At 35.2% G+C, this 230686-nt stretch carries 223 protein-coding genes, 1 other RNA gene, 6 pseudogenes and 2 other annotated features (1 of these 232 cut by a window edge); of the genes and pseudogenes, 64 read left to right on the forward strand and 166 right to left on the reverse strand.

The window, feature by feature from the left end:
* Positions 1-61: 61 nt before the first annotated feature.
* Both WAK64_RS07200 and WAK64_RS07205 read right to left on the reverse strand, forming a co-directional pair.
* On the reverse strand, positions 62-334 hold the full coding sequence (locus tag WAK64_RS07200) for a transposase (protein WP_419465909.1): 273 nt from the start codon (positions 332-334) through the stop codon (positions 62-64).
* A 64-nt stretch (positions 335-398) separates the two neighbouring features.
* The gene (locus tag WAK64_RS07205; RefSeq protein ID WP_336586287.1) at positions 399-686 is read right to left on the reverse strand and encodes a hypothetical protein; all 288 of its coding nucleotides are present in this window, start codon (positions 684-686) and stop codon (positions 399-401) included.
* A 640-nt stretch (positions 687-1326) separates the two neighbouring features.
* On the opposite strand from WAK64_RS07205, the gene WAK64_RS07210 reads away from it, so the two are divergent.
* A complete protein-coding gene (locus tag WAK64_RS07210; protein WP_336586288.1) occupies positions 1327-2493 on the forward strand; it encodes an ABC transporter permease in 1167 nt (388 codons plus the stop codon).
* Between the two features lie 520 nt (positions 2494-3013).
* On the opposite strand, the gene WAK64_RS07215 is transcribed toward WAK64_RS07210, so the two are convergent.
* A complete protein-coding gene (locus WAK64_RS07215; protein WP_336586290.1) occupies positions 3014-3604 on the reverse strand; it encodes an NAD(P)H-dependent oxidoreductase in 591 nt (196 codons plus the stop codon).
* 120 nt (positions 3605-3724) lie between these two features.
* Between WAK64_RS07215 and WAK64_RS07220 the strand changes: the two genes are divergently transcribed.
* Positions 3725-4153: a MarR family winged helix-turn-helix transcriptional regulator gene (locus WAK64_RS07220; protein ID WP_336586291.1), complete on the forward strand. Its 429-nt coding sequence runs from the start codon at positions 3725-3727 to the stop codon at positions 4151-4153.
* An 897-nt stretch (positions 4154-5050) separates the two neighbouring features.
* On the opposite strand, the gene WAK64_RS07225 is transcribed toward WAK64_RS07220, so the two are convergent.
* The 5 genes from WAK64_RS07225 to WAK64_RS07245 form a co-directional block, all read right to left on the reverse strand.
* Positions 5051-6187: an ABC transporter permease gene (locus WAK64_RS07225; RefSeq protein WP_336586292.1), complete on the reverse strand. Its 1137-nt coding sequence runs from the start codon at positions 6185-6187 to the stop codon at positions 5051-5053.
* A complete protein-coding gene (locus WAK64_RS07230; RefSeq protein WP_336586293.1) occupies positions 6184-7056 on the reverse strand; it encodes an ABC transporter ATP-binding protein in 873 nt (290 codons plus the stop codon). Before WAK64_RS07230 ends, WAK64_RS07225 begins: the two co-directional genes overlap by 4 nt.
* 192 nt (positions 7057-7248) lie before the next feature.
* On the reverse strand, positions 7249-7449 hold the full coding sequence (locus tag WAK64_RS07235) for a hypothetical protein (RefSeq protein WP_336586294.1): 201 nt from the start codon (positions 7447-7449) through the stop codon (positions 7249-7251).
* A 537-nt stretch (positions 7450-7986) separates the two neighbouring features.
* Positions 7987-9423: a right-handed parallel beta-helix repeat-containing protein gene (locus WAK64_RS07240; protein ID WP_336586295.1), complete on the reverse strand. Its 1437-nt coding sequence runs from the start codon at positions 9421-9423 to the stop codon at positions 7987-7989.
* A 300-nt stretch (positions 9424-9723) separates the two neighbouring features.
* Positions 9724-10341: a flavin reductase family protein gene (locus tag WAK64_RS07245; RefSeq protein WP_336586296.1), complete on the reverse strand. Its 618-nt coding sequence runs from the start codon at positions 10339-10341 to the stop codon at positions 9724-9726.
* A gap of 85 nt (positions 10342-10426) precedes the next feature.
* Between WAK64_RS07245 and WAK64_RS07250 the strand changes: the two are divergent.
* A pseudogene (locus WAK64_RS07250) lies at positions 10427-11118 on the forward strand (ArsR/SmtB family transcription factor).
* Positions 11119-11371: 253 nt separating this feature from the next.
* Here WAK64_RS07250 and WAK64_RS07255 read toward each other — a convergent pair.
* Entirely contained in the window at positions 11372-11950 is a 579-nt protein-coding gene (locus WAK64_RS07255) for a hypothetical protein (RefSeq protein WP_336586297.1), read from the reverse strand.
* A 436-nt stretch (positions 11951-12386) separates the two neighbouring features.
* Positions 12387-13058 (reverse strand): uridine kinase family protein, encoded by a 672-nt coding sequence (locus WAK64_RS07260; protein WP_336586298.1) that lies wholly within the window; start codon positions 13056-13058, stop codon positions 12387-12389.
* 517 nt (positions 13059-13575) lie between these two features.
* On the opposite strand from WAK64_RS07260, the gene WAK64_RS07265 reads away from it, so the two are divergent.
* Positions 13576-14646, forward strand: coding sequence for a GerAB/ArcD/ProY family transporter (locus tag WAK64_RS07265; RefSeq protein ID WP_336586299.1), 1071 nt, complete (start codon positions 13576-13578; stop codon positions 14644-14646).
* A gap of 218 nt (positions 14647-14864) precedes the next feature.
* Here the strand turns inward: WAK64_RS07265 and WAK64_RS07270 are convergent, their stop codons facing one another.
* From WAK64_RS07270 to WAK64_RS07305, 8 genes are all read right to left on the reverse strand, one after another.
* Positions 14865-15437, reverse strand: coding sequence for a DUF2179 domain-containing protein (locus tag WAK64_RS07270; RefSeq protein WP_336586300.1), 573 nt, complete (start codon positions 15435-15437; stop codon positions 14865-14867).
* Positions 15438-15483: 46 nt separating this feature from the next.
* Complete coding sequence (locus WAK64_RS07275; protein ID WP_336586301.1) at positions 15484-16041, reverse strand: GNAT family N-acetyltransferase; 558 nt, start codon at positions 16039-16041, stop codon at positions 15484-15486.
* A gap of 289 nt (positions 16042-16330) precedes the next feature.
* Entirely contained in the window at positions 16331-17455 is a 1125-nt protein-coding gene (locus tag WAK64_RS07280; RefSeq protein ID WP_336586302.1) for a Ger(x)C family spore germination protein, read from the reverse strand.
* A gap of 90 nt (positions 17456-17545) precedes the next feature.
* Positions 17546-19039 (reverse strand): spore germination protein, encoded by a 1494-nt coding sequence (locus WAK64_RS07285; protein ID WP_336586303.1) that lies wholly within the window; start codon positions 19037-19039, stop codon positions 17546-17548.
* Positions 19040-19478: 439 nt separating this feature from the next.
* On the reverse strand, positions 19479-20141 hold the full coding sequence (locus WAK64_RS07290; RefSeq protein WP_336586304.1) for a hypothetical protein: 663 nt from the start codon (positions 20139-20141) through the stop codon (positions 19479-19481).
* Between the two features lie 223 nt (positions 20142-20364).
* Positions 20365-21033, reverse strand: a complete 669-nt coding sequence (locus WAK64_RS07295; protein ID WP_336586305.1) for a hypothetical protein — start codon at positions 21031-21033, stop codon at positions 20365-20367.
* Between the two features lie 224 nt (positions 21034-21257).
* Positions 21258-21530, reverse strand: coding sequence for a hypothetical protein (locus WAK64_RS07300; RefSeq protein ID WP_336586306.1), 273 nt, complete (start codon positions 21528-21530; stop codon positions 21258-21260).
* Positions 21531-21783: 253 nt separating this feature from the next.
* The gene (locus WAK64_RS07305; protein ID WP_336586307.1) at positions 21784-22257 is read right to left on the reverse strand and encodes a DinB family protein; all 474 of its coding nucleotides are present in this window, start codon (positions 22255-22257) and stop codon (positions 21784-21786) included.
* 372 nt (positions 22258-22629) lie between these two features.
* On the opposite strand from WAK64_RS07305, the gene WAK64_RS07310 reads away from it, so the two are divergent.
* A complete protein-coding gene (locus WAK64_RS07310) occupies positions 22630-23196 on the forward strand; it encodes a histidine phosphatase family protein (protein ID WP_336586308.1) in 567 nt (188 codons plus the stop codon).
* A 278-nt stretch (positions 23197-23474) separates the two neighbouring features.
* Here the strand turns inward: WAK64_RS07310 and WAK64_RS07315 are convergent, their stop codons facing one another.
* A complete protein-coding gene (locus WAK64_RS07315; protein ID WP_336586309.1) occupies positions 23475-24215 on the reverse strand; it encodes a hypothetical protein in 741 nt (246 codons plus the stop codon).
* Between the two features lie 347 nt (positions 24216-24562).
* On the opposite strand from WAK64_RS07315, the gene WAK64_RS07320 reads away from it, so the two are divergent.
* Positions 24563-24862: a hypothetical protein gene (locus WAK64_RS07320; RefSeq protein ID WP_336586310.1), complete on the forward strand. Its 300-nt coding sequence runs from the start codon at positions 24563-24565 to the stop codon at positions 24860-24862.
* Positions 24863-25245: 383 nt separating this feature from the next.
* On the opposite strand, the gene WAK64_RS07325 is transcribed toward WAK64_RS07320, so the two are convergent.
* Positions 25246-26277 carry a vanadium-dependent haloperoxidase gene (locus WAK64_RS07325; RefSeq protein WP_336586311.1) on the reverse strand — a complete coding sequence of 344 codons (1032 nt, stop codon included), beginning with the start codon at positions 26275-26277 and terminating at the stop codon, positions 25246-25248.
* Between the two features lie 429 nt (positions 26278-26706).
* Here WAK64_RS07325 and WAK64_RS07330 point away from each other — a divergent pair, with 429 nt between their 5' ends.
* Positions 26707-27777 (forward strand): RNA ligase, encoded by a 1071-nt coding sequence (locus tag WAK64_RS07330; protein ID WP_336586312.1) that lies wholly within the window; start codon positions 26707-26709, stop codon positions 27775-27777.
* Positions 27777-28760, forward strand: coding sequence for an AAA family ATPase (locus WAK64_RS07335; protein WP_336586313.1), 984 nt, complete (start codon positions 27777-27779; stop codon positions 28758-28760). The genes WAK64_RS07330 and WAK64_RS07335 overlap by 1 nt, the downstream gene beginning before the upstream one ends.
* A gap of 791 nt (positions 28761-29551) precedes the next feature.
* Here WAK64_RS07335 and WAK64_RS07340 read toward each other — a convergent pair.
* From WAK64_RS07340 to WAK64_RS07370, 7 genes are all read right to left on the reverse strand, one after another.
* Positions 29552-29905 carry a hypothetical protein gene (locus tag WAK64_RS07340; protein WP_336586314.1) on the reverse strand — a complete coding sequence of 118 codons (354 nt, stop codon included), beginning with the start codon at positions 29903-29905 and terminating at the stop codon, positions 29552-29554.
* A gap of 61 nt (positions 29906-29966) precedes the next feature.
* Complete coding sequence (locus tag WAK64_RS07345) at positions 29967-30323, reverse strand: hypothetical protein (protein ID WP_336586315.1); 357 nt, start codon at positions 30321-30323, stop codon at positions 29967-29969.
* Between the two features lie 569 nt (positions 30324-30892).
* Complete coding sequence (locus tag WAK64_RS07350) at positions 30893-31357, reverse strand: DinB family protein (protein ID WP_336586316.1); 465 nt, start codon at positions 31355-31357, stop codon at positions 30893-30895.
* Positions 31358-31532: 175 nt separating this feature from the next.
* Positions 31533-33656 (reverse strand): CocE/NonD family hydrolase, encoded by a 2124-nt coding sequence (locus WAK64_RS07355; protein WP_336586317.1) that lies wholly within the window; start codon positions 33654-33656, stop codon positions 31533-31535.
* A gap of 43 nt (positions 33657-33699) precedes the next feature.
* Positions 33700-34863 carry a dipeptidase gene (locus tag WAK64_RS07360; protein WP_336586318.1) on the reverse strand — a complete coding sequence of 388 codons (1164 nt, stop codon included), beginning with the start codon at positions 34861-34863 and terminating at the stop codon, positions 33700-33702.
* Positions 34856-35827, reverse strand: coding sequence for an ornithine cyclodeaminase family protein (locus tag WAK64_RS07365; protein ID WP_336586319.1), 972 nt, complete (start codon positions 35825-35827; stop codon positions 34856-34858). Before WAK64_RS07365 ends, WAK64_RS07360 begins: the two co-directional genes overlap by 8 nt.
* Before the next feature lie 614 nt (positions 35828-36441).
* Positions 36442-36582: a hypothetical protein gene (locus WAK64_RS07370; protein ID WP_336586320.1), complete on the reverse strand. Its 141-nt coding sequence runs from the start codon at positions 36580-36582 to the stop codon at positions 36442-36444.
* Between the two features lie 439 nt (positions 36583-37021).
* Here WAK64_RS07370 and WAK64_RS07375 point away from each other — a divergent pair, with 439 nt between their 5' ends.
* The 4 genes from WAK64_RS07375 (at position 37022) to WAK64_RS07390 (ending at position 39700) form a co-directional block, all read left to right on the forward strand.
* The gene (locus tag WAK64_RS07375) at positions 37022-37864 is read left to right on the forward strand and encodes an AraC family transcriptional regulator (protein WP_336586321.1); all 843 of its coding nucleotides are present in this window, start codon (positions 37022-37024) and stop codon (positions 37862-37864) included.
* 33 nt (positions 37865-37897) lie between these two features.
* Positions 37898-38629 (forward strand): MBL fold metallo-hydrolase, encoded by a 732-nt coding sequence (locus tag WAK64_RS07380; RefSeq protein ID WP_336586322.1) that lies wholly within the window; start codon positions 37898-37900, stop codon positions 38627-38629.
* Between the two features lie 51 nt (positions 38630-38680).
* Positions 38681-39052, forward strand: coding sequence for a hypothetical protein (locus WAK64_RS07385; RefSeq protein WP_336586323.1), 372 nt, complete (start codon positions 38681-38683; stop codon positions 39050-39052).
* Positions 39053-39322: 270 nt separating this feature from the next.
* A complete protein-coding gene (locus WAK64_RS07390; protein ID WP_336586324.1) occupies positions 39323-39700 on the forward strand; it encodes a VOC family protein in 378 nt (125 codons plus the stop codon).
* 160 nt (positions 39701-39860) lie between these two features.
* Here WAK64_RS07390 and WAK64_RS07395 read toward each other — a convergent pair whose 3' ends face one another.
* The 7 genes from WAK64_RS07395 to WAK64_RS07425 all read right to left on the reverse strand — a co-directional run bounded on the left by WAK64_RS07395 (position 39861) and on the right by WAK64_RS07425 (position 46208).
* On the reverse strand, positions 39861-40658 hold the full coding sequence (locus WAK64_RS07395; protein WP_336586325.1) for a Cof-type HAD-IIB family hydrolase: 798 nt from the start codon (positions 40656-40658) through the stop codon (positions 39861-39863).
* A gap of 420 nt (positions 40659-41078) precedes the next feature.
* Entirely contained in the window at positions 41079-41450 is a 372-nt protein-coding gene (gene fbpA / locus WAK64_RS07400) for a Fur-regulated basic protein FbpA (protein WP_336586326.1), read from the reverse strand.
* 430 nt (positions 41451-41880) lie between these two features.
* Positions 41881-42306, reverse strand: coding sequence for an organic hydroperoxide resistance protein (locus WAK64_RS07405; RefSeq protein ID WP_336586327.1), 426 nt, complete (start codon positions 42304-42306; stop codon positions 41881-41883).
* 398 nt (positions 42307-42704) lie between these two features.
* Positions 42705-43523: a GNAT family N-acetyltransferase gene (locus WAK64_RS07410; protein WP_336586328.1), complete on the reverse strand. Its 819-nt coding sequence runs from the start codon at positions 43521-43523 to the stop codon at positions 42705-42707.
* Between the two features lie 19 nt (positions 43524-43542).
* Positions 43543-44364, reverse strand: coding sequence for a GNAT family N-acetyltransferase (locus tag WAK64_RS07415; protein ID WP_336586329.1), 822 nt, complete (start codon positions 44362-44364; stop codon positions 43543-43545).
* Between the two features lie 468 nt (positions 44365-44832).
* Positions 44833-45576 carry a hypothetical protein gene (locus tag WAK64_RS07420; protein ID WP_336586330.1) on the reverse strand — a complete coding sequence of 248 codons (744 nt, stop codon included), beginning with the start codon at positions 45574-45576 and terminating at the stop codon, positions 44833-44835.
* A 158-nt stretch (positions 45577-45734) separates the two neighbouring features.
* Positions 45735-46208, reverse strand: a complete 474-nt coding sequence (locus WAK64_RS07425; protein ID WP_336586331.1) for a hypothetical protein — start codon at positions 46206-46208, stop codon at positions 45735-45737.
* 445 nt (positions 46209-46653) lie between these two features.
* Here WAK64_RS07425 and WAK64_RS07430 point away from each other — a divergent pair, with 445 nt between their 5' ends.
* The 3 genes from WAK64_RS07430 to WAK64_RS07440 all read left to right on the forward strand — a co-directional run bounded on the left by WAK64_RS07430 (position 46654) and on the right by WAK64_RS07440 (position 49380).
* The gene (locus WAK64_RS07430; RefSeq protein ID WP_336586332.1) at positions 46654-47571 is read left to right on the forward strand and encodes a right-handed parallel beta-helix repeat-containing protein; all 918 of its coding nucleotides are present in this window, start codon (positions 46654-46656) and stop codon (positions 47569-47571) included.
* A 939-nt stretch (positions 47572-48510) separates the two neighbouring features.
* Positions 48511-48771 carry a hypothetical protein gene (locus WAK64_RS07435; RefSeq protein ID WP_336586333.1) on the forward strand — a complete coding sequence of 87 codons (261 nt, stop codon included), beginning with the start codon at positions 48511-48513 and terminating at the stop codon, positions 48769-48771.
* A gap of 453 nt (positions 48772-49224) precedes the next feature.
* The gene (locus WAK64_RS07440) at positions 49225-49380 is read left to right on the forward strand and encodes a hypothetical protein (protein ID WP_336586334.1); all 156 of its coding nucleotides are present in this window, start codon (positions 49225-49227) and stop codon (positions 49378-49380) included.
* An 86-nt stretch (positions 49381-49466) separates the two neighbouring features.
* On the opposite strand, the gene WAK64_RS07445 is transcribed toward WAK64_RS07440, so the two are convergent.
* Positions 49467-50009, reverse strand: coding sequence for a ribonuclease FAU-1 family protein (locus tag WAK64_RS07445; RefSeq protein WP_336586335.1), 543 nt, complete (start codon positions 50007-50009; stop codon positions 49467-49469).
* A gap of 214 nt (positions 50010-50223) precedes the next feature.
* Here WAK64_RS07445 and WAK64_RS07450 point away from each other — a divergent pair, with 214 nt between their 5' ends.
* Positions 50224-50970, forward strand: coding sequence for a gluzincin family metallopeptidase (locus WAK64_RS07450; RefSeq protein WP_336586336.1), 747 nt, complete (start codon positions 50224-50226; stop codon positions 50968-50970).
* Entirely contained in the window at positions 50933-51892 is a 960-nt protein-coding gene (locus WAK64_RS07455) for a M3 family metallopeptidase (protein ID WP_336586337.1), read from the forward strand. The genes WAK64_RS07450 and WAK64_RS07455 overlap by 38 nt, the downstream gene beginning before the upstream one ends.
* Positions 51893-52059: 167 nt before the next feature.
* Here the strand turns inward: WAK64_RS07455 and WAK64_RS07460 are convergent, their stop codons facing one another.
* The 10 genes from WAK64_RS07460 to WAK64_RS07505 all read right to left on the reverse strand — a co-directional run bounded on the left by WAK64_RS07460 (position 52060) and on the right by WAK64_RS07505 (position 62325).
* Positions 52060-52518: a 2-thiouracil desulfurase family protein gene (locus WAK64_RS07460; protein ID WP_336586338.1), complete on the reverse strand. Its 459-nt coding sequence runs from the start codon at positions 52516-52518 to the stop codon at positions 52060-52062.
* 268 nt (positions 52519-52786) lie between these two features.
* Positions 52787-53332 (reverse strand): GNAT family N-acetyltransferase, encoded by a 546-nt coding sequence (locus WAK64_RS07465; protein WP_336586339.1) that lies wholly within the window; start codon positions 53330-53332, stop codon positions 52787-52789.
* A gap of 110 nt (positions 53333-53442) precedes the next feature.
* Positions 53443-54282 (reverse strand): nucleotidyltransferase, encoded by an 840-nt coding sequence (locus tag WAK64_RS07470; RefSeq protein WP_336586340.1) that lies wholly within the window; start codon positions 54280-54282, stop codon positions 53443-53445.
* 320 nt (positions 54283-54602) lie between these two features.
* Positions 54603-55772 (reverse strand): dicarboxylate/amino acid:cation symporter, encoded by a 1170-nt coding sequence (locus WAK64_RS07475; RefSeq protein WP_336586341.1) that lies wholly within the window; start codon positions 55770-55772, stop codon positions 54603-54605.
* Positions 55773-55963: 191 nt separating this feature from the next.
* Complete coding sequence (locus tag WAK64_RS07480) at positions 55964-56950, reverse strand: DUF2268 domain-containing putative Zn-dependent protease (RefSeq protein WP_336586342.1); 987 nt, start codon at positions 56948-56950, stop codon at positions 55964-55966.
* 113 nt (positions 56951-57063) lie between these two features.
* Entirely contained in the window at positions 57064-58053 is a 990-nt protein-coding gene (locus WAK64_RS07485) for a nuclease-related domain-containing protein (RefSeq protein WP_336586343.1), read from the reverse strand.
* A 958-nt stretch (positions 58054-59011) separates the two neighbouring features.
* Complete coding sequence (gene spoIIP, locus WAK64_RS07490; protein WP_336586344.1) at positions 59012-59917, reverse strand: stage II sporulation protein P; 906 nt, start codon at positions 59915-59917, stop codon at positions 59012-59014.
* Positions 59907-60446, reverse strand: coding sequence for an RNA polymerase sigma factor (locus tag WAK64_RS07495; RefSeq protein WP_336586345.1), 540 nt, complete (start codon positions 60444-60446; stop codon positions 59907-59909). Before WAK64_RS07495 ends, spoIIP begins: the two co-directional genes overlap by 11 nt.
* Positions 60447-61115: 669 nt before the next feature.
* Entirely contained in the window at positions 61116-61826 is a 711-nt protein-coding gene (locus tag WAK64_RS07500) for an aspartate/glutamate racemase family protein (RefSeq protein WP_336586346.1), read from the reverse strand.
* Between the two features lie 34 nt (positions 61827-61860).
* Positions 61861-62325, reverse strand: coding sequence for a GNAT family N-acetyltransferase (locus WAK64_RS07505; protein ID WP_336586347.1), 465 nt, complete (start codon positions 62323-62325; stop codon positions 61861-61863).
* Positions 62326-62490: 165 nt separating this feature from the next.
* On the opposite strand from WAK64_RS07505, the gene WAK64_RS07510 reads away from it, so the two are divergent.
* From WAK64_RS07510 to WAK64_RS07535, 6 genes and pseudogenes are all read left to right on the forward strand, one after another.
* Complete coding sequence (locus WAK64_RS07510; protein ID WP_336586348.1) at positions 62491-62643, forward strand: hypothetical protein; 153 nt, start codon at positions 62491-62493, stop codon at positions 62641-62643.
* Between the two features lie 343 nt (positions 62644-62986).
* Positions 62987-63376, forward strand: coding sequence for a hypothetical protein (locus WAK64_RS07515; protein WP_336586349.1), 390 nt, complete (start codon positions 62987-62989; stop codon positions 63374-63376).
* Between the two features lie 452 nt (positions 63377-63828).
* The gene (locus tag WAK64_RS07520; protein ID WP_336586350.1) at positions 63829-64347 is read left to right on the forward strand and encodes a GNAT family N-acetyltransferase; all 519 of its coding nucleotides are present in this window, start codon (positions 63829-63831) and stop codon (positions 64345-64347) included.
* Positions 64348-64788: 441 nt separating this feature from the next.
* A pseudogene (locus tag WAK64_RS07525) lies at positions 64789-65986 on the forward strand (IS110 family RNA-guided transposase).
* Positions 65987-66719: 733 nt separating this feature from the next.
* Positions 66720-67193, forward strand: coding sequence for a transposase family protein (locus WAK64_RS07530; protein WP_336586351.1), 474 nt, complete (start codon positions 66720-66722; stop codon positions 67191-67193).
* Between the two features lie 50 nt (positions 67194-67243).
* Positions 67244-67441 carry a transposase gene (locus WAK64_RS07535; RefSeq protein ID WP_336586352.1) on the forward strand — a complete coding sequence of 66 codons (198 nt, stop codon included), beginning with the start codon at positions 67244-67246 and terminating at the stop codon, positions 67439-67441.
* 73 nt (positions 67442-67514) lie between these two features.
* Here WAK64_RS07535 and WAK64_RS07540 read toward each other — a convergent pair whose 3' ends face one another.
* Entirely contained in the window at positions 67515-68360 is an 846-nt protein-coding gene (locus WAK64_RS07540; RefSeq protein WP_336586353.1) for a helix-turn-helix transcriptional regulator, read from the reverse strand.
* Between the two features lie 123 nt (positions 68361-68483).
* Between WAK64_RS07540 and fabF the strand changes: the two genes are divergently transcribed.
* Positions 68484-69719, forward strand: coding sequence for a beta-ketoacyl-ACP synthase II (gene fabF, locus WAK64_RS07545; RefSeq protein WP_336586354.1), 1236 nt, complete (start codon positions 68484-68486; stop codon positions 69717-69719).
* Positions 69720-70075: 356 nt separating this feature from the next.
* Here the strand turns inward: fabF and WAK64_RS07550 are convergent, their stop codons facing one another.
* The 4 genes and pseudogenes from WAK64_RS07550 to WAK64_RS07565 all read right to left on the reverse strand — a co-directional run bounded on the left by WAK64_RS07550 (position 70076) and on the right by WAK64_RS07565 (position 72936).
* Positions 70076-70408 (reverse strand): hypothetical protein, encoded by a 333-nt coding sequence (locus tag WAK64_RS07550; protein ID WP_336586355.1) that lies wholly within the window; start codon positions 70406-70408, stop codon positions 70076-70078.
* Positions 70409-71087: 679 nt separating this feature from the next.
* Entirely contained in the window at positions 71088-71510 is a 423-nt protein-coding gene (locus WAK64_RS07555) for an Imm26 family immunity protein (RefSeq protein WP_336586356.1), read from the reverse strand.
* A 214-nt stretch (positions 71511-71724) separates the two neighbouring features.
* Positions 71725-72162 (reverse strand): annotated as a pseudogene (locus tag WAK64_RS07560) (SMI1/KNR4 family protein).
* Positions 72163-72579: 417 nt separating this feature from the next.
* Entirely contained in the window at positions 72580-72936 is a 357-nt protein-coding gene (locus WAK64_RS07565; protein WP_336586357.1) for a hypothetical protein, read from the reverse strand.
* 846 nt (positions 72937-73782) lie between these two features.
* On the opposite strand from WAK64_RS07565, the gene WAK64_RS07570 reads away from it, so the two are divergent.
* Positions 73783-74760, forward strand: coding sequence for a C45 family peptidase (locus WAK64_RS07570; RefSeq protein WP_336586358.1), 978 nt, complete (start codon positions 73783-73785; stop codon positions 74758-74760).
* 142 nt (positions 74761-74902) lie between these two features.
* Here WAK64_RS07570 and WAK64_RS07575 read toward each other — a convergent pair whose 3' ends face one another.
* Complete coding sequence (locus WAK64_RS07575) at positions 74903-75379, reverse strand: GNAT family N-acetyltransferase (protein WP_336586359.1); 477 nt, start codon at positions 75377-75379, stop codon at positions 74903-74905.
* A gap of 382 nt (positions 75380-75761) precedes the next feature.
* On the reverse strand, positions 75762-77978 hold the full coding sequence (locus tag WAK64_RS07580; protein ID WP_336586360.1) for a multicopper oxidase family protein: 2217 nt from the start codon (positions 77976-77978) through the stop codon (positions 75762-75764).
* 387 nt (positions 77979-78365) lie between these two features.
* Between WAK64_RS07580 and WAK64_RS07585 the strand changes: the two genes are divergently transcribed.
* Complete coding sequence (locus tag WAK64_RS07585) at positions 78366-79280, forward strand: NAD-dependent epimerase/dehydratase family protein (protein WP_336586361.1); 915 nt, start codon at positions 78366-78368, stop codon at positions 79278-79280.
* A 109-nt stretch (positions 79281-79389) separates the two neighbouring features.
* On the opposite strand, the gene WAK64_RS07590 is transcribed toward WAK64_RS07585, so the two are convergent.
* Positions 79390-79917: a dihydrofolate reductase family protein gene (locus WAK64_RS07590; protein WP_336586362.1), complete on the reverse strand. Its 528-nt coding sequence runs from the start codon at positions 79915-79917 to the stop codon at positions 79390-79392.
* A gap of 119 nt (positions 79918-80036) precedes the next feature.
* On the opposite strand from WAK64_RS07590, the gene WAK64_RS07595 reads away from it, so the two are divergent.
* From WAK64_RS07595 to WAK64_RS07610, 4 genes are all read left to right on the forward strand, one after another.
* A complete protein-coding gene (locus WAK64_RS07595; protein WP_336586363.1) occupies positions 80037-80978 on the forward strand; it encodes a helix-turn-helix transcriptional regulator in 942 nt (313 codons plus the stop codon).
* Positions 80979-81256: 278 nt separating this feature from the next.
* On the forward strand, positions 81257-82597 hold the full coding sequence (gene brnQ, locus WAK64_RS07600) for a branched-chain amino acid transport system II carrier protein (RefSeq protein WP_336586364.1): 1341 nt from the start codon (positions 81257-81259) through the stop codon (positions 82595-82597).
* A 489-nt stretch (positions 82598-83086) separates the two neighbouring features.
* Entirely contained in the window at positions 83087-83395 is a 309-nt protein-coding gene (locus tag WAK64_RS07605) for an alpha-helical endospore appendage domain-containing protein (RefSeq protein ID WP_336586365.1), read from the forward strand.
* A gap of 33 nt (positions 83396-83428) precedes the next feature.
* Entirely contained in the window at positions 83429-84352 is a 924-nt protein-coding gene (locus tag WAK64_RS07610; RefSeq protein WP_336586366.1) for a NosD domain-containing protein, read from the forward strand.
* 287 nt (positions 84353-84639) lie between these two features.
* Here the strand turns inward: WAK64_RS07610 and WAK64_RS07615 are convergent, their stop codons facing one another.
* From WAK64_RS07615 to WAK64_RS07665, 11 genes are all read right to left on the reverse strand, one after another.
* Positions 84640-85620, reverse strand: coding sequence for a quinone oxidoreductase family protein (locus WAK64_RS07615; protein ID WP_336586367.1), 981 nt, complete (start codon positions 85618-85620; stop codon positions 84640-84642).
* A 14-nt stretch (positions 85621-85634) separates the two neighbouring features.
* Positions 85635-86414, reverse strand: coding sequence for an enoyl-CoA hydratase/isomerase family protein (locus tag WAK64_RS07620; RefSeq protein WP_336586368.1), 780 nt, complete (start codon positions 86412-86414; stop codon positions 85635-85637).
* A 20-nt stretch (positions 86415-86434) separates the two neighbouring features.
* Complete coding sequence (locus WAK64_RS07625; protein WP_336586369.1) at positions 86435-88210, reverse strand: acyl-CoA dehydrogenase family protein; 1776 nt, start codon at positions 88208-88210, stop codon at positions 86435-86437.
* Positions 88211-88217: 7 nt separating this feature from the next.
* On the reverse strand, positions 88218-88967 hold the full coding sequence (locus tag WAK64_RS07630) for a 2-phosphosulfolactate phosphatase (protein ID WP_336586370.1): 750 nt from the start codon (positions 88965-88967) through the stop codon (positions 88218-88220).
* A gap of 19 nt (positions 88968-88986) precedes the next feature.
* Positions 88987-90036, reverse strand: a complete 1050-nt coding sequence (locus WAK64_RS07635; protein ID WP_336586371.1) for a phosphotransferase family protein — start codon at positions 90034-90036, stop codon at positions 88987-88989.
* Between the two features lie 52 nt (positions 90037-90088).
* Positions 90089-90976 (reverse strand): 3-hydroxyacyl-CoA dehydrogenase family protein, encoded by an 888-nt coding sequence (locus WAK64_RS07640; protein ID WP_336586372.1) that lies wholly within the window; start codon positions 90974-90976, stop codon positions 90089-90091.
* Positions 90977-91061: 85 nt separating this feature from the next.
* Positions 91062-91625: a TetR/AcrR family transcriptional regulator gene (locus WAK64_RS07645; protein WP_336586373.1), complete on the reverse strand. Its 564-nt coding sequence runs from the start codon at positions 91623-91625 to the stop codon at positions 91062-91064.
* 80 nt (positions 91626-91705) lie between these two features.
* Positions 91706-93331 (reverse strand): long-chain-fatty-acid--CoA ligase, encoded by a 1626-nt coding sequence (locus WAK64_RS07650; RefSeq protein WP_336586374.1) that lies wholly within the window; start codon positions 93329-93331, stop codon positions 91706-91708.
* A gap of 16 nt (positions 93332-93347) precedes the next feature.
* Complete coding sequence (locus WAK64_RS07655) at positions 93348-94100, reverse strand: SDR family NAD(P)-dependent oxidoreductase (RefSeq protein ID WP_336586375.1); 753 nt, start codon at positions 94098-94100, stop codon at positions 93348-93350.
* A gap of 38 nt (positions 94101-94138) precedes the next feature.
* On the reverse strand, positions 94139-94912 hold the full coding sequence (locus WAK64_RS07660) for an SDR family oxidoreductase (RefSeq protein WP_336586376.1): 774 nt from the start codon (positions 94910-94912) through the stop codon (positions 94139-94141).
* A gap of 43 nt (positions 94913-94955) precedes the next feature.
* On the reverse strand, positions 94956-96188 hold the full coding sequence (locus tag WAK64_RS07665; protein ID WP_336586377.1) for an acyl-CoA dehydrogenase family protein: 1233 nt from the start codon (positions 96186-96188) through the stop codon (positions 94956-94958).
* Positions 96189-96502: 314 nt separating this feature from the next.
* Between WAK64_RS07665 and WAK64_RS07670 the strand changes: the two genes are divergently transcribed.
* The gene (locus WAK64_RS07670) at positions 96503-96991 is read left to right on the forward strand and encodes a hypothetical protein (protein ID WP_336586378.1); all 489 of its coding nucleotides are present in this window, start codon (positions 96503-96505) and stop codon (positions 96989-96991) included.
* Positions 96992-97275: 284 nt separating this feature from the next.
* Here WAK64_RS07670 and WAK64_RS07675 read toward each other — a convergent pair whose 3' ends face one another.
* Together WAK64_RS07675 and WAK64_RS07680 are read right to left on the reverse strand one after the other, a co-directional pair.
* Positions 97276-97401, reverse strand: coding sequence for a hypothetical protein (locus tag WAK64_RS07675; RefSeq protein WP_336586379.1), 126 nt, complete (start codon positions 97399-97401; stop codon positions 97276-97278).
* Between the two features lie 220 nt (positions 97402-97621).
* On the reverse strand, positions 97622-98572 hold the full coding sequence (locus WAK64_RS07680) for an arginine deiminase family protein (protein WP_336586380.1): 951 nt from the start codon (positions 98570-98572) through the stop codon (positions 97622-97624).
* Positions 98573-98693: 121 nt separating this feature from the next.
* Here WAK64_RS07680 and WAK64_RS07685 point away from each other — a divergent pair, with 121 nt between their 5' ends.
* Positions 98694-99992: an amino acid permease gene (locus tag WAK64_RS07685; RefSeq protein WP_336586381.1), complete on the forward strand. Its 1299-nt coding sequence runs from the start codon at positions 98694-98696 to the stop codon at positions 99990-99992.
* A 90-nt stretch (positions 99993-100082) separates the two neighbouring features.
* Here WAK64_RS07685 and WAK64_RS07690 read toward each other — a convergent pair whose 3' ends face one another.
* Positions 100083-100829, reverse strand: a complete 747-nt coding sequence (locus WAK64_RS07690; protein WP_336586382.1) for a YqcI/YcgG family protein — start codon at positions 100827-100829, stop codon at positions 100083-100085.
* Between the two features lie 64 nt (positions 100830-100893).
* Positions 100894-101523 (reverse strand): LysE family transporter, encoded by a 630-nt coding sequence (locus tag WAK64_RS07695; RefSeq protein ID WP_336586383.1) that lies wholly within the window; start codon positions 101521-101523, stop codon positions 100894-100896.
* Between the two features lie 110 nt (positions 101524-101633).
* Between WAK64_RS07695 and WAK64_RS07700 the strand changes: the two genes are divergently transcribed.
* A complete protein-coding gene (locus tag WAK64_RS07700) occupies positions 101634-102275 on the forward strand; it encodes a spore coat protein (protein WP_336586384.1) in 642 nt (213 codons plus the stop codon).
* Positions 102276-102785: 510 nt separating this feature from the next.
* On the opposite strand, the pseudogene WAK64_RS07705 reads toward WAK64_RS07700, so the two are convergent.
* Positions 102786-103094 (reverse strand): annotated as a pseudogene (locus WAK64_RS07705) (CPBP family intramembrane glutamic endopeptidase).
* Between the two features lie 788 nt (positions 103095-103882).
* Here WAK64_RS07705 and WAK64_RS07710 point away from each other — a divergent pair.
* Complete coding sequence (locus WAK64_RS07710) at positions 103883-105448, forward strand: right-handed parallel beta-helix repeat-containing protein (protein ID WP_336586385.1); 1566 nt, start codon at positions 103883-103885, stop codon at positions 105446-105448.
* Positions 105449-105696: 248 nt separating this feature from the next.
* Here the strand turns inward: WAK64_RS07710 and WAK64_RS07715 are convergent, their stop codons facing one another.
* The 6 genes from WAK64_RS07715 to WAK64_RS07740 all read right to left on the reverse strand — a co-directional run bounded on the left by WAK64_RS07715 (position 105697) and on the right by WAK64_RS07740 (position 109951).
* Positions 105697-106362: a CPBP family intramembrane glutamic endopeptidase gene (locus tag WAK64_RS07715; protein ID WP_336586386.1), complete on the reverse strand. Its 666-nt coding sequence runs from the start codon at positions 106360-106362 to the stop codon at positions 105697-105699.
* On the reverse strand, positions 106363-107070 hold the full coding sequence (locus WAK64_RS07720; protein WP_336586387.1) for a hypothetical protein: 708 nt from the start codon (positions 107068-107070) through the stop codon (positions 106363-106365).
* 3 nt (positions 107071-107073) lie between these two features.
* Positions 107074-107775, reverse strand: coding sequence for an ABC transporter ATP-binding protein (locus WAK64_RS07725; RefSeq protein ID WP_336586388.1), 702 nt, complete (start codon positions 107773-107775; stop codon positions 107074-107076).
* Complete coding sequence (locus WAK64_RS07730; protein ID WP_336586389.1) at positions 107768-108163, reverse strand: GntR family transcriptional regulator; 396 nt, start codon at positions 108161-108163, stop codon at positions 107768-107770. Before WAK64_RS07730 ends, WAK64_RS07725 begins: the two co-directional genes overlap by 8 nt.
* Positions 108164-108546: 383 nt before the next feature.
* The gene (locus WAK64_RS07735) at positions 108547-109224 is read right to left on the reverse strand and encodes an HAD family hydrolase (RefSeq protein WP_336586390.1); all 678 of its coding nucleotides are present in this window, start codon (positions 109222-109224) and stop codon (positions 108547-108549) included.
* A 64-nt stretch (positions 109225-109288) separates the two neighbouring features.
* Positions 109289-109951, reverse strand: coding sequence for an O-methyltransferase (locus tag WAK64_RS07740; protein WP_336586391.1), 663 nt, complete (start codon positions 109949-109951; stop codon positions 109289-109291).
* A 209-nt stretch (positions 109952-110160) separates the two neighbouring features.
* On the opposite strand from WAK64_RS07740, the gene WAK64_RS07745 reads away from it, so the two are divergent.
* A complete protein-coding gene (locus WAK64_RS07745; RefSeq protein ID WP_336586392.1) occupies positions 110161-111894 on the forward strand; it encodes an SgrR family transcriptional regulator in 1734 nt (577 codons plus the stop codon).
* 145 nt (positions 111895-112039) lie between these two features.
* Here WAK64_RS07745 and WAK64_RS07750 read toward each other — a convergent pair.
* From WAK64_RS07750 to WAK64_RS07770, 5 genes and pseudogenes are all read right to left on the reverse strand, one after another.
* Positions 112040-112446, reverse strand: a pseudogene (locus tag WAK64_RS07750) (NUDIX hydrolase).
* A 192-nt stretch (positions 112447-112638) separates the two neighbouring features.
* Positions 112639-112974: an NIPSNAP family protein gene (locus tag WAK64_RS07755; protein ID WP_336586393.1), complete on the reverse strand. Its 336-nt coding sequence runs from the start codon at positions 112972-112974 to the stop codon at positions 112639-112641.
* 13 nt (positions 112975-112987) lie between these two features.
* Entirely contained in the window at positions 112988-114019 is a 1032-nt protein-coding gene (locus tag WAK64_RS07760) for a C45 family peptidase (RefSeq protein ID WP_336586394.1), read from the reverse strand.
* 287 nt (positions 114020-114306) lie between these two features.
* Entirely contained in the window at positions 114307-115623 is a 1317-nt protein-coding gene (locus tag WAK64_RS07765; protein WP_419465910.1) for an aspartate aminotransferase family protein, read from the reverse strand.
* Between the two features lie 27 nt (positions 115624-115650).
* Positions 115651-117033: a YjiH family protein gene (locus WAK64_RS07770; RefSeq protein WP_336586396.1), complete on the reverse strand. Its 1383-nt coding sequence runs from the start codon at positions 117031-117033 to the stop codon at positions 115651-115653.
* Positions 117034-117383: 350 nt separating this feature from the next.
* Between WAK64_RS07770 and WAK64_RS07775 the strand changes: the two genes are divergently transcribed.
* The gene (locus WAK64_RS07775; protein WP_336586397.1) at positions 117384-117635 is read left to right on the forward strand and encodes a hypothetical protein; all 252 of its coding nucleotides are present in this window, start codon (positions 117384-117386) and stop codon (positions 117633-117635) included.
* 396 nt (positions 117636-118031) lie between these two features.
* On the opposite strand, the gene WAK64_RS07780 is transcribed toward WAK64_RS07775, so the two are convergent.
* The 5 genes from WAK64_RS07780 to WAK64_RS07800 form a co-directional block, all read right to left on the reverse strand.
* Positions 118032-120443 (reverse strand): heavy metal translocating P-type ATPase, encoded by a 2412-nt coding sequence (locus WAK64_RS07780; RefSeq protein WP_336586398.1) that lies wholly within the window; start codon positions 120441-120443, stop codon positions 118032-118034.
* 148 nt (positions 120444-120591) lie between these two features.
* The gene (gene copZ, locus WAK64_RS07785) at positions 120592-120810 is read right to left on the reverse strand and encodes a copper chaperone CopZ (RefSeq protein WP_336586520.1); all 219 of its coding nucleotides are present in this window, start codon (positions 120808-120810) and stop codon (positions 120592-120594) included.
* Between the two features lie 15 nt (positions 120811-120825).
* A complete protein-coding gene (locus WAK64_RS07790) occupies positions 120826-121116 on the reverse strand; it encodes a metal-sensitive transcriptional regulator (protein WP_336586521.1) in 291 nt (96 codons plus the stop codon).
* 361 nt (positions 121117-121477) lie between these two features.
* Positions 121478-122593 (reverse strand): NAD(P)/FAD-dependent oxidoreductase, encoded by a 1116-nt coding sequence (locus tag WAK64_RS07795; RefSeq protein ID WP_336586399.1) that lies wholly within the window; start codon positions 122591-122593, stop codon positions 121478-121480.
* Between the two features lie 273 nt (positions 122594-122866).
* The gene (locus WAK64_RS07800; RefSeq protein ID WP_336586400.1) at positions 122867-123091 is read right to left on the reverse strand and encodes an ATP synthase subunit c family protein; all 225 of its coding nucleotides are present in this window, start codon (positions 123089-123091) and stop codon (positions 122867-122869) included.
* 374 nt (positions 123092-123465) lie between these two features.
* Between WAK64_RS07800 and WAK64_RS07805 the strand changes: the two genes are divergently transcribed.
* Positions 123466-124476, forward strand: coding sequence for a phosphotransferase (locus WAK64_RS07805; protein ID WP_336586401.1), 1011 nt, complete (start codon positions 123466-123468; stop codon positions 124474-124476).
* 341 nt (positions 124477-124817) lie between these two features.
* Here WAK64_RS07805 and WAK64_RS07810 read toward each other — a convergent pair whose 3' ends face one another.
* From WAK64_RS07810 to WAK64_RS07820, 3 genes are all read right to left on the reverse strand, one after another.
* Complete coding sequence (locus WAK64_RS07810; protein WP_336586402.1) at positions 124818-125309, reverse strand: NUDIX hydrolase; 492 nt, start codon at positions 125307-125309, stop codon at positions 124818-124820.
* Positions 125310-125361: 52 nt separating this feature from the next.
* Positions 125362-125853, reverse strand: a complete 492-nt coding sequence (locus WAK64_RS07815) for an SMI1/KNR4 family protein (RefSeq protein ID WP_336586403.1) — start codon at positions 125851-125853, stop codon at positions 125362-125364.
* Between the two features lie 366 nt (positions 125854-126219).
* Complete coding sequence (locus WAK64_RS07820) at positions 126220-127101, reverse strand: SDR family oxidoreductase (protein WP_336586404.1); 882 nt, start codon at positions 127099-127101, stop codon at positions 126220-126222.
* Positions 127102-127663: 562 nt separating this feature from the next.
* Here WAK64_RS07820 and WAK64_RS07825 point away from each other — a divergent pair.
* From WAK64_RS07825 to WAK64_RS22560, 4 genes and pseudogenes are all read left to right on the forward strand, one after another.
* Positions 127664-127843, forward strand: a complete 180-nt coding sequence (locus WAK64_RS07825; RefSeq protein ID WP_336586405.1) for a hypothetical protein — start codon at positions 127664-127666, stop codon at positions 127841-127843.
* Between the two features lie 496 nt (positions 127844-128339).
* Positions 128340-128867, forward strand: a complete 528-nt coding sequence (locus WAK64_RS07835; RefSeq protein ID WP_336586406.1) for an NAD(P)H-dependent oxidoreductase — start codon at positions 128340-128342, stop codon at positions 128865-128867.
* A gap of 573 nt (positions 128868-129440) precedes the next feature.
* Positions 129441-130079, forward strand: coding sequence for a DUF1349 domain-containing protein (locus WAK64_RS07840; RefSeq protein WP_336586407.1), 639 nt, complete (start codon positions 129441-129443; stop codon positions 130077-130079).
* Positions 130080-130593: 514 nt separating this feature from the next.
* Positions 130594-130714: pseudogene (locus WAK64_RS22560) on the forward strand (IS110 family transposase); the annotation flags it as partial.
* Positions 130715-130949: 235 nt separating this feature from the next.
* Here the strand turns inward: WAK64_RS22560 and WAK64_RS07845 are convergent.
* The 6 genes from WAK64_RS07845 to WAK64_RS07870 all read right to left on the reverse strand — a co-directional run bounded on the left by WAK64_RS07845 (position 130950) and on the right by WAK64_RS07870 (position 134987).
* Entirely contained in the window at positions 130950-131381 is a 432-nt protein-coding gene (locus WAK64_RS07845; RefSeq protein ID WP_336586408.1) for a hypothetical protein, read from the reverse strand.
* A gap of 271 nt (positions 131382-131652) precedes the next feature.
* Positions 131653-132306 carry an SMI1/KNR4 family protein gene (locus tag WAK64_RS07850; RefSeq protein WP_336586409.1) on the reverse strand — a complete coding sequence of 218 codons (654 nt, stop codon included), beginning with the start codon at positions 132304-132306 and terminating at the stop codon, positions 131653-131655.
* A gap of 392 nt (positions 132307-132698) precedes the next feature.
* Complete coding sequence (locus tag WAK64_RS07855) at positions 132699-132977, reverse strand: DUF6881 domain-containing protein (protein ID WP_336586410.1); 279 nt, start codon at positions 132975-132977, stop codon at positions 132699-132701.
* Between the two features lie 136 nt (positions 132978-133113).
* Positions 133114-133395 carry a DUF6881 domain-containing protein gene (locus WAK64_RS07860; RefSeq protein WP_336586411.1) on the reverse strand — a complete coding sequence of 94 codons (282 nt, stop codon included), beginning with the start codon at positions 133393-133395 and terminating at the stop codon, positions 133114-133116.
* A gap of 13 nt (positions 133396-133408) precedes the next feature.
* Complete coding sequence (locus tag WAK64_RS07865) at positions 133409-133771, reverse strand: HYD1 signature containing ADP-ribosyltransferase family protein (protein WP_336586412.1); 363 nt, start codon at positions 133769-133771, stop codon at positions 133409-133411.
* A 370-nt stretch (positions 133772-134141) separates the two neighbouring features.
* A complete protein-coding gene (locus WAK64_RS07870; protein ID WP_336586413.1) occupies positions 134142-134987 on the reverse strand; it encodes an alpha/beta fold hydrolase in 846 nt (281 codons plus the stop codon).
* Between the two features lie 978 nt (positions 134988-135965).
* Here WAK64_RS07870 and WAK64_RS07875 point away from each other — a divergent pair.
* A complete protein-coding gene (locus WAK64_RS07875) occupies positions 135966-136547 on the forward strand; it encodes a DUF6241 domain-containing protein (protein WP_336586414.1) in 582 nt (193 codons plus the stop codon).
* A 266-nt stretch (positions 136548-136813) separates the two neighbouring features.
* On the opposite strand, the gene WAK64_RS07880 is transcribed toward WAK64_RS07875, so the two are convergent.
* The 11 genes from WAK64_RS07880 to WAK64_RS07930 all read right to left on the reverse strand — a co-directional run bounded on the left by WAK64_RS07880 (position 136814) and on the right by WAK64_RS07930 (position 147370).
* Positions 136814-137236: a GNAT family N-acetyltransferase gene (locus WAK64_RS07880; protein ID WP_336586415.1), complete on the reverse strand. Its 423-nt coding sequence runs from the start codon at positions 137234-137236 to the stop codon at positions 136814-136816.
* Between the two features lie 83 nt (positions 137237-137319).
* Positions 137320-137829, reverse strand: a complete 510-nt coding sequence (locus WAK64_RS07885; RefSeq protein ID WP_336586416.1) for an NUDIX hydrolase — start codon at positions 137827-137829, stop codon at positions 137320-137322.
* Positions 137830-138010: 181 nt separating this feature from the next.
* Positions 138011-138925 (reverse strand): Nif3-like dinuclear metal center hexameric protein, encoded by a 915-nt coding sequence (locus WAK64_RS07890; protein WP_336586417.1) that lies wholly within the window; start codon positions 138923-138925, stop codon positions 138011-138013.
* A 48-nt stretch (positions 138926-138973) separates the two neighbouring features.
* Positions 138974-139201, reverse strand: a binding site (T-box leader).
* An 80-nt stretch (positions 139202-139281) separates the two neighbouring features.
* Positions 139282-140748 carry a phosphatidylinositol-specific phospholipase C domain-containing protein gene (locus WAK64_RS07895; protein WP_336586418.1) on the reverse strand — a complete coding sequence of 489 codons (1467 nt, stop codon included), beginning with the start codon at positions 140746-140748 and terminating at the stop codon, positions 139282-139284.
* A 391-nt stretch (positions 140749-141139) separates the two neighbouring features.
* Entirely contained in the window at positions 141140-141706 is a 567-nt protein-coding gene (locus WAK64_RS07900; protein ID WP_336586419.1) for a YolC/YozM family protein, read from the reverse strand.
* A gap of 727 nt (positions 141707-142433) precedes the next feature.
* Complete coding sequence (locus WAK64_RS07905; protein ID WP_336586420.1) at positions 142434-142670, reverse strand: DUF3977 family protein; 237 nt, start codon at positions 142668-142670, stop codon at positions 142434-142436.
* 192 nt (positions 142671-142862) lie between these two features.
* On the reverse strand, positions 142863-143876 hold the full coding sequence (locus WAK64_RS07910; protein ID WP_336586421.1) for an SDR family oxidoreductase: 1014 nt from the start codon (positions 143874-143876) through the stop codon (positions 142863-142865).
* A 59-nt stretch (positions 143877-143935) separates the two neighbouring features.
* Complete coding sequence (locus tag WAK64_RS07915; RefSeq protein ID WP_336586422.1) at positions 143936-144487, reverse strand: cupin domain-containing protein; 552 nt, start codon at positions 144485-144487, stop codon at positions 143936-143938.
* A gap of 136 nt (positions 144488-144623) precedes the next feature.
* Positions 144624-144764 carry a hypothetical protein gene (locus WAK64_RS07920; RefSeq protein WP_336586423.1) on the reverse strand — a complete coding sequence of 47 codons (141 nt, stop codon included), beginning with the start codon at positions 144762-144764 and terminating at the stop codon, positions 144624-144626.
* Positions 144765-144899: 135 nt separating this feature from the next.
* The gene (locus tag WAK64_RS07925; protein ID WP_336586424.1) at positions 144900-146210 is read right to left on the reverse strand and encodes a D-arabinono-1,4-lactone oxidase; all 1311 of its coding nucleotides are present in this window, start codon (positions 146208-146210) and stop codon (positions 144900-144902) included.
* Positions 146198-147370: an amino acid deaminase/aldolase gene (locus WAK64_RS07930; RefSeq protein WP_419465916.1), complete on the reverse strand. Its 1173-nt coding sequence runs from the start codon at positions 147368-147370 to the stop codon at positions 146198-146200. The genes WAK64_RS07925 and WAK64_RS07930 overlap by 13 nt, the downstream gene beginning before the upstream one ends.
* 394 nt (positions 147371-147764) lie before the next feature.
* Here WAK64_RS07930 and WAK64_RS07935 point away from each other — a divergent pair, with 394 nt between their 5' ends.
* Together WAK64_RS07935 and WAK64_RS07940 are read left to right on the forward strand one after the other, a co-directional pair.
* Positions 147765-148064, forward strand: coding sequence for a hypothetical protein (locus WAK64_RS07935; RefSeq protein WP_336586426.1), 300 nt, complete (start codon positions 147765-147767; stop codon positions 148062-148064).
* A 27-nt stretch (positions 148065-148091) separates the two neighbouring features.
* Positions 148092-148436: a DUF952 domain-containing protein gene (locus WAK64_RS07940; RefSeq protein ID WP_336586427.1), complete on the forward strand. Its 345-nt coding sequence runs from the start codon at positions 148092-148094 to the stop codon at positions 148434-148436.
* Between the two features lie 55 nt (positions 148437-148491).
* Here WAK64_RS07940 and WAK64_RS07945 read toward each other — a convergent pair whose 3' ends face one another.
* The 7 genes from WAK64_RS07945 to WAK64_RS07975 all read right to left on the reverse strand — a co-directional run bounded on the left by WAK64_RS07945 (position 148492) and on the right by WAK64_RS07975 (position 155919).
* Positions 148492-149613: a mechanosensitive ion channel family protein gene (locus WAK64_RS07945; protein WP_336586428.1), complete on the reverse strand. Its 1122-nt coding sequence runs from the start codon at positions 149611-149613 to the stop codon at positions 148492-148494.
* Between the two features lie 13 nt (positions 149614-149626).
* Positions 149627-150382 (reverse strand): exodeoxyribonuclease III, encoded by a 756-nt coding sequence (locus WAK64_RS07950; protein WP_336586429.1) that lies wholly within the window; start codon positions 150380-150382, stop codon positions 149627-149629.
* A 273-nt stretch (positions 150383-150655) separates the two neighbouring features.
* The gene (locus WAK64_RS07955) at positions 150656-151819 is read right to left on the reverse strand and encodes a hypothetical protein (protein ID WP_336586430.1); all 1164 of its coding nucleotides are present in this window, start codon (positions 151817-151819) and stop codon (positions 150656-150658) included.
* Between the two features lie 15 nt (positions 151820-151834).
* The gene (locus tag WAK64_RS07960) at positions 151835-152668 is read right to left on the reverse strand and encodes a hypothetical protein (RefSeq protein WP_336586431.1); all 834 of its coding nucleotides are present in this window, start codon (positions 152666-152668) and stop codon (positions 151835-151837) included.
* Positions 152665-153354, reverse strand: a complete 690-nt coding sequence (locus tag WAK64_RS07965) for an ABC transporter ATP-binding protein (RefSeq protein WP_336586432.1) — start codon at positions 153352-153354, stop codon at positions 152665-152667. The genes WAK64_RS07960 and WAK64_RS07965 overlap by 4 nt, the downstream gene beginning before the upstream one ends.
* 14 nt (positions 153355-153368) lie before the next feature.
* Entirely contained in the window at positions 153369-153740 is a 372-nt protein-coding gene (locus WAK64_RS07970; protein WP_336586433.1) for a GntR family transcriptional regulator, read from the reverse strand.
* A 706-nt stretch (positions 153741-154446) separates the two neighbouring features.
* On the reverse strand, positions 154447-155919 hold the full coding sequence (locus tag WAK64_RS07975; protein WP_336586434.1) for a M48 family metallopeptidase: 1473 nt from the start codon (positions 155917-155919) through the stop codon (positions 154447-154449).
* Between the two features lie 533 nt (positions 155920-156452).
* Here WAK64_RS07975 and WAK64_RS07980 point away from each other — a divergent pair.
* Together WAK64_RS07980 and WAK64_RS07985 are read left to right on the forward strand one after the other, a co-directional pair.
* Positions 156453-157325: an ABC transporter ATP-binding protein gene (locus WAK64_RS07980; protein WP_336586435.1), complete on the forward strand. Its 873-nt coding sequence runs from the start codon at positions 156453-156455 to the stop codon at positions 157323-157325.
* Positions 157322-158020 (forward strand): hypothetical protein, encoded by a 699-nt coding sequence (locus WAK64_RS07985; RefSeq protein ID WP_336586436.1) that lies wholly within the window; start codon positions 157322-157324, stop codon positions 158018-158020. The genes WAK64_RS07980 and WAK64_RS07985 overlap by 4 nt, the downstream gene beginning before the upstream one ends.
* Positions 158021-158637: 617 nt before the next feature.
* Here WAK64_RS07985 and WAK64_RS07990 read toward each other — a convergent pair.
* Positions 158638-159960, reverse strand: a complete 1323-nt coding sequence (locus WAK64_RS07990) for a phenylacetate--CoA ligase family protein (RefSeq protein WP_336586437.1) — start codon at positions 159958-159960, stop codon at positions 158638-158640.
* 206 nt (positions 159961-160166) lie between these two features.
* Between WAK64_RS07990 and WAK64_RS07995 the strand changes: the two genes are divergently transcribed.
* A complete protein-coding gene (locus WAK64_RS07995) occupies positions 160167-161303 on the forward strand; it encodes a CAP domain-containing protein (RefSeq protein WP_336586438.1) in 1137 nt (378 codons plus the stop codon).
* Positions 161304-161603: 300 nt separating this feature from the next.
* On the opposite strand, the gene WAK64_RS08000 is transcribed toward WAK64_RS07995, so the two are convergent.
* The 13 genes from WAK64_RS08000 to WAK64_RS08060 form a co-directional block, all read right to left on the reverse strand.
* A complete protein-coding gene (locus WAK64_RS08000) occupies positions 161604-162332 on the reverse strand; it encodes a DsbA family oxidoreductase (protein ID WP_336586439.1) in 729 nt (242 codons plus the stop codon).
* 269 nt (positions 162333-162601) lie between these two features.
* Positions 162602-163105: a DinB family protein gene (locus WAK64_RS08005; RefSeq protein ID WP_336586440.1), complete on the reverse strand. Its 504-nt coding sequence runs from the start codon at positions 163103-163105 to the stop codon at positions 162602-162604.
* 202 nt (positions 163106-163307) lie between these two features.
* A complete protein-coding gene (locus WAK64_RS08010) occupies positions 163308-163889 on the reverse strand; it encodes a branched-chain amino acid aminotransferase (RefSeq protein WP_336586441.1) in 582 nt (193 codons plus the stop codon).
* Between the two features lie 105 nt (positions 163890-163994).
* A non-coding RNA gene (gene ssrS, locus WAK64_RS08015) (6S RNA) lies at positions 163995-164182 on the reverse strand.
* Positions 164183-164244: 62 nt separating this feature from the next.
* On the reverse strand, positions 164245-165588 hold the full coding sequence (locus WAK64_RS08020) for an APC family permease (protein ID WP_336586442.1): 1344 nt from the start codon (positions 165586-165588) through the stop codon (positions 164245-164247).
* Between the two features lie 18 nt (positions 165589-165606).
* The gene (locus WAK64_RS08025; RefSeq protein WP_336586443.1) at positions 165607-166743 is read right to left on the reverse strand and encodes a nitroreductase family protein; all 1137 of its coding nucleotides are present in this window, start codon (positions 166741-166743) and stop codon (positions 165607-165609) included.
* Between the two features lie 813 nt (positions 166744-167556).
* A complete protein-coding gene (locus WAK64_RS08030) occupies positions 167557-168018 on the reverse strand; it encodes an NUDIX hydrolase (protein ID WP_336586444.1) in 462 nt (153 codons plus the stop codon).
* Between the two features lie 20 nt (positions 168019-168038).
* On the reverse strand, positions 168039-168905 hold the full coding sequence (locus tag WAK64_RS08035; protein ID WP_336586445.1) for a phosphotransferase: 867 nt from the start codon (positions 168903-168905) through the stop codon (positions 168039-168041).
* A gap of 496 nt (positions 168906-169401) precedes the next feature.
* Positions 169402-169869 (reverse strand): DMT family transporter, encoded by a 468-nt coding sequence (locus WAK64_RS08040; RefSeq protein WP_336586446.1) that lies wholly within the window; start codon positions 169867-169869, stop codon positions 169402-169404.
* Between the two features lie 41 nt (positions 169870-169910).
* A complete protein-coding gene (locus WAK64_RS08045) occupies positions 169911-170609 on the reverse strand; it encodes a Crp/Fnr family transcriptional regulator (protein WP_336586447.1) in 699 nt (232 codons plus the stop codon).
* Positions 170610-170639: 30 nt separating this feature from the next.
* Positions 170640-171065: a DMT family transporter gene (locus WAK64_RS08050; RefSeq protein ID WP_336586448.1), complete on the reverse strand. Its 426-nt coding sequence runs from the start codon at positions 171063-171065 to the stop codon at positions 170640-170642.
* Between the two features lie 287 nt (positions 171066-171352).
* A complete protein-coding gene (locus WAK64_RS08055; protein WP_336586449.1) occupies positions 171353-171577 on the reverse strand; it encodes a DNA-binding protein in 225 nt (74 codons plus the stop codon).
* The gene (locus WAK64_RS08060; RefSeq protein ID WP_336586450.1) at positions 171577-171762 is read right to left on the reverse strand and encodes a hypothetical protein; all 186 of its coding nucleotides are present in this window, start codon (positions 171760-171762) and stop codon (positions 171577-171579) included. Before WAK64_RS08060 ends, WAK64_RS08055 begins: the two co-directional genes overlap by 1 nt.
* Before the next feature lie 325 nt (positions 171763-172087).
* Here WAK64_RS08060 and WAK64_RS08065 point away from each other — a divergent pair, with 325 nt between their 5' ends.
* Positions 172088-172333 carry a hypothetical protein gene (locus tag WAK64_RS08065; RefSeq protein WP_336586527.1) on the forward strand — a complete coding sequence of 82 codons (246 nt, stop codon included), beginning with the start codon at positions 172088-172090 and terminating at the stop codon, positions 172331-172333.
* Between the two features lie 256 nt (positions 172334-172589).
* On the opposite strand, the gene WAK64_RS08070 is transcribed toward WAK64_RS08065, so the two are convergent.
* The 4 genes from WAK64_RS08070 to WAK64_RS08085 all read right to left on the reverse strand — a co-directional run bounded on the left by WAK64_RS08070 (position 172590) and on the right by WAK64_RS08085 (position 174795).
* On the reverse strand, positions 172590-172892 hold the full coding sequence (locus WAK64_RS08070; protein ID WP_336586451.1) for a hypothetical protein: 303 nt from the start codon (positions 172890-172892) through the stop codon (positions 172590-172592).
* A gap of 106 nt (positions 172893-172998) precedes the next feature.
* The gene (locus WAK64_RS22390; protein ID WP_419465912.1) at positions 172999-173619 is read right to left on the reverse strand and encodes a barstar family protein; all 621 of its coding nucleotides are present in this window, start codon (positions 173617-173619) and stop codon (positions 172999-173001) included.
* 42 nt (positions 173620-173661) lie between these two features.
* Complete coding sequence (locus WAK64_RS08080) at positions 173662-173880, reverse strand: hypothetical protein (RefSeq protein ID WP_336586452.1); 219 nt, start codon at positions 173878-173880, stop codon at positions 173662-173664.
* 273 nt (positions 173881-174153) lie between these two features.
* Complete coding sequence (locus WAK64_RS08085; protein WP_336586453.1) at positions 174154-174795, reverse strand: DUF4272 domain-containing protein; 642 nt, start codon at positions 174793-174795, stop codon at positions 174154-174156.
* Between the two features lie 1435 nt (positions 174796-176230).
* Between WAK64_RS08085 and WAK64_RS08090 the strand changes: the two genes are divergently transcribed.
* Both WAK64_RS08090 and WAK64_RS08095 read left to right on the forward strand, forming a co-directional pair.
* Positions 176231-177082 (forward strand): AraC family transcriptional regulator, encoded by an 852-nt coding sequence (locus WAK64_RS08090; protein WP_336586454.1) that lies wholly within the window; start codon positions 176231-176233, stop codon positions 177080-177082.
* A gap of 28 nt (positions 177083-177110) precedes the next feature.
* Entirely contained in the window at positions 177111-177488 is a 378-nt protein-coding gene (locus WAK64_RS08095; RefSeq protein ID WP_336586455.1) for a DUF6463 family protein, read from the forward strand.
* A gap of 463 nt (positions 177489-177951) precedes the next feature.
* Here WAK64_RS08095 and WAK64_RS08100 read toward each other — a convergent pair whose 3' ends face one another.
* The 7 genes from WAK64_RS08100 to WAK64_RS08130 all read right to left on the reverse strand — a co-directional run bounded on the left by WAK64_RS08100 (position 177952) and on the right by WAK64_RS08130 (position 183900).
* Positions 177952-178332, reverse strand: a complete 381-nt coding sequence (locus tag WAK64_RS08100) for a GntR family transcriptional regulator (RefSeq protein ID WP_336586456.1) — start codon at positions 178330-178332, stop codon at positions 177952-177954.
* A 461-nt stretch (positions 178333-178793) separates the two neighbouring features.
* The gene (locus tag WAK64_RS08105; protein WP_336586457.1) at positions 178794-179231 is read right to left on the reverse strand and encodes a GNAT family N-acetyltransferase; all 438 of its coding nucleotides are present in this window, start codon (positions 179229-179231) and stop codon (positions 178794-178796) included.
* Positions 179232-179547: 316 nt separating this feature from the next.
* A complete protein-coding gene (locus WAK64_RS08110) occupies positions 179548-179781 on the reverse strand; it encodes a hypothetical protein (RefSeq protein WP_336586458.1) in 234 nt (77 codons plus the stop codon).
* Between the two features lie 172 nt (positions 179782-179953).
* Positions 179954-180865 (reverse strand): ABC transporter permease, encoded by a 912-nt coding sequence (locus WAK64_RS08115; protein ID WP_336586459.1) that lies wholly within the window; start codon positions 180863-180865, stop codon positions 179954-179956.
* Positions 180846-181766 carry an ABC transporter permease subunit gene (locus WAK64_RS08120; RefSeq protein ID WP_336586460.1) on the reverse strand — a complete coding sequence of 307 codons (921 nt, stop codon included), beginning with the start codon at positions 181764-181766 and terminating at the stop codon, positions 180846-180848. Before WAK64_RS08120 ends, WAK64_RS08115 begins: the two co-directional genes overlap by 20 nt.
* A gap of 105 nt (positions 181767-181871) precedes the next feature.
* Complete coding sequence (locus tag WAK64_RS08125; RefSeq protein WP_419465913.1) at positions 181872-182342, reverse strand: GNAT family N-acetyltransferase; 471 nt, start codon at positions 182340-182342, stop codon at positions 181872-181874.
* 217 nt (positions 182343-182559) lie between these two features.
* The gene (locus WAK64_RS08130; RefSeq protein ID WP_336586462.1) at positions 182560-183900 is read right to left on the reverse strand and encodes a Vps62-related protein; all 1341 of its coding nucleotides are present in this window, start codon (positions 183898-183900) and stop codon (positions 182560-182562) included.
* A gap of 866 nt (positions 183901-184766) precedes the next feature.
* On the opposite strand from WAK64_RS08130, the gene WAK64_RS08135 reads away from it, so the two are divergent.
* Entirely contained in the window at positions 184767-185045 is a 279-nt protein-coding gene (locus WAK64_RS08135; RefSeq protein WP_336586463.1) for a phospholipase, read from the forward strand.
* A 69-nt stretch (positions 185046-185114) separates the two neighbouring features.
* Here WAK64_RS08135 and WAK64_RS22395 read toward each other — a convergent pair whose 3' ends face one another.
* Positions 185115-186356: a CAP domain-containing protein gene (locus WAK64_RS22395; RefSeq protein WP_419465914.1), complete on the reverse strand. Its 1242-nt coding sequence runs from the start codon at positions 186354-186356 to the stop codon at positions 185115-185117.
* A 186-nt stretch (positions 186357-186542) separates the two neighbouring features.
* On the opposite strand from WAK64_RS22395, the gene WAK64_RS08145 reads away from it, so the two are divergent.
* From WAK64_RS08145 to WAK64_RS08155, 3 genes are all read left to right on the forward strand, one after another.
* The gene (locus tag WAK64_RS08145; protein ID WP_336586464.1) at positions 186543-186725 is read left to right on the forward strand and encodes a hypothetical protein; all 183 of its coding nucleotides are present in this window, start codon (positions 186543-186545) and stop codon (positions 186723-186725) included.
* A 164-nt stretch (positions 186726-186889) separates the two neighbouring features.
* Positions 186890-187543: an MtnX-like HAD-IB family phosphatase gene (locus tag WAK64_RS08150; protein ID WP_336586465.1), complete on the forward strand. Its 654-nt coding sequence runs from the start codon at positions 186890-186892 to the stop codon at positions 187541-187543.
* On the forward strand, positions 187540-188592 hold the full coding sequence (locus WAK64_RS08155) for an iron-containing alcohol dehydrogenase family protein (RefSeq protein ID WP_336586466.1): 1053 nt from the start codon (positions 187540-187542) through the stop codon (positions 188590-188592). The genes WAK64_RS08150 and WAK64_RS08155 overlap by 4 nt, the downstream gene beginning before the upstream one ends.
* 156 nt (positions 188593-188748) lie before the next feature.
* On the opposite strand, the gene WAK64_RS08160 is transcribed toward WAK64_RS08155, so the two are convergent.
* The 9 genes from WAK64_RS08160 to WAK64_RS08200 all read right to left on the reverse strand — a co-directional run bounded on the left by WAK64_RS08160 (position 188749) and on the right by WAK64_RS08200 (position 196536).
* Complete coding sequence (locus WAK64_RS08160) at positions 188749-189573, reverse strand: alpha/beta fold hydrolase (protein WP_336586467.1); 825 nt, start codon at positions 189571-189573, stop codon at positions 188749-188751.
* A gap of 155 nt (positions 189574-189728) precedes the next feature.
* Positions 189729-190652: a right-handed parallel beta-helix repeat-containing protein gene (locus WAK64_RS08165; protein WP_336586468.1), complete on the reverse strand. Its 924-nt coding sequence runs from the start codon at positions 190650-190652 to the stop codon at positions 189729-189731.
* Positions 190653-190974: 322 nt separating this feature from the next.
* Positions 190975-191169, reverse strand: a complete 195-nt coding sequence (locus WAK64_RS08170; RefSeq protein WP_419465917.1) for a DUF4083 domain-containing protein — start codon at positions 191167-191169, stop codon at positions 190975-190977.
* A 167-nt stretch (positions 191170-191336) separates the two neighbouring features.
* Positions 191337-191822 carry a hypothetical protein gene (locus WAK64_RS08175; RefSeq protein ID WP_336586470.1) on the reverse strand — a complete coding sequence of 162 codons (486 nt, stop codon included), beginning with the start codon at positions 191820-191822 and terminating at the stop codon, positions 191337-191339.
* A 489-nt stretch (positions 191823-192311) separates the two neighbouring features.
* On the reverse strand, positions 192312-193004 hold the full coding sequence (locus WAK64_RS08180; RefSeq protein ID WP_336586471.1) for a phosphatase PAP2 family protein: 693 nt from the start codon (positions 193002-193004) through the stop codon (positions 192312-192314).
* Positions 193004-193930 carry a glycerophosphodiester phosphodiesterase family protein gene (locus WAK64_RS08185; protein WP_336586472.1) on the reverse strand — a complete coding sequence of 309 codons (927 nt, stop codon included), beginning with the start codon at positions 193928-193930 and terminating at the stop codon, positions 193004-193006. Before WAK64_RS08185 ends, WAK64_RS08180 begins: the two co-directional genes overlap by 1 nt.
* Before the next feature lie 418 nt (positions 193931-194348).
* Positions 194349-195074, reverse strand: a complete 726-nt coding sequence (locus WAK64_RS08190; protein ID WP_419465915.1) for an alpha/beta fold hydrolase — start codon at positions 195072-195074, stop codon at positions 194349-194351.
* A 142-nt stretch (positions 195075-195216) separates the two neighbouring features.
* Positions 195217-195636: a VOC family protein gene (locus tag WAK64_RS08195; RefSeq protein ID WP_336586524.1), complete on the reverse strand. Its 420-nt coding sequence runs from the start codon at positions 195634-195636 to the stop codon at positions 195217-195219.
* A gap of 399 nt (positions 195637-196035) precedes the next feature.
* A complete protein-coding gene (locus WAK64_RS08200) occupies positions 196036-196536 on the reverse strand; it encodes a GNAT family N-acetyltransferase (RefSeq protein ID WP_336586473.1) in 501 nt (166 codons plus the stop codon).
* Between the two features lie 113 nt (positions 196537-196649).
* Between WAK64_RS08200 and pdxR the strand changes: the two genes are divergently transcribed.
* Positions 196650-198074: a MocR-like pyridoxine biosynthesis transcription factor PdxR gene (pdxR, locus tag WAK64_RS08205; protein WP_336586474.1), complete on the forward strand. Its 1425-nt coding sequence runs from the start codon at positions 196650-196652 to the stop codon at positions 198072-198074.
* Positions 198075-198639: 565 nt separating this feature from the next.
* Here pdxR and WAK64_RS08210 read toward each other — a convergent pair.
* From WAK64_RS08210 to WAK64_RS08220, 3 genes are all read right to left on the reverse strand, one after another.
* Positions 198640-198984, reverse strand: coding sequence for a DUF6176 family protein (locus tag WAK64_RS08210; protein ID WP_336586525.1), 345 nt, complete (start codon positions 198982-198984; stop codon positions 198640-198642).
* Positions 198985-199006: 22 nt separating this feature from the next.
* Complete coding sequence (locus tag WAK64_RS08215) at positions 199007-201337, reverse strand: UvrD-helicase domain-containing protein (RefSeq protein WP_336586475.1); 2331 nt, start codon at positions 201335-201337, stop codon at positions 199007-199009.
* Between the two features lie 136 nt (positions 201338-201473).
* Positions 201474-201959 carry a GNAT family N-acetyltransferase gene (locus tag WAK64_RS08220; protein ID WP_336586476.1) on the reverse strand — a complete coding sequence of 162 codons (486 nt, stop codon included), beginning with the start codon at positions 201957-201959 and terminating at the stop codon, positions 201474-201476.
* Positions 201960-202327: 368 nt separating this feature from the next.
* Between WAK64_RS08220 and WAK64_RS08225 the strand changes: the two genes are divergently transcribed.
* Together WAK64_RS08225 and WAK64_RS08230 are read left to right on the forward strand one after the other, a co-directional pair.
* On the forward strand, positions 202328-202567 hold the full coding sequence (locus WAK64_RS08225; protein WP_336586477.1) for a hypothetical protein: 240 nt from the start codon (positions 202328-202330) through the stop codon (positions 202565-202567).
* Positions 202568-202618: 51 nt separating this feature from the next.
* Positions 202619-204133, forward strand: coding sequence for a right-handed parallel beta-helix repeat-containing protein (locus tag WAK64_RS08230; protein ID WP_336586478.1), 1515 nt, complete (start codon positions 202619-202621; stop codon positions 204131-204133).
* Between the two features lie 89 nt (positions 204134-204222).
* Here the strand turns inward: WAK64_RS08230 and WAK64_RS08235 are convergent, their stop codons facing one another.
* The 4 genes from WAK64_RS08235 to WAK64_RS08250 form a co-directional block, all read right to left on the reverse strand.
* The gene (locus WAK64_RS08235) at positions 204223-204807 is read right to left on the reverse strand and encodes an HAD-IA family hydrolase (RefSeq protein WP_336586479.1); all 585 of its coding nucleotides are present in this window, start codon (positions 204805-204807) and stop codon (positions 204223-204225) included.
* A 217-nt stretch (positions 204808-205024) separates the two neighbouring features.
* Positions 205025-205975, reverse strand: a complete 951-nt coding sequence (locus WAK64_RS08240) for an aminoglycoside phosphotransferase family protein (RefSeq protein ID WP_336586480.1) — start codon at positions 205973-205975, stop codon at positions 205025-205027.
* A gap of 84 nt (positions 205976-206059) precedes the next feature.
* Positions 206060-206935, reverse strand: a complete 876-nt coding sequence (locus WAK64_RS08245) for an NAD-dependent epimerase/dehydratase family protein (protein WP_336586481.1) — start codon at positions 206933-206935, stop codon at positions 206060-206062.
* Between the two features lie 279 nt (positions 206936-207214).
* Positions 207215-209596 (reverse strand): M4 family metallopeptidase, encoded by a 2382-nt coding sequence (locus WAK64_RS08250; RefSeq protein WP_336586482.1) that lies wholly within the window; start codon positions 209594-209596, stop codon positions 207215-207217.
* Between the two features lie 875 nt (positions 209597-210471).
* Here WAK64_RS08250 and WAK64_RS08255 point away from each other — a divergent pair.
* Positions 210472-210615 carry a hypothetical protein gene (locus tag WAK64_RS08255; RefSeq protein ID WP_336586483.1) on the forward strand — a complete coding sequence of 48 codons (144 nt, stop codon included), beginning with the start codon at positions 210472-210474 and terminating at the stop codon, positions 210613-210615.
* 725 nt (positions 210616-211340) lie between these two features.
* Here WAK64_RS08255 and WAK64_RS08260 read toward each other — a convergent pair.
* The 6 genes from WAK64_RS08260 to WAK64_RS08285 all read right to left on the reverse strand — a co-directional run bounded on the left by WAK64_RS08260 (position 211341) and on the right by WAK64_RS08285 (position 215602).
* Positions 211341-211655 (reverse strand): hypothetical protein, encoded by a 315-nt coding sequence (locus WAK64_RS08260; protein WP_336586484.1) that lies wholly within the window; start codon positions 211653-211655, stop codon positions 211341-211343.
* A gap of 375 nt (positions 211656-212030) precedes the next feature.
* The gene (locus WAK64_RS08265; RefSeq protein WP_336586485.1) at positions 212031-212897 is read right to left on the reverse strand and encodes a PhzF family phenazine biosynthesis protein; all 867 of its coding nucleotides are present in this window, start codon (positions 212895-212897) and stop codon (positions 212031-212033) included.
* 679 nt (positions 212898-213576) lie between these two features.
* Positions 213577-214197 carry a hypothetical protein gene (locus WAK64_RS08270; RefSeq protein WP_336586486.1) on the reverse strand — a complete coding sequence of 207 codons (621 nt, stop codon included), beginning with the start codon at positions 214195-214197 and terminating at the stop codon, positions 213577-213579.
* Between the two features lie 224 nt (positions 214198-214421).
* Positions 214422-214844, reverse strand: a complete 423-nt coding sequence (locus WAK64_RS08275) for a hypothetical protein (RefSeq protein ID WP_336586487.1) — start codon at positions 214842-214844, stop codon at positions 214422-214424.
* Between the two features lie 2 nt (positions 214845-214846).
* Entirely contained in the window at positions 214847-215047 is a 201-nt protein-coding gene (locus tag WAK64_RS08280) for a helix-turn-helix transcriptional regulator (protein WP_336586488.1), read from the reverse strand.
* Between the two features lie 174 nt (positions 215048-215221).
* Complete coding sequence (locus tag WAK64_RS08285; protein ID WP_336586489.1) at positions 215222-215602, reverse strand: hypothetical protein; 381 nt, start codon at positions 215600-215602, stop codon at positions 215222-215224.
* A 458-nt stretch (positions 215603-216060) separates the two neighbouring features.
* Between WAK64_RS08285 and WAK64_RS08290 the strand changes: the two genes are divergently transcribed.
* The 3 genes from WAK64_RS08290 (at position 216061) to WAK64_RS08300 (ending at position 221280) form a co-directional block, all read left to right on the forward strand.
* The gene (locus WAK64_RS08290) at positions 216061-216588 is read left to right on the forward strand and encodes a hypothetical protein (RefSeq protein ID WP_336586490.1); all 528 of its coding nucleotides are present in this window, start codon (positions 216061-216063) and stop codon (positions 216586-216588) included.
* A gap of 347 nt (positions 216589-216935) precedes the next feature.
* Positions 216936-217132, forward strand: a binding site (T-box leader).
* A 41-nt stretch (positions 217133-217173) separates the two neighbouring features.
* Entirely contained in the window at positions 217174-218604 is a 1431-nt protein-coding gene (gene proS / locus WAK64_RS08295) for a proline--tRNA ligase (protein WP_336586491.1), read from the forward strand.
* A 690-nt stretch (positions 218605-219294) separates the two neighbouring features.
* A complete protein-coding gene (locus WAK64_RS08300) occupies positions 219295-221280 on the forward strand; it encodes a bifunctional 2',3'-cyclic-nucleotide 2'-phosphodiesterase/3'-nucleotidase (protein WP_336586492.1) in 1986 nt (661 codons plus the stop codon).
* A 175-nt stretch (positions 221281-221455) separates the two neighbouring features.
* Here the strand turns inward: WAK64_RS08300 and WAK64_RS08305 are convergent, their stop codons facing one another.
* Together WAK64_RS08305 and WAK64_RS08310 are read right to left on the reverse strand one after the other, a co-directional pair.
* Complete coding sequence (locus WAK64_RS08305) at positions 221456-222142, reverse strand: aspartate/glutamate racemase family protein (protein WP_336586493.1); 687 nt, start codon at positions 222140-222142, stop codon at positions 221456-221458.
* A gap of 82 nt (positions 222143-222224) precedes the next feature.
* On the reverse strand, positions 222225-222623 hold the full coding sequence (locus tag WAK64_RS08310) for a YybH family protein (protein WP_336586494.1): 399 nt from the start codon (positions 222621-222623) through the stop codon (positions 222225-222227).
* A 410-nt stretch (positions 222624-223033) separates the two neighbouring features.
* Between WAK64_RS08310 and WAK64_RS08315 the strand changes: the two genes are divergently transcribed.
* The 3 genes from WAK64_RS08315 (at position 223034) to WAK64_RS08325 (ending at position 226063) form a co-directional block, all read left to right on the forward strand.
* Positions 223034-223657, forward strand: coding sequence for a DUF6944 family repetitive protein (locus WAK64_RS08315; RefSeq protein ID WP_336586495.1), 624 nt, complete (start codon positions 223034-223036; stop codon positions 223655-223657).
* 216 nt (positions 223658-223873) lie between these two features.
* Positions 223874-224641 (forward strand): hypothetical protein, encoded by a 768-nt coding sequence (locus WAK64_RS08320; protein ID WP_336586496.1) that lies wholly within the window; start codon positions 223874-223876, stop codon positions 224639-224641.
* Between the two features lie 720 nt (positions 224642-225361).
* Positions 225362-226063, forward strand: a complete 702-nt coding sequence (locus tag WAK64_RS08325; protein WP_336586497.1) for a metallophosphoesterase family protein — start codon at positions 225362-225364, stop codon at positions 226061-226063.
* A gap of 71 nt (positions 226064-226134) precedes the next feature.
* Here WAK64_RS08325 and WAK64_RS08330 read toward each other — a convergent pair whose 3' ends face one another.
* The 4 genes from WAK64_RS08330 to WAK64_RS08345 form a co-directional block, all read right to left on the reverse strand.
* Positions 226135-226488, reverse strand: coding sequence for a VOC family protein (locus WAK64_RS08330; RefSeq protein ID WP_336586526.1), 354 nt, complete (start codon positions 226486-226488; stop codon positions 226135-226137).
* 315 nt (positions 226489-226803) lie between these two features.
* A complete protein-coding gene (locus WAK64_RS08335; RefSeq protein ID WP_336586498.1) occupies positions 226804-227169 on the reverse strand; it encodes a hypothetical protein in 366 nt (121 codons plus the stop codon).
* Positions 227170-227516: 347 nt separating this feature from the next.
* Positions 227517-229394, reverse strand: coding sequence for a glycoside hydrolase family 3 protein (locus tag WAK64_RS08340; RefSeq protein WP_336586499.1), 1878 nt, complete (start codon positions 229392-229394; stop codon positions 227517-227519).
* Positions 229395-230123: 729 nt separating this feature from the next.
* Positions 230124-230686: the end of an ABC transporter ATP-binding protein gene (locus WAK64_RS08345; RefSeq protein WP_336586500.1), read on the reverse strand. Its footprint extends 1231 nt past the window's final position; the window shows 563 of its 1794 coding nt (coding positions 1232-1794); its start codon lies off the right edge, out of view — the gene reads right to left on this strand; it ends in the stop codon at positions 230124-230126.

Here is a 230686-nt window from a genome sequence, read left to right on the forward strand (position 1 = left end):
ATGACCTGAATAGGAAACCTTTCTTTTTGGTCATCAATCAACTCGGTCAGTTCATTATCCGTTACTTTCTTGCGAATATGGCCATAGCCTTTTTTAAGATTTCAATTTCCTGCTTCATTTTTAGATTCTCTTTTTGGATCGCTGCAATGTCGTGTGGAGTGAGCTGGTTCTCCTCTCCAGCTACTGGAGTGAAGGCTTTAATCCATTTATAAATTGTGACTTCAGATACGCCATATTCGCTACTTAAAGAACTCACCGATTGACCTGAATGATAAAGTTCGACCACCATTTTCTTAAAATCTTCACTATAATTACGGCTGTTTTTTGATCCCATACCGGACACTTCCTCTCTAATTTTAATCATAGAGAGTTAACTAATCGGTGTCCATAAAACTATACTAACTCCATCTTTTATATTTTAAGTATAAGCAAGCAATATAAAAATCATAAAAATCAGGCATTTTCTCAAATGGTTCTGAAAGCACATATTCGTTAATAACCTTTGTAGCCTCTGGAATATATTTAATTGTCGCAAGCTCAATTATCCAATAGGGAGGGTTATCCATCTTCTCAATTATCTCATCACAAAACTTATAATAATGTTTGTAATAATGTTTGTAATAAATTAACCGTGAGTCAACCATAATACCTAATTTTGTTGCAAACTGTTTAGTTAATTCAATCATTTTACCCCTCCTCTTAATCAGATTATTTATTACGCAAAACTGTTAGTTAATAATATTTTTTTCATGATTTCTACCTAATATTAGCATATCGCCTTATGTCGTTACTTAATCATTTGGCCCTTTTCTTGAAAAACAATATTATCTATCTATTATTAGTAAGAAGCCCTGTGGATTTATTATCCAAATGGTAACACGTAGTATCTTGTTAACATCATCGCAACACTGATATTAGTGTTGCTTTTTTATTTTGTATAGACTTATGTTTTATATTATTTAAATTTAACGTAGACATTTCTAAGAATTTAAGAATATTGAGTGGTAGGTTAACCAATATGGAGATAGTATCGTAATTTTGATTGAAAACACCTATCGAAAATATTTTTAAGTTTTGATTTTTTAACTAAATATCCATTTTATTTCTTTCCACAGCTTAAAACTTTTTTATAGGCCATTTCGTTTAACTATCTGAGGTAAATGAATACTAGGAGTAGATAAAGTATTTTTCAAAACAGTTAATCTAGTCATTAGGACTCTATGAGATGAGACATTATTATACAGACTTACTAGTATGGAGAAAAAACAACAAATAAGGTTACAATCATTTCTGGAAATAATCCAGTGAGCAATAGGAGGTAGCAAAATGAAGCAATTAGTTAAATTTGAGATATATAAACTATTTAGACAAAAAGGGATATACACTTGGATGATTCTTATGTTTCTCTTTTTTAGTCTGGCGATGACGATGGAAGCAAGAATTCCTAATAACTTGGATACTTCGGCTATAGAGATTAAAGAAGAGCTGCAAACAGCTGCGAAAAAGTGGGAGGGAAAGTTAACAGGCAAAAAGATAGAAGAGGCCTCGAATCTTTCACAATCTCTTGAGGCTAGAGTACAACAGAAATTTGCTGATAATTATAAAGGAGATGGCAATGAATTAACATCAGAAGAAGTGGCTGAATATTTCATCCTCTCTCGAATAAGCTTGGCTAGATATAATTTACAAGTTTTTCAAACAAACCTTAAAGATCTTGATAATAGGGTAAATTCAGTAAATAGAGATAGTTTCGCCTATAAGAAAGGATTACTTGAACAGGAAATGTTAGAAAAGGTGAATGTTGAAACATTTACGTATAATGAAGGACCAAAAAAAACCATTGACTTTGTCAGTAATTACGCAGTTTATTTTACAGGAATAATTATGCTAGTCGGACTTACTTCAACTTTTGTAAATGAAACGAGAACATCGATGGATCAACTAATATACAGCTCACGCTATGGTCGTAAACAAATTGTTACGGCAAAAATAATGGCTGGAATGGCTCTAATCGTCGTCCTTACTATATCATGGGTTACGTTTGATGTGTTAATGAACTTATATCTCTATGGAAATAACGGCTGGAACTCATCAATTCAGCTTTTAGGGCATCCCCATTCCCCTTATAACCTAACTGGTCTAGAGTATTTTGGCATTCAAATTGGGGCACACCTAATCGCTGCCATTGCATTTATGGCCTTTATATTAACCGTTTCAGCCCTTTCGAAAAGTATACTCGCATCATTTCTTATTAGTACATTGGTCTTCATCTTACCATCAATTTTTCTACATTCACACATTTTGGAATTTGCAAGAAAGTATAGCTTTATATCCTTTATGGAGGCATTTGAATTTAGAAGTCCGTTTCATGCAATAAATGTATTTGGAGTTCCAGTATTAGACCCATATATACACTATCCTCTACTAGTGTTAATAACCGCTTTCTTTATGTTTGTGACTTATCAAATAATTAGAAGAAAACAAGTGCAATAAGGAATCATACGTAGATGAAGGATTATTTGAGCAACCAGCTAAGCTAATGACATTGGCTGGTTTTCTGTTACGTATAGATTATCTCTGTTGGCTAGCTTTCGATTTACTTCTGCATTGATTCTTCAACCCTTCTTAAATACTATACAGACCCTCATGAACAAACGACTAGTGTATTCTCTCAAAATCAAAGTGAGGACGCTCCTATTATGAAGGAAAAGCGCCCTACCTCCACTTCTATGCACCTATTACTTCTGACTATAGTCTAATACCTAGAGAAAGAATTAATAAAAAGGTCATTCTTACTTCTTCTTGCTTACGATACATTGCGTGTAACAATTTTGAGCACATATTTTAGGTGTTGCCGTTACATTTCTTGGTGGAAAATCGTGAGTTGAATAGATGGAAACAAAAAGTAGAAATGATTACGGAAGAATGATGAAGTATTATGTGTAGAGCAAATGAGCTTACAAGTGCTAAGCTATATTGAGTAGAGGTTCTAAAGTGAGATAGTACCGCTTTTTTATTTTTCTATTTGTCGAAAATAATGATAAACCTTATTTAGTTTTTGAGATTGTTTTCCCTTTGGACTTTCCATACTACCGAATTCGAAGAATTTAACCTTTTTTATTCCGATAAAATTGAAAACGGCTTTTTTCATTATCACTTTATGAACATTGTTTAAGAAAAATAAAGGGTACTTCGTAGGCCCCTTCATTGTTGAAACACAAACGACTGACTTTCCTTTTATCAGACCTTCTACTAAGCCAAGGCGTCCCTTATTTTTATAGGCAAAGTTTGAGGCAAGTACTCGATCAAAATAGCCTAATAGCATAGCAGGCGGTCTCCCCCACCAAATCGGATAAACAAATACGAGTTTATCTGCCCATAAAATCTGTTCTCGATACTTTTCGAGCTCCACATCTAGATGCATATCTCTCCTGAGCTTTTCTTCATTAAATACGAGTAAAGGGTTAAATTGTTCTTCATACAAGTCAATTACTTTGATTTCAGTAATATTTGGGTTCTCCCTACATCCTTCTAATACTTTTTGTGAAAAGGCAAAACATAAACTGTTGTGATTAGGATGTGTGTAGATCATTAAAACCTTCATTCCTCCCACCCCTTTTATTTATCTTTTGATAATTAAAACATACCTTAGCTTCCTTTACTTGTCAATTAATAATTGTTTTTTGATAACTATTCTGTTACCTTAACATTAGAGGTGAGAGAAATGGGGCATAAGTCTCTTTTTAATAAATTAATTCATTTTACCAATTCAGTATACAGTGTTACGTATGAGCTATCCAAGGATGAAAAACCCGACCATTTAACAACCGTCCAATATGACATTCTTGTCTTTATCGCTTTAAAAAAGCAAACCACTCCTAGCCATATTAGTGAGTGCCTTCACATCTCTATACCGAATGTCAGTCGTGAACTTAAAAAATTGGCAGAGCATCATCTAATTATAAAAACACCCGATGTAGTTGACCGAAGAAAACAACTCATTGAGCTGTCTGAACAGGGAGGACAGTTGATGGAACAAGTTTACGAAAGGATATTCGCTAATTTCAAAAACCGAGTCCATAATGCGTCTCAATCAGAATTAGACGAAATCGACCATGCGATTGATTTATTAAAAAAACACCTATATTTTTAATTCGTATAGTCCATGTGGAACTATACGAATATTTTATGCGAACAAAGTAATAGATTTACTTACTCTAACAAAATAAACCCTTCAATAAATAATGTTATCATTTCCTATTCGTGTGATTAATTGGTAATATTAAGATGAAGTCGATCTACTCTTGATTGAAGGAGGAATAGGCATTTTAGTATACATAAATCTATTCATTGGAATCGTATTGTTAACCTCTGTTTTCTTCTTTTTTAGAAAAAATTCAAAGGATAAAAAAGGGTATCAACCAGATAAATATGATTTCTATCTACTATCTATTATTTTGTTCCAATCTATTGTTATTCCTTATTTCTATTTTATTAGAAAATAAAAAACCTACTCGACTGGGGTGCAGAACCCTGGAGTAGGTTTTTTCGTTTTAACTTCATGATACTAGTGGTAGGCGCTATATAAAAATCACAAAACGTAGCATCGTTGATAAACAATAGACAGTTGTCAACTTTCCATTTATCACTCAAAAAATAACACTTTCTTCTTTCCTACAAGCTTAACGTCCGTATACGTTGATAATAATAATTCTCGTATCGTCCATTTTTAATTCCCCAATCTGGTAGTACTGCTTCTCCCCCTCTCTTTTACAACAAAATTTATCGTACTACCATCTTTTTTACATCAAATGCATCAACTGCTTTACCATCAACGTATAGGAATAGATTTGCTTAATCTACATTGCGATATAATCGTGTGCAAAAACAGATACTGTATGAATGTACTTTACTTCACCTAAATCTACAAAATTAAACAGTATTGTTTCGCCTACATTCTGCTCGTCCACTGTTCTGCCTATTGTTAGATTATTAATATATTAAAAAGTAATAGTAGTATTATTTATTTGTCATTCTCTTTTAAATCTCACTAGGCAACTTGTTTTCTTTTAATCGTTTTGAAAACCACGACCATCAATATAATCGTTACTATTGCGATGAATGGATAGTGTACATATGGTGTTAATACTGGATTTCCAAATAAATTGTATACAGTTAAGTTCTCTGTAAATTCAGGGGAAATCAAGAAATTAGCAAAGCTATACTTCATCACATATTCCCAAAGTGGAATACCAAAACTAATTGTTGGCAAGATAAAAACCGTACCACTAATGATAAAGGATGTTAATATATTTTTTGATAGTGCAGAAACGATTAATACGAACGACATAAAGGCGATGGCTACTAGCAAATGGATGCCGATTTGGATTAAGAAATATTCAAGCATTGTTAAATCATATGGTGAGAGCTGAGACACTAAGTTTGCTACTTGAATAGGTGCGTCCCAGCCACTGCTTCCGTAGATGTACGTATTCATTAATACGGTATAACTAACCCAGGAAAGTATCACGAACAATACATAAATAATTGACGCAATGATTTTTGCCGTGACACCTTTTCTACGACCGTGTTTTGAACTGTAAACTAGCTGGTCCATTCCAGTATTATTTTCATTCACAAAAATACCAGCTAACCCAATTAATAAGATAATTCCTGTAATATAACGGGAGAAATACCCAGAAAATTCAATAATATTTTCTGCTCCTGCTTTATGTTCAACCGTATCAGCCTTTATATTTTGTAGCATGTTTTTCTCTAATATAGCTTTTTTATATGAAAAATCATTCTCACTATACTTTGTTAATTCATTATCTAGTTCCTGTATTCTATAGGGGATAGCGACTTTTTCCACATTCACATAATCATAAAAGGACTGAACCATATAATCTTCAGCGGCTTCTTCCTTAGTTAAAGAACGATCGAATCCTTTCTGTATGAAAGACTCCTGAAAAGTGTCTGCTGCTTCTATTTTTTCATTTGTTAGTTCTCCCTCCCAGTTTTGGGACACTTTCTGCATTTCGCCTTGTAGATCCTTCGGTTTGTAAGAATCTACGAGAGGAATGTTAAAGTCGTTCAGACTGGAAAGAAGAAGGATAAGGAACAACCCAATGTAAATACTTTTTTGTTTAAAGATTTTATAGAGTTCAAATTTTACTAATTGCTTCATGTTGCTACCTCCTGGTCAAAATAATATAAATAAAGATCCTCTAAGTTTGGCGTAGCTTCAATTGCTCTTTCATCAGGTTTACTTTCCGAAATAATCCTAAGTCCTATTTCATGCTGTTGGCGGATGATATTTCCTACTTTGTATTTTGATTGAAAGGCTTGTACCTCATTTTCAGAAACATTCACTGTCCAAACATATCCTTTAATTTGCTCAAGTAAATTGTCCGGATTTTCTTTATGAATGAGCTCTCCTGCCTTGAGTACGAGAATTTCCTTTGCAATAAATTCAATATCGGAAACGATATGAGTTGATAATAAAACGATTCTATCCTTTGAAATAGATGACAATAGATTTCTGAAGCGAATACGCTCCTTTGGATCAAGACCTGCTGTTGGTTCATCGACAATTAGCACTTTTGGATCATTTAATAATGCTTGAGCAATGCCAAGTCTTTGTTTCATTCCACCTGAAAACTTACCAACCTTTTGTTTACGGTGCTCAGTTAAGTTGACTGTCTCTAATAGCTCGTCCACTTTACTCTCTGCCGTTTTTTTATCAATTCCTTTTAATGAAGCAACATACATCAAGTATTTTTCCGCCGTAAAATTTTTATATAAGCCAATATATTGCGGTAAATAACCAAGGACATCACGATATTGTTCATCCAACACTTCAATATCCTTACCGTCCAATAGAATTCGTCCAGATGTCGGTTTTATCAGTGTAACTAACATCCGCATCAAGGTGGTTTTACCAGCCCCATTTGCACCTAAAAACCCATATACGCCCTCTGTTAACTCAAACGAAACATTATTGACAGCTAATTTATCACCAAATTGCTTCGTAATATTTTCAATCGTTAATTTCAAGATGAACACCTCTTATTATTCATATATTTTTGTATCCTACAGGCAATCCATGATCATTCGATCAGGATGAGCGTTTGCTCTCACTTACACGCTTGATAAGCCAATCTAAATCTTCACCCTTATGCTGCTTACAAGCTTTCTTCAGTTAAGAACTGCATCTCTATTTAAATCTTCTTTTTTCACCATTTAACATTAGTTCGGTATATCCGAGCACATGACGGAAGAATTAAAGATAATGCCTCTATCATATTCAGGGTATAACCCTTTATCTTTACACTCTTGAATGGCCTCTTGGTTACTTATTTCGATTGCGTAAGTGCTGTAGCCAATCGTCCCAAAGCCTGTTAATATTACTAAAACAGCGCAAATATATATAATTTTTTTTATTGTCATACTAGTTTCCACACCCTTTCAACATCATCTTGATTTTTTTCAATAGATTAAACGAAACATAAGAATAAAAAGTTTTAAATCTTCCCCAAATTGACTAAAAATCCTTAACCTTGAAGAAGCTGAGACAAGCCTTTCCAAAACAACACCGTTTAAAGTCATTTATAACGCATTATTTCCTATTTATTTTCATTCAACTTCAGACTGTAACTTACCTTAATTAAAACCCCAATTGCTTATCTCAGATAGTTTAACGAGATAGAGATAAAAAAAGTTTTATCTACGTGCAAAAAATAATTTAGTCTCCCTTATTTCTAGATGATTAAGGCTTTGTAGGCACTACTTGACCTATTCAAAAATCAGATTAGAAACCTTTCCTATTTTTTAAAATGAAAAAGTTTATAAATTTCTTTTTGTCCATATTTTTTCAAAAAAATGGCACTCCTATCCATTGAACAGAAAAAGACCCTAAAGAGAGTACATATTACATGCTGCTCTTTAGGGTTTAATTTAGCTGTTATTGAAACACGTCAATACTGATCAATTGGTGCAAATAAAATTCGGGTCAGAAATACCGCAAATATTTCCATTAAACTCATTGTCAAATCCATCATCTTGTATATCAAATAGGTCATTGAAGAAAGAGATATTAAAAAGGATATCATTTTCAAAAGATTGCGTTTCCAAAAAGATGCCATTCAGCTGATTTTTGAAAATAAAATTTCCTTTTACACGATTATTATTGGCTTCTTCATCTAGTAAAATCCCATTTTCAACATTTTTCGAAACTTTATTACCCTCGAGGATATTACTAAATGAGAACGTATTGACTTCAATTCCATCGCCTTCATTTTCAACAATGACATTTCGGTTAATCGTATTATTATTAGATTCCATCCCAACCTCTCCGTCCAACAAGATCCCATCACCATTATTTTCTTTCACAATATTTCCAACAATATGGTGATTATTACCTTCAGTATCAATAAAAATGGCATCATCCCGATTTTTCTTCACGATATTACCTAAAATGATATTACTATTTGTTTGGCTCCCCAAAAATACACCATGACCTGAAGGTTCTTCATCCTCAAGGCCGTTATTCACAATATAATTTCCAACGATTATATTTTCATCAGATTCTGAAAATAAACGGATGCCATCTTCTTCATTGTTCACCACTTTGTTTAGTAAGAGAACATTTTCAGAAGAACCACTTAATTGAATACCATCATCACTTTGGCTTTTTGCTGCTATATTCAGCAATAATGTATTATTGTTCGAGCCAACAACAAAAATCGAATTGTCCCTATTTCGTATATTTTGATTTCCGAGTATAAAATTATTATTGGAAGCAAAATCTACGGAAATTCCCTCATCTACATTCTCATTACTTCTATTAGCGATAAGGAAATTGTCGGTTGAAGTATCTAATAGAATTCCATCATCACCGTTTCGAGAAATATTGTTTAAAATAGCGATATTATTGCTTGATGAATTAAATGAAATCCCTTCAGCACCAATATTAATTACATTATTTCCACTGACCAGGTTATGAGTTGAATTTGGATTAATAACTATACCGCCATTTGTTAAAGTTCCATCATCCTTAAAGTCTCGAACAATGAATCCTTTTATTTTTACGTGAGAAGAATCTGTCACCGTTATTCCATTTAATCCTTCTGCTAAGGTTGACCCATCAATAATGGGATTCCCGATTCCAATTAATTTAAGACGGTCTTTATTGGCCCCGATCGTCACATTCTCCTCATAAGGACTAAGAGTTGGGGTAACGAAAATAATATCACCCGGGTCAGCTGCGGTTACAGCCTCCTGAATCGTTTGAAACGGAGATCGATCCCCAACGACCAGAACCTTCTGGGATAGGAAAACACTTAACAGTACCAATAACATTAAAGCCATTATACTCGTAATGATTAGAGTGACGATGACTCTTGTTTTCTTTAAATTGTCCACCTGTTCTGTTCCTTTCCTTGATAGCTATCGTTACCATCTTATGAAACGGACAACAGGATTGTTCAATTCTATCAAACTGGAGTCAATCTCCTGCTTTCTAGAACGGAATAGACATTCTTCTACGACACAATTCACTACATCACTGCAATAAGGGAGGAGCATGTTTTAACAACATCTATCCTTTCGTATAATCCGAATATTTTCGTAACTACATTAAATATTTCTAAAACGAAATTTAGGAGCAAACTTCACTCATTCTTTTAACAATCCGATTATCTAACAGAGAAGTATTAGGCTAACTCATGTATCCGCTCGAAATGTTTTTCCGAGATTATCACCAACTCCGAAATAATGGCGAAAATTATAGATGAGTGGACTCCACTCATTCGGGTTAATATGATGTTCATCCATGATTATCCCTTTGTGAGCATGTACAAGCTGCTTTTTTACTTCAACGATTGCGAAATGAGGAGAATGTTCAGGAATTCGAACCGCTACTACTTTTGCTTCAATTTGAATGGGACATTCTTTAATTCGCGTAGGTTTTATTGCTTTCGACTCTATCGGTGTTAAGCCGCTTATTTCATACTTTTCCTTACAATAGGTAAACCCATTCTTTTGTTTAGAATCGGGTACGGGTGTTTTGCCTGTATAGAAAGCTAGCTTCTCAACATTCTCCCATAATGAAGGATCCGGAATATTAATGACACACTCACGGTGCCGAGTGAGATTTTCAAATGCTTTTCCTCCGACACCTACACCTAAAACAAGACAATCACCTAAAGCCCAAGAAGAAGATAGCGGACTAATATTTGTCGTTTCATCCTCATTTAACGAAGTTAATAAAATGACAGGTGTTCCATAGTATAAAATTTTCGGTTTAATTAATTGCGTGCTTCTCGTTTTAGTTACGTTCATTTTTTTCCTCCTTTTGGTTATTTCTTATTGTAAAACGAAAATTGTTCCATTATCATCGAAGTATCGATTACAAAGGAGGATTCCATTGACTACCCAATCAAATATTGCTATTGTTGCTTCGCTAGTAAGTGACCATTCTCGTGCTACCGTCTTAACGGCTTTATTGGATGGACGCTATCATACGCCAAGTGAACTAGCTACTATGGCAGGAATTAAACCACAAACTGTCAGCTTTCACTTAGCGAAAATGCTTGATGCAAATGTTATTATCGGGAAAAAACAAGGAAGACACCGATATTATGCCATTCGAGATCATGAGGTAGCTCAAGTAATAGAGTCATTATTATCCATAGCCCCACCAATGAAAGTGAATTCATTTAAACAGGCAACAGGAGAAAAGCAACTTCGAATTGCCCGAACTTGTTATGACCATCTTGCTGGTGATTTAGGTGTACAAATAACGAATGCATTACTTAATAAAGGCTTTCTTTCAGAGGAAAGTGATTCATTTTTACTTACGGAACAAGGCCATAAATTTTTTACTACCTTTAACATAGATCTACATGAGGTTAGGAAAAACGGCGAGCCTTTTCACCTAAATGTTTAGATTGGAGTGAGCGACGCCCTCACTTAGCCGGATCTTTAGGAAATGCACTTTTAGAGCGTATAGTAGAATTAGAATGGATCCAACGGATACCTAAAACACGAGCAATCAAAGTGACACAAACTGGTGAAAAAGGCTTGCGTGAATACTTTTCCATTCAAATCCAACATTAAAACTTTTTTAAGACGTGTACTATTTTCCTGTTATTTCTTTCTCTACTCTTCCACCAGAACGAAGGATAGTTTGGAGTAAAGTTTGATTAAATAAATTCTTAACAAAAAAGAAGCCATTTTGAAAAAGGTTAATCAAAACGGCTTCTATGCCTGAGGATTAAGGATGCTTTTTACACCCTTGTTTGAATGTAAAAGCTTATTCGTTTTCACTACTGTCGAATCGACTGGAGCCAGCAAAATAATAGTGGTTTCCTCATATGTCTGATGGGACAGTATAGTAAACATATTCGGAATCATAAATGACATTCCCACTAAACCTTTCATCTTTCAATATGACCTTCACTCGATATTCTGTATTAGGTTCGACTGCATATCTCCATACTTCAAAACCTTCCGTTTCGAGTTCATACAATGGATAATCCAGGTATTCCCAAACTCCATCTGAATTTTTTTTCTCTATTCTAATGAACGGAAATTCTAAGTTTCCGTGCACTTCAAGATTTCCCATGGAATCCTTATTTGGTTCTAAGTCAACCACCAGTTCGTCTCCAACATGTGCAACGGAATTAACGGAAAGTGGTTTGGGCATATAGTAGTATTTATAGGGTGTAACATAGGTAACATTACCTAGTGTATTTTCAGCAATAATTTTCATTCTATACAGAGTATCCCAATCCGATTTACTTGACCATACACCTGATTCCGTTACATTATAGTCCTCGTATCTCCAAATGCCATCTGGATATAATTTCTCACGACGAAGAATAGCTGTTTCACCGATATGGTAAGCAAGATTGAGATAATAGACGAAGCAATCACTTACTTGTAGCATAAAATTGCTTTTCGTTCTGTTTCTTTATTCAATTGGAGTGGTAGAAATAAGTGAGTCACCTATACAATGGAAAAATTCGACAATCTTCATAAAAACCCTTTTGTTTTTCTAGTTTTTGTAAAACTATTTTTTAATGATTTGATAATTTGTCAATCATAAAAAAAACCAAAAATTATCCTTTTATAATCAATAAAAAGAATCCATTTAGAGAATAATTTGGTCTAAATGAATTCTTTTTTATGATTCTTATTTAATCTATATGTTCGTTCGCTGCATTTCAGTGTTAGGAGGTTGAAGGGACTTAGCAATTATATAGTTCCTCAATAAACAAATAAGTAAAAAGTATACCCATGGTAATCCCTTCATCTACTCTATAAGAATTTATGTATTTTCGAAAAATGCTCCCTTTAACTAATGTCTAGGATTGGAAATAATATTATATAGTATTCGTTTTTTTGCAGTTAAATTCAAATGAATTTTTGTCAAAACGTATTCCTTCATGAGTAGTTTTGATAACAATATCAAAATGCTGACTGTACTGATGCATAAACACTTCGTATTGAATCCGACGTTCTTCATGAGAATGTCTTAAATAATTGATATCCGTTCCTCTTTCAACAATATCACGTCTCGACCTTCTCATTAACTCTGTTTCACCATCTGTATAAAAATATATTTTTAAATCAAATAATTTAGGATTAATAAATCCTACACTCATACCTTCAACAATCGTTATTTTGTTTTTCGAGGAAACTAACTCACGCTTCCTATTATGAGTATTGATCGTATATAAATCTAAACCCTCTTTCACCATCTCTACGTCTCTTTCTAAGGAAGGTAAATGATGAGCTGCTGGATGACAAGCGGTCATTTTGTAGTGATGATGTTCGTTTTGATAAGTATAGTCGATCATTGTATGCTTTCGTACAGTTGAACTAATAATATATGGGTCTGTGTTAATGTAATTCACTTCATTTTTATTTAATAGGCTTACGAGTCTCTTGGAAAATGTTGTTTTTCCAGCAGCACCATGTCCTGAAATGCCAATGATAATCTGCTCATTAGACCTATTGACCCAAGAGATGATTTCTTCTAATAATTTTTCCATCCTTATCCCCTTTTTGTAAACATTCATTTTTAACGTTAATTGACAAAAGATTACTATATTTTATCATTTTACATATATTTTACAACCTATGAATTATATACAATGTCCCTTTTCATTATAAAAGCGCTAACCTTATAAAAGATTAGCGCTTGCTGAAAACTCGAATGTAAGATAATGAATTCACTGTTTTCAAACGGTAAAGGAGAAGGTTACTATTTATCACGGAATTCTTACGTATTCGTAGGATGTTATGGAGGGTTTATGACGCAATAATTGAACATCTTTTTCATGCTTGTGAATGGTGTTAGTCTCTATGAAATAATTATATATAGTTATTCTTTAATTGAAAATTCATATGAACAGAGTATTGATGAAAAAGAAATAAAAAAGGAACCTAGGAATAGTGTATACCTGGTTTTTTAACGAATTCAGAGTATTAATAAACTGAATATTTATATTTAAATGGGAAATACTAAAGGTAATTAGAGATTTTTGGAAAGATATAAGGTGATGATCGATGGGAGAAAGACTTCAGCCATACCAAGTAATAATGTTACTCTATATGATTCAAATAGGGGTAGGTATTTTTAGTCTACCTCGTATGACTGCTGAAACTTTTGGTACAAATGGATGGATAGGGTTGATTCTCATATCACTTTTAGTCACCTTAAATATCCTTCTAATTGGATTAGTATTTTATTATGGAAAAGGTCGCAGTATTTTTCAGATTATCGATGACAACCTCCCAAAGTTTCTTTCCTTCTTGCTTTATATTGCTATAGCAATACTATGGAGCAGTCTTGCAGTATTTATCGCAAAAGATTTTGAACTTCTCATTTTAATGTTGTATTACCCTACTCTACCTGAATCTGTTTTTATTATTTTAGCCTTATACATCGCATACAGACTCACACGAGGAGGAATTATTCATATAGCCAAAACAGCAACTATTTTCTTTAGTACAATCTTAATTGTGTTTATTCTAGCATTCCATATACCTGAATTTAGTTTTGAACGGCTAACACCTTTTATATTTAGTGGAGAAAAGGAGCTTCTAAATGGTGGGTTAAACCTCTATTTTAGTTTCTTGGGGTATGAATTATCTTTACTTTTCATACCATTCATGGCAAAAAACAATACGCCATTTAAACCGATGTTATATGCTCATTTTTTATTAACGTTTATCTATCTTATTACTTGCTTTATGGCCTATGGCTTTTTTAGTTTTGAACAATTATTACATGAATCCTTCCCCGTTTTAAGTATGTTTGAATATGTCGAACTCCCATTCCTGGAGAGAACTGAAAATATTATTACTCATTTTTTCATATGGGAAGTATTTGCTACTGTCGTTGCTTTTTTTTGGGGAGCAGATCAAATGGTCAGGCAAGCACTTCCTAAGCTATCACCAAAGGTCTCCATTATCAGTTTACTTTTACTCTCATTCACCATATCTCTTACTGTGGACATAGTAAGGGATGTAGAAAAATGGATATTTCTCCTTAGGTCAATGGAATTATTAGTGGCTGTTACTCTGCCAATTTTACTTTTAATACTTATTGGACTTTCAAAAATAAGGAAAAATTAGCCAATCATTTGCTTTATAAGTTAATCATTCATAACACTAACTACGCATTTATTATAATGTACAACTTATTATAAATTATTTACATCTTTTGTACTTTTTTAAGAAAAATACTATTTTAGATCCGGTATAAATTAACCGACTTTAACTGGACTAAAATAGTATTAGTCTCACATCGTTAGATAACAAACATTTAGTATAAAACCTGCTGATGACCTAATTTAAATGGATTCATTTTCATTTGCAGTTTTTATCTTATTTTTTTTAAATACCTTGAACCTTTTCTTCATTGAGGATGTCATAAATCCTCCTTTAAATGACCGAATCTCATATGAAGTTAAAAATGCCTTTGGTGCATTATGATTAATAATGTCTAGTAATTCTCCTTCTCTGGATCGTTGAGAAATGATGTCTAAACGATATCTAGTATTTGAATCGATGCCTTCTCCTTCGAATACCGTTACCCCAAATCCAGATGTTCTTAATACATGAACTAACTCCATATTCTTTTCTAACAAACTAACTTGATACGTAACATATCCAATCGCCAATTTCTTCTCGATAGTGCCTCCAAGTAATAAACCTACACTAAATCCAATCACATAGGCAGCAATATTGAAAATGTTGGTTAAATCATTAAATACAATTCCTAAACTTACGATATAAATAATGGCCTCTAATAATCCCATTCCTGCTGCTGTTTTCGTTCTATTTTTTACTAAGAAGATGGTTCGAAGCGTTAGAATTGGTACGTATATAATTTGTAATAAAAATATTAATGGAACAGTAAGCATACTATCCTCATTCCTTTCTGTATTTTCTACTGGTTAATGTAAATTATTATGCTTCTATCGGTTCATTTTCTAACATATCATTCGCATTTCGCGCTAGATAAAATGTATATTGATCCCTTGAAATTTCAAATATATTATATAAACCTTGATCCTGATTTATACTTTCTAATAGTGAAGTCTGTCTAGTATTTGCTAGTTTTACGTAAGGTAACTTTAGTGCAGCTTTGTTTGATCGAATATTTTGTTTACGAATACGCAGAAAAATATTTTCAATTTCTAACTGATAAAAAAGTTCGTTAAAGAATGCTTCTTTTGCTGGCTGGTTGTACCCTTTACCATGATATGGCTTCCCTAGCCACGTACCTAGGAATCCACAGTGATCATTAATATCAAACAAATTAATTAATCCAATTGGATTACCCCACTCATTTAAAATGGTACGGGAGATTATTTCTCCACGCTCTTCTTGTTCCATTACTTGACGAGTTAAAAACAAAAATTCTTCATATGAATATACTTTTTGGCGCACAAAAGGGAAGACATCTGGGTGAATCATCAAGTCAAATAATTCTTTACAGTCCTCAAGCTCTCGTTTTTTAAGCATAAAAAAACCCCTCCGAATGAGGGTAGATTGGACCTGTTTACATGGATCTTCCACCCTCGAAATTTTTTAAGATTCGAAAAAATTTCGGGGTGGGAATCGAACCCACTAGAACCAGACTTAGCTGATGGCTCACCATTTGCCTTCCCATATATCTGAACTATTCATTTTTCTTTTTACATCATAATCTAAATATCTAAAAAAGAAAAGATAATTTTATTAACATTTATAGGAAATTAAACATTGTTCTTCACCTATATATCAATAAATAGAAACCCTTCAATTATTCAATTTAGTAAAAATTTGACATCCCTCCATCTTGGTTAAACTTCCCTATATCTCTTATTTTTATTGTTGAGTCAACCGTCACTTCAATTTCAGGATAGATTTTATCCCAATCTAGCTTCTTCCATTCACTATGTGTTAGTGAATTCCTAACATTTTCACCGATTCCTAAAGTATCTACATTATTTTCCTGAAGAAAATTAATAATTGCATTCGTTTCTTTATCAACGTTCTCTTTGATTATCTTTTCTAACTTCTTTTGTTCATTCGGTTCATCAATTTTTAAGTCACCCGTGTACTCCTCTAGTTCCCCTGTTACTTCAACGTCAATCGTTACAGAAAAACGATTATCTTCCAGTTTTTTCACCTGAGACTTATGCTTGTTACGTACATATGAAAGGTGAATGTGATGATCAACTTCTCCTTTTTCCAAATCAATATCCAGCAATCCTTTATCAAAATTTTCTCTTAAGAAGAATAAGAACACAGCCTGTTCTTTATCAATAGTCGTAATTAGTTTATCTTCATCAAATAAAGCGAAACTATCAAAATCAATACTATTTTCAGTTGATTTAAATACTGGTAAAAAAGGATCAATCCCATCATCATAATACGACCTAGTAAACTCGAACAAATTTACTGAAGGAAAAACAAATGTATTATCAAACTTCTCTAGCATTGTGTCTAAATATAGTCCGATATTTGGTTCTTTTTCTAATTTAGTACTAAGTACATCATTTGCTTTTCCTTTCGCTATTGCAATTTTCACTCTTGAACCAATATTAGGGTTTTTTAATGCTGTTTGGATAACCGGGAAGATTCCTTTATTTGCTAAATCTTCACCATATAACATAATTTCTAGCTGTCCATTTACTATTTCCAGACTAGATTGCCCCATTATATCAATATCAATATCCTTCGTTGAATTTCCTGACGCTGTTAACTTCTCATAAATATTTCCTGTTTCAGTAGCACGAGGGTATACGGCTGTTATATCTAGGTAAGTATCCTCTTCGGCCGATAAATCATATGCGATTGCATTGACCATCGCTAGGTCATCTATCCCATAGCTTGTATAACATCCACTTAATAACATCGAGCATATTGATAGGATGATTAATTGTTTTAACATTTCTTCCTCCTGATTTTTAAAAATACGAATGATATTTAATTTCTAATACATAATAAAGAAAGAATCTACTTAAAGCATGACTATCTATAATTATTGTCCGCTTTGTTGTCGCTTTTCATTAGAAGATAGTGTTATATTCGGGCGAGTGTTAAATAATGAAAGTGGTCCGCGGATAATCGTATCTTTCCACCCACTAGGACTAGCTGGGGAAATTGGCCAAAAATATGGTGATTTTAAATTCGTTAAACCCGTAAGGTGAATAATTAACAAGGTAGCCCCAAACATAATCCCAAGGTTACCTAAAAGACCTCCTAATAAAATAAATCCAAATCGAACGATTCGAACAGAATTACTCATAACATAGCTAGGAATAACAAATGAGGAAATAGCAGATATTGACACTGCAATAATCAGTATATTACTGGTAATTCCCGCTGCAACTGAAGCAGAGCCGATGACAATACCGCCAACGATCCCAATTGTTTGTCCAATCTTCGTCGGTAATCGAGCTCCTGCCTCTCTTAGTAACTCAATCGTAAACTCCATTAACAAGGCTTCCATAAGAGGAGGAAAAGGAACATGACTTCTTGAGGATATAATACTTATTAATAGTAGGTCCGGCACCATTTCATAATGAAATGTAATAATAGAAACATAAAAAGCAGTAAACGTCAGTGTAATAAATAATGCTATGAAACGTAATATTCTAGAGGCAGTCCCGATTAACCAGCGTTGGTTATAATCATCTGACGACTGAAAAAAATCAAAAAAACTAGTAGGTGCACTAAAAGCATAGGGGCTATTCTCCATCATTCCTACAATTTTACCTTCCGTTAATTTTGAAGCAACAACATCAGGTAGCTCTGTTGTATAAAACTGAGGGAATGGTGAATTTGGAAATTCATCTATTAATTGCACGAGCATATTAACATCATAAACAGCATCTATTTCAACATTCTCTATCCTTTCTTTAACATCGGAAATCATATCCTGATTAGCAATTCCATCTAGGTATAATAGATACAATTTTGTTTTTCCTATTTCACCGATTGAAAGCTCAAGTATTTTTAAGTGTGAACTTTTTACTCTTCTTCTTATTAAAGATAAATTGGTTTGAAGATTTTCATTCAACGCATCATGGGGGCCTGTGATAATGGTCTCTGATTCCGCTGTTTGGATAGAACGTGATTCTAACTTTGTAGCAGAATAGATAAATACATCATGTTCATGAAATATGGCTATTTTTCCATCCAGAACGGCCTTAACTACCTCTTTACTATCATCACACGGCTTGAACTGACTCTGCCTAAGGAAGGAAGAAATCGATTCCTCATCTAATTCCTTAAACCTTGATGTTACCTCACTTACTACTAATTGCTTGTCCACCATATACTCAAAATAAAGAGTTTTAATATTGATATGTAAATACTCCTCTTTCGAAATATCTGCACAATTAGCAAATTGTTCATTAATATGATCAAAAGTAGGCTTTTTATTATTTTCATTCGACTGACTTTGTTGGTGAGGTTTAAATTGATTGTGGGTTGAATTCTTATTCAGCCATTGTTTTAATAACTTAAACATAATATATCACTCCAGATGTTGTGCTTGGAAAATAACAAAAGTAATCAATATTATCAATGTCTAACTTTCTTAAAAAAGTTAAGTACATTTTTCCATTATGGTCAACATAATAATTCTCTATTCTAGCAAGTTGAATTTACTTAATTATTTCGCCTATTCTATACAAAGTAATGTCACACCTTGCCAAAAGAACGTAATCTGGTCTCTCTCCTATTCCTGCACAATTTAAGATAAAATGTTCCAATTAACTGTTTGAAAATGGAATAAATAAAAAATCCCTGTTTTATAACAGGAACCTTTTATAGGAATAAATTTTTTTTCAACACAACACCTCTGGCGGATTTGCCTTAAAATATGTATTACAAAAAGTTACAAGCTTCATTCATTTCGTTCATAAAATCCTCTTCGAAAATTTCCTAGATAAAGCTGTCTGCCCCAATTAATAGATATTAATAGCTAATGTTTCGTTTTTCCCTATTAACATTGATCTATTTTTCAAATGGATTAGAGAGTCCCTAACAATCTCTTTCATTTCATTTTTTCTATTCAAGTTATCGTTTAGGGTGGAGGTGTTTACATTAATTATTAGCTTTCCGTCGTTTTTTGCTACAAATATTTCGTCTACTTCTTCGAACCCTTTGACTGTTAATTCTTTCTCAATGTTTCCTTTCAATTTTCTAAATAATGTATTTAATTCCGGGCTATACTTAGGGTCATCAATAGGACTGTCTGGCAATTGTTTGACGTTAATCGAATAATTATATAATAAAGTACCTTGTGTGAGTTCCATAGCAGTATTTTTAATCTCTTTTTCAACGTCGTTAATATACTGTTGAGGCCCGTCTATGATAATAGATATTTCATGGTTTAGAAAAGATACACCAATTGTCGGAACTTTATCTATTTCAACCCCCTGCTCCTTTAACTTAATACTTAAGCCCTTTACAAATGTTCTTGTATTCTTTGAAAGTACTTCATTCGTGTACTCTTCACTATATTCCTGTGCGTAGGCTATCTGATTATGTTGGTTTAGATAAAGAAATAAAAAGTCAACTAGGAATATAGAGGCTATTATACTGAATAATGCTATAGTTTTTTTCACATTAAATCTCCTTTTAAGAACTATTAATTCTTTATTATTTTAAGCTCTTTTTAAAGAAGATATACATTTTGTAAAAACAGTAGCAATGTGTTAATTAGTCCTTTCTAGGATAGATGCATTACAACTGGATTAACAATTAGACACATCCTGTTCCCTTAATAACAAGAAGCCATTTTGATCAACCTCTTTCAAAATGGCTTCTTGTTTATGACATGATATGCAATTAATGATTAGGGTGTTTGTACTGGTGTATAAAAGATAAAACCACCCCTGTTAAGCCTAAAAGGATGACACTATTAAATAAACTCCCAAAACCAGCTAATAGATCATCTCCATGAACATCAATAAGGGCGCTTATGCCTAGTCCAATTCCTGCTAGTGCTATTGTGCCTGCAAAACAACATAAACTTTGATGCGTTTTTAAAGAAATAAGGATAACTAGACTAGCTGTAATTAAGATTGTTAAGAAAATAATACTTACTAAAACAATTAAAATTTCATTTAGGTCCCCGACTGTAGATGAAGCAAGCTGCAATAGGATTATACCTGCTCCTAGTCCTATACCTGCAAAAGCAATCCCTGCTCCTAGGCAACAAAATCCCTTTTTCTTAATAACAGAGGTCAGCATGAAAAACGCTAAAAAGAAAGTGAATAGTAATAAACTCACAATACTAACAATGACAAATATATCTTGGAAATCCCCAGCCGTTTCTTCAATTACGCCCCATACAAGAAAACCTAGCGAAGCAAAAATGATTCCAAGTGCCAATCCTCCACCGAGACAACAGATTCGATCATTCCTCTTGAAAGATAAGACTAAGGTTACCGTAGCAAAAATCCCAGCCAGTAGAAGTAGAATAAGCCCGATTGTAAAACTAATTTCTTCTTCCATTCGTTCTCTCAACTCCTTTTTAAGTTACTATATTTTTATGTTGAAGTGAGAGAAAACATGACTAGACAAAAGACTACTATTTACAGTTAGTAGAAAAGTCCTCTACAAATTAGCTAGTAATCCTAGCACTTCTCGCTTGTTCATTTATGTAATTATTTATAGATTATCTAATGGTCTTGAAATGATGATCACAATAAAGTTCCATAATAGTTGTATACTTCTATTTATTTCTTAAAAGCTGCGGTGACATAATTGATAGTAAAATGCATTGCAACCCCAAAAATAAATGCTAGTAAACATCCAAATGTGGAAGCCTTTGAAATAAATTGGGTGTCAGCAATCTCTATTCGGTAAAGTTCCAACCCTAGGAAACTAAGTTCCGTCTTGAAATCTGTATTGCCACTTACCATTAAAATAATCGGTGTGATAAGGACAACTAAAGCGAATAGTAACGTAAAGCAAAATCCACTAGATAAGACCTTAAACGCTTTTCCCATGTTCTCTCCTCATTTCTTCTAAACTCTCCTTCTATTTTTCTCATCAGAATATTTAAGAGAATCATTTAAATAAAGGCATCCTTATGCTATCCCTCCCCCTTAACAACTTACAACGATATGTCTACCTACAGTAAACATCATTAGATTTTGGTCCTAGCTAATATTTCGAGTCATAATCCGCGGTGTTTCACACGTATTCCTCGCCCACATAAGAATTGCTTCACCAGCAATATTGTCTCAGCAAACTGAATATTTAGTTCCTTCCTTCACTTTTTATAAATTCTACAATTTGTTTTTGATGATGTAAGTCATGATCGATGGTGCTCACAAAATAATCACCAATCTTTATGGTTTCTCTTCCTGCAAAGGGTTGATCAAACGTTGTAGCTGGGAGCGTGGTTATGCTTGTAATTAATTGCCTCCGCTCGAAGATAAATTTATCAATTAGCTCGTCCTTTAATACGCCTCCCCTTGCGTATTCACTTGCTTCTTTATTGATTGCTTCAACATCCACTGCTATATTAGGTAAAGCTTCATCATTTATAAAATAAGGAATGCGATTTTCTATCACAAATTGATCCCAATGGATTAAATGGGCGATGACATCCGCTGTCGCCCAAGATTCTTCTTTAAACGGTTTATACCACAATGCATCTGACATATTTTTTAATGTATATACCCAATCGATATAGCGTTCTTTTTCCTGTACAATTTGACTTTTATTCATAAGGTTTTCCCCCAATATAATTATTCCGTAACCAATATCCTTTTCGACATGATCGGTTGAATCGCCTTCCTATTAGTAGTAATTTCTTCTTACTTGTCTTATATGGATAAAGAGGTTTCATCACACGAATGCCCATCATGTATCCATCAGCAACATCAAATGAGTAACTAATCTTCCGGTTTCCTAAGACAAAAAATTGTTCTACTAAGTCTGTATGGAGAATGGTTTGTTGAAGTGTCTTCTTTTCAATTTTTACTCTTTCCTATCGGATAAACCTATCCTTTTTCTACTACACACAAATACCTTAGTACTTTATGATAGAAACTGGAGTGACATTTTTCATAACCAATTTGGAATGGAGGAGGAAATCAGTTGACCACTACAGTTTATATGGTTCGTCATGCGAAATCTCCTTTTATTTTTGGAGAAGAAAAGACGAGAAAATTATCAGAAGAAGGAGTATATGACGCGAAAAGGGTAATGGAATTATTACGCGAAAAGGACATTGATATGATCGTCTCTAGTCCTTATACAAGGGCTGTTCAAACAGTTCAACAACTAGCGGAAAAGAAAGGATTACCAATCTTTGAATATGAAGTATTTAAAGAAAGAGCAATAAAAGGACTAGATTATAAGCTTCCTGAACAGGATATTCTAAACGCGATTAAGCTCTCTTTTGAAGACAAACTTTATTGTTTACAGGGTGGGGAATCTACGTTCGAAGCGCAAAGTAGAGCTATCCCCACATTCAAACAATTATTGCAACAAAATAAGAACATCGTTATGGGCACACATGGAAATATTATGACTATTATAATGAACTACTTCGATGAACGTTACGGTTATGATTTTTGGAAAAGTACTTCAAAGCCGGATATTTATGAATTAACGTTTGAACGTAATCACTTAAAGGATGTACAAAGAATTTGGGCTTATTAAAAACTTCTTCTAGTTAATTAGAAACTTTTTCTCGCTAAAAAATTTTGGTTCAATATCTATTACAAAATAAAAGAAGCGAGTTTGAAGTAAGAATGTTCAAACTCGCTTCTTTTTCTGTATGTAGGTTTTTGTCATAAATTATTTATACTTGATAATCACTATATACGTAAAACCCCTTTGGCGTTATCAAACCAAAGGGGAAAACCGTTCTTTTATTTCACATTATACTTATCTCTTGTCAAGTTTCAGTCCTTACGGATAGGAGACCCATTTCAAACCTACTGATTTACTGGAGCAGTTCCATAAATTTCAACCCACCATTTTTCTTCCTCTACTAACCAATTTGGATCGTAAGGTAGGTCTTTTGATTCCTCTTTCAGTTTTAAAGAAGCATTAATAGTTTGAACCTCTTCTTTAATCTCATCCAATGGCTTACCTTCTGTTTCTATGCCGTAATAATGAGCGTACAATAAATATTGTTGATCAAGTGGCGTATCAAGTTTTTTCAAATCACTCGCATCGTACAATTCTCCAAATGTTTTACCTTTTGTATCGATGTTCTTGCTTTCTATTTCATTATATAACATCGCCCATGGATCCATTCGAACGGTCGAAGCTTCTTTTCTTTTAAGTTCTTGAACCTCATCATTTGAAATACTTGGATTTTCAGTCGTTAATAAAACCTCTAGTATTTGCTCAGAAGAATATACATTAAAGATTTCATTATCTACTGAAACGGAGTCTCCGAACATACTTGTTAATGTCGTGGTGCCATTTTCATTATAGTCAATACTAAAACCACCATAAAAATCACCAAAAGTATAGTCTTCATATTGAATTTTACTGAAATCTGTTATTGATTTTGCTTTAGTAATCGTTGTTAGTTTCTTTGCTTCAACAGTTGCCTCATTTTTTGTCGTTGAATTTGCAAAAGCGTCTGATTGAACTGCCGCAAACCCTCCTCCAATGATAATGGCTGAAAGTGTTGCTGCCGTGATTACCTTTTTAGTGTTTTTCATTCATTTAACTCCCTTTCATTTTTATTATTTTTAACTACAATCCTATTGTACAAATACATTCTTAAGTTTCTAGTTAGAAAAAAATGAAGGATTTCTTAAGAAAAACAAATTCGTCTCATCTATGTCGCTAAAGTCACTCTATTCAACGATTGCCTAATACAAAAAAATCCCTGCGTATCATCACAGGAAGTTTCTTCGATTGCATCTTCTTTAGATAATTTAGAAGCACATATGGGAAAGGAAAGTGAAAGGCATGAAATACTTACTATTACTGAATGAAGGAAAAGTGTCCTATTTTATTGAAGTAAAGAAGGAAGTTATTATTTATAAAAATAAGGGGATAAGCAATGACTTTTAAAAAGAAGCTAAATGAAATAGTTGATTTTAAAGCTCTAGACGATGAATATGGAGATATTATGGAATTATCCAAGAAATGTAGATTTACTAATTGCTCTCATACGAAAGAACCTAATTGTGCTGTGAAAAAAGCAATTGGTGAAGGGGTTCTTTCGAAGGAAAAATTTACTTTGTATTATAGAGAAAAAAATGAAGCAATTTATGTTTCCAATCAAAAGAATAAAACGAAAGCTATCGAGTATATGAAACAAAGGGACCTTTTTCGAGATCCTCCGATAGATTTAGAGTAGATATTAATTGAACTTTTTTCAAAACTAACATGAATAGCAGTGTACCGCATGAAATCTCTTAATAATGAAGAACTTGTTGGGTAGTATATTACAATTGAAAAATAATAAAAGCTACGTGTATCCCGTTCCACGTAGCTTTTTGAAAGGAGTATGGCTATGGGGTTTTTCCAGCTTCCCATTAATAATATATGACAATTTTATTAAATGGATTGGACATTTCATGATGTTTATACTATGGAATTAGTTATAAAGAAGCGATTCGGTCCTTTTTCAATTACTTTTATCCTCTTTACAATTTCATTTTTTTAACCCTACTCAGCATTGTCTATACTCCCCGTTCCCTTTATAAATAAATCCATATTCGCTTGACGGGATCAAACGAATTAATCATTTCCGTCTTTTTTCTTTCGAAATTCTTCTCTCCTCCGTTCTACTCCTCTCCCCCCTATCTCTTTTTTTTCTTTCTGGATTAACGATGTACTGGAAAGGTCAAATTCAAACGGAATCGTTTGACCTTCAGGATACGGTGCAGGAGGAATCTCTGCGCCTAAAGGTTCAGTATATAGGGTATCAATTGAATCTCCTTGTGAGTTCGTTTGTTGTCTCAATTTATTTATGGCCACTCTGGCGACCTGCTTTCCTAAACTCAGTCCCACACTATTATCGATGGGAAAATGAACAAGTGCATACAACCGTGATAAGGCAGCTTCGTCTGCTAATTCATCTAACCGCTCGGATTCTGCAGGAAAATAGTATTTTAATATTTCAGCTGCACACCCTGCGATAGCAGCATGGCCAGACGGATACGTAGGATGTCTCGGTGTACATACAATAGTGGCAAGGTCTCTGTCATATTGGTTCGGCCTTGCTACGGACCAAAGGAATTTGTAATACCACGTCACAACAAATGCATCATTCATAGCCGAATGGGCAGCAGCTAAAATTCTGGCTGCTCTTGGTGCTGTGACGTGATAAGTATCAATTAGTCGATCAATAATGGGCACCCATTGTTTTGTCGCGACACCAGTACCCCAATAGCGTGCGATCGTTTTTTTATTAGGGTCTAATTTTTCCTTTGTTTTTAAGACAAGTTCAAGCTGCTTTTCAAAATCAATGTAATTTGGATTAAGAATAGTAAAATAGGCGGGTTCTCCTTCTGGTTTCGTGAAAAAGAGGCTGCGATGGCGTTTCAAATTATACATCGTCCATGAGCCGGAGTAAGGTTCTTCAGGATTCGTAGGTGGTTCTTTTTCCCCTGCATAGGGTATTTCATTCCATTTTAAATACTCAGATTTACACACACATGGTGACTTTTTACAATAGCAATCAAAGGAATCCTTTTTATATTGATCGAATTCAAACTCTCCCGGTTCTACTCCAAAAGCAAAGGTCTTTAACCATTTTTCAAACTCCAATGAGAACACCTCTTTTTAAAGGATTTTGGAGGCATGTATGATCCTTTCTAACTTCTTCTATTCTTTTCAACACAATAATGATCCGTAACAGCTCCCCTCTCGTATGAATATTCATTTCATGCAAGTCTTTATGACTTAACTTTTTAAAAATACTTCTGGCTATCTCCCTATTTGAATAACTAATAAGCGACCATTCTTTTATACCATTTTAACTCGAAGGAAAATGGAATTTGATTTCATAAGAAGCGGTTTAAATCCTCAACTTTAAGCTTAGAAAGTGAAACACCAAAAGATTTCGGTTTCGTAAACCAGTTAAAGAATAGAGGAATGAGAAATAAAGTTGATTAATAGAATAATTGGAATATAATACTACTTGAAAGTGGCTATATAAAGTATAATTGGAGAAATACAAACAGAAGGAGAACAAAAATGCTGACGAAAGACAACTATATGATTGAAGTAGAAAAGAAGTTTATTACGAGAAGAAATCATCCATCGTTTTCTAATTTAGTCATTCTTAATTATACAGATAAGGCAACCTATGAAAAAAGATGGAATGATATGACCCTTAATTGTAGAGGATTAATTATTGATGAAATCACTGGAGAAATTGTTGCAAGACCCTTTCCTAAATTCTTTAACTTCGGAGAATTTCCTGAGTATGAAATAGATATCCCTTTTGAAGAAACGCCAGAATTTACTATAAAGCTAGATGGGTCATTAGGTATAAGCTATAAGGTAAATGGTAAAATCTATTGGGCGACTAGAGGTTCATTTGAATCCGATCAGGCAAAAGCGGCTCAAACGATATGGAATAATAAATATTCTCATGTTAACATTCCAAATGAAATCACTCTCTTAGTTGAAATCATCGACCCTGTAACAAAAGTCGTCGTAGACTATAGTGGTCTTTCTGATTTAATTATCATCGGTGCTGTCAATCGATTTACTGGGGAGGATTACAGTTATAGTGAATTAGTACAATTAAGCCATTCACTTGGCATGAATGTAACGGAACAAAAACTATTAACTATTGAGGAAGCAGTAAATCTCAAACAAACGATTGATTTTAATCAAGAAGGTTGGGTGCTTAGGTGGTCGAATGGGAAACGAATTAAAATTAAAGGCGATCAGTACATGGAAATTCATAAAATAGCCTATGGACTTTCTGATAAACTCAAAACAGAATATTGGAAAGATGGGAAAATGAACGAATTAATAGTAAAAATGCCAGAAGAATTTAGAACAGAGATTGAACAATTTAATGAGGATTTAAATAAACAATTAAATAACTTAAACTATTTAGTTGAAGAATATTTAACTACTTCCAAGAATAATAGCCAAGATAGAAAATCCTTTGCTATTCATCTAACTAAAAACGCCCCAAAAGAATACTTTTCATTAGTATTTAAAGGCTATGACAATAAACTCTCACTAGATGACATAAGAGAGCATATTTATAGAAATTACAGAGATTACGTTTTTAATGGAGTGAAATAATGTCAACTTTTATTATGCTTATGGGCTTACCGGCAGGTGGAAAAAGTACATTTGCACATCAACTATCTAACATACATGATGCAGTTATTTTATCGTCGGATGATATGAGGAAAGAACTACTTGGGGATGCTAAAATTCAAGCAGATCATCAAATGATTTTTTCTGAATTAAATAGAAGAGCAAATGATTACCTTAGTCAGGGTAAAACCGTTATTTATGATTCTACAAATTTAAATAGAAAACGAAGAAAACATCTGATTAATCATGTGATAAATGCAAATAACAAAGTTTGTTACTATATTAACAGCCAACTAGAGACTTGTATTCGACGAGATGCAAAAAGAAGTAGAACGGTAGGAAATGAAGTAATTAAAAGAATGTATAAAAATTTACATATACCTGTAGTAAATGAAGGCTGGGATGATGTTCGATTTGTTTATGAAAGTAATGATACTAGTATAGATGATCAAAAAACGAGAATTAAGCAATGCTTATTTGATGGGCCTAACCATGATGACTTAATGGAAGCACTTATGAAGCTTATTCCTGAGTTTAAGGTAATATATAATCTCTCACAAGATTCAAGCTATCACTCGTTCTCTGTTAGTCGACATACGTACTATGCCTATAAACATGTACTTGATCACTATACAGGGGTAAACAAATTAGAAATGTTATGGGCTAGTTTATTTCATGATTTAGGAAAGGGATTTTGTAAGTCATTTAGGAACTATAAAGGGGAAGAAACAAGATATGCAAATTTTATCGGTCATGAATTCGTTTCCTCCCAATTGGCAGCCCATTACTTGAATTCTTTGGGCTATAGCCAACAGTTTATTTTCAGCGTAGTAACGTTAGTCCAATTTCATATGGTTCCCTTAAATGCAAGTGAGAAGAAAATGAAGGAAACTGAAAAATTAATTGGAAGTGAATTATACGATGATTTATTGTTTCTTCATGAAGCAGATACATTGGCTAAATAACATGAAGTGAGCTATACGATAAATCTCGAGTAATCATATGTTTTGGAACGAAGGATTACCAAAAAAAAGCCCATGAATACGCTAAAATCAATATTCTCGGGCTTTTTTTTATGTAAAGTTTTCAGAAATTGTTCTACACCTAGAGTGCCTCGTTATCAATCCGTTGTTTTATTAATAAGTAAAGTAACAGCTTCTCTATTGTCTTGTAAACCATTTATTGTCAAAATGATTGTTGTAAGTAAATGTTCTACTAAGAGAATAGCTGGTGAAGTGCATAACGCTTACTGTTGGTTTGGAATAAAGTTTGAAAAAAATTTCTAAAAAAGCTTAATATTGGACTAATCAAAAGAATCCATTTCGAAAAAAATCATCAAAATGGATGCTTCTCCTGAAAAATAAATGTTTCTTTTTATCATAAGTTTGAACATTATCTACTTTTGTTTATTCCACAATCGCGCTCATATTTTGCTCAATATGATGGTGTATATATTCTGTCCGTATCGGTATCAATTACAAAATCGACCCGAATATCGTTTTCAAAAGGGATATTGTCAAATTTATTTATTCTACAAAAGATACTTAGTAGATCACAATCATCAACAGCCATTTTTTTTGCGAATAAATACATCTGCTTTAACTCTTGTTTTGAACATTTTTTTCCTGTCATTAGCAATTGATGATAAAATCCATCAATTTCAACTATCATTGTATTCACGATTAGTTGCTAGTCAATCTATATAGCACTAGATTTACAAACTATTTCATGTAATAGAGTGTTAATTGAACAATACCTATCTAAAATTATCTATATCAAAATGGAACCACTCTAACCCAATTATAGATCGTCTTGAACAATACCCACTGAACTCCACTTTTCCATTTTCATATAAAAGCGGACCAACAACATTAATATCATTACCTAGTTGATTAACCAACATAAGAATAGAAAATATAGCTTTTTCAGGATCCTCTACTTGAAATAATGATTTACATTCAACTTCAAATAGTCTCTTATCTTTCCAATAGTGTTTAAGTGAATTAACTTTTAGTTCACCAACGACTTGCTCAATTCTTTTTATTACAGTTTGAGCTTTTTCTTTTGTTTTTGCATTTATATAAAAACGCCAGCTTACTTTCTCGAACATATCCGTTCCCCTTTAACCGTTGATTGCATATATGCCTCCGTTAATTAAATCTTCTAAAAGATCATTCCCTATTTTTACTGTTAGTAAGAATGTATTCACGAAAATATTGGTGAAATGGTTTATATATTTCTTCTGCCATTTTAATTTCTAGTTCAAAAGTTTCTGTTACAATTTCGACCTGTAATTTCTCTCTTTCTATTGAAAACCCACTATCCTCTAGTTCTGTAACCATTTCATAAAACCACCTACAATCACATTTTACAGCTTGGTATCCATCAGCATAATCTCCTGAAGCCCATAAAAATGATGCCCAAGAAACTTCTCTTCTTCTGTATCTTAAGTATAAGCAAGCAATATAAAAATCATAAAGATCTGGCATTTCCTCAAATGGTTCAGAATACACATATTCGTTAATCACCTTTGTAGCCTCTGGAATATATTTAATTGTCGCAAGGTCAATTATCCAATAGGGAGGGTTATCCATGTTCCCAATTATTTCATCACAAAACTTATAATAATGTTTGTAATAAATTTACTGTGAATCCACCATAATCCCTAATTTCATTGCAAACTGTTTATTTAATTCAATCACCTTACCCCTCCTCTTAATCAAATTATTAAGCTAATCTACTCATTAGTTTAAGGAAATCTATTCAAAACCTCTACCTAATTTTAGCATATCGCCTTACTTCGTTATTCAACAATCTGGACCCTTTCTTGAATCACTATATTGTCGTTGTTTTCTATCTCTAATTACAAAAACCCCTTTGGACATATTTCCAAAGGGGAAAACATCTTATTTTTTATACGAAACGCAACTTTATTTCAAATCTACATGTTCATCACTTCGAATTAAGTAGATACAATTTAATTCCTAGCATTAACAAGTAGGACTAGTTGTTACAAAAAGGGACTCTATGCTATTTCCCTTCTAACGCATAGTAAAAGGTTAGGGTCCGCATTTACATCGATTCATATACTTGGTGATTAAGAAACACCCTTTTCCTCGTCCCATGACCCTTGTAGTTTTCGTATATAAACAATCTGTCCAGTATGATGGATTGTATGGTTCGCCATATGCATAATATCTTCACAATAAGCTTCAAGTTGATCTTCATCCGATTGTTCCACAACCGTTATCCATTCAGACATCACTGCATGTATTCTTGAAACCAATACCTCCCAGCTTATGTCTTCAAAGATGCTGAATGTTTCGTCATTATTTTGTAAGCTCTCCGGAAGTTCCATGCCTTTTATGTGATGTAAATATCGTTCATTATAATAGAGAAGATGTGTGACGATTTCAAAGATAGAATTCGGCATCTCATCCCGTTTCCATAACGCTTCCTCTTCAGTGATGTCAGCAATGCTTGTATCCAAAGAAACAAACCAAGTAGGTTGATGGTAGCAAGCCTTTATTTGGGCTAGTAGAATTTCTTTCGTCAACTTCATATCTATTCCCTCCATAAATCGTTTTACCTATTTATTTCGTTACCACCTAAAGAATCTCCTTTATCCCCTACTATTAAGCTCTCTTGATCAATTTGATGATCCAATAATAAAAAAATCCCCTTCAGCTACCCTTCATATATAGAAGGGTAGCTGAAGGAAATGAATTAAAATTGCCTTATTTTATTATCGGTAGTTTAATATGGCTAGGATATTCTTTACTATGGTATACCTTTTGATTTGCCTTGATCGGTTCCTTATCCTCATATGGGTTTAATCCTGTATTCGTATTAGGAAAAGCAATGTACTTACTAGAAGAAGTAATAGAAAATCTCATCTTATGCCCTTTCTTAAACGTATGGGCCACATTTTGCATAAAGATATCATATTTCTCTACTTTTCCTGGTGTTAACAGCTCTGGTTGATCAAAGCCTTTCCGATATTTTGCTCTCATGATGTAATTCGAAATACGAATGGAATTTCCCTTCTCATCCACATCGCTTAATGTGACAACCCAATCGGTATCCTTTCCAGTACTAGAAGCGTAGATTTCGACCGACAGCTCACCTGCCACCACGATATCTTCCTGTAACGCTTCACTTGTATAAACAAGAAGGTCATGTCTTCGTTCAATTTTATTTAAATTTTCTGGTTCACGATAGCCACTGTATTCAAAAGGCTGTTCAGGGTCATAAACATATTGATCCTCGGTGGACAATTGACTGTCTATATTAGGGAGTAACACCCCATCCCCGAGACTTGAATTTGCTCCTCCGTTACTTCCTAAATAATAGGACGTTACAGACGCTTCTTCTGGCGTCCAGTCATCTGATGTTTTCCATTCATTGTCACCGACAACATAATAAGTCGCTCGTGGTTCTTGGTCGATCCCATTTTCGATTCCTTTCAAAAAGCGGTCAAACCATTTAAGAACATTAATATCATAATTGTAAACGACCGCATCATTACTGAATGAGACTCCTTGGTAATCTCTTGCTCGGTTAGGGTTATGCTCCCACGGACCTAACCAAATTTTACGATTCGCCACATTATGTTCAGACAGCATTCGCCACGTCTCCGAGATGCCTGGACTATCGCCATCGTACCAGCCTGAAATGACAAACATAGGCACATCCACTTGATGTCCTCTTTCAGTGAAGGTACAGTTCCGCCAAAAATCATCGTATTCTGGGTGCTGACTCCAAATATCCCAAGGGCTTGAATTTTTGCCGATTATTTTTTGTGGAATATCCGTAATAGGTCTTGCATCCACCGCTTCCTCTACACTTACCGAATCGCCAGCAAAAATGCTAAAATCCGTTCTTGTTCCTACTGATTGGGCAAGCGTCCAGCTTAATAATGGCCATGAACAAACCGTTCCACCTCTACGAACGGTATCAATAAACGGCGAACCAACATTTACTTCATCCACAACCGCTTTTAAATTTGGATGCCCACTCGTAGCTGCTGACACAACGACATATCCTAAATATGAGGCACCCCACATACCAACATTCCCATCGGACCACCCTTGCTCAATAATCCAGTCAATCGTATCGCTTCCATCTTCACGTTCATAATAAAACGGAACCAATTCCCCTTCTGAATCTGCACGTCCACGCACATCTTGATTCACTACTGCATAGCCTTTATGAACCCAGTGAAGCAGAGACTCCTTCTTCATATGACGGTCATAACAAGTTCTTATAAGGATGGTGGGAACTTGTTCACCATGATTGATTCCTTCAGGTAAGTATACATCTGTCGCCAATTTTACTCCATCTCGCATTGGAACTAAAAAAGTGCCGAGGTCATTGACTCCATATAATGGCTTTGATAATAAAGGATCATCGTACCCAACGAGAGGTGTACATTTTTCATACCCTGCTTTTACTAAAATCTCCATTCCATTTCGGTTCGGACAGACAAACCCAATCACGTTTCCTTCTACAGTGACAATATCAACCGCTGTATCGTTCCTCATCGCCCATACTTGGGCAACGACTTCCTGATCTGAAACGACGGCAGAATACTGGATATGCTTTTTATAATGATCCCCATTTCCAAGCGTTATTTCACGACCTTCCCAATTCGCATCCGTATAATGAGCGATCGTATCATGGATTTTTTGAAAAGGGATACTTGCTTGATAACCGGACGGCATCACATTTTCCTGCATTTGTGTCCGCCTACGCTTGTCAACTTTTGCATGCATTATTTGCTTTTCCTGAAACTGAATTTTTCCTTCGTAAACCCCTGCACGATAATAATGAAAGATTGTTGAATGTAAATATGTACTCACCTTGATCGTTCTCCTCTTCTACTATTTAGTTGATCAACAAATGCTAACCGCATACTTCTTCAAACACTCTTAACCAATTTCCACCAATAATTTTTTGGATATCTTGATCGGTATACCCTCTTTTCACTAGTCCCCTTGTGAAATTAATGAAGTAACCGTACTTTTCTAAACCCTTTACTGTTTCAGTCGAAGGTCCATTTCCTTTCTTAAACCCTAATTTAGGAGCAATATGTTCTTTGAAATAAACCAATGACCATGTAACATCACTCATCGGCCAGTCTGTTCCGATTCCAACATGATCAATACCAACTAAATCAACAATGTAATCGATATGATCGAGTACATGGTCTAATGTCGTATCATTAGGGTCATCATGTACAAACCATGGCATCGCAAATACACCAATGACACCACCGGTTTTCGCAATCGCTTTTATCTCATCGTCACTTTTACAACGCATATGATTAAACAGATTTTCAACACCCGTATGAGAAGCAACAACAGGATGGTTCGAATGGGAACAAGCGTCTAAAGTCGTTTGTTTTCCGCAATGGCTCGTATCGACTAAAATACCAAGCTCGTTTAATTTATGAATAAATTGAACGCCAAAGTTTGTAACGCCGCCGTTTGCTTGCTCCGCACACCCTGCTCCAATCTGATTTTGGTTATTGTAAGTAAGCTGTAACATTCGTAAGCCAAAATCATAAAGAGAATCAAGAAAAGCTAAATTCTTTCCTAATCCGTCGGTTTCTTGTGCAGATATAATCCCTGCTTTTAAATGATTCGCTTTCGCATTTCTGATATCATTCGCTGTTTTCGCCTTCGTTAACCAATCAAAAGCATCAAATTGGGATTGTACATCAGCTATACTTGTTATGATGCTTTCTTGACTAGATAAGCTTAGTTGCCTGTTTCCGGCTGTGATACCAGATTGATACCATTCTTCTTTAAATGCCGGCAATTCCCCGTTCTTCGACATGGCCATAATTAATTTGCTTGGCATTCTGCTATATGTCATTGGATCATCGGCATATTCCTCACACATCTCCTTCAGCTTGTCCGCTATACTATCTGGAATCGCGTTAGGGGACAGTGGCCCTTGAAACAGCATATCGATCACAATGCTTTCTTCATGAATCTTTCTAGCTCTTTCCTCCTGCTCTTGAGTTAAGTCAAATGGATATAATCCTTCGTATGATTCATTCACCTTCAACATTCTCCCTTTCTATTGATGCTTCTTGGTATAAAAACTCTGCAACAGCCAAATCCTCCACAGCTAGCCCGAGCGATTCAAAGATTGTAATATTATCTTCCGCCTGCCTTCCTTGAACCGTTTGCTTTATGACATCCCCGATTTCACCAAGAATATGAGTCTCATCGATCACACCCTCTTTTAAGGGAATTAAATAGTCACCGGATTCATTTACAGCTGACTCCAATCGATCTACATAAAAATGTGCGTTTTTTACAAGGTCTGAATCTAGTTCTCTGTCCATTGGGCGACACGCTCCTACAGCATTCACGTGTGCTCCCTTTTTCACCCAAGACCCATCAAGGATCGGAACGGTTGATGACGTAACTGTACAAATGATATCCGCGTGTTGAACAGCTTCTTCAACAGAATGAAATATCGTTATCTCAACACCATGCTTTTCTTCCATCTCTTTTTTAAATTGGCGTGCTTTTTCTTGGCGTTTACTCCACACATTTACTTTTTTTATTGGTCTAATTAGAAGCATGGCCTCCAAGTGGGTTCTAGCTTGCTCACCCGTTCCAATAATGGTTAACACTTCTGAATGAGGGTTTGCTAAATAATTCGTCGCGACAGCACTTGCTGCCGCCGTTCTAATGGCTGTAATTTCAGAACCATCGACAACGGCTTTCATCTTACCATCTTTAGCATCAAATATAATTACCACCCCTTGATGAGAGGGCAATCCTTCTTTATGATTTTCTGGGAAAATCGTTATTAATTTTGTCCCAACTACTTCTTCTTTTTTCAAAATCCCAGGCATTAACCCTAATAAATTGTTTTGATTGACGGGAATGGCCGTTCGAAGAGGTTGAACCGTTTCTCCATTTGATAAATCGACTAACACCTTTTCCATGATCGTTATACATTTTTCCATAGAAAGCATTTGTTTCACTTGCTCTTGATTTATAAATAACAATAAGGTCACTCCTGACAACTATATTAAGTATGTAATAAGCAAACACTATTTAAGTGTATAATGATTGTTGAAAAAAATGCAATTAGGGACACTTACTTTATCGTAGAAATTAAAAGGAGGTACGTTGTCACATCAATATACGTATTGTTTTTAACGTGTATAGGGAGACTATTATCATGCTTCTTATAAATAGTATAGATTAGGATAAGTAAAAAACCTCCTACACTTGATTGAAGGAGGGTTATATTCTCATTAATCCTCTGTAAGGTTCAATAGAATAATAACATAACAAAAAAAGTAATGAATAATCTCTATTATGAATAAAATTAATATCTGAAAAAATGAAGAAGACCAATCTAAAACAGTAACTAAATCCCTTACAACGACCTTTGTTCTAATAGATGAACTTACTAGTCTATTTTTGTATATCAGTCATAAGCCACCGATTAATGTCATGAAAAACCATACTTAAGTACATAATCTTCAATAATTACATATTGAAATAATAGATAATACAAAAAACATATGTGAGCTTAGAAATTTGAGACAGTTTTCTTTGGTTACTAATAAAGTTGCTTCTTCCCATTAAACTAGCACTAACCTTGATGATCATTTTAGAATGTCCCGCTCCAGCTATAGGTAGCACCAAACTCAAAGAAGTACCCTAATAAATCACCACCTCCAAGACAGTAGCTACCACTATACATAATCATTTTTCCATTTAATCCCTTTATATATTTTAGTATATTTCTCATTTATTATATTCTTTCCACCTATACGGTAGTATTTATTATGATTATACAAATCAATGAGGAGAAATTCTTTTTTTATTTTGTACTTTTTCTTTCTCTATCATCTTCTTCACACTACTTAATGAATGCATTTCATTTATTCCGAATAAGTACGGTGACTATATAAATTACCATTAATGAATGTAGCCCTAATGATAGCAGGTCCATAGGAGTTCCACCGTACGATCGTTGATGTACAAGACTGTATGCAACCAATGAGTCAACTAAGCTTGCCCTTAAAAATGAGAACCACGAAAAAGTACAACAAATTCAAAGGATATTACCTAGGTAGCACGAACATACAAATATATATTTACCGTGCATCCTGTCATTACAAAGCACAAAATGATAGGGTAACAGATCAATTTAGTGCTACACTTTCATTAATTTAAAGGGGGTATTTATGAATATACTGCAACGTATGAATGATTGTATCGATTACATCGAAGAAAATATTCATCAAGAAATTAATCTGACAATCGTAGCGAAAAAGGCCTATAGTTCAACGTATCATTTCCAACGAATGTTTCATATGCTAACAGGTTATACAGTCGCTGAATACATTCGTAAACGGAGGTTAACATTAGCTGCACAAGAATTAACCAATACGAATACAAAGGTGATTGATATTGCGTTTAAGTACAGGTATGATAACCCAGAAAATTTTTCAAGAGCCTTTCGTAAAGTTCATGGCATTGCCCCATCACAAGTTAGAGTGTCTGAGTGTACTTTAGTTGCTTTCCCACGCATCCATTTTCATCTTTCCATGACTGGTGAAAAACAAGTAAACTATCAAATTTTAAAAAAAGAAAAATTTAATGTCGTTGGAAAAGGGATTACGGTACCGATAATCAAGGGTGATAGTAGAGTGTATGTTAATAAATTTTGGGAGCAGATAAAAGACGAAGGGGTAGCTAAAGAACTATATCATTTAACCGGCGAAACTACCCTATTTGGGGTCATTATGGACATCGATCTTCACAAAGAGGAATTCCATTATTTTATTGGCGTTAAAACCGAATACGTTTATCCAAAATATGATTCGAGGGAAATTCCTGCAGCTAGATGGGCTGTGTTTGAAACAAATAATTCATCTACAAAAGACATGGAACAGGTTTGGGAGCGTATATATACTGAATGGTTTCCTTCAACGGGCTATGAACAACACGATCACGTTCCTGAAATCGAAGTAGTTTCTCCATCAATCGATGGATGTGAAATTTGGATCCCCCTTAAAATGAAATAATTAAATATAAGAAGGGAATCTGGGAGGTAGAACATGCACGTAACAACAGGGGTTGAAATGTTTGAAATCGAAAGAAAAAACTTTATGGGAATGGATATGATCATACATCCTACCCTGATTTGGGATCAAGAAATGGCTATATTGGTCGACACAGGATTTCCAACACAAAGACAACTATTTCTTAAAGAGTTTCAAAAGGCAGGAGTACCTTTTGAACGGTTAAAGAAAATTATCATCACTCATCACCACTTTGACCATATTGGAAGTTTATCAAGCATTATAGAAGAGACACAATGTAACATATCTGTATTGGCCAACGAGTTAGAAAAACCATTTATTCAGGGCGAAAAAGACATGCTAACAGATGAGTTAATCGAACAAATGAAACCTTGGCCAGAACCAATGCGTGAAGAATTTAAATTAGAGCTTTCAAAGGTGACAAGTGCTCCTGTTGACAAACTCGTAACCGATAAGGAAGAACTACCTTATTGCGGGGGTATCATTGTGATTAATACCCCAGGTCATAGTATTGGACATATTAGCTTGTACCATAAGCGTTCCAAGACTCTTGTTGCAGCAGATGCACTAGTAGTACAAAGCGGCCTTCTAATTGTAAACCCTCAAACCATGAATCGTGAACTTGCTCAACAATCTTTAAATAAACTTACACAATATGATATAGAAACCGTCATCTGTTATCACGGTGGTTTGTATAATCATAATGTAAATGAAACAATCGCTAAACTAGTAAGAATCGAAACATAATCGATATGTAATTACAAGTAATAAATTATATGTTGAAGGAGTAATGTATCCATGGAGGAAATTGAGTTATATACTGGTTCCTTGTTAGTCATCATCGGACTATCTCATATTCTATTAAAAAAAGAATGGTCAGAACTATTTAAGGATTTACAAGGAAAGTCTTATGCAGCTGCAATTATTGGGTTGATTACAATGCTTAGTGGATTATTCATCATTCTGTTCCATAATGTATGGCACTGGGATCTTTCGTTAGTCACAACCTTAGTGGGCTGGTTTTGGTTTATAAAAAGTTTAAAATATATGCTGATTCCGAATAGCTATAAGTATAGCTATGATGAAGATAAATCACCTCGTGCCTTTCTATTCATAGGGGTGTTTATGGCACTTACAGGCGGAATCATTGTTATTGGATATTATCTTTAACTAGCTTACAGCACTTACAAATGACTTTTTCATCATACAATAGCGCACATGAAAAGCCAGAGCTACGAATTCAACGCTCTGGTTTTTCTTTATTACTGCTTCTTCCTGAACTGTACTCCAAGTGTGTGCGACTTTTTCTGTGAGTGCTAATAATGGTACGTCTACAAGTGATATAATATGTAATAGATTAAGTTAATGAGTATCTCTATAGATGATATATACAAAGCGTTACAATGATAAGGAATAAAAACGGAAAAGGAAGGTGTATAAATGAGAGTAGAAGTGAACATGGTTGTGAGTAATGCAAAAGAAGCTAGTGATTATTATGATAAATTACTAAAAGCTCAAATAATATCAAAGACGGATGAAACGACTGAAATGAATGAGACAATAATGAAATTAGGTGATACAGAAATTAGAGTCTTAAATGAAAACAAAGAATATGGATTAATTGCTCCTGAAGAAGTTGGGACAGGTTCTTTATGGTTAAACCTTATTGTTGATGATATTGAAATGTTTTTTAATCATGTAGTTAGTAAGGGTGGGAAAGTAATTTCTCCTATTCAAGACTTCCCAGAAATCCCAGCGAAAAATGCAGTTTTTTCTGATAAGTACAACCATGTATGGGTAATAAATCAAAAGTATTAGGAGTAAGAATTGGCTCATTTTTAGAGGCAAATAGAAGGGTATATATTAGAAGTGAATGTAGGTCATCCCTACAAATTGAAATTTGTAGGGATGAGAAAAAACACAGTTTAGTGCGGTAATATGACGCGTATGTAACTGTAAAATAAAGAGAACTTACCCTTCATACTGCAGCAACCGTTAAATTTTCAATGACCTTCGCTACTCCGTCTTCATCATTCGTATCAGCTATAATATAGGCTAAGTCCTTCAATTCAGGAATCCCATTTCCCATTGCAACAGGAAAACCACAGGAGGTAAGTAATCCAAAATCATTCCAATCGTCACCAAAGGCCATTACATTTTTCATCGAAATTCCTCTTTGATGACAAAGCTGCGTAACTGCTGCTTCTTTCGAAACATTTTTCCTCATGATTTGAATCAATTCATTGTTATCCGTACAGACGATGTTGGCTTTCTCACTGAATTGCAAAGATAACGCTTCATGGTCAGAGTAGTGTGTGATAAGGAGCTTCGACGCAGGCAATTCTTTTAATTTACTTACAGGAACAACTATTGGCTGAACCAATGCATTCATCGCTTTGCTATAGTCCATAGATTTATTACTGTACCATACATCTTCAGACTCGATTGAAAGGCTTGCATTCGCTTGTTTTTGAATGATGTACTCAATAATTTCAATGGATAAAGACGGGTCTATAGGTTCATGTGTATAGTAGTCACGTTCTCTGTCGATCACTAATGCACCATTATAGTACACAGAGGGTGCGATTGTTTGAAGTTTCTCAGGTAATAACCATTTGACAGATCTCGGCGGTCTAGCGGTGGCAAAGATAATAGTGGTTCCTTTTCTGTAAGCAGTTAATATAGCGTTCTGGTTTCTTTCCGTCACTTCTTTTTTTGAATTTAATAACGTGCCGTCTAAATCAAAAACGAGCGCTTCTAGTTTACTCAAGTCCATTCTACGATCTCCCCTTACATTTCGTTTTTGCTCATTTCATTTATAAATATTTAACGCAGACTATGAAGACGGAAAAAGGTTACTTTAGGGGCAGAAGCCAACCCAAATGAATATTAATAGACCACTGAAAAAATAAAATTAGTTTACTTGATGAAAACCTCTTGCCTATTTATGAAGTCATAAATATCAACCTTTTCTCTAACATTTTCATTTTCTACTATATTTTTCTTTCACTCTACTTTCGACACAGTTTTGCATTTTCCTTTTTTCTAATGAGATAAAGAAATTTCTCATATAAAAAAGCCTACATTCTCCTAAATAACATAGTGAATGTAAGCTTCAAACAAAAGGACTTATTTCAAAATAAAAAGATGATTGGTTGTTTCAATTATTTAAACAACCAATAGGACGATAGCATACCTAGCTTATTATTGGTTCTAATAACTGGAATAACTCGACCTGACTCAGTTCATAAAGCTGACGGTCATCGGGTGATTTATAGACACCATTATCTAATAGCACAGAAATCCATCTATCCTTAATCACTTCCGCGTATTCATCTGCTTTTTCAACAATTTCAATCGCTTTCTCATAAACTATTTCTTCCGATTCGATAAGTTGTTCCGAATCGATTTGTTGTTCAGATAATCCACTGTCCTGGTCATCAGTCGTCTTTGTATACGTTGTTGTGTACGAATTTGAACGTTCTTCACTGCTAGCGATAACACTATTGGTTCCTAGTGTACTTAATGCAATAGCTCCGGCTAACGTTAGGGCGCTTATTGTCTTCATTGATTGATTGCCTCCATTTTTAAAGTAAAGTAGAATGTCTAATGGTACATATGAAAGTTGGCTACGCTTGCACTTTCAAAACACAATAGCTTCTAATCGTTACTCCTCTTATCATCGGCTTTTCAGTCATCGTTTATTTTATACAAAAAAGACCTTTACCAGATGATAAAGGTCTTGCTAACAACAAATTGTTGCCAACAAAGCCGAGAGTATGTACTCCGAGATGACGACTTTGCTGTAAAAGCTACTCCCCTTTAAGGAGAACGATTAAACTATATGAATATATTATATAGTTTAATCTTCTGACTCGTCAATTAAATAGGTTATTCATCACAAAATCGACACAAATTAATGCATTTTTATAATCAAGATGAAAATAAGAGCACATAATATTAGATCTGCTCACATTTATGTGCTCTCCTATTATGAATTACGCTTCCTTCACTACACGAATATGAACATCGATATTACCACGAGTTGCTTTTGAATAAGGACAGGCTTGATGGGCAGCTTGAATTAATTGCTTGGCCACATCCAGTTCGACACCAGGTATCTTCACATCAAGTTGAACTTCTAATTTATAGCCTCCACTCGGATCATGCCCAATGGTCACTTGTGAAGTTATTTGTGTTTCTCCGACCTTCGTATCTTGTTGCCGAGCAACTAGTTTTAACGCACTTTCATAACACGCTGCATAGCCTGCTGCAAACAACTGCTCAGGGTTTGTTCCACTGCCGCCTGCTCCTCCTAGCTCCTTCGGCATACTTAGGTCAAGTTGAATTGCTCCGTCACTAGAAGTAACTCTCCCTTCTCTTCCTCCTTGAACTGTAGCTTTTGCCGTATAAATTGCATCCATTTTACATTCTCCTTCATTCTTCGTCATAGTGATTGTTTAACTTTACATCTTTATCGATTTTCATTATGCACTAATCAGACAGGAAATATTCAAGCATATTTCAACGCAAGATCATGTCATGTAAGAGATAAAAAACCCATTATATATACCAATACCAGAATGAATTGGGTTGGTATATATTCCTGTTCATAACAAGTCATTTATTTGTATATTAGCAAATGTGGGAATATTATATATCCTAAATCGGCCTTATTCGCTCCCATTGAACCGCCCTCCCACAAGGCTTATCTCCTTTATCTAGATCGTTACATAAAAAGACGCTCTATTCCAGAACGTCCATGAGTTTAAGAAAAATATACAATTGTTAAATAGCATAAACTTTTTATAGGCTAATTCACTTAACTTATATTAAACCGATAACAATTATATTCTTGGCTTTTAATAAAGCCTAATTTTTCAGCTAATAATTGAGAGGGGAGATTTTCATTCATACAATCCCACCACAAATGCCTCCCTTCATCTAATATATCCGATAGGCATTTCAAAGCCAAATGATATCCAATGCCTTTATTACGATGTTTTTCGTCTATCTCTATGCCCAATGTTTTAGTATTAGATGTTACAAAGCCACTATAACATATTCCTATTATTTGGAATCCATCGACTGCATAATAACAGTTTCCCTTATGAAGAAGTTGAGTAATATCCCCCCAAAACTCAGTCAACACTTGGTTATAGTACTGCCAATTACTAAAACCTCGATAATTTATCTTCTCATCTCTTAATGAATATATCTTATACTCATGTTCTTTAGGTGAATCATTGATCGTATTTTTTTTATTCCAAGTATATATTAGCTGTCTCCAAGCTTGTAGGTTCTTGTGCCTAAATATAACTCCAATTGTTTCTTCCCATGCACTGGTCGAGCCTGATACTTCAAAATGATTTATACCTTTCTCTTTTAAAAACATTGTTATGTAATGATTAATAAATAAATTGATATTCTTTAAAAATAATTTATTTTCATTGTCACCAATGAAGTAGAATCCTCTCATTCCTTGATTCCAGACTAATGCTGTATTTGGATTACTTATATCGTCGACAAAAATGGCTCCTGGATTATTGTTTTCTATAATTGAAATCACTTCTGGGTATTTAATACCATCGCTTAATAACGTTGAGATTTTATGATAATCTCTAGCTAACATTTTTATCATTTATATGGCTCCTTTGTATTCATAGGTCAAATCTATATAAATTATATTCAAATTCCTTTTTATAACCACAGCTCTCTGCTAACATACGTGACCCAAGATTTTCTTCCATACAGTCCCAATAAGGTTCAAGTTTATTGTCTTTGCAATACTTTAGTAATTCGTTAACTAGTCGTTTTGCAAAACCTTTTTTTCTATACTCCTTTAAGGTGACAGTATGAGAGCCCATTGAATTATTGGTTACACAACTTGAGATACAACAGGAAACAATTAAGTCGTTTTCTATTACACAATATCCAACACCATGATGCACAAAATCCTCTAATGAATCCCACCAATCTACTATTAATGAGTTAATAAAGCCAATATTCTTAAACTTTCTCTGTAAGAATTGATGGTCGATTTTTACCAAATCAAATTCATCTTGCATTTTATGACTTTCAAGCACAGCATCCTCTATACATTTATACTTATAAGTAAATTGTTTTGATTGAACGAGATTCCGTTTTTTAAATATACGATTAAATGTTGCATCCCATCTGGCACTTGTACCACTGAATTCAAAATGATTTATCCCTACCTCTCTTACTCGAGGTGTAATTTCTGAATCAATAAATTGATCTATTCTCTCATTAAATTTTAGATTGTTCTCGTGCCCAATAAAATAGAATCCTGCAATAGATTTTGACCATACCATAGCAGTATTTGGATTCAATATATTATCAACGAAAACCCACCCTGGATTATACCCTTGAAGTACACCTTTTATTTCAATATTAACGAACCGACTCGTTAATAAATGGGATACATTAGAGAATTGAAATTTATTCAGTTCATATATCATTTTCCTACCTCATTTTTTCATCATATAATTTACCAATATGTATTGCGTCCTATTTCAACTCTATTTTATCTGCATTTCGTTGTGAAAAATATATGTAGAATAAGTATAATCGTTTTCTACATAAAAGCACTGACTGGATTATGAATCCAGCCAGTGCCTTATCGTCTTTAAAAAAATATTTTTCTAATACTATATGCTCAAAACGTTCCGGCGAAAGGATGAAAAATTAATTGAAGAACACGATTGTTATACTGCCACAGGATTGGAATACTAATTCTGAATCCTTCAGTTACTACCCTACCTATAAGCTTAATAAGTATAATAGTTATAGTTCACAAGCAGCTTTCCTTTATTTGGACACTATTTTGATTAACTCCATTAAATTTTATTTATATCCACTTTCGGAATGGGGCGTATCCGTCACTTTATATTTTCGCATCGTGACTTTATTACGAATCGTTTTCTAATTCAATAACCCTCTAGGTCAAAAAACGTTGTTAACGGAACTTTTCTTCCCTCTTTATTCCATTTATGGTACTCATCAAACACTGCTTTTATATCGTTATCATACCGCTTCTCTACTAAAAACGTAATAGCGCTAAAACTGCGCCAATAATTGACCATTATACTCGTCATCGTACCTTGATAAGAGGCACTCCCGAATTTGTCTAATGAATGCTGCCCATATTTCTCCTTAAATAGCTCCAATAATTCCTCCTCTACGCTGGTTATTTTTTTAAATTCTTTATCATCAAGCACAAGTTTTCGTGATAAATAATCACACATTCCCTCTTCAAACCAAATGCTATCCTCTCTCTCCTCTTCAAATTCATCTAAGAATAAATCAGAATGGTGCGTTAATTCGTGAGCTAAAATACATAACAACTGATCTTCCGAAAAGCTCTCATAATACTCGATAATGTGTGGAAGCTCATGCCCTTCTAACTGCTCCAAAAAAATGTTTCTCCATACCGATAATTCAGGAGAAAGATAGATAATATCTTTATTTGTATACGCTGGTATCGGCACATTTGAAAAGACTGATGTAGCGATTTCGTTTGTTGTCCAAACAATCGCCTTTGGCAGATCGCATAAGTCGTAGTTTTCTCTCAATATTTTTTCGTATGCTGTCAACTTATCACTTAATCTTTCAACTATTCCTTGAAATCTTTCAAAATCTTCTTTTTGTTCAAAAGCAAAAATATTTTTCATTTAAAGACTCCCCTTACACAACTTTATCTCTCTAAATATGTTTATCTATAATTTATTATACATTTTTTAACATATAATACATATTTAATTAAAATGGAAGCTGATTATGCCTTCCTTCATCACGGTAAACGAAGAGGGTGTTTATTTATTAATGGCGATTAGTCTTGCTCCGACATTTCCTCAATCATATGTAACGTATAGGTGTTTTGACCCGTATTCTTGATTCTCATGATCCATTGAATATTCTCAATTGTCCCATCATCTTGTTGGTCACCCCAGTTATGATGAATACTCCATTTCTCAAGTTGTGGCTTCACCCAGTACGTAACCTTCACCAAGCTTTCATTCTGATCCCCTTCAAGTATTTGCATTTGATGAACATTCATATCGCTTAGCCGAGCAAGTGGAAGTGTGCTCCTTTCTAAATAGGGTGTCATAAGTTTCAACCAAAACTGGTAAGCTACATCTTCTATCGCTACATCATTAGATTCTATAGTCAAACTTATTGGAAGTTTTTGATTAAAATCGACCTTGTAATATTTCGATAATAAAAAAATGCTGCATACTACGAGTAATATCATCATACATGTCCCTATCAATAGCTTTACATTCTTACTTATTCGGACATTCATTATATTCCTTCCCCTCACTTTATAGCTCTACTTTTATAGCTCGCATTTCATCATGATAATGCCTTCTATTTTAATCATACCAAATATTTTGACCAAGTTTTCTACATGACCTTCTTTACAAATATTAAGTGGAAAAGCTCCCTAATTGTTATTCAACGTACGGTCCATTTAAAGAAATAAAACAAGCTAGCACCTTTTGCACGGAATTTTTTATACTTTACCGAAGGACATAGTTATCTGTACAGTCATAAAAATTACTGAACTCATAAAATAGACTGACAACTATTTTATCGGAAAAGATAATGATTTTGCCTATAGAATATAGAAAATGAAATGCTTCTCATACGTATGCAGTGATGGGAGTAACGCTCTCTTCCATTCATATCCAGATTAAGCTAATACGTACCCGATAAACATGACGAATTATGAAAGGAGATATACGTAGATGACGACTTATGTTGTCCCAATTGATTTCCCATCCGTTCAAGAGGCAATAAAGCACGCAACATCAGGGGACACGATTGAAATTTTAGGAGGGACATTTGATGGGTTTAATGTGAACAAAGATAGGTTAAAAATAATTGGATCAGGAGTTGGAAAAACAATTATTTTAGGAAGAGTAGGCTACGAAAAATGTGGCATAACCATTGCTGGGACACAAACTAACTTGCACAGCCTATCAGTTCGAGGATTTCAAACTGGCGTTCGCTTAACATCCGATAATAATGTCATACAAGAAGTAGAAGCAAGCTATAATACCAATGGATTTACAGTTGAATCCAAAAGCAACTTGTTGACAAAGACGTTTGCAACATTCAATCAAGAAAATGGTTATGTCATGGAAGGTACTTTTAATTCCCTCTCTGGAAATGAAGCTAAACAAAATTCAATCGGCTTTTTAAACTTGCAATCAAATAACCATTTTTTAAACAATTTAGCCAAACATAATCGGTTAACGGGCCTATCCTTTATGTTTGGAACTGGAAATATTGCCTTCGAAAACACAGTTCAAAAAAATAAGATTGGCATTAATGTGACAACAGATCACAACCACATTATGGATAATAAAGTATGTGACAATACAGCTGTCGGCATTCAAATAGTTGGTGAAAAAGGTTTTCCAAATGGGAATTTAGTTGACTGGAATATCGTACGTAATAATGGGACAGAAGGTGACGTAGATAATGCAGGATTTTTTGTGTCATTAGAATCAGGAACTACAAGCCCTAATTCGATTCGCTATAATAAAATAAGAAATAACGTAGAATTGGATATCAATACGCAAGGAGAAGTAGGCCATAATATTTTCAATAACAACAAATGCGATAAGTGTGACCCACCTAACACCAGTAACCTATATTAGTCCTTGTCATTTATGGCGTTCAACCAATTCTGACCATTATCAATAGTATCCCCCCTCTATCCATACTAAATTATTCTTCTGACCTAAAGTGAATACTAAATGAATATAAGCTTATCCTTCACGGATATGAACCCTTTCTCCATTACCATCACATTAAGCTAAGTTTACCTTTTTTCCTTCATCATGCCTTTGACAATTATATTGACTGTTTTTTTCTCTAGAGACTAATTCAGTTGTTTTTTTAATTTCTTCTGATCTTATTTTGTATGGCAAAATCTTACTATGAGCTTCTATTTTAATTGACGTCAACAAATGGGATCATTGCATTTGACATAGTATCAACTACTACCCAAAAAGGACTCTCCTTGTTTGTCCAGAAAATTCTATCTTGGTTTATGTTTTTATACATATCAATTATAAAGTTATCGTTTAAGTCGCAGCTGTCCACTCTGCCAGCATCCATACCTTGTCTCTTACGAACATCATTTCTACAGATTCTGTAGTCCTTTATGAGCCTTAGGCATTTGGGCGCTATAGTGTAATGCTCTTCCTCTTGTCCTATATATAAAATGAAGAAATGAAGAACATTCCCCTGATGTTCCCTTTTCATCATAGGATGGCATCCACCAACCTATAAACTTTACGTACTGTACATTTCAATACATTTTTATCATTCATTTTACTAATCCCTTATTCCAGCCAATTCCAGTGCTCCGCATGTACCGCTTCGCCAAAACTTATTACTCCAAGTATCTATAAAGGAAGCAGGAGGTTTTCACCTGCTTCACAATCTAAAGTACTTTCATCGTAAAGTAGACCATATAAATCGATACATAAAACTAGTTTGACGCACATTTTTAAAAAGGCACTTGACGCCTAGAACACAATCAGGTCCAAGTCCATAAATTATAAAGAATGAATTGGTAAGGAGGGAAACAAATGGGAGATGCAGTTACAAAGGTGAAGGATTGTTGCGCATGTACAGGTGCCGGAATCGCACTAGGGTTCTTTTCATTAGGTCTTAGTTTAGTTATCGCCGTCTCATTAGTATTACTTGGATTTAATGGTGAAACAGCAGAAATAGCCGCTATAATTACGTTAATAATCAGTGCTATCTTTGCCATTATCGCGTTGGTATTAGTTGTCTTACTTGTCTTTGCTTGTTTAGCAGGAGCGAATAAAAAGAAAAAATCATGGTAACGGCCATAGAGGATTTGAATACATTTATATGGAGCCACTTGGGCTCCTTTTTTATATATCGTTTTACTTAATACAACTGAATATAATCGAGTGGAATTTAGCGACAATGTACCACCTCTTTTAAAAAAATTCAATTTCCACTAAAAAATTATTAAATAATTGAAACTTTGATGGCTTTAACTCGTATAGGGTGTATAAGAGGAGTATTAATCATACAATAGATACTTCTTAGGAAAGATATAGGCGTCGCAAATTCAATTTCACTTTCTATTTAAGAAAAAAATTATAGAAAGGATGAAATTGTAAAAGAAAAGTGGCATAATGAACAAAACACTGAAGTGGTTCATTACATCTTCCGGTAAAACACAGAGACCTAATTTGACCACTTAATGGAAGCCTGAACAAAAGTAGGTTCGTTCAGCGCGTAAAAATGGTTGGAGAGGAGGAATCTGAATGGGACTCTACATTGGCCTTGGGATAGTTTCCGTTGTAGCAATCGGTCTATTTGGAGCATTAGGAAGAAGAACATTACGTGGTAGCAAGGATGAACAGCTACAAGAATTGGAACGAGTAAAATCTCAACATAACGGTTTTGGTGGTGGATTATAAATTTACGCAATATCGATAATCTGATAAGGGAACCCATACAATGAGTTCCCTTATTTTCAGCATAATAAATAATTATCTGGCTCTCTTTACGATAAAGAATGAATTAACATTTCTTTATGTACATTTGCTAGTTTAATCAATTCTAACTGATGGGTATGTAATAAAGGCAGTATGGCCTTTGTTTCCTCCCAGGCTAAATCGTACATTGATTGATCAATCAGTCTGTTTTTTAATGCCGCTTCAAGTTCATCCTCATCTAATAGTATCACTTTTCCTGAAGGAAAAACGACAATATCTAAGTATAGGTCATCTAAATACGGTCTGTTTCCTTCAAGTGAATTTTCTAAGCTGATATCGATATACCATTGAACAATATCTCCCTTTTCATCAAATGTAGTCGTAATGGCATGATGCTTTCCAAACGGAAATTGTTGCAACCACATATACCCATTATCAATAATAGTCAAGTCCTTTTCTCCGTATCGAATAGATAAAGGTTCTCTTGCCTCAATCATATGTAGCAAAGTAATATAGCCTGTAAATTCTTCTGTTTCTACATATTTTTGGGCATACTCCCTCTGTATAATCCGTTTCCAATTGGATCGATCCCCGTATTTTCTTTTTAACATTCATTTTCCTCCAAATTTCAAATAAAAACTCAGCTATTAACCTACTACAAGCACTCCCTTGCTAGAGCTTCCAATCATACATTCTATCACTATCATTGGCTAGCTTCTATTGTATATCTACCATTCTTCTACCATTTGAATTGCATAAATAATGTAATTTTGAAATAATAACAATGATAAATTTCCATACCATAACAAAAGGAGCAAAATTTAGATGACCTTTGATATTCTTACATTTAAGAAGGAAATAAACAAATTACTAGATGTAAACATTACTTCAGAGGAAGTGATGAACGATTTCTTAGCTAATATTTCTATACTATTTGATCAAATAGATGAATTTTTAATGAATAAATATATCGACTTTCAGCGAGAGACGACAAACACTCAATTGCAGGATGATTACTCTGTATCGCAACAACAAATAAAACCTGTTTATAAAAAAGCAAAAAATCAAATTGAGAAAAAAATCTATGATTCTAGGGAGTATTTAACGATAGATTATCAATATTTCATTGAACGTATAGAAAATTCTCTCTCCTTAATGAATGACGAGAATATTCAATTACTGATAGATGAGGATCAATTAATCACCAACTACTTCCATTCTCGCAGTGAAATGACTGCAAACTGGAAAGGTGAAAATATTCCGGCAGATGACCTGATTGGTTTTCTCTATGAAGATTCCAGGAATGACAGAGAAAAAGCTTTAAAGCTACTAAGTAATACCTATATTTCAAAAGAAACCACTTTTCATTCACTCTTAGATAAGATGCTTCAAATAAGATTAGAACAAGCAAATAATGTAGGCTTGAATAACTATCGAGATTATATGTTCAAAAAATATGAACGGTTTCATTTCAGCCCTAACGATTGCTTAAACTTAGCAGAATCTATTCGAAAATACGTGCTGCCAATCGTAAATGAATTTCATAAAGAGGAAAGAAGGTTTAACGATTGATACAGTAAAACCGTGGGATACAAAGGTAGAAAGTGCGCAGACAGTGACTATTCCATACAAAAATACTTCTGAAATGGTTGATAAGGCAGAGAATTTGTTACATCAGCTTTCTCCATCCTTTTCTACTTTGTTACGGGAAATGAAGGAATTGAATCATTTGGATTTAGAGAGTCGGAAAGGAAAAGCTCCTGGTGGATTTTGTGAATTCTTACCAGCGTCAAAAACGTCGTTTATCCTGTTAAACCTAGTGAATACGAAGGATGACCTTGCCATCTTTCTTCATGAAATGGGACACGGCATCCATCATGACCTTATGAAAGAGCTCCCATTAAACCAATATAAAACTTTACCTAAGGAAACTGCTGAACTTGCGGCTATGTCAATAGAGCTCTTGACGTTAGAAAATTGGACTTCATTGTATCATAATGATGGAGAATATAATCAGGTAAAAAGAGAGCTCTTCAAACAAATTCTTGAATTTATCCCTATGACCATCGTGATTGATCAATTTCAACATTGGTTGTACACGAATCCAAGCCATACCCACGAAGATAGAAATAATGCCTTTTTGCGCATAGTAGAAACATATGAAAGTAGTGAAGTGAATTGGGAAGGACTTGAGGAGTGGAAAAAAAATCAATGGATGGATGTTATCCATCTATTTGAGACACCATTTTATTATATCGAATATGCAATCGCACAACTTGGTGCTTTACAGCTTTACAGAAACTATAAAGAAGACCCACATTCAACCATTCAACAATTTATTGAAGCTTTATCATTAGGCTCTTCTAAACCTGTGAAGGAAATCTATTCAATTGCTGGAATTGACTTTACTCTCTCAGAAGAGATGATGAAAGACTTAATGGCCTTTGTTATGGAAGAAATAAAGTCTACAACTGTCCTTAGTCAAAATTCATAATAGAATCGCTCTGTCGGAAAATAAAAGAAGCGAATACCCTTTGTTGCTATAGGTTATTCGCTTCTTTCTTCTTAATTTGGTTGTAACTTACGCTTCATTTTCACCTATACTGATGTGGATGGGTTCAACTGATTTAGAATCCTAGCTCAAATAGTAGCCGCTTAGGTTCATAACAGTTGATCGGCAAACTGTTCTTCTGAAATAACATGAAAGCCATTTCTCTTTAATAATGCCGAGGTTACTCCGTCTCCCATTCTTTTTTCACCAGAAAATTTACCATTATAAATCATTGTACTCCCACAAGATGGACTACTTTCTTTTAACACAATGGTAGTAGCTTGAATTTCTCTTGCTTGCTCGAGTGTAGCAAATGCGCCTTTTAGAAATTGGGGGGTTACATCTTCCCCCGACTTTGTGATCACTTTGGCATGGCCATCAAGTACGTCTCCCCCATCCCCACCTACAATTTCAGCGGGTTCTCTGGGAATGGATAAACCTCCGAGTAACTCAGGACATGCTACGACCGCTTTTTGTTCTTTGACTAATCGATCAATTTTATGATTTAAACAGTGTGTCTCATTATAGCGAACCTCTAATCCTGCTAAACAAGAACTTACTAAAATCATCCTCATCACCTCTTATAATTTGCTTACATTTACAACTTAAAATAATCAAAATGAGTTAAAAAGTTTCAAACTAGAAATGTGTGATAGACAAAGAGTAATGGTGAAAATAAACGTTAAATATTTTGACTCCCCAATTGAAAAATACAGAAATAACAATAGATAATAGATTGAAGTATATCGTACATACCTATTCTCAAGTTTATCCATTGTGTAGAGAAGCAGATGAATGTAAAGGGATGACCATTTTTTAAAAGGTGCTAAAAAGAACTTATTTTCTATTCCATTCTTCCTTTAACATTCCATACACGACATGATCAACAAAATGATCATACAGCCATTCTGCTTGTCTAATCGTCCCTTCATTCACAAAACCTAGTCTTTCTGGAATACTTCTACTTTTTTTATTCTCCACAGCAGCCCTAATTTCAACTTTGTTCATGTTTAATTCCATAAACGCATATTCCGTCAATGCTTGTGCAACCTTAGTCATGATGCCATTCCCTTGATATGATTCTCCGAGCCAATAGCCAATATATCCGGTTTTATTTGCCCAATTAAGACTATTAAAGCCAGCTGTTCCAACTATCTTTCCCTTATAGAGGATAGCGGTTGTTATACTTTTATTTTCAGCATAGTTTTTAAGGCTTCCTTCAATAAAAGATTTCGTATCCTCAACGGTTTTCGTAAAATCAAGCCACGGTAACCACTCTCGTAAGTAGGTTCTTGATTGATCTGTCATTTCAAACACCTTATCTGCATCTTTTACTTCAATTAACTTTAAAGAAACGTCTTCATCCACTTTATGTACAAACATATTTTAACCTCCTCATTTATGTATTTTTTCAATTTTATATCAACACTACTAAAAGTCAATATTTTTCTGAAAAAATATACTGAGAGAATGGTAACTATCATTCGAATTCATTAGATTTCTAAATGCCTCACCTTTTTTGGGTTATAGATTTGTAACCACTTATCTGACTGAATCACCATCCAGCTTCCCATTTCATTTAAAAAATCAATTATTTCACTAACATTTCCCACTGGTGCAATCGCATAGTGAAGTGCTTGTTGCATTTCTTTTTCCTTCTCAGGATAATAAGTAGAAAATATCTTATAAGCTGGGAATAAGTCTCGTGTATATAGATTTTCTTCCTCAATCACAAGAGCAAGTCCTGCCCTGACGATAATTTTCATAATCCATCGACAACAATCTACTATATCTTCCCTATCCTCATTACCAGTAAGGTCTGTGATAGCCTGATCTATTTGCCTTTTTAAAATAATTAAATGATCGTTAGCTAATGATTTATCTGCCTTGTACTCCGGTAATAATTTCTTTATATCTTCACCAAACACACACACACTATGGGTCTTTATCATAAATGGAATGATTGAAAACGTAATGTTGTTTAATACATCTTCAATAAAGTAGAAACTAAATTCCACTCCATCCACACAATCAAATTGTTGATTTAATTCATGTTCAGCCTCGGTCCAGTTCAATTCATGATCATTGATCATTTTATTTGTAATGGCAATTGTGTCTAAGTCTGAAACACCATGAATACCTAAACCACGAGGAACTGACCCACGAATATATACACTGTGTAAATCCTCACCTAAATGCCTCTTGTATATTTCTACTACATTTTCAATTACCCTATAAAATTCAGGTTGAATCTTATTAGTATTTGAATCATTCATTATGTACCCGTCATCATCCACCGGGCAATATCGCCCTATATTTTTAATACGCGTCAATAAATTCTCCCCTTTGCCTCATATCCAATAGCTGAATTTTTTGGAAATATTTAATACTATTACCTTATCATAAAGGATTTCTTCTGAGAACAGACAGTTTGTCATCGACTTTTACATAACTATCTAAACTGAAGTTCATTTAACTAGTGTGATAGGTAATAACTCTTTGATAGTTAGTCCTTCATCCCCTTCACGAAATGTTCTTCGCCAATACGAAGCTGAATCATATGTAAGACGGAAACGGAAAAAATCTGGCCCGCTATGGAAAAAGGAGCCAGATTATCATTGTTAAAATGTAGTTTTCCATTTTGAAGATAACGTTAGATTATTATTTTCTCTTTCTTACTTAACTTATCAGCGATTACTGTAATAGCACCATCCCCCGTCACGTTACAAGCTGTACCAAAACTATCCTGAGCCAAGTAGAGGGCAATCATAATAGCAAGCATCGTAGGGTCAAAACCAAGCATCGTATCAAGGAGACCTATTGCTGCCATTACTGCTCCACCTGGTACACCAGGAGCTGCAATCATTGTAACGCCAAGCATTAAAATAAACGGTAGGATACTAGAAAATGTTATTTCTACCCCTTGAAGCATCATCACAGCTACGGCACAGCTAACAAGTGTAATCGTACTTCCAGATAAATGAATTGTTGCAAGTAGGGGCACAGAAAAATCGGCTACTCCTTCTCGAACACCAAGCTTTTTAGAATGCTTTAAAGTGACTGGAATCGTGGATGCGGATGATTGTGTACCTAAAGCAGTAAAGTAGGCTGGAATCATTTCTTTTACTAGCTTAATAGGGTTTTGCTTAGAAACTACTCCTGCCATTGTATATTGAACGAACAAGAATAATAGATGAAGAACAATAATCATCAAAAATACTTTTGCAAATACACTCATAATGGTACTTACTTGACCACCATGAGTCATATTAGCGAAAATCCCGGAAATATGAAAAGGTAACAATGGGATAATTATCTTAGAAATCAGCTTTTCAATAATCGTTTTAAAATCATCCATCACGTTTTGAAGGGCATTACTAGACAAAGCAGCTAACCCAAGCCCGATTGTGAACGCTAATATTAATGCGGACATGACACTCATAATAGGAGGCATCTCCACTTGGAAAAATGGAGAGAGTAACGCTTCTTCTGGATTTTCAAATGCTTTAAAGCTTTGATTAGATAATAAACTGGGATAAAATAGGCTCGCTGAAAGAAAAGCAATTATTCCAGCCAGAACCGTGGACCCGTATGCTAAACCTGCTGTGATACCTAATAACTTTCCAGCTCCCTTCCCCATTCTTCCTATTCCAGGCGCGATAAATCCAATAATAATTAAGGGGATAGCAAACCCTAAAAAATTCCCAAATAAATGATTAAATGTAGCGAAAAGTTGAATGATCCAACTAGGTGAGAAATACCCAATCAAAATTCCTATCACTATGGCAAGAATGATTTTTGGTAATAATCCAATTTTTTTCATAATCTTATGTTCTCCTCCGAAAAACAAATGTATTTTTAAGGAGGATTATACATGGTTTTTGGAGGAGTGTTAAGACAAACTTACTATATTGATAAAGTAAAAATATTTTATTGATTTTAAATATTAAGTTTTTAATTAAAGCAGGGATTCCAATACGATTGTTTTAAGTTGTCATTAATAGGAAAACTCGCCTATGACTCTATTAAGATATGACTGTAATCACTTCCCTCAAGGATTCCTTTTGAATCAAGCTTTGTCCATTCTTCATTGGAGATTGCAGGGTTATTCTTTATGTAACTTTCTAGAATGGTAAACCCTATTTTATAGTTTGACCACATGGGAAGGCCTTTAGCATAATCTCCTTCTAAAAAATCTCTATAAATATCATGATTAGTTAAATTAGCATTGTCCTTCAACTCATTTAAAATAACCTCTTTCGTGTTTTCTGGAAGTGGTTCGACCCAAGGCACTGTTTTATTTGGATAAACGATACGAGCAAACAAATCTGCTTTTCCTTCAAATATAGCTGAATCCATTAGTGGGTAGTTTCCTTCATAGGTTTCCATATTTACAGTATGATGATATTCGTGTGCTACTGCATACGTTAACGCACTACTTACAAAGTCTGGATCAATTTGAAGTAAGAGTACATTCTCACTAAATGCTACACCTGATACACCTTCCATTCTATTTACTGGAAAAGTATTTTCAGGATTCAACGGCATAATGAATATAACCTTATTCTTTCCTGTTAATTGTTTTGCAGATTTTAGAAGTGATTCTTTAATAAGCTGATTGATTTCTTCTTGCTGCTTTAGAAGCTTTATAGTATTTTCTTTCAACTTTTCAACGTTCTTTGTTGGCAAAAAGAACGATTGATAATTATTAATTGTTGCTTCTTGCTCATACGCTTTCTCTTTAAATGGCTGTACGACTCTAGTGAAATATTCTCCCTCCGTGTTTAACTGTGAGTCTTCCTGAGCGGCACTTGTATAATCAAGTATTTCCTCATAAAGGGGGATAATGTGAAAGGTTTGTTCATTGTGGTTGAATTCTACGGATGATTGGGACGGGATTTTTTCTTTTTCATTTTTAGGTTGTTGACTACTATCCTTTGAACAACTAGCGAGTAAAAGCAGGCTTATTAAAAGAATCCATATACTAAATAGTTTGCTCATTTCTACCATCTCCTACAAAAAATAGATTTTAATGGGGATACGAGTCAATTTGGGATAAGTTTCATTTTTGATCTATTTATTTTACGAAAAATTACTACATAACAAAAACACAGTTAAACAGGTTGTATTTGAAGTTTTTTTTCTGATATCATATATTCTCGATCTTTGAAAGAACCTGTAGATGAAAGGCCTGTATCATTTAACAATCTGGAAGCAGTAAATATTGATGGGATGTGAAAAAAGTTACGAAATTCCCTATTCGTGATAGTCGGTTTAATTAGATAAAGATAATCAATTAATGAAAATAAATAAGCTATTTTACTAAAATTGTTACATTTTTCACACCACCACCCTCCCCGAATTCGTTCTAATGGAATGTAATTACAAACTGGACAATGAACACCGGTTAAGATTTGACTAGTACATATATTAAATTGTTTCATAACATCTGGATTTAATGGGGTGTCATCCTTTAGAATAGTTGTCGTTACTTTTTCCATTTCTTCACTTGATAAAATTGGAAGAGAATATTGTTCCTCAAGCAGGAGAATTTTATCGGGAAGAGATGCAGCGTGTATAACCTTTCTTGAAAGAGAGTCAGAATTTGATGAAGCTTTAATTTGTGAAGAAGGATTGGATATAATGATGTAGGAAATGATAGGCATTTTTGAAGGGACGAACTTTTGTAAATATTGCTCGAACTGCTTAGACTGTTTATTAATTTGAAGCAAAGGGTCTGGAAAAACATTAACCTGATCGTTTGTAGTTCTAATTAATTGATGAAAAACTTGATCAAAAAGCAAAGTTCCTACAATGTTTTTGATTTCTAGAATTAGTACAAAACAACTAGATAAGATAAGGGTATCAAGTTGAAAAATTGTATTATTTTCACCTTGTAGCCTCAGATCATGAAAAATGAAGCAGTCATTTTTGTTAAATGCAGAAAGATAATAATCTAATGAACGTTCACCCCGAAACCCTGCTTTACTTTTTTTAAATTCCTCATTAATTTTACTTCGAGCAGGGTGATGATTTGACACTCTCCTCATAAGTGCATCGAGTTTTCGAATCTTTAAAGGGGTTTTTCGCGCCTTTTTAATCATGTGGCACCTCCTTCCTATTTCTATAATAATTCCATTTTCTCACGTGAAATACCTCTGTTTATAATTCAAAAAGAATACTATTTATAGAGTAATTACATGCAGTTATTAACTAACACTTATAGAAATACACCAATTTATTTGCAAAACTAACACATTTTCTTGCAGGTCTACATTTTAAAGTGAACTTACGCTAATTACGTGCGAATACTACCCGTTTACTTGCAGAAATACACTAAATACTTGCAATACTAGTACGTTTACTTGCAGAAATACACTAAATACTTGTGGAAACTACCCGTTTACTTGCAGAAATACACTAAATACTTGCGAATACTACCCTTTTACTTGCAAAACTAACACATTTTCTTGCAGATCTACATTTTAAAGTGAACTTACGCTAATTACGTGCGAATACTACCCGTTTACTTGCAGAAATACACTAAATACTTGCGGAAACTACCCTTTTACTTGCAAAACTAACACGTTTACTTGTAGATCTACTTTTTCAGTGAACTTACGCTAATTACGTGCGAATACTACCCGTTTACTTGCAGAAATACACTAAATACTTGCGGAAACTACCCTTTTACTTGCAAAACTAACACGTTTTCTTGCAGATCTACATTTTAAAGTGAACTTACGCTAATTACTTGCGAATGCCACCCGTTTACTTGCAGAAATACACTAAATACTTGCGGAAACTACCCTTTTACTTGCAAAACTAATACGTTTTCTTGCAGATCTACTTTTTAAAGTGAACTTACGCTAATTACGTGCGAATACTAACCGTTTACTTGCAGAAATACACTAAATACTTGCGAACACTACCCGTTTACTTGTAAAAATACATCAAATACTTGCAATACTAGCACGTTTACTTGCAGATCTACTTTTTTTACACGATTTACATCAAATACTACCGAATTTACCTCCTTCATGCAAACAGCCAGTTTATTCGCTAATTTAGCTTCTCAAGCTTTACTACTTCTTTTATTGCTTCTGCCATTATGTCAACTGTTCGATATATATCTTCCATTTTATTTTCATAACCGCCAATTTCTACTATTAGTGACTTTGCAAGTAGGTCTTGATTATACGCCTTTTGTGTTCCATGACTTTCTTTATGCATAATACCTCTTGATAACCCTGGATATTCTTTCTCTAATTCATTATGAAGTGATTCGGCAAACTTTACATTTTCTTCGTAATATGGACTAGCAGGGCTAACGATAAAAAAGACTTTTCCGTACTCTATTCCGTCCATTTTTTTTGTAGTGATGTCTTTTGTTTGTGAATCTCTGTGAATATCGAAAACCATATCAATGCTATCATGATTACGAATTTGCTTTAAAAGTCCTTCACGGGATATTTCATAGAGGTCTTGAAATGATAAGCCCCGCTCTTTTGCAATTCCCATTACATCTGTTTTATCATGAATCGCCACTATATCATAACTTTTCAATTGTTCAAGTAATCTTTCACCGGCTAATGAGATATTGTACGATTCATCATATGCATATTCAGCTGATAATTCTGGATTGAAGGTTTCTTGATTGTGTGTATGGTAAATATATACGAGAGGGTCTTTTGTTTGATCAACCATTACCGGAGGGTCTTTATGCTCTATAGAAGCCAAGCTATTGCTTATTTTTTCGAAATTTGCTCCACTTACTAGCCACCATCCACTCATCATGCTGATGAAAACAGAAATGGAAGCAATCGACCATTTCTTATATTTTCTCCGCTTTTCTTTTTTCCTCGCTTTTTTTTCTAAAAGGCTTTTTGTATTTAATACAAATTCCTCCCTTGGCACGACAGTATTAGATTCTTTGATTAACTGCAGCAAATCTTTTTCAGTTGGCATTTCGGATGACCTCCTCAGCATAAAGATGAATTTTCTTCTGTAACTCTTTCAAGGCTCTGTGATAAGTAACTTTTATTTTTGATTCACTGCACTGGAGGATTTCAGCTGTTTCTTTAATGGAATATTCATTTATTGCTCTTAATATTATGACAGCTCGAAAATTTGGCTTTAAGCGAGAGATGGCTTCATTTACATGGTCTTTTAACTCTTTCATTTCAAATAATTCATCGGGTGCCTTCTCCTTTGAAGCGAGTTGTAAGAAAAATCCTTCCTTAAAAATAGAAATAAATTTCTTCCTTCTGTAATGGTCAACCGCCACATGTTTGGCAATCGATAAAATCCATGTTTTCATATTTTTTCCTTTCCTAAACATGGATAACTGGTTTAGGACACGTATAAATACTTCCTGTGTTAGATCTTCTGCATCATTTTGATTACCTGAAAAGCAAACAAGAAACCGGTAAACATCTAAATAATAGTGTTGATAAACCTCAGCAATGCTGTCTTCCAGATTATCAAAATCAACCATCCTCTTCCCCCTTTTTTATTGGTTAACTATTATTCGTTTCAAATGAGGAAAAAGTTACATATTTTTATTTAACACAAAGGAGGAACTCCTTACATTAATGGAAGTCACTCTCTGCATAAAGCAATTAAAGGTTGTCACAATCATCGTTTAAGATAGTCTTCGTGATCACTGACCTTCTACGATTTGAAGTCCATTCAAATATCCTACTGCTTTCCTAACACCAGCAATTTTCAGATTGAATAGCTCCTATATCTAGGATACCGTTGTCATAAAATCTTCGTGGATAGAAATATTTTCATTAAAGGTTGATTTAGGACTAATAAGAAAGACTGCTTTCAGGAGGTTTAAACAGAGGGGTATTGGCTGAAGAAAAAACTTAACGATATGATCGACTTTTTGCATAGCAAAGCTATTATGGTTGATAAACAACGTCAAAACTTATCCAGCCTTTCAAAAACCTACAACATTTGAGAATTTTGGAGGTTATGTGTTAAATTTGGTCCCATTTCAGAGGAAGATTAAGGTGTCATTGGTGTACGTATACCTCCTCTTTCAATTTGGAATTATGTTTTTAATAACTTTCCTAGAAATATCTTTAAAAAAGAGAAACATTGGATCAACGTTTCTCTCCTTTTTCCAACTTCAGCACATTACCTATCCTCTCACTCGTTAACGATTTAAAACGAAGTGATTCATGGCATAATCAGCCGCTTTTATTGCATGTATTTTTGTCGTATCAAATACTGGAACCTGAATGTCACTTTCTTTCACTAACATCGTGATTTCAGTACACCCGAGAATGATTCCTTCTGCGCCTTCGTGAATCAGCTTGTTAGTTATATCGAGATATTTTTGCTTGGATGCTTCCTTTACTTTACCTAAGCAGAGCTCATCGTAAATGATGTCATGTACAGTGTTTCGATCTTGTTCATCAGGTACAATGATATCGAGATTAGAGTTTGTTTGTAATCTTCCCTTATAGAAGTCTTGCTCCATTGTAAACTTCGTTGCTAATAAGCCCAGTCTCTTCAGTCCACGATTTTTAATTTCCTCGCCTGTCATATCGGCAATATGTAAAAGAGGGATTGATGTAGTGGCTTCTATTTCATCCGCTATTTTATGCATCGTATTTGTTCCAATAATTAAGAAATCAGCTCCTGCCTTTTCGATGCTTTTAACGGAGTCTACTAACCGTTCTGTTGCTTCTTCCCACCTACCTTCATGTTGAAGATCTTTAATAGGCTGGAAATCAACAGAGAACAAGACACATTTTGCAGAATGATGGCCACCAAGCGTCTCTTTTACTCTTTCATTGATTAATTGATAATAGATAGATGAAGATTCCCAACTCATTCCACCGAGAATGCCGATTGTTTTCATTTGTTATCCTCCCGTTTAATTAATGTCTATTTAGTTAAATATTTCCTTTCATTCTAATGACGCTCCCGTCAAACTCCGTATAAAGTTCTTCCATTCCCATGTTTTTGTAAAACGCAAGTGCCGTTGAATTATTTGGTGACACACGGAGGTGATATTCGCTTACCCCATTTTTATTAAAAAACGTCATGGCATATTGATGAAGCTTTTTTCCGAATCCAAGCTTACGTTTCTCAGGAACTAAATAGTATAAATTGACATACCCTATCACTTTCCCTTTGTATTCCTTAATCGTTAGCTCAACTTGACCAATAGGAATATCGTTCTCCAACACTAAAACAAATCCTTCCGGAAATTGTCTAGACTTGACTAAAAGCCATTCTAAATACTCTTTTTCATCACCTAAGCCTTTATCGGTTCCGAAACTAACGATGAAAGAATCTCTTCGAAAAGGGAGTACATATTTTTGGTGTTTCTGCACATCAATTGGAACAAAATGCATATCCTCCGGCCCCTTTCGTGTACCTCATTATAATAAGTGTACCATTCGCTTATTTTATTGAAAATAACAAAAATTCCATTATATTTGAAGACGAATGTCACTTCTTCAGCTGCTTTGTATAATTTTCTCTTAACAACAAACCCTATTCTCTAGGAGGTGATGGATGTGAATAAAGAGGTGGACGACAATAAAGTCGGTCAAAAATCAGATGACATGAACGCTATGGATCAAGGCTTAAACTTCATAGCACAAGTTGTTAATAATGCAACAGGTCTAGATAAAGGGAACGATGGAAAAATGGAGAAAGAAGAGGGATGAAGCGCCAATATTGGCGTTTTTTTATTGATTCTAAAAGAACATGATTGCCCTTTTCTGATACTGAAAACAATTTTTATCCATTTATTAGAGCAAATAATCGTATATACGGTGCTAGAATTTGACGTTATGATTAGTCAAATTAATCTTATAATAGGCTGTTTGCGTAAAGATTGTTCCTTTTGAGTCTAATAAGAGCTAATTTGCTTTTAATGGCATTGTCATGCAGCAAGTAAATCGAACACACTACTTTTCATTATCTAAATAAACTGACGATTCCATAATTTAGTGTATAATGACACTATAGGGGGTTTCATCTACTATTAAACAAAGGGGGAAAGAGATATTGTCTAAGGTTATTAAAAACAAAAAAACTGCTTTACTGTCCATCCCACTATTGATCATTTTTCTTGCTTCTTTTTCATACTTCATCTATGTATATACAGGTGAAAAAACACGATATGATGAAGTATTTAGGTATTTGACAGTAGAAAAAAGCTATAAAGATAGTGATATAACAAAAATTGAAGCCGAGCATTCCATACTGGATTTTATATTATCCTACGAGCCATGGAGTATATCAGTAGTATTTAATGACGAGCCAAATGCCATTTATTATTATCATTATAACAAAGGCGAAATTACTCAAGATGGTATTTCTGGTTATACAGAAAATGAAATATTTAAACATTATGAAGAAGTTGAGGGTGGGGTAAATAAAACTAAAAGTCCTTAGGCTTTGACAAAATAAAGAATAGAGCCGTTTCATAAAGGAATGGCTGTTTTTATACCCCATAAAGTCAAGCACTGAGGAACATTTTATTAATCAGCTCATTTTCCAGTCTCCTGGATGGGTTCAGGTCTTACTGCTTTAATTAGAGCATACTTCTTGTCGTTCGTAGTTGTCTATAGCAAAAAAGCTGGGTCAAAAAAGACACCTATAACCTCGGTGATTTCTTTTCCATTTATACATCTAGTTCCAGATTTTTAAGGAAGCTTGCCCACTTCATCCCTTCGACGATGACACATGTAATTTTTACATAACTAACCCTCCCTTTTTAATCGTTGTGAACGCAGCTTTCACATCTTTTAATTCGCCCAGATTATAGCAAGGTTCAAATATAGAGGATTACATTTAGAAAATGTCGAATTCATATTGTGTAAAGTATTTAATATGGAGGGATTTTAATGGGTAAAAATCAGGTAAAGATCATGGATGCTTATGATATTACTTTAGCAACGAGGAAAGATGAAGAACAAGTATTATCCCTCTTAAAGGAGGTTGCTGGATGGTTAAAGGATAAAGAGATAGACCAATGGAGATTTTTAGCAGATGGCGGCGAAGATGAAGAAATTAAACAAGCTATTCTTAGTAAAAGTACATATGTAGTTAAAAAGAGTGAATCCTTCGTTGCTACTTTTACTTTATATGAAACACAAAGTGATTGGGATCAACACATTTGGGGTCAAAAGAATGATGGCGCGGTTTACCTTCACAGGTTAGCCTTGACTAGGGAGGCTATCGGTTCAGCATTAGGAAAGACAGTATTACTTTGGTTGGAAGAACACGTTAAAGAAATGGGGAAAACCATTTTAAGATTAGATTGTGTAGAAAACAACTCTAAGCTAAACTATTTTTATCTCAATAATGGATATGAAAATGTTGGGGTAAAGGATGAACACTCTAAGTACCAGAAAAATTTGTAAAGCATATAAACTATTGATCATGAAGATTTCACTTATTACAGGTTTAAAAATAAGCCTTACATTGTGGTTAACTTAGAATCCATTTTGAAAGAAGATTGATCAAAATGGATTCTTATCTAGCAAATTTAAGTTTTGGTTTTATAAAAAAGTTTGATAATTTTTGTGATTCATATTTCATTAAAGCGCCCAATCGTATTATAAGGTCAACCGGATTTATTATATATCTGGTTGACCTATTTTTTATAGGTTATTCTTTAGGTAGTCGGGGTAGGACGATTGCGCCCGTGGGACTTGATCCCGTCGGCTATACTGTTCACCCCCTACTTGTAGAAACATGTTTGAGGCTGGTTGGGGCAAGACCCCGCATAACAAGCGAAGCTATGACACTACAAGAAAGACAGGGGCTACCGACAAATCTACTAAAAGGAGATGTGATACCGTATGGATCCAGTGATTGGCCTGGATGTCGTAAAAGGAGAAAGCCAAGTTCAAGCTTTCCTGGCAAGAAAGCAACCCTTCGGAAAGACCTTTAAATTTAAGCATGATACCAATGGATTACGTGATTTTTTTAAGTTTTTTAAAGAGGTGGAAAGCCACGTTGAATTAAAACCTGTCATTGTTTTTGAATCTACAGGGCACTACCATGAACCGATTTTACAGTTTCTCGATGAAAAGAAGATTGCGTACTATTTAGTGAATCCCGTTGTTTCTTACGAAACGAAAAAAAGTAGTCTTCGAAAAGTAAAATCAGACCCAGCTGATGCGAAACATTTATGCGAGATGTATTACAAAGAGGACTTAGTCGCCTATCAACGAAAAAATATTCAAACGATGAACCTGCGAAATCTGAATAGACAACACGATTCTTTAACACGGAACTATGTACAACTAAAACTTCAGTTTCAAACGATACTCGATCAAGTATTTCCTGAATATAAAGGGGTTTTTAGTAATTTATATGCGCCTTTATCTTTAAAAACGCTACTCCTCTACCCTACTTCTCATGAAGTATTAAAGGTACCAACAAAAGAATTAGCTACGGAAATGCATGGTATAGGAGGAAAAAGATCGTATGGGTGGTTTTATGAGAAGGCTTTGACAGTTAAAAGAGTCAGCAGAACGGAACCCATTTAAGAAGACACTGTATCAAAGTCATTTGGTTACGCTAAAAATGTATATTCAAATGCTTCTTCAACAACGAGAGTTTCTGAACGTACTAGAAAAGGAAATCGAATCGCTAGCGATGGAGTTTGAGGAATATGAGATTCTTACATCCATCCCAGGGATAGGGACTAAAATAGCAGCGACACTTATTTCAGAAATAGGCGATGTCACGCAGTTTAGTCACCCGAAAAAACTAGTAGCTTATGCCGGGATTGACCCAAGGGTTTACCAATCTGGTAAGTTTACAGCTACAATCAATCGAATTACCAAAAGAGGATCTACTAAGCTCCGTCAAACACTCTATACAGCTGTTCAGTGTGGATTAACCAATAATCGAAATGTAAAGATACGAGCGTATTATGACAAAAAAAGAAGTGAGGGCAAGCCTCACAAAGTAGCTATCATAGCTTGTGCCAACAAGCTATTGCATTGGATTTATGCCATATTAAAGCATAAACAAAAATTCACCACATAAACCAATACAATTAATTACACAACTTACAAAAACTTCAATTAGCAACGTTGAAGCTTCTTTGTCATGTATATTTTATTATATCACCTTAAATTTGGTATAATCACTTAAAAAGTATAGACTTATATTAGCTGGTATAGCTGAAGACTTGAATTCGAGAGAAATCCCATTCTTTTAAAACCTTCGTTACTTATATATCATTCTTTTCTAATCTGTATCAGTTATACAAATTAGCCAAATACGTTTTAGTTCTTTATCTATTAAAAACCATGTACAATCCCAAGCGATATCATAAAACCAAGTACTCGATGGGTTATAGGAACGATATGGAATAATATCTAAAATCCTATCGCCAAAGATAAAATAACATAATTCCTCTCCTAGTTTTTTAGCCTCCTTTGGTGTTCCAGGAAAAGATTCATAAGCCCCACCATGATATATTGTGTGTCCAAAGTCTCCCTCTAATAAAAACGGACTTATTCTTTCAAAATCTGTTTTACAAACTAATTCATCTTCTATTTTTTAACTCTGGAATAGCTTGTTTAATATCTTTAGATGTAAAAAACTTATTGAAATATCTTTCGTGTTCTTAACTCAAACACGGAGATAGCAAGTTTTAATTATTTCTTTTGGTTCATCACCAAATTTTGTGATTTATCCATAAAAATAGGAAATAGCATCTATATAATCCTGGTCATAATGTTAGCCACTAAACAAACACTAGGAGGATTCATAAATGCTTTCCCTATCACTAGATTTGCCAGAATTTAAAGTCATTAAACAAGAAAATGGTTCGAATTTTCATTTTGTAGTCGTTGAGAAAGAATGTGAAGAAGAACGTTGTCCTTACTGTGGGTTTCTCGCTGGCTCTGTACACGACAGAAGGATAAGAAAAGTAAGAGATATAGCTCTACTCCATAAACCTTTGTATCTTTTTATCCAAGTGAGACGATTTCGTTGTCACAACTGCCTCGAGATTTTTTCTGAAACCTATGATTCTGTTAAACCTGGTTGTCATCAGACAAGTCGATTTAGAGAGTACCTCTATGAACAGTGTATAGATACCACTATTCAGTTTGTCAGTCGAAAACAACAGATTCCTTATTCTACTTTAGAAAGAATCTTTTACTCTGTCGCCCAGGAGAAAGCCGGGGAACATAAAGAAGTAATCGAAAAGAAAAGAAAAGAGATTCAGAAGACCTGGTTTTAAACTTAGATGAAGTATCCGTTCGAAAAGGTCATCGGTATGAAACGGTCTTGATGGATGCGAAATTGGGATGTGTACTTGGAATGATTCACGAACGCACTTGTAATTCTACCCAACAAGTTCTCCATCTGAATATCACCTCACCTGAAGCTGTCAAAACGGTTGTGTTGGATATGTGGAAGCCATTCCATAAAGCTATAAAGAGCTTATATCCATTTGCCTCCATTGTAGTGGACAGAGAGAGCAAGTAAAATTAAATTTCAATAAAAGGAATTACTTCGTTTAGTAATCAGTTTTATTTATCTAGTAAAAGAAATTACTTTATTAATTTTCATCGGAAACCCTATTCAATAAACGCTTTAATTTATTTTCTGTTTCCTCTACTGGTGTATAGACACTGCACCGTAAATCCATATCACCTTGAACTTGAAGAGAAGTTAAATTAAACAACATTTTGCCTGCTTTAGCATGTCTGAATTCAATTATCATTTCTGGAGCTTTACTCACTTGACTTTCTTGCCATAAATCTTTGAATTTAGAATGTGAATGACTCATTTCTTTAATAAATTGGTGGTACCATTCATCTCCTAAATAGTGCCCATAATAGGTACGGAAAATAGCAAGAAAACCTTTCACAAAATGTTCCCAATTGACGGCCAATGCTTTAAATTCTTTTCTAGTGAACAATAAACGAATCAAATTTCTTTGATCATTCGGTATTTGTTCAAAATCTAAAAAAATATGCGCTGATGCAGGATTCCAACCCACAATATGACAATGTCGATCCGTAATGATAGTTGGACAATATGTTAATTCAGCTAGTATTCGCTTTAAAGAAGGGCTAAGCTCTGATTGCTCCTTTTTTGGATTTATAGCTTCTGATTTTGTTTCTAATGCTAGGTCATATAAATAGTCTATTTCATCATTATTTAATTGCAAAGCTGTAGAAATACAATCAAGTACACTTGAAGAAACTTTTATATCTCTTCCTTGCTCTAGCCAGGTATACCAGGTGGTACTTACACCTGCTAATTGAGCAACTTCTTCTCTTCGTAACCCAGGTGTCCTTCTACGGAGTCCAGCAGGGAAACCCATAGACTCTGGCTTAATTTGGGCACGCTTAGATTTTAAGAACATCGACAAAGCTTCGAGCCTATTTTTATCATTCATTTTTTAAAACCCCACTTCATAATAATTTAACCTAGTAGTAATTATACCAGGATAAACAAACACTTGTAATAGGATAAAAGGAATGTAAAATACAAGTATATTATTGATTTGGGGGAATGAAAAGTGGAAAGAGTTGTGATTACTGGTATGGGAGTAGTTTCTCCTATAGGAAATAACATCAACACATTTTGGAATAATCTGATTAACAGAGAATCTGGTATATCCACTATTGATACATTTGATATTACTAATCATAAGACAAAAATTGCAGGTATCGTTAAAGATTTTAATGCAGATGAAGTTTTAGGAAAGAAAGAAGCAAGACATTTAGATCGATTTTCTCAATTTGCATTGGCTGCTGCTGAACAAGCTTGGACTGATTCTAAGTTAGAACTCGATCGAATAGATGTAGAAAGGCTCGGCGTATACGTAGGTTCAGGCATAGGAGGAATTAAAACCTTGATTGAAAATATCGATACGCTTAGGCAGAAGGGGCCAAGAAGAGTCAGCCCAACTCTAGTACCTTCCATGATTTCTAATGCTGCTGCTGCACAAATTAGTATCAAATGGAAGGCTATGGGACCCTCAATGTCACCTGTTTCTGCTTGTGCAATCGGAAATACAGCTATTGGAGAAGCCTTTAGACTAATCCGTACCGGAGAAACCGACGTTATGTTTGCGGGTGGAACAGAGGCAGCTATTACAGACTTATCAATAGCAAGTTTTGGTAATGCTAGAGCATTATCAACAAGGAACGATGATCCCATTAAAGCTAGTCGTCCATTTGATGAAAATCGAGATGGATTTGTTATGTCAGAAGGAGCTGGAATTCTAACCTTAGAATCTTTATCTCATGCTTTACGTAGAGAGGCAAAGATTTATGCTGAAATCATTGGATATGGTGCAAGTTCAGATGCACACAATATTGTAGCTACACACCCGGAAGGTAAAGGTGCATATCTTGCAATGAAATCAGCTTTAAAGAATGCCAATATATCTCCTGAAGAAATTGATGTTATTAGTGCACATGCAACAAGTACAAAAGTAGGGGACATCTCAGAAACGATGGCTATTAAACAGCTGTTCGGAAAACAAGCTTATCAAATTCCTGTAACAGCTAATAAATCTATGCTTGGTCATATGTTAGGAGCAGCTGGTGGAGTTGAAGCAATTGCATTAGCGATGAGTTTAAAAGAAGGGATAGTTCCTCCAACAATTAACTTAGAGAATCCTGATCCATTATGTGATCTAGATTATGTACCATCCATTGCTCGACAAGTGAAAATAAATACGGGACTATCAAACTCATTTGGTTTCGGAGGTCATAATGCATCTATTGTTTTAAAGAAATATGAGTGAATAAACTTCCCCTCGTCAATCTAACCAGTTCTGGTGCAAAATCTGAAAGCACCAATGCTAAGACCTCAAAGCTAAATTTTATTAACTATTACCAACAAATTGTAATATATAGTATTATTGTATATGATTGTTAAAGCAAAAAAGTTATGTGTCTATCAAAAGAAAAAGCAGACAGTCATTTTTCATTGTCTGCTTTTTTCTATAATTAAATACATTTTCCTTTTAGGTAATTTTTAATTGCTTAAAAAAAATTTGAAATTAAAAATTGGGCGAAATAAGGTCAAGGTTTAAATTTGAAATAACGTCACTCCATTAAAAAGTGCACCATAAATAGAACGTTTCCAAAAAACATCAATTTACAAAGGAGAGGTTGGTATGAACTCCAGAAATAATGTATAAGAATTTTTAAATGTCATGACTAGTAAAACATTTGTAAAAAGTGCAATTATCGATGAATCTAATAGAACTTTATTATAGATAAAAGGCTTTTCCATCTCAATTTCTGCTTCCTTTATCTGTGTATTTACTTTTACAATATTCTCTTCTAGTTCTTTTATTTGCTCCGGATAATCGTTGATGATGCTGATTAGACGGTTAATATTCCCTTTTCCATCTTTCAAAAGATGAACCTCAAACTCACTTTTTCCTTTCAGACCCGATTTATAGCCATCGAATAAATCTTTTCTCACAAACACCCCTTATAACGACCAACCAAAAAGGGCTTGTCATCTATGGGGAGGAATACAAAACAATAACTAGAGTTAACGGAAAAATTAGAAAAACATGGCATTCATTTAGTGATATTAAATTTAGCGATTGATACGAGAACGCCTTTAGGAAAATTTACATTAATGTTGCTTTAGAATAAAGTTTGATTGTAAACATCTCACAAACCGTAATTTTAGAGCTCACAAAAAGAAGTCATCTTGAAAAAAGGTTGATATAAATGGCTTCTTCACCTGAAGATTTAATGTGAATTTTTATAAAACGTTCGATCATTTTCTACCTCTGTTATCTTACAAGCGCGCCCTATAACCGAAGACTTGAATTCGAGATAACCTTATTAGAAATTAATAGCTGATTCAAGAAAAGTCCCTTTAGTTAAAATAGATACAATTTTTAGAGCAGGCATTTTTTAGTTATTATCATCTGTAAAATCGGGATTAGGTAATTCGCTTCTTGTGGGTGATATATAGAGGCTGGGACAGGACAAAACTAAATGTACCATTCTCTAAGCCGAATAATTTCTTATATAACAAGAGTTATAATTACAAAAACCGAACTATAATGGAACTCTATATTAGAGTTTTTCATTATAGTTCGGTTTTTCCTTTGGCTGGAATACTTCTGTCCCAGCCTCCTTCTCTTCTAATAATCCTTCCAGCTATCATTACCCATAATTCTATCTATAATAAGCCACCCTTCCCAAACTGCAGTTCTTTCTAATCCACCACATTGTTCTTTGCTTGCTTTTTGAATATCACCTTTATAGTAGATTGAATACTCCCCAGAAATAGCATCTATTATGAAAGTAGGAGGGGGCCATGAATCATCTTCATTTCTAAATGAACGATTGTCAACCAATGGCCAATCTCCTGACTTTAATACATCGTCATATATTCCAACAATAAAATCGTATTTTTCTTCTTTTGGTAAATCCTCTATATCTTCACCTATATGCTCGTATATTCCAATTGAACTGTCTTTAAATCGCCTGCCAAAAGCGAAGTTACTATTCGGTAGGGGAATAGCATAGACATTCCCTACTTTAATTCTTCTGCGCTTAGTCATTCTACCACCCCTTATTTGCTGCGTCTAAATACTTATTAGTAATTTTGTCTAAAGGTGAATCCTGTACCCTTATTAGAGCAATAACATATTAAAAATTTTCTATTTATTAATTCTATTGTATTTTATTATAATCTTCTCTCTTGCTGACTCTTGTCCAATACAAGATTAGACGAGCTTTTCATCAATAAAGAACTCCTATTTTCTGTATAAAAATCTATTCGTCCTCAAAATCATTTTCGTTCTCTTCTTCAGAAATTAAAATAATAAATTTTTTCAAATCATGGGCTTTTTTTTCGGTTTTTCCAGTTTCGTGATACCAAAGATAAACCTCATCACTCATAGTTCCGTTAGTTACTTTAAGAACCAGTTTATCTCCCGAACCATCATCACCAATCGCAATAAGACTTTTGGACATTTCTTCATCTCTAATTATTGTGTTTTGTCTAACAATATCATCCCAATTTTTATGGGGATTTCTATGGTCTTTGATAGGATAAAGAATCCATTCACCTATTTCTGCATTATTAACTAACTTGAAAAGTTCCTTATATTATTTTGGAAAAGTCGCCCTTAACTTTTGTTCAGTTGCCTTTATATCGGATTCATCTACCCATAATTTCCTTGTATGGATTAGGTCTCTTACATCTTTCATTTAAACACTCCTACTCTATAGGTTTAATATATTCAACTTGTATATGAGTAGCGATTGAACCAATCCCTATTACACTTAAGCCTTCAAGAGAGCTTAATAATTCCTTTGTGTCCTTTTCTTCAAGAACGTATTATATCCCTTTTTTATACTTACTGGAATCCTGACACATAGTTATATATTCTTCGGATGGAGTAGCATCTCCCCAGACATCAAAACCACCGATTATTTAGAAATCCCTCAAATCTTGCAACAACTTATTCAACTATAATAAAAGCACGATGTTAGATCATCGCGCCCTTTTGTGGAATAACTCTATTGTAATTAACAGTCTTTTTTCAATCTTTTGGTTATTGAATTCCTCTTCCTTTTACTGAAAACACCCCATAGGATAACAATATCTGATAAGGTAAAACGGTACTATTTTGTTTCATTTAATGCGAAGTCTTCAAACCAACAATCAATAAATTTTACCTTTTCATTAAAAAAAACCAAACCATCCATTCTCTCAGTAGCTAAAGCAGTAGACCAACCTTTAGTCCAATCCCACTTATTAGACATCGTTTCAAGTATCCTTTCTGCACTCTCAACTTCAAGAATGTTTGATGTTTCGAGATTAATTCCCATGTTAAACCAACCATCAATTTTCCTATAGGGTATTATTTCTTGTAATTCATAATTAATAATAAACGGCTCTATCTTCTTTTTTAACTCTGTTGATATTACTATAGCCTCGTCCTTATTTTGACACTCTACAAATATAGAAAGTGAAATCACTTACATAGTACCTCCTATAATTTTTTTATGTAATATTGTTCTATCATTTTAGTATATAATACAATTTTATTTTTGTATTATCTCAAATTCAAGTCTTCAAGAATCTGGCCCATTAACGGAACAACTCTTTGTCTCTTCTTAAGCGAGTTTTTAATTCAGGACTTTCTTTTTCTTTTCCTTATAAAAAATCCCCTTTAGACAACCATGTCCGAAGGGGTAAAGCGGTGCAACTTTTTATTAACGGTACAACTTTCTTTCAAACCAATGGATCATGAAGATTTCACTTATTACAGGTTTAAAAGAAAGCCTTACATTGTGGTTAACTTAGAATCCATTTTGAAAGAAGATTGATCAAAATGGATTCTTTTCAGATTAAAGGTAGTTTTTATTAAGAAATTGATCACTTTCACTTATGATCTTCGACCACCGTCTAGAATAATCAAATCACTAAAACCCTCGTATCCATCCTTCAATACTTCCATAAAACTGGTCAAACTTCCACTTTAAATTTCGCATTTCCTTTGATACATGTTGAATTTTATTCGTTAACCCTTCCCTCTTTTATCTATTCACTATATAAACACATTTAGGAGACCTATAGATTCGGACATATTTATCAATTATTATTTCCGCACTATTGCTGAAGACTTACATTCAAGGAATTTGTTTTCTCTCCACTAAAGTCCCTTTTGTATTGTTAAGCTTCAGACTGCTGCAAGCAAGAAATACTCCAGCTGTCGTATTTGAGCATAAAATGACAGGTAGATGCTATGCGGTTACATTAAACTTAAGAAAGGGATCAATTGATTTCCAACTATTTTACATAGTATGAGGAGGGGAAGCAGTATGTATCATCCGAGATTAAAAGGGAATGCTTACGAAGCAGGGAAGAGATATGGAGAAATTCTGTTTAAAAATGGATTCAGGTTACCGAAAGTAACCGAAGAAAAATTAACATTTGGAGAACAATGTCAGCCTATCCTGGTTGATTTTGACCCTAGCATCGTACAGGAGATACAAGGATTTTCAGATGGTTGTCAAAGTTCATTTGAAGAGGTCCATTCATTTCTATTAAGTATAGGTGTATTTGAGTTAGCCAGCCAATGCAGTATTTTCTCAGCATTCAATGGAAACGAGATGATTGTTGGACGTAATTATGATATGCTTTTAGACTTCAAGAAAACAACAGAGTCCTCCTTAGTTTGTATGGATGGAAAAAATAAATATATTGGACATTCCGATTGTTTTATTGGAAAAGTGGATGGGATTAACCATCATGGATTATTTGTAGGGATTACATCCGTACCTCATGAGGGAGTGAAGCCTGGATTAAATTTTTATATAGGGGTTAAGCATATTTTAGAAAACTGCCGTACTGTGGAAGAAGGCATTGCCGTACTAAAAAGATTCCCTAGTTCGGTAGCAAATAATTACTTACTAGCAGATTCTTTAGGGAATATGGCTGTTGTAGAAGTAACCCCTCATGATTATAAAGTACGCCTACCTACTAACCATTATATTCATTGCACCAATCACCATGAAAGTTCATCAGCATCTGAAACACTGAATTGGAGTAAGTCATTAGAGCGTTATTCAACCTTAGATTTATTTCTTAAAGAAAATGCTCATAATATGACACTTCCTCTAGCACAGTCAATCATGTCTGATACTAAGGGACATGTGTGCTTACATTTAAAACAGCATGGCTTTGGCACACTTTTTTCTGTCGTAGCGAACTTAAATACATTAGAAATACATCGAGCAGAAGGTCAGCCAAACAGGGCTAAATATGTATATGATAAAAGACTAATCGATGTTGTTTAGGCAGAGTAAAGTTATACGCTGCTTGTACTTCTAAAGCCTATCCCCTGTTCATGACTGCTTGCTAAAAAATGTTCAAGCCCTACCGAAAAAAGTATGTTTTGAAACAGATTCCTCAAAACATACTTTTCCCAAATTACCCTCGTTAATTTAATATAATTTCCATTTTTCTACTCTTGGTTTTCATCCCAATTGACTCATAAAATTTTATTGCATGCGGATTATTTTCGGATACACCCAATTCAATACTATCAACTTTCAAACTTTTCCCAAAATCAAAAACATATTTCATCAGTCTTTTTCCAATTCCCTGCTTTCTATGTACTTCAGAAATACAGAGACTGTTTATATATAACACCTTTCTTGCTTTCACAAATGAATTTTCAGTTATTTCTTCTTCCTTCATCACAATGACTCCTGCTAAATCGTTACCAATAGTAGCTACAAAAATATGTTGTTTCACATCATCTAGCTGACTTTCAAAAAACGCTTGGCTCACTGGAGTGGAATTCTCTTTGTACAGATCTGGTCTTTCGCTAACGTGTAACTCATGAACTTGCCTGAATAAAGGTAATAAAGCTTCGTGGTCACATTTATTAGCTCTTCGTATAAATATATCCATATTTTCCTCCTACCTTACACTCTTTCAAGAAATGCTATATTTTAGCTATTCTTTCAGTTTAGCTACCGGCTACTAGGAGGTCAAGAACTTTTATATACTGTTCAAATTAGCCTGTATGATTACTTTACTATTAATAGATTTGAATTATTATATCATGCCCCACGTTATACTATGCTCTTTAATTACTTTGCCTAAACTTCCATTTTAGTTATAAATCATCTTTTGCCACTATAACTGATGTTGTTTAACAGCTTGATTATTTGTAAACCTTCAAGTAAAGAAAAGTCGTGCAGCCTTGAATGAACTAGAATACCTGCTCAATTCAAGAAAGCACGACCGACATGCATCTACGTATCGACCTTATAGACTAGTAAAATGGTAGCTATGATTCTTGAGGTGGTTGATTAATGCACTCTTTTTGGATACAAATTTTAATGATGTCTTTTTCAACAAACTTAAAAGCGACTTGATCCTTTGTAACTGGATGAGTTCCGAAATTTTGTGTATGAGAAACAATTTCACATATTACGGATGTGCCAGTTATGATAAATGAGTCATTTTCATTTGCATCATCACGATCTATCGTGCATTGGAATGGGTGGTCATTTGTCACCGTTTGTTCTTTCATTTCTCCATTATCCAAAACGGCCGTATACGTAATTGTATTTCGAAGGAAGCCACTAATAATTACTTTTTCAGCACAAACTTTTTCGACTTCAGCAAAGACGTTTTTATTCGTTGAGAGTGTGCCATTATCTAATGCAGGGGGCACCAGCTGCGTACTTCCTTCCACAATCACTTGACAGCAAGTTTGCGGGTTTGGCTCAGCAGGACAAGTAATGATTTTCATTGGCCTCATCATTTCATTATCCTCATGGTCTAATATATGGCAATGCCAAACGTATCCAGGACCGAAAGTGGGATCAAATGAAAATAAATTGACTCCAGGCTTCGACTCTCTTGTATCTACGTCTTGTGGGGTAAAACGTAACCTAATTCTTGTTACTTCATTCGGGTTCATCCGGATTGTATCTTTCCACCCTTGCTCGTTTAAATCAGGTGCAAAAGGCTTCCCTATTAAATATGGTTCAACCGGTAATGGGATTGTCGGATGTTGAAGTGGTGGTTCCCCATTTAAACTGATCCAATCAGCAAGATATCTTTCGACATCGAATAACTGTCGATCGACAATTCGAGACTGAATTAAATGTACATGAATAGGGTGCGTTGCTCTGGATACATTCGCAACGACCCAATCTACAGTTGATCCAACTATTGGTGTTTCTGAAATGGGAGCATCCCATTTTTGACCATCAAGTAACAATTCTAAAGGACCTTTTTTTCCATTCACAACATTCAATGTAAAGGTTCGCTGTGGAGTATCTGGAATAAGTTCTGGTATGTCATTAAGGATAGGAGGAAGTGGTTTTGGCGGTACCGGTTTCGTATCCATAACGGTAAATCGCATAATTTGACCAACGGTGTTTGGATCTGGTGCATCTCCTGCTGGGAACGGCGCTACCGCATCATTCCAAACAATAATTTCAGTGCCTGGATCAAGCTTTGAAAAATCGATTAACACGTCAGCACGCTCAGCAGGTGCAAGCAAAATTTCTTTTAAACTCACAGGACAAGGCAAAAACCCTCCATCTGAGCCAATCTGTACCATTGGCTGTTGATTAGATAGCTTTAGACAGTAGAACCGGGAGTTTGACCCGTTCAGCATTCTAAAACGATACTGCCTTCTTTCAACATTAAGGTTCGGCCAGACCTTTCCATTCACAACAATCGTATTGCCTAAAAAATCATTTACCCAATAAGGGTGAGCTTCAGGGCTAACGCCTTTATTAGGAAAGAATAGTGTGCCATCCTTATTAAAAGAACGATCCTGAATAACTAAAGGAATTTCGAAAGGCCCCTTTGGAAGAAGCGGTTCAATTTGATTATTTGGGTCTCTTAATAAGTAAAACCCAGATAGTCCTGCTACGACATTTAATCTACTTACACCAAGAGAATGATCATGGTACCAAAGAGTAGCAGGTTGTTGTTCATTCGGATAAGTGTAGCGAGATTTAATAAAAGCCTGCCCTTTTTTATCCTCACCAGCAGAAAACCACGCCTCAGGGTGACCATCTGAATCAGAGCGAGTTTCACTACCGTGCAAATGAGTCACGATTGTAACAGGACTTTGTGCTAGTGGATATCCAGGTGGAAATGGTAAAAACTCTGGTGTTGGTGTTGGCATATTATTAGGATTCGCCCAATGGAGAGTTGGGTCAACTGGAAGAAAATTAGGTTTATCAAGATTATTCACCCATTGTACATTAACTGAAATTCCTCTAACCGCCTCAATAGTGGGTCCTGGTGTACTTTGAAAACAAGTACCATCTTCTATAATCCCCTCATACCCCCAAACAGGTGTTGGTGGGAAATCAGGTGGAAGAAGTTGTTGTGTAAACGCCGTTGCAAAAACGGTGTAATTATGACTGACTACCTCTCCTGTCTCTGGATCCTTCACAACAGTCGGTTTAAATACATTCGGTTTCTCTAGCTGATTAATATATTTAGGAATCTTCTTTGGATTTAAAGGTTTCGTCAATCGTATCCCTCCTTTTCATAATTAGTTAGAGAAGAAATTTTCCTTCCAACGATATTGATATGTATATTTTCCCTCAAAATGACAATTATTTTTTTCACAAATAAACATCGGATAATGAAAATTAGAACCCTTTTTAGCGCCATAACATAACATGGTCAGCCTATTTATGGGTGAATCAGCCATCTTTGAAGTCAACTGACCCTCACTTGCACAGAAAGCTTTTTTCATACATAAAATGCTTTTACACGGGGTGAAATCCCTCTTCACTAAGAACGTATGAGTAAGTTCTCCACCACCCTATATCACGTTGATTGTTGTAACGAAGTGGAATATAAGCAAGGGAGCGAGATTCATGAAAGAATATACGCTGAGAAATGTGAATGTGAAATGAAGGTTTTGATTACAGGAGGAGCTGGCTTTATCGGTTCACATATCGCAGATCTATTTATCAATAGAGGGTTCGAAGTAATTATTGTTGATAATCTGTCTTCTGGTGACAAGACAAATGTCCCTAATAATGCAAAATTTTATGAGCTTGATATTTTATCTCCGGATTTGGAAGATATTTTTACAACGGAAAGGCCTGATGTAGTCATTCATGAAGCAGCACAAGTGGACGTAAATGAATCCATTCTCAATCCAGTACAGGATGCAGAAAAAAATATTTTAGCAACAATCCAATTGCTAGAGAATTCAAGAAAAACCAACGTTAAGAAGTTTCTTTATTCATCTTCTTGTGCCGTTTATGGTGATACAAAGGACGTTAGTATTACGGAAGATTTTCCTCTTTCCCCTTTATCTTTTTATGGTCTTTCAAAATGGTCTTCTGAGGAGTATATTAAAATATATTCCAAACTATATGGCTTACCTTATACCATTTTTCGATATGCTAATGTGTACGGACCACGTCAAAAAGCAACTGGTGAGGGTGGAGTTGTAGCCATTTTCTCTCAAAAATTAGTTCAAAAGGAGCAACTCTTGATTTATGGGGATGGAAATCAAACACGAGATTTTGTTTATGTGAAAGATGTAGCGAGAGCCAATCTCTTAGCCCTCACAAAAGGTGATCACCACATCATTAATATTAGTACGAATACAAAAACAAGGATTAATGACCTGTTAACTCTAATGGCAAGGATTCATAATATAAAGGTAGAACCAAGCTACCAAGCAAAAAAGATTGGCGACATTGTTCATAGTCGGTTACATAATGAGCAAGCAAAGTCGCAACTTGATTGGATTCCTCATTATTCTTTGCAGCAAGGATTATCGGAGACCTTAACTTACTTTCAATCATTATAGAATAGGTTTACTGGAAGATTTGTTTTTATTATGATATGGAATATCATCGGCAATCTCAAAAAAAGCGTGTTTTGCTAACCTAGCAAAACACGCTTTTTCACTTGTTGAACTAAAGAGCTTTTCGTTTATAGTGTAGATTGACAAACTGTCCATACCTTTTTGTCTCAACTAAGGTTAAATCAATTTGTGGGTTGTCCTTATTAAATAATGAAATACCAGAACCTAATATATGTGGTGTGACCGTAATGATAAATTCATCGATTAAATCTTCTTTTATAAAGGCATCGAGTATCTTTCCTCCGCCTACCATCCAGATTTTCGCTCCCTCTTCCTCTTTTAACCGTTTTGTAAACTCGACTACATCTTCGTTAATAAACTGTACGTGTTCATTTGAACCTTTCATAGAAGTAGAAAAAACATAATTTTTCTTGTCAGGATACGGAAATGAATCTGCATGCTGCATAACATATTCATACGTTCTTTTTCCCATAATTGTTGTATCAATGGATTGGTACATGTCTTGATATCCGACGTCACCTTCTGCCTCTGTTTCATCCAACCACTTTAGGTCATCCCCCTCTTTTGCAATAAATCCATCTAAACTAGTAGCGATAAATAAAATAACTTCACGTGACATATTGTTTGTCTCCTTCCATTTTTTATGGTGCTCTATAATGATAAAATCATTAAGTACATCCTATACTAACAGTGAAACATGACAAGTTATGACATGTTTAAAAAGAAAAGGTGAAGAAAATGTCAAAGGGAAAGCGCTTGTTAGAAATTCTACTTTATGCTACAACGAAAAAAAGATTCACAGCTCAGGAAATTGCCGACGAGTTCAATATATCGATTCGAACGGTCCATCGATATATTTTGGATTTAAGTGATATGGGGTTACCCATTACAGCTGAACAAGGAAGAAATGGCGGATATAGTGTAATTACTAACAACTTGCTACCACCCCTATTATTTACGAATGAAGAAGCAGTATCAATCTTTTTTGCCTTTCAATCTCTTCGTTTTTATCGTAATCTTCCTTTTGATACTGAAATTCATGCTGTTACGCACAAATTATATCGTTCACTTCAACAAGATGCCAAAAGGAAAGTCGATAAACTACAATCCTATATTGCTTTTTGGAGTCCTGTAAGACCCGTTGATACTCCCTTATTAAGAGACGTTTTAGAGCATTGTATTGAAAATAGGGAGATGACAATTCAATATGAATCCAAATCGGGTATAAATACAAAACATCTACGTCCGATTGGCATTTATGCTCATAATGGATTATGGTACATGCCTGCATTAGACTATCTAAAGGAAAAAGTTCTTCTCTATCGTGTAGATCGGATTGTTTCTATATTATCCACTGAAGAAAATAATGATCCATTTATGAATTTAGAAGAATGGTTCTCTTCTAAACAAGAAGAGCGAGCAATAAGGTTCCACGTTATCCTATCGATGGAAGGCGTTCGTGAATGTAAAAGTGACCCATTTTTTGATGGGATGGTCGTCACCAATAAAGATGGAACAGGATACATTGATTCTGTCATTGATAAAGGAAATATTCGATTCATTGCTCCCTTTTTCTATCGAATGGGTCATCATGCTCGTATTTTAGAACCTCGTGAATTAATACATGAATTATGTTTACAAGCCCAGGAAATATTAAACTTTTACCAAAATGGTGATTAGTCTCTATCCCTTCTCTGATTTTCACCTTAAACACACATGAAATAATGGGGCTATTTTTTAAACAATTTCTGCCTTTCGTTAACTCCGTAAGCTTTAACCAAAGGCTTTCTATTTCTTGAATGAATTAGTTAATTAGAAAGAAACTAGGTTGAAAAGGGATTGTTCTATCGATGAATTGATTTACTATTTCAACTTTTATGATTTTCGACATTTTTCTTGTTTTTTATGCTACTATGTACAATGTTCTAAACATTAAGATAGACAACTGGAGGCGCACAATGAACAGCAAGAAACTTTCTTGGAGTGAAATATTAACTATTGGCTTAATGCTCTTTGCGTTATTTTTAGGAGCAGGAAATATGATTTTTCCGCCATTCTTAGGCCAAGAAGCAGGGACAAATGTTTGGATTGCTATTATAGGTTTTTTATTGACAGGAGTAGGACTCCCACTATTGGGAGTTATCGCCATCGCGAAGTCAGGAGGGGATCTTCAATCACTTGGAACGCGAGTTCACCCCCTATTTGGAATTGTTTTTACAATCGTCGTTTACTTAGCAATCGGTCCGTTATTTGGTATACCGCGTACAGGGACGGTCGCTTATGAAATAGGAGTTACCCCATTTTTGAATGAAAGCGTTTTAAGTAGTAAGTTCCCTTTATTTTTCTTTACAATCATTTTCTTTTCAATTACAGCTTGGTTATCAATGAATCCATCAAAGCTAGTTGATCGAATTGGGAAACTATTAACTCCGGCGTTACTCATAATTTTAACGATTCTCGTCACAAAGAGCATTATGTTTCCGATGGGGAGTTTTCAAGTTCCTGCGGTAGATTATCAAACTGAACCATTATTTAAAGGGTTTCTTGAAGGTTATTTAACAATGGATACAATCGGAGCATTGGTTTTTGGAATTGTCGTGATCAACTCTATTAAATCAAAGGGTGTAACCTCTCCTTCCGCTGTTACGAAAATCTGTACCATCGCGGGCTTAATCGCTGCTACCGGGCTATCTTTAGTTTATTTAGCTCTTTCCTTTATGGGTGCTACAGCAACGGAAGCGATTGGTGTGCAGGAGAATGGTGGCGCTATTTTAACAGCAGTTGCCAATTATTTATATGGTTCCTTAGGAGCTATTATTTTGGCGCTTGCGATTACGTTTGCCTGCTTAACCACATCAGTAGGACTCGTTTCTTCTTGTGCTCAATATTTTAAGAAAATTATGCCTAAAGTATCGTATCCTCTGTTCGTTATCGTATTATCTCTATTTAGTATGGTGATTGCCAATGTTGGCTTAACGCAATTAATCCAAATTTCAATTCCCATCTTAATCATGATATACCCTGTTGCCATTATGCTCATATTATTATCATTTATACATAATGCGTTTCAAGGCTATCGTGCAGTCTATATTGGATCACTACTACCAACATTTATCATTAGTTTTATCGACGGATTAAAAACAGCTGGTGTTAATGTCACAGCAATAGCTGATGCTTTTACCATCCTTCCCTTATTTGAGCAAGGAGTTGGCTGGTTTATTCCAGCAATCATCGGAGCTATTATCGGTTACGGTATAGCCATTCTTTCAGGTGAGTCAAAAAAACTTGTAAAAGCTTAAAGCCTATCAGACCTTTGGAAGAAGAGGCTGGGACATAAATATTCCACCCATAGGAAAAACCGAATTATAATGAAAACTCGAATATAGAGTTCCGTTATAGTTCGGTTTTTTAATTTTAGCTCTTAGTTTTATAAGAGATTATTCGGTTTTGAGTATGGTACATTTAGTTTTGTCCCAGCTTCCTTTATTATTTTGTATTACCTATCGAAACACTCTCCTTTAAATGTATGGTTTTCTTCTAAACACCTACAACACTTACAAACGTCCAATCACTTAAACGAGCTATACATATACTAACAATGGGAACACGGTATTCCCAACAAATATCTCCTTTCATAAAGTGCCGCGTGGGTAAACTACACGTGGCATTTTAATGATTGATCATCCCCTCGCTTCCTCCAAATCTAGTTATCCGCACAAGCAATACTTGTCCTAAATCATAGAATAAAGTGAACAATTAAAAATAAACACGGAAAGGAGATGTGAAAATTGGGCCAACCGAACTTTCCGGATGAATTTAATCCGCTACCCGTATTAGATAAAAATCAAACCCTTTTATTTCTATTAGCAACTGTCGGACAAGAAGAGCTAGCGTTAGCACATATTATGAACGCAGAAGGCGAGAAAATTCAAGCAGCTGTAGCCGCTTTTAATGATGACTGTTTGACGATTGAAGACCTACTTGAGGTCAATAATAATGTGAACCAAACACTTAAGCATGTGATTAAGAAGGAAATGCTCCTTCAATTTAAAGTGGAAAACGTCCTCGAATTATTCGAAACCGTTGAGGATTGTTAAAAATAGTGATATAACGAAGAAAGGAGGGTAAAAATGGCTATATTTACAGTTCCATCAATCCCTACACCAACCGTTCAAGATGCGATTACTTTGGCTGATCCTGGTGATACAATTGAAATTTTAGTAGGAACATTTGACGGATTTACAGTAGATAAAGATCGACTAAAAATCGTCGGTTGTGGTATAGGAAAAACAAAGATTTCTGGAGCCGGAGTCGGGAATGATGGCGTAGTTGTAACGGGGAATCAAACCCACTTAATCGGATTCACGGTTCAAGGCTTTGGAACAGGAATTGGTGTATCTGTACAATCATCCAATAATGTAATTCAAAAAGTAGAGGCTAGCTTCAATAGTAACGGATTCACTATAAATGGGCAAGACAACCTTTTAACAATGAATAGTGCTACGTTTAATCAAATAGACGGGTTCCGTGTAACAGATGAGTTTAACTGTTTTGAAAAGAATCAAAGTACCAATAACACGAATGGCTATCACTTCTTTGACCCAAATAACATGAGTGTTGATAATTTAGCAAAGAACAATAGTGGTGCTGGGTTTCTTCTCAATGAAGGTGGAAGTGATAATATGATAGTAGGGAATACGGTTGTGAAAAACGATATAGGAATAGATTGTCAAACGGATGATAATAGTATCAATGAAAATAAAGTTTGTGATAACACAACCATTGGAATAGGTTTAATCGGTGAATCAGGCAACCCTAATGGCAATCTAGTTGACTGGAATACCGTGCGAAACAACGGAACTGAACTTGGAATGAATCATGCTGGAATATTTGTCTCTGATGGTTCTGGTGCAACAACCGAAAACTCGATTCGCTTTAATAAAGCAAATAATAATATTGAATATGATATTCTAGCGGAAGGTGGAACAGGCTTTAATTTTTATGATGGGAATATTTGTGACAATAGTGACCCAGTTTCTATTTGTACTCCATAATAAGCTTCATCATTCTTCATTATTTTCTACAACTTTCCATCAGAAGTCACATTGATAATGATACAATCAATTCATACCCATTAAATTGATTTACGTAAGGAAAAATAGTCTCATAAAAAAATCATTGGTATGCTCTACCAGATAGTTTAACCAAGAGGAATGTTGTCAGTTCATTCAAACCCCTTTAGAAAGCAGGTTTGAATTTTTTTCTTTCACTCTACGTATTCTATCAAATCAAAAAAATAGCGAACCCCTCTACTTCGGTTCGCTATTTTTAATCGATTATTTTAATGACTAGGGACTAAAACAAGCTTCCCTTTTGTTTTTCTTCCTTGTAGAAGGGTGTGAACCTTTGCTGCCTCTTCGAGTGGAAAGGTGTCACCAATCGTTAAGGTTAATCGTCCGTCAGCTAAGTAGGTAAATAATTCTTGTAAACTTGGCTGTAACAATTCTGGTTTTCTCATAATTTGTGGAAGAAAGAAGCCAATGACGGATTGGTTTTGCTTCATTAAGCTTGAAGGAAAGAAGCGACTTTGCTCACCACTAGCAACTCCATAGATCACGAGTCTTCCAAATATCGCTAAACACTTTAACGTTTTATGGAAAACGTCACCACCAGCCATTTCTAGAGCGATGTCTACTCCTTTTCCGTCCGTTGCTTTTAAAACTTCTTCTTCCCATCCGTGCTCTGTATAATTAATTAACACATCCGCGCCCAGCTCTTTTGCAAGGGTTAATTTTTCAGTCGTACTTGCAGTTGCAATGATTTTACCAGCGCCAAATATTTTAGCAAGCTGTACAGCAATCGTTCCGACTCCTCCAGCTGCAGCATGAATTAAGACAGTCTCTCCTTTTTCAATTCTTCCCATTGTTTTCAATACATGATAAGCACTTAACCCTTGTAACGGTAACGCAACAGCTTTTTTCACGTCTAACGTAGCTGGAATCGGAATTACTCCTCTTGCGTCCGCTACTGCAAATTCAGCATACCCACCAGACTCGATTAACGTTACAACCTTTGTTCCAGGTGAAAGATGTTTAACATCTTCTCCAACTTCAACCACTTCCCCGGCGATCTCTGAACCCGGAATAAATGGTAACGCAGTGGGGACTACATATTGTCCTTCTCGCCTTGCTGTATCCGCATAGTTTACTCCGACTGCTTCAACCTTTATAACGACCTCATAAGAACCAGCTTTCGGGACATCAATATCCACTACATTTAATACTTTTGGATCACCGTATTTTTCAAATTGTATCGCTTTCATTATAAATTCCTCCTTTAATATCCTAAAAATTGTGGTGAACGTTTTTCCTTAAAGGCCTTAACTCCTTCAATATGGTCTTTCGTTGTAACCATAAGCGTCTGTGTCATTCGCTCGTGCTCTAATACCTCATCTAAGCTCGCTGTTAAAGATTGTTCGATCAGTTTCTTTTGTTTTCCAAAGGCCAAACTCGGACCTTTGCTTAGCTTGATTGCCCATTCCATCGCTTCATCAAGAAGATTCTCAGTTGTTACAAGCTGATTAATAACGCCTAACCCAAAGAGTCTTTCTGCTGAAATAACTTCTCCTGAGAAGAAAAGCTGCTTCGCCAAATGCGGTCCAAGTAATTTTGTCAGAAAGAAGGATCCTCCCCCGTCTGATACAAGACCAACTTGTGAAAAGCTTAATGCATATTGGCTATCATTTGTAGAAATAATGAGGTCACATGCTAGGGCGAGATTAACCCCCGCGCCTGCTGCATACCCATGAACGGCGGCAATGATTGGCTTTTCAGTTTGCTTGAGCGTTAAAATACACTCATTTAGTATCCCGATATGCTCGTACACTTGAGCAGGAGTCGCCTCCCCCATCGCTTTAACATCTCCACCTGCGGAAAAAGACTGGCCTGCTCCAGTAATGATAATCGCTCTAATCTGATTATTTTTCTGTGCTTCCTGAAGTGCACGCGTTAACCCATTAATCATCCCTTCACTAAAAGCATTTAACACTTTTGGGCGATTTAACGTAACGGTCATTACAGGTCCTGACACATCTACGATGATAGGTTGTTCACTCATAAAAACCCCCTCCTTCTCCGTTAGCAATGAAATTGCTTTATTTTATATTGCTCATCTGCAATTCGACGATTTCTAAGAATCGTATGATTGTAGAATGTGTAATGACTAAACATTTTCGATGTGATAGAGATAAGCTGCTCTTTTTGGTCACCGTCTGCTAAGGCATGTATAAGCCAACGTGACCACTTTTCCACATTTGTGACGGCCTCTTCAAGAAGCGTATGAGTTAAATCCACTTTTAACGTAGATGCATCCGTCCCAGATTGTACAATTGACTTGTATGTACGGTATACAGTCGACTCCGAAGCATATAATTCAATTGCTATGTCTGCTAGCTTCATTAATATTTCCTGTTCACGTATAAGTGCTTCACCATACTTTTCAAATGCAAGACCTGTACAAATCAGGAACATTCTTCTTATAAGCTCTATTGCATTGCGCTCCTTTGCAAAAACACCATCATCTGAAGAATAAGATTTTTCTAGTTGATGCTTCGCTTCCAGAATATAGCGGTGTAGTTGAATTTCTCCTTTCAATCCCTTTCTAAGTAGGTGGGTTGGGATCAACAGACGGTTAATTTCATTTGTTCCCTCAAAAATGCGGTTAATCCGAGAATCACGATACATTTGTTCGATGCCATAATCTTTTATGAAGCCTGCCCCACCGTGGAGTTGCAAAGCTTCATCTGCAACATAATCAAGGGTTTCTGAACTATACACTTTACAAACCGCGCACTCGGTAGCATATTCACTGAGACTTTTACCAATCAATGTTTGATCATGTGAATCGTTGATGTTACCTAGAGCCGATTCTAACAAGTGAGCGGTACGGTATTGTAAAGATTCCGTCGCATAGATTCGGGCTGCCATTTTCGCCATTTTTTCTTTAGAGGCTGGAAAGTTTCCAATAGGCGAACCAAATTGCTTACGCTCTTGAATATAATGAATCGTTTTTTTATAGCCTGCTTTCGCGCCTCCCATACAAGCGGAGCCTAAATTAAATCGGCCGAGATTGAGAACATTCAAAGCAATTACATGACCTTTTCCAATCTCACCAAGGACATTTTCAACAGGCACTTCACAGTTTTCAAAGAAAACGGTTCTTGTCGAGGACCCTTTAATCCCCATTTTCTTTTCTTCAGGACCGAAGGAAAGGCCTCGAAAGTCCTTTTCAATAATAAAAGCCGTAAAATGCTTCGCGTCAATTTTGGCATAGACAATGAACGTTTGAGAAAAACTCGCGTTGGTTATATAAATTTTCGTCCCATTTAATAAGTAATGGGTGCCTGAATCGTTTAATTTGGCTGTTGTTTCTGCTGCGAGTGCGTCAGAGCCTGCATTCGGTTCTGTTAAACAGTACGCACCAATGTACTCACCGCTAGCCATTTTCGGTAAATATTTTTCTTTTTGCTGCTCTGTTCCGAAATAAGTAATCGGTAAGGTCGCGATACATGTATGATTAGAATGGGCAACGCCGTACCCACTACTTTGGCCTACCATTTCTCCCACTATCCCTTTACTCACTTTATCTAAACCTAAACCACCATACTTTTGTGGAATGCTATGCGCTAATAGGCCTATATCTCCTGCCTTTTTTAGGAGTGTTTGCACAATTTCAAAGTCTTGATTTTCAATTCTTTCTTTCAAAGGAATAACTTCTTTTTCAACAAATTTCCTTGCAGTTGAGGCAATCATCTTATGTTCATCCGTAAAATCTTCTGGGGTAAATAGGCTTTCTAAAGATAGAGAAGAAAATAGAAAATGAGCCCCTTGCTTCCGTTCATTCGTTTTTTCCACGACGGAATCACTCCTTACGTTGAATAGAATGTTCAATGATTACTTTTTGTCCTTTTAAAATTGGCACAATAGGTATACTGCCTTTCTTTGACGCAAATATCACCTCTTCAATCGCATCAAATCGTTTCATTAATTGACCTACATGAGAGGAAGATAAAATATCATAAATTTTTGAACTGCTTTGATAAAAGTACAGTGCTGCTTTAGCAGCATCAGTTAATGTGTAGTCCTGTTTATGGTTTTTCGTTAAGCAATGAATAAAATCACCTGCCCCGTAAAAATCTTCTAAACAAAACTCTCCAGAATTACCAGCACATATAACAATAATGCAATCAGCTTTTTTATCAGCATGGATAGCCTCCGAAACAGCTTGGTTGTTCAACAAAGAGGCAATATACACCTTTTTAGCAACCGCAGCCTTTCGGAGGGCAACGGTTCCATTTGTTGTCGACAATATTAACCGCTTTCCTTTAATAGCGGGTCTGATAAGCAATGGACTAGGGTAGATAAACCCTTTAATCGGCTTTGCCTGTTCTTCCCCAGCTAAAATAGTCTCTTCCTTTCTCCCTCTTTGAAAAATTTCTTCAGCCTCCCAACGGTTCAATACGGGAATGACCTCAGTGGCTCCGTCATACAAAGCAGATGTGATAGTCGTTGTTGCAAGTAAAATATCTAAAACAACAGCTACCTTGTGATCTTTCTTTAGCTTGAATTCATCAATCTCCTCTTTTCTTGTTAACAAATGTACTTTCGTCATGCTTCCCTCCTGCTCTTGATTACACGATACTATTTCGACAATGGATGAGTAAGCTCTTCACAAAATCATTAAACCGTGAGAAACGAGGATCCTTTGTTTGACCTTTCTGATAGCGATAGTAGATTTGTTGACATATAACAGCCAATTTAAAATAAGCAAACGTGACATAGAAGTCGATTTCACTGACATCTCTTCCACTTTTCTTACTATAGAGCTCAATGAATTCATTCCGTGTAAAAAAGCCTTCTAAAGTAGTGATTGATTCTTTTCCTAGCCCTGACTTTAAGAGCGGTGGATCATCAGCTTGTGTCCAGTAACTCATTGCCACTCCAACATCCGCGAGAGGATCACCCACCGTTGCCATTTCCCAATCAAACAAACCGATCATTTTTGTTAAGTCTTCATTAAACATTGCATTGTTTAGTTTGTAGTCATAATGAATGATTGTGGTGTATTTCGATTCTGGAAGGTGATCTGTTAACCAATGAATCACTTGTTCGGCTTCCTGTATATCATCTGTTTTCGCACGTTGGTAGCGAGAAATCCACCCATTAACTTGACGTTCCATAAACCCTATTGGTCTACTTATTTCGGAAAGACGGGTTTCTCGGTAGTCAATACGATGAAGGTTCACAAGCTGCTCGACCATTTCTTCACTAATTGAGCGACAAAGATCTTTGGTTACAGGTGTATTATGTGGAAAGGATGTGTCTAAAACGACACCATGCTTTCTTTCCATTAAGAAAAATGGGCTACCGACAATTGAAGTATCTGCTGACATTAAAAGAGGCCTAGGTGCTGCAGGAAAAAGTGAATGAAGTTCGGATAAAAACTGGAATTCCCTTTCCATATCATGTGCCTTAGGGGCAACAGGTCCTAAAGGTGGTCTCCGTAAGACCGCTTCCCATTCACCCACTTTTATTTGATACGTCAAATTGGAATGACCTGCTACAAACTGCTGAATATCCATGCTATCGTGAGGCAAATCTATTCGACCTTGCAGAAACGTTGTTAACTTTTCTTTATCAAGCTCTTCCCCTTTTCGAACCGGAATTGTATCAATCGCCACTTGCTTCACTCCTTATCAACCTGAAAATTCAGTTTTTTTACTATCTAGCTATCTACTTTTCTCTCATAGCCGTTTGTTTGTACTCATACCATCCCTTTCCTGTTTTCCTGCCAAGGTCCCCTCTTTGCACTTTTTCAACGATGGAAGCAAAAGGTTGATCGGCGGGATCCCCTGTTTCTTTGTATCGCTGCTTCATCACATAATACCCAACATCAATCCCCGATAAATCCATAATCTGAAATGGCCCTAACGGATGACTTAACGCTTGGCGACAAATCGTATCGATATCTTTAAAATCAGCTATCCCTTCCTCATATAAAGAGACTGCTTCTCTTTGGAGAGCTCCTAAAATACGATTCGCGACAAAGCCTGAAATCTCCTTTTTAAGTAGGATTCCCGTTCGATTCATTTTTTCACAAACAGCCATTGTAAGTTGAGCTGTTTCTTCTGATGTTGTCTCACTCATGACTACTTCGACACAATCCATTACAAGCGGTGGGAAGAAGAAATGCATGTTCACCACTTTTTCTGGACGGGAGGTAACCGAACTAAGTAGGCTATTCACAATGGTAGAGCTATTAGTAGCCAAGATTGTATGTGGCGGAGTCCATTTATCTAATTTCGCAAAGACTTCCTGTTTAATCTCTAACTTTTCAACAACAGCTTCGACAACAAAATCGGCATTAGCTGAAGCTTTTTGAAGATTCGTAGTAAAAGATAATCTATTAAAGGCAGCATCGCGCTCCCTTTTGGAGAGTTTTCCCTTCTGTTCCCACTTATCCATTAAAGCATGAAGTGTTCCTTCTGCCTTCTTCAGTACTTGAGCGTCTACATCTTGAAGTGTTGTCTCAAACCCACCTAACGCCGAAAGCATGGCGATTTGATGACCCATTTGACCAGCACCAACGACGGAAATAGATTGAATATCTGATATGTTCATTGACATTTCTCCTTTTCTTATAATAGAAATGGAAAGGGGAGAATAGACGTAGTCCTTATTCGAGTCTCCCCAGAACGTTTCCCTATTATTTAGAAATACCGTTAAGAACCATTTCTAAATAAATTTCCGATAATTCCTTATCTGTTAATTGACTACTTGGATTAAACCATTGATAGCTCCAGTTCGTCATTCCTAATAGACCAAATGTGACTATTCTAGCATTTAAATCCGTACGGAATTCCCCATTACCCATTCCTTGATTGATCAACGTTTCTACATTTTTTCGAAATTGATCTCGCTTTGGAATAATTTCATTCAAGCGTTCCTCGTTTAAATGCCTCATTTCACGAAAAAACACCTTCGCACTCGCACCTTGCCTTTCTATATTCCGAATTAATAAATACACGATTTCAAATAGCTTATCTTTACAGTTTTTTGTTGAATCCAAAAGAATCCTTTCCTGATGACTCAAGATGTCATCAATGTAGGCAAGCTGAATATCCATTAATAGCTCTTCTTTACTAGAAAAATAATAATAAAAGGTTCCTTTCGTTACCCCTAGTGCATCTACAATGTCTTGAATCGATGTTTCACTAAACCCTTTTTCATCAAATAACGATATGCTTTGTTGTGTCAACTTATCCTTCATGTCCCAATCCCCACAATTCCTATCAAAATATGGTAGAAATTATACCATAATTCCTTTCCACTTTTCCTTTTTATTCCGGTTTATTTGGGAACATTATTTGGCCTTTTTGCTTCCTCTCTTAAGGATCTTCTAAGGATTTTCCCAACATTTGTTTTCGGAAGCTGTTGGCGGAACTCAACAGTAGTCGGTACTTTATAGGAAGCCAAACTTGTACGACAAAATGCTATTATTTCAGCCTCTGTTGTTTCCATTCCTCCTTTTAAGACGACCACAGCTTTAACGGTCTCACCCCGATAGGCGTCAGGAACCCCAATTACTACAGCCTCTTGAATAGAAGGGTGTTCATAAATCACTTCTTCAACTTCTCGAGGGTAAATGTTAAATCCACTAGCGATGATCAGGTCCTTCTTACGATCGATAATTGTAAGGTAACCATCCTCATCCATTTTGGCAATATCACCTGTATAAAACCACCCGTCCCGAAGGGCATGTGCGGTTTCCTCCGGCATATTCCAGTAGCCTTTCATTACTTGAGGTCCTTTAATAATGATTTCACCTAATTCACCAGCAGGTACTTCCTTTTCCCCCGTTGCTAAGTCGACGATTTTATAATCCATCGAAGGTAAGGCAAGCCCAACCGTGCCAAACTTTCTCTCTGCAAAATTGCCATTACCATGAGTGCATGAAGATGTTTCAGACAGACCATAGCCCTCCAATATTCTTGCTCCTGTTTTACGCTCGAATTCTTTAAATAATTCAACCGGCATGGGCGCTCCACCGCTATTACATGTATGGATACTATCAAGTTTATACTCTCCAAGTTTAGGATGATGAGTAATCGCCACATACATCGTTGGAACCCCAGGGAAAATTGTTGGACGTGTTAGGTTGATAGTTTGTAAAACTTCCTCTACTTCAAACCTTGGAAGCATGATTGATTCTGCTCCTGCGAAAATCGCAAAATTCATACATGACGACACACCAAATATATGAAAAAGCGGAACGACTGATAAAATACGTTCTTCTCCTTCCTTAAACTCGTGTTTAAAGAATTCAGCTGACTGAACCACATTTGCAAGCAAATTCCGTTGCGTTAACATCGCTCCTTTTGAACGTCCGGTCGTTCCACCCGTATATTGCAACACAGCAATGTCCTGTTCGGTATCGATATCAACAGGAGTTAAATCTCCGGCAGAATTGGCTATCATTTTCTGAAAATCTTCAGCCTCAACAGAGAGAGAAGTAGGTTTTAAGTTTACTACAATCACATTCTTTACCTTTGTGTTTGCTTGAATGCTCTTCAGACGAGGGTATAAACTTTCGAGCACAATGATCGTTTCCGCTTCAGAGTCATTTAATAAATATTCTAATTCTCTTTCTACTAACATCGGATTAACCTGTGCCACAATTCCGCCTGCGAGTAACGTTCCATAAAACGCTATAACGTATTGAGGACAATTCGGAAGCATGATAGCCACTCTATCTCCTTTTTGTACATTCTTTTTTTGAAGAGCAGCGGCAAATAATTGAACGGATGTATGCAATTGTTGATAAGTAAGTTGTTGATTAAAAAATCTAATCGCGCTATGTTGTGGATACTTCGTGGCTGTGTCTTGGAGAACCTGAGGCAATGTTTTGTTCGGAATGACAACTTCTGATTGAATGGAATCTGGATAATGCTTTAACCAAGCTTTATTTGTACTCATCGATTTCCCTCCATTTTTAAAAAGTGAGACTACCACCATCAATTGAAAGTGTAGAACCGGTAATATAGGACGATTCATCCGATGCTAAAAATAAAACTCCCTTGGCTACTTCCTGCGGCTTCCCTTCTCGACCAAGTGCATTAGATGTTGAAATTTTTTCCCAGAGACGTTGATCTTTCTTCCAGTCACCGACGATATCTGTATCAATTAACCCAGGTGCAATGGCATTCACACGAATATTATCCTTTCCATATTCAAGTGCAGCATTTTTTGTAAATAAAATCACTCCTCCTTTAGAAGCATTATAGGCCGATAAGTATTTTTGTCCCTTCAACCCTAAAATGCTTGCCGTATTAATAATCGAGCCTCCACCTGTTTTCACCATTTCGGGTACAGCATATTTCGTTCCAAGAAAGACCCCTTTCAGATTAATGTCAATGACCTTGTCCCACTCTTCTTCACTCATTTCCATGCTATTAATCATCGAATGAGCAATGCCGGCATTATTAAACAAAATACTAATAAAACCATACTGTTTGACCGTTTCTTCAACCATTTTCTTTACATCTATGGGTTGTGAAACATCTGTTTGTAAAAACAATGCATTTCCGCCGCTTTCCCGAATATCCTGCATGGTTTTTACTCCTGCGTCAGCATCAATATCCGCTATTACAACCTTTGCACCTTCTAATGCAAATGCCAAAGCTGTCTCTCGACCGATCCCTTTGCTTCCACCCGTTACAATCGCAACCTTATTTTGCAATCTCACGTGTTTCCCTCCCAAATTATTAATGGTTTTAATGCCGGCTACAACGCATGGGTTCCTCCATCTACAACGACGATATCTCCCGTCATATAGCTCGATGCTTTCGACGCCAAGAATACAGCCACCCCTTTTAGATCATCTTCATCTCCGAAGCGACGGAGTGGGGTACTATTTAAAATTGGATTTTTTCCATGTTCCATGATCACTTTTGACATTTTCGTAGGGAAAAAGCCCGGAGCTATCGCATTTACATTAATGTTGTATTTCCCCCATTTTGCCGCTAAATCCTTTGTAAATGTGATGACCGCTCCTTTACTCGTATTATAAGCAATCGTATCCATTACCCTCGGGTCTGTCCCGCCTAACCCTGCAACAGACGCAATATTAATGATTTTCCCTTCCTTTTTCTCGATCATGACTTTTCCAACTGCTTGACTCATCAAGAACGTTCCCGTGACATTGACGTCGATCACCTTCTGCCAAGCCGCGAGCGGCATTTCTGTAACGGGAGCTCCCCAAGTAGCTCCGCTATTGTTTACTAAAATATCAATTCGCCCAAATTTGTTCACTGTTTCGGCGACGACAAAATCCACATCGGCTTGATTGGCTATATTGCATGGGAGTGCTAATGTTTCAACACCTAATTTCTCCAATCGTTTCGCTACCGCTTCGCAAGCTTCAACCTTACGAGAACAGAGAACAATATTTGCACCTGCTTCTGCTAACCCTTCTGCAATTTGCTCACCTAAACCACGTCCGCCTCCTGTAACAATAGCTGTTTTTCCTGTTAAATCAAATAAAGATAATGCATTCATGCTTCCCTCTCACTTTCTATATAGAATGTACTTTCGAAAAAACTCACACAGTCTCTACTTCCGTTTGTACTAGATGCTTTTGAAGCTCGAGCTTGGCTAGTTGTGCTCGGTGAACTTCATCCGGTCCATCTGCTAACCGTAATGTGCGCGCATTTGCCCATTGAGCTGCCAATGGAAAGTCATCTGACACACCAGCCGCACCAAGCCCTTGTATAGCACGATCAAGAACTCGTAATGCCATGGAAGGGGCCACCACTTTAATCATGGCTATCTCTGGTTTGGCCTCTTTATTCCCGTACTTGTCCATTTTGTAGGCTGCCTTAAGTGTTAACAGTCTCGCTTGCTCAATCTCGATTCGGGAATCGGCTATCCACTCTTTAATGACACCTTGATTTGCTAATGATTTACCGAATGCACTTCTTTCTTGAACGCGCTTACATAAAATTTCAAGTGCGTACTCTGCTGCCCCAATTAACCGCATACAATGGTGGATTCGTCCTGGTCCTAAACGACCTTGTGCAATGGCAAACCCTTTCCCTTCACCCCAAATTATATTTTCTTTAGGAACACGAACGTTTGTGTATGTAATTTCTGCATGTCCATGAGGAGCATGGTCATACCCGAAGACTGGTAGCATACGTTTAATTGTGACTCCTTGAGTATCTAATGGAACGATAATCATCGATTGTTGCTCATGTTTTCGAGCATTTCGATTGGATTTTCCCATCACAATGGCAAATCTACATCGAGGATCTCCTGCCCCTGATGTCCACCACTTATGTCCATTAATGACATACTCATCTCCATCTAACACGATATCCGCTTCAATGTTGGTCGCGTCTGACGAAGCAACCTGCGGTTCGGTCATCGAAAAACAAGAGCGAATCTCCCCATTTAATAAGGGTGTTAACCATTGCTTTTTTTGCTCTGGTGTTCCGTACCGAACGAGCACTTCCATATTCCCTGTGTCAGGTGCATTACAATTAAATACCTCTGGTGCAATAAGGGAACGTCCCATAATTTCACAAAGAGGTGCATATTCCGTATTCGTGAGGCCTGCTCCATACTCACTGTCAGGTAAAAACAAGTTCCATAAGCCTTGTTCTTTTGCTTTCTTTTTCCACGATTCCATCATTGGTGGTACTTGTGACCACCTGCTTTCTTGCTGACTTAATTGTTCCTCATAGAGTTGTTCATTCGGATAAATATGTTCTTCCATAAATCGAGTCAATTTCTTCTGCAAGGTTACTACTTTCTCAGAATAAGAAAAATCCATCTCCATCCTCCTCTAATCCAAATCACTAACTGACCGGTTGGTATGTTACTTAATTATTAGTATACACACTCCACTATATTATTCAAGGAATATTCAGATTATTCAATTTTTACAGTTTGAGTTTCCTTCTATTCCATTCTGTTGGAAATGCTAGTTTACTTCTTCTAATCAATACATAATTCCCTTACATTTGTATTGAGCTGAAAGAACTTTGTTTTCTATCATTAAAATATATATATTAAAAGGAAATATATTTATATTTTGAGAGATTATGGTAAAATATTTATGAATCTAATACATAGGAGGTTTTTATCATGAAAAAGAAATTGTTTCTATGCTTTTTGACTTTTATCATGTTGTCTAGTCTGACGGGTGGTGCCGCGCTTGCTAATTCTGATTTCTCTGTTGAGGATGAGCCTAATGACACACAAGCCACGGCAGATACAGCTCAATTTTGGGTAAACGAAGAAGATGATTGGTTTAGAGGATATATCATAGGTTCATTTAACGAAGATACAGATGATACAGATTGGTTCAGAGTAGAAATGAACTTTAATGGAGATAAAACGTTTGGTATAGGAAATATAAAAATGAAATTGAATGAATTCTCTTATTCTCTCACCGTGTATGATAGGAATATGAATTTACGTGGAAGTATGACTTATAGAGAAGGTGGTTCAATTCAAGAAATGAAAGATATTATCTTTAGAGAAGGCGAAGATTATTTTTTCAAAGTTGAATATGTAAGCGGTACACCAGAAGAGCCTTATCTAATAGGAATTGAGATGGATAGTATTTTTTAACCCAATGAGTATTATTAACATTATACCTTGTGGCTGAGACAAAACTAAATGTACCATTCTCTAAGCCGAATAATTTCTTAAATAACAAGAATTATAATTAAAAAAACCGAACTATAATGGAACTCTATTTTAGAGTTTTTCATTATAGTTCGGTTTTTCCTTTGGCTGGAATACTTCTGTCCCAGCCTCTTTTTTTATCCTATAAGGCTTATTCGAGAACATGTTGGTCGAGTTATAGCAAAGCAACATTACCGCGACAAACACGACGAGTAATTATCATTTTTCTACTTATTTGTCATCATCCCAATCTTTTTATCATTCAGGCTTAAATAATTAAGCCCCCCGCTTTCCATTTCTACTAAAAGAAAAAACCCCATTGCGATAAAAATAGCTGCAACCTTTATTAACAAAATAATTACCCTTTAACAGTGAAGCCCACTGCAGCATATAGATGGATTTTTTCTTTCATTCATTAGAAAGAATTGAATAGGTGATCAAAATGAGCTGGCATACATCCAACATTGCTGAAATTATGTATTCTAACTCATTAATAATATAGCTAATTTCCATCCAGAAGGGATTTAGCTTAGCTTCATATTGAAAGCTAAAAATACCTAATAAAACTTGCTACTAAGATCTGCGTACAAGAGGAAGTGTCATACAGCGAATTCCGCCTCCCCCTTTCTCAATTTCATTCACATCTATTTCAATTAGTTTTTTCCGTTTCAGTTTCGGATGATCTTTCCATAACTTCTTATTCGCTTTCGTGCTGATTAATAGGGTCTCAGGGTCTACGTTCAAAAAATTAATATCAGCAACCGTATGCTTTACATCATTTGTCCATACAATTTCAAAACCATGTCTTTTAATAAACTCGTCCATCATCACGTATCGACCACCTCTTTCCGTAACGACTTGGACTGGAAAAAGCCTCATATAGCTTTTGGCCATAAGGATGTCGGCTCCGACTACATTACAGTTCATGTCAAGATGCATCGTTTCTTGTGTTCGAGGTAAATCAATAATGCCAATTTCCGAAAAACCAGCTTGAAAGATTTTGCTTTTTATCTTTTCTATGCTTTCAATACTTGTTCTCATTCCTGTATTTATAAAGATTGCCTCTTTGTTCAATACGAATACATCACCATTTTCAAATGCCTTTATGTCGTTATTTGCTCGAATTGAATAGGATTCATCGCCAAACCACAATTGAAATAATTGATGACTGTGTATGTATTCTGGAGCTCTCATTGACGTTCCCGCATCCCCAGGTATGACGATATTTCCATACACACACGCTAAATCCCGCACAAATACTCTGTTGATTAGCTGTTGGCTTAGTACTGCATCCTCACCCGTAAGGTACTCTGAATAATTCACGACCGTTACACCATTCTCTTCCATCGCTTTAATCATATATTCATGATTCTCTTGAGCTCGTTTTTGGTTAACAGGTTTTTCCCACCCAACATAATCAGCCGTTTTTTGGTTGGGAATATTGAGAATAGATGGAGAGCACACCATGACCATTTTTAACTCTTCGTGTTCACTCCAACAATTAGGCTGAATTTTCATTAACATTCCGTCTCCTTCGTCTCACGTTTTCCTTACTTTATCCTTCCCGAACGAAATCATGCCCTTTTCACATAATCTACGAAGATCCTAGTCAGACTAGAAAGAAGTACAGTGAGGTGAAGGTGTAATGAGTACAAATGAGAAAAAGCTATCGTGGTGGCAACTCGCTTTCATTGGAGTAGGGTGTATTATTGGGACTGGATACTTTTTAGGCTCAGCCATTCCGATTCAAAAAGCAGGGCCTTCCATTCTTATTGCTTATTTTGTCGCTGGGATTGGAACATGGATTGTATTCCATGCTCTTGCCAAATTAACTTCTCACCACCCCGAGAAAGGATCGTTCCGTACATATGCAAAAAATGCTTTCGGTTCATGGGCAGGGTTTAGTACTGGTTGGATCTATTGGTCAGCAGAAATGTTAATTATGGGAAGTCAATTAACTGCACTCGCTCTCTTCGCACAGTTCTGGTTTCCTTTCATTCCAATGTGGATTTTAACGGCGGTATTCGCTGGTCTTGGCTTATTAATTATTCTGTTCGGTGTACAGAAAGTTGAAAGGATGGAAAACATATTTGGCATCATGAAGATAGCAGCCATTGTTATGTTTGTTTTAATTGCCACTGCAGCGATGCTTGGATGGCTAGGGAAAGGGGTTGCCTTTCACGATACACATTCTCCTTTAAACGAAATGCTCCCAAATGATGTAAAAGGGCTATGGATTGCTCTTCTCTTTGCCTTCTATGGGTTTGGAGGAATTGAAGTGATGGGTTTGATGGCACAGGAACTAAAGAATCCAAAGGACGCTCCAAAATCTGGTAATATTATGCTTCTTACTTTAACTGTTCTATACTTAATATCTTTTTATCTCGTATTAAAGCTTGTTCCGTTAAACAAGATCCATTCAGATGAAAGTCCATTTTTAACGGCGCTTAACCAATATGATCTTCCCCTAGCCCCTCATCTATTTAATTCTGTGCTCATTATTGCAGGGTTCTCGACAATGGTCGCATCGTTATACGCTGTCACTACGATGCTTGTCACATTAGCAGAAGAAGGAGATGCGCCAAAGTTATTTGCGAAAAAGGGGAAAATGAAGGTCCCCTTGCCTGCTTTCATGTTAACGACTATAGGTGCTATAGCATCTATTATCTTTGCTATGCAAATGCCCGATAAGCTTTTTGAATATGTCACCACAGCAGCAGGGCTTATGCTTTTATATACGTGGATAATCATTCTCGCTTCCTTTCAAAAGCTCATGAACAAAACTGCTTCGGACCGTCTACAAATAGCTGTAGCCTTCTTATTTATCCTACTGGCGATAAGTGGGACACTTGTTGATCATGTTAGTCGGATTGGTTTGTTTGTAAGCATAGGGTTTATCACCCTGATTGCACTTGCCACCTTCCTTAAAGAAAGGCTAACATAACGAGGACTGTTGAGTCCTTTAGTGGACATCCAGCGAGTATAGGCGTTTAATTTCTAAGACAATAGAAAAAAGAGTTAAAGCTTCAACCCTTTAACTCTTGATTTTATCGTGCATATTTTGAAATGGACACTTGCTAGGAGAAGAATCATCATCGGTAAGAAAATACTGTTTCCATTCATAATTGTCTTCCTGCCCATACCATTTCAAACTTGGATGAGGCTCCGCTTCATCATACTCAATAAGCCGTTCCCTTATCACTTTCTTTAACTTCTTGCCAAAAACTGTTGAAGAATTGATATCATCAAACACCCATCGAGGTTGAAAGGCAATAAGAAAATAAGGAAAGTGACGACTCTGTCTAACTCTATGAGCAGGGGTTGCACAAAAAGCAAAATATGGTTCCCCATCGAAACAAAACTCCCAAGTATGATCATAAGGATCCTTCGCTATCCCTTCTGGCCAACTTGTTTCATCCAATTCATGTACGCGATTTAAGACACTCCAGAAGATTTGTTGATACATTTCAATGCCATCGTTTTGTTCAGGAATGTTTTCAGAATTAAAAAAAACTACAAGCGATGCATACTTCCCTGTGTCCCTTGAAATTTCTCCGTACTGTTTTAGCAGGTCAGCAAGCTCTTCAGATGCCGTATTACTTCTAGGATCTTGTGCAAAACCAAATCGCAAGGTGCCTTTATCAAAGGCTTGTTTTCCAGGTATACATGGATAATGATGCAGCTCATCACACATTATTTCCGAGAAGTGATTATAGGCTGATTGTTGCCAATTTGTTAGTTTTTCCATATTTTGCTCGATCCAACTATTTGAACACAACATGAAGTCAATCCCTCCTAAAGATTACACATTTATCCTATTAGGAGGAGGCAGAGTGGGTGTCTGTCTAATTGAACAATAGCTTGCACGCTTGAACACTGAAATAAATACCAAACCCAATTAAGATGATACCGGAAATGATGGAGATTAGGCGCAAGGCTAGGGGACTCAAAAATTTTCTTACACCAGTGGCAACACCTGCCATCGACAAATCCCAAAGCGTGATTCCAAGAAATATCCCCATACTATACAAGAATAGGTACTTGTTTTCATAAGAACTAGATGTTTGAGCTAAAATAGATCCATAAATTCCGAGCCAAAACAAAATACTTAATGGATTGGAAATTGCCATAAAGAAGCCTGTACGAAATGCTTTCCTTTTCGTTTCGTCTTGTGTTTGGCGAGAAAATGATGTGTGTGTTCCAGATTTTAAGATGCTTTCGATTCCTGTATAGGTTAATACAAAAAAACCAAATAGCCACAAAAATAATTTAATAGCGGGCGTATCAACAAATTGAGCAATTCCAAAATAGATAAGGAGCATAAAGATTGCATCTGCTACCATGCCACCTACTCCCACAAGCCAGGCATGAAAGAAACCAAATCGAATTCCCTTATCCAATTGAGCAGCATTAATTGGACCCATTGGTGCTGACAGAGACAACCCTAAAATAACGTAGCCTATAAATATATTCATGTTTGACCACCTTAAAATTGACTTCTTCTAATTGTATTCGGACATGCTAGAGAGTATTAAGTCATTTTGATTGAAAAATATTATGTATTTATCTATAGGAGGGATAATTTATGCACAATCAAGGACCATCCAACCTACCACCACAACCCGGTACTCAAGTACCACCAAACGTGTTCAATCAACTTCAGAACAAAAACCATGGTGGACATGAACTCTTCGACGTTCATGAAATATTATCGGGGATTATCAACATGCTTGATCAATACCAGCTATACGACCAACATATTAAGGACCCTGAACTAAAAGAAATCCTAATTCGTCAATCAGCATTCGTTACAGCAATGTATAATACGATAGTCGAGATTTTTCAAACAGGGCACGAGCCTAACATTCCAATGAAAACCTATACTATGTCCCAGTCCCATACCACCACATATGGTATAAAGCCGAACGCACCGAAAAAACCGAATCAATCGGTCAATGACCTTACAGACAAAGGACTTTCTTCTTACATGCTTGGTCACACGAAGGCTTTAGCCTCTCTCTTTGCTATGACTGCTCTCGAGATGACCAACCCTGGAATACGTCGAGCCGTAACATACAATGTCCCTAATTTTATTGAAATGAGCTATGAAATTTTCCTTTACCAAAATAAGAACGGCTTTTATCAGGTTCCTCAACTAAACGAACAGGATATGTCGCTAATGCTGAAAAGTTATATGACAACTCCTCAAAGAAACATCCCTCAATAACATTTCATAACTACCTTCTCTTTGAGGGATATGCTTCAGAAAAGAATCATATTAGTCTATATTTTCTAACGTAATGAAAATTCCAATAATTGAATGCTGTAAGTAGCGCAAAATTTACAACAATAATTGTGTATTTCTGCGCTACTCTTTTTTCAGCACTCGACATTTAGAAGAATGACTCGTTGATCAAGGTAAGGATTTATCACTTTCTCATTTTTTACGTAGATTCCTGTGGCTCAAACCGTTCTCGATTTCATTTGCTTTTCAGTGATAGCCTTATTACAAAAAATTACTACTTAAAAAATACAACCACCAAAGCGAGTCCTCTCTAAAACTTCTGAATCAAATGATTCACTACATGAAGTGGATTCCTACGTAAATAAACGGTGAATATAACAAGGAAGAGCTTTAAACAAACGTAGAATAATATAATAGACAAACTGATACACCTAGTAGACTAGGTGCTATTTACTCTAAATGCGGAATGGAATTGGAGGCACTGTCACGATGTTATATATACATCCAAAAAATATAGAGTGTCGCAACTGTATTCCATAAGCTATGTGTCACGATGGAAGCCGTCAGCCTTTTCGTATATAAATATAGACCCGTGTAAAGGATACTTGGAATCAGAATACCGATTCATTCAATCGTATTACCTGGTAAGTGACCGGCAGAAAATACGAAAACCCCTAAGAGAACTGCGGAAATGATGGCAATTTTAGAGCCACGAAAAATAGCAGCAATTCCTCCGATAAAAAAACCACGATTAAATAGTTCTTCAGTCAGAGGACCAATAATACTTACTAATGGAATCATCCAGATAAAAAAGATAACGGATCGAATAACCGTCACAACCACGGCGAGAAAAACATCTTCTTTCCACTTATTCGTCGTAAACCCAATCTCTTTAAAATTCAGGTTTAAATACTTTAGCCCCCAATAAATAATGGGAATGACTAAAATGCCTTGTAACAGTTAGTGGCAGAAGGAGATGAATATTCAAAATAAGTTTAACAGTAGCGTTACCTTATAATTATCAAAATGATTTAAATTGTAAATATCCACCACGAATACAAGGCTATTTTTGACTGCGTGAAAAAACTAAACGAGAAAAATTGTTTAATCTTCTTGAACAAGAATTTGTGTTTAAACAGGATTCACCGAATACAATTAATATATACAATAGTAATAACTTCCTTTTTGGATAACCGTACAGCTTACCTCTTGCTTTACACAGATTGAAAGAATGAACCCATTTGTTTACAGTTCATGATGCTCACCTATACATTGTTTTGTTCTTTAGTTGGCTCCTCTAACAAAATACAGACAGCAAAAATTAACAATCTGATGAAACTATATGCGTCTTACAATATAAAACACTAGTACTCCGCACTATGTAGGGTTGAATTTATTCGCCCCATTATCATCCTATTACATTTTAGTAATCATCGATATCTAGAAGCTTTTTGAACAATCTACTTAACATATTGAATAGGAAAAAATACTATTCAATAGGGAGGGAATAAAAAAAAATTTAGTAACTCATTGAAAATCTAAATCAAATATAATTTAAAAAATATATAAATATGAGGAGAAAAATAACAATGAAAATGAGATCCGTCTTAGAAGATTCATTTTTTAAGAATATTAAAAATTTTGGGGCAGTTGGTGATGGGGTAACTGATGATACTGATGTAATCCAAAATGCTCTTAACTTAGCAAAGATTGAAGGGTCCGTCAATATACTATTTCCTCCTGGAAGATATAAAGTAACGAGAAAATTGATTATTTATAAGAACACATATTTAAAATTATCTAGTAGTTCCGTAATCTTAAGATCTCATACTGCATCAATTATGCAAAATGGAGTAGATGGATCTATGTATAAAGGGTACAACGGGGAAGGGAACATTTTCATTGAAGGAGGGGTTTTTGATGGAAACCTCATAAATTATAATTTCGAATGCAGTGGATTTAGTTTGTCCCACGCTGAGAATATTAGACTTAAGGGGGTTACAATTAAAGATATATATGCAGGTCATGCTTTAGATTTATCTGGTACAAAGAATATCTTGATTGAAGATTGTAGTTTTATAGGTTATAGAGATAGACCAGATCAAAGTAGAAATTATTCTGAGGCCATACAAATTGACATCCAAACAGCAGGAGGGTTTCCTGCATTTGGTGAGCACGATAATACTGTTACTAAAGATGTTGTTGTTCGAAATTGTTATTTTGGAGCTAGTGGAACACAAAATACAATGTCATGGGGATGTGCAATAGGTCATCATGCGTCAGTTAGAGATATTTTTCCGAATCATATCAAAATCCTATATAACACTTTTGATGGTTGTACTTACAGAGCTCTTAGAATTTTAAAGTTTAAAGATGTTTTAATAGAAGGAAATTTATTTAAATCTTGTTTTGGGGCCATCAATGTTGCGGCTTCCTCAAATGATTCTCAGGCTAGTGAGTCTATTCTAATTAACAATAATATTATCGATGGCACAATAGGAAATATATCGCCAGTATCCATCAATGGAGTCGAAAGAGCTTTAACAAAAAATGTACAAATAAAAAATAATACTTTCAAAAATTTGAACAATGCTATAGGCGGAGCAATTTATGTTAATTTTTGTGAGTCAATGAACATTAGTGAGAATTTTTTCTTTGATACTTCGAGAGCATTGTGGGTTCGAAACTCAGAGAATATTACTTTTAAGGCTAATAATATTGATATTACTTCTCTTGAAATGGTCTATGCACAATCGAGTAAGAACTTTAATTGTATAAGTAATACTGTTAAAGAAACCAAAAGAATAGGAATAAACCTGGAGAGAATTGATAGAGGGGTAATTCGAAATAATCTAATTGAAAAGTGTGGCACTGAAACTCTTAATACAAGAAGTGGGATATTTATCGGGACTGAATCTAGTAACTTAAAGGTTATGGAAAATATTATATTAAAATCATCAAACTCATATGGAGTTCAAGTTACTGTTACTTGTTCTAATATTCAATTAACAAACAACGACGTAGATGGCATAACCGGTAAAGTGCTATTACCTTCAGAAGTTGGTTTTGACGGGATATATATAACCTCGCCAAATGGATCAATGTACAAAATGACAGTAAATAATAGTGGTCAAGTTAGTGTTACACAAGTTTAAGATTAAATTAATTAAATAAAATAGCCAGGATCTCTCCCAGCCGCACAACGAATTTACATCATGAGAAGAGTCCATGAGAGGGGTCCTCGTAAAAGAAGTAGATCTGTAAACAAATCAACTCTACACTAAATCATTACTACAAATTGATTAATGAGGATTAAATCTTAAATAATATGGATAGTTACTATTTTCATATAGAAGGATTTCACAAATATAGAAATGCTATTCAAGAGTAGTATGACCATTTGTTACAAATACATCCAAAAAATATAGAGTGTCGCAACCGTATTCCATAAGCTATGTGTCACGATGGAAGCCGTCAGCCTTTTCGTACATAAAAATAGACCCGTGTAAAGGATACTTGGAATCAGAATACCGATCCATTCAATCGTATTACCTGGTAAGTGACCGGCAGAAAAGACGAAAACCCCTAAGAGAGCTGCGGCAATGATGGCAATTTTAGAGCCACGAAAAATAGCAGCAATTCCTCCGATAAAAAAACCACGATTAAATAGTTCTTCAGTCAGAGGGCCAATAATACTTACTAATGGAATCATCCAGATAATATTTTGCCAATTATTATCTAACATTGTAAGAACACGCGAGTGATCTGTATATGGAATAATCCAGATAAAAAAGATAACGGATCGAATAACCGTCACAACCACGGCGAGAAAAACATCTTCTTTCCACTTATCCGTCGTAAACCCAATCTCTTTAAAATTCAGGTTTAAATACTTTAGCCCCCAATAAATAATAGGAATGACTAAAATGCCTTGTAACAGTGCAGCAATCGTTATATTGATTCCTGTAAACCCTCCTAAAAATCCCATTTGAAAAGGAACTTGGGACAGAACAAAGAAAGCATACCCGACAATTATGACCAAACACCAAACAGCCATTGATTTTATCAATTAGTCCACCTCGATTCGTTTATCATAGATCAAGCAACATAATAGAAATAATCCTCCACTGAAAAGCACTAAAATCAAGAGGCTTGATAGATGAAATAAAATAGGTCCTGCCTCAGGTAAATTCCACGTAAGAATAGGCAACCAGCTAATGAAAGGTGATAGCCATAAAGTCACTTCAATCATTCCCCATGCGCTGACGAGAAACGTTGTCAAAAAAGTAACCAATCGGAAATGTTTCATTACACGGCTTAGCAAAAAGGAGAAAGTAACAATAACCGCTAGCGTTAGTGAAAAAAGTGCGATGAAAGAGAATGAGATGAAGAATAAATGAGGTAGTAAAGAAGTTAACTGTTCATGAAAGAAAATGTAGCCGCTCGCGATTCCTACTAAAAGAACGAACCCCATTGCGCTAAAAATAGCTGCAATCTTTATTGACAAAATGGTCCACCCTCTTACTGGGAAGCTCATCAGCATATAGATGGATTTTTGCTTCCATTCATTAGAAAGTATAGAATACATTAAATAGGTGCTCCAAACAGGAATCAGTAAAAGAGGGATGACAAAAGCACCGATCATTTGACCAAGCAAGTCCCAAGAGCCCATTTTACTACTTACAAATACGTGATCTATTATCATTAATATGGAGAAAATAAGCGTTGTTGGAAAGACAAAACGAAGTTCCTTCTTCAATAAACAAATATATTTCAAGCTTTACAGCTCCTCCCATAATTCATCAATAGACCCTTTATAAAGCCTTCGCAAATGTTCTGTGTTCTCATGAACGATAACCTTTCCGTTTTTCATAAAAATGATTTCGTCAAATAGGGACTCCGCATCCCATACATCATGAGTTGAAAGGATGATCGTTTGCTCTTCTAATCGAAATTCATTCATAATGGAAGAGAGAATTTTGTTTTTGGAAAGGGGGTCAATACCGGAAAGAGGCTCATCGAGCAATACAAGGGATGCCTTCCTAGCCAAAACGAGTACTATTTTTAGACGAGCTTTCATCCCTTTCGATAAATGGGATAGTTTATCACCATTATTCAATTCGAAAAGTCTCATTAGTTTGTTCGCTTTCCGATTATCCCAATCCGCGTAAAAACTACTATAAAAATGGATTGTTTCCTCTACCGTCATCCAGGAATAAAAGAAATCTTGATCTGACAAATAAGCGATTATTTCTTTCGTTTTAACCGAGGGCTTCTTTCGTTGAATCAGCACCTCCCCTGACGTTGGACGACTAATACCTGACATTATTTTGAGTAAAGTCGATTTCCCGCAGCCATTCGGGCCCATTAAGCCGATAATGAAACCTTTCTGAATTCGTAAATTTATTCCCATTAACGCTTGATTTAATGAGTGATATTTTTTTGTTACTTCCGATAATTCCAGTAAAATATCGTTATTCATCGTTTCTTCCTTCCTCCCTATCTTGTTCGATTTTCAGAAAGTCCTCAAAGTATTGTTGGATTTGTTCTACTTGAAAACCAAGCGAAGTCATTTCCTCCACAAACGTTTGACTTGCGACATTCGCCATTTCATTTCGTATCGATTGAATGGTCGTCAAATCTGTCGTAATAAAGGTTCCCTTTCCTCGATTCGTCACTGTAATTCCGATCAACTCCATCTCCCGATACGCCCGTTGAACCGTATTAGGGTTAATTTTGGAAAGCTTTGCCCTTTCACGTTGTGATGGAATTTTTTCACCAGGCTTCAGTTCACCTCGAGCAAGAGCTCTTTTCATTTCATCAATGATTTGTACGTAAATGGGCGTAGGATTATCAAAATTAATCTTCACTGAACACCCCCCTGACAATAGAAAACCATGATACTAGTGCACTAGTACGTTGGTGCACTATAAGCATATGCTCCACATCGGTCATTTGTGCTACCTTTTTTTAAATTAATTAAAACCACAAAAAGCCCTTGTACAATAGCTACGGTAAAAGATCTTGCCGTTTTTAAAGAGTATTTTTCAATAGAAAAAAGCAACCAAAGTTCTAATTCATCAGAACTCAAGTTGCTTATGTATCAAATAGTTATATAGGTGGACTTTTTCAAGGGTAATCTTTCGAATACAAACCATGAACGACTACTCTTATAGGCAATTACTACTATTAATCCAGCTCACTAAATTGAGTTTTGCTATGGTTAAATAAACCCCTATATGGGTTGCGCATACTACAATGGTAGTAACTGCGATTTGTTATCGCTTCCTAAAATGGATTGAATCTCCAATAAATCTTCAATGATCAAATCTGCTTGCGCTAGTTCATCGGCTTGGGCAAAATCAAACTGACAGCCCACTGCTTTGAATCCATTACGTTTCGCAGCAAGAATATCTGACAGTCTATCTCCAACAACTGCAGCCTGCTTTATGTCATATTTCTCTACAATTAGCTTCACTAAATCTGCTTTATCAAGAGAGTCAATTAGTTGAATACTAAATGTTTCTGTCACCCATTGATCTAGTCCATAATGACGAACAATCGCCTGAAGGTACTTTGTTAACCCATTGCTAGCAATAAAAATGGCATAGTCTTCATTTTTTAAATAGCTAAATAGTTCTGCTACATTTGGGTATAACGCACCTTTACCTCTTTCTATGTTTTCTATTAATCTTTCTAGAAAATATTCATCTGTATATTTATGTATGCTTTTATCATGGTTTGGTAATAGCGTTTCCCACACGACGGGTAAAGGAACACCCATAATGCTTTTATATTTATTAATTGGTGTTTCTGAATCCCATAAATCGATAGATCGTAAGTGATTGAATGTATCTTCTAGTGAAATTTCTAAAATTTTATGTGTTTGAAATAATGTACCATCCATGTCGAAAATCATTGCTTTTTCCATAACTAGCTCCCCTATCTACATTACTATGTACTAAATTACATCGTGGAATTTTCCTCTATTGTCCTTATTTCACCACCCCAATAGAAAAACCATCATACCCTTTTTCTCCAACTGTTTGAATTGCTGTAGAAATGAGATTCGGGGTTTGTCCTAGGGCTTCATAATAGCGGCGGATTCCTTGAACTTTACGATCAGAACTTGAAGAATTGGTTACCTCTCCTTTTCGAACAACATTGTCCCCGATAATAACCGTTCCTTTTTTCGATAATTTTATCGCCCATTTTAAATATTCGGCATTATTTTCTTTATCTGCATCGATAAAAATTAAATCAAATTTACTTGATTCATTGTAATATAATGAAGATAGTGTATCAAGGGCAGGACCCGTTATAATGTCAACAAGGTCCGCTACACCAGCGTTTGTTATATTTGCCGTTGCTACCTCTACATGCTTTGGGTTGTATTCTAATGTCAGAAGCTTCCCATCCTTCGGTAGAGCTTTTGCAAGCCAAATTGTACTGTAGCCTCCTAGTGTACCGATTTCTAGGATTCGTTTTGCTCCTTTTATGAGGGCAAGTATATAGAGAAATTTGGCTTGATTTGGTGCAACATCTACTGCTGGAAGCCCCGCTGCTTTATTTGCTTCAAGCACTTCTTCTAAGGTAGCATCCTCTTTAATTAAATGATGCGTAATATAATGATCAACTTCACTCCATTGCTTATTCATTTCATGCACCCTCTCTTTCTTCTATTTCACTCTCTTTATCTGTATTTTGCCATTCTTTCTTTTATCAGAGCTATATGAGAGCATTGAATATCTCCCTTTTTATTATCTTTTTTCTAATGAAGGAAAAAAAGGGTATAATGTATGCATAAATGTCCCCTTTTAAATAGAATGAACTAGACTTTGCAGCAGGAAGTAAAAGGAGAAATATAATGAAGAGCTATACATACATGCAGATGAGGGCTAAATTCTATCCGAGAGAGCATGATCAGCACGTTACATTCAAATTAAAAGAATTGGAGACTTTATGGTACTGCTCTCAAAAGAATGTGAAGAGGAAACTTAAACAATTTGCTGAGCAAGCGTTGCTCGCCTATCAACCTGGTAAAGGAAGAGGAAATCCATCCATCATTCGTTTTTCCCACCCTTTTCAAGAGGAAGTGAAGGCTGAAGTCCTTCAATTAGTAGCAAATGATCAGCTAGAAGACATTATTCAACTATTTCAGCTTCCCATTCCGAAAACGTGGATTATGAATGTTTCAAAAGAAGTACAAAAGCTATTCGGGTTTCAGCATTCACATTCTGAAACTGATTTGCTACGAACCATTATGACGAGAAAATTAACAACACTCGATCCCTTAAACGCTTCTATTACCTTTGAGACATACTTATTACAACAATTGGGAGATCGCTTAGTAACATATAATCAAGAATTAGACATTGTTAAGCCTCATATCGCACATCATTGGGAAGTAGAAAACGATTACCGAACCTGGATTTTTCACTTACGGAAGAGCATTAAATTTCATAACCACCATGTGCTAACGAGTAAAGACGTAAAATATACATTTGAGCGTTTCCGTGACCATTCTTCACCGCATTTCTGGCTTGTTGAGGATATCGAGAGCATCACTTGTGAATCTCCTTACACAATACGTTTTACCCTTAAACAGTCGAACCCACTTTTTATTCGGTATGTTAGTTCTCATAACTTGTGCATTTTACCGATTAATGAACCTTTTGATGAATATTCATGGATAGGAACTGGACCTTTTCAACTCGAGAAACGTACGGATTCATTGCTTTCTTTAAAAGCATTCGATGACTATTTTTTAACAAGACCATTATTAGATAGAGTTGAAATTTATCGTGTACCATTAGAAACGACCACTTCTATTACGTATAAAGTTGAAGACGAAGAAGGAGAACACCCCCTCCAAAAGCAATCGCTTGAAGTAGGATTTCGCTTTTTAGCCTTTAACTTTACGAAACAATCTATTGTCCATCACCCTTCCTTTCGAATGGCTATGTACCATTTATTTGACATGAAACGGCTCTGGGAGGATTTAGGTCGTTCGGTTCTTTTTGAAGCATCCAGTTATTTTTATTGGAAATCTAGTCAGTCATCGTTACAAAAGGAAGCAGTTAAAGCACTATTGCATGCTGCTGGGTATAATGGAAAGCCTCTCTCACTGTACACTTCTGACAAAACAGACTATGTAGAGGAAGCCCAGTGGTTGAAGAAGGAAGCAAGTAAAGTAGGCGTAACAATTGACATCACCACTTTTTCAATTGAAGAGTATTATGATTCTAAAATTGAAGAAAATGCTGACCTTATCATTCACGGTGAAGTCGCTTCAATAGACTATCATCTTTCGTTTATGGGTGCTTTTCTCAATAAAGCGTTATTATTTAACCGTCTATTATCAAACCATCAACTCGACCGGTTAGAAATCTATTTTAATAAAATGAAACAAGCTGAAAATGGCAGAGTAAGAGATGAATGGGTCGATGCAGCAGAACATTATATAAAAGAAGAAAATTTATTTTTATACCTTTATCATCCAATCAAGCATCGTTCCTTTCATCCGATGATTCAAAACATTCAATTTGATTCATTTGGCTATGTTGATTTTAATCAGTTATGGATTAACGACCAAAAATAATGAGCTATCAGCGTATCATTGTATTTGATTGTTCACACTTTATAAGAACCATTTGCTCATTTTTTTGCGCTACACAAAAATAGAACTTCCTATTATACGGAAGTTCTAATCTTGTCTATCGGACGTATTAACAGTTTGTGATCAATTATTGTGACATTGACAGAGAATATTGGTTAATTAGGTTCATTATTATAGGATTTAGCCCTTCTGGTAAGTCAAATACTTTTAAAAATTTTGCTTCTGTAGTTTCTAGACCGTCTGGTTTGAGAACTCCACCTTTAATTTCTTTTGAAATATACGCAATTGTAACTGGATAGAATTCATCACCATTAGGTAATTTAACAAAATGCTCTTTTCCTGAAAAACACCTACTAAATCAAGTTTACCTACTTCGATGCCAGTTTCCTCTAATACTTCTCTTCTTCCTGCTTCTTCCGTAGATTCTCATAATTCAACAAATCCTCCTGGTACTCACCAAGCTCCATCAATCCGTTTTTGTAATAAAAATTCGCCTTTTTCATTTATTGTAGCCACTGCCACTCCAATTAAAATTAATGGCTGGTTGCCAACTACCTAACGTAAATCTTCAATAAAACCCATAGTCTGCTCCTGGAATACTCTACTTTCACAAAGAGACATATTTGAACAAGGAGAGATGATTTCCCTTCTGTTTTATTTGAATTACTTCGTTCGTTGTTATAAGCACTTTCATAACTGTGATGATAGTTTATTTAACATTTAACATTAAACAGTAGACTCTAAAGCTTCATTTCTCACTTCTAAAAAGTATTTCTTTTGGACAAATTCTCTTCCTCCATTTTTTTCATACCAATCCTTTATACGTTTAAGATGTGCTTTATCACTTCGAACATTCTTTTCAATTTCTACATAATCTTCATAACTGTCGTATTCCCATATAGCAAAAATTTCTACAGTGCCATTATTATTATCCTTCATCCATCGGCCGACTAAACGAGATCCGTATTTAAGTTGATTAGGCAGATTTATGTTGTTGAAAAGATGATTAAATGGTTCTACAAATTCATTCTTCACAATATAAAACTTTCTTCTATAAAACAATCAAATCTCCCCTTTAATTAGAAATAAAATATGAATCTAATTTACCTCTTAGTCTTTCTTCCTTTAAATCCTCGCCATCAACCCAATCTTGAAAATTGAAATCTAAGACATGGTCACCTTGTGCAATCGTCGTCTTAATTCTAGAATGCTCAAAAGAGTATGATAAAGTATGCATAGTTCCAAATAAATTTTCATAATCAGTAAAGTATAATGGTGAATTTATGTCTTTTAAATGATCAAACATTTTTTGATGTGGGAGGTTTTTCTTAGATATTTCTTGAATAAAGTTATCTCGTTTTACCGAACCTTCAATAGATAGTCTATTGTTATTTTTTAACTTCTCGTCCTGAAAATGATTAACACAAGATAATAATGATTGTCCTTGTCTTACAAGCACTTTATCTGGACTAGCTTCTACTACTGCAATATTGCCCATTGGGTCACCAAGTGAAAAATTATAACAAGCTGAATGCGGAATTTCTTTTAGCATTTGAATTGCATCATCGACTGAAGAACATATATCCAAAACCATCCTAATTGCAGTCCAAGGAGATATTCCTTTTGAGTACCCATTATTACTAACAAAGTGTAATCCTATCACTAACCCCTTTTGGTTTATTCCATCATGCCTACCTAAAATTTGAAGATTATAACCTGCTGTTGCAAAAGCAGCTTCCGATTGAACTAAACTAAATACCCCATCATATAAATCCGGAGAAAAATCATAATTCCTTACATAATAATCTTTTGTAATGATTGCAGAACAGCCCATGGCTTCTGTCCTCGGCACATCATAGCCACTAAACAAGGAAGCCGACTTTTTAGTAGACACCTCTAACCCACTAGCTAATCCTTCCAACTCTTCAAGTAAATGAGCAGCTAGGGTAGAAAAAATGGCTTGTACATTCTTATAGTCTATTTCTGGTTTTGTAATTGAGTCAAAAACTTTTAACAGTGGACTATTTTGTATATTCTTACCGAATTTCAACCCAATATTAAATGAAGTATCTCTTATTTGAATCACATTTACTAAAAGCTCCGACATGGAAGTCTTCCTTAAATCATAATATTGTTAGAATTATCATAACACTTATCTATTATAAATTATTCAAAAATAAGTAAAAAGAAAAAAAGGGACAAATTCCCTTCAAGAAGATATTTTTTAGAACATCAGACACAACGACTTCATTCAGTAGGTAATTAACGATAGCAGTCACCTACTATACAAAAAGAACCTATCAATTTTTTAGATAGGTTCTTTTTGAAAATTCCTTTTTACACTACATCCATAGGCAGAAACAGAAATGAGAGACCCTTCATTCGTCACTTAGGTCATTTCCTTCCTTCTTGTTCATATCGTTCAATGGCTCTAGCGAGCATATCAATACCTGTTTGTATTTGTTGTTTCGTCACACTTAACGGTGGAATCATTCGAATAACCTCATGATTTGGTCCACAGAAATAAAATAATACCCCCTCTTCTAGACAGAGATCTAGTATGCGCATTAAAGCTTCTCCATCTGATTCCCCTGTGCCCGGGTGGACGATTTCGATACCGATCATTAGCCCTACAGCACGTATTTCACCAATGATCGAGTGTTTCACTTTTAATTGTTGTAAAGCATGTACGGCAAATTCCCCAACTTCTTGGGTATTTTTTAGTAACTCCTCTTCTTTTATCACTTCAAGCACAGCTAATGCAGCAGCACATGAAATGGGATTCCCTCCGAATGTTGTTCCGTGGGATCCTAATGGCCACTGTTTCATTAACTCTTTTGAAGCAACGGTAGCACTTAAAGGGAGCCCATTGGCAATTCCCTTTGCAATGGCCATAATATCTGGTTGTACATCGAATGTTTGGGCTGCAAACCAATTGCCCGTTCGGCCAAATCCTGTTTGGACTTCATCAAAAATAAGCAATATACCAAACTTGTCGCAAATTTCACGAACCTTGTGTAACCATTCTGTTGGAGGAATAATGTAGCCCCCTTCACCTAAAACTGGTTCAACAATCATACAGGCCACTTCGTCAGGATGTACTTGGTACTTAAATAACTTTGAAACATCTTGTTCCAATTTTTCTACAACATATGAAACCGGTTCTTCGCCAACGGGTACTTCCTTTACATTAGCATATGGAAGTTGATAAACAAGCCCAGAGGGTTGCATCCATTTCCGATATTTACTTTTTGATGTGCTTACACTTAATGCTCCCATTGTTCGTCCGTGAAAGCAGCCTGTAAATGAGATCACGTAAGGTCGTTTCTTCACATATTTCGCTAGCTTTATAGCTCCTTCAATCGCTTCCGTTCCGCTATTTGCAAAAAAGAAATGATCTAGTTCTCCTGGAAGAACCTTCGCCAATTCCTTTGCTAAGCGTAATATCGACTCGTACATAATTACTCCAGAAGGGCCATGTGTAAGTGAATCTGCCGCATCCTTTATCGCCTGAACTACCTTTGGGTGGCGATGCCCTACATTCGTAACAGCAATTCCCGATGTAAAATCTAAATATTCTTTTCCATCTGCTCCGTAATAATAACAGCCTTCTTCTTTTACTACTGGCAAATTTGGATGATCTTTTGCCATACTAGGTGCTAGTAAATCCGGCATTTCTTTCACTAAATTCTCCCATTCGAACATTCTCATTCCACCATTCTTTCTAGTATTCTTCTATTAATACAATATATGACCAATGACAGTTGCCACAGGTAAAGTGATGAACGTACGCTGAATAAAAATGATTAAGAGCTCCGAGAAGCGCAAAGGGATTTTAGACTTTAGCAACAATATCCCAATTTCAGACATATAGATGAGCTGTGTTAAAGACATGACCGCCACAACAAATCTCGTTAATTCACTTTCAATTCCACTACCAAGAACAGCAGGTAAAAACATATCGGCAAAGCCAACAATCATTGCGGGTGCTGCGGCTTGTGCTTCAGGAAGCTGCAATAACGTAAGAATTGGGACGATTGGGTAGGCTAAAATAGTAAACAACGGCGTATATTCAGCCACAACTAGAGCTAATGTACCTAGTGCCATAACAAGTGGGATTAAACCAAACCAAATATCCAATACATTTTGAACCCCTTGCTTAAAAATATTTGTAAAACTCTTTACCTGTTCTGCTTTCTTGATCGCTTGTTCAACACCTGACGCAAAACTAGATTTTCCAGTTGAAACATCTTCATTTATTTGTTTTCCAACAAGTTCATAATAAGTATCTTCTTTTCTAGATAATGGAGGAATTCTTGGGCAAATAATGGCGGCTAAACTACCTGCGATAAATACCGTTAAATAAAATGGAACAAACATATGCTCAAGCCCGATGAACTGGATAATCACGAGACTGAAGGCAATTGATGCAACCGAAAAATTAGTAGCAATCACCGCTGCCTCTCTTTTTGAGTAGTACCCTGCTTCATATTGCTTAATCGTAATTAAAACACCTACTGTTCCACTCCCCATCCAAGATGCTACCGCATCAATAGCTGAACGTCCGGGTAATGTAAATAATGGAACCATTATTTTTCGCAGCAGCACTCCGATAAAATCCATTAATCCAAACTCTAGTAAAAGGGGCATTAACAGTCCAGCAAATAAAAACCATGTAGTTAAGACTGGAATGAGAACATTTAACATCGTTCCGCCTGTTACATCAGACCAAACCCATTCAGGACCAATTTCCCATAGAGTAAAACAAGAAAATAGTACTCCTATCATCCGAATCATTAACCAAAGATTACTAATATTAAATAAACTATTGAAAAACGGATGCTGGATAATCCATTTCGGCTGAAAACCCTTTGTCAATAAGGAAAAAACGATGGACAGAAACATAATCCCCGTCATAAAACTAGGCAAATAGGATAAGAAAACGGAATGTACATATGTAGCAAATACACCAACCCCAATTGTGATCTCCCCTTGAAATGAAAAAGGGACTAAAAAAAGAAGAACACCTAAAAATGATGGGATAAAAAATCCCCAAAAGCCCTTCTGTAAGATTTGTTCTTTTTCCTCTAATTTAATATAACTCTCTTTCTCTACGTCCATTCAGCACACTCCTTATAAAAATTAATGATAATGAATTATTATACATATTAATCTATAATAATCAATGATTAAATTTAATATTTATTATTTTTATTCATTTTTATGTATATTGATAGAATTGCATAATTGGACTCTTTTATAAAGGGTTCACTTTTTGGATAGATGATTATTCCTGTAGATGGGGTATTTTCAAATAACTTTCATTTTGGAAGAGTCTCAAAATGTATGGGGAAAAAATTATCAAATTTGATTGAAAACAATCACGACTATATTCCCAATTATCCGTTTGCCGAGCACCTTTTTTACTAGAATTTCATAAACTATTAAAACATGATAAAGGGGGGAAACTTATGGATATGGCTTTAATTCTTCTAAATTTATTTCTTTTTGTGGTTTTCTTATTTTCTGCTACTTTTGCGGTCATTTTATTATTCACAGGATGTTCTAAAGACAGCAATAAATGCTTATGCTTTCTTGGTCCCTTCTTAGCCATTGCCGCTGTCGCACTAGCATTAGGACTGATTATTGCTACACTGGAGGTTGAGGTTCAGGTAGCAGAAACATTACTATCGTCTGTACCGCTACTTCAAAGCAAATTATAATAGTACAGCCCTTGTAACATTAAGTGCTACGCTCTTTTTAACTTTGCGACACTATCTCCTATTCACATAGTCAATCAGTTCTGGTATTGATCAAATAAATATTGGACAAGTAATACACCCTTCATTAAAGATAGAAGGTTAACATAATCATGTGCCAACCTTTACAATTGGATGGCACATGATTATTGTTTTGATTTTGGAATGACACTCCATTCACATTTGGTCAAAAATAATAAAAAGAAGCCATTTAAAAAAATTGAAAATGGCTTCTTTTCTAAAAATGATAACAAAGTACATAAAAACTCCCCAATATCCGTCCTTCCATATGAAGGAATTTGATATTGGGGTACTCGGCACATCATTACATCATAGCGATTTCTTTTTCGTTACATCCGTTTATAGCTTTATTCTTTGTAAGCGCAACGAATTTAGTACGACTGAAACAGAGCTAAAGGCCATGGCAGCGCCGGCAACCCATGGGGCGAGCAGCCCGATGGCGGCAATAGGGATACCTAATGTATTATAGGCGAAGGCCCAAAATAGATTTTGCTTAATATTTTTTATTGTTTTCTTACTCATAAATATACTATCAGCAATGCTGTTTAAATCTCCACGAATTAGGGTGATATCAGCAGCCTCCATTGCAACATCCGTACCCGTTCCAATGGCCATTCCAATATCCGCAACGGCTAATGCTGGTGCATCATTTATTCCATCACCAACCATGGCAACCACTTTTCCTTCTTCTTGAAGCTTTAGTACTTCGTTCGCCTTATCCTCAGGAAGTACTTCTGCGATAACACGATCTACTCCCGCTTCAGAGCCAATCGCTTCTGCTGTCCTTTGATTGTCTCCTGTAATCATCACGACTTCGAGTCCCATCTCTTTCAAGCGACTGATCGCCGACTCAGATGTATCCTTAATGGTATCAGCTACCGCCAACATTCCAACGTACTTCCCATTAATCGCAACGAGCATGGCTGTTTTACCTTGTTTTTCTAAGCCTTCCATTTCAGATAGAACGTGTTGTATGTCAACACCATTTTGTTTCATCAAGTTTCTTGTTCCAATTTGGATGGAATCACCCTCAATTTCGGCACGCACACCGTAACCTGGAATCGCTTCAAAATGCTGTGCATCTGCCAGTGGTAGTCCCTTTTCCTCAATCCCTTCGACAATTGCCTGTGCGAGAGGATGCTCTGAAGATTTTTCAACAGCACCTACATAGGATAAAAATGTCGTTTCATCGATTGAATCTTCAACTAACACGTCCGTTAAGACGGGTTGACCATTCGTTACCGTTCCTGTTTTATCAAGCAATACGGTTGTAATTCGATGAGTCGTTTCTAAATGTTCTCCACCTTTAAATAAAATTCCATATTCAGCCGCTCGTCCGGACCCCGCCATAATGGAGGTCGGTGTCGCTAAACCAAGTGCACATGGACAGGCAATGACTAATACAGCTATTAATTTTTCGATTGCTTCACCAACATTTCCAGGCTCAATCCACACAATCCAAACAATAAAGGTGAGTATCGCAATGACAACAACGATCGGAACAAAAATACCTGAGATGTAATCCGCTAGGCGCTGAATTGGCGCTTTCGATCCTTGTGCTTCTTCGACCACTTTAATAATTTGTGCTAGTGCGGTATCCTTCCCTACTTTTCGTGCTTTCATTTTTAAAGAACCATTTTTATTCAAAGTGGCGCCAATGACTGCATCCCCAACTGTTTTATCAACAGGGACACTTTCCCCAGTAATCATGGATTCATCGATAGCTGTGCGGCCCTCAATAATTTCACCATCAACTGGAATTTTTTCACCAGGCTTTACGACAAGTATATCTCCTTCAACGACTTCTTCTAATGCAATCGTTTTCTCTTCCCCATCGCGAATCACTAAAGCAGTTTTTGCTTGTAAACCCATCAACTTCTTGATTGCTTCTGATGAACGTCCTTTTGCTTTTGCTTCAAATAGTTTACCAAGGAGGATTAACGTAATAAGAATGGCACTTGTTTCAAAATACAACTCTACCATACCCTCTGTACGTCCGATTGATTCAATCGATAAATATACACTATAGAAGTAAGCAGCCGATGTGCCTAGAGCCACTAATACATCCATGTTGGCGCTTTTATTTTTAAGTGCTTTGTAAGCTCCTACATAAAACTGGCGACCGATGATAAATTGGACAGGTGTTGCTAATGCCATTTGAACCCATGGATTCATTAACGCTTCTGGTAAATAAATGAATGACGTAAACTCAAAATGACTCACCATCGACCAAAGTAATGGGAGAGAAAGAATAAGAGAAAGAATGAATGTTCGTTTTTGTTTTTCATAAAAACTTTCGCGTTGGTCTGTTTGTTCATTTCCTTCTTTTATTGTAGCTCCATACCCAAGGCTATCAACTTTTTGAATAATATCCTTCGTGTCAATGATGTCAGGAATATACTCAACCGTTGCTCGCTCTAAAGCAAGGTTCACATTTGCTTCTGTTACTCCTTCCTGCTTATTTAACACTTTTTCGATTCTTGACGAACAAGCCGCACAGGTCATGCCCGTAATATCAAATTCTTGTTTTTCTGTTTTCACCTCGTAGCCAAGGTCCTCCACCTTTTTTTTGAAATCAGCTACATCAGCACGCTCTGGATCATATTGAATGGTGGCTTTCTCTAATGCAAAATTTACATTGGACTCTTCCACCCCTTCTACCTTATTTAAGCCTTTTCCAATTCGATTGGCACAAGCTGCACAGGTCATGCCTGTAATGGGGAGACTGGCTACTTTATTTTCACTACTCATTATTTAACCCTCCTATACCTATATGGGGTATATTTCTTTCCGAAAGAAAACCGTGCTTTTTTTGCACGATTACTTTCCTCACAAAGTGTCTTACACCTTTTCATCCGAGTTCACCTTTCCATAGAAAGGTGAACTCGTTACAAGAAACCTACACGGATGCTTTTTTTACATCATAGCCTTGATCATCAATCGTTTCACTAATTTGATTGAGATTTACTTCTGCTTCATTAAAGTCAACATGAACTTTTCCTGCTTTTAAATCTACTTGTACGGAGTTAACTCCTTTTAATTTCCCAACGCTTCCTTCAATTGCGTTCACACAATGTCCACAAGACATTCCTTCAACATTTAAAATTGTATTTGCCATCATTATTTCCCTCCATTATTTTTTCATTAATTTTTGAACTGTAATCATAAATTCATCTACAATTTCCTCATCGCCATCTTGTATACGCTCTAGTACACATGTTTTCATATGACCTTCTAATAAAAGCTTAGCGACACTATTTAATGCGGATTGTGTAGCTGAAATTTGTGTAATAACATCATCACAATACGTATCTTTTTCAATTAATCCTTTAATCCCGCGAATTTGTCCTTCGATTCGATTCAATCGGGTCACTAAATTTTTTTTAACTGTATCTGAGTGGTGACTCTTGCGATGACCCTCCATATCACATTGTTCTCCGCCTGCGCAAGATGTATTCACATCTTTATTTGAATCAATGTTTTCCGACACCTTACCACCTCCGTTAAATATAATATACCATACCCTCCGAGGGTATGCAACATGAAAATTAAAAATAGTAAAGCCTATTTTCAAGGGCCTGCTGTTAACCATTGTTAACTACTAGGCCCTTTCTTTCTAACACTTACCGAATAGTAAATACCTTCACTGTATTTGAGTGTAACTTACCTGAAGAAAATGTATTCCCAGCTTTATATGGGTCAATGTGTTCGGACAACTTAACATTTATTATAGTATACTATACCTACCGAGGGTATGGGAATATAAGTGTTTTAACAATTTTTGATCATGATATAGAATCTTCAACAGAATAATCCTCAGGTCGTAATGTTGTTTTTTCGCCCGTCGCTAATTTCGCTAACTCTGCTCCTAAAAAGGGACCTGCCGTTAATCCTGACGCACCAAGACCATTGCCAACTAACAAACCTTTTCTTCCTGGCACTTCACCGAAAACAGGTAAGAAATCAGGTGTATGTGGTCGAAAACCTACTCTTGTTTCAACAATCGTACTGTCCGTTAGTTCAGGTGCGACTAACAGCGCTTTATGTAGGACCTCATGTACTCCGCCTGCTGTTACTCGTTGATCAAATCCTTTATTGTCTTCATGAGTAGCACCAATGACCACCCTACCCTTATCAAAAGCTAATAAATACTGATTAGTAGGTGGCATAACAACAGGCCACTCACTTGTATCTGTCTCTGGTATTTCTAAATGGATAATTTGTGCTTTTTGTGCAGCTACTTGGAAGGTAAGGTTATGGGGCTTCAGCAATTGTTTTGCCCATGCTCCTGCTGTAACGATAACGGAATCTGCCATTATATTCTCATTTTCTACCTGCACGCCAATAACGTTAGTTTGTTCAAAAAGAAGCTGAGCATCCTTGTTAATCAGTACGGCTCCTTTCTTTTGTGCCGCACGGAGTAGAGATTGTTTTAAAGCACGACCATCAACTCGAGCGGCACCGCTAATGAACACAGCTGCGTATTCATCTGACAAAGGTGGAAACATTTCCTTCGTTTCCTCTTTCGATAACCGTCGAATGTCCCCCATTTCAGGTGCGTCTTCCTTTCGTTTAAGGGTACGCGCCATCATTTTTTCTAATCTTTCTTCATCTGTATGGATACTAATGGCACCGACTTGTTGATAACCCGTTTCCTCTTCGCCCTCTTTCTTTAATTCTTCTATTAGCTGCGGATAAAATTTAGCTCCATGCTTTACAAGGTTGTACCAACGCTTGTTTCTTCGTTGTGAAATCCATGGACAAACAATACCAGCAGCAGCATCTGTTGCCTGACCTTTATCTTCACGATCAATAATGGTCACTTCGGCACCAGCCTTCGCGAGATGGTATGCCGTTGAGGCCCCAAGAATCCCTGCACCTATAACAATATATCTCTTCATATAACACACCTTTTTCTATTGTAAGACTGCTTTTATTTTACAAGATTATTGACCTTGTCTCAATCATCAACCATTCGTGACTTTTCGTATTGGAACGAAGATGCTAGTAATATTGTTGAGCATATCCTTTTATTACTGTATGGGTCTTTTTCGAAATGAATGTTTCTTCCTACTAAGTTAACTCATCCTGGAATATAGAAAGAAATATTGCAGTGAAAAAAATAGCCAGAAAAAACGCCCGTTCTCATTCTCGAGATTGGACGCTTTTGTATTTTAGTGACTTTTCTTTTTACAAAGTAAAGTAAGTAATACTCCAATGATGAAAAGAAATATTGCTGGTAAAACAAATGCTAATATAAATACTAGGATAAGTGTATCTTGTAAGTTTGGTTGCCGAGCTATTCCCTGTATTAAATCACCAGAACTGATACCAAATCCAATAGCTATGGCAGCAAATATAATACTTCCACACAAGCAACATGATTTTAGCTTGTCCATTTCTTCACCTCCCCTATAACATATGAAGGTGTAATCAGTTTAATGAAGAGAAAGGCTCTTTTTCATGTCTTTAAAAATCTCTGCTACGAAATTAATTAGCGTTTACTTTGTTACTGTTTCTTCTACTTCATGACTATTGAAATTTGCTGGTAGTCTGGCATATATAACAAATTGTAGATAATTGCTGGTCTAATCGTCGGAGGAATTGCAAGTACAATTGAGGGTTTGCGTTTAATATGATTTCAAAAGAATAGGAGTTAGGAAGTTTCTTTGGAATGGTCGGACATTCCACTATAAAGAGTAGAACGTTAACTCATTTTATATCTGTAAGCATGAATATTTAGTAGAATGATTAAATAGAAGGAGATGAGAGAATGAACAGCTTAAGTTACCACTTTCCATTTAAAGAAATATGTAATCAATGTCAACTTGGTGAGTTAATCGATGCTCCTATACCGATTTCAGGTGGACTTTTACATAAAATGTATAGATTGAACACTACAAAAGGACAATATGCCATTAAATTATTGAATCCACAAATTATGCAAAGACCAATGGCTAGGCAAAATTATCTTCATTCAGAACAAATTGCCCATTTTGTCTCAAGTCATATCCCTTCTTTACCAGCACTTAAACTGAATGGGGCTTTCCTACACAGAATGGAAGATCAGTTCTACCTTGTGTTCAATTGGATAAATGGGGTTAGTTTAAAACAGAATGAAATTAAGCAAAAGCATTGTGACCTAATGGGAGGGATTCTTGCCGATATCCATAAGACAGATTTTTCAACGCTTGGAATATTACATAACCAAATAAATAATCGAAAACTAATAGATTGGAATGGCTTTTTACTAAAAGGACAAGAAAAACAAACAACTTGGCGAAATCTACTAGCTAAAAACATGGATAAGCTATATGAATGGGATGCAATGGCCAAAAAAGCATCGAGCCTACTTTCATCAAATATGGTCCTCAGCCATCGGGATTTAGATTCAAAGAACGTAATGTGGACTGGAGGCAATCCAGTTCTCATCGATTGGGAATCAGCGGGCTATATAAATCCAATGCAAGACTTAGTAGAAACTGCGATTTACTGGTCTGGACATGAAAAAGGCGAAATTGATAAAACAAGATTTCTTGCCTTTATTAGTGGATATAAAAGGAGCGTAGATAAGCTTCATGCAGATTGGACAATTGTTTTAAACAATGGTTTTTTAGGCAAATTAGAGTGGTTAGAATATAATTTAAAACGAGCTTTATGGATTGAGTGCACAGACGATGAAGAACAGAAGCTTGGCACTCGTCAAGTGACCGAAACCATAAATGAATTACAGCATTATGCCAAAGCTATTCCTCAATTAGTAAATTGGCTGAATGAGACATAATAGCTTCAGCTTGGTGAAAAATAAGAGATAATGCTAAGAGAACTACAACCTCCAAAGGGAATCAACTTCGTCGTTGAATCCCTTTTTGTTGTTAGTATGGAATAAAGTTTGATCTAAAACATCTTATAAACAGTAGTAATATCGCTATCCAAAAGAATCGATTTTGAAAAAAAGAATGATTAAAATGCATTCTTCTTCAGAAGATTCAATGTGACTTTTATAATAAAGATTGATCATTTTCTACCTTTGTTATTCGATAATCACCCTTTTGACCAAGACTTGTATTCGAGATAATTTGTATAATGTTCTTTAATTAAAGCGCCCTATTCGTTGAAGATAAATTATTTTTGCCTTAAAGCATAATCAAGTATCTCTTGGTATAATTCGTTCCAATCATGATAAGTTTTCGTTACCTCACTTGGATTGATAAGAACTCTTTCAGCTGACTCATTTATAGCTTTAAAGTGATGAAATTGGTCAATGTTCATACGATAAAAAACTTGATAGCCTACTTTTGGATACGGGCTATTTTCATTCCATTCTGGATTTTCATTATGGTCAACGATAATATGACCTAAAAGAGAGCAGCTGCCTGTAACATATCCTTCTTCATATACTTCACGTTTTAAACATTCTTCGGGAGTCTCCTCTTCTTCAATATGACCCCCAGGAAAATCCCATCCTCGATGATTTAAATTCACCAATAATAGCTTATCATCCTTAAAACAAAATCCGTGAACACTTGTTATTAATTCTCTTGGTGGGATTTTTTTATCAGGTATCCAAGTCAACTTCACTTTTGCTTTTCCCCAGTTCACATATGTTGTAGCCATATTATCTCTCCTCTTATAAACCTAATCCCCTTCAACTCTACTGCCAAATTGCTTAATATAGATCATCATACGCATCGCCTAAACTTGTAAAATTCTTCTCAAGCCAATAGAAATTTTGACCTCGGTTCTTTAAAAGTAATTCTAATAATTGGGTAAAAGAAGTTGCAATGATAGAGCAATCTCCAACTACACCATGTCTATCCCAAAAGCTATCGTAACATCTTCCAAAGCGTTCTGAATTAAGATCAACAGTAATATAATCGTTATTTTTATCCGAACCAATTATGTACCATTCACAGGATATATCATATTCTCCTCTTTCTCCTATAATAATAGGATTTGCCAATTCAAACTTATTGGGTGAAGAAATAGAAATACTGTATTCACTAGTAATAAATAAATCTATTCCACCACAAATGTTGTAGAACTCCGTAATATCGTTTGGTAATACATGAATCTCTTCTAATTTAGGTGTACCACCTGGTGGATGTACAATACAATTGGGGAGACTTTTTAATTCCTGAACCAATTCTTGTATCCTCATTTTTCACACATCCAAACTGCTCATTATTTAATTTTCTAACAATAATGCCTTCACTAAATGTATTCTTATAGCTAATTTTATCATAATGATCAAAATTCGTTACTCCACACTAAGATACGATGTATAAAGAAAAGGTGCTTCTCTATTTCAGAAAAGCGCCCGGTAGCCGAAGACTCTATTTAAAGATAATCGAAATTAATAACGCTTTTTGAGAAAAGAGCCCTTTAAAAGATTAAAGGCAATCATTTATCGTTTTTATAGACCCTCTTGTGTTTGTTGTTCATTTAATTTTCAAAATTTTAGTACCCTATTAAAGCATAAAAACATCCTTAGTTAATATTATAATTTTTGAGTCAAGTTACTTCTTCACTCTAGCTCTTTATTTATATAATGAACATAATAATCTTTCAACGTCAATGAACCATATTTTGGAGCGACCATATCATTTGTCATGCCTTGATAGAAAAAGCGAAATATACCGTATTGTTGCTTATTTATCAATTTATAAACTGATAAAATTGGTTGAAAGAGTATTGTTGGAAGGTAAGTTATCTTTTCTTTTTTCCCTACGACGTTAAAAGCCATTTTGGCAATATCTTGGTGAGAAAATACTTCAGGGCCTCCAATATCTAATACTTTGTTGGAATATTGCTCAAAAGATGCCGTACAATATTTTGCTAAGTCTTCCCCATGAATAGGATTCAACTTTTTTGTCCCATCACCTATCAAATAAATTCGACCTTTTTTAACTAAATGTAGAAATTCAGTCATATCAGAAAAATAGCCTGTTGGTCTAATAATTACATAGTCCAATTCAGAGTTGATTAGTGCTTTTGCAAATCTTTCTTTTGCCTCAGTCATCGGCCCTTCTAATTGGTCACCTTGAAAAACATGAATGTACATGAATTTTTTTACTTTGCTTTTTTCAGCTTCTTTCAATAAATTCAAATTGCCCTGATAGTCAACATCATTAAAGGCTAATCCATCCTTTTGTCTTGTTATACCAACAGAAGAAAATACAAAATCTATTCCTTCACAAACTCCTTCAAGTGTACTTGGATTCGTAATTTCAGCGTTAATGACATGATCGACATCTTCTTCAATTGCAGGTTCCAAAAATTTACCTTGTCGTTTCAGTTTGTTTTCATTTCTAACAATGACAGTTACAGAGTACCCATTATTCTTTAAAGCTTTTACTATATAACGCCCTAAAAAACCTGTTGCCCCAGCAACTAATACTCTTTTCACTGCAGCCACCTCCAAAAATTTGTTCAAGCCTAGGATCTTCACTAAACAAAACAGCACTTACTAAACAGAGAATGGGAAAAAATTAATCTGCTTTCATAGAAACGACAGGTATTAGTCCAACACCTAATTTCTTCATCAATTCAAGCTTAAGAAAAAAAAATATGTGTACACTCATATTCTATACCTTGATCTTTTATATGTAAAAATATTCAACTAAAAAATTACAAATCTATCTCACAAACTATCAGTCAAGATTCAAAGCATCTTCATTTTCACATAATTTCTGGAAATCCTATTAGATAAATTTTATAGGAAACTAGGTTTAGTTAATAAAAGTGATAAAGTGTTTCGTGATGTATCCATTGAATGAACAAAAAGAAGGCGTGTAGATTTTGGGATAGTTGATATTAACATTTTTATACTTATCATTGGGATTTAAATGGGGATTGTCTATAATGCCCAGCGATTGATTAGTCATTCATAGCCAATTTGGTTCCAAAAGAAATCAAATTTTACAGGAATTGATTTTGATATCGTTGGAAAGCTAGATACACGTGGATTTATGGGTGATGAAACTATTAAACCTTATTTTGAGAAAATAACGATAAATTCAAAAGTAAATACAAATGAATCACATGAGCGTATTAACGAATTACAGGTTAAGGTTGATAAGCGTTGTTCAGTATACACAACGTTTGAAGCCGCAGGGGTTGAGCTAGTCCCTAATTGGACAAAAGCATAATAAAAAGGCTGGACAATATTTTCAAGAGCAGAATCGTAAAAAGTTATAAAAAATAAGGAATGTAACATATTAGTCATATATTATGTTTCATTCCTTTTACTGAAGACTTTTCAAAAGAAGAATTCTACCATTGTTAAGATAGTTGAGAAATAATTAATACTTACAAAATCAGCAACAAAGATGTTAATAGCTTCAAATAACTAATAAGTCTTGTGCATGCTTACACTAATATTCTAAGAAGGGTGTGTGATTAGTATTGAAAACCAATATAAATGGAAGCACTATCAACCTGAATTAATTTTAATAACAGTCACATGGTATCTACGTACAACAGAAGAAAAACCACCTCCCTCATAATTAAGAAAAGAATAACAATACTTACCTTTAGGTAAGTACCCGTAAAAATAGTGCATACTTACATAGTTGGTAGTGCTGGATTTATAATAGTATCCAGAGGTTGAAATGTTGAATTTATAATAAAATTTAGGAGGAAGAAATGAAGACTCTTGTTGTCATAGCGCACCCGAATATAGAAACATCCGTTGTTAATAAAAGATGGGTTGAAGAATTAAAAAAATATCCCGAAAAGTATACGATCCATGAGATATACAAAGTTTATCCTGATGCGAAAATAGATGTAGAAAAAGAGCAAAAATTGGTTGAATCGCATGGAAATCTTATTTTTCAGTTCCCAATTTTTTGGTTTAATTGTCCACCTCTTCTTAAACAATGGTTGGACGATGTTTTTGCTTACGGATGGGCCTTTGGTTCAGAAGGAGATAAATTAGAAGGTCGTAAGCTTGCTTTGGCTGTATCTGCTGGAATAAAAAATGAAGATTACAGTGAAAGTGGAAGATATCAATTCACACTTGAACAGATTTTAGTTCCATTTAAAACAACTGCTATCTATTGCAAAGCAGATTATCGTTCATTCTTTGCGTTTTATGGAGCAGAATATGAACCATCTGAGAGTGAAATTGAGAAAAGTGCTCATGATTATCTACAATTTCTTAAGGAGCTATAATACTTCAAACCAACAAAATGGGGATCCTTTAGTTTAACTCTTAGGCCCAATAGCCGAACATTTGAATTCGAGATACTACTTAGATTAGCTAATATCCCTGATCGTAGAATAATACATTTTTGTAAATGTATGAATCAAAGGAAGCTGCAAAACTAATTGTGAATGCTAATATAATGCGACCAATTATTTTATTCAGCATATCCGAAAATGATTATTTATATTAGAAAGTCCTTTGACGACGGGTCGTGGAGATGGAAAATGTAATATTTACTCAAACTTTAATCCTAAGTATGCTCAAATGTCATTAACTAAACTTAAAACGTATCACAATTTCTGTTTACCTTTCAAAACCAAGGAAGGTAAAACCCCTACTCAAAGATTAGGCATAACAGATATAGGATTTTCCTTGAAAGATATTAAATATCTTTGATAGTTTACTGAAGGTAAATGGAAATTTTATGTTTAAAGAGATTGTGAAATGCTGTTCTTAAACAAACGGGCAGGAATATTTAAGAAAAAAATATTAATATTATTCCTGTTTATTTTATTAAACTTTTTGATAGAGGTGTTTTTTTGGGAAAGAATGTAATTATTAATGAATATTTTGAAAGTGGCAGACTAAGTGATTATTTAGTATGGTTTTGCGAACCAAAAGAATGGTTTATAGACAAACATTCATCTCAACTTGTGGTAAAAACGGATGAGAATACCGATTTTTGGAAGAAAACACATTATGGCTTTGAAATAGATAATGGACATTTTCTTTATACAGAAACGAGTAAAAATTTTAGAATAACAACAAAAGTAAAGACACGACCAAAATCAAAGTATGACCAAGCAGGATTAATGTTGAGGTTCTCTGAAGATATATGGATAAAGACATCATTGGAATATATACCTAACGGATTAAGTAAATTGGGGGCAGTCGTCACAAATCATGGCTATTCTGATTGGTCAACACAAAGTGTTAACTATAATTTTGAATATTTGTATTTCAGGATATCAAGAATTGGTCAGAATGCTTATGTCGACTTTTCATTCGACGGCGGAGAATGGCACCAAATTCGTATTGCCCACTTAGATATTCCAGAACATTCTTCGGTTAAAATGGGGTTATATGCATGTAGCCCACAAGGAAAACATCAAGAAGTGAGGTTTGACTTTATAAAAGTAGAAGAACTTTCTCATGACCCTCAAGAAGCATATTTATAATTTTTCATTATTCGGGTGGTTGGTGGGGTTATTGTACTAAATCAGCTAATGGAAGCCCGTTATTTATTGCGTTAACGGGAGCATTAGTTGAATAAAATGCCTTTTAAAATCTTAGGATAAGGAGCTTGATTATCCTAGCTTTTTTTATTGTGTTAGTTTTACTGTTAATTTATATTACATTTGCAGTGTTAGTTCCTAACTATTTAAAGGTCTAATTCCATTGTTTTTTAGTGTTTTGTACTCTAAAACCGAACCCATTATAATATTATATTTCTAACTTTGTATTCATTAGGATCACAATATCTTTAAAATGCACATTATTCATGTTCTAAAAAATGCCCCCCACTAAATCAATATTGAAGGTTACTCCCCTTTAAAGATTGATATTTAACTGGCTGGCCTTCTTTTTATAGACTATTCTTTAGGTAGTCGGGGTAGGACGTGCGCACCCGTGGAACTTGATCCCGTCAGCAATACTGTCCACCCCCTATTTTTAGAAACATGTTTGAGGAATACAGCTGTTCAGTGTGGATTAGCCAATAATCGAAATGTAAAGATAAGCAAAAAAAAGTGAGGGCAAGCCTCACAAAGTAGCCATCATAGCTTGTGCCAACAAGCTAGTGCATTGGATTTAACGAAGATACACTGCATAAACCAATACAATTGATTACACAACTTTCAAAAACCTCAAGCATGCTTCTTTTTCATGCATATTTTTATTATATCACCTTAAATTTGGTATGATCACTTAAAAAGTATTGACTTATATTAGCTGGTATTTTTGATATCAGTGCTGCTGTCATCGACCTCAAAATCAACTATTTTTATATAGGAGAAGATATGGAAGAAAATACTATAGAGGGGGCTGTATTAAGGTTGATAACCTAACATTCCTATTAAAATCGCAATCCAAAGATAAATTAAACTTACAGGAATGAGACTAAGTACGATTAGAATTCTCTGTGTTTTATTTTTTCCATTCTTTATCCATTTGTAATAAGAAAAGGTAAGTAAAATTAATACTGGGAGGTGGAAAAAAACCTCGAAGTTACCCGCATAATCTGCTAGAGGATCCCAATAGTTTTCTAAAGCTTTCACGTCAGCTGGGTCATTGGGATTATACTCATTTTTGGACCGATAAAGTTCATAATCATCCTGTATTTTTTTATATCCTTTACTAAAGAAATAAATAAGAATGCCATAATATAAGGCAACAAACAACTTTATCCACCATTTTATATGCTTAATGAAAATGAGTAGGGCAGCTAAAAATAGGATAAAGAAAAATAATATACCTTCCATATTTCTCATCCCCCAATATAAAATACTATGTTTCAATTATATGACTTTACCATTCTCATTTGAGAAAAATAGGAAAGTCCTTTTTGCTAAATTAATCATTTTCCCTAGCTGATTTAGGAAATACTTTATTGTTTAGGAATCCTCCTTTTGAAAGAACGGCCCAGTTTCAATCGAACATTTGGATGTTGAGTGTTATTCAACAAAATGGTCCTTTCCACAAAAAAAGAGCGTAACTCATACTCCTGGGTTACGCCCTTTAAATAAATGAGGCTTAAATTTCAACTTGTAGTAATTCTCTAAAATGATTAGCGGAATTACTTTCTGGTAAAAGACCACTTGTTTGATTTAAAGTGAAAGGTAACCATTGCCAATCTTCCCCACCTACAAAACCAATCCTTGACCATTTTTCTAAAAAATCAACAAAATTCTCTCCTAATTTATACCCATGTCCTTCTCCGTCATCATGGCTTAAATACATAACTGAAGCATCATTATCGTTTTCAACTAAATCAAAAGCAATATAGTCTCCATTACCGACTTCATAAAAAGCTAGTTTGTTATGCCATACCTTATCATATTCATCATTTGGATTTAAAAAAACCTTGTCTACCCAGCTGTTTTTTTCGTCATCAACTTGTTTAATTAAACCCAAACCACAGTGAAGTTTTCCACTAAATATTCCACTAAATTCCTCTTGCAATTTATAATTTTCTGGAAAAAACCAACAGAAATTGAAGCCTGAAGAAAATTCTAGAAGAACTTTTTTAAAACTCTTTGGCAAAGACAAACCTAATAGTCGTTCACATTCCTCTATTTGTTGCAGTGTGGCCGGTTTTTCTATTACTAAATCCGTAATTTTTCCACCTATTTCATTTATTCTCTTTACTATAGTTTCAATTCTCTGTTTCAGTACACCATAATCCAATTAATACACCTCTATAGAATATACTTAATCTAAGGTCGTACCTTCAGACCCAGTTAATCCAAAATCACTATAATTTCCACATTAATTTATTCCATTCTGGCCCTTTACTTAAATAACCAGATAATCGTTCAGGGTTTCTATCTCTAATCATAAAAATTCCATTGGATGTATTTCCAATAGGTAAAACATCGTATCTCTTTTATAAGCATCGCGACTTTTTTAAAAACATCGAATCTTTTTTTAACATCTTGACTTTATTTTAAATCTACACCTGATCAATTAATGGGAATTTATTCAATAAAGATAGACCATTTTCTACCTTTGTTAGTCGACAACCTCGCCCAAAACGAAAAACTTTCTAGGGCTACACCAATCAAGGTTGTTTAATATATCTACACTTCTACATTTTCATTCCAAATACCTTCAAATTCCTCTTTACTTATCTCCACTGGAATAAACTCCGAGTTTGATGCAATCTCCTCAAATGCTGGATAAGAATACTCTGACAAAGTCGAGCCTCCGAATTCGCTGGATTGTGTTGCATAACCAACCCTGCCATTTTTGTATATCTCTATTTTTCTGTTTTCATACCCTACATCATCAAGCTCGGCAAAAATAATATACGGTTCGTCAGTAATATCATGTATCCATTCTATTTTTAAAAACTGCATACTATCGCCCCCCTTTTTAATTTTTACCTGTACGGATAATTCGACCAGAAAAGTCTAGTTGATTATCATTCGGAACTAAGTAAACCACATTTTAGCCTGATACATCAATTATAATATAATGCGAATCTAACATAACTTACTGATTTACAAATTTCTTCCACACTTCTTCAAACTCTTGTTTTGTTATTTCGATCGCTTTAAATTGAGTATCTGAATTAATTTCATCAAGGTTTTCCGGGAAAGGTATTTTACCCAATCCAGTTTTACCAAATTCAATATTTAAATATGCATACCCGTAAGTTCCATCTCTAAAGATCTCTACTTTTCGAGTTTCGTATCTATCTTTATCGATTTCCGAAAAAATTTTAATTGGTTCATCTGGAAAATTGTGAAACCATTCTAAATAAATAAATTCCACTCAAATACCTCCATTATTTTGTAGATTTCCCGTAATTAATTATCCTATTAGATATATCTAAAGCACCTTCGTTAGGAATTGCGTATACTCCATCTCTCCCTTTTATGATATTTAATCCACTAACGTCAATCTCTAAGTAATTAGTAAACCTTTTACCGCCCCATGGTGTTCTTAAAAATGTGTATGAGAGTTGTCCAAGCGTTTTTTCTCCTGGAACGACATCCGTTAAATACTGACCGTTAGTATATCTTACATCTTTAGGATTTAATGTTTTTGTCGATGGGTTCAATTTTCCTGATTCTAGTATCCCATTAAGCCCTTTTTCATTTGTATAATGATATAGCTTACTAATACCATTGTTTTCTTTCACCAACATATTTGAATAATCTTCGGCTTTATATACTACTCCTCCTGGTGCTGCAATAAAATCAGCCTTACCCGTACCCTTAGAACACTACCTAACGCCATCGTGTTCTTGCGATTGCATTGTCTTCATCGTATGTAAATGGGCGCTACCTCACATTGTTCATTTTATACATTAGATTTATCTGGTCAAAATGAAATAGTATTAGCTACTATTTGTTTGCTCTATTATATACTAGTTAATCTTCTGAATTACCTCTAATTCAAATCTTTAAGAATATGACCCTTTTCTGGAATAAGAAAAAAATCCTGTTAACCTTTCAACAGGATTTTTAATGAATTTTTTTAATATATTATCGAGCTCTTTTATAGGAGGTAAATAATTAATTATCCAATTTAGGCCATCGGCTTTTTATGGCATCTACTACTACTGCTGGATGGTCCCAATGTAGCATGTGAGTCGCATCTTGGACTTGTTGAACGTTTCCACCTGCTCTATTTCTGAATGTTTCGCTCGTTTTCCTCCGAAGCTCTTCTTTTGTAATTGGCAAAGTCGCTCTTAGTAATAAAATGTTCTTTGGTAATTTGGCATATATATCTTCTGTTTCATCAAGATGCATGGCTCTTATAATATTGGCAGCCGTTTCTCCACTTGCATGCCATCGTATTTTCCCATTTTCCTCAACACCAAGATTTTTCACTGCCATTTTTAAATAATGAGACCATCTTGACGTTACGGGTTTTTCGGCGTCGATGAACTCTTCCCAACTATCAAAAACACATTCATCAAAATCCTTCTTGTATTCTAGCATTTCTTCCTCCATCGTTCCTGCCCATAAACGTTTCGTTTGATATCCACCATCAATTAAAATCATATCTTTGACTGTTTCTCGGTATTTCGTAACATAAAATAGGGCGACGAAGCTCCCCCAAGAGTGAGATAAAAAATAAAATTGGTCAATTCCGATTGCTTTGATGACTTCGTTGAGCCAAGTGATGATATTTGGCATCTCGTATGCTGCTGCATCTGGAAATGGCGTCGTTTTCCCATGTCCGGGACCATCAATGGCAATCACCCTATACTCTGATTTTAACTGTTCCGCTATTTCTATAAAACTAAGACTTGAGCTACCTAATCCGTGTAAACAAAAGATAACGGGTTTCGTCTCACTCCCCCATTCCGAAATATGAACATTCATGTTTTCTAGCTTAATAACATAGTTTTTCATTCACCAATTCCTCCTAAAAATATTATTTTAACATTCCCTAGTTCCTGCCCTTTCTCCCTTGAAAAATATCATCATTGTGGAAAATGCTAGATTAGCCGCGGTGTTCCCCTATGCAACACCATTTGCCTTCTTACTAGTGAATTTCAACAAAAAAAGACTGCATGAACACAAATGTTCATGCAGTCATATAACTTACAAAAAACGTGACATAAAAAGCACTATCTCGTTCTATTTGCCATAAAAGTTATATAAGTTGCTGAGCAGTGTTCTTAACATTTCAAGCGAAAAAATCATACTTAAAAAAGCACCTAAAGGCACACGTAATTTCGCTATAAAAAAATGGTTAAGAATAACTGCGCATAAAACAACTCCTTTTTCATTTCCACAAATTAATAGTACTGAATATTATCAATTTTGTCTAGAATATTTAAATAAATTTGCTCAATCTTTGCTTAATAAACTTCTTCTCCCTCAAATTCAAAAACATTATTAACATTTCCTCTTCCATATTCGTTCCCAATTCTATAAAATTATGGTAGAGAAAAGAAGAAGCTACTGAACCATTTGATTATTTAATAAAACCCTCAAAAAATATGGAAGTTTCTTATAGGCAGTTTTATTAACTTGCTGTTCCATTACATAGCCTCCATTCATACTGAAGCAGAGAGATAGAAGATTTTGTAAAGGGATGACCAAACCTTTTATTAATAAATAGTTAAGGTTTTTTTTAGAATGGAGTAATTTCTCTCCTATACAATGAAAGCTATCGATAAACATTAAGAGGGTAGAAGAATAAGATACCTTTTCTTACTTTGGATGCCATGTCATCATTGTAAAAAAACTTGAGGGCATAATCAAAGGCTACGATTAACAATTTAGCCCATTGTTAATCGTAAGAAATGGATAATAATCAAGATGATGATTGACCCATTCACTTCATCTTATTAGACAAAACAATAAAAAATAGAGGTGACCTTTTTGAAAAGCAAAATCGTATTTGCAAGTATATTAATTATTACAGCTACTATATTGATTTTTGTAATTATCGGAATCGACTTAGTTAATTGGAAAGAAAATGAACATGCAAATAAACAAAAAGTTGAACAAGAACATCAATTGCTTTTAGATGAAACTATTTCTGAAGAAGAAGAAATAAACAAAGAAGAAGAAGAAAAAGAAGTAGAAGAACAAACCAAAAATATAGGAGGAGAATTGATCTATGAATTAGATCTCGACTCCAGTTCAACACAAGAAGAAGTGATAGAAATAATGCACAATATGACTCATCAAAAAGTGAAAGCTGAAAAAAAATGGGGAGCCATTCCTATGTCCGATAATACGATTAACCAAGTTTATGAGTTTATTTCAACGAGTAATTTTAGTAAAAAAGATGATTTGCTAAGGATTACTGAAAAGTGGAAAAATGGTGATTTTTCTTCTATCGTACAAGACCATAATTATTTCTGGGAATACCAAGGTGGAACTGTTGGCAAAGCGTATGGGGTAATGAGCTCACAAGAAGAAGCTACGTTTATTGAAAATAATTTTAAAGATGAATAAATAAAAATCGAAATAAGAGTTTGACAGAAGTAAGGATTATTCCTTCAATTACATGCTTTGTTCTATCTAATTATCAAAAAGAAGCCATTCTAAAAAAGACTTAAAATGGCTTCTTTTCCTGTGAATCTTTCAATAAGATCGATTACTTTTTCGCTTTATGCAATCATTCTCTAGCATAGTATTAACAATCTCAATAATATTACATCACGATGTGTAATGAAACATTAGTAATTAATTTTTTGTTCCAACACACTTATTTCCATCTATTAGATATCCTTCCTTAAATAGAAATGTTTATAATCTCTCCCCACACCGTCTAATGTCCCATAAATTTCATATCCGTTATCTCGATAAAAATCTAATGCTTGGAAACTTAGCGTATCCACCTTAATAAAATCACATTTATTTTCCTTGGCTGCTCTTTCCATTTCTAGTAATAGTTTAGTCCCATATCCCTTTCCACGCAGTTCTTCATCCATCATAAGGATATGTATTTCCAACCAATTCCAGCATATTTCCCCTAAAATACCTCCATGAACATTCTTATCATCATCTAAGAGAAAAACATTTACTTCCTCGTATCTTCCCCTTAAATCTTCAGGTAAGTGCTTTACATTAAACTCATATAGTTTGTTTTGAATATTTTTTTTATAACGTTCATTTACTTCTTTCGTAAGATGTAATTTCATTTTGCTTTTCACCTCAGTACTCTATTATCACTCATTCAATTCTTATTTCTAAAACGTGATCTACTTTACACAAAAGAGATTTCTTATTTTTTTGAAACCTCTTTTACCCACTCTTCATTCCATTGAAAATATATATCTTCTTCACAACCCACTTGTGTAAAAAGGTGTTTAGGGTAAGGTAAAGCTAGTTCTGGCATCGTGTTTGGATGAAAATAACGAAGTTCAACAGTCTCATCATCTATTGGAGAAAGTTCGCCACCTTCTATTGTACAATCGAACATATACACGTTATATTCCACTTTATGGCCATTTGGATACTGATAACGAAATTCTTTCCCCCCAAACACTCCGACAAGCTTTTTAGGAATGACAGATAAACCTGTTTCCTCCCATACTTCACGGACAACAGATTGGGCAGGTGCTTCTCCAAGTTCTATCGCTCCTGCTGGAAGACTCCATTTTTCCCCATTTCCTTTGTTCTGTAATAAGATTTCTCCTCTTTTATTACGAACAATTCCAACAACACAAGGCAAAAATATTAATTCATTTCCAACCTTTTCACGAAGGCTTTTATAATAGTCTGACATTCCCATATCTTTTACCACCTTAAAAAGAAGTAAACTACCTATTTTACTAAATATTCTAGCTTCTCTAATTAAACATAATACCATTAATTAGAAGTGCTTCATTCTCATTCAACTAGATCTGGAGGTATATTTCAATTTTAATAAAACAGCTCACCATTTTATAAACTCTTCCCCTTACAAATCGGCACTAAAGCCACCATTTTTCTTGAGGAATCATAACGAGGTTCACGTCAAAATGCGAACGAAACCATTCAGACATAAGTGTTTCTTTCACTAAGTATTCCGATGCAGAATGGGAGACACCAATCAGTGACATGGATGTCGTCTTGACATAATTCTTCATTTCTTGATATCTCATCCTCCCGTACTCATTATCAATATGGCAATGAATCTCTCCTGTTACGTAGGCGTCTACTCCTCTTTCCTCAACCTCTTTCATCCATTTCACTTTATCACCGCACCCTGCTACAACAGCGATTTTCTTTATATCCGACTGATGACATCCTTCGAAATCAACATAAGGAGTGTTGAATATCGCTTTTAATTTGGCTATCAATAGTTCCGTATTAGTAGATTGACAGTTTCCGATAATACCAAGATTTCCATGCTTGTCATCGTGAATAAACCCCTCCCTGTTTTCAAGCCCAAGCTGTTCAGCTATTGCCAGACTCGTACTTAAAGTTGGATGATAGTCTAATGGTGCATGACAGGTGTAAATTGAAAGCCCTTTTTCCGCTATTTGATGTAAAAAGTGGTGTTCGATGGGAACAAACCCACGTCCCCATTTCCCAAGTGGATCCCCACATTCCATAACAAGTGGGTGATGCATAAACAATAAATCACCTGGCTCGCTTTTATGAATAAATTTCTCTAATACGTGAGTTGTCGGAAAGACGGCTAAAAACACATTTCGAATGGTTGCTTCTCCTTTGATCATTAATCCGTTGTAAAACTGCGTAAACATTGGTTCAAAGAATGATTTCCAATCAGGTTCATGTTGATACACCTCGGGGATGAATCGACTGAAAGCAGGATCCTTCCCAAAGGATTCAACAGAAAATTCTTTATTTAATGACTCAACAACGTCCTTCAATCGTTCCATAGATTTCCACTCCTTTTTTGTCAAAAAAAAACACGTACTCATCCCTATAATAGGGATGAGTACGTGTAATACCCATGGTTCCACCCACATTCACATCATCTTTACTAAGTGATGCCTCATTCCAACTGTATCGTAGTCAGACGGTACGAACTACTCATCTCTTCACTCGTACAGCTCAAAGGTGGTAAATTTCTTCTAACCATTAGGATGGTCCCAGCAATCCATCCCTCTCTGAAAATGTTAATGAGAAATTCATGTCCTCATCATTGCCTAAATATGTTAATAACCATACTTTAACGGGCAATAAAAAGGAAGTCAACTACTTTTCTTCAATATACTTGAATCCATTTTCCAATCTATTTAACAGCATAAATCTTAACAGTAAAAGATTTCCCTCCTGTGTTTCTTGGGTCTGCAATATAAAATGAATCATTCTTCTTTACAGAAGTATAAGAACCACTCTTTAATGAATTAAACACAATTGGATCTGTCCATATAGCCACATCTTCCTTCACACTAAAGCTAATTGCATCTGCATTGGTGTTTCCAGAAATTTCCCAATATAATTTCTCTGTATTTGCTGGAACATTTACCGTCGTAAAATTATTACTGGAACGATGCTTTTGACCTGATTGTGGTCCGCCCTCTGATGAAATAGTTGCCACTAATGTAAAGTCATCCTTATCCGGCCCATCAAACGTTTTTCCTTCATTCATGTTTTTAATAATATTCACAATATCTGTTTCTTCAAACCAATCCATCATAATAATATTTAAAGGCTCGTCTGCCCAGTCATTTTGAACCCAATTCGGTATTTCATTGTTTGCCAACCTTACAAGATCGTGTAAGGAATCCACAGCCGTTGCAGAAAATGGGTCAATGCCTCCAAGTACTGCATCGACGATGGCATTATCATCTGCCGTTAATACTCCTTGGAGAACAAAAAATTTATTTTGACTAGCTGATTCAATAGCTTCGTCAAGTGTATTTTTTAATACCGTTACATCCGTCGTGTTAGCCCATCTCGATTGCATATTGGTTTTACGATCCCAAATCCATGAATTAAACTCTTCTGCATAAAGGCTTCTTATATCTAGCGTATCCGTATAGCGTTGATGATCACTTCCGTAAAGGACGATCACACGTTTATTCTCACTCCATAGCTGTTCAAGCGGAATATTTACTCCATAGGACGATGGTACTAATAAATCACCAAATGTATCTTGTAATAATGTATTTAAATATTCATAGCTTCTTTCAGTCATTTCATAGAAATGCTGGAAATCAAGAATGACAATTTCCTTCTCGTTTTCATCTAAAAACGTTTTCGTATCTGCAATGATCTCATTGACCCCTTCACCATATAGTCCGTGAAGAGTGCGTAAATTTGTTTCTTGAATTTGGTAGCTATCGAATACTGGCTGCCACACGTTAGGCGCTACACGTAAGTCTAGATAACGAATTCCCTCATTTAATTGTTCTTCAATCGTTAAGCCCTGCGTTTGTGACCAATCTGCTACAATTGATTTTCCAGCTTGAGCAGCCGCGTTTTGAACTAAATTTTTTAAATCCCAAAAATCCGGCCCTGGATCTCTCGGATCGTTTGCATCGTCCATCGTTGCTGTTCCAGAATCATGTGTACCTGGTAAAATGACCTCTCGTAATGTTTGCTTACCAAACTCAGGTGTACTTGAATAAACTTGTTCCATCCAATTTGCATTCGATTCTGCTGCAGAAACTACAGCCGGATTGTGAAAAGTAGGTGTGGCAAATAACGTAAATAACAAAATAATAGCTACTAATTTCGAAACTAGTTTCATCATAATTTCTCCTTATGTTTATGTATTTTTTAACAATTCAATTTAATTGAATTTTCTGTTATTTTTTTACATTAATTAACAGAATTCAATTTTATGATGACTCAACTCCACCTACATCCCCCTTTACATTATTTTTCTATTACAATTTCAACACTTTCCTGTTCATCATACCATTAAATGAAATATTTTTGACAAATTATTTCTATAAGAATAATATTCTTCCACTCTTTATATCGGAGTCTATAGATTACATAAGACTTCCCATTTCCAATTGTTGGTTTGAATAAAGCTTGGCCTTTAACATTCACAAGTCTTCATCGCATCGTCAACAAAAAGAAGCCCTATTAAAAAAGATTACTGAAAAGGGCTTGTTCTTCTGAAGTTATAGGCTGATTTAAGATTTAATTACTTGAATTTTATAAGAAATATCCTTGACAAGGAGTGCAGTATCCTTGGAAGTCAATAAGTTTTCTATCTCAGATTTTAACCCTTCACTTGATAGTCTACTATTCTTAGGAATCGTTACCGTAATCATTGGTTCAGGTTCAATAGAAGGATAGTGAACTTCAATACCAGTATAATTCTTTTCCTTAATGTAATCATACACAATACCATTAAGATCCTTCAATGCGCTCTCCATTTCCAACTCTCGTATGCTTTTTTTAAAAACTTCAATCTTGTAGTGGACCAAATCGGATACAGCAATATTTTTCTCTAAATAATCTCGAAATTCTTGTTCACTTTTGGATTTGTCCATTCCAATCGATATGATAGGGTCAGTACCACCTATTCCGAAACTGAATAAACCATATTCTTCTCTTGCATCTTCTAGGACAGCTGCAATACGATCAGAACGAGCTTCTTTACTATCACTCGCCGTTGCATCCTCCTTGTTGATCATCATAGTAACTAAAAATACGGACACACCCCCAGCTATTAAACCCATCATAAACTTCTTCATTCAATATCTTCCTTCCTTATTAGTTTTAGATTACTGACTAAACCCTAGTACTTATTTAACTATTGTGATTAACCATTTAAAAACAATCATCTTAAAATAACTCTAATATTACAATAATTTTCCAGGAAAAAGACATGATGTTAGATCATTGCAGTCGATAGTTTGTAAATCTTGAACATTTCCATTTCCTATTAAACTATCCTGCACTATTCTTGAACAAAAAAGAACTAGTCATTGAATACCTTTAAAGATTAAGGAGTAGCGATAAAACCAGTTTTCACATCTTTCTTAAAACCTACGTTTTCATAAAATAATAATGTCTCTTCTTTTTTTGACCCTGTGAGTAGCATTACTTTATAACAGTGTTGTTTCCATGCACTTTCTAAGGCATGGCTATTAGCTCATTCTTTATAGTGGTCAGTAAGTTGATGAAAACCATTATTATAATAATTTTTGACAAGAAAATGAACTATCATTGTACTTCTCCAATAATCATAAAATATTGCTGAGTATTCTTCGTTTTGGTTCGCTGATTCCCCCAACATATTGAGAGAGTATTCACCATATTTCTCTTCATATTTGATTCAAACATTTCTTCCGACAAAATCAATTTTTCGTGGGATATATGTTTACACTTTAAGTTTGGTCACTTTTCTGGAATAACACCCATTCGTATATTAATAAGATTAGTTGAATGCCATTATAGCCGTCATTTCTACAACAAATCTTATTTACTGACAATCCCTACAATAAACTTAAATTTTTTTCTTTTTTTCTTCATTCTTTTAAATCCCTCGATTGAATCTATTATTAATACAGAGTTTCCAATCCAAATTCTCAAGTAAAGGGACTGAAGATTTATTGGACGTTTAATTCCTTTTTCTTCACATTCTGTACCATCTTCTAATTCTATTTCTGTTCTAATGAACCAACTATTTCCGATACCAATTTCAATATATTTCAAAAGCAACCTCTTTCTATCAAATATTATTATTTATTCCATTATTTCAAATATCGATATATTTAACAATCTCCTTTTTCCAAAACCTGGTCCATTCCACAAAAATCGGGCGCACTATTCAATAAGCGCTCCCGATTACATAAAACATATATTCAAGATACATTTCGTAAGCCTTTCCACTACAGTTAAGTTCGTTTAATGATTACGAAACCATTCCTTTAAAATGTCTTTTTCTCGCTCTAATGATAACCCAGCTCTCCTCGACTCCAACTTTCGATTTTGATTCCACGCAAATGTATCTCTAATGGTATCTGAAATAGGTCTGATTTCTAGTCCTTTCTCAATCGCCTTTTCAAAATTCATGCCATAATCACTGTCAGTTGGAACCCACAAGGGAAGCTCTATCCAAGGTTGGACATTCTGAGCTACTAAAAAATCCTTACTTGCCCATACAAAGTTTGCATCAGTATTTAAAACTCTTTTACAGGAATGTAATAACTCGCCCATGGAAAGTTTTCTTTTCGGCCCCGTGACATTAAAAATTCCAGTTTCATTTTTTTCGGCCATTAAAATTATCCATTTAGCAAGATCTCTAACATCGATAAACTGAACTTTTCGTTCTTCATTATCTGGAGCCAAAATATTTCCACCAAGTGAAACGCGGTATGGCCAATAAGTAAATCTATCTGTCGAATCATTCGGACCAACGATTAATCCTGAACGCACGATGAGACATTTTCCATCCATTTTTTTAATGACTTCCTGTTCACTTAAATACTTTAAAGGCCCGTAATATTCCTGATTAAATCGTCCTGATTTTTCTTCTGTAACAGAATCTAACTCCTCTTTTGATAACGTTACTATTTCAGATTCCTCGTTAATTTCATCTTCATGAAAAAGGTTTTTATATACAGATCCACTTGAAATAAAGATATACTGTCCAACTTTATTTGATAATATTTCTACACTTTTTGAAACAATTTCAGGTGTATATCCACAGGTATCGATTACTACATCCCATTCCTTATCTCTTAACTTTTCAAGATCACGTTCATTTTCTCTATCCCCAATAATTCTTTCAATATCTTTAAATAAGGATGGATTGGATTTTCCTCTATTAAACAAAGTAATGCTATGTCCCTTTTCTTTCGCCGATTCTACAAGATACCGTCCAAGAAATCGAGTTCCACCAATAATAAGAAACCTCATAGCTTTCCTCCTATTAATAAACTTAAGGAATCTAGTAATGCTAATTCATAACCATGACCTTATTCTGAAGCCATTGCATCTGCTTTAGTCCTATGAATAGTACCAAATGGGTGGTTTGGAGGCGCATAGATTGAATATAGTTTTAAAGGGACGTTTCCTGTATTTATTACGTTATGCCATATTCCAGCCGGTACCATAATGGCCGAGTCACGAAAAATGCTTCTTTGCATACTTAATTTTTCTCTATCCTTACCCATTTGTACAATTCCTTGACCTTGTTCAACTCTTAAGAATTGATCAGTGTTAGGGTGAATTTCCAAACCGATATCTTCCCCAACGTTGAGACTCATCAATGTGACTTGCAAATGATTTCCTGTCCATATTACCGTTCGATACGTATTGTTTTGTTTGGTGACTTCATCAATATTTGTAACAAATGGACTTGCACCGAAATCTTTTAACACAATCCTATTATGACGATCAATTGGTCGATACGGAGCATATGCCTTATTAAAAATAGCCCTAGAACCATAACCTGTAGAATTTTTGTAAGTATGTATCGGTAAATTCCCGTAGGAAGGATACCGATATATGCATGGCACATAGTACATTCCTTTAATCCCCTTCCATAAGATAATTTATAATTACAAATTATCTTATGTGCTATAGGAGAGGAGTGTACTTACTCAATGTATCTTTTATAAAAACATCAGCTATTCGTATCAACAGGACATGTTAAGAAAGTTTTTATTCCCTAATCAATGCATTGTTATAAATTCTACCAATCGTTGTCCATCTCAATCGTATTTCTCCCGTTCCACCTTCGTTTATTTCTATCGATGTGTCATCTGTCAACCAAGCATTCCATCCTTGAGATGTTGAAATCACTTTACTTCTTCTAAAGGTACATTAATGTAGGTTTTATGCTCAATACCTGGCATTCGCACGACTCTCCTTCTCATTCTTATAAACGGAAAGAGGAACTCCTAGAGATAAGAGTCCCTTCGTTCACTTTAAACAAGACTAAATAGCGAATATCTTACTTAAATAATCATTCATAAACAAGTCCTTAGGATCCATTTGTTCCCTTAGTTTTATAAAATTCGGCATCATTGGGTAACGACGAATAACGTCATCATAGGTTAAGGTATGAAGCTTTCCCCAATGTGGTCTTCCATCATATTTATGGAAAATTTGTTCAACTTTACGGAAGTAATCCTCATAAGGCATTCCCTTATACATATGGACGGCAATATACGCAGATTCTCGTTGGTAAGCAGGACTTAACCAAAGATCATCCTCTTTGACGAAACGACATTCAATTGGAAAATGGACAGCAATATTTTCTCTCTTAATCATGGCTAAAATCTCTTCTAGCACTTCTTCAAAATGTTGTCTTGGAATAGAATATTCCATTTCATTAAACTTGACCGATCGTACGGTTGAGAACAGTTCGTAGCTCGGTCCAATCATCGTCGTATTAGGGACGGACTTTGCTGAGAATCGACTAATGGAAGAAGACCAGGTAGGTTTTCTGCGTGCCATCTCACTTAAAATGGAAAACGCGCTGTTTTCAAGCTTACTCGCCTTCCATTTTTCAAACGCATAAGATGAACCATGCTCAGAGGTTTTATTCATCTTCTTAACCTGAATTGTAGAAGAATAGGGAAAAGCATAAAATTCAAAGTGCTCATTTTTCTCAAGCAAGCTCGGTAGCTCAGCTAATGTTGCTTTAAGTTCAGCTCGATGACTCGTATGCTTAAAATTTTGTTTCGGGGTAATTCTAAGCTTCATTTTCACCACAATTCCTAGTAATCCAAGCGACAATGCATGTGCCGGAAACACATCGGGATGCAGCTTTCTAGAGAAGGAAGTCACCTTTCCATCGGCTAAAACGACCGTGACTTCCTCAATTTGTGTAGCTAATATACCATGATTAATGCCTGTACCGTGCGTACCTGTTAACAGAGCGCCACTAACAGATTGCACGTTTATGTCCCCTAAATTCTCTTGTGAATAGCCTAATTCATGCAATTCGTTACCAAGTCTGGATAGCTTTGTCCCAGCCCACACTTCTGCTGTATTCTCATCCTCATTCACTTCTATTACACCTTGTAAGTGATCTAAAGATAATAAAATATCCCTAGTTTTTATTAATGGCGTAAACGAATGACCTGAACCTATAACTCGGATTTTTCGATTTTGAGAAGAAGCAAGATTTACAATTTCTACTATCTCTTCTATACTCGTCGGCTTATGAATGAATTCTGGTTGAAACCGAAACGATTCTGACCAATTGTACATAGCTTGAGATGTTTCTTTTAATGAAAGCATTGTCCATCCCCCCGATAGGTCGTATATGAATCTATTACTTGATCATTTTCAACAAGTTGAATGTGAGTAAATCGTTCAGCCAGTTCCCCCGCTTTACTATGTCGAAAAACAATCACATCCCCAATTGCTAACGGCTGATCACCATTATTCTTAAATGGCGTTTGGACCTCTCCCGTACCTTCTAAAGAAACGAGCTCGCTTCCCTTCGGAAGATGAATGAGCGGCTCTTTTTCTTTGCCGGTGGCACCACTAGCAATATAGCCACCGCTATAGCTTGTATAAATATCATTTTCTGGTTGTCTTACAATCGGTGAAGTAAAAAACAGACTCGGCTCATATTGAAATGCACGATAATAATCAAAAAGGTGTGGTGCATATAAGGCAGACCCAACTGTAACTTCTGTCACGGCCTCTTCTTCTCTTGTATGATGCAAGCTTCCTGTCCCGCCTCCATTACTAAATCTAAGCTCTATCCCTTCACTTTTTATCGCTTCCACAATCGCTTGTCTTCTTCGAGGGTAATCCTGTAACGATTTCCTTTTCAAATAGGAAATAACCCCATTTTTCATGGACTGTCCAGGCATTGAATCCGCAACACCCGCAATTTGTGCTTCATACCCCATAACGCCGTCTAAAATAAGCGTAGGATACTTTTTACTTTCACGAACAAGTGTTGCTACTTGATGGGAATGTCTAAGTGGAGAGCGTTTAACGCCAAAATGAAAGCCAAAATAACGAAGGCTTAAATCAATATCTAGGCATATGCGAAATTTCGCGGAGGATTCGCTAGCGATTTCATGTAATATTTCCATATGACTGATAGAGTCAATCATGATTGTGATTACTTTCTCTTTATGGTACAGGTTAGCAATTTTTACAAGTGCTTGGCGATCTGTGGTTGGATAGGCTAAAAGTAAATCATTGAACCCTTTCTCTGCTAAGAAGACACATTCATTAGGGTTGTAACACATAATCCCCCGATAGCAATCGTGAGAATTAAGAACTCGCTCAAGTAATTTAACAGAACGAATTGACTTACTTGCAATTCGGACATTTTTCCCATTTGCTAAACTTGCCACTTTTTCAATATTACGATCAAATGCTTTTATGTCTAAGTATACCGCTGGTGCTGGAAATGAATTAAAAGTTTGATAGTCGATCAATAAACACTCCTCCTTCCCTTAACTTTTTATACGTAATGAATTCTCGTTCCATATCCAATATCCTTTTTCTTACCTACTCGTTTTAAAAGATTCTTCTATACACAAAAATAGTAGAACGTTTCATCAACACTCTTTCAACAAAATCACCGATGGAACGATCCACTTGTCCTCTTACATCCGATTCACTTAGCTCATTTTCATCTAAACTACCTACTCATTATCAAGAATGAGTATATTCATAGACCCTTTTGGTTATGCACAAAATGTCTGTTAGGACTACTAGAATGGAAAACAACCATTTATTTTTTTTAACTCACTAAGTGTGCCGTTCTCTCCAATTAAAATAGGAATATGATACAATGATCATACTTGTCATTTAAGGAGTGGGAATATGAAACAAACTGATGTAGAAAAGAAAATCATTGAAAACTACCAACGCGATGAAAATAGTATGATCCTCGTATTTGCACAATGGTGTATAAACCATGACCTTGACCCGAAAGAACTTTACGAAAAAGCCTATCCGAATCAAGCAATGAATCAAGCCTTATTGCAAACATTAGATTTAACAGTCTCAAAGGAAGAGGCTGGAGAAATTGCTCATGAAACGTTACTTGGTGTATTAACACTTTTCGGAAATAATGACTTAGCACTTGTTGTGAGCGAGGAAATTGCCTTAAGAAAATTATAGAATAATCTTATAGGGAAGAAGTAGCGTGTGATCTTACATATTATGACTCGTCAAGAGTGGGATATTATAAAAGAAAGTGTCAAGTATACACCGAAAAGTATTCAAACAGACGGTTTTATCCATTGCTGTACAAAAGAACAAATAGCTAACGTAGCAAACCAATTTTTTAGCGGTCAAACTAATTTAGTCCTCTTAAGAATTGACCCAGACAAGGTAACTTCTACAATCGTATTTGAAGATTTACAAAAACTCGGTCAATTATTCCCACATATATATGGCCCTTTAAATCTAAATGCTGTTATGAACGTCATTCAATTTAAACCGAATATCGATGGGAAGTTTGCTGTCCCAAATGAGTCCCTCTATTCATAACATGAAAAAACCCGAACAAAGGAATCCTCTCCTTATTCGGGTTTTCGTCTAAATATTAGGCATCCCTTTCGGTTTCGAAAGATTTTTGAGCCATTGATTTTGATAGATGGGCTATCGTATCTTCATTAGGCTGCAGATAGAGAGTTCTCGTTGGAAACGCCACTTCAGCTTTTGCCTCTTCTAATATGTTTAAAATCTCTAAATTTATGTTCTCCCTAACCTTTAAATATTCTCCCCAGTCCGTTGTATTCGTAAAAAAGTAGAGAAAAATGTCTAAGCTATTTGTATTAAATTCATTAAAGGTTACAAAAATGGTGTCTTGATGAATGTCATCATGATTTTCAAGAAGAAGTTTAATTCGTTGAACGACTAATTCAATTTTCTCTTTTGGTGTATCATAGGTTAACCCTAAATTAAACGTAATTCGACGTTTCCCCATTTTACTCCAATTCGTAATGGCTTCATTGGCTAACGAAGCATTTGGTACCGTCACAAGCGCTTGTTCAAATGTACGCACCTTCGTACTTCTAAACGTAATATCCTCAATGGTTCCTTCGACACTTGGTGTTTTAATCCAATCACCGATTGAAAACGGTCTTTCCGTAATAATCACAATACCACCAAAGAAATTCCCTATTGCATCTTTTGCAGCAAGCGCGAACGCTAATCCACCTAGTCCTAACCCCGCAACAAATCCATTGACATCGTAATCAAATTCTTGCGCGATAATACTAAAGCTAATGGCAATCACAATAAAGCGTACACCTTTAGATAAATAGGGAATTAAAATATCGTCCACTTCAAGATGATATTTTTCCCGTGCATTTTGAAAGAGAATGGATGAAGAGGATGTAAGATTATACAACCCCCAGCTTATATGAAAAATGACAAGTGAACGAAAAATCTTCATAAATAAAGGATTGTTTTGATCAAGAAAAGGGAAAAAATCAACGGCAATGAATACACCGAAAACAATAAACAACCACCCGATTGGATTTTCAAACGCCGTAAAGATATGGGTGAACAATGTCGTCGGGGACTTTTTACTTACTCTAATTAAAAAGCGATAAACGTAAGACGTGAAAATCTTTCTAAACAGAAGAAATATGGCTAAAATACTGATTGAGATTAAAATGTCTTGAAGAATATCCATGGTGAAATAATCTTGATAATTCATACGTTAGCTCCTTTTACAATTGTATGTCCAATAAAATGGGGCAGTGATCACTTCCGAAGACGTGCGAATGGATTTTGGAATCCACTAATTTGTCGAGGAGGCATTCAGACAAAATGAAATAATCAATCCTCCATCCAATATTTCGCTCTCTCACTTTACTCATATAGGACCACCACGAATAGGCTCCTTCTTGAGTAGGGTAAAGATAGCGGAATGTGTCGACAAAACCAGCATTGAGTAAATTCGTCATTTTTCCTCGTTCCTCTAGAGTAAAACCAGAATTCCCTTTATTTGTCTTCGCATTTTTTAAATCAATCTCCTGATGTGCAACATTTAAATCCCCACAGTAAATGACAGGCTTCCGTTGATCTAGTTGGATTAAGTATGCCCTAATTGCCTCTTCCCACTCCAACCTTTCCTCTAATCGTGCTAAATCTCGTTTCGCATTTGGGGTGTATACATTGACAAGATAAAAGCCCTCATATTCCAAGGTAATAATTCGCCCTTCTCGCTCTTCCTCTTCATCCCCGACACCATATGATACGGAGAGTGGCGCATGCTTCGTAAAAATCGCCGTACCAGAGTACCCTTTTTTTTCGGCATAATTCCAAAATTGTATGTAGCCTTCAAGCTCAAGCGTAATTTGCCCTTCTTGAAGCTTCGACTCTTGAATACAGAAAAAATCGGCATCTACCGTTTGGAAATACTCTAAAAACCCTTTTTTTACAGCCGCCCTTAGTCCATTGACGTTCCATGATACTAATTTCATTATGAATCTCCTATACTATTTGTTTGAAACAAAGTTTATCATAACTTACTATAGGATGAAAATGAATGGTGCTTTTTTTCTATTTTATTATTCATGAGATCGAATTTTTCAATAATGTATGTCTAAATATCCAAGTACAGTAAATGCCTAAAAACCCTGTCCACATTCATGGAAGGGTTTTTAGGCATTTACTTTAAAATTATCAAGTTACCAAACGTTTTACCACTATTATTTTACCACCTGTTCAAACTACAATCTATTGCATGATGTCCCTTATAAAATATAATCTATATGATGGAATTGCAACAAATCAGACTTCTTATTCACCTTTAATTTCCCTTCATATAATAATTCGCCCGTTAAAAGGTCACCAATATAAAGAGTATAATCATTCATAGTTGATTGAATAAAATAGATTTTTCCATTCATTAGTTGCATGTATTCTTGACTATTCGTTTTTGTATTAATAAAATCAAATGTTACACTTTTTCCCCATTCTTCCTTTTCAATATCGTACTGCTTTACTTCAAAGCCATTATTATCATGTGATGGAATGATTAGTGAAGTGTTATTAATTGTACTATTCGATAGAGGATCCATCAATTCTCCAGTTTCACTCTTCAATCTTTTAGATTCTTTATTTTCAATATCATAAATGAGCGTTTCAAATGTTTGTACCTCTCGTTCACCATCATCATTATACGTATACGTATTCGTAGTAATGATTAAATATTTTTGCGGTTCAATAGATGGATAGTCCTCCATCATATAGACGTGTGACCCTCCGTTCTCGGCTGTTTCCTCGGAGAAAATCACTTCATCATCTACAATCCTTTCATTCTCTAAATCAAATGTAATAACACTTACTAGTTCGTCTTCCTCTCCAGTTAAGTTACCTTGTGTAATGACCTTTAGCTCATTATCTATCATTTGAACTTCCTCGACATGAATCCAGTCATAAATTTCATTATTTGGCACATCTAACTTGAATGAAATAATTTCATCTGTTTTTTTATTTAATACAGCAATGTCAAAAGAATAATCTCTTGAAAGTTGATTCAACTCACTATAGGTGATATTCGCATAAGCAATTTGGGAATCATCTTCATAAAAGGAATCAGGCATTAACCTTTTTCCCCGCATGAATTTTTTATGTTCTTTTATCATATCGCGAAAAACAGTATTAACACTTGTTAAGTTTTTAAATATAGATTGATTGCTTAAATGGTCCGTTCCTTCAGTTGAAATTTGAAGTGATAGATAGCCTTCACTCGATGCATTAAGTAGTAAATCCTTCACTTCTTCCTCATTACCACTAACCTTTTCCCATTCAACGATGATCTTTTCTTTCGCAGCAAAGTGAGATTGTGTATAAAATGTACCAATTATGATTATCGTCACAATACATAGCGACATAAGTTTCCAATATCGTTTCATTATGATGTCCTCCTATTAAGCCATTATTTTATGCTTGATGAGATAGTTGCTCGTGTAAATGGCAACTGCGCCAACGAGGGTACCCGCTGCCAATTCCATAAGAAAGAGTTCCATCGGATAAAAGTAATTTCCTAGTAGGAAAACATTCATCATGGTTGGAGAAAATAGTAGAAAGAGGGACACAGCACTATAGAGAATACCATAAAACACCCCTTTTATACGAAAAGAACGCTCAAATAAAATTGCTGTAAAAACAAGAATAACAGCTATCATGCCAAACCCATAGTGAAGAATAAATTCAAATAATGATTCGGGAATCAAAAATACCATTATTTCGGTAGAATTAATGATTTCAAATATAGAAAGATCCGTTCGAAATTCACTTGGAATAATCCATTCAAACACTTGTCTTTCAACCGGGATTAAGGCTAATTGTAAAGTGACAAGACCTAAAATTAAGAGTAGAATGGTTGTAGCCTTTGCTAAATATACATTGATTCGCGCTGTCGGTAGGATAAGTAAACGATAACTAAATGTGTTTTTCCCAAGCCAATCTCGATACCAAATAAAAAAGACATAGATTCCTAACGTAATCACACAAAGCGCAATCGGAGCTATAAACATTGGTGAATAAGAAACGTTTACAAATGACATCGACCAATAAGTATTAAGAAATTCGTTCTTTGTCATCATTCCCCCATATACTTCTTCATTGACTAGATTCACGTATTTGCGTGACTCAAAAATAACACCTATCATTTGTAAAAGGGTCGTCAAACCAAGTAAAACGAGATATAATTTAAAAAAACGATTAAACTCAAAATTGACTAACTTTAAATAACGCTTCATGCTTGAAACACCTCTCTCATGACATCAATGACAGATTTTCCTTCATTCTCCCTGACATCTTCTGTATTAAATTCTCTTAACACTTCTCCTTCACCGATTAAAACGACTTTATCTATTAAATGTTCAATATCATTTATTTCATGGGTTGTGATGATGACCCCACGATCTTCAATTAAATGGCTAGTGAATACTTCTGCAATTTGTTCACGACTAAAGATATCGATACCAGAAAAGGGCTCATCCATTAGGATATAATCTACGTCCATTGCAAGTCCTAATAGTAAATTCACTTTTGCTGTATTCCCTTTGGATAAATCCGAGATACGGTCTGTTTTCTTTAGTCTAAAAAATTGTAGTAATTCATTCGCCCGTTTTTCGTTCCAGCAGTCATAAAAATCTGCCATGAACGTAAAGGCTTCTTCTATTCGCATTTGAGGCAACATGGTGATGACATCCGGGATAAAGGTAATCTTTTCATAGCTCTTCTTATGAATTTTCTCCCCATCAATGAGAATATCTCCACTATCAATGGGCGTTAAGGCCATAATCGACTTCATAATAGTCGTTTTTCCTACACCATTTATACCAATTAAACAAGTAATCTCCCCTTTATTTGCTGTAAATGAAACCCCATTTAGCACCTTTTTTCTACCAAATTTCTTCACAACATCTTTTACTTCAATCATCGAAATTCCTCCCATCATTCCTTTTCACGTCTATACGTTTTCTCCACTAACGCCAAAGCCTCTGGTAATGGTACATTGATGGATTGTACGGAGTGAATAAATGTATTCACTGCTTCTGAAATTAGTTCCTCTCGTACCATTTTTATTATTTCCTCATCGTTTGTAATGCGACTTGGTAAATTCCCCTCCGTATAAATCAACCCTTGTTCCTCCATTTCCTTATACGCCTTTTGCGCAGTATTTGGATTAATTTTAAATTGGTTCGCTAATTCTCTTCGAGATGGAACCTCCTGCCCTTGTTCATAATGACCTGATGCAATTTGTTCCTTAAAATGCTGGATGACTTGCACATATACGGGATCCCGATTATTAAACTTTAACACCATACACCCAACTCCTAGATAAACGTAATGAATAACACATCTGTATTAATCAATTAATACACTAATGACAAAAAAACACCTTTCTTTCCCCAGAACGATTGGACTACCAATTCACTATAGATACAGCTGTATAAACTTCAGCCGATCGTTGACCATCTACCCCTATAGTAAATACACCAAACAAGCATTATGTATTAACGAAGATATACGCAACTTCTTAAGTGTATATACTCTATAGTACACCTTACGTATCGTATTATACTTATAATACACTTTTCATGTCAACCATTATTTCCCTACTTTTTAGGACTTAACTAATTAAGTATCCTAACTTCCATTCAGTTTAATAGGTCTATAATCATTAGTCACTGTAACTTCACGATATGATAAAATGAAAAATTTGTTTTACCACGATAATGTACTTCTTGCTTTAAATCATCCCTCATGCCTTGCTATCCTGTCTTTTTTTAGCTTAGACATTCATTTATTTTTCATGTCAATCGGGTGCTGCTCTTCAACACATTATTCTATTAACATAGAAAAAAGGCTACTCTAAAAAACGAGCAACCCTCAGGTATCAGATAAACATATTTACTTTATTAATGCATTTCACCTTATAGAAGCAGGCAACTTCATTTCCTTAGACTCCTATTTAAGAATATTAGTATAGAAGCCTTTTCCGTCACGCGCTCACTGTTCTGTATCACTATTATTCACTTAGGAGATTCACCAGTCGTTCTGATCCATACTCCGTCGCATAATCCAATGCAGTAAATCCGTCATTATCGACCACCTGTACATCGGCACCTGCATTTAGTAACATTTCAACCAATTCTATATTAGATGGGAAGTAAATAGAATACATCAAAGGCGTCATTCCAAACTCATCTATCACATTAGGGTCTGCACCGGAGCTTAATAAAAGCTCCACTTTATAGTCGGAAGCATATTCACTTTGTATTGCCCAGTGGATACCCGTTACGCCATTGTTATCCTTCGTATCAGGAAGCATTCCAGCTTCGAGAAGGTCCTTCAACATTTGCTCATCAGAAGGAAAAAACGAAGCGTAATGCAGTGCATTCCACCCATTGATGTCTGTCTCTGTTATAGTCTCATTTGATAATAAAGATTGAAACTCTTCATAGTCTTCGTAATAAATGGCACCCATTAAAGGCGTTGCTTCCATTTCCAAAAGGTATTCTTCATCTGTGAGGTATTCGTCTTCTGCATATTCGTCATCCGCGTATTCGTCTTCTGAAAGATATTCTTCAGATGAAGGATCCAGGGCTTCGGCAAATGCTTCAATCTTTTCAGGATCAATGGATTGAACCACTAGTAAAAGAGCAGCGTATCCCCCGATAGTGACGGTAAAGCCTAGAGCGGATAGAATAGCTAGTTTCTTTAAAGGCAAAGGAAATTTCACTTTCTCTCTCATTTCCATGAATCGTTCCACTTCTGCAATCCGTTTAGGAAGGTGTGGGTGCGTAGAAAGGCACTCACTTAACCATACGAAAAAGCTCTTTTCATTTTTAAGTTGTTGAATATAAGCCTCTTTATCTACAGAACTATATAATTGCTTTCCAATAGCAAGAACCGTTAAACCATTCGTTGCAGGTGTTACGGCATTAGTGTAGTGAGCAGCCATCCGGTCGCAGGTGTACTCACATGCCCTCGAATAGGCAGAACCTAGGAATGGGACCAAATTTGCCGGTAAAATAAGTAGTTGTTTAAAAATGTGTTTTCGTTGAATATGAGCAAGTTCATGAGCGATGATAAAAGTAACTTCATCTTCTGCCTCTTCTTCAATTAATTCAAATACTCCTGAAAATAGAACGACCATATTTCTACCAAGTAGTTTTGTTGCAAATGCATTAAGCATTCCAGACGATTCCATAACATAGACATCTGGTATAGACTTAATTGACATTGATTTGCAAAGCTCTACTACTTTACTATGTATTTCAGGATACTGACTTTCTGTTATCTTTACAGCGTTACTTCGAATCTGACCGACCATCAGTCCTTTAGAAATGAATACAATGAGTAAAAACAAGGCAAGGTAGAACACACCTATAAAAGAAAAAATTTTAATTAATAGTGCATAAATAATAATGCTCAAAACTAATAAAACCACAAATAAACCGGTTTCATTTGAATGGACTAATTTCTTTGATTGATTCATAGATTCCCCTCTTTTTTACAGTTTAATTATTTCCTATACCATTTTAATATACTTAATGAAAAAGAAAAACAATAATTTTCGGATAATTAATTGTTAAATATTATTTCGAAAACCATAATATGTAAATCATTACCTTCAATTACATCCTCCAGTATTAACTATATGCTGTAAGAACCTTCTTTTCTAATGAAAACATGTGATCAAATTTTTACATGATGAACTGGTAACCTAACAAGCTCTCATTAATGCTTGGTTCCTTCACATCTGTATGCATCTTTCTCCAACGATCTAAAAAGACTTGATGTATACATTTTTTATCCAAAACATACATTGGTAATTGAAAAATGCAAATATTATAGAATATTATGGTTATAGGGTGGAATTAATCTAATTCTTTGAGTTGTTCCGTTCTCAACGTTTCACATACGTTTCCTTTTGTGGTTTCTGATAGGTTTAACGAAAATAACATAATAACCGTATTAAAATGTATTCGTTTTTAGAGGTAGTAAGAAATAGATAGTGGAGGGATCATAATGATTGATGTCGAAGAAGTAGATTTTTTCTATCAACAGACACCAGTATTGAATCAGTTTACATTAAAGAAGAGCGATCCAGGAATTTGCGGACTGTGGGGACGTAATGGTGCAGGGAAAACGACACTTATGAACTTACTTGCAGGATATGAACGACCGCATAAAGGGACTATTTCAATTATGGGTATGGACCCTTATGAAAACTTAGCTGCACAGGAGCATCTTTGTTATATACAAGAAAATCATCCATTTGGTAGAACGTGGACGATGAAAGATGTTTTTAAATATGGTCAATACTTTTATCCAAATTGGGACGGGGAGCAAGCAGAACAGTTCAGTCGTATCTTCAATTTACCGTTAAATAAGAACCTTACAAAATTTTCAAAAGGAATGAAAACCGCTGCTCAACTAATACTTGGCCTGTCAAGTAATGCAGCTGTGTCCATTCTTGATGAACCAACGAACGGATTGGATGCTGTTCATCGGAAGCAATTTTATCGTGCCTTAACGGAAAGCTATAAGCATCATCCACGACTCCTTTTTATTTCCACACATCATGTTGAGGAAATTCAGCCATTGTGTGAATCACTCGTCGTCGTACATGCTGGAAAGGTATTGTTTCATGAAAAAATGAAAGATATTGAGAAAAGAGGCATAACCTTAACTGGTGCCCACGACAGCATTGAAAAGGCAACGGAGCATGCGAACATTATTGACTCTCTTAAAGAAGACTTAACGACTACGGTCATGATCGATGCTATGTATTCAGACGAGTGGAAGGAAATGAGTGAATCACTAAATATTTCGATTAATAAATCGTCATTACAAGACTATTTAGTGAATATGACCACAAAGGAAGTGGTTATGAAATGAACGCTATCAGAGGAACCTATCGATTAATTTATGAAGACCTAAGTTGGTTTTTGCGACTATTTTCGTTTATCACCGTTCTCCTTGCTGCTGTCTATGTAGTGATTGGTGTTGTATTTGACCTTCGTATCCCCACTTCCTTATTCGGTCCTATGTATGGGGGGATTTGTACAATAGCCGCTGTTGGTTTATTTTTTCCTTTTCATATTGCCATTGCCCTAGGGAGTACACGTGCACAATTTTTAAAGTCCTATTATGTGATTACCACATGGATGGTCATTGTCGGTATCTTCGTTCTAAATATTGTTTACCTCATAATGAACTTCTTATATCAATCTGGTATTCACGAATTATCTTTTTATCATCCCGGATATTTCTATTCACAAGAGTACCATTTTCTAAACTATTTTTGGATTGACTTAATGCTTGGTTTTCTGTTACTTGGCTTTAGCTCCTTTTTAACAGCTTGTTGGCGTAGATTAGGAGCACGTAATTTTTTTATTATCTTTTTCTCCATTAATCTACCCTTAACCCTGTTGATGTCGAAATTAAATTTAGCTTCTTTTTTAGAATGGTTTTCTCAAGTTAATATCCTTCTATTATTTACCCTTTTAGGTTCCAGCGGATGGATCCTGTTAGCCTTGACCTATCCAGTAATGAAGAACGCACCACTAGCAATGAAAGGGCGAAGTTCCTAAACAATACTACTTGATCGATATCACTTTGATAGGACGCTCTTTGAGGAAAATTTATTATCTACTGGCAATACATTAAATGCGAACAGTAGATTCACCAAATTCACATAGGCTCCATGCTCTCGTCCAAGAATACAGGGGGAATGATGAGCCTAGCTGATTGCCTTCATCCATTTCTTAGGAAATTTGTCTTGTAGATTTTGATACTCTTGATTTTATTTTCCTTCATCTTCCTTTACCACTACTAATACTAGCTTAGTAGGCTTGAAGCGTTTTACTTTTTCAATCACTTGATTTATCTCTTTTTGTCAAATATCATTTTGTCATTCTGTTATATCGTCACGAATAGGTGTGTAGCGAAATGAACTGTCCCCACAACCATAATCGTAAGTTTCCCGATTCCATTTCCTCTTACTCTATTCTCCATCTATTAAGATTCCATACCTCTGATGAATTTTTATCATGTATTAATGTCATTTTCCTAATTATACCTTGTAAGATAAATAGATTTCTCTAACCGTACCAGTTCCTTTGGTGAACTATTTTTTCTAACAAATAAAATAACGAATAACCCATTAAAGGTTATTCGTTCCTAAATTCCTCTTTGCCATTTTCGTCACCTAATTGACCACTTTATTTCTGTGATCGACAATTCGAATCGCTTTTCCTTCCGAACGTGGTAATGAATTTGGTTTTTGTACGGTCACATGAATTGATACTAAACAAGCATTTTTCAGTAAGTGTTCGACTTCCTTTGCTAGAAAATGGACCCTTTTATGTTGCAAATCACCACGAACACTATGAAAAAAATCCTCACTCATTTCCACTTGTAATTCGACTACATCCATATGATGATTTTGCTTCAAATGTAGTTGATAATGAGGCGATAATTGGGAGACTGTTAACAAATGATGTTCTATCTCAGAAGGATAAACATTTACTCCACGGATGATTAACATATCATCTACTCTTCCCTTTACGCGTGACATCTTTATCGAGGTTCGTCCACAAACGCATTTCTCCCGACGAACCGATGCGATATCTCCCGTCCGGTAACGAATGATTGGCATTGCCTCTTTCGTTAAACTTGTAAACACCAATTCTCCTTCCTCTCCATCAGGTAGGTTTTCCAGTGTATAAGGATCAATAACCTCTACAAAGAAATGATCTTCAGCTATGTGGAGCCCATCCTGCGCTTCGTGGCACTCCATCGCTACACCTGGGCCAATCACTTCACTCAATCCATATATGTCACATGCTTTAATGTTGAATTTCTTTTCTAGTCTTTCTCTCATTTTTTCTGACCATGGCTCAGCTCCAAAAATTCCGTAGCTCAATGACGTTGCCTTTGGGTCAATTCCTGCCTTCTCCATCTTTTCAGCAAGATTTAGCATATACGATGGGGTTCCGCAAATGATCGTAGGTTTAAAGTCTTGAATGAGTAGGATTTGGCGGTCTGAATTCCCACCAGATACAGGAACTGTCATCATCCCGAGCTGCTCACTTCCGTAGTGTAAACCTAACCCACCTGTGAATAATCCATATCCATACGCATTATGTAAGCAGTCTCCTGGTTGGCCACCTCCAATCACAATCGCTCTTGCCACCACTTCACTCCACATTTGAATATCATTTGAAGTATAGCCAACCACTGTTGGTTTACCACTTGTTCCTGAGGAAGCGTGAACACGGACAATTTGTTGTTGATCAACGGCAAATAAACCGAAAGGGTATTGCTCTCTTAAGTCTTTCTTCGTCGTAAATGGTAGCCCTTTTATTTGCTCTAAATCAACAATATTTTCTGGATTTATGCCTTTTAGCCTTAATTTTTCTTTATAGAATGGTACGTTCTTATACACCAACTTCACTGTTTCCTTTAATCGTGACAATTGTAGCTTCTCTACAACTTCACGTGAAGCCGTTTCCACTTCGTGTAAAATCATCTTCCCACTCCTCACGTATAATAAATGTAAATATATTGAATATTGTCCTTATTACCAATAAGATAACGTAATAAAAACATAACGTCAAATTATATTCAGAAAATTATAAAATTATTTGAATCCCATTTAAAGAAGGAATTTACGTTGAATTACTTATTCAATTGCTTCAAATCGGTTACAATGGAGGAAGAAGGAGAGGTTTGCTATTGAAGAAAATATTTCTTTTTATTCTGTTCATAACCACTGCCCACTTTACTAAGCCTTATTGGGAAGAACCAGTACAAAAGTGGAAAAGCTCAGCTCCCGTTCAAGACATGGTTAACTCGATTCGTGATAATGAACAACTATCATCTTTTTTTCAAAGCATTGAACAAGAATTCACCGCCTTATTGGAAAATATAAATCAACAAGGAGAAGGCCGTGAACGTCATTCCGACGAATCACAAAAGGCTTCTGAGCAGGATGCCCCAACCTTGTCTATTCCAACAGACCACTCATTTTCAATTCATAATATCGGGATTGGTGACTCAAAAACAACTGTCCAACAAGAAGTAGGACCCCCTAAACGCTCAACGATAAATGAATATGGTGTCATGTGGAATACGTATCATGAAAATTATCAAAATTTCCTTATGGTATCATTCGATGAGAATGATACGGTAAATGGATTATATACAAACCAACCTTTACTTTCATCTTCACTCGACCTTTCATTTGAAAACTCGAAAGAATCTATTTATCAAATATTAGGGGAACCTTTAACTGAAATCCGAAAAGGCTTCACCATTTTTGAGCTATCAGGTGAAGGTGAATATGAAGTTTTCCTTGTAGATAATACGTATGTGACCATTTTTTATGATCTTCATGAAAATGATTCGATTACTGCTATTCAGCTTATTAGCGAGGAACTCGAAATGAGTAAAACGAAGTTATATTCTCCTGAGACGGATGATTTGAAAATTGGCTTTGAATATCAACTTTTTGACGTTACAAATGCTGCAAGGGTACAACATGATCTTCAACCGCTCGTTTGGGATCACACCGTAAAGGAAACAGCCCGGAAGCATAGCTTAGATATGGCAGTAGAAAACTACTTTGATCATACCAATTTACAAGGCCAATCTCCTTTTGACCGGATGGAAGAAGATCGGATACAATTTTTAGTTGCCGGAGAAAATTTAGCATACGGCCATGTAAGTAGTCTATTTGCCCACGAAGGCTTAATGAATTCATTAGGTCATCGCGAAAACATTCTTCAAGAAGATTATACTTTTCTTGGTATTGGTGTCGCGTTTAACGATGAATCACAACCGTATTTCACGCAAAAATATTATGCAAACTAACGTATAGATTACTATAAACGCTTCCCTTAACGAAGAAGTAATGAATGAAGGCAGAAAGAAGTTTCTTCTTTGTAACACTTGAATGAGGGAAAAGGAAACCAGAAAGATGCAGGCTGTCGACTAATTCGACAGCCTTTTTCATGCGTTATCAACTATTATTAGTACAGCGCGGTCCTCTTTCCTAGCTAAGGATTTTTTTACTTTCGCAAGTAAACAGACATTTTTCGAAAAAAAAAGACCCATTCGCTAAGCGAAATGGCCTTTTCATTTTGTTAAAAAAATTATCTTCTTACTTCAAGCTTATTTATTTTCAGATGGAATTTCACACCCATTGTCATCACAAACCATACCCTTTTCCTCGGTTGATGTAAGTGGCTGTAATTTGCTTGCTTGCTTTTCCTCTTCTTTTACTTTTTCTAACGCTCCTACAAATACTTCTGTTGGTTGAGCTCCTGATATCGCATACTTATCATTGATGACGAAAAATGGAACACCTTGAACACCAATCGTGTGCGCTTCTGACTCATCTCCACGAACGCTTTCATGATAGTCATTTCCTTCTAATACCGCTTTTGATTCTCCTCGATCAAGGCCCACTTTCTCAGCAAGGTCAAGTAAAGTTTCATGGTCCCCAATATGCTTTGAGTCAGTAAAGTGAGCTTTGAGTAATTCTTCTGTTAGTGCTGCTTCTTTTCCTTTAGTAGAAGAATATTTTGCTAAGCGATGAGCATCAAAGGTATTTGTCGGAATCATGTTGTCAAAGCGAAAGTTTAAACCAGTTGCTGCCGCTTGTTGACCTACTCCTTCACTCATTCTCTCTGCTTGTTCAATAGATGTCCCATACTTTTTAGCTAATATTTCATGGATCGTTAAATCCGTATTTACTGGGGAATTAGGATCAAGTTCAAAGCTTTTAAACGTTACTTCTGCTTCGTCTTGAAGGGAAGAACGCTCAATGGCTTCTTCTAAACGTCTTTTTCCAATATAACAAAATGGACAAACAAAATCTGAATATACTTCTATTTTCATTATTACACCTCATTATTATGATTAGTGATTTAAGGATAACATATAGTAGGTCTTTTTCACTTGTATTTTGCTCACAGTCCATTTTATTGTGGAACATTCCGACTGAGCAAAAAATCATTAGATAAACGTAAACAATGACTTAAATCCATCAATTGTTACGAGTTAGATAAAGTAACGAATATTAGCTGGCAATAATTTTTTACCACATTTTAGGGAGACATCTTGTTAAAAAAACCGTTATAACATCCTCTTGTGAACACTCCATCTTTTCACACTTTTGGGGGTTCCATTCCAAATTGAGCCCATTCCTCCAAAGACGGCCCATAAATTCCATGGACCCGTAATCCCGCTTGACGCATTAGAATGGTTAGCTGACCACGATGGTGTGTTTGATGTTGAAGTAAAAATAGAAGCAGTGTACCCTTTTTCATTTTTTGTCCAAAAAAATCAATTCGTTTTTCCAATTGATCATCACTCCATTGCGTTTGGAGCGCGTGTACAAAGGCAACACTCACTTGAAGATAGCTGTTTGCTATTTTCTCAACTGATTCAGGGAGTGGCGAACCCTTACCAGGTCCTTCAAATTGTAAATCAGTATTAGAAGTAATAATTTTAATTGATGAAACGAGATGCCAAGCAATTTCCCCTACGCTCCAATGCTCATTGGTTGATTCTTGCTGAAGTGATTCTTCTGTTAAATTTGTTAATAGCCTATGAGTGGCTCCAGCCTCATACTCCCACGTCTTTAAAAAATTGTTTATGGATTGGAACATCTTTTCCTCCTTATTTTATAATGAATTCGCTTCATTCACTAAAGCCACTATTATTTATATGCCAGTACCACAATAACTTTCGTACAAGCTGTGTAAAATGTTGAGTTAAGGTAGCAAAAGAAATCACGATTAGAAATTTCTTCTTTCCAACTATTAGACACAACAAAAAAAGGCGATCCGTCTCTGATCACCTTCTTACTTTCTACTCAACCATCGTTTTCCCCTCATCTAATTCAATATTCAGTTGAAATAGAAACTGATATACATTTTGTAATAGATCATCCAATGTCATCGTTTCTTGAAAGGCTACTAATCCATTCGCAGCAAAATTAATTTCCCATATCCCTTCCTGCCCACTAAATAGGATGGAATGCTTTGGCTGTTCACCAAGGTGCTCATTAAAATAGTCAACAATCCCCTGTTTCTCTTTTTTCTTCCGTTTTAAGCCGAACAATACTTCGTATGTTCCAAATAGGTCATCTACTTCTAAAGACATTCCATCTATTCCAATGATGTCAAACCAGCTTGAATCAATATAGATAAAATGTTCTTTATTCATCTTTAAATATGTAATCGGTTGTGTAAGAATCTCTTCGGCTGTAACGTTACGGACTGTTGCTTCGGTTTCTTTATGAACTAATTCAACATAAGCATCCCGAAATCGAGATTCATCTGAATCTTCTACCGTGTTAGTATTCAATAAATACTTATCTGCTAACTCTTTTTCTAGTGCTAACAGCGGACGTCCTGCTTGTATGTGGTTTTGTATATTTTCCTTTAACATGATCATACACCCTCCCATATTCTCTCTCTCTTAACATAACCATATTTTCTTCTTAACACTACAAAAAACCAGCTTCTTATAAAGAAACTGGTTAGTAGTTAATAAGTAAGAGCCGCAGCTGCCGTAATATAAGTTAAGAAAGTTTTAAACCACCACTCCTTAAAGTGGGTGTTCGCAGATTCGTTCCTGCCGTCCTCCTCGTAGGTGGCATGGCATTTCCGTTTCAATGTAAAACTCCCGTTTACAGCTTAAAGGTTAAAACTTAATTAGGATTACGTACATCGCAGCTTGTATGTTTACTATACAGCTAAAGTAAATCAATTGCAACTATAATATTATAGCAAACCTTTTTCCCTTACTCTTCTTTAGGATTCCATTCTTTTTCAATATGTGAGCCATAGTCGAATTGTTTACTTTTTCCTTGTAAACGTCCGAGTAAAAACACAATAATTCCAAGAGCCGTCCAGATTGCAAGGAGACCAAATACTGTTTGAATGAGCGAGTAACTAAAGAATATTAATACAGATAGGGCAAAAATTCCGCTGATTACAATAACCGTTTTAGAAGGCTTGATGAAAGCCGTTTTAAATAATTGTGGACGAACAAATGGCAATGCTATCATGGCAACAGCATGTCCGATATACATCAGAAACATCCCTTGAAGTGAAACATCAAGCAAATACCCTAACGTTTGCGTCCATATTAAAAGTAAAACAATAGCTGTATTGACCGTAATCGCTACATGAGGAGTACCAAAACGTTTGTTGACTTTTGCAAAGCCTGCTGGGATGACATGATCATCTGCAAAGCTAAATAAAATACGTGATACGACCATTACGAGCGAGTTTAATGTTGTAGCAAATGCCATAATAATACCGATAACAACAATCCATTTACCCCAAGCAGGTAAGTATACTCCCGCTACATCAATCATTGCACTGCTAGACCCTGCTAGTTGCTCATATGGTAAAACGCCGAAAGCGACAAAAGATATTAAAAAGTATATGACAACCGTAAGAATGGAACCGATAAACATCGTCCTCGGCATAGCTTTCTGAGGGTTTTTCATTTCCCCTCCTGCTTGAGCAATTTGTTCGAATCCAAAGTAAGCAAAGAATAGGGATGGTAAAATACTAATAAACCCTTCCATGCCATTTGGAAGCATTGGTGAATAATTATCTAAATTAACATGAAATAGTCCTGGGATAACAAGAACTAAAATCGCGATAAATAGGATTCCTGACATCGCCAGTTGAACCATTCCAAACCATTTAACCCCAACAATATTTAAAACATAGAATGTTAACAATAGCACTGTTGCCATCAATGATACGTTTGTCCACCCTAGCAAAGCAGCTAAATACTCACCGAAGGAAATAGCCATAATAGCCATTACTCCAAGTAATGCAATAAATTGGAACCACATAAACAAAAAGCCTACAAAATAATTATTAAATGTCCGACTAATATGAATATAAGCTCCACCAGGACTTTTTCCTAACGGGGTGCTTAAGAATATTAAATAGGATAATGCAGAGGCAAGAAGGATAGGAAACAACACCACATACCCGAATGGGACGGAAGGTCCTGCTTCTCCTGCTGCTTCTCCTGTTACGACGAAAATCCCCGCTCCAATCATTCCACCGATCATTAACGCATATCCATGGATTGGATTCAAATCTCTTTTAAGTTTATTCATGATTGTACACCTGTCTTTCTACATATGCTTGACTAAAATCTCTTGCAATGGTTTCTTTGTTATTTTTGGTACTTTACAATTGTCGATTGGAAATCCTACTGGCAACACAACAATAGGCATTTCATGTTTAGGCCTTCCTAACAGATCACGTAAAAACGTCATCGGACTTGGTGTATGTGTAAGAATCGCTAGACCTGCTTGATGCAAAGCGGATAATAAGACCCCTGTTGCCACTCCCGTATTTGTAAGAGCGTCAATGGATTGAGGACTTTCCTCTCCTTTAAAGGCAACAATTAAATGAGGAGCATCCGTTAAATGGGGCTTTCGCCAATCTGTCCCTAACGGTCGTAACACTTCTTTCCACTCGTCCGTAATTCTTTGTTCGTAGAACTTTTTTTCTTCTTCCTCCGCTTTTTGACGAATCTTTTGCTTCGTAACCGAGTCACTGACTACTTCAAAATGATAGTTTCCCCCATTAAGGAAGGGAGTAGTCATGATGGCTTCAAGTGCTGTTATAAGTAGATGTTCATCAAAGGTCTCCGCAGAAAAATCGCGAACATTTCTTCTTTTACGCAAATTTTCATAATAATGACTAGCTTGTTCGTATGAGCCCTCCACCTCTTTTTTATAACCAACAGCAAAAAGTAGAAAAGATTCCTCGTTTTTTGGACGATGACAAAGCTCCTTCAGCTCCTTCAATGGCGGATAGGCAACATAATCTAGGTCGGAATGTAATAAAGCGGAGAGAAAAAAACCTGCACTAATCGCTGTTGATTCATTTGGGTAATAATGTTTGATTCGCTTATTTTCTTTCTGAGCGTATTTTTGTTTAAATAAAGCGACAAATAGTGGGGCTTTTTCTAGTTGCTCTGCATTTTGCAACGTCTTTTTTTCTGCTAACCTACGAACCTCTTTTTTCAATTTGTCATCACGAATCACAACATATGTCCACGGTTGCTGATTCGCACCTGAAGGAGCCGTTCCAGCTGTCTGAATTACCTTTTCTATTACGCCTTCCATTACAGGTTGCTCAATAAATGGCTGTTCATTCTGCCTTTGGTCAAGGATGCCGACAAACTGTTCCATGTTAGCTTCCATTTTGTTATGGTTCAATCTCTCAAAATCAAGTGAAATAAACCCATCATTCTTTTCCATAACAATTCCCCTTTCAAAACGTACATAAATCGAGTAAGAAAAAGCCCTTTTGTTATAGTAATCTAGTAACCAAACACACAAAAAATCCCCTCATCCTAATAAGGGACGAAGAGACTCCGCGTTACCACCCTTTTTGGCAAGCAACTCGCTCACCCACTTCATTTCATGCTACAGCTTTTTTAGCAGTGTAATTCGTTTGAAGAAATGCCTGAATTTTCAGCTTCCATTCAGTCTCTAAATACTGCTATTTCTTCAACTACTTTGTTGCTAACTGTTAGGAGATATAATTTTTCATCGCAAAAGCAATAATACATTTTAAGACTTAAACGCTTTTAAGCGCTAAAGTTTATAGAGATATATTATATGGTTTATGAAAAGAAGTCAATTACTTTTTTCAATTTACTCTATTTCAATCATCAAATTCTACCTTCAAGTTAATACCCATTTACTGATTCGTTCTTTCAAGTTGAATCGTACTATAGGGTGAACGCCCACATTTGATCCTAACTACGACCCCTCTAATACTAACATATTTATTTTAATATTCATACTATTTAACCGATTGTAGTTATATCTTCAGATTTTATCACTTTTTGAACTCAACTTTTCCCCTTGTGTACCAAATATGAATGTTAATTAAATAGAACAAAGAGTGACAGTGAATGAAAACAATACTCTACTAAATTGTCTTTAAAAAGTAATGGTAAATCCTCATTTTCTTGTGTTGCCATTAGCCTTTATTTCCGTTGTTATTGTTTTAGTTCTAAAAGGCCGGTACGTTACTATACAATTTTTACATCTACCAATGGGAATTCAGGGTTTCCCTTTCGTTTTTCGCTCATATTCTCTTATGATCGGTATGTCCGGTGGACTCATATTTTCAGGAAGGTCATCGATATGGAAGAATGCGACATCAAGTACTTCACTATCATCTATTACGATGTCTCCGTGAAAATCATTGCATATGTAGGCAGTCACGACATTATATACTTCATCACCGTGAGGGTATTTATAGTATACTTCTTGTCCAGAAAACACCTTAAATAGCGTTAAATTATTTGCAATCAACCCTGTTTCCTCTTGTAGTTCTCTTTTTGCCACCTCTTCTAAGGTTTCGCCTATTTCTAAAGATCCTCCAGCTAAGCCCCAACAATGGTTATCCTTTCGAAGTTGTAATAACAGTTTATTTTCTTGATTTACTAATAGAACGCACGCACCAACCATCAAAAGTGGACGACTTCCTACTATTTTTCTTAAGTCCATAATATAGCCCATTAAATTAAATCCTCTCAACCTCATTTATTTTTCTGAATAGGCAACCGTCTTCTAATCTCTTGGACTAACAAGCTTTTTTCTTCATCTGGTATGGCGTCAGCTGAGAGCTTTCGTGCTGCAACAGGAAGCAGCCATGGTTCCACATCATAATAAGTAAGCCCTGTAAGCCTTGTGTATTCATCCATAAAGATACGAATAATTGTCTCCCTGTTTGAATCAAAGAATTGACGTGTTTGATTGGGCAAGTGATCCGGTAAGACTGCATATCTTATCATTAAAATAAATTCGGCAATATCTACTTCAGGGTTTCCTATTGCAGCATCCATCCAATCAATCATAACCGGACTGCCATCACTTCTGATTAAAACATTTCCAGGGTTCGGATCACCATGACAAAGTAACTGCTTTAAAGGAAGCCTATTTATTATAGAAATCACGGATTCTTTCTCAGCAAAAGTGAGTAGATCAACCCTTTTTATTAAAAGGGTCAAATACTCTTTTTGTGGTGATGGAACTAACGGAGAGTCGGTATCGATTGGAAGATGTATTTCACTTAAAATCCGTGCATTGATCCGAATATCATCAGGATTTATGCCGGTTTCGCTATAGGTTTGGTCCGTTAACTGGGACATATACCGCTCCAATAGCGGAGTCCCGTAAATACGTTCAAAAACAATCCCAGCTCGATCATTAACGGATAATAGCTCAAACGGTTGGGGCACAGAAAGTCCTGTTTCAAAAGCAAAAACACTATTATCGTACTCACGTTTCATCGCTTCTTGATTGGTATTATCCTTCGCAAGCTTTAAAAGCTTATCACTACCTTTCCATTCATACGTTATAGCACAGCCACCTTCACCTATCATTCTTCCAAGTTCAACATTCATCCCTATCCACTCCTTTATACTTAAGCACCCGTTCGTAAGTATGCTAAGTTCAATCCTGTCTTTTCAAGGCAAATATACTCCATTATTATATCAATTAATTTAGTTTCTATTGAAAAATCTTTCATTAAAATTCCATTTGTCTCAAATTTTCTATTAAAATCGTAAATGTTCAGTGCAGCTGTAGTTATGCCAAACTCGCTACAAGGCTAGTAAAAATAATTCAACGAACAAACTAGATTGAAACGGTTATAAAGGTCGAACTCCGTCTGCTTGCGATTTCCATGCCTGTCCATATCATTTCTTCTGTTTTTTTGTCTTCGTACACGGCAAATCCTTTTATTCGTTAAAGAACTTATTTGTCTTGAAATGAATAGAAGCTGATCTTCACCGATTTCCTTCCTTTCCATACGAAGTCCATTCGAATACTAGCCTCTAATTCATTAGTCCACTATGACTCTCGATTATATACCCCTTTTTTAGTCAGTTTTAGAGAATGTTACGATAAATTTACAGCTTCTTGGTGCTCCTTTTTCCCTACTAACTTAAACACCATTATACCGCAGACAATGAACAAAGCACCGATCAATTGTGATGGCGTCAATGGAATTCTTTCTAATCCTAACCACCCCATTGAATCAAGTAGTAACGCAAATACTAGCTGTGAAATTAACACGATTGAGATGGCATACGTGGGGCCAAGCAATCTTATTCCTTGTACTAAACAACTAACCACACCTACACCAATCAAGCCACTTAACCAGTACCAAGGCTCCATATTTTGTAATAGAAAAAAACGTTTCCCCTCAAACAAAACGCCCATCGTCAAGGAAGCTAAAAATCCTAACCCTAAAACAAATGTCGTCGTTGACCAAGACCCTACTTTTTCGTTCACTTTACTATTAAAGATATTTTGCAAGCTCACAAATGAACCCGCAACTATAGCAAATAATATTCCTATCATCATCCTATATCCCTCCATTGATACTACATGTTCATGTAAAAAACTTACTTATAAATATTTTCATTCGCCCGTTCACTTAATCGTTCCTTGTCTTTTACTGTAATAAATCCTTTCGAGCGCTCAATGAGACCCTCTAAGCAAAATTGTTGGATGACTCGATTCAAATGCCTATAACTCGTTCCAAGTAAATCGGCTGCATCAGCTAAACTGGATGTGCTGATTTTCCCCTCGAACTGTAGGTTGGATTCATCAAAAGAAACAGATAAAATGTAGCTAGCCAGCCGCACCTCTACGGGGTACATTAGGTTAAAACTGAGCGTATTTGATTTGATATAAAACTTCTGCGTTATAATTTCTAGTAAAAATTTATGCAACGAAATATCGTCTTTACCGTGTATCCTCAGCCAGCGATAATGAATGCCAATCAAATAAACAGGGGAGACGGCTTCCACCGTATTCATTCTCTCTGTTTCACGAATGTATTCAATATCACCAATTAAATCTAATGGTGTTTTAAACGAAAGGATTAGCGTTTTTCCTTCGACCGATGTCGTATAGATTTTCACCTTCCCTTTCACTAGTACGAACAAGTAATCAGAAGGTTCTCCTTGAGAACAAATTAGTTCGCCTTCATTCATTTTGTACAAAGACAAGTACGGTTTTAGTCGGTCATTAAACACCGATTCGATTTGATGTGCATGTAAATAATGATTCAACATTTCCTGATTGTTTATCTCTTTCATTGTTTCACCTCCAGTTTTCTCATAATCTTGTTATAAGATAAGAATGACGACACCAACAATCATCATCATAATCCCAATGTACTGTGATTGACCCATCCTTTTCTTCTTAATACCAAACCACCCATTCATTTCAATAATGAACGTTAAACTCAGCTGTGCAATTAATAAGGCTGCAATTGATAAGGTTACGCCAATTCGCTGAATTGCGGTAACATTACTAAAAATAATGATTGCTCCGAGTGTCCCACCAGTTAAATATAATGGTTTTACATGCTTAACCCTTTTCCATGTTTGGTCTTTCATGAACACGAGAATGAACAGTGTCATGATAAACCCTGTTAAATGAGTAACCGTTGCCGTTTGCCAAGTACCAATATCCTCACTTATTCGAGCGTTTGCTACTCCCTGTAAAGTAATAAATGCTCCACCTAAAATAGCTATTATAATTCCTTTCATTTTACTTCCCCTCATTTTCCTTCAGTCTTTCACTCATTAAATAACAGATTGAAGGTTGGTGGGAAGGACATATGTCCTAAAGCTTTGGAATTGGCCTATATATTTTAAAAAAATTAGCAACAAAGTTAAGTTTGTTAAACATTCTAGTATCGCTTCTTATATATTCTTGTCTTATTAACTGGTTTATCTACAGTAAAAATTTCTCTCTAGTCTTACTCACTGAACCATATTCAAATCCCCCAGAGTTGTGATCCTTCTTATAGAAAAGGCACCCTTGAAAGGATGCCTTACGATTTCTTCTTATTCTCTACTTGTTCTTTTCTTGCATAAATATCAGCTTTCCAGAAAAAGCGATCCTTAGGCGTTTCTTTAATTGGATTCAATACTTCTTTTTTAACTAATTTATAAAGGTTCTGCCTGGTACAGTTCAAGATTTCTGATGCTTCTGTAGTATTGACTACTTCATTCCGAAAATAATCTGCCAGCTTTTCCCTTGATTCAAAGATGTACATTACGTCTGTTTCCTTTCTCGAAAGTAAAGGTAGAGGTATAAGAATTTTTCAATCGCAATCACAACTAACAGTACAATTAAGACGACATCGAGAATAATTTTTAAAACACCATCAGGGACATATTTTTCAGCAAACAAGAAGTATCCCAATAAAATCAATAAGGTTACATCACCAACGTTTTCCAAATTACGTTTCATTGTTTAGACAAGTGGCGTTTATGAGATAATTTTTATATGAGAGTGAAGATATGAGCTTCTCCCTTTCTCGCTCAATTCCTTACGCTTACTCCGCGACTTGGTTTTGGGTTTTTTTGAATTTCTCTTTGATGATTAAGTATTTTTCTATGATGGTTAATACTCCGACCATGCTTCCTATCAAATTTCCGATTGTCGCCACTTGTCACCCCCTCCATTCTACTCTATTATATCAAATGGGGTTACACGTGTAGCCTATTATTTTTATTTTAATTCCATTTTTTATATATTCTCCTAAATAAATGAATTAACTCTGTTGAAATTTGAACGAAAAGAACAATGTTCTATTATATTTACAAATGAAAGAGATCAAGTTGTTTATAATGTCATTGATGGACATCACCCTACATTTAGCGAGCTGAGGAACGTAGACCAATATCGTTTAGAGGAGTTCTTTACTAAATCGCTAGCTTCCTATTCCGCAAGCGAACCTGTATTTAAAGAGGTTTTCAACGATACAAATCCCTCCAATCGAATTTCCCCACAGCTTCAGAAGGCTTAATGATTGGAATGGCGACATAAACGATGGATTTGAAATTGAATACCGACATATGTTGGTTTGGAATAAAGTTTAATCAAAAACATCCCACAAACTTTAATATTATAGCTAATAAAAAGAAGCCATTTTGAAAAAAGATTGATCAAAATAGCTTCTTTTCTAGTAGATCTAAGTTTGGTTTTATAAAAAAGTTTGATCATTTTTGTGATCCTTATTTCATAAAAGGCCCGATTGTAGAAGACTCGGATTTGAGATAAAATTAAGTAATTGAAACCGATTTTTTTGAATGTGTTTTTTTATATTGATGCTTATTATAGTCACGTTCGTTTATTCTCCATACAGTACTTCCAACTAAAATTCCACCAAGCATAAAACAGACTAATTTAAATATAAATCTAAACATCCACTCGCCCAAAAACCTGTAATCAAGCATTTCTCCAACAATAAAATTTAAAACTCCTATTGTTACTCCCCACCCTAAGACACCACTATATATTACAAAGTTTTTTTTCCCTTTTACTCTTCTTTTTTCCCATTTTTCAAATCTCTTCTTTTTTTTCATTGAATTACCTCTTAAAATTTATCTATCCAATTATATGGTCATTTCATGAGAAAGGGGCTTTTCTATTCAAGAAAAGCGCCCAATCGCCGAAGACTTGAATTCAAGATTAATTAAATATGAACACAGTTTTTAACCCATAGCTTTTATTATTGTAATTAATTAGTAACTCTTTAAGTATTGCTACATCCTTAGGTAAGTTTATTTCTAAAATTCTCCACCCAACGAATTCAATTTTCTCTGGCAATTCTACTAATCCGGTTATCGAATCCCAAAAAGCATCCCAATTTTCACCGTAGAAGTTCGGAAATTCAAGACTTTCTTTAAGTGTAAGATGTAATTCTTTTGATGTTTTTATATTTGATACATCTATAATCACAGATGATTTCCTTTGAATATCCAATTCCTCACAATTAATTGTCAGTTCAACTTTATCTTTTTCACTTCGATAATCTCTATAAGTATTTTCATCTACTATCTTTATGAGTCCTTCTTGAAAGTAAGACAATATTCGCTTTGCTTCATTTATAATAATTAGCTCAACTTTATTTAGTATTTCTCTTTTTCTATTAAATTCACTCTCATCCCAATTATCTCTTTGTTGGATTTTAGGAAGAGAATCAATCCCTGTAATATAAGTAAGCCCTAATAATCGAAGAAATGAATATCCACTGCAATAATCATCATATAATTGCTCTAATATTTCTACTACATCACCATTTTTATTCATTATGTCTTCTAATAGTAAAATAATCCTTTTCTGTTCAAATTCCTAAAATGGAATTTCCCTCTCTAAATGCCTCTCTATATCATTTTTAATATGCTTATTTTTATAATTTAAATCAAGTAAGATGAAGTAAAAGTCGTCACCATATATACTTCCGATTTCTTGTGCATCATAAAGCCACTCTTCAAATTCTGAGACCGAAATATGTCCTTTATAAATTTTATAAAACTGTTTTTGGATATCTTTTTTATTATTTGGCTTCATACTTCTTCAACTCCTATATTTTGAATGTTATTTTTCAAGGTTGCAGACTCTTTCTTTAATTTTGGGTTCGTATTTTCTACAAGAGGCTATTCACTTATCTGACCTATATAAGAAGAGACGCACTGTTCAATAAGCGCGCCCTTATGCTGAAGATTTGAACTCAAGATAATTTGTATTAAGCTCTTTGGTTAATTCCCCTTATTTATTAAAAATCGGCAGCTCCCAATCCTCTAATAGTCCCCAAGTTTTTCAATCTAGATAAACCATACGATGTTATGTACTCAGATCTATATCTTCCCATTCTACTTTAGGAGAAATAACCCACTCAAGTGCTTGTCTTCGTTCTTTAATTGTTCCTTCATCAAACCTGAAGTGTTTAATCCCTTTTAATTTTGAATCTACACAATACCAATGCAGTCTATAATATAAATCAGTTTGCTCATAAATTTCCTTAATGTTTCTCGTTAGATTATTGGTTTGAAGTATAGTAAAATCTTGTTTCTTCTTAACATCAGGAACCATGTTAAGAAGGTCATTTCCTACTGGTTCATGAGGCTGAAAATTGGTATTTATATCTAATACCCAAACTAATGCCCACAAGCTTTCTAGATACCATTTCAACTTCAATAACTCACTTGGTGTTACTTCCAATCGATCTTTTTCTAAAATGTTTTTCTCAAACTCTGTCATATATTGATTTAAGCGTTGTTCATGAATCCATTCTCTAATCACAGCTGGTGGTGCTTGAAATGCAATATAAACCATTCCAGCCATTACTGTTACTCTACTAATAATGTCTTCACTTCTGCGTAAACCTTGATATTCTATAGTCGGTAAGTTTGGGTTAGAAGTTACTCCATATTCTTTAATAATCTCTTCAGATTTTTCTTTTATTTGAATAAAATTAAGTTCCATTTATAAGACCCTACCTTTTAATATCAGTTTTTTAATCTTTACAGGTTTACTTTATACAAATTATTTCAAATCTTACTTATTTGTACAATCCTAAAATGGAAAAAGACACATCTCTTTTTCAGAAATGCGCCCGATTCTGGAATAAACCCCATTGTCAATTAATAGTTCTTTTATCTATCTTTTAGTTCTAAACTCATTTTCCTTTTATTAAAAAATCCCTTTAGATAACTATTCAAAAGGAAAAAACGATGTAATGTTATTTCAAATCAACAGTATCATATTCTCGATCTTTTCTTCATACTTCATAATCCTTTTAGGGAAGGACTAGGGCGGAATTAGGAGTTTAAAGGTAAACTATTTTTAAAATCTAAAGTAATAAAAAAAGATACAGTTTGAAGACAAAAGCAAAACATTTGGGAAAAATCTTATTCCAAAATGCTTTTCTTTTTTTTATTTCTATATAAAAACATGAGAATGCCACCTATTGTGAAAATTATGAGAGCCAATAAGTCGTTAACAATATCGTATCCAACTAAAAGAACTGTACTTGAAGTCATAAGCACACCAATCCATCTAAATATAAATCTAATCATTTTTTACTCCGCCTCCATTTCTTCCATCAAATCTCCTGTCTGTCTATTTTGATTTATATATATAATAGTTATAATAGTTATTAAAAGAAATACGAACCTTAGAAAACTGTGCTCTTTTTCTTTTTAAACAAATCAATCTTGGGGTACAGGTAGCAAAAAGGAAATATTGTACGTCAAGCCTAAAACGTTGGTGCAATAGGGATGTTCCAATTACGTCCGCTTAGATGCTTCTTTGCTTTGAAGAAAATTGATATTAAATATCAGAACCAAAAGACCTTCCAAAATCAAAGTGTCATCCTAACTCTTTTTGGAACTTCCTTAGCGTCCGAAAATATAGCTTTTTCATTTCGAAATTTGCTTAGCCTATGTTTCCGCATTTTGTTGGTGGGACCCCATTTAAAACATCCCTTTTTAATTCTCGATTTGAAACTTTAATTTCTAACATTTAATGTACTTATTGTCATCATCAGTTCCATTGATTTTAAAATGATAAAACTAATCACCATCCCATCGGGAAATATAACCTGTCTCATTATCTTTTGTTCGCCAATGTATTGTTCCGTTATGTTCAAGCAATTTCTAATTTTATTCCATTTAGTATTGTTCATTAAATGTTGGAACCCAATATATTTCTCATTTATCACCTTTTACCCGTAATTATCTACTCACCTATTGCACCCTATTGTTGAAAAAAACAATCAACCTGTATTTTTACATTTTTTTAATAGGAATTTAAACGCTCTTCATATTCATTCTAAAATTATCATATTATCTATGTTAATTATTCCTACTATAATAACATGGGAAATATATAAGGTTTGTAAATAATCCAAAGTTAAGGAGTGAAGGAAATTGCAACTTTACACGTACCTCCTTCAGAACGTTTAAGAAAGTTTATTGATTGCTATTGGATATGGGAATCTAATGACGAGCATCATCTAACCAAGTTACCTAGAGTATTACCTAATTTGAATATGGAAATGATTTTTTACTATTATTCCCCTCTTATTTGCATTGATCATAAAAGAGTTTCATCCAAACTTCCAACAGCACACATTGCTGGTATTCAAAAAACACATTTGGATTTATACGCCACAGGAAAAATTGGTATAATATCTGTTCGATTCCTACCTGGTACATTTCATTATTTCTGTAACGAGGTTATTTCTAATTTTACTGACAACATCTGCAGTATAACAGATGTTTGGGGAGATTTAGGAAATGAATTACAGGATAAAATTATTGAAGCTGAAACAATAAAACAGAGAATTGATATTTTAGAACACTATTTATTATTACTTTTGGAGCGATATTATTACCATACAGCTAATCATAAAATACAAGCTTACGCAGTACATAAACTAATGAACTCAAGTAGAGTGAGATCGATACAAACCATATGCAATGAAGTTAATATCAGTCAGAGACAATTACAAAGAATTTTTAATGAATCAATTGGCGTTAATCCGAAATTTTTTCAAAAAATATCGACATTTGTTAATGCATCAAAAAAAATATGTTTAAATAAAGAAATTAAATATATTGATATTGTCCAAGAAAGTGGTTATTATGATCAGGCTCATTTTATTAAGGTTTTCAAACAATTTTCTGGTATTAATCCTCTCGCTATCCTGTCTAGTGACTTTATGTCGCATTTTTACAATACGAAAATCTCCTCTTCATCTAAAATGTAAATAAATTAATAATAACGGGGGGATAAAAATGGAACTTTGGAAACTAAGTGGGGTATTCCTAATTGCTACAGGAATCATTCACACCATTGTAGGACTAACTATTGGATGGGGAATAATAGGGGAAATGATACAAGAAGGATTATATAATTCTGTAGAGACACAGTATGATCGTAATGCAACTGTTTGGTTTTTATTTTGTGGGATATATTGGATTATGATAGGTCAATTCTTTCATTTTTATATAAAAGAGAAAAACAAACCTATACCTAGGTTTATTGGATGGCACCTTTTTATTATTACGCTCATTGGATTGATAATCTCCCCTATATCTGGTTTTTGGTTATTTATACCACAAGCAATAATAATTATAATGGCAAATTCAAAACGGATCATTCGAATGAAGTAAAATCTAATGGAGTGCCAGAAGCTTAAGTATCGTAAATTAAATAATAGCACTGCTCTTTAGAGAAAGCACCATTCGAATTATGAGGTCAGCTAGTAACATGATTGGTTGACCTATCTTTAATAGGTACTACTCATAAAGTAGTAGGGATAGCCTTAACTACATTCTTGCGATATATTATAGAAGACTTGTATTATCCTTTCTATCGTACTGTTATTTTGTAATTTTGTAATTTTTATTATTATATTCCTTCAACAATCATTGCAAATTATCAATCTTTTTTATAAATTATCAATCTTCATTTTAAATCTACAACATATCAATAAACCGAATAATCTCTATATGATTTGGGTCAAACCAGTTAAATATGGATCGTAATATACCCTTTATGAATTTGAATATTTAAGTTCTCTACATGAAAATCTCCAAAATGCTTGAAAAATTGACGAAACTCAATGACATGCATTTATTTATCCCCCTCTCCATACAAATTCATAAACAGATCGGTTAATTCTTCTCGTGATAATCCTAAAGCTTTGCTTTCTGAAATCACTTCTTGTAATTGAATTTCCAATTTACGATATTTGATATCTCTGATGGATTTCTGATTACTCATTGAAACAAAAGTCCCTTTGCCTGCAACAGAATTGACTAGACCTTTTTTCTCTAATTCGTCATAGGCCCTTTTTGTTGTTATGACACTAATCTTTAAATTATGAGCAAGATTACGAATTGACGGTAGAAGTTCTCCTTCTTTTAGCTGTCCAGTAAGAATTTGCTTTTCTACTTGCTCAACAATTTGCATGTAAATGGGTACGCCTGAATTTAGAGATATAGATAAATGCATTATTTCCTCCTAAAGTTCTTATACTGTCTATATCGTATATAAACAGTATATACCAAATAATCTGAATTTTCAATGATTATTAATCATTGAAATGGCCCATTTAATAAATTATGAGAGCTCTTCTTTAAGGATTTTGTATCACTCTTAGTTACGACCACTCTTTTCTTCTTTGATAAAATGTTTAATCAACCTACTGTCAGGCTCAAATATAGAAAAAGATTCGAGTGAGTTTCTCCGCATCAATACTGTAATAAAGAATACCATTACACTATACTCTAGAAAATTGCCCATTTTATTAAATGAAAAAGAATCCTAAAATAAATAGAGAAGTGGGCAAATTTTTGTACAATATCGAATAGCATTACTGTCAATTTTTTACGGTATAAAAAAACAGCCATCCCTATATGGAACGACTGTACTTCATATTCCGTCAAAGCCTCCGTTTAATGAAAGAGGATTATTTACAACGAAATACTCATAGTAATTGTTCTGTTTTTAAACCCTAGGCTTTCATATGTCTTAATTACTTGATTTCCATCAAATACGCTTAAGCGAATTTCGGAGTATCCCTCTTGTTTCAATTGTTCAACACCTGTTTTAATCAATTGTTTTGAAATACCTTTACCTCTGAATTCCTCTATAACAAATAATTCATAAATAAATCCGAGTGCCTTATCTGAAAAGTGGTCTTTACTTCCTCCTAGAAGAATCCACCCTGTTATTACATTATTTTCAGTTGCTATTAAATAATAACTTCCCTTCTTTAAGAGAGGTTCTACCAGTTGTTTTGCTTTTTCAATCGTTGGTTCTGCTTCACCTAAAGTTCCCTCAAATATCGCTTGTGGAGATAGTGCTAATATTTGTTCAAGCTCTTCCTGATTCGGTCTTACTATGTCCATTCATTAATACAATCCTTCCAATAACTTATTGAAAATAAACTCTTAGTCAAAGATGAGATTCCTACTTCAACATTACTGCCCGTTAGCTAAATAAGCCTCTCTTTATACAATACCATTAAAAGTAAAATATCCCTTATAAAAAATCCTACATAAACGACTAGACACGATTAAACCCTTGGTTTAGCTAGATTGGGTTCACTATCGAAAATTTAAGTTATGATATCTAGTTTTTTGATGTGAAATTCATAAAAATCTTGGGGTACTGTTCGCCTATGTACCCTTTTAACAAGCCGGACTAAAAAGTTCAGCTTTTCATTTAACCATTTTTCCTCATTAATTTTATAATAGAAGCAAGACATACTAGCCCGAATAAGATGACAAATAAGAATGGTCGGTCACCGAAATTATTGGTATTAATAATAATAAAAAATAGAGTTGCAAGAGTAAGTGAGAATAAATAGTGAAGACTATATTTCCCTGCTACTTTTGTAACAAAAAATAGCCCTATAAGGATTAACCCGAATACTACAATTTGAGTTAGAAAAAACAAATTCTACACTCCCTTATTTTCTTATTCGTTTTCAGCGTCAGTATCTTTTATAAGCAGATACAGAACAATTAGCAGTTTCTAAAGAAACGGGTTCCTCTTGAATTTGTCGGTTAATCTCCACTTTCAAAACATTTCAAAAAGCCGAAGTTTGTTCACAAACTTCGGCTTTTTACTAGACATTCATGTTGTTTAACTGTTTAATTGGTGTTATTGGTTTATTTACATTTAGAGCCGTTGATTTTCTCACCATATACTCTTGGTCCATACAATCTCTTACGCCGTTTGACATAAAGGTAATTGCTACGATAAGTAAGGTATAAAGTAATACTGGAAAGAATATTATCCATGGGGACAACATGAGTTGATAATAATTTTCCCCAATAAAATGGCCCCACCCAGGAATTTTAAAGCCTAACACCGTTATATGCAACATTATCGTTAATACTTGAATCATTTGTCCACTTAACATTAAAAATAATTTCCCTCTTATACTAGGGATGACATGTTTAAATATTATTCTTCTTTTCCTTGCACCTAACACCTTGGAACTTTGAATATAATCATTTTGAAGCGCAAGCCAAACCTCTTTCCCAATTAACTGAGACAAAGGAAGAATTCCGACTCCAATAAAAACAAAGGCGACAAAATACCAATGAGCACTACTATTCATCGTATCATTAACTATATATCGCGAACTAAATAGCAAGATCAATGCTAGTAACGTTGCTGGGACGAAATTATACCCTTCTATGACCATATCTAACCATCTTACCCTTTTATAAAATACGCCATAAAGGAAACCGAGAAGAATTGAAATCAACATTCTTGCAAAGGTAATAAACAAGGCTAATTTAATTGTTGGGATCGTGTTAGCCAGTTGAAGGTTAAATAAGTCTTCTCCAGTCGCAGTTCCAAAAGGGTGTTCCCATGAAGGCGGTGAAGGTTTGTCCATCCATGACTCAGAAGAAGCATCTACATGATCTGATTTAATATATTCGGTATTTACAATACTAGTCAGTAGCAAAAGGAATAATATAAAAAAACCAAACAGAAAGGAACCATTTCTAAATAGCTTTTTGATCATAAATGACAACTCCTTTCGGCAACAAAGCATTGATAGTTAAGAAGATAATCGCCAACGGGAACGTTAACATTAAGACACCTGTTGCAATAATTTCATACGTTGGATGATTGGTCATGAACTTTAATAATCCATAAATATTAAACATAAATTCGAGAATAATCATGTTTGAGAGCAGGAATAAATACATATACTTCAAGTTGTAAAAAAAGGAATAGAGTATATTCGGCAGTATATGTCTGATCAAGATATACAGCTTATTTAACCCTTTCGCTACACCCAATTCAACGTATGGTTTTCCAAGCTCATTTTCAAACATTAAAAGTGATTGTTTATACAGGTAAATTAATGGAACAATAGAAAGTGATATAATCGGCAGCAAATACGTTTTTTGACTGTTTAGAGAAAAGGGCTCTGCGACTAATATATTCGTATGTTTATATATCCAAATAACACCAAGTTGAATGGCAAAGATGACGAAGATATCTGGGAGAGCTTCAAGGAAAATGACTACTTGTTTTAAAAGTTTCTGAACGGTATTCGGCAAATAAAACGTCAAGATGGTAAACATAATAGCAAGCGTTAATGAGACAAATAAAGCGGAAAATAAAAGAGTAAGTGTATAGGTATACGATTCAACTATGTAGGGGAAAATCTTTCTTTCAACCGTTGTACCTTCTGCTATGTAGGTAATATTTTGCCAATTGAACAGTTGAGATACAGTCTCGGTAATTTTGTTAAAAAAATGACCGGGAAAAAAGCCTAATTCATATTGAGTGAACGTGATAAAATCGTCTGAAAAGGGAATATCTTTATAGAGCAATGCTGGAATATGGCAAAATGCTACTACACTTACAATGATGATGAATAGATTTAGTAGTATTTTGATGATTTTTTTAACCATTTTTTCTCCTTTCTATTTCACATCATAAAAATATGTTACTAGTAGTATTTAAAAAAAGCTTGCTAGAAAAGGATGAGAATAAATCATCAGGTTGTCTATTCCACTTCAAATTATCTTTTTAAATAAAACTCGTCCTTGATTTGTACCGTCATAATTTGTATGTACTGAAACGTCATCTACTTCCTCATCCCCTTTTACTACATCGAACCCCATTTTACGGTGGTAAGCAATCGATCCTTTGTTTACGGGTGACGTGACACAACGGATTGTATTTCTTCCCATCCCTCTCACTTTTTCAAAGAATGTAGTATACAAGGTATTTCCAACTGATACACCTCTATGCTTTGGGTGGACACCGACAAAATGAATATACGCTTCTTTTTCATGAGATTGTGACACAAAGCCAATCAAAAACCCAATTATTTCACCATCCTTTTCGGCTATGAAGCTAGTATCGGTGAAATGTTCGAAAAACAATCTTGGTAGCATATCCGCCATTTGCCTCCCTCCCCACCATTCATTGATCAATGGAGAAATTTGTACGTAATCCTCCCTTTGTACGTGCCGAATATTCAAAAATATTCCCCTTTCTTTCATTTTTTAGTTTTTACGAAAATATGCTTCTTAATTAAGTGTATAGTCTAAGGGAATATATGTCATTATCTAAATGAAATTTAAATATGATTTGTTAATTATTCTGATTATGCTAGGTATTTGCTCTATAACATAACAAAACACCTGACTATTTCTAGCCAGGCATTTCGTCATCGTTCCTAGATAGCTTGCTGCAAAATTATTCTTGGCGTAATTCTGGAGCTGATACGAGTACACTACCTGTATCGAATTCATATCCTACTGGATAGATCGTTGTACGAATCCAATCAGCTGCTTCATCAAAAACTTCCGAAACGGTGTAATATGCCCATTCATTCGTTACTTCAACACTCACCATAGCGTCATTATCTCCGTTACCGCCATTTAAATTATTTTGACTACGTAAACGAAGAGTGACCGTTTGAGGGGACGAATCGTCAGCTGCTTTTAACCATACTCCAAATGTATACGTGTTTCCATTCGGATCAAAATTGAGAGTTTTATTAATATAGTCCCTCGTATCAATTCCAGATCCTACTACTTCAAAGATGCTAGTCCCCTCTCGATCTACTTCTAGAACTGGATTAAACGTGGTATTTGTTGAAAGATTATAATTTGAAATATCTAACGCAAATACTGTAGGAGATTTCCCGACAAGAGACCATGAGTTCACTTCACCTTTAGCTAAAATTCTACGACCATCTTCTTTTAACTCAGCACGTTTTAGAAACCATTCGACAGTTGAAGGAAAATACTGTTCGTTACTTTGCATATAAACCCTTGGAGCATATTGTTTCGCATATGTGTATGCCAACGCTACATTATTTTCTCCTAAATTTGTAATTTGACTATTTTGGGTAGCATCTGTAATATCTCTAAACCAGCCTTTTGAAACGGAGAATTTTGGACTATCCGGACAACTAAATCCACAAGAATCACTAGCATCAACAGAACCACTTGAACCCCATCTTCCATCAAAATCCATCCAAGGTGTGTTGTCATCATTAATAATAATAAAGTTCTCATCTGCGATATCCCATAATAACCCTTTATTTGTATAGTCATTCCCAAAGCCAAATAATCTTGAATGCTTTCCTGAAGTCCAATAATTTGCATGACTATGTTCCGCCGAATAGATGACCGGTCGGTTTTGCTCATACTCAAACTTGTTTGGATTCGTCCAGTCATGCTCTCCTCCATGTGCAGATGGACGAATACTTTCAATTTCACCTGTTCTTTTATTAATTTTTAGTTTTACACCTTCCCAATCCCCTGCATGAGAACCGCTAGGAAAAAGACCCGCTCCTCCTATATTCCCATTATAAGGATAGAAAAATCTGTAATTCAAGCCTATATAATCATCATACTCAAGGACCTGCACATATGATTTGGCAGAATCTAAATCTCCGGGACGATCCGAGCTAGAAATTTTAAGGTATTGATTGGCGCCAACTGCGTCAACAGTATTCATTCCAATCAATGAAATAAATAATAACGTAAACATAATACTAAACAAGTGTAGCTTTTTTCTCCATAACATTCCCAACAGCTCCCTTTTTCTATTGACCATCATCATGCTGTTTGTTCATGAGAAGATTCTTCGAAATCAGACATTTACCTATTTCGAATATTTACACAACTTTTTTTCATAAAACGGAAAATGTTCATTTGAATCAATTTAATCATTATGTATTACGGTAAAAGGTCCTCTTTAGATGTTCTTAAAATTTGGTTTTGCTGAAAAATTTATTTGACTATTACACCTCCTCTTCATTAATTATTTAAAAATTCAAATAATTAATATTTTTCATACTTTTCATAATATAGTTTTTTTAGTAATCTAGCAACCCTTGTTATTCATCCAATACGTGAGAGTAGAAAAGAAAGGAGTTGGTAGATACCTGTGAATTTTTTTAAAAGTTTCCATGTTCCATAAGAAATCTGTAGCAATAATGAGGGAATTAAGATGGTATATTTCAGAAGCTTAGTGCGGTAATATTTATTGATCGTCAAGAAAAGAATCAAACAAGAATTCGAAATCCTGTCGCCTTTTTATGATTTATAATTATTTGCGTTGAAAACAGTTAAAAAAGTTATTAATGATACGAATTCTAGAGCATTTGCTCTTGGCATTTGCTCTTGGCCTTTTAATCTTCAAATTGCTGTATGAACAAAGTTTGAAACGGTAGCATTTTCTACGAATTTTGCTCATGACAAACAAACCTTTCTCCATTTCATGATTGAGAGGAAGAAAAGATAAATACAAATTACATTAACTCTATGCTTGATTGTTCTTGCTATCTTTACCTAGCTTTCGGGTTACTATTTAGATGAGGGGTCGTCCAATCTTTTTTCTATCTAGATGCATAAAATACTATACATTACTAAACGTCAGGGGGTCATTGTATGAGGCACAGAAACTCGCGAATAAGACGGGGTTTTTGTTTTCCAGGGTATCGTTGGTGTGGACCTGGATGCAGTGGACCAGATAATCCAGTAAATACAGTAGATGCAGCTTGTATGGCACATGACCTCTGTTATCGTCGCCATGGTAAATCTTGCAAATGCGATCTTGAATTTATGCATCGACTAGAGCGTGTTATTGACCGTAACTCTCGTAAAGGAAGGGACGCCCTTCTTATGTACCGGTTTATGAAGCTTCAAACACAATTCACTTGTAGATAAATGGAAAACTGTATTTATTACACCAATGGAATTGGAAGAGAATCCTAAAAAGGATTCTCTTCTCCAATTTTACTTTCCAACAAACATTTGTGTCCAGTAATGACCACTATCCGTGTATCCTACCCCTATATGCGTAAAGTTTCTGCTTAAGATGTTTCTTCGGTGTCCCTCACTGTTCATCCAAGCCTTTACGACCTCTTCAGGTGTTGGTTGGCCTTTGGCAATGTTTTCACCCGCTGCCCTATACGTTACACCGTGATTTCTTATCATATCAAATGGTGAACCGTACGTAGGACTCGTATGTGAGAAATAATTGTTTTTCTTCATATCCTCTGATTTTACACGTGCCACATTGCTTAATTCTGGGTACGCCTTTAAGTCTGGTAACCCATTTTTTCTTCTCTCTTCGTTCGTTAAATTAATTACTTTTTGCTCAATATCACTAATGCCTGCTTGTGGAGCAGCAGCATTCGGTTTTTCTGGTTCTGTTGTCCCTGCCTGAGGTGTCTGTGGTTTCGGTGCTTCTGTTGCTCCTGGTTGAGTTGCTTCCGGTTTTGGTGTCTCTGTTGCTCCTGGCTGAGTTGCTTCCGGTTTTGGTGTCTCTGTTGCTCCTGGTTGAGTTGCTTCTGGTTTTGGCGTCTCTGTTACTCCTGGTTTAGGAGCCCCTGGTGCTGGAGCAGGTATTCCTGCTATTCGTTGCTGCTCTAAAGCTCTTCTAACTTCTTCTCTTAAGTTAGGAGCTACTTTATCTAAAGCCGCTCTTCCTTGTTCGATTATTTTATTCCTATCTGCCTCGTTTAGCACATAATATTTATACTTTGCATCTTGCACTTTAATAGCTACCGTATGCGGATATTTACTGCTTGGTGTATTTGTATAGTCAGCCGAGATTGCAATCATATCATCTCTTCGATCATTTGCACGGAACTCATTGGCCATTCTTCTTACGTTTCGTCTTACATCATTGGTAAATTCATTTACGTCTTTTCTTAGTTCTTCACCAGTCGTATTACGATTAATTCTTGTATATTCATCACGCGGAGCTCTTTCATCTATTCTTCCGTATTCATTACGTCGTACCTTTTCATTTTGCGTAATTCTTTGATATTCATTTGTATATCTATCCACTCTTTTATTTTGATTAATTGGCGTTGTGACATCTCGGTCATATCGCGTCATATCCCCTCTGTAATTCACGTCAATCGGTGCATTGTTAGGGTAATCACGACGTTCCATTGCCGTATCATTATTATTACATGCTGCAAGTAACAGCATGGAAAGTGAAAACATAATAAATTTCAAGTGATTCAAATCAAATACCTCCTTTTAAGTGTTTTGGTGTTACTGTAGTATTTTCGACATTTTTTTAAGAACTATGGTTGGTAATTTAGAGGAAAAATGTCATGAAGTGCTTTCTTCCCTTTCTTTTATTGCTCGTGACTTCCCAAATTGAAATGCTGTCATACAATGTAAGGAATAATGGAAAGGAGTGCTAAAATGTACAATCAAACACCATACGCTCGTCACCAAGATCAACGATTAATCGTTCCCTTTTTATTTGGGTTCGGAAGACCTGGGTTCGGCTATGGCTATGGAAGACCGTTTTATGGCTATGGTTATGGTTACGGAAGACCTGGGTTTGGCTATGGAAGACCGCCATTTGGTTATGGCTATTACTAGAAAAATTCTCTAATAACCTTTATATATCAGGAAAACATAAAAGAGTGGTACTTTTTTAACGCACGATAAACGTGCGTTTTTTGTTTTTCTCGAGGAACTTTGTTAATATAACAATTAATTTTTGTTACAATCTTCTTATGGCTTTATAAAAGGAGGAAAAAAAGTTGAAAAAATGGGCATTTGTTTCTGATTTTGATGGAACAATATCAAATAAAGATTTCTATTGGATTGTCATTGAAAAGTATTTTCCAGAGGGTAGAGAACTGTACGATAAATGGAAAGCAAACGAGATAAAGGATATCGATTTTTTAAGTACTGTCTTTACTTCAATCCATCAAGCGGAAGAAAAGATTATTACTGATATTCACGACATTCCCATTGATTCGTATGTACCAAAATTTATTCAACATGTTCAAAATCAAGGTGGGGATTTTTATATACTAAGTGCAGGGACCGATTATTACATCGAACATCTGCTGAAGAAATACTCAATTGAAAACGTAAAGATTTTTTCTAACAAAGGGGAGTTTAAAGAAAAGAACGTACATTTAACAATTGACCCAGAGCATCGACACTACTCAGAGCGCTATGGAATCGATAAAACGAAGGTAATCCAAGAATTAAAAAAATCGTACGATAAAGTATACTTTATTGGTGACAGTGAGCCAGACTCTCATCCTGCAAAATACGCTGATGTCACTTTTGCTAAAGATGCTTTACAAGAGCTTTTACGAGAAAAAAATATCCCATTTGTGCCCGTCACAACCTTTCGTGAGGTGGAGGACTATTTAATTAACAACGGGGAACTTCAGAAATGAATCAACCCGTCACCAGTATTCCCATTCCCGCCATTTTAGAAATAAGTCATGGTTCAATTGAAAGATTACATGAAATATTAGCTCGACAACCATTTTCTAATGCTGTTATCTTATTGGATGATTTTTCCGAGAGTATTTTAACTGAAAAAATCAGAAAAACTCTTCCCAAAACCATCGATTATTTTACCCTTTCAGCTGATTTGGATGTTGAAGGACTTGTAAAGGAAGCATTTCGATTGCCAAGATATGATGTAGTGATTGCAATGGGAGGAGGGCGAATCGTAGACTTCGGGAAATACATAGCTTTTGTTAGAAGGAGCCCTTTTATTAGCATTCCTACATCTGCTTCAAATGATGGATTTGCGAGCAGTAACTGTTCGTTAGTTGTGAACGGTAAAAAAACAACGGTACCTGCTAAAGTACCGTACGGAATTATTGTGGATTTATCTATTGTCCAAACAGCCCCAACACCCTTTATTTTAGCTGGTATTGGTGACTTAGTTTCGAATATTACTGCACTTTATGATTGGGAATTTGAAGACCGTAGTGGGAAGGCTACCGTTAATGCGTTCGCACATATGATTAGTAAAAAAGCCGTAAATAGCTTTATTCGAACACCGATGAACGATATAAAGGCACCTATATTCTTAAAGGAGCTTATTAGCTCACTCACAATGGGTGGAATTTCTACAGCCATAAGTGGCAACAGTGCACCAATTAGTGGATCAGAGCATTTAATTTCCCATGCCCTTGAAAAAATCAGCAAAAAACCTGAAATGCATGGAATACAAGTAGGAGTTGCGACGTACATAATGGTCCATGTGCAAAACCATCGAATCGATCGAATCAAAAAGATATTTGAACGTACAGGCTTTTTTAATTATGTTCAAACGCTTCAGCTTAAAAAAGAAGAATACAGACAAGCCATTGAAATGGCACCGAGTATAAAACCAAATCGTTATACGTATATACATGATCCTACCTATCGTCAAAAAGCACTTACGCTTCTTGACGAAGATCCACAATTACAGAAGATATTTTCCTCATAATGTTTAAATGAAAATCGAACCTGTTCGACTCACGACAGGTTCGATTCTCTAAAGACCGCCTTGATTGTAATTAATTCCCTTTTGTAAAGCTCATGAAAGACAAATGGCCTTCTTATAAGAAGCGCTAGTGCTCTGTTTGTCATATCATCAGACCCTCTAAACCTCCATACGATTTTCTGTTACTCTATTTAACCAATCGTGTATGAGAGTATCAAATATTTCTCTTTGTTCGATTTGTAAATTATGGCCTGCTTCATCTACAATAGCATAGGTCGCACGCGGAAACTGATCAATTAGGTCAAGCGCATCCTTATAGCCAACAACCGAATCTTGCTTTCCTAATAAAAAAATAGCCGGAAATTCGTACATCATTTGGGTAACAGGAAACGTGAAACTATATTGTTTTGCAATCTTTTGTAAAAACGGTTCATCCGCTAGTTGACAGCCTGCCTTAATCTCATTTTTATATCGATTCCAGCTATATTCGTTAAGAATGACCAAATCTCGACTAAATTCCTCCCTTTCCTCCATGGTCAATTGTTTTAAAAAGCGTTCATCTTTATAGACAATGGAATGTGGTGGAAGTGTTCTATCACTAGCATTCGGAACGACGACGGGACAAATAAAGGCAGCTCCACGCACCCTTTCTCCTCTTTTAGCTAATACCCCCTTCGTTAGATATCCTCCATATGATTCACCGACAATAAGAAAGGGTTGATCTTGAATCATTGTATCGATAAACCCGATTACGATATCTAATATCTCCTCAGCGTTTTTTAAATGATGATAATGACCCGTTTTCCCCATACCTGGTAGATCAATGTAAATTCTTTGAAACCCCTTTCGAATTGAAAAAATCGGTTCCATACATCCTTTCATTAATTTCATATCAGGCGTAAAGCCATGAATCATTAAAATGGGAATTCCTTCCCCATGAATTTCATAATGAACGTTTACTTGATGAACAAGACAAAATGGCACTACTATCCCCCCTAATAATAGAACATATATTCTATTTTATCATATTATGGTAGTTTTTCCGATAAATTCTCTCTATTCAGTTAGAATGATTGGCCTCTATTTCGCAAAAGGCTATTTTGAATATGTAAAAAAACTCCTTATTTAAAGGAGTTTTATCATGTACATAATCCAATTGGAAAACTATTATCACATATATTTCCATCAAATGTATTATCAGTCGAAGCATTCCCTATAGCTTGAATATCAAAAGGGTTATTTAGCTTCAATTTATTAAAACGAATCGAACTATCTGTTGCTCCGTTTTGAATAAAAATGCCAGAACCGAGTCCTGAAATTCCGTTTTTACGAACGATATTTACATCAAGTACGTTCTCAGTTGTTGCTGATTCAATTTGTATCCCACTAGAGTTATTATTGCATGCGAAATTATTCATCAAATTATTGTTATTATGATTCGTTCCGATTAAAAATCCGCGATTATTGTTTTTGAACGATTGATTATTAAATAGAATATTTTCATTTTCATTGACAAAAAATCCATCTTCATTATTTTTCGCACTATTCGAGGTGAGCTTATTATTCATTGCACTTATTCTATAGCCTTTGTCCCCATTTCGAAAACTTTGACAATTCATTGTGTAATTACGAACAGAACCTGCGAAATCAAATCCATCTTCAGTATTAAAGGAAGCAATACAGTCGATTGTCAAGTTACGATCTCCAGCTAGTTGAAAACCATCTACTACGGGACCCGTATTAAAGCTTGACTCTATTTGCTTGAAAAAATTATTGTTCGAAAGTACTAGAAGTCCATTTTCCCCTGAAAAACCTTGTATGGTCATCTTTTCTAATGTGGTTCGATCTGCATTAACGACTACTCCACCCATATTCACAATGGCGGGTGTTCCCGTAATAATGGTTTTGCCAACGCCACAACCAAAAATCTTCAATCTCGGTTTATCCACTTCGAAACCATCAAATGTACCTGCTAATATTTGAATTGAATCTCCTGGATCTGCGTTATTGATTGCAGCCTGTATCGTTGGGTTAGCGGGTGTTGGTACAACACGTATAGTCATAGTTATTTCCCTCCCTTCTGTTCGTTCGGTTACTAGATTATATGCAAAGAAAGAAGGGAATGCTTGTACGAATAACTAGGTGAACAAAATCCTTCAGATCGTAGCGGGTAGTCTTTAAAAGGTACTAATTTGCTATACTTACTACTAATAAACGATCTATTCTTGTGAACTTTTACATTCTCTCCATACTAATGACATGTACAGAGACCACCATAAGGTTTGAAAAGGAAGAAACGTTTCATTCGAGACTCAACAATTGGAACAAATGTGGCAAAAAATCAAACCATCCACCTGTTACCATGCTATCGCTTCCAGAGTTTCATTAAGAATTTCTATCATTTTCAAGTAAATCTATGATTTTATCAAGTTTCTTTTCAATCTCAACTATTTGATTATTTTTAACAGAAGAGTTGACCTTTAATCTGCGGATATAAAGCGTGAAGGAAAAAACGAATAAAACTATAAGTCCAATCACAATGCCCAAATACACAACTGAAGCTAAATGAAAATGTTCCATCATACAATACCTTCTCTCCATTTTTATATCACATTACCATATTATACTCACACTAAATGGTACCCTAGTTGTGCTAAGATGAGAAACACATAATGTTTGTTTTATTCAACGTGTTATTCTCATGTAATAAGTAATTAATAGATAAATTTTTTAATAGCAAGGCGATTTTATTTTTTTGCCTTTGCCTTCGCCTCCCTTACGGACGAGACGCTAGCAAGAAACAACACTACATCATCTGTTTGTTTCCCATCCAATTCACACCCTTTGACTACAGTCACTATTTCCATCGTGATAGGGCCTTTACATGTATAATCTCCAGTCGCTTGACCATATTTATTATAATGATTTTGAAACAAATACAATTGATTTTCATAGGAAAGCTGATTAACCACTCCGTTATTACTATCTACATCAAAAATACTAATTGTCAATTCTGTAGCTTCACCCGCCTCAGCTTTTCGTTGAAACTGATTTAATTGCTCTAAATTATGTACCTTCTGTTGACCAGGTATGATTCCTTGCATACTGCTTGTTAGATTTCTTATAACGATATCGTCATTTTCAAGGGCCTTCTCCTCTGTGTAACTAGACTCCGGAGAGCAACCGACCAACAATAAGATACATAAAAATATAATTGAAAAACTTTTTTTCATTATTCATTCCCCTTCATGAATTTTTCTTCCATCTTTAATACGTTTGAAGATTTAGAAAGATTCAATTTTCTGTCTAAATAGTGTCACCACATCATTTATGGAGGAACTTTATTGAAAGGCGATCGACTTGAGATGCATAACAAACCTTCTAATATAAAATAGAGTATCGGCGACTTAAGAGGTCGATTCCTAAAGGATTACTCTCCCTACCCTTCCCTTCAAGTAAAGGTTTCTTTCCGGATACACTCTTTTTAAAATACTACCATTAAACAACAATCACTCATATACCTTTCGTAATCTCAGTCACATCTAGACAATTGAAAGTTGTACAATCATCATAATCGAATCTACTCGTGACAAAAAAATACCCCTTTGGATAACCAAAGGAGAATATTTTTTAATAGATAACCGCAGAAATGGTAAGTAACTCCTTTACTTTCAATCAAGAAATAAGAAACAGATGAAATTTCTCATTTGTCAGAAGGTTCATTACTTAACTAATCGTCGATTACTTACTATGTTCGATAGCCATTGATTCAAATAAATCGCCACAATTAGTAACGTCATTCCCATCATGTGACCCGCAATGATATCTGTTGGATAATGAGCAGACAAGATTACTCGGCTAATTCCTAATAAGATAATCATAAGAATACCGCAAAATCCGATAATGTATTTAGTAGTCAAGGATTTACACTTTGTAACAATCAAATAGGTAGCTAATCCATAGGCTAATAACCCTGTCATAGCATGGCCACTAGGAAAGCTATACCCAATTGCCTCAATAGCAGAATTTATTGAAGGACGTTCTCGTTGAAAGAAATCTTTAAGAAATTTGTTTAACTCATTTGTCAAAATCACCAATGTTACGAGAAGGAATGCTCCACTAAAATCACGATATTTAATGGTTAGTAGAGCAAACATTACAATAAGAAAGATGGTAACACCAGGTGTTGACCCAAACCAAGTTATAATGCTAAATAGCTCAAAGATAAAGGTTTGAGGTTCTACGACAAAGACCTGTCTCAATACAGTGTCTAAACCGACCTTAGTATCTTTGACAATGTTTGCAATAATTGTAAAGGTTACTAAGAGAACAGTGCATAATGCTACCACAGCGAAGTGAAAAATGACGGGTTTTTTCGGTTTCTGTGTCGTCTGAGTGTTTAGGTTCATGTCCATCAGTTTTCTCCTTTTTGTTGTAAGAAATATAATGCTATATTGGGATAATCAGTCATAATACCGTCAGCACCTTGTTCAAATAAATAATTCATTTCATCTACATCGTTAATTGTCCAGTAGTGAATCGCCATATTTCTTTCATGAGCCGCATCGATTAATCTCTTCGTTGATAAATCAAAAATACTGGATTGTGTTGGTAGCTGAAGTGCTTTTTCTTTTAACGGATACAGATTACCTAAAAATAATTTATGAAGAATAACGAAATTCTCCGATACTCCTCCAGAAGTGCTTATCGCAACTTCCCCATTCGTTTTCTCATAAAAATATTCAGATACTTCATCATAGAATGATACGATTAACACTTTTTCTACCATATTATACTCATAAATGATTTCTGAAAGCTTGTCAGCTAATTTAGGGTCATTCGCTTTCATTTCAATGACCATCGGTAAGTGCCCAAATTGTTCAAAAACCTCTGAAACTGTAGGAATGGTTACCCCTTGTCCTCGATATGGAAAATCCCCTTCAGGTCCAACAAAGTGATAACCTGCATCTAAGGCTTGTAGCTCCTTAACCGTAAAATCTGAAACGTTCCCTTTTCCATTTGTCGTTCGATCAATATTTTTGTCATGCATCAAAACAACTTGATCATCCTTTGACAGTTGAACATCAAACTCTAACACATCAACACCAAGAGAATCAGATAACGCAAAAGCGGTCAACGTATTTTCTGGTGCAATACCCCCTCCTCCACGGTGAGCAATAATTAATGGAGCTTCCTCAGATCGAAGGAATGGATTATTGCTGTGGGTTTTTACTGGAAGTATTTGAATTAAAATAAACAGTAGTATGATAGCGAACAATCCTACTAGAATTCGCCTGGGCCACCTTCTTTTTCGTTTTTCAGTATTTGTAACGATTTCCACCTAATCTCCCCCTGCTGATATTCTATTAGTTTATAAAAGTAGATTATGACTAATTAAATAAAACGTAAAAAAGTATTATAGTTATATTAATATTCAACTTTTTAACCGTACATAAAGTGTAAATATACCTTACATTTTTTCTAGTGACAAGGTGAAAAAGCGTAAATTTATTTTCTTCTATACATTTTTGCTATTGAATATTTTACATAATTATTCTTTTTAAATAGATATTAGTACAAATATCGTCCTAATAATCTATCAAAAAAACTAGCATAGTCGAAAACGCTTACATTTATGTCATACAAAGTGCTGTTTAATATGCCATCAGCACTAGAGCTGGAACCGTATACTCATAAAAAAAATTTATTAATTAATAAACTGAATACCATTTTATCATTATGTATGTGTAATACTTCTCTTAAGCATCCTTCACCAAGCGCTTAATTGCGTCAATAACTATATTTGGTTCATCCTTCTGAATAAAATGACCACTTTCATTTGCTATAACGAGCTGCCCATTTGTTGAAATTCCTACTAGCTCCGCCTGCATTTCATTCCACAACTCTTGCGCTTCGACTGTGTAATGGTCTTTTTTACCTGCACATAAAACCATTAAAGGTATATCTAATGTTGTTTTATTCTCTCCTACAGTTCGTAAACTTTCCATGAATTCATCATAATTACTTTCATGTATAAACTGTTGATGGTAGGCTACTTGAAATTCATTCGACATAATTGGAAGAAATCTTTCCTTATACTCTTCAGGTGTTGAATCCACTAACAATAGTCCTGCTACATCATCAGGATACTTTGTTGCAAATAATCGAATATTTATTCCTCCAAAAGAATGACCAACAAGTATGATAGGTGTGTCAACATTCAATATCGTAAGCAACTCTTTTAATTCCTTAACCATTTCTTGACTTGTTCGCCTATTTCGACTTTTCTCACTTCTCCCTAGCCCTGCCCGATCATACACGACCACTTCTGTTAGTTGAGATACTTCCGTAACGACCTGATCCCATGACTTTGAATAATCTCCGTACCCAGCATCCATGACGACGGTTGGTTTATCTTTTTTCTGGCCGTAAATTTTTGTAAATAATTTCACATCACGTAATTGTACAAATAATTCTTTTTCCACTCTACCCATTCCTTCAATTATTAAATTAATGCCCAATATCATACTACTTGAATTGTCATAATTATGTCACACTTTACGAATTCAATCAATTGTACCAAAAAATAAAACTCCACCTTTAGGTGGAATTTCATTTATGTCCGTTTTATTGGGAGGTAAAATATTTTTCTTTAAATGTCTGGCTGAGTTCACTCCAAACATCAAATTTATTTCTATCTAAGTCATAAAACACAAAGTTTCTTCCCACATGACCTCTATTTTCAATCTCCCCTACTTGGATGCCTTGCTGTGAAAAGCGCGCATGGATAGACTGTAAAGCTTTCAAACCATCTACTTCAAACGTCAGCGAAAACCACTCAGTCCCATTATCGTCTACAAAATTGGCACTTTGATCCTCTTCCGACTTTACAAGAAATATACTTTGGTTGGCTATATTTAAAATCGCTTTGTCTTGATCTTGATAGCTAAGCTCTGCCTCTAACTTCGTTACATACCACTCAGCTGAACGTTTTACATCTGTAACAGGAATATAATTCGTTCCGACACGCGTTAATTGTTCTTTCACCGTATTGCTATGCCCCCTTCCATTTTCTACATGACTATATTCGATAAATCGATACAATCCCCTTTTTTTAACATAAGATTTTTATATTTTTATATTTTTCTATTTACCTAGTAAAAGGTTTATCCATGCAGCAAGGGGGCTTGCAGTTCTATTTCACTACTTGAAGCCGTAGGCCGCTTACTTGTGGAGCTACACCAAACACTTGCACATTTAAACTATATACTTGCGACGAATCCATCTTTAGAATTTTTAAATCCATCTTTATAATCGCTTAATATCCGTTTGTTCGATACGTTTTCTTAACTGTATTTCTCCAGCTAATCAAACTGCTAGAATTAGTAAATTTCTTAATTTCTTTCAGTGAAAACCAATCTCCAAATACCACTTGAAGCAAACATTTCACAAGGATAAAGATAACAGATGCTGTATTCCTTTCGGCCCCATTCGAGTCATCCCTTTATCAACAAATCCACATTTACTATACAAGTTGAGGGCTGCAAGATTTCTGGCATTGACAGCTAAGGAAACTTCATTAATTCCTAAAAAATGTTCCTCTACGTACATGCTTAGTTGTAAAAGTGCCAGTTTGGCATATCCTTTATTTTGTTCTTTTTGATTAATCAAGAATGCGCGAAGAATGAGTGAACAACTATTTTTTGTATAATCCGTTCGTTCCTCGCCGTCGTAAAGAATAAAAAATCCTACTGGCACTTCATTAGCCAATATAACGACTGGGTGTCTGTGTTGATCATCCAGAGCAAGAGGTAACGAGCTTTTTGGCAATCTCGTATACTGTAACTGTTCTTCAGGAAGGGAGAATTGATCCAGAATATTTCTATGACATTGCTGATAGGTAGACAATCTAACGGAAACTTTCTTTTCAATGATTTGTGTAGACATAACCTGCTCCTTTTCTTAACTTTTTTATGTATAATTAAATTAACAACATTTTGACATGCTCAAAAGGGACAGATTAATAATATTTTACCAGGTCAGATGTGGAGAGTGATGATGTGGACCTCATTATGGTATTGAACGAACAAATAAATATTCCCCTATATCAACAATTGTATGAAGGAATTAAAAAAGCAATAAATGAAGGTACATTGACACCTGGAACTAAACTACCTTCAGTTAGGCGGATGGCACAGTCACACAATATTAGTAAGATGACGGTTGAATCTGGGTATCAACAGCTATTAGCTGAAGGTTACATTGAAAGTCGTGCCCGTAGTGGATTTTATGTGATAGAGATTGACAATCTAGATGAACTAAATTCCAATCACAAATTAGTTTATAACTATCCAAATGAAGTACCCCTGCATCCGCAAGATTCCATTTTGTACAATTTTCATGGTTCTGAAATCGATATGTCTACCTTCCCCCTCAGAATTTGGCGTAGATGTATGAATGAAGCGATGGATAATTACAATAACAACCTTGCCTTTTATGGCGATCCTCAAGGAGAGTACGATTTAAGGTTTGAGATTGCTAATTATCTTCAACAATCTAGAACGGTTAATTGTGTACCTGAACAGATTATTGTAGGAAGTGGTTTGCAACAGACCCTTTCTTTCTTATGCTTACTTCTTTGTAAAGACGGCACTAGGATTGCCTGGGAAGATCCCGGTTACGGTGACGCTAGATCCGTGTGCACAGACCATGGATGGGACGTAGTTCCCATTTCACTAGCGGAAGACGGGATAAATATTGACGAATTAAGGAATAGTCACGCAAACGCGGTACTTGTAACTCCTGCGCATCAATATCCTTATGGCATGACTATGCCAATTGGAAAACGAATAAAATTACTTGAGTGGGCGAGACAAACTGGAAGTGTCATCATAGAAGAGGACTATGATGGGGAATTTCGGTATGGAATTAAACCTATTCCTTCCCTTCAAGGAATGGACACGCACAGTTCAGTAATTTACATAGGCAACTTCTCTAAAGCATTTTCTCCGGCAATGCGGATGAACTACATGGTACTACCTATTCGTCTACTACGTCGCTATCATGAACTTAAACTAAACAAATATCCTTCACCAGTTTCTCGGATTCAACAACGGGCCATGCAAATATTTATGCAAAAAGGACATTGGGATAAGCACGTTCGTAAAATGCGGACAGTCTATGCAAAGAAGCAAGCAGTGCTTATAGAAGCGTTAAATAAGTATATGGGCGATCGGATTCGTATCATGGGGGAATCAGCAGGTTTGCACCTGATAATTGAAGTCGATATTAGAAAAACACAATGCGACCTAATAAAGGAAGCATTCATTCATGGGGTAAAGGTATATCCAGTTGAACGAGGTCAATTACAGGAAAACATTAACTCTCAGGCGGGGCCAAGAATATTACTAGGATTCGGAGGATTAAGTCCATCACAAATTAATGACGGAGTTATGCTCATTGCACAAGCGTGGTTTAGAGACTAGAATAACTGACTAATTATCCATTACGCTTGGTTAAATAACCAAGCGTCTTTTATTGTTAAACTATTTGACCACCTAGCTTAAAATGTAAATCTTTTTACATTTTAAGCTAGTCTATATTGTAAAAATTTCCATATAAATTGACTCTTTTCGATGGACAGGTTACATTTTATTAGACAAAAAAAGAAAGATAGAATGAACTTAATGAATGAAATGCAGACATCCTACGGTCTTACTTACTATCCTTTCAGAAGCTCATTCAAAGAGGTGGATATATAAATCTTCGTCAAGGAAATGAACTAAATAAAAGCACTATACATAATGAATTGCTAAAATATGTATAGTGCTTTTCAATAAGAAATCCAACTGTTCAGATTCCCTTGAAACAATATTTTTTAGTTGAATTTTTCATATGTTGCCTCGCATTCCTTAATAAATTGCTTTAGCTCTTATATACTAGATGAAAGAAAAAGTGGGTTATAAAATCCTTCTGTGTATTCTATTGCTTCCATAAGCACGAAAACTGCTATAAGTGGCTATTCAAAAATTTTCAGTCAACTCTCTCAGGCTAAACCATTTGTTTGATTAAGTCTTTAGGAATCATAACAACCTCAGTTGTAATCTCGCTCGTATGGTATTCTTCATCAATACATTCAATCCAATACGCAATATGCTGTTTATCGATTTCATGATGAGACTCTTCAACAGAAATACCATTTTCTCCTTGCACACTATACCAATAGAGATACTCGCCCGTTTCTTCCTTCTCTCTGAAAATGGTTTCAATATACATTTTCTCGTCCTTAAGAGTAAGAAGAACATCGTCCATATGCTCATTTAATAAATCCATCCACTCCGTTACTTTTTCCTCTTTTCCCTCTTTCACTCGAAATTTACTTAATTCAACATTCAACAAGATGTTCCTCCTTCAATGCCTACACTCGTACTTGTACTTTTCGTTCTTTTTTTATCATCTGTTCTCGGCATAATGGACATTGTTTTAGCTGTTCATTCGATGTTATTTTCATCCAGCCTTTGCAAGCATCATTTACACAGTCCCATACTAATAGTTTTTCCCACTTTTTCTTCAGGTTTACAATCACTTGCGGTTTTGAGCTTCCGCTACGTTGCTCAATCTCTTTTATATCTGTAAACGGTTCTCGTATAAACCGAGAGACCGTTATTTTCTCCCCACGATAATAGGCTGGTGATGATACATATAGTTCATCCTTTGCTCGTGTAATCGCAACATACGCAAGTCTTCGCTCCTCTTCAATCGCTTGAAGAACCACATTTTCATCTTCCTGCTTGCCTTTTGTTAGGACCATATCTTTCCGGTTATCGGCATCTAACGCAGAGCTGTGAGGTAAAATCGTATCGGATGCACCGATTAAAAACACAACTGGGAATTCCAACCCTTTTGATTTGTGAATCGTCATGAGTGAAACTGCATTAATCGCATCACTTCTTCTGTTTTCTTCCATCTCATTATTCTTTTCAATAATATCATCTACAAACGAAATAAATTGGGCAATCGTCTCAAAGTGAGCGGCGGAAGCTTCAAGCTCCGCTAGTGTCTCTTTCACTACTTCTTTATGAAGAGTTAAACTCTTCCGATCATCCGTTTCGATATATTTATCATAAAAGCTACGAATCTTTCGAATGGCCTGTTTTGGTTTTAACATTGTTAACGAATGCAACAAGGTAATTCGTTCGGCCAGTTGCTTTTTCTGAAATGGCTTTAGCTTAGGCATGTTGAGTAAATGCTCGAGTAAATGTGTTTTTGGATAAAAGAGTTCTTCTTCTTCAATAAAACGATAGGCAGAATCCCTTTGTAAGTACATGGTCGGTAATATATTTTTTATTGCCTCTGAATTTTTTCCATTTAAGGCCACTCTCAAGTAATCTAATACTGGCTTTACGATTGATTGCTCATAAAAGCTATCCCCTCTACTATATGAAACAAAGGGTATTTCCTGAAGCACAAGCTGTTCAAAAATCGCACGACTATTGCTTATCGTTCTATGTAAGATAGCAAAATCTTTATACGACCTCTTTCCAGCAGCTACTTCTTCTTTTATAAAATCAATAACGGATTTTGCTTCATCATCTGTTGTATTTGGGCGAGCAAATAAAGGGTGATAGTCATTTGTTATCGTAGCTTTTAACTCCTTTTTATGCCGAACCGTATTTCCGTTAATGACTTCATTAGCAAGTGAAAGAATGCTTCTAGAGGAGCGATAGTTTATATCTAAATGAATCACTCTCGTATTCTCATAATCACCCTGAAATCCTAATATAATGGAACGATCAGCGCCATTAAAGGAATAAATTGTTTGGTCATCATCGCCAACGACAAAGAGATTTTGTTGTGGCTTCGCTAACAATTTCGTTAGCTCATATTGTAACGGATTCGTATCTTGCCACTCATCACATAATATATAATGAAAACGAGCTTGAAGTTTTGCTAATAATTCGGGGTTCTTCTTTAATAACAAATACGATTCTAACAGCATGTCGTCAAAATCAATGAAATGATTTTTTTGCTTCCATCGTTCATATTTCGTAAAAATTTCTTTCATTTCTTTTTCAACGACCGTACTCGCTGGAATTTCATCAAGCGTTATGATCTGGTTTTTGTAATGAGAATGCAAAGATAAAATCGTTTCTGGTTCGTATGCATCCTGTAGCTTCATTTCTTTTAAGATAATTTTCAATGCAGTATGCTTATATTTTTCACTCGATAAAATAGATTGTGTATAACCTTGCCATTTTAATATAGACAAAAAGATCGAATGGAATGTACCTGCCGTTAAATCACGAATCATTGCTCGTGAGATGCCCGGTAAACTTTCCATTCGTTGCTTCATTTCATTCGCGGCTTTTTTTGTAAAAGTCAGTAGTAATATATTCTTTGGATTTATTTTCTTTACAGACATTAAATAGCCTGCTCTCGAAATCAATACTCTGGTCTTGCCACTACCTGCCCCTGCAAGGACCAGCGCAGGCCCATCGCCATGTCGTACGGCATCTATTTGACCTTGATTTAGGAAAACTCCGTTATTTTCAAGCGCTCTAAAATAAAATGAATCTTGCTCATCCGCTAAAACGAGCTGTTTAGATGTTTCTGAACTTGCCAATAAAGCTTGATGCTGAAGTTCCTTTGTCGCACCTTCAGGTCGTGATTGATACGTATATCGTTGACCATTGTTCTGAGGAGGCTGATTGGCTTGTTTTGAATGGACCGTTAGCTGAGAGCTATCCACAGTTCAAGTCCCCCTTTTTTCTCTATTCATTCTTCCATAGTAACAGATTCTTTCTTTATTTGTTGAGAAAAATATCCTAACACTGAAGCAGGATAAACTCAACAAGGACTCTATTTCATCCTTCAAGATAATAGATTCAATTTCCCCTCTTGCCTTCTAAATTTAACTCCCAGCATTCTTCGATTAGTTTTTTGTTAGATAGGAATCGAGCTCGTGACTCTATTAATTGAAAACCATTTTTTTCATAGAGTCGTCTAGCTGTAATAAGTTCACGATTTGTCCAAAGAATGATGGTTTCGTAGCCCATTTCCTTACAATAGTCAATTGCTATTTTGATGAGCTGCTGTCCATAGCCTGCCCCTCTTACCTTTTGTTCAATAAGAAATAAACCTAATTGAGCTGTCTTATCATTAACATTCTTAATACTAATGGATCCATATTGCTTTCCTTCCAATTCTACAATCCATATATTTTCTCGCTTATGACCTCGCTCAATAAACCCTTGGACACTCGTTGCAATAAAATTGCGAAACGATTCATCGTATTGAAACTCTTTATGATATTGATCGTAATGTGAATGAATGATGTAATCAGCATCCTTTACAGTATATGTACGAATCATCTACTCACCTTTTCTATTAAATTTAAACATTCTTACTATCTATTCTATCACGTGAAATGCAATGAATAGATTTAAATAACATAGCTATTATATTTTTTAAAATGATAACGAAAATGGACACTTCCTTACCAAGCCCTCTTGTGAGTAATAAAATTATATTTACTCCTCCACAAGATGCAATGTCATTTGTATATCCCACTTGAATTTAATGATAAAAATGAATGATTAGCCCTTCATTATATATGAAAAAAAGTGGTATTCCGTTGTAATAACGGATGTATTTCACCATTCGTTTAAAGTTCCTCTCATGAATGTGATGACGCTACATATAGTTTATAGAATAAGTTTGTTTGAAGGAAATGAAGAGAGTGGGAGATGAACAGTCAAAGTCATGTCATTCAGTTACAGGCGCTGGTATCTCAATAGGGTTCTTTTCATTGGGCCTCTTTATTGTTATGGCTACTTCATTAGTATTAGTCGCATTATTTTGGAGTATAACGGCCATCATTGTGTTAATTTTTAGTGGCTTTTTCGTTCTTGTTGCTTTGTTTATGATTTGGAAATTGGTGTTTGAGTGTGGATTAAAGCGCCGCAATAAGAAAAGTTAAAATGGGCAATAAGCCTTTTTTCATTAACGCAAAGAGACAGGTGGTGAAGAAGTGATAAAGACACCGTTTCCTCACAAGAAAGTCACGATTTTCTTTCTTTCATCTCTCATCGTTTTCATTGTCCTTTTTGTAATCGGGATTGTTCTATTCCAGCAAAAGGTTCTTATTGTTGGCCAAGGATTTCAATTTACAATGATTCAAGATGCTGTAGATTCATCCGATGACGGCGACATTATTTTAGTCACTGACTCCTTGAGTCCGTATGATGAAGCTGTGAAGGTCGGCCCAGGAAAAACTGGACTTAAATTAATTGGCATTGGAAAACCGATTATTGATGGGACTCTTCAAGGGTTTGATAATGGGATTACCGTCACAGAATCCTCTAAAATTACAATTCGAGGATTTGTGATTCAAAACTTTGAGCGAGAAGCTTTTATGCTTACGACTGGGAACGGTATTTACTTAGATCAATCTTCTAAAAATAGTGTTGTAAAAAATGATTTGTTAGAAAACGAATCAAATGGAATTTTTGTTGATAACAATTCTTTCAATAATCTTATTAAGCAAAACTTAACAGGAGAGAACTTTATCGACGGAATTCAGTTAGATAACAATTCTAATACAAACATCGTTCTTAAAAATATAATTACGCTAAACGAAGGTGATGGGTTGGATAGTGACAATTCTTTGCGTAACTTTTTAATTGGGAATGAAGTCAATAATCAGGTAGATGACGGATTCGACATTGATGATTCATTTAACCACATTATTTTAGGAAATATAGCGAAGGAGAATGGGGACGAAGGATTCGATATAGAGGATTCTAGTGATAATCTCTTCACTGCAAATAAGGTGATAAGAAATTTGAATGATGGATTTGAAATGGATGAAGATACCTTTAATAACTTGATATTAGGTAATCTAATTTTGGATAATGGTCTTAGTGAAGAAGATAGAGGACATGGGATATTCTTTGAGGATGAAACGGCCTTTAACAACGTGATTGGCAATAAAATAATAGGCAGTACAGATGATGCGATTCTAATCGACTCAGAATCGCATAACCACTTTATCTTTGGTAACCTAATTAAAAATAATGTAGGAGACGGGATTTTAATGGATGATGGGGATAATGGACAAGGTCCTTCATTTCTGAACACAATCATAAACAATTTTGTAATTGGAAATACAGGGGATGGAATTGAAATCAATCAGGACTCTTTTCGCAATACAGTCAAACGGAATAAGGTTAAACGGAATGGAGAAAATGGGATTAAGTTAGATACACAATCGAATAATAATAGCGTTACGAAGAATATCGTCATTAAGAATACGTTAAATGGGATCGATTCAATTGGAGCGACGTTAAATACGATCGAATTAAATAGAGTATTCAACAATCGAATGAATGGGATCTTCCTTGATGTTAATTCTACACAAAATGAAATTTTATTTAATCAAGTATTTTTTAATACGGACACAGATATTGTTGATGAAGACAATAACTTCTTTGAAGGGAACAAGTGTGGAACATCCTTTGGGGTCAATGTGGATTGCGGAAATTAATTATGGTCGTAATGGGTATAGAACAAAATAACCACCCTCCTTTTTAGAGAAGGAATGGTTATTTTGTTTTATTTTCAATGACGATAAAGTCAACTTCCAAACGTTGATTTTCTTGTGTTCATTACCTCAACAAATTCAGCATAATCCGATATATTATATGTAGCAATTTCATTTGGATGCTGAAACAAACAAGTAGCTAAGCCTAATTCCTTTCCAGGTAATATATCTAGTTCTCTATCGCCAATGACTAAATCTAATTGATGTCTTTGATGTAAATATTTATATGCTTGTGGATGAGGCTTTCTTGGAAAGCCATCATCACTTGTAACAATTTCCTCAAAATAATTGTCCCAGCCATAGTATTGTAGGATCGACATAACCCCTTCTCGATCCTTATGTGTCATGATAACATTCTTAGTAGCAAGCTGTAAAATTTCCTCTACCTTTTCAAAAGGCTGGATATCACCTGGAGATAGCTCGCTTTCTAGTTTAGCGATTTCTTTCATTTGTTTATCGCTCAGCTTGTAATACTCAATAGCGTGAGAAAAGGAAATTTTCAACTTCTGATAAACCTCTTTTTCATCGACTTTTCCTCCAAGTACCGTTGACACAATCTTCGTATAAGCTGGATATGTATCGAATAGTGTTCCATCAAAATCCCATAATATATTCACAGGAAGACACCCTTTCTGGCTGATATTTTTTAACCTTAACAAATTGTAATAATAGCATTGGCTGTAATGAAAAGTGAATAGTGTCCTATTTTGGGCTTGAAAAAGAGAATAACGCTTAAAACAAAATATAAGTCAACCTCAATTAGATTACACAACCGTTTAACAGTAAAGATTTATCGCCTTTACATCAGTACCAACACAAATTGATTCTACAAGATTATGTACTCATGAGGTCTACTTTATTTATGGAGTGAACGGTTTCGTCAAAATGAGCTTGATATAACCGTTCAAAAATCTCAATTCCTTCATAAAACGGCTTATAGTAAGTGCCATCATCTCCTACTGTCCACGATGTAGCTAATACAGTATGGCAAAAACCCCAAAGAAGAAGGCGTTGCTTATTTAAATTCAATTCCTTTGTCAGAATGTCAACACGCTTTTCAATTACTTGATACGCTCCATTCTCAGGTAATTTATTTAATAAAAATTGAATTAAGTCATATTCGATTTCCCCGATTAACCCTTTAGGATCAATCGCAATCCATCGTCCCTCAGCAGACGACAGCACATTATAATGATGAAAATCACCGTGGAGAAGAAAATAGTGTTCGATTGTATCGTTTAAATATGTAAAGATTTTTACAGCATTTGTATAGGTTTCCTTAGAAATTGGCCCAAGCCCATTTGGATGATTATTAACAATCGTCCGAAGTTTCGCTTCTCTTCCCTTCGTTGTAGGTAAGCTAAATGGTGCTTGAACTGGTCTACTTAATTTCTTTATAACGGATGAAGCGATTCTGCAAGCCTCTTCATCATCCTCTACTTCTGCTAACATATTGCCAGGTGATATTAACTTAAGGATTAGAATTCCCTTTTCCTTATCTGAATCAACGAGCTTCACCATTCCTTTTCCATTAAACAATTGAACAGCCTCTAGTTCATCAAAATAATCTTGACCTAACATACAGATTTTCACCACTACCGACGAATGGTTTTCTAAGGTAGCTGGTGCAACATAATTATAAGAAAGTCGGAATGGGTCTTGCATCTTGAGTGACCACTTATGTTCACAGTAATCGATTAAGGACGGTAGTTGCTGTAGCCACGCCTCTCCTTTTTCTTTGCCATTTAAACGAATATTTTCTACAAATTGTTTTGGAAGTTTCATAACAGATCCCCTTTTAGGCATTAATTTATCGCATTGAGAGGTGACAGCATTTTTGAGACAAAAAATATTTTAATTATGGACTGATCATGCCTCTTCAACAATTTCATGAATTAAAGCTGGAAACCAACTCTCGATTCGCTGAAATTCATATCCCGCTTTTTGTGCTTTGGAAGAATCCATGCACCACGTGTTCGGAATTCCAAACGGAGACCTATTTTCTTCTATTGTTTCCTCACGGACGATCGCTTTCATCTCTACCTCTTTTTCAATAAAAGTTAGGATCTCTCGTAACGATAATTCCCCTTTGGAACAAGCATTGATTGGTCCACTTAAATGATTATGGCTAAGCCAGTGTAAAAATTTTGCCGCCTCATCTGAGCTAATATAGGACATTTCTGCCTCTTTATTTGGAATTCCAATCGGTTTTTCCTGTTTTATCTGTTCAATATGAAAATGTAATCTCTTCGTATAATCATCCGGTCCAAGTACGATTGGAAACCGAACGGCACTTACAGAGAAATTGGCTTGTTGGAAAAAAACGGCTTCCGCTAGGCGTTTTGCTTCGCCATATGAAAAATCCGTCCGTTTCCCAAGTTTAATTGGATAAGAATAAGGGTCAAAGCTATTTTCTGTTAACTTTTCTTGTCCAAATTCATACACAGATAGAGTTGAAGTTAAAATATAGTGCTTTACCTTTCCAGCAAATACTTCACATGCACTAGCGGCTGCTTGAGGTGAATAGCAAATATTATCGTAAACAATATCCCAATGCTGTGACCCAACCGCTAACTTTAAGGATTCATGATCTTCACGATCCATCACGATTCGATTTACCTTATCATTAAAAGGATCAGCTGTCTTTCCCCTCGTTGCAATGGTTACTTCATGCCCTTCATCTAGTAATCTAGTGACTAGTTTCTTTCCAAAAAACCTTGTCCCACCTAAAACTAAAATTTTCATATTTTACTCCTCCCTTAATACTTATTCATGCACCACTATATGGAATAGAAGCATAACTTTTCTATTCGTACTCATTAGTTTACCTTAATTTTTAAAAAATCTGAAATATTAACCATTTCAATATTTCTTTTCCATTCACTTCTGAACAGCTTGCATAATCAGACCATTAGTATGCAAAACAAAAACCTGTAAGTTCATAAAGAACCTACAGGTTTAAGTGTTCAAAATTTAGCTAACTATCCCATTAAGTAAAGAATAATTCCTTACTGTTATGGATTATTACTGATAATAACGAACTTCATCTACTGTAAAGCCATATCCAGTTACACTGAAATCCGTTTCAAGTGTTGCACTAATTTTGTCACCATCTACTTCAACCCAGAATGAACCTCTGTTGCCATCAAGACTTTCAATAATCGTACCATTTTTGTCTTTAATATGGACAAAGTCATAACCTGTTTCCGTTTCAAATGCAGAGAAATGGATCGCTACTTTTTGTGCACCTGGTTTTTCATAAGTGAACGTGTCGGTTGAATTGTTTGAATACGGGTGATCTGTGTCAAAACTTGCTGCTTCCGTGAACCATTCACCATCGCCTACCACTACTGATGGGTAAGAAACAGTTAAATTATATGGGCTTGTACTATTAGCTCCATTATAACCAATTACTTTTACATAAAAAGTTCCGGCACTTGACGCATTATACGTGATCGATTCATTACTCGTTCTTCCGTTTTCAGATTTTGCTAATGTTGAACCGCTGCTGTTTAACAAGAATAGATCGTAATCTTGTGGAACATTTGTTAGATCAATAGAGATTTCGCCTGCTCCGCTCGTTGTAAACTTATAATAGTCATCATCGTTTGCAGAGGAGATGTATGAAGTTAACGATTCACCATTCGCTACTTCATGAGCTTCACCTAATGTATCATTTGGCTCAAACGTATCATTACCAGGAGTTACAACAGAACCACCAATTCCAACTTGGGCAAAACCATTTGCAACCGCATTATACTCTGCTCCATCCTCACCATAAATGTCTGCTGCTGATTGAAGTAATGCATTACGAGCATCGTCAAATTGGGATTGTGAAGTCAAGTATTGCGTTAAAGCGCGATAGTAAATTTCGCCTGATTTATCTAAGCCGATATCTGTTGCGATGTGATAGAATGCTTTATTTGGAATTCCACTATTTATGTGAACGCCACCCCAGTCGCCTGCTTGTGTATTTGGTAATACACGGAAATTATCCATGTGATCAGGCTGATCGTATAGAGTTGGGTTTGAGATACTTCTTAAGGCATCTCCAGCTATATGAGGCGTATAAACATCTTCTCCTAATAACCAATCTACTTCTCCTTCATACTCCGCTTCGGCGAGCACTCCGAATACATCAGAGAATGACTCATTTAAAGCACCAGGTTGAAATTCATATACTAAATCTGCAGAGAAATCAGTTACAGCATGCGTTAACTCGTGAGCAACAACATCTAATGATCCAGATAAGGCAGTAAATGTTGAGCCATCTCCATCACCGTATACCATTTGCGTTCCAACCCAAGCAGCGTTGTTCCATGGGCGATTTAATGCGTCAGGATCACGGACGTGAACACTCGAAATGATGTCAGCTCCTTGGTTATCATAACTATTGCGATTATGATTATCTTTGAAATAATCAAACGTTACACCCGCATAAAAATGTGCGTCAACTGCTGCTTTTTGGCGAGAAGAGGTAAAGTTGTTGTCACTATCCGTTACAATGGACCCTGTAGCCCACTGATCTCCAGCATCATACGTTTCAATAGTTACTCCCAATGGTTTCGTACGATCAGACAGTGAAAAGACTCCATTTTGCTCAAACGTATTAAGTGTTTTCGTATCACCTAAAACGCCTGTACCAGATCCAACTGATTCCGCATCATGAATTCTATTATAGGATTTAAGAACTTCCCCTTTCTTCGCATCAATGAAGAAGTACTCACGGCCAATATAAGGCTCTAGGAATTGTAGCTCAACGATGTATACAGGCGCCCATTTACCTTCATGCTCATAAAGATAAAGGTCAGAAGCAGGTTCAACCGTATACGTATCTTTATCTGGCGTAAAGCTTAGCTTCTCTTCAGCAACCTCGATCGCATCTTGTTTTGAGAGCTTAACAGATTTAGACCATTTTTTATTTTCAAGCTTTTTGTCAGAAACACCATTTACAGCTGTTACGACACCAGCTTTATCTGTATGAACATTTACCTCAGCGCCATACACAGGAATGCCATCAACCATTAACTGCGTACGATAATGAGTCATTCCTAGATCATCTTTTTCTACTTTTTGAATCTCAAACTCACCTGCATCAATATTGAAGATGTCTTTGTTTTCTTTCAGGAAATCAGAAATATTTGCTTTTTTGTCTGATAGTTTACCAGAAATAAAGCGAGGTGCGTTCTTTTTCTCATCCCATGCCATTTTAAATTTCGCGTTTGCTTTAGTTGTTTTTTCCTGCAACTTTTCTAATTTCTTTTGTTGTTTCGTTTTTTGCTTCGCTTGAACTGCTGATTTATCTATTTTTTCCTCAGCAGATACTGATGAAGACGTTGGGACAACTAATGTGCTTAATGCCAACCCTGTAGCTAAAACGGATGTAACAAATTTTCTCTTTTTCATTTTTCTCCTCTTTTCTTTTCTCTTTTTTTTGTGAGCTATTTATACTTGGTAATCTGATGCGGAAACTTGGATTTATTTGTATAGTGAACTGAACTTGAAAATGAAATATTTATATAGAAGAAAGATTCCATTCCCATCAAAATTAAATTCGTATTATTTTACAGCCTAGAAAAAATCCATCTATATTAAAGATAGATTCCTGCTCCTGTATAAAAAATCCGTCACCTACATAATCCGTGCTAGAAATACTTTGTGATACCTTATGTACAAGATTTGTTCACATTTATACTTTATATAATTCTGAACATTTGTACAACACTTTTTTTAAATTTGAATATTTATTACTAAAATATCATAAATCTACAAATTTCTTATAGAGTTGTAGTGTAAAAAGTCCTATATATGTCGATATATATAAAAATATAGGACTGTTCTCACATTACTCAGTATCCTTATTTTTTTACGAAATTACGTTCAAATATAGCTATATCACAGTATAAAGATACCGCGTTACAATAATAAAGCGATAAAGAATTAGTCGTTATTTTTTTACAAAAAAAGTATGTTTTATAGATGAAACCCCTTTACAGACGTAAAATCTACTAAATTAACTTTCTTCTTTTTTACTATAAAATACCTATATTTTTACTTATTAGAAACAAGAAAACACCGCTCACTAGCTTTTGTAATCCAATTTTCCCCTTTTAGTCTATCTGCCTATCGATCAATACTATTGCAAAATTACATAGATAAACAGCTAGCATTCCTAGCAGCATTTGTATAAGTCAACTGAACGTCAACCTGATGAAAATGGGTGTCGAAGGTGGCGGAAGTAATTGAAGCCGTACTAGTTGATTATAGAAAGGTCGTAATAAATGACCAGCCGAAAACCTAACTTTATTGATAATCCGTACTGTGGATGGAAATTAGATGTAAGTTATGAGTTTATGGAGTACGACGAAGCTAAACATATAGAAGAAACAAAAATCCTTACTGAAGATAATATAAGTCACCTATAAAGGGTGACTTTTTTTTGAGAAAATTGCCAAATTCTTTCCGTTGCATTAGAGACTATAAAGGGTGTTGTACGTGAGTCGGAAAATAAGTTTATGATAGCGATAACAGCTACAATGAATCCGGGCGGAAGTATTTAATGAGTAGTTTGTACAAATAATCAACCTTCCCTTCTTTATAGTCTCTAATGCTATAAATCGCATTGACTCGTTCTTTCAGTGCTCAAATTCAGTCGATTAACACACACTTCTTCTTTTTCCTAAAAATCTAAGATCCTGTCCTTACTGCTCCTCTGAAATTGGAATAAGAGCAGTATGAATTATTCACCTTGCTCTTATTAAATATCCTTCCTTTTAATTATATTGATATAATAAATTCATTCCCTTTTGTTTGATGGAACTTCGTAAACGGTGATGACGACTAACGTATCCTTAATGAGAGTTTAAAGCACAAGGCTTATTAAACAAGGAATGATTCTTCAATTGTATGTATTCAACACATAGGCATAGGATTGGGTAAAAAAAATCCATATAACCTGAAGCCTTCCGTTTAATGCTTTTTCGAAAGAATTCATAGTTAATGCCCATAACAAAATAACACTCCAGTTGCTCTTGCTTTATACATTTATTTGTTCACTTAAGCAGACCCATTTATTTGTGATAAAAAAAGAATAACGCATAGAGCAATGCTCTAAACGTTAGGATAAATTCGTTTCTCACTTTTTAGGAAATCACAAAGTATATTTTACTACCATAATAATTAAGCTTATAATTGTATATATCACGGAACCATAAAAGAACGCACCAACATTAGTTTTTAAACCGCTCTCTTTTTGTATTTTCCACATGGCTTCACTAGCTTCTAATGTGGCTCCTTTCGAGAAAGTTCCACCACTACTGTTAAATAAAAACAACAAACCTGTCAGCGCTAGCCCTATAAAAAAACTCCATTCAAAATATGAAAAAGCAAAGATTAAACTTGCGAGCCATACAATTAAGCCAATAACAATAGATGAAAAGACTGCTATACCTATTTTCTTTTTCACTTTTATCCCTCCTGTATACACTTTATTTACGGAGTAGCTCATGAAAAGTTTCGAATTTATCAAAAATTCAATATTCCTTTCTTGATTTTTCGGTTTCATCCTTTAGTTTTGTATTCTGGCCAACAAGCTTTTTTTCGCTTGCTGCAAACTCTGTAAGCTCCATTCAAACGTCTATAGACTTATTTTAGTTTTATTGATCCTGTGTCAAACCAAGTAACTCTATATTTTGTGAAGCTATAATACTTTCGAACATAACTAAAAAAACTAGTCACACATACGAATGGTGACTAGTTTACAAAATGTATATATTTTTGGTCATTCATCCCACACCTTCCCTTCACTCTCTTCTCTGTTTCAGTCGAAGAATAATAACTGCTATAAAGTCATAGAATGAAATTTTAAACCTGAGCAATTTCCTCCTACTTCAATTTTAATAATCTCTCTTTCTTCATTAATTTTTACTTTAGAAATAATTTCTGATGGACAATTCATTGTAAACCCTTGCTCAAACGTTAGACTTTGAGACCCTTTAATTACACCGTACTTGTATAAATAACAGCTTAAGGCTCCATTAGAAGTTCCCGTTGCACTCTCTTCAAGGATATTGTGTAAAGGAGCGAAATTTCTGCAATGGACAACTGAATTGTCTTGACTATCTAAAGAAAATAAATGATACCCTACAACCCCATACTCCTTGGAAATAGAAGTGATTTCATCGAAGTTTGGAGTGATTTGGTGCAATATTTTTTTATTTTTAATTGGAATTAGAATATCTTTAAGTCCCGTTGATACAATTTGGATGGGAAGTTCATTGTTTAGTCCATCTAGTTCAAGGTTTAAAGAACTCAAAACTTTTTCTCTTCTAATTTCTTGACCAAAATAAGGGAGTGCTTGTGATAAAAATATTCGTCCATCTTCTTCAATGTTTACTTCAAGAATTCCAGCCTTCGTTTCAATTAAATATTGACCGTAATTAACAACCTTATTTTGTAACAATAAATAGAAACTGGCAATGGTAGCATGTCCACATAAGTTTACTTCATCATTAGGAGTAAAATATCGGATGTTAAAATCAGCAACGTCTGATTTATGAATAAATGCTGTTTCAGAAAAGCCAATATGATTAGCAATCTTTTGCATTTCATTATCTGTAAACTTATCAGCATCTAAAACTACTCCAGCTGGGTTACCTCCCTTTGATCCCTTTGTAAATGCATTTAATGTATATACTGAAAACTCCATTTGTTCACCTCTTAAGATTATTCATAATGAGTATGTCTGATAAAAAAGACTTGATAAAGTGGACCTTGTCCTTCTATATTCAATGCAAAAAAATGAGTCAACAAAATATATATTATCTACGTTTTATGATGACTATATTAGAAAGCAATACGCTAAAGTACTATGAATATATAATAGCTAATCATTGAGGACATCCCTTCATAGTGAAAAAACACTTTATTGAAAACGCAGCTAAAATTTTGACTTTTTTCTCTACGAACACTTTATATGATCTACTCGAAAAAATGTATATCTATACAAAGAATTAGAAAATGTAAAAAAAAGATAGACATGCTCTTGACAAATCTTCCGTATAATCAACAGTCTAGCTTGATTGTAAACTTTATTTCTAACTTCTCTGTTCAGTCTTTCTGGACTTAACCCATGTCATATTGTCCAATCTCGTAATATCTTTAATTCAAATATTCCATTATGGTACTGGAGTTATGCTACTAGATAAAGATGTTCTTGCATATTTCCATTTATTTAATCATTATTATATTACCACTCTCTTCGCACGATCTTTTTTGTAAGCATCTAGTGTATATAATAGTTTTAAAAAATTTAACTTAATTACAACAAAACGTTTCAATAAATTATGCCTAGCAAGATTTTTTAGTTCAATTAGTTATTCTAATATTTAATTGCCTTGTGAGTAGTTTGAAAAAATAGTTTCAACGAATTTTTGCCGGGACTCTTCACTCATAAAATTAGCGCCAATCCAAGATAATACTGTACTGTCAATACTACGCCAGGATTTTAAAGAAGATAACAGTTTACTATTATGATGTACCGTATCATTTAATCCAATGACACATATACCATATTCCCTTTCTCCCCAAATTGCCCACTTCATCGAAGGAGATAACCAAACAACAGTATAGGAATTATATAAAACTGCATCTGCTGGACTTTCTTCTGGCCCTAATTCAAGTAGTTCAAAATAATTATCGGTAGATAAATCAATTGACATTTTGATCCAATTATAATATTTAAACTCTTTGTGAAAATAATCCACTGGGTTTGGTTCTATCACTGCAGTTAATACAAATTCATCATTAGTGTGAACAGCTAATTTTTTAAGTGTTTTCCAGAACTCACCGCTCATTGCCCAGTCAAATTCTTCAAATTTAAAATTTCCAAATTCTTGACTAAAAACTTGTTCAGGTAAATTGATTTTTTCATTAAAAATAGTCATGACCTTTTCTTTCAATAGTTCAAATTCGTTATCATCTTTGATAAAGAATTTCTCTAAGTTCATTTTTATCTCCTTTTATAATTCAAGCTAATTTTCAATATGAAATGTTGTTGGACCTCCCGAAGATTTAGCGTTACCAATGAATTCAGTTGCTTCAAATTTAGACAAGGAGAAGTACATCGGTAAAATAGCTATTTTCTTTTTCATAAAACATTTCAAATTCCGATTTGGACCTTAATTGAGCAATGTTTTATGAACGAAAAAATTACTCCCCTCCCCATTTACCTTTATTCCTCCGTTCTTTTTTTTCTTAAATAATGGACATACAGCAAAGGAATAGCTGTACTTGCAAATATAACTCCTCCTACAATAAACCCCTCTAAAGCGGTATTACCTTCACTTATTGACGTCAAATATCCCCACAAGACTGAAATGATAGTAATAATACCAAACCCTATTTGTAGACCCTTTTTTGAATATGTTTTCGTTCCTTCAAAATAGTCAACACTAATACTCGTTGATAAGAAAGTATATAGTACCGTTGTAATCATAAAGACAATCCACAATGGGTTTTGCCGCATGCCCTCGAACCCAGCCGTAATCAAATCATATCCTAAAATACCAATTATTCCAGCGGTTTGAACAAGAAAAGTGATACGTATCATTTTCAAATCCAATAAAATAAGGCGTTCATCCTTAATCTTCTGCATGTTTATTCCTCCTTTTCTACCCAAAATAATTCATCCAACTTGCCGTTTACAGCGTAGCAAATTTGTAAGCATAGCTTTAACGATGGGTTATATTTTCCCTTTTCAATTAAACTTATTGTTTGACGAGTAATGCCAACTTCATCTGCCAGTTGCTGTTGTGTTAAACCAGCTTTGACACGGGCTAGCTTTACAAGATTCTTCAAGAAGACCCCTCCTCACTATAATTGTAACATATAAATTCCATTATGTAATTTATACATTGCATATTCCTCAATTGAACTACTGATTTAGTGAGTGTGTTCAGCACCTATTTCAAATGGTATTTACTCCTCAGAACTAAAAATTCAAGAGGGTCTCCCCCTCTTGAATACATTATACTAGTTTTTTACTACTCTAAAAATTTGCGTGTTGGATGCAAGTGGTTTCCCAGTTGCTTTTTCAACAACCTGTTGTTGAAAGCGATAGTCTTTGTCATCTTTAAAAGTTACAAGGACTTGGCTACAAGATGTTGGCGCAAGCGTTGATTCTAATATTCCAACACCTAGATCATTAAACTCAATCGGAACATAGACTCCTGAATCTGGATCAAATATAAACGCCGAAAATTCAGATAACAAATCCAGATTTCCAAGCGTAACAAAAATTCTTACTTCTAACCCGTCGAGTAATGGATCAGAATTTACTGTACATACTTGAAAGGATTGCTGCTCATCCACTAATATCGTATCAGGCAATGTCGTAAAGAGTGCTACCGTCACATTCTTCCCCCCTTTCTATGATCAGATTATTTCTAACAGAAACGATCTATATACTATATTCATATACTATTAAATTGGTATAGTTGAATGTACTAGTAGAAAGATTGTTTTTTCATTCGTCTATCATTCTAAGACTAGGTGCAAACGAAACTTCTCTATTAAAACAGGTTATGAACCTGATTAGGAAAGATACTTGTTCGTGAGAGTATAATGAGAGGGCTTATGTTTTTAATTACCTTAGGCTATTGTCATCTTTTATTGAAGTCTTGTACCACTATTCAATCGAGGAAATAATAGGTTTGGTGTCTTTCAATTGGAAAGATACTAATTCAGACACCGAAAAACACACTCACATTCTTATCATTATGTAGCTAGGAGAATAATAGATAGCTTAGAATAATAATTACTATATTCCTCTGAAATGTTGTGTTACTCTTTTTTAAGGGGGGTTTAAACTGGTGTTTATAGAAAGAGAAGATGGCAACATGGGATTTGTTCTATATGGACCTCGGTTCAGTAAATGGCAATATATTATCACTGATGAAGAGCAATATTTTAAGATATCAAAAATTTATGAAAGATTAATGGGAATATTCGCCTTATCTATAGTGATTATCTTTTGCTTAATGGTATTCATTGATTTTACATTCTTGGCATTAGTAGTTCCTGTGATAAGTATTTTCTATTCTGTACTTAAAAAGTCGCTTGCCCATTGTGAAAAAGAAGAACACAACAGAGAAGCTTACAAGGTGACATTTAGTCAAATAATGGAGGAGATTGCGGAAAGTAAAAACCCAATTATTTGGTTTATGGCATTAATATCTGGACTTTTCTTTTCTGTCTTAATTATTTATCCGTTTATAAGTGACATAATTAATAAAGAAGAGTTAGATTCTTTTTATTTATGGGGAATTCCTTTCATTTTGCTCCTGACAGTACTTTTTGCATTAGTATTTGTAGCATCTATTCGAAAAAATAAATCTTGAACTAAAGAGAGTCATTTGATGATTCTCTTTTTACTATCTGAAAAGTTATTATAATAGAAACAGATAGGCTAAAATATAATTGCATCAATCATACTTTTTAAACAACGTACACTTTGTCTTTGTTATTAAAAACAATCGGATAATGACATGCAGAATATTTAGTGAATCCCTGCCCCTCAATTCTCCAGCCTTTAAACTTTTTTAAACGTGATGTACATCACCCTTAACCGCTTGAACGTTTTTCTAGAGTTACAAATGCAAAAGCTTTCAAGTATGATAAAAAATATTCATTTATGGTATTGATTTTGGTTCGTTTTCCATATAAAATGTTTTAAAATATTTATATTATTGCGTCGATGATTAGGATTAGTAATTTGAATCAACTAATACAGAGAGGGAACAGTTGCTGAGAAGTTCCTATAGATATTCAAGTGAACCTACCTATGAGATCTGTGTGAAAAAACACAGCGGTTAAAACCGTTAAACAATGAAGTGTAAAGCTGAGCTTTAAATTAGGGTGGTACCACCAGAAATGGTCCCTAACTTAAAGCTCAGCTTTTTGCATTTATTAGTAGGAGGGAGATTATGTCGAAGAATTTTGTTGAAAAAATAACGAACATGGAAGTTGATTTTGCCCAATGGTATACAGATGTTGTAACGAAAGCAAAACTTGTTGATTATTCAAGTGTCCGAGGAAGTATGGTCATACGACCATATGGGTACAGCATTTGGGAAAATATTAAAGATCAACTAGACAAAAAAATTAAAGAGACTGGACATGAAAATGTTTATATGCCGCTTTTAATCCCTGAAAGTTTACTACAAAAAGAAAAAGATCATATTGAAGGCTTTGCTCCTGAGGTTGCATGGGTAACACATGGAGGTGAGGAAGAATTACAGGAACGTTTGTGTATTCGACCTACATCAGAGGTTTTATTTGCAGAACATTATAAAAATATTATTCACTCTTATAGAGATTTACCAAAGTTATATAATCAGTGGGCCAATGTTGTAAGGTGGGAAAAAACGACTCGTCCTTTTCTTAGAACATTAGAGTTTTTATGGCAAGAAGGACACACCTGTCATGAAACAGAGGAAGAGGCGATTAATGAAACTAAAAAAATGCTTGGAGTTTATTCGACATTATGTGAAGAACTTTTAGCTATACCTGTAATAAAAGGCAAAAAAACAAACAAAGAAAAATTTGCTGGCGCTAAATTCACCTACACAGTAGAGAGCCTTATGCATGATGGTAAAGCATTACAAGCAGCAACGTCCCACTTTTTAGGGGATGGTTTTGCTAAATCTTTTGGCATTAGCTTTTTAGACAGAGATGGTAAGCTCCAAAATGTACAACAAACGTCTTGGGGATTTACCACACGAATAATTGGTGCAATGATTATGGTTCATGGTGATAATAGAGGGTTAGTTTTACCACCAAAAGTCGCCCCTACTCAAGTGATGATCGTTCCGATTGCTCAACACAAGGAAGGTGTCATAGACCATGCTTATTCAATAAAGGAAAAACTCTCTGATATGGTTCGAATTGATATCGATGCAAGTGAAAAACAACCAGGTTGGAAATTTAATGAATATGAAATGCAAGGGATTCCTTTACGTCTAGAAGTAGGACCTAGAGATATTGAAAAAGAACAGGTCGTGTTAGTAAGGCGCGATTCTGGTGAAAAAATAACGGTTTTAATCAATGAATTAGAAAGTAAAATACAAGAAATTTTATCTGACATTCAAAACAGCATGTATGCAAAAGCGGCAAAGCACCTTAAGAGTAACACATCAATTGCTTCGAACTTAGAAGAATTTAAAAGTATCTTACATGAAGAAAATCGTTTTATTAAAGCGATGTGGTGTGGTGACGTAGCTTGTGAGGACTTGATAAAAGAAGAAAGTGGTGCAACATCTCGTTGTATACCATTTCAACAAGATGAGCTTTCAGATAAATGTGTTTGCTGTAATAAAGAGGCAAAGCACATGGTGTATTGGGCAAAAGCCTATTAAAAATTTCATCGTTTAGTCTGTAAGGGAGCAAGTCACTATTAATCAATAGGATGACTTGCTCTCTACTGTTAGTAAGTTAATATTGGGTGCAGCGAGAAGATTTTTCTGTAGAAAGAGTTAACAAGAATTTAAACCCTAGCCAAATTGTTTCTTGCTATCTTCTCTTTTTTCTTCAAAAAAGAAAAAGATTACATCTTTTTATGCAATTCTACTCCCCTTAGCTTGATCCCACAAAAAGATTATACCAACATTATATCCCCCCTACTCGGACCACTCTATAATCATAACCTTTAATCGATAAAGCCCTTTCCCATAAGATGCACAATGTCCTCATGGATAATTTCATTTTTTAAACTCTAGTGGAGGAAGCAAGTTCCTATTATCACAGTAGGAGACAATTCATTATTTGGACCATTTTAGTTGGATATATAAGCAGATTTACACACATACTTTATAATCTAATAGCATCCTTTTTTCACTCAAACTGTCACCCGAGTCATTACTCAAAAATTCATAAAAAACAGTAAATTATATCATAATAAGCCTATTGTAAAATTACAGAATCAAAGGAAAGTATTACAAGTTAAATAGGTCGTTTTTCTCTAACTTTTACCGTAGTTGTATGATAATATGTTATTGCAATATCATATTACATTTTGAATAAAATATACTACTTAGGAGGTAGTGACTATGAATATGAAAACGCTTATTTCGATAGGAATAGTTTTCATCGTTGTCATTGCAGGAGTGATTTTCTTCACGAATAATGGTGACAAAGATACGAATAAGGAAGGGACTAGCGAGAAAACGATCGTTGACCTTCGTATTCTTGAAACGACAGATATCCATGTTAATTTAGCGAACTACGATTATTATCAGGACGACACGACTGATAAATATGGACTAGTTAAAACGTCTACCTTGATTGAGGAAGCTCGTAACGAAGTGACAAATAGCTTGTTGTTTGATAATGGTGATCTTATTCAAGGGAATCCATTAGGTGACCATGTCGCAAAAATTGATGTCCTTGAAGATGGCGAAACACATCCCGTATACAAAGCCATGAACTTACTCAATTATGATGCTGGAAATATTGGGAACCATGAATTCAACTATGGATTAGATTTTCTAGAAACAACATTAAAGGGCTCTAACTTCCCTTACGTCAATGCGAATGTTTATATTGATGATAATAATGATAACCCAGAGGATGACAAAAATTATTTTGAACCTTATGTCATTCTTGATAAGAAAGTGAAAGACCAAAATGATAAAGAGCACACACTGAAAGTTGGTGTGATCGGCTTTACTCCTCCGCAAATTATGCAATGGGATAAAGCTAATTTAGATGGAAACGTCATTGCGAAGGATATTATTGAAACAGCGAATAAATTTATTCCTGAAATGAAAGAAAACGGCGCAGATATTATTGTTGCTATTCCTCACTCTGGAATTGGTACTGTTACCGCTGAGGGAATGGAAGAAAACGCAACCTATGATTTAACATCTGTTGAAGGAATTGACGCGATTCTATTCGGTCATTCACACAGTGTATTTCCAGGACCGGATTATGCTGACCTAGAAGGTGCAGACATTGAAAAAGGAACGATCAATGGAGTTCCATCTGTTATGCCAGGATACTGGGGTAGCCACTTAGGACTAGTGGATTTACAGCTTGAAAAGACTGATGATGAGTGGGTTGTAACAAGTGGGAAAACTTCTACGAGAGCAATTGCTGACGAAGAAGGTAATTCTCTAGTAGATCGAGATGAAGAAATGTTCAAAGCGATTGAAGAAGATCATAATGCCACTATTGACTGGGTAAGAAGTGCTGTCGGTAATACGACCGCTCCAATCAACAGTTATTTTGCACAAGTACAAGATGATCCATCTATTCAAATCGTGACAAATGCGCAAAAATGGTATGTTGAAAAGTACATTCAAGGTACTGAATTAGAAGGTATTCCTGTATTATCAGCAGGTGCTCCATTTAAGGCCGGTACACGCGGAGATGTAACGTATTACACGGATATCCCTACTGGCGAAATTGCAATTAAAAACGTCGCTGACCTCTATTTGTACCCGAACACTCTCCAAGCTGTAATGATTACGGGTGCAGAATTGAAAGAATGGTTAGAAATGTCAGCAGGTCAATTTAACCAAATTGATGTGACTTCAACAGAAGAACAACCATTAGTAAACATGGAATTCCGTTCATATAATTTCGATGTTATCGATGGTGTACAATATGAAATTGATGTAACAGAACCGAATAGATATACCGTTGAAGGCGAAATCGCAAACGAAAATGCGAACCGAATTAAAAACCTAATGTTTGAAGGAAAAGAAGTAGATCCAGAACAACAATTTATTGTTGCAACAAACAACTATCGTGCAAGCGGCGGTGGTAGCTTCCCTGCAATTGACGGAACCAATATTGTCATCGAAGCACCAAATGAAAATCGTCAAGTCGTTATTGACTACATTTTAGAAAAAGAAACAATCGATCCAGCAGCTGACGGCAACTGGACATTCAGCACGATCGCTGAAGACGTTAACGTTTTCTTTGAATCATCACCAAAAGCACAAGATTATATAACAGATGCTACTCCATTTGAGTACGTTGATACACTAGAAAGCGGATTTGCTAAATACATCATTAACTTAAACAAGTAATGAAAATTGTGAAAAACCCATTAGTACTCCATACTAATGGGTTTTTTTCTAATTTATCATTATGTTTTTTACAGGTTATGAAGTCTCCGCAATCATTCCATCACTATTCCTTCTATTTTCGTTAAGAAAATAATATGGATTCGACCACTTCCTCGCATGCATGAATCGGAAGGGTTTATTCCTTTCCTTCTTTAGAAAGATATTTATGTATAGCGGCTCGTGCCAGACAAGTAGCTGAATCGACCAGTGTAATATGACTCCATTTCTTGTGAGAAACAACATTGATGTCAGTACAGGCGATAATAGCCGTATCGACGTGTCCATCCAGTTCCTTTTCTAATTGACTCCATAGCTTATAGGATACATTTACATCCTCGCTTTTAATTGCAGCTATCAACTGATTAACCATTGTTTGCCAATGAGGTTTATGAATGTAGTTTACTTCTAATTCGCTGAGCCCCTGTTCATATATCCCTGATTGAACCGTAGCTTCAGTAGCTAAAAGTGCCGTTCGATGTGAAGATTGTGGAAGGGCTTTAATTGACTCCTCCACCATGTTGATAATTGGTACGGTTATCATCTCTTTCAACTGATCAATGTACAGATGGGCAGTATTACATGGCATTGCAATAAAATCAACACCTGTTTTCTCCAGTCTCTTCGCACCAGTGATAATGGCTTGTTCCATTTCTTTATGATTAATAGGTTTATCGATATAAAAAGGAGTTGGACATGAATAGATCATCATATGTGGAAAGTCCATATCATCCTTTGCACCATAAACCGCCTGACATTGCTCAACAACTAAATCTACGAATGGACCGGTAGACTTAGGTCCCATCCCTGCTAATATCCCAATCATTTGTTCCTCCTATGTACTTGTATTCTTTACAATAGGTACTCCTTTATCACAATAATAGGTAACAACAAGAAGTAATCGTTTATTACACCATAGGTTTGCTCAAATGCTCATGAATCAACTTCCAATAATTGTCCTCCGTCTTAACAAAAACATTCGTCGCCCTTCCACTACCAGATACTAGTTTCCCATTATTATAGCCTTGATAATGATATGTATATAAACATGTTGCAGACCTGTCATTCATGCTGACCCAGTTTACATTCGAGATTGAATAGACCTCATCCTTTATTTCTCCCCATGCATATTCAAAATAACGTTGGATTTCTTCCATCGAAGAGCATGATTGATTCGTGAACCAATAAATCGCCTGGGGATGAAGTACTTGTTGTACCTTTTGGAAATCATGCGTATTCGTTGCTTCAATGTATTTTGCCAATGCTTCCTTACAATTCAACTCAATCACTTCCATTCCTATAATCATACACCCTCTTTACTTTACAATGTTTCCTATCATTGTTAAATATCAGAAATATGTGCACGTTGCATACCTTAAGTAAGTATTTAACATGCTGTATAAAACAAATTGATTATTGACTTAAAGAAAGCAAGCCCAAAATAGATGTTGAATCATATAATACAAATAATTGCTTCCTTCATATTATGATTGTCGCTCAATTCTTAAAGGACTCGGACAAAACCTAGTCATCCGTACAAGCGTAACTTGTCCTTACTAATAGAATAAAGTAATACTATATTATTGGAAAGGAGATGTTATGAATTCATGCAGAAAATTTTACCTAAAACGACAATGATAATAAGATCATTCTTAATAAACATAATGTCTCCTTTTTGTATATACTATGTAAGAACACAAGTGCAGGCGATTAATCAATGAATAATGAACAGCAATTAGTATTTGGATCATGGATTCAAGCCATCGGGACAACAGTCGCTGCCATTGGGGCTACCCCTTCAAAAATTCTTTCAGAGGAGCAACTCGAAGGGTTAAGCGTAATCGGAAACGTCGGTCAAGCAGTAGGAAATGCTTTAATTGCAGATACCATTGAAGAGTTTGATTTGACCAAAGCGGGAAATGAAATCCAATCAATCGGAAATTTAACCGTTATTAGTGGAATTGTTATCGATTTTGATGAAGACACAAAACTAAATTTGGATATTAGCGGAAACTTACTCCAAGCACTCGGTGGAAGTGCGGCTGTTTCCGAAACATTTAATGAGGACCCTTCAGTTGATGTCCTTCTTGCCATTTATGGCGACCTTCTTCAAGTGATTGGGAACTCACTACAAGCCATTGCCGGGATCATAGAATCCAAAGATCGCGACAGTGGAAATATAAATGAAATTGGAAGTTGGATTCAAGCCATCGGATCGATTCTAGCCGCTTTAGTCACAAGTAAAGAAGTAACTGAAAATCTTGAAGAAAATAATCGCAATAACCAGAATGCCTTCGCTCAACCACGAACGACAAATCGTACCCATTTTCCTTTCTTTTGAAATGAATCGAAAAAATCGGAACCCTCTGCTATCACTATTTTCAGCAGAGGGTATTTACTTTGTAAAACCCCGATAAAGTAATTCGTTTTTACTTTCCAATTGGCTAAGTCGATATTTATATTCATTACCCATTTTAATTTAGAAAAAAATTTACCGTATAGGTGACTTTTCTACAGCATTTTCAGTATTTAATATGTAGAAAGGTGGTAAAATGGTATGCACTTAAAATCCGGTTCGATTAATCAATTTAAACAGTTCTCTCAATTTTCCAGCTTAACGTTGTTCAACCACCATATAGAAATGTGGCTAGCTCACCATCACAAACTATTTTCTAAAGGTGAATTAGTTGCTTTAAAGCGACTAGTCCGCTTTTCCGCTAAAGTACCAGGTGTTTCAAATGCAAAAATAGCTACAGTATTAAAAGCCATTCATGACGAATATAACGGAAATGGAATATCTCGCTCTACTTTTAAACGAATGATAACTAAAGCTATTCAGGTTGGAATCATCACTGTACACGAAACAGAAAGAAAAAATGGGTCACAGTCAAGCAACCTATACGTTTTCAATTGTTTTCCTAAAAGTGAACTACCCAAAACAAAAAAATTGAACCACCAATATAAAACTAACAACCTTTCTAAAACTAAATTAAAAAAAGAAAATAAACGTAATACAACAGAGCTTGACTATACATACACAAATGAACAAGTTCCCCTCCCCTTCCTCAATCTCGTCAAGTACTTTTTTTCAGAAGCTAAAATGATCGAAGAGTTTTGGCGTATGACAAAAATAGCTGCATACCGTAATAATCGAGAAAAGGAAATGGACAAATTGCTCCCTATAGCGATCCATTCATTTAAACAAATGATTCGAAAGTTGAAATCGAATCGTAAAATTAGAAACCCAATCGCTTATTATTATCGAATAGTTGAAAAGAAGCTTGAAATTTTGTATTTTGAGGAGCTATATGAACTAGGGTTTTAGCTTCGAAGCCCTTTGCTTTCGCAAGTGAACTACTCTTTTTTTGCACCATTTATGCTAAAACTGGACTTCTCTGCAAGTACTTATGCGACTTCTGCAAGTAAAATGAGCTTTTCTGCAAGTATTCTCTCACATTTCACAAGTAAATTGCTTTTTTCTGCAAGTATTCTCCTTTCGCAAGTAAATCGCTCTTTTTTGCACCACATATGCTTTTTTTGCAAGTAAAATAGACTATTCTTCAAGTAAAATGGGCTTTTCCGCAAGTACTTATGCGACTTCTGCAAGTAAAATGAGCTTTTCTGCAAGTATTCTCTCACATTTCACAAGTAAATTGCTTTTTTCTGCAAGTATTCTCCTTTCGCAAGTAAATCGCTCTTTTTTGCACCACTTATGCTATTTTTGCAAGTAAAATAGACTATTCTTCAAGTAAAATGGGCTTTTCTGCAAGTAAAATGAGCTTTTCTGCAAGTATTCTCTCACATTTCACAAGTAAATTGCTTTTTTCTGCAAGTATTCTGCTTTCGCAAGTAAATCGCTCTTTTTTTGCACCACTTATGCTATTTTTTTCAAGTAAAAAAGGCTTTTCTTCGTAATTTCTATTTTGCTAAAAGTGTCCTAGGTAACCCAACTCTACCTCCATGATCAATGTCTACTAAAAGCAGTCTTCAGAATGTTATGGTAAAATATAAATCATCAAACATAGAATAGTAGGAAGTGACTTGAATGAAGCGCATGCTTGCAATTAGTGATATACACGGAGATTTAGAAAAGTTCGAGAAGTTATTAAAACTTGTGGATTATAACAAAGAACAAGATCAACTATTATTATTAGGAGATTATGTCGATCGAGGGCCACAATCTCGGGCAGTACTCGATAAAGTAATTGAACTAAAAGCGGATGGTGCCATCGCCTTATTAGGCAATCATGAAAAGATGATGATTGAGGCATTCCAAACAGATCCGATGTCCTTGAAAAGATGGTTTTATAATGGTGGTATTAAAACACTCCAAAATTATGGCTACTCCATCGAAAAAGATGATGCGAAGTATTGGTATACGACGGAAGAATTTCCTGATCCAATTGAAATGAATGATGATATTCAGAAGCATATTGAGTTTCTAAAAGAGCTTCCTTATTTTTATGAAACGGACGAACACATTTTTGTTCATGCTGGAGTCCATCCGGAAACACCTCTTCATTCAACAGATCCTTATACACTCGTATGGATTCGAGAAGAATTCCATAATGGGTACACAGGTGATAAAACCGTCATTTTCGGACATACGCCTGTTAATTACTTACACGAAAGTCCGAATGTCTATTTTGGAAAAAATAAAATTATTGGGATCGACGGAGGCTGTGCATACGGAGGAAGACTAAATTGTTTAGAAGTTCCAAGCTTAAAAGTCTATCACATTGAATAGCATTTGTGATTGAGTGTTTAAAGTGAAAAAGGAACTCCATTCATCTGGAGTTCCTCTTTTCTATAAAATCCTTACTTTTTATTTTCAATGAGTCCAAACCCTACTCCTGTAGGGTCGACCAAATAGGCAAGGTAAAACTCTTCGAATTCCATTTTCTCCCTAACGATCATCGCACCGTTTTCTTTTGCATTACTAATCACATCGTCAATTGAATCTACTTCAATTTGAATCCGAGTACCGTGTGGATAATCATGAGGACCCTTCCCAATTCCTCCATTGATTCCACCCTTTTCTTCTTCACCGGTTGAAATAGCCCAATAATCCCATCGAGGTTCAGCTACTTTCCACCCAAAAACGTTTTGATAAAATTCAGCGGCTTTTTCAGGTTCTTGACTGCTTAACTCAAATCCAACTACTTTTCCCATTTGTTGCTTCATACATAACTCCCCCTTTCATTTAAATCGAATTATTTAATGAAGGTCATTGATGTATTTTACTAACTTTAGTCTAGCATATGTTTCTGTAAAATAGGTATTGTTTGGCAATTTTTGGCTTCTCTTTGCTGAAAAGGTTTTAATACTTGAATGATGATAACTCCTTTTATGTAATAAAACTGAAGATATGGGGTTGTTTTAGGAAAAACGTCTGCTATATAAAATCTTCATATTTTTATTCATTACAATCTCCTATAATATTTTGACACTTAAATAATTGGCCACAGTAGAAAAAAATCCTTATTCTTAATGAGGTGTAGCATTGGGGAGAAGATAAAAAACCATAAAAAGGCTTAAGCAAAATAATAGCGTAATAGCTGTATAAAATACCTTCCTCCATTTTTGTCCCATAAAGTATATATTTACTAGAAAAAAATAAATAACACCACTACCAGCTACAAATGACATATATTTCATAATTTGATATGTTTCTAACATTTTTTTATCATTGAAATAGAAGTTCATATTTTCTAGAGTAATAGGATTAGTAAAAATCCATAAAACAAGTGAAATAACAGTAAAAAATCCATATGTATTTAACACTCTTCTTAATGTCATTTCCTTTTTTGTTACGATGGTAACGCTTGAAGAAATTTGTGGTTGTACTTGCAAACTACTCACCTCCTCTTTTTTCACTATCTACACTATCTATACGAATAAACACTACAAAAGTTTCTTAATAATTTGAAATGAACCCATTTATTTGAATAGATTTTCAACTATATTTCACTTCCATTAAATTCCTCTCTGATTTTAATATTTTCAACTTCTAACGGTTTTGATAGTTTTCATATCCCACCACAACATCAACCTTTTTACCCTAGTATAGAAAAAAGCTTGCAGCTAAAGTCTAATCTTTTAGACTTTGTCTACAAGCTAAGTAGTAGCTACATGAAGTAACCACTACTTTCGGTGAATGATTCATTTTTCCATTTATTTTAATCAATTGTTTCTAACATCTATGGGTACGTTAAGCCGAATCCATATGGAAAGAGTGGATCATAATTTTCATCACCGATATTCATTGGCAATTGTTCTTCTGAACGAGGCCAACTTATTGGTAATGTTCCAGTAAAATTATAATCTCCAAAAAGTACATCTGCCACTCCGTCCCCCTCTGTACCTGGTAACCACGCCTGAATCAATGCATTCCAATCTGATAATTGATCTGTCATGACTAATGGTCTACCAGATACAGAAATCACAACAATTGGTACACCAGACCTTTTGATTTGGTTTAAAGTTGTGATATCTGTACGATCAAGTCCCAAACCATTTGGTCGATCTCCTTGCCCTTCAGCATATGGCTTTTCACCTACGACGACAATCGCCACATCATAGCTTGAATTTATTCCTACTCCTCTTTCATTAAAGGTTACTTCTGTATTTTCTGAAGCGACATTTTTGATTCCTTCTAAGATCGTTGTTCCAGGAGTAATATCTCCACTACTCCCTTGCCAGCTAATAGTCCAACCTCCGGATTGGTTACCAATGTTATTCGCATTTTTTCCCGCAACAAATATTTTGTTTAAGTCTTTAGATAATGGGAGAATTTCCTTCTCATTTTTTAATAATACAAGTGACTGTCGAACAGCATCACGAGCTATATCTCGATGTTCCTCTGAACCAATCGTTGGAGTATACGTTCGATCAGTATAAGGGTCTTCAAACAGTCCTAGTTCAAACTTTTTCGTTAATATACGAGATACAGCATCGTCAATTCGAGACATCGAGATATTTCCCTCATTAACTTCATTTCGTAGGGTAGAAATAAAGGTTATATAGTCCTCAGGAACCATCACCATATCGATTCCAGCGTTAATGGAATCTCGAACATCACTTGCATAGTCTCCTGGAAGTTGATCAATCGCTGCCCAATCAGATACGACAAAACCAGAAAATCCAAGTTCTTGCTTTAGTACATCTGTGATTAAATAATCATGACCATGAAGCTTTTCACCGTTCCAACTACTATAAGAAATCATGACGGACCCTACTCCCTTTTCAATCGCATCAATAAATGGAGCAATGTGAATATCTCTCAGTTCTTGCTCAGAAAGCTGAGTATCTCCCTGATCATCACCTCCGATAGTTCCACCATCTCCAACCCAATGTTTCGCTGTAGCTAGAATTGAGGAAGAATCAGTTAAATTTGTGCCTTGCAGACCTTCAATGATAGTAGAATATGAACTTGCTATTTCTGGATTTTCACCATAACTCTCATAAGTTCTTCCCCATCTTTCATCACGTGCCACACATAAACATGGAGCAAACGTCCAATTAATGCCAGTTCCGGCAACTTCTTTCGCTGTTGCTTCTCCTATTCGCTTCATTAATTCAGGATTTCGTGCAGCACCTAGCCCGATATTGTGAGGAAAAATCGTCGAACCGTATACGTTATTATTGCCGTGTACAGCATCAATTCCGTAAATTAAGGGGATTTCTAGTGGGGTTGTTAATGAAATCGACTGATACCGATCATACATATTCGCCCAAGACTCAGGGGTATTAGGCGCAGGAGATGACCCTCCACCGCTTAATAAAGATCCTAAATAATACTTTGCTATATCTTCTTCTGACCTCAAGAAATTTCGATCTACTTGTGTCATTTGTCCAATTTTTTCTTCAAGGGTCATTTTAGAAAGTAAATCAGACACTCTTTCCGGAACCGATGCATTCGGATCTTTATAAATTTGATTCCCTTCGGCTCTAAGATCTGTATCAATATCTTCAGCATTCGTCCCTGTTAACTTAACCAAACAAATTACACCACCCACAATAATAATACTTAATAGAGTAAGCACCCAACGTCCTTTAAAATGTACATTTTTGTTCAAAACACTACTCTCCTCCTTTTATTAATTAACGTTGCACCAACATTCTCTCTTGAGGTCAACAACTATCTTTGGGAGTAGTATTCGATAAAATTTCAAATTTTTCCTTTTTTTTGTTTTGTTTTTTTGAAAATATAGATTAAATAACAAAAATACTATGTCCTAAAAAAGAATAAAGTCCTTATTCTTCACCTTACATTTTCGGAAAAAGGAAGGATCGTTTTAGTACCCAAAGAGGAGTATCCTTTTTATGCTTAATCATCTATTCAAGTACTATTTATAAATGAATTTTTCTTTATTACAAAGTTTAGCTATCTTTCTATCTACATCTATGGTATAGAAGGATAAAAAAGACTTTGCTTCAATCTTTCCTATTTTCCTTAACGTTTTTTGTATTGTTTATATTCCTACTTGGATTCCCAAAAGAACATCAAGGCTGGCTTGATATTGTAGGAGTATCAGGGCTTAGTTTCGTTTTCATGTACTTAATCAATTTTATTTCTCTTAAACAATCCTATAAAAAAAATAAAGAATAGGACTTGGAAATATTTTTTAGGCATAATCATTACAAACAAAGAGGAGAACTGGCAAATCAGTATTGGAACCATACAGTTTTAAAGATATTTTGTACTTGTCCAATATCGTGCGACTCAATCTCCATATCTAATAAAGGAGCTCTGCTAAGTGAATATGGGTAAGTATTCACTAGCGGAACTCCATTCATTTTTTTCTCTACTGATCAGCGGTTACGTAACCCATTAATTGATTCAATTCTGTTGATTGATTAATCACATCAGCTAGTTTTCCTTGTGCTTCAACATAGCCATTCTTCATTACGAGTACATTGTCCGCCTGCTTTAACGCAAATTGACTATTTGAAACGATAATCGCTGTTGGGTTATTGTTGGAAAAAAGCCTCTCCCAAATAGCCGTTTCTGTCTTTACGTCTAGAGCACTTGAAACATCATCTAAAACAAGTAAATCGGATTTTCTTGCAAACATTCGAGCTAATGCTACTCTCTGCAATTGGCCACCGGATAACTTTACTCCTTTAGGTCCTACTACCGTGTCTACCCCATTCTCCATTTGCATTAGATCCTGTTCAAGAACAGCAGATTCAATCGCTTCTTCTAATTGAAGTTGGTCATCTGGAATCCCCAGTGCGATATTATTTCGAATCGTATCACTAAATAAATTTGGTTGCTGCGAAGTGTATGCTACTTGAGGTGGAATAAAAAACAATTCTGGTTGCTTCACTAATTGATTATTCCAATAGACATGCCCCTTATTTTTTG

Source organism: Bacillus spongiae (genome assembly GCF_037120725.1).
GTDB lineage: Bacteria > Bacillota > Bacilli > Bacillales > Bacillaceae_K > Bacillus_CI > Bacillus_CI spongiae.

What these genes read in the sequence shown, in the direction of transcription:
- WAK64_RS07200 (WP_419465909.1), bottom strand. Translation starts at nt 334, where the DNA reads ATGGGATCAAAAAACAGCCGTAATTATAGTGAAGATTTTAAGAAAATG.
- WAK64_RS07205 (WP_336586287.1), bottom strand. Translation starts at nt 686, where the DNA reads ATGATTGAATTAACTAAACAGTTTGCAACAAAATTAGGTATTATGGTT.
- WAK64_RS07210 (WP_336586288.1), top strand. Translation starts at nt 1,327, where the DNA reads ATGAAGCAATTAGTTAAATTTGAGATATATAAACTATTTAGACAAAAA.
- WAK64_RS07215 (WP_336586290.1), bottom strand. Translation starts at nt 3,604, where the DNA reads ATGAAGGTTTTAATGATCTACACACATCCTAATCACAACAGTTTATGT.
- WAK64_RS07220 (WP_336586291.1), top strand. Translation starts at nt 3,725, where the DNA reads ATGGGGCATAAGTCTCTTTTTAATAAATTAATTCATTTTACCAATTCA.
- WAK64_RS07225 (WP_336586292.1), bottom strand. Translation starts at nt 6,187, where the DNA reads ATGAAGCAATTAGTAAAATTTGAACTCTATAAAATCTTTAAACAAAAA.
- WAK64_RS07235 (WP_336586294.1), bottom strand. Translation starts at nt 7,449, where the DNA reads ATGACAATAAAAAAAATTATATATATTTGCGCTGTTTTAGTAATATTA.
- WAK64_RS07245 (WP_336586296.1), bottom strand. Translation starts at nt 10,341, where the DNA reads ATGAACGTAACTAAAACGAGAAGCACGCAATTAATTAAACCGAAAATT.
- WAK64_RS07255 (WP_336586297.1), bottom strand. Translation starts at nt 11,950, where the DNA reads ATGCTACAAGTAAGTGATTGCTTCGTCTATTATCTCAATCTTGCTTAC.
- WAK64_RS07260 (WP_336586298.1), bottom strand. Translation starts at nt 13,058, where the DNA reads ATGGAAAAATTATTAGAAGAAATCATCTCTTGGGTCAATAGGTCTAAT.
- WAK64_RS07265 (WP_336586299.1), top strand. Translation starts at nt 13,576, where the DNA reads ATGGGAGAAAGACTTCAGCCATACCAAGTAATAATGTTACTCTATATG.
- WAK64_RS07270 (WP_336586300.1), bottom strand. Translation starts at nt 15,437, where the DNA reads ATGCTTACTGTTCCATTAATATTTTTATTACAAATTATATACGTACCA.
- WAK64_RS07275 (WP_336586301.1), bottom strand. Translation starts at nt 16,041, where the DNA reads ATGCTTAAAAAACGAGAGCTTGAGGACTGTAAAGAATTATTTGACTTG.
- WAK64_RS07280 (WP_336586302.1), bottom strand. Translation starts at nt 17,455, where the DNA reads ATGTTAAAACAATTAATCATCCTATCAATATGCTCGATGTTATTAAGT.
- WAK64_RS07285 (WP_336586303.1), bottom strand. Translation starts at nt 19,039, where the DNA reads ATGTTTAAGTTATTAAAACAATGGCTGAATAAGAATTCAACCCACAAT.
- WAK64_RS07295 (WP_336586305.1), bottom strand. Translation starts at nt 21,033, where the DNA reads ATGGAAGAAGAAATTAGTTTTACAATCGGGCTTATTCTACTTCTACTG.
- WAK64_RS07300 (WP_336586306.1), bottom strand. Translation starts at nt 21,530, where the DNA reads ATGGGAAAAGCGTTTAAGGTCTTATCTAGTGGATTTTGCTTTACGTTA.
- WAK64_RS07305 (WP_336586307.1), bottom strand. Translation starts at nt 22,257, where the DNA reads ATGAATAAAAGTCAAATTGTACAGGAAAAAGAACGCTATATCGATTGG.
- WAK64_RS07315 (WP_336586309.1), bottom strand. Translation starts at nt 24,215, where the DNA reads ATGAAAAACACTAAAAAGGTAATCACGGCAGCAACACTTTCAGCCATT.
- WAK64_RS07320 (WP_336586310.1), top strand. Translation starts at nt 24,563, where the DNA reads ATGACTTTTAAAAAGAAGCTAAATGAAATAGTTGATTTTAAAGCTCTA.
- WAK64_RS07330 (WP_336586312.1), top strand. Translation starts at nt 26,707, where the DNA reads ATGCTGACGAAAGACAACTATATGATTGAAGTAGAAAAGAAGTTTATT.
- WAK64_RS07335 (WP_336586313.1), top strand. Translation starts at nt 27,777, where the DNA reads ATGTCAACTTTTATTATGCTTATGGGCTTACCGGCAGGTGGAAAAAGT.
- WAK64_RS07340 (WP_336586314.1), bottom strand. Translation starts at nt 29,905, where the DNA reads ATGTTCGAGAAAGTAAGCTGGCGTTTTTATATAAATGCAAAAACAAAA.
- WAK64_RS07350 (WP_336586316.1), bottom strand. Translation starts at nt 31,357, where the DNA reads ATGAAGTTGACGAAAGAAATTCTACTAGCCCAAATAAAGGCTTGCTAC.
- WAK64_RS07370 (WP_336586320.1), bottom strand. Translation starts at nt 36,582, where the DNA reads ATGAGAAATATACTAAAATATATAAAGGGATTAAATGGAAAAATGATT.
- WAK64_RS07375 (WP_336586321.1), top strand. Translation starts at nt 37,022, where the DNA reads ATGAATATACTGCAACGTATGAATGATTGTATCGATTACATCGAAGAA.
- WAK64_RS07380 (WP_336586322.1), top strand. Translation starts at nt 37,898, where the DNA reads ATGCACGTAACAACAGGGGTTGAAATGTTTGAAATCGAAAGAAAAAAC.
- WAK64_RS07385 (WP_336586323.1), top strand. Translation starts at nt 38,681, where the DNA reads ATGGAGGAAATTGAGTTATATACTGGTTCCTTGTTAGTCATCATCGGA.
- WAK64_RS07390 (WP_336586324.1), top strand. Translation starts at nt 39,323, where the DNA reads ATGAGAGTAGAAGTGAACATGGTTGTGAGTAATGCAAAAGAAGCTAGT.
- WAK64_RS07395 (WP_336586325.1), bottom strand. Translation starts at nt 40,658, where the DNA reads ATGGACTTGAGTAAACTAGAAGCGCTCGTTTTTGATTTAGACGGCACG.
- fbpA (WP_336586326.1), bottom strand. Translation starts at nt 41,450, where the DNA reads ATGAAGACAATAAGCGCCCTAACGTTAGCCGGAGCTATTGCATTAAGT.
- WAK64_RS07405 (WP_336586327.1), bottom strand. Translation starts at nt 42,306, where the DNA reads ATGGATGCAATTTATACGGCAAAAGCTACAGTTCAAGGAGGAAGAGAA.
- WAK64_RS07410 (WP_336586328.1), bottom strand. Translation starts at nt 43,523, where the DNA reads ATGATAAAAATGTTAGCTAGAGATTATCATAAAATCTCAACGTTATTA.
- WAK64_RS07415 (WP_336586329.1), bottom strand. Translation starts at nt 44,364, where the DNA reads ATGATATATGAACTGAATAAATTTCAATTCTCTAATGTATCCCATTTA.
- WAK64_RS07420 (WP_336586330.1), bottom strand. Translation starts at nt 45,576, where the DNA reads ATGAAAAATATTTTTGCTTTTGAACAAAAAGAAGATTTTGAAAGATTT.
- WAK64_RS07425 (WP_336586331.1), bottom strand. Translation starts at nt 46,208, where the DNA reads ATGAATGTCCGAATAAGTAAGAATGTAAAGCTATTGATAGGGACATGT.
- WAK64_RS07430 (WP_336586332.1), top strand. Translation starts at nt 46,654, where the DNA reads ATGACGACTTATGTTGTCCCAATTGATTTCCCATCCGTTCAAGAGGCA.
- WAK64_RS07435 (WP_336586333.1), top strand. Translation starts at nt 48,511, where the DNA reads ATGGGAGATGCAGTTACAAAGGTGAAGGATTGTTGCGCATGTACAGGT.
- WAK64_RS07440 (WP_336586334.1), top strand. Translation starts at nt 49,225, where the DNA reads ATGGGACTCTACATTGGCCTTGGGATAGTTTCCGTTGTAGCAATCGGT.
- WAK64_RS07445 (WP_336586335.1), bottom strand. Translation starts at nt 50,009, where the DNA reads ATGTTAAAAAGAAAATACGGGGATCGATCCAATTGGAAACGGATTATA.
- WAK64_RS07450 (WP_336586336.1), top strand. Translation starts at nt 50,224, where the DNA reads ATGACCTTTGATATTCTTACATTTAAGAAGGAAATAAACAAATTACTA.
- WAK64_RS07455 (WP_336586337.1), top strand. Translation starts at nt 50,933, where the DNA reads ATGAATTTCATAAAGAGGAAAGAAGGTTTAACGATTGATACAGTAAAA.
- WAK64_RS07460 (WP_336586338.1), bottom strand. Translation starts at nt 52,518, where the DNA reads ATGATTTTAGTAAGTTCTTGTTTAGCAGGATTAGAGGTTCGCTATAAT.
- WAK64_RS07465 (WP_336586339.1), bottom strand. Translation starts at nt 53,332, where the DNA reads ATGTTTGTACATAAAGTGGATGAAGACGTTTCTTTAAAGTTAATTGAA.
- WAK64_RS07475 (WP_336586341.1), bottom strand. Translation starts at nt 55,772, where the DNA reads ATGAAAAAAATTGGATTATTACCAAAAATCATTCTTGCCATAGTGATA.
- WAK64_RS07480 (WP_336586342.1), bottom strand. Translation starts at nt 56,950, where the DNA reads ATGAGCAAACTATTTAGTATATGGATTCTTTTAATAAGCCTGCTTTTA.
- WAK64_RS07485 (WP_336586343.1), bottom strand. Translation starts at nt 58,053, where the DNA reads ATGATTAAAAAGGCGCGAAAAACCCCTTTAAAGATTCGAAAACTCGAT.
- spoIIP (WP_336586344.1), bottom strand. Translation starts at nt 59,917, where the DNA reads ATGCCAACTGAAAAAGATTTGCTGCAGTTAATCAAAGAATCTAATACT.
- WAK64_RS07495 (WP_336586345.1), bottom strand. Translation starts at nt 60,446, where the DNA reads ATGGTTGATTTTGATAATCTGGAAGACAGCATTGCTGAGGTTTATCAA.
- WAK64_RS07500 (WP_336586346.1), bottom strand. Translation starts at nt 61,826, where the DNA reads ATGAAAACAATCGGCATTCTCGGTGGAATGAGTTGGGAATCTTCATCT.
- WAK64_RS07505 (WP_336586347.1), bottom strand. Translation starts at nt 62,325, where the DNA reads ATGCATTTTGTTCCAATTGATGTGCAGAAACACCAAAAATATGTACTC.
- WAK64_RS07520 (WP_336586350.1), top strand. Translation starts at nt 63,829, where the DNA reads ATGGGTAAAAATCAGGTAAAGATCATGGATGCTTATGATATTACTTTA.
- WAK64_RS07530 (WP_336586351.1), top strand. Translation starts at nt 66,720, where the DNA reads ATGCTTTCCCTATCACTAGATTTGCCAGAATTTAAAGTCATTAAACAA.
- WAK64_RS07535 (WP_336586352.1), top strand. Translation starts at nt 67,244, where the DNA reads ATGGATGCGAAATTGGGATGTGTACTTGGAATGATTCACGAACGCACT.
- WAK64_RS07540 (WP_336586353.1), bottom strand. Translation starts at nt 68,360, where the DNA reads ATGAATGATAAAAATAGGCTCGAAGCTTTGTCGATGTTCTTAAAATCT.
- WAK64_RS07555 (WP_336586356.1), bottom strand. Translation starts at nt 71,510, where the DNA reads ATGACTAAGCGCAGAAGAATTAAAGTAGGGAATGTCTATGCTATTCCC.
- WAK64_RS07570 (WP_336586358.1), top strand. Translation starts at nt 73,783, where the DNA reads ATGTATCATCCGAGATTAAAAGGGAATGCTTACGAAGCAGGGAAGAGA.
- WAK64_RS07575 (WP_336586359.1), bottom strand. Translation starts at nt 75,379, where the DNA reads ATGGATATATTTATACGAAGAGCTAATAAATGTGACCACGAAGCTTTA.
- WAK64_RS07585 (WP_336586361.1), top strand. Translation starts at nt 78,366, where the DNA reads ATGAAGGTTTTGATTACAGGAGGAGCTGGCTTTATCGGTTCACATATC.
- WAK64_RS07590 (WP_336586362.1), bottom strand. Translation starts at nt 79,917, where the DNA reads ATGTCACGTGAAGTTATTTTATTTATCGCTACTAGTTTAGATGGATTT.
- WAK64_RS07595 (WP_336586363.1), top strand. Translation starts at nt 80,037, where the DNA reads ATGTCAAAGGGAAAGCGCTTGTTAGAAATTCTACTTTATGCTACAACG.
- brnQ (WP_336586364.1), top strand. Translation starts at nt 81,257, where the DNA reads ATGAACAGCAAGAAACTTTCTTGGAGTGAAATATTAACTATTGGCTTA.
- WAK64_RS07610 (WP_336586366.1), top strand. Translation starts at nt 83,429, where the DNA reads ATGGCTATATTTACAGTTCCATCAATCCCTACACCAACCGTTCAAGAT.
- WAK64_RS07615 (WP_336586367.1), bottom strand. Translation starts at nt 85,620, where the DNA reads ATGAAAGCGATACAATTTGAAAAATACGGTGATCCAAAAGTATTAAAT.
- WAK64_RS07620 (WP_336586368.1), bottom strand. Translation starts at nt 86,414, where the DNA reads ATGAGTGAACAACCTATCATCGTAGATGTGTCAGGACCTGTAATGACC.
- WAK64_RS07630 (WP_336586370.1), bottom strand. Translation starts at nt 88,967, where the DNA reads ATGACGAAAGTACATTTGTTAACAAGAAAAGAGGAGATTGATGAATTC.
- WAK64_RS07640 (WP_336586372.1), bottom strand. Translation starts at nt 90,976, where the DNA reads ATGAACATATCAGATATTCAATCTATTTCCGTCGTTGGTGCTGGTCAA.
- WAK64_RS07645 (WP_336586373.1), bottom strand. Translation starts at nt 91,625, where the DNA reads ATGAAGGATAAGTTGACACAACAAAGCATATCGTTATTTGATGAAAAA.
- WAK64_RS07650 (WP_336586374.1), bottom strand. Translation starts at nt 93,331, where the DNA reads ATGAGTACAAATAAAGCTTGGTTAAAGCATTATCCAGATTCCATTCAA.
- WAK64_RS07660 (WP_336586376.1), bottom strand. Translation starts at nt 94,912, where the DNA reads ATGAATGCATTATCTTTATTTGATTTAACAGGAAAAACAGCTATTGTT.
- WAK64_RS07665 (WP_336586377.1), bottom strand. Translation starts at nt 96,188, where the DNA reads ATGGATTTTTCTTATTCTGAGAAAGTAGTAACCTTGCAGAAGAAATTG.
- WAK64_RS07670 (WP_336586378.1), top strand. Translation starts at nt 96,503, where the DNA reads ATGAAAAAGAAATTGTTTCTATGCTTTTTGACTTTTATCATGTTGTCT.
- WAK64_RS07680 (WP_336586380.1), bottom strand. Translation starts at nt 98,572, where the DNA reads ATGTTAATGAAAATTCAGCCTAATTGTTGGAGTGAACACGAAGAGTTA.
- WAK64_RS07685 (WP_336586381.1), top strand. Translation starts at nt 98,694, where the DNA reads ATGAGTACAAATGAGAAAAAGCTATCGTGGTGGCAACTCGCTTTCATT.
- WAK64_RS07690 (WP_336586382.1), bottom strand. Translation starts at nt 100,829, where the DNA reads ATGTTGTGTTCAAATAGTTGGATCGAGCAAAATATGGAAAAACTAACA.
- WAK64_RS07695 (WP_336586383.1), bottom strand. Translation starts at nt 101,523, where the DNA reads ATGAATATATTTATAGGCTACGTTATTTTAGGGTTGTCTCTGTCAGCA.
- WAK64_RS07700 (WP_336586384.1), top strand. Translation starts at nt 101,634, where the DNA reads ATGCACAATCAAGGACCATCCAACCTACCACCACAACCCGGTACTCAA.
- WAK64_RS07710 (WP_336586385.1), top strand. Translation starts at nt 103,883, where the DNA reads ATGAAAATGAGATCCGTCTTAGAAGATTCATTTTTTAAGAATATTAAA.
- WAK64_RS07725 (WP_336586388.1), bottom strand. Translation starts at nt 107,775, where the DNA reads ATGAATAACGATATTTTACTGGAATTATCGGAAGTAACAAAAAAATAT.
- WAK64_RS07735 (WP_336586390.1), bottom strand. Translation starts at nt 109,224, where the DNA reads ATGGAAAAAGCAATGATTTTCGACATGGATGGTACATTATTTCAAACA.
- WAK64_RS07740 (WP_336586391.1), bottom strand. Translation starts at nt 109,951, where the DNA reads ATGAATAAGCAATGGAGTGAAGTTGATCATTATATTACGCATCATTTA.
- WAK64_RS07745 (WP_336586392.1), top strand. Translation starts at nt 110,161, where the DNA reads ATGAAGAGCTATACATACATGCAGATGAGGGCTAAATTCTATCCGAGA.
- WAK64_RS07760 (WP_336586394.1), bottom strand. Translation starts at nt 114,019, where the DNA reads ATGTCGGAGCTTTTAGTAAATGTGATTCAAATAAGAGATACTTCATTT.
- WAK64_RS07765 (WP_419465910.1), bottom strand. Translation starts at nt 115,623, where the DNA reads ATGAGAATGTTCGAATGGGAGAATTTAGTGAAAGAAATGCCGGATTTA.
- WAK64_RS07770 (WP_336586396.1), bottom strand. Translation starts at nt 117,033, where the DNA reads ATGGACGTAGAGAAAGAGAGTTATATTAAATTAGAGGAAAAAGAACAA.
- WAK64_RS07775 (WP_336586397.1), top strand. Translation starts at nt 117,384, where the DNA reads ATGGATATGGCTTTAATTCTTCTAAATTTATTTCTTTTTGTGGTTTTC.
- WAK64_RS07780 (WP_336586398.1), bottom strand. Translation starts at nt 120,443, where the DNA reads ATGAGTAGTGAAAATAAAGTAGCCAGTCTCCCCATTACAGGCATGACC.
- copZ (WP_336586520.1), bottom strand. Translation starts at nt 120,810, where the DNA reads ATGGCAAATACAATTTTAAATGTTGAAGGAATGTCTTGTGGACATTGT.
- WAK64_RS07790 (WP_336586521.1), bottom strand. Translation starts at nt 121,116, where the DNA reads ATGGAGGGTCATCGCAAGAGTCACCACTCAGATACAGTTAAAAAAAAT.
- WAK64_RS07795 (WP_336586399.1), bottom strand. Translation starts at nt 122,593, where the DNA reads ATGAAGAGATATATTGTTATAGGTGCAGGGATTCTTGGGGCCTCAACG.
- WAK64_RS07800 (WP_336586400.1), bottom strand. Translation starts at nt 123,091, where the DNA reads ATGGACAAGCTAAAATCATGTTGCTTGTGTGGAAGTATTATATTTGCT.
- WAK64_RS07805 (WP_336586401.1), top strand. Translation starts at nt 123,466, where the DNA reads ATGAACAGCTTAAGTTACCACTTTCCATTTAAAGAAATATGTAATCAA.
- WAK64_RS07810 (WP_336586402.1), bottom strand. Translation starts at nt 125,309, where the DNA reads ATGGCTACAACATATGTGAACTGGGGAAAAGCAAAAGTGAAGTTGACT.
- WAK64_RS07815 (WP_336586403.1), bottom strand. Translation starts at nt 125,853, where the DNA reads ATGAGGATACAAGAATTGGTTCAGGAATTAAAAAGTCTCCCCAATTGT.
- WAK64_RS07825 (WP_336586405.1), top strand. Translation starts at nt 127,664, where the DNA reads ATGGGTGATGAAACTATTAAACCTTATTTTGAGAAAATAACGATAAAT.
- WAK64_RS07835 (WP_336586406.1), top strand. Translation starts at nt 128,340, where the DNA reads ATGAAGACTCTTGTTGTCATAGCGCACCCGAATATAGAAACATCCGTT.
- WAK64_RS07845 (WP_336586408.1), bottom strand. Translation starts at nt 131,381, where the DNA reads ATGGAAGGTATATTATTTTTCTTTATCCTATTTTTAGCTGCCCTACTC.
- WAK64_RS07855 (WP_336586410.1), bottom strand. Translation starts at nt 132,977, where the DNA reads ATGCAGTTTTTAAAAATAGAATGGATACATGATATTACTGACGAACCG.
- WAK64_RS07865 (WP_336586412.1), bottom strand. Translation starts at nt 133,771, where the DNA reads ATGTTGGTGAAAGAAAACAATGGTATTAGTAAGCTATATCATTATACA.
- WAK64_RS07870 (WP_336586413.1), bottom strand. Translation starts at nt 134,987, where the DNA reads ATGAAAAACTATGTTATTAAGCTAGAAAACATGAATGTTCATATTTCG.
- WAK64_RS07880 (WP_336586415.1), bottom strand. Translation starts at nt 137,236, where the DNA reads ATGAAATTACATCTTACGAAAGAAGTAAATGAACGTTATAAAAAAAAT.
- WAK64_RS07885 (WP_336586416.1), bottom strand. Translation starts at nt 137,829, where the DNA reads ATGGGAATGTCAGACTATTATAAAAGCCTTCGTGAAAAGGTTGGAAAT.
- WAK64_RS07890 (WP_336586417.1), bottom strand. Translation starts at nt 138,925, where the DNA reads ATGGAACGATTGAAGGACGTTGTTGAGTCATTAAATAAAGAATTTTCT.
- WAK64_RS07895 (WP_336586418.1), bottom strand. Translation starts at nt 140,748, where the DNA reads ATGATGAAACTAGTTTCGAAATTAGTAGCTATTATTTTGTTATTTACG.
- WAK64_RS07900 (WP_336586419.1), bottom strand. Translation starts at nt 141,706, where the DNA reads ATGAAGAAGTTTATGATGGGTTTAATAGCTGGGGGTGTGTCCGTATTT.
- WAK64_RS07910 (WP_336586421.1), bottom strand. Translation starts at nt 143,876, where the DNA reads ATGAGGTTTCTTATTATTGGTGGAACTCGATTTCTTGGACGGTATCTT.
- WAK64_RS07915 (WP_336586422.1), bottom strand. Translation starts at nt 144,487, where the DNA reads ATGTACTATGTGCCATGCATATATCGGTATCCTTCCTACGGGAATTTA.
- WAK64_RS07925 (WP_336586424.1), bottom strand. Translation starts at nt 146,210, where the DNA reads ATGCTTTCATTAAAAGAAACATCTCAAGCTATGTACAATTGGTCAGAA.
- WAK64_RS07935 (WP_336586426.1), top strand. Translation starts at nt 147,765, where the DNA reads ATGAAACAAACTGATGTAGAAAAGAAAATCATTGAAAACTACCAACGC.
- WAK64_RS07945 (WP_336586428.1), bottom strand. Translation starts at nt 149,613, where the DNA reads ATGAATTATCAAGATTATTTCACCATGGATATTCTTCAAGACATTTTA.
- WAK64_RS07950 (WP_336586429.1), bottom strand. Translation starts at nt 150,382, where the DNA reads ATGAAATTAGTATCATGGAACGTCAATGGACTAAGGGCGGCTGTAAAA.
- WAK64_RS07955 (WP_336586430.1), bottom strand. Translation starts at nt 151,819, where the DNA reads ATGAAACGATATTGGAAACTTATGTCGCTATGTATTGTGACGATAATC.
- WAK64_RS07960 (WP_336586431.1), bottom strand. Translation starts at nt 152,668, where the DNA reads ATGAAGCGTTATTTAAAGTTAGTCAATTTTGAGTTTAATCGTTTTTTT.
- WAK64_RS07965 (WP_336586432.1), bottom strand. Translation starts at nt 153,354, where the DNA reads ATGATTGAAGTAAAAGATGTTGTGAAGAAATTTGGTAGAAAAAAGGTG.
- WAK64_RS07970 (WP_336586433.1), bottom strand. Translation starts at nt 153,740, where the DNA reads ATGGTGTTAAAGTTTAATAATCGGGATCCCGTATATGTGCAAGTCATC.
- WAK64_RS07975 (WP_336586434.1), bottom strand. Translation starts at nt 155,919, where the DNA reads ATGAATCAATCAAAGAAATTAGTCCATTCAAATGAAACCGGTTTATTT.
- WAK64_RS07980 (WP_336586435.1), top strand. Translation starts at nt 156,453, where the DNA reads ATGATTGATGTCGAAGAAGTAGATTTTTTCTATCAACAGACACCAGTA.
- WAK64_RS07985 (WP_336586436.1), top strand. Translation starts at nt 157,322, where the DNA reads ATGAACGCTATCAGAGGAACCTATCGATTAATTTATGAAGACCTAAGT.
- WAK64_RS07990 (WP_336586437.1), bottom strand. Translation starts at nt 159,960, where the DNA reads ATGATTTTACACGAAGTGGAAACGGCTTCACGTGAAGTTGTAGAGAAG.
- WAK64_RS08000 (WP_336586439.1), bottom strand. Translation starts at nt 162,332, where the DNA reads ATGAAAATAGAAGTATATTCAGATTTTGTTTGTCCATTTTGTTATATT.
- WAK64_RS08005 (WP_336586440.1), bottom strand. Translation starts at nt 163,105, where the DNA reads ATGTTCCAATCCATAAACAATTTTTTAAAGACGTGGGAGTATGAGGCT.
- WAK64_RS08010 (WP_336586441.1), bottom strand. Translation starts at nt 163,889, where the DNA reads ATGTTAAAGGAAAATATACAAAACCACATACAAGCAGGACGTCCGCTG.
- WAK64_RS08020 (WP_336586442.1), bottom strand. Translation starts at nt 165,588, where the DNA reads ATGAATAAACTTAAAAGAGATTTGAATCCAATCCATGGATATGCGTTA.
- WAK64_RS08025 (WP_336586443.1), bottom strand. Translation starts at nt 166,743, where the DNA reads ATGGAAAAGAATGATGGGTTTATTTCACTTGATTTTGAGAGATTGAAC.
- WAK64_RS08030 (WP_336586444.1), bottom strand. Translation starts at nt 168,018, where the DNA reads ATGGGCTATATTATGGACTTAAGAAAAATAGTAGGAAGTCGTCCACTT.
- WAK64_RS08035 (WP_336586445.1), bottom strand. Translation starts at nt 168,905, where the DNA reads ATGAATGTTGAACTTGGAAGAATGATAGGTGAAGGTGGCTGTGCTATA.
- WAK64_RS08040 (WP_336586446.1), bottom strand. Translation starts at nt 169,869, where the DNA reads ATGATGATAGGAATATTATTTGCTATAGTTGCGGGTTCATTTGTGAGC.
- WAK64_RS08045 (WP_336586447.1), bottom strand. Translation starts at nt 170,609, where the DNA reads ATGAAAGAGATAAACAATCAGGAAATGTTGAATCATTATTTACATGCA.
- WAK64_RS08050 (WP_336586448.1), bottom strand. Translation starts at nt 171,065, where the DNA reads ATGAAAGGAATTATAATAGCTATTTTAGGTGGAGCATTTATTACTTTA.
- WAK64_RS08055 (WP_336586449.1), bottom strand. Translation starts at nt 171,577, where the DNA reads ATGTACATCTTTGAATCAAGGGAAAAGCTGGCAGATTATTTTCGGAAT.
- WAK64_RS08070 (WP_336586451.1), bottom strand. Translation starts at nt 172,892, where the DNA reads ATGAAAAAAAAGAAGAGATTTGAAAAATGGGAAAAAAGAAGAGTAAAA.
- WAK64_RS22390 (WP_419465912.1), bottom strand. Translation starts at nt 173,619, where the DNA reads ATGAATAAAAATGGTGATGTAGTAGAAATATTAGAGCAATTATATGAT.
- WAK64_RS08080 (WP_336586452.1), bottom strand. Translation starts at nt 173,880, where the DNA reads ATGAAGCCAAATAATAAAAAAGATATCCAAAAACAGTTTTATAAAATT.
- WAK64_RS08085 (WP_336586453.1), bottom strand. Translation starts at nt 174,795, where the DNA reads ATGGAACTTAATTTTATTCAAATAAAAGAAAAATCTGAAGAGATTATT.
- WAK64_RS08095 (WP_336586455.1), top strand. Translation starts at nt 177,111, where the DNA reads ATGGAACTTTGGAAACTAAGTGGGGTATTCCTAATTGCTACAGGAATC.
- WAK64_RS08100 (WP_336586456.1), bottom strand. Translation starts at nt 178,332, where the DNA reads ATGCATTTATCTATATCTCTAAATTCAGGCGTACCCATTTACATGCAA.
- WAK64_RS08105 (WP_336586457.1), bottom strand. Translation starts at nt 179,231, where the DNA reads ATGGACATAGTAAGACCGAATCAGGAAGAGCTTGAACAAATATTAGCA.
- WAK64_RS08115 (WP_336586459.1), bottom strand. Translation starts at nt 180,865, where the DNA reads ATGATCAAAAAGCTATTTAGAAATGGTTCCTTTCTGTTTGGTTTTTTT.
- WAK64_RS08120 (WP_336586460.1), bottom strand. Translation starts at nt 181,766, where the DNA reads ATGGTTAAAAAAATCATCAAAATACTACTAAATCTATTCATCATCATT.
- WAK64_RS08130 (WP_336586462.1), bottom strand. Translation starts at nt 183,900, where the DNA reads ATGTTATGGAGAAAAAAGCTACACTTGTTTAGTATTATGTTTACGTTA.
- WAK64_RS08135 (WP_336586463.1), top strand. Translation starts at nt 184,767, where the DNA reads ATGAGGCACAGAAACTCGCGAATAAGACGGGGTTTTTGTTTTCCAGGG.
- WAK64_RS08145 (WP_336586464.1), top strand. Translation starts at nt 186,543, where the DNA reads ATGTACAATCAAACACCATACGCTCGTCACCAAGATCAACGATTAATC.
- WAK64_RS08155 (WP_336586466.1), top strand. Translation starts at nt 187,540, where the DNA reads ATGAATCAACCCGTCACCAGTATTCCCATTCCCGCCATTTTAGAAATA.
- WAK64_RS08165 (WP_336586468.1), bottom strand. Translation starts at nt 190,652, where the DNA reads ATGACTATACGTGTTGTACCAACACCCGCTAACCCAACGATACAGGCT.
- WAK64_RS08170 (WP_419465917.1), bottom strand. Translation starts at nt 191,169, where the DNA reads ATGGAACATTTTCATTTAGCTTCAGTTGTGTATTTGGGCATTGTGATT.
- WAK64_RS08175 (WP_336586470.1), bottom strand. Translation starts at nt 191,822, where the DNA reads ATGAAAAAAAGTTTTTCAATTATATTTTTATGTATCTTATTGTTGGTC.
- WAK64_RS08180 (WP_336586471.1), bottom strand. Translation starts at nt 193,004, where the DNA reads ATGGACATGAACCTAAACACTCAGACGACACAGAAACCGAAAAAACCC.
- WAK64_RS08200 (WP_336586473.1), bottom strand. Translation starts at nt 196,536, where the DNA reads ATGTCTACACAAATCATTGAAAAGAAAGTTTCCGTTAGATTGTCTACC.
- WAK64_RS08220 (WP_336586476.1), bottom strand. Translation starts at nt 201,959, where the DNA reads ATGATTCGTACATATACTGTAAAGGATGCTGATTACATCATTCATTCA.
- WAK64_RS08240 (WP_336586480.1), bottom strand. Translation starts at nt 205,975, where the DNA reads ATGAAACTTCCAAAACAATTTGTAGAAAATATTCGTTTAAATGGCAAA.
- WAK64_RS08245 (WP_336586481.1), bottom strand. Translation starts at nt 206,935, where the DNA reads ATGAAAATTTTAGTTTTAGGTGGGACAAGGTTTTTTGGAAAGAAACTA.
- WAK64_RS08250 (WP_336586482.1), bottom strand. Translation starts at nt 209,596, where the DNA reads ATGAAAAAGAGAAAATTTGTTACATCCGTTTTAGCTACAGGGTTGGCA.
- WAK64_RS08255 (WP_336586483.1), top strand. Translation starts at nt 210,472, where the DNA reads ATGACCAGCCGAAAACCTAACTTTATTGATAATCCGTACTGTGGATGG.
- WAK64_RS08265 (WP_336586485.1), bottom strand. Translation starts at nt 212,897, where the DNA reads ATGGAGTTTTCAGTATATACATTAAATGCATTTACAAAGGGATCAAAG.
- WAK64_RS08270 (WP_336586486.1), bottom strand. Translation starts at nt 214,197, where the DNA reads ATGAACTTAGAGAAATTCTTTATCAAAGATGATAACGAATTTGAACTA.
- WAK64_RS08275 (WP_336586487.1), bottom strand. Translation starts at nt 214,844, where the DNA reads ATGCAGAAGATTAAGGATGAACGCCTTATTTTATTGGATTTGAAAATG.
- proS (WP_336586491.1), top strand. Translation starts at nt 217,174, where the DNA reads ATGTCGAAGAATTTTGTTGAAAAAATAACGAACATGGAAGTTGATTTT.
- WAK64_RS08300 (WP_336586492.1), top strand. Translation starts at nt 219,295, where the DNA reads ATGAATATGAAAACGCTTATTTCGATAGGAATAGTTTTCATCGTTGTC.
- WAK64_RS08305 (WP_336586493.1), bottom strand. Translation starts at nt 222,142, where the DNA reads ATGATTGGGATATTAGCAGGGATGGGACCTAAGTCTACCGGTCCATTC.
- WAK64_RS08310 (WP_336586494.1), bottom strand. Translation starts at nt 222,623, where the DNA reads ATGATTATAGGAATGGAAGTGATTGAGTTGAATTGTAAGGAAGCATTG.
- WAK64_RS08315 (WP_336586495.1), top strand. Translation starts at nt 223,034, where the DNA reads ATGAATAATGAACAGCAATTAGTATTTGGATCATGGATTCAAGCCATC.
- WAK64_RS08320 (WP_336586496.1), top strand. Translation starts at nt 223,874, where the DNA reads ATGCACTTAAAATCCGGTTCGATTAATCAATTTAAACAGTTCTCTCAA.
- WAK64_RS08325 (WP_336586497.1), top strand. Translation starts at nt 225,362, where the DNA reads ATGAAGCGCATGCTTGCAATTAGTGATATACACGGAGATTTAGAAAAG.
- WAK64_RS08330 (WP_336586526.1), bottom strand. Translation starts at nt 226,488, where the DNA reads ATGGGAAAAGTAGTTGGATTTGAGTTAAGCAGTCAAGAACCTGAAAAA.